Genomic DNA, 230,686 nt, shown 5'->3' on the forward strand with positions numbered 1-230,686 from the left:
TGCCGCACCTTCTGGTGGGCCGCCTGACTCGGCGGCCCGCACTGACGTACGCACTCAACGGCCGCCGCCTCGGCGGCCGTTCGCATGTCTCCCCCGGGAGTCGGCCCGCCGGGACCGGTGGCTCCGATCAGGCCCGAGGGTCGTCCACGACGATCCTGCGGTCCGGGAACCGGAGAGGGACATGACGAGAACCTTCAGCGGGATCAAGCCGACGGGGCATCTGACCCTGGGCAACTACCTGGGCGCGATGCGGCGGTGGGCCGAGGTGGACCAGCACCGTACGGACGCGCTGTTCTGCGTGGTCGACCTCCACGCGCTCACGGTCGAGCACGATCCGGCACGGGTCCGCAGACTCACCCGGCAGGCGGCCACGCTGATGCTGGCGGCGGGGCTCGACCCGGAGCTGTGCACCGTCTTCGTGCAGAGCCATGTCGACGAGCACGCCCGCCTGTCCTACCTGCTGGAGTGCACCGCCACCGACGGCGAGCTGCGGCGGATGATCCAGTACAAGGAGAAGGGGGCACGGGCGCAGGCCGAGGGACAGAGCGTGCGGCTGTCCCTGCTGACGTATCCGGTGCTGATGGCCGCCGACATCCTGGCCTACTCGGCGGACGAGGTGCCGGTGGGCGACGACCAGCGGCAGCACGTCGAGCTGACCCGCGACCTGGCCGTGCGGTTCAACCAGCGCTACGGCCACACCTTCACCGTGCCGAAGGCGACGCATCCCCCCGTGGCCGCCCGGGTCATGGACCTCCAGGACCCGGGATCCAAGATGGGCAAGTCCCACGCGTCGAGCGCGGGCATCGTCTATCTGCTCGACGACGCGGACCTGGTGCGCAAGAAGGTGATGCGGGCCGTGACGGACAGCGGGACGGACGTGGTCCTGGACCGGGAGGAGCGGCCCGGGGTGGCGAATCTGCTCGACGTCCTCGCCGCCTGCTCGGGCGGGGACCCCGCCGGGCTCGCCGCGACGTACACCTCCTACGGCGCCCTGAAGAAGGACACCGCGGAGGCGGTGGTGGAGGTCCTCGCGCCGATCAGGAAGCGGCACGCGGAGTTCGCCGCCGACCAGGGCTACGTCGACGAGGTGCTGAAGCGGGGCGCGCTGCGGGCCAGGGAGATGGCGCGGCCCCTGGTGGACCGCGCCTACCGGGCGATCGGACTGCTGCCGCCGGCCTGACACCGTCGCCACCCGGGCGTCCCGCCGTGCGTGCCGTGCCTTCCGTCCGCCGCGCGTGCCGTCCGCCGCGCGTGCCGTCCGGCGCGGGAGGCGGGCCGCGGCGGGAGGCGGGCCGCGGCGGGAGGCGGGCCGCGGCGGGAGGTCCCGGCGGGACGGGTCAGCCGTTGCCGGAGGCGAGCTCGCGGCTGCGGTCGCGGGCCGCCTCCAGGGCGGCGATGAGGGCGGCGCGCACCCCGTGGTTCTCCAGTTCGCGGATGGCGCTGATCGTGGTGCCGGCCGGCGAGGTGACGGCCTCCCGCAGCTTGACGGGGTGCTCGCCGCTGTCGCGGAGCATCACGGCCGCGCCGATCGCCGCCTGCACGATCAGGTCGTGCGCCTGGGCGCGGGGCAGGCCGAGCAGGATGCCGGCGTCGGTCATGGCCTCGACGAGGAAGTAGAAGTACGCCGGGCCCGAGCCGGACAGCGCGGTGGCGGCGTCCTGCTGGGACTCGGGGACGCGGAGGGTCTTGCCGACGCCGCCGAAGATCTCCTCGGCGTGGGCGACATGGCCGCCGGTGGCGTGGCTGCCGGCGGAGATCACGGACATCCCCTCGTCGACGAGGACGGGCGTGTTCGGCATGACGCGCACGACGGGGGTGCCGGCGGCCAGCCGTTCCTCGATGAACGAGGTGGGGATGCCCGCCGCGGCGCTGATGACGAGGCGGTCGGCGGTGAGGTGCGGGCCCAGCTCGTCGAGGAGCTTGCCCATGTCCTGCGGCTTGACGGCCAGGATGAGGGTGTCGGCCCGCTTGGCGGCCTCGGCGTTGGTGACCGGTTCGACGCCGTAGCGGGTGCGCAGTTCCCCGGCCCGCTCGCTGCGCCGGGTGGTGACCAGCAGGTCGGCGGGACGCCAGCCGGCACGGATCATGCCGCTCAGGAGGGCTTCGCCGATCTTGCCCGTACCGAGGACTGCGACTGTCTGGGTCATGGCTTCGTTCACCTCGCCGGTGGGGATGCGTGCGCTCACATCCTTGCACCGGGGGTGGTCCGGCGGCGGGCGCGTCCGAGGGGCGGGCAGCCCGGGTCGGGGGCCGGGCGGGCTTCAGGCGGTGCGGCGGCGCAGCGTGGCCGCGCCGAGGGCGAGGACGAGCACGGCGCAGCCGGCGACCACGAGGACGTCGCGGACGAACGGGCCGGTGGTGTCGGTGTGGTGGAGCACCTCGTCCATGGCGTCGACGGCGTAGGACATCGGCAGCACGTCGGAGACGGCTTCGAGGACGGGCTGCATCCTGTCGCGCGGGGTGAACAGTCCGCAGAGCAGAAGCTGCGGGAAGATCACGGCCGGCATGAACTGCACCGCCTGGAACTCGGAGGCGGCGAAGGCGGAGACGAACAGGCCGAGCGCGGTGCCGAGCAGGGCGTCGAGGAGTGCGACGAGCAGCAGCAGCCAAGGGCTGCCGACGACGTCCAGGCCCAGCCCCCACAGGGCGAGTCCGGTGGCGAGCAGGGACTGGACGACGGCGACGAGGCCGAAGGCGAGGGCGTAGCCGGCGATGAGGTCGCCCTTGGCGAGCGGCATGGCGAGCAGGCGTTCCAGCGTCCCCGAGGTGCGTTCGCGCAGGGTGGCGATCGAGGTCACGAGGAACATCGTGATGAGCGGGAAGATGCCGAGCAGCGAGGCGCCGATGGCGTCGAAGGTCCGCGGGGTGCCGTCGAAGACGTAGCGCAGCAGGAAGAGCATCACGCACGGCACGAGGACCATGAGGGCGATCGAGCGCCGGTCGTGGCGGAGCTGGCGGAGCACGCGGGCGGCGGTGGCGAGGGTGCGGGACATGCTCATCGGGCGTTCTCCTCGGCGCTCTCTCCGGCGCTCTCTCCGGCGCTCTTCTCGGCCTTCTCCTCGGCGTGCGCTCCGGCCCGCTCGCCGGCTTTCCCGTCCGCCGCGTCGACCAGGCGGAGGAACCCCTCCTCGACGGTCGCCGAACGGGTGCGGGCGCGCAGGTCGCCGGGGGTGTCCTCGGCCAGGATCGCGCCCTCGCGCAGCAGGATCAGCCGGTGGCAGCGCTCGGCCTCGTCCATGACGTGGGAGGAGACGAGGATCGTGGTGCCCCGGTCCGCGGCGAGCCGGTGGAAGAGGTCCCACAGGTCACGGCGGAGCACGGGGTCGAGGCCCACGGTGGGTTCGTCGAGGACCAGCAGTTCGGGTGCGCCGAGCAGGGCCACGGCGAGGGAGACCCGGCTGCGCTGGCCGCCGGAGAGCCGTCCGGCGAGGGCGTCGGCGTGCGAGGTGAGATCGACGTCGGCGACGGCGCGGGCGACGGCCTCCCGGCGGGCGTCGCGCGCCGCGCGGCCCGGGAGCAGCACGGCGGCGAAGTAGTCCAGGTTCTGGCGGACGGTGAGGTCGTCGTAGACGGACGGCGCCTGGGTGACGTAGCCGATCCGGGAGCGCAGCGCGGGGTGGCCGGCCGGGCGGCCGAGGACCTCCAGGGTGCCGGTGGTCCTGGCCTGGGTGCCGACGACGGCGCGCATCAGGGTGGACTTCCCGCAGCCGGAGGGGCCGAGGAGACCGGTGATACGGCCGGAGTGCACCGTGAAGTCGATGCCGCGCAGGACCGTGCGGCCGCCCCGGACCACGGTGAGGCCGCGGCCGAGGACGGCGACACCGGAAGAATTCATCATGCGATGAATAGTGCTCCGGGGGGTGCCGGGCGTCAAGGGACGGTGGCGGTGCCGCTCAGGCGTCCTGGCGCAGGGCGACGGTGAGTTCGACGGTGTACTCCTCCTCGACGACCCCGTCCGGGAACACCTCGCCCAGCAGGGCGCGCTCGCGGTCGAGGAAGGCGCGGGTGTCCCGCGCGTCGTGCAGCAGGAAGACGGAGTGGCTGCCGAGGTTGGCGAGGTGGAGGTCGAGCGGGATCCGCCGGCTCCAGCGGAGCGTGCGGTCCGTCTGCCGCAGCCCGGCCGGGAGTGCCCTGGCGTTGCCGGGCGCGCCCTTGGTGTCGCCGTCGAGGTCGCGGCGTATGCGTTCCTGCTGGGCGGCGATCCAGCCCACGCCGAGGTCGGCGACGTTCCACCACAGGGCGAGCGCGCCGCCGGGCCGCAGGACGCGCAGGGCCTCCGGGACGGACCGGGCGGGATCGGTCCAGTGGAAGGACTGGGCGTAGGTGATCAGGTCGGCGCTCGCGCCGGCCAGCGGCAGTGCGTCGCCGCTGCCGCGGACGAGGGGGACGCCGGGCAGCGAGGCGCGGAAGCGGGCCGCCATTCCGGCGCCCGGTTCGACGGCGGTCACCCGGGCTCCGCGGTCGCGCAGCAGCCGGGTCGCGATGCCCGTCCCGGCGCCGACGTCCACGGCGCGGGCGCCCTTCAGGGGGCGGCCGGTCGTCTCCTCCAGCGCGTCGAGGAGGGCCGGCGGGTAATCGGGGCGGGCCGTGTCGTACTGCGTGGCGGCGGCGTCGAAGGAGCGGGCGCGGCGGGCGAAATCGGCGGAGGCGGCGATGTCGGTCATGCCGTCATCCTGCCCGGGGCCGGCCGCCGCCAGGGCCCCTCGTCCGGATCCCGGCGGGCTCGCGCGCCCGGGCCGGAGCCGGAGAGCCAATGATCCGGAGAGCGGATGACCCGAAGGCCGCCGTCCCGAAGGCCGCTGACCCGCTGGACGGCCGTCCAGAAGAAAGCCGTCCCGAGGACAGCCGTCCCGCACGGAGGGCTAGGCGCGCTTCGGCCTGCCGCCCCGGCCGGCGTCGCCCTTGGCGTCGCGGTGCGCGGGGTTGCCGGAGCGGGTGGTGCGGCGGCGGGCGTACTGGGTCTTCGCCTTCTCGTACTCGGCGCGGCGCAGGCCCTCCCCGGGCGCCTCGACGAAGCAGCGCAGGGCGTAGGCGATGAGCGAGCCGATGAAGCCGATCGCCTTGAGACCGCGCAGCGCGTCCTCGGAGGACGAGCCGGAGGGCCGCCGGGTGTAGCTCTCCCAGGTCTTGCGGAAGGCGATGGCGCTGCACACGGCGAACATGACGACGACCAGCCCGTTGACGAAGCCGCCGACCTCCGCGATGGACAGCCCCTGGTACGCGAAACGCAGCACGAGTGCCGCGGCGAAGGCGGTCACCAGGGAGCCGGCCGCGACGGCGGCCCGCCGCAGTCCGTAGTGCCCGTCGTGTTCGACCCAGGTGGTGCCGAAGTAACGAAGGGGCTCGGGCCGGGGGCCGCCGCCGGTGGTGCCGGATTGCTCGGTGTGGTCGCTCACGGGGTCGATTATCCCCGCATCCGCCCCGCGGGGTCAGGCACAGCGGATGGCGACATAGCCGTCGCTGCCCGTACGGACGTACGCGTCCGAGACGAACTGGCCGTTGGCGATGTTGTCCCAGATGTTGCTCGTGCCGTACGGCCCGGTGACCGTCTCGCCGGGCGTCTGGCAGTTGATCGGGACGCTGGCCCCGTACTGGAGCACCTTGACGAGCTGGTAGTTGGTCCCCGGACCGGACCGGACGTTGAGCCGGACGCCCGGGGCGACCGGGTACCGCTTGATCGTGTACGCGGCGGCCGCCTCGACCTCGGCCCGCTCGCTCTCCACCTCTTCGACAGCCACTGGGCTTCTCCCCCCGTTGACGGACAACTCATGATTTCCGGCGTGTTCGCCGCGCGCAGGCTAGCAAGCGGTGGCTGGATCGCACGCACCATCGACTAGGCTCCGTGCGTCGCGCGTGGGCACCATCAAACGGGGGTGGGAGATGCCACCGCTGCAAAGCACCGGGCCGTTCCCGGAAGCGGAACATCCGGAATATGCCGGTCAGTACCACCTCGAGGACTGTCTCGGCACGGGCGGCATGGGTGTCGTCCATCTCGCCACGTCCGCCTCGGGATTGCGCCTGGCCGTCAAGGTCATCCATGCCGAGCACGCCTCGGACCCCGAGTTCAGGGCGCGTTTTCGCCAGGAGGTGGCGGCCGCGCGGCGGGTCAGCGGGGCGTTCACGGCCCCGGTCGTCGACGCGGATCCCGAGGCCGGACGCCCCTGGATGGCCACGCTGTTCATCGACGGGCCGACCCTCGCGGAACGGGTGAAGCGGAACGGTCCTCTGGGTGAAGCCGAGTTGCAGCGGGTGGGCGCGGGGCTCGCGGAGGCGCTGCGGGACATCCACCGCGCCGGCGTGGTGCACCGCGATCTCAAACCCAGCAATGTGCTGCTGGCGCAGGACGGACCGAAAGTCATCGACTTCGGCATCTCCCGTCCCAAGGACAGCGATCTGCGCACGGAGACCGGGAAACTGATCGGCACCCCGCCGTTCATGGCGCCGGAGCAGTTCCAGCGCCCCCGGGAGGTGGGGCCCGAGGCGGACATGTTCGCGCTCGGGGCCGTGCTGGTCCACGCGGCCACCGGCCGGGGGCCGTTCGACTCCGACAGCCCCTACATCGTGGCGTACCAGGTGGTGCACAACGAGCCCGATCTGGCGGGTGTGCCCCAGGCCCTGGTGCCGCTGCTGCGCCGCTGTCTGGCGAAGGAGCCGCGGGAGCGGCCCACGCCGTACGAGCTGATGGTGGCGCTGCGCGCGTCCTCGCCCTCGGCGTCCTTCGACACCCAGGCGTACATACCCGCCCAGCGCTCCCCGGCGGACACCGGCGGGGACACGGAGCCGGAGCACCCGGCCGGTGACCCGGAGGAGACCGCTGCCGGCGGCTCGCACCGGCCCGCCGGCGGGCGTGGCCGGTGGCGCCGCCCGGCGGTGCTGTGGACGGCTCTCGCCGTGGTGGTCGGGGCGACGGCGGCGGCCGGCGCCGTCCTCGCCGCCCCGTCGGACGGGACACCGCCGCGGCGCGCCCCGTCCGCCGCGCCGGAGCCCTTCCGGCCGTGGAGCACGACGCTCGGCTCGGCCGGGGCGCCGGTCTGCGCGGCGGCCGGTGCCGCGCTCCACTGCTCCGGCGCCGGTGCCGGCGTGGCCGGGCTGGACCCGGCCGACGGCCGGGTGCTCTGGTCCGCCGGGGCGGGGGCGGACGGCACGCGCCCCGGGCCGGGCGGCGAGGGCGCGGCGCCAGTGCTCGCCGGCGGGGTGCTGCACGTGCTCCCGCCCGGCGGCACCCGGCACCGGGCGCTCGACCCCGCGTCCGGCGCGGTGCGCTGGGAGCGGGACGTGTCGGCGTACGCGACCGTCCGTCCGACCGGTGACCTGGTGCTGCTGGCCACCGCGGAGGGTGCCGTGCGGGCGCTCGACGCCGCGACCGGCGCCGAGCGCTGGCGCGGACGTCACGGCGGTGCGGGCACCGTGTGGACGGGCGCGCGGGACGGGACCGGTCCGGTGTTCGCCGGCACGCCGTCCGCCGACGGCACGTCCACCCGGGTCGCCGCCGTCGGCCGGGCCGACGGCAGGGTGCTGTGGACGAAGCGGCTGCCGGGTTCGCTGACGCCCGTGGCGGCCGGGGACGGCGCGCTCCAGTTCCTGGCGACGGACGCGGAGGGCTTCACCGACGCGGTCGTCCGGCTGGACACGGCGGCGCCGGACCACCCGTCGCGCCGGATCGCGCTGACCGCGCCCCTCGACCAGGCGCAGGCGGCGGTGGCGGGCGACATGGTCTACGTGGTCGGCGCGGGCGGCTCGCTCCTCGCCGTCGACACCGCGCGGGGCGCGGGCGGGGCCGAGGTGTGGCGGCTGGAGACGGCGGTGGCCCACCTGTCCCGTCCGGTGCCGCGCGGCGGCCATGTGTACCTGTCCGCCGGTGACGGGCGGCTGCTGGCCGTGGACGCCGGGCGGGGCCGCCTCGTCGGGCAGACGAAGCCCCGGATGGGCGGCGGCGGGCACGCCTCGGTCCTGCCGGCTCCCGCCGCGGCACCCGGCCGGGTCTACGCGACGGCCCCCGACGGCTCCGTCTTCGCGGTGGACGCCAGGGACCCGTCCCGCTGGTGAGGTGCCGGGCCGCCGCCCTGTCCCGCGGGCCGGGTCGGCGGCCCGCGGAACACGGCAGCGGCCCCGTCCGCGCGCGCCGTGGGGCGGGCGGACGGGGCCGGTGGCCGGAGCGGGGCGGTCAGCCCAGGAGGGAGACGTCGCGCACGGCGCCCTTGTCCGCGCTCGTCGCCATCGCCGCGTAGGCGCGCAGCGCCGCGGAGACCTTGCGTTCGCGGTTCTTCGGGGCGTACACGCCGTCGAGGGCCTCGCGCCGGGACGCCAGGGTGGCGTCGTCGACGAGCAGTTCGATGGAGCGGCCGGGGATGTCGATGCGGATCCGGTCACCGTCCTCGACGAGCGCGATCGTGCCTCCGGACGCCGCCTCCGGGGAGGCGTGGCCGATCGAGAGGCCCGAGGTGCCGCCCGAGAAGCGGCCGTCCGTCACCAGCGCGCAGGTCTTGCCGAGGCCCCGGCCCTTGAGGAAGGAGGTCGGGTAGAGCATCTCCTGCATGCCGGGGCCGCCCTTGGGGCCCTCGTAGCGGATGACGACGACGTCGCCGTGGGTGATCTGCTTGTTGAGGATCTTCTCGACGGCCTCCTCCTGGGACTCGCAGACCACGGCCGGGCCCTCGAAGGTCCAGATGGACTCGTCGACGCCGGCCGTCTTCACCACGCAGCCGTCGACGGCGAGGTTGCCGCGGAGCACCGCGAGTCCGCCGTCCTCGGAGTAGGCGTGGGCCGCGTCCCGGATGCAGCCGCCGGCCGCGTCCAGGTCGAGGCCGTCCCAGCGCTCGGACTGGGAGAAGGCCTCGGCGGAGCGGACGCAGCCCGGGGCGGCGTGGAACAGCTCGACGGCCTCCTCGGTGGCCGAGCCGCCGCGGACGTCCCAGGCGCCCAGCCACTCCTTGACGGAGCGGGAGTGGACGGCGTGGACGTCCTCGTTGAGCAGCCCGGCGCGGTACAGCTCGCCCAGGATCGCGGGGATGCCGCCGGCCCGGTGCACGTCCTCCATGTAGTACGTGCCGCGCGGGGCGACGTTGGGGGCGACCTTGGCCAGGCAGGGCACCCGGCGCGAGACCTCGTCCATGTCGCTCAGGCCGTAGTCGAGCTCGGCCTCCTGGGCCGCGGCGAGCAGGTGGAGGATCGTGTTGGTGGAACCGCCCATGGCGATGTCGAGGGCCATGGCGTTCTCGAACGCGGCGCGGGTGGCGATGTTGCGCGGCAGGACGGAGGCGTCGTCCTCGTCGTAGTGGCGGCGGGTGATGTCGACGACCGTGCGGGCGGCGTTCTCGTAGAGCGCGCGGCGGGCCGTGTGGGTGGCGAGGACGGAGCCGTTGCCCGGCAGGGAGAGGCCGATGGCCTCGGTCAGGCAGTTCATCGAGTTGGCGGTGAACATGCCGGAACAGGACCCGCAGGTCGGGCAGGCGTTCTCCTCGATGCGGAGGATGTCCTCGTCGGAGACCTTGTCGTTGACGGCCTCGGAGATCGCGTCGACCAGGTCGAGGGTGCGGACGGTGCCGTCGACGAGGGTGGCCCGGCCGGACTCCATGGGGCCGCCGGAGACGAAGACCGTCGGGATGTTGAGGCGCAGGGCGGCCATCAGCATGCCGGGGGTGATCTTGTCGCAGTTGGAGATGCAGATCAGGGCGTCGGCGCAGTGCGCCTCGACCATGTACTCCACGCTGTCCGCGATCAGGTCGCGCGAGGGCAGGCTGTAGAGCATGCCGCCGTGGCCCATGGCGATGCCGTCGTCGACGGCGATCGTGTTGAACTCGCGGGCGATGCCGCCGGCGGCGGTGATGGCCTCGGAGACGATCCGGCCGACCGGCTGGAGGTGGGTGTGGCCGGGGACGAACTCGGTGAAGGAGTTGGCCACCGCGATGATCGGCTTCCGCCCGATGTCGGCGCCCGGTACACCGGAGGCCCGCATCAGGGCGCGTGCGCCCGCCATGTTGCGGCCGTGGGTGACAGTGCGGGACCTCAGCTCGGGCATCGTCGCTCGCTCCTCGTGACGGGTGTACCTGCCCCGAGCGTACGCCGCCGCTCCAAGATCTGGACAGCGCGTCCGGAATGCGGGACGGCCGGTTCAGCCCTCGGTCCCGCCGGCCGCGCCGGAGGGGCCGGCCGCGCCGCCGGAGGCCGCGTCGTCGGAGGTCGCATCGGGGCCGGCCGCGTCGTCGGAGACCGCGTCGTCGGTGGTCGCGTCGGGGCCGGCCGCACCGCCGGAGGGCGGGCCGGGTTCGGTGAGATAGCGCTGGAGGGTCGGCGCCACCATCCGCACGATCTCCTCCGGGTCCGCCGAGGCGAGCGGCTCGACCTTCAGCACGTAGCGCAGCATCGCGATCCCGACCATCTGGGACGCCGCGAGCTCGGCCCGGAACCGGGCGTCCGGCACCTCCAGCTCGGCCGCCACCCGCTCCAGCAGCCGCCGCGCCACGAAGGCGCGCATCACCTTCGCCGCCCCCTCGTGGGTGAGCGCCGAGCGGATGACCGCGAGCATCGGGGCCCGGCTGACCGGGTTCTCCCAGACCGCGACGAAGTAGCGGGCCAGCCGTTCGCCGACGCCCTCGGTGGACGGGCCGAGGATCGTGGGGACGACGAGCGCGGGCTCGAAGGAGACCTCGACGGAGGCCGCGAAGACGTCGTCCTTGGTGCCGAAGTAGTGGTGGACGAGCGCGGCGTCCACGCCCGCAGCCCGGGCGATGCCGCGCATGGTCGTCCGGTCGTAGCCCCGCTCGGCGAACTCCGCCCGCGCCGCCCCGAGGATCCGCTCCCGCGCGCCGGGCCCCTCGTCCGCCGACGTGCGGGCGGGCCGGCCGCGGCGCCTGGGCTCCCCGGTCATGAGATGCGGGACGCGGAGGCCAGATGCAGCCGGGTGAAGGCCAGCGCCTCCGCGAGGTCCGCCTCGCGCTCGGCCGCCGACATGGCGCGCCGGGTGTTGACCTCGATGACGACATGGCCGTCGAAGCCCGTGCGCGCCAGCCGCTCCAGCAGCTCCGCGCACGGCTGGTCGCCCCGGCCGGGGACCAGGTGCTCGTCCTTGGCCGAGCCCTTGCCGTCGGCGAGGTGGACATGGGCGAGCCGGTCGCCCATGCGGTCGACCATGGCCATGGTGTCGGTCCGGGAGGTCGCCGTGTGCGAGAGGTCGACGGTGAAGTGGCGGTAGTCGTCCTTGGTGACGTCCCAGTCGGGCGCGTAGGCGAGCATCTCGCGGTCGCGGTAGCGCCACGGGTACATGTTCTCCACCGCGAAGCGGACGTCCGTCTCGTCCGCCATCCGCCAGATGCCCCGCACGAACTCGCGGCCGTAGCTGCGCTGCCAGCGGAACGGCGGGTGCACGACGACCGTCGACGCGCCGAGCTTCTCGGCCGCGGCCTGTGCCCGCTGGAGCTTGACCCACGGGTCGGTGGACCAGACGCGCTGCGTGATCAGCAGGCAGGGCGCGTGGACGGCGTGGATCGGGACCTGGTGGTAGTCGGAGAGTCTGCGCAGCGCCTCGATGTCCTGGCTGACGGGATCCGTCCACACCATGACCTCGACGCCGTCGTAGCCGAGGCGCGCGGCGACCTCGAAGGCCGTCGCCGTGGACTCCGGGTAGACGGAGGCCGTCGACAGGACGACCTTCGCGTCCGGGATGCGCACCACTGGTTCTGCCACGAGGGACAGCCTAAAGGGACGAACTCGTCGGTAGGGAGCCCGTCACCCGCCGGCCGGGAGGTGGTCGAGGCGGCGCAGGATGACGCCCTCGCGCAGCGCCCAGGGGCAGATCTCCAGCCGCTCGGCCCCGAAGAGGTCCATCGCCGCCTCCGCGACCAGGGCTCCTGCCAGCAGTTGCCCGGCCCGCCCCGGGGAGACGCCGGGCAGCTCCGAGCGGTCCTCGACGGTCATCGTGGCGAGCCTCGGCACCCACTCGGCGAGTGACGAACGACTCAGATCGCGCTGCACGTACACGCCCTCCGCGGTCCGCGCGGCTCCGGCTATCCGGGCGAGCTGCTTGAACGTCTTGGAGGTGGCGACGATGTGGTCCGGCCGGCCGAGCCTGCTGAACTCGCCGACGGTCCGGGCGATCTCGGTGCGGACGTAGCGGCGCAGCGCCTTGACGTCCTGGGGGTCCGGCGGGTCGCCGGGCAGCCGGCTCGCGGTCAGCCGCCCCGCGCCCAGCGGCAGGGAGACGGCCGCGGCCGGGTCCTCGTCCATGCCGTACGCGATCTCCAGCGAGCCGCCGCCGATGTCGAGGACGAGCAGCTTGCCCGCGGACCAGCCGAACCAGCGGCGGACCGCGAGGAAGGTGAGCCGGGCCTCCTCCTCGCCCGAGAGGACCGTGAGGTCGACCCCGGTCTCGGCCTTCACCCTGGCCAGCACCTGGTCGGCGTTGCCCGCCTCGCGGACGGCGGAGGTGGCGAAGGAGAGGACCTCCTCGCACCCCTGGTCCTCGGCGGCCTGGAGGGCCTCGCCGATGGTCTTGGTCAGCAGACCGACGCCCTCGGCGCCGATGTGGCCCTGTGCGTCGAGCAGCTCGGCGAGGCGCAGCTCCGCCTTGTGGGAGTGCGCGGGCAGCGGGCGGGCGCCGGGATGCGCGTCCACCGCCAGCAGGTGCACCGTGTTCGAACCGACGTCGAGGACTCCGAGTCTCATGGACCGAACGCTACTGCCGACTCGCGCATACGCTGGAGCCGTGCCAAAGACGAAAAAGGCGAAGCCGGGCAAAGCCGCTCCCGTGCAGCAGACCGAGCAGGACGAGAAGGGCCTGGACTTCCCCCGGGCCTGGGTGGAGTTCCCCGATCCCGCGGACGACGAACAGGTCTTCCGCTGCGATCTGACCTGGCTGACCTCGCGCTGGACCTGCATCTTCGGCAGCGGCTGCCAGGGGATCCAGGCGGGGCGCGCGGACGACGGCTGCTGCACGCTGGGCGCACACTTCTCGGACGAGGACGACGAGGAGCGCGTGGCGGGGCATGTCGCGCGCCTCACGCCGGAGCTGTGGCAGTTCCACGGCGTGGGCACCGACTCCGGCTGGGTGCAGGAGGACGAGGACGGCGAGCGCCAGACGCGCCGCTGGGAGGGGTCGTGCATCTTCCAGAACCGTCCGGGCTTCGCGGGCGGCGCGGGCTGCTCGCTGCACATCCTGGCGCTGCGGGAGGGCCGGGAGCCGCTGGAGACGAAGCCGGACGTGTGCTGGCAGCTCCCGGTGCGGCGGACGTACGACTGGATCGACCGGCCGGACGACACCCGGGTGCTGCAGATCTCGATCGGTGAGTACGACCGCAGGGGCTGGGGTTCGGGCGGGCACGACCTGCACTGGTGGTGCACCTCGGCGACCTCGGCGCACGGCGCGGGCGATCCGGTCTACGTGACCTACCGGCCGGAGCTGACCGAGCTGATGGGCAAGGAGGCGTACGACGTGCTGGTGGAGCTGTGCGAGGCGCGCCTCGCCTCGTCGCTGCCGCTGGTCGCGCCGCACCCGGCCGACCCCCGCGGGCGGACGGAGCCCGGGGCGCGCTGAGCCGGCGGGAACGGGCCGGGCGGGACGAACCCGCCCGGCCCCGCCGTGCGCCGGGCCGGCGGCGGAGCGGCGCCCCGGGACGCCTCGGGTGCGGCACCGGCGGCCGGTGCGTGCGCCGTGCCACGGAAGCGTTCGTGCGCCGGGCCACGACGGCGGCGGGGTGCCGGGGGGCCACGGTCAGCCCGACGGCGGCGGGGTGCCGGGGGACGACGGCGGGTCCGGGGAGGGCGGCGGATCCGACGACGGCGGCGGGCCGGTCGGGTCGGGGCCGGGCGACGACGGGGGCTCGGTGGTCGGCGGCGGGGTGGTCGGATCCGGGCCGGGCGACGAGGGCGGCGGGGTGGTCGGCGGCGTCGTCCCCGGCCGGCCGGGAATCGGCGGACGCGACGCCGTGCCGTGCTCCCCGCGCCCGCGGATGGCGACGACGGCTCCGGAGGGGTCGACCCCGACCTGGGCCCGCCAGTAGCCGGCGGGCTCGCGGGCGGAGTCGACGGTCACCAGGAGAGTGATCGTTTCGCCGGGGTCCAGCGTGCCCGAGGAGCGGGGGATGCGGAGCCAGGAGGCGTCCGTCCAGAGCGAGAAGGTGACCGGCGAGCCGCCCGACGCGGTGAGGGTGATCAGCGTCGTGTCCCCGCCCGGCCGCGCCTCGACGGTGAGCCGGCCGGGCCCCGTGCCGGAGGCGGACGGGGGCGCCGGAGGACCGGTGCTGATCACCTCGACCGAGACGTCCGGGGCGTGCGGGTCCGCCGTGAACCGGGGGTCGGGCCGGGCGCTGGCGTTCCCCGCGTTCTCGTAGTGGCCGTAGCGGCCCTCCTCGCCGGAGCCGTCCTCGGCGCTCACCGTGGGCCCGCGCTCGGCCTCGCCCGTCAGCGGGGCGCCCCGGTAGGCGGCCCACAGCGCGAGGACCGGGGCCGCGACGACCGTGGCGACGACCGTCGTGGTCACCGCCCGGGCGCGCAGCCGGTCACGCCGGGCGGCGTGGTCCTTCGGGTCCAGCGGGAAGCCGCCGGGGCCGAACCGCAGGGCGCCCGCCCGTGCCCGGGGCGCCTTGTGCATGGCCAGATAGGCGGCGGAGCGCGGGGCCTTCAGGATCGGCAGCGCCGCCGGGGCGACCTCGGAACCGGGCCACGGGCCGGCCGCCCCGGCCCGCTCCGCGGCCCGCCGGCAGCGGGGGCAGTCGTCGACGTGGCGGACCAGTTCGCGGCGCAGGGCGGCGGAGAGCACGACCCGGCTGTCGCCGGTGAGCCGGGCGACCGAGGGGCAGGTGCCGCGCTCGACCACGGCGAGGGCCGCCCTGGTCCGCTCCACCTCGCAGACGGCGGCGGCCAGCAGCTCGCGGGCCGCTGCGGGGCCGAGGCCGAGGACGGAGGCCACCCCGGCGTGGCCGAGGCCGTGGCGCACGGAGAGTTCGAGGGCCTCGCGCTGCTCGGGGGTGGTGCCGGCCGCCTCCGGCCAGGCCAGCAGGGCCAGTTCGGCGCGGTGCCGGTCGTCGGAGCCGGCCGCCCGTCCGCCGTCCGCGGACCCGGCCGCGCCCGTGCCCGCCGGGTCGGCCGCCCGGCCCGTGTGCGCGCCGGGGCGCCTGCGGCGCTGTTCGGCCAGCCGGCGCAGACAGGCCCAGCGCGCGAGCGCGTACAGCCACGCCTTGCGGGCGGGCTCCTCGGCGGGGCAGCGGGTGCGCTGGCGCTCGGCGACGGCGAGGACGTCGCCGAGCACCGCCGTCGCGGCGTCGTGGTCGCACAGGACGGAGAGACAGTAGGTGAACAGGCCGTCGAGGTACGGCTCGTAGCGTGCGGGGGGCCGCTCCGAGGCGGAACGGGACGGGCGGCGGTGCGCCCGGTGTGCGCCGGTGGTGTGGGGAGGAGGGTCCAGCCTGCTGCTCGTCACTCCGCGACCGTAGGGGCAGTGACGCACCCTGTTCGCACCGCTTGAATGCTTTTAACCCCTACGGGTGAACAGTTCCCTCGAAGGGGGACAGGAAGGACAGATTCCGCGCTTCTTCCGATCATGCTCCTTCCGATCGCCGGACCACGGCCCCCTCGCACCGGACCGACCGCGCTCCCCGCGCCCGCGCACGCGCCCTGCCCCGCTCCCGCCGCCGCGCCCCGTGCCCGCCCGGGTGCGGCGCCGGGACTGTCGGTGGTCACCGCTACGGTTTGCGCATGGCTGCCCGTACGAAAACCGCGAAGGACCGGCCGTCCTACCGCTGCACCGAATGCGGCTGGACGACCGCGAAGTGGCTCGGCCGCTGCCCCGAGTGCCAGGCCTGGGGCACGGTCGAGGAGTACGGCGCGCCCGCGGTCCGCACCACCGCGGCCGGCCGGGTCTCCACCGCCGCCCTGCCCATCGGCCAGGTCGACGCCCGGCAGGCGGCCGCGCGCACCACGGGGGTCGACGAGCTCGACCGCGTCCTCGGCGGCGGGCTGGTGCCGGGCGCCGTGGTGCTGCTCGCCGGGGAGCCCGGCGTCGGCAAGTCCACCCTGCTGCTGGACGTGGCCGCCAAGGCCGCGGGCCCCGACCACCCCACCCTGTACGTGACGGGCGAGGAGTCGGCGAGCCAGGTCCGGCTGCGCGCCGACCGGATCAACGCCCTCGCCGACCACCTCTACCTCGCCGCGGAGACGGACCTCTCCGCCGTCCTCGGCCATCTCGACGCGGTCAAGCCCTCGTTGCTCGTCCTCGACTCCGTGCAGACGGTGGCCTCGCCCGAGATCGACGGCGCGCCCGGCGGCATGGCCCAGGTCCGCGAGGTCGCGGGCGCGCTGATCCGCGCCTCCAAGGAGCGGGGCATGTCGACGCTGCTGGTCGGCCATGTGACGAAGGACGGCGCGATCGCCGGCCCCCGCCTGCTGGAGCACCTCGTCGACGTGGTGCTCCACTTCGAGGGCGACCGGCACGCCCGGCTGCGGCTCGTCCGCGGCGTGAAGAACCGCTACGGCGCGACCGACGAGGTCGGCTGCTTCGAACTGCACGACGAGGGCATCACCGGCCTCGCCGACCCCTCCGGCCTCTTCCTCACCCGGCGTGACGAGCCCGTCCCCGGCACCTGCCTGACCGTGACCCTCGAAGGCCGCCGTCCGCTGGTCGCCGAGGTGCAGGCGCTCACCGTCGACTCCCAGATCCCCTCCCCCCGGCGGACCACCTCCGGGCTGGAGACCTCGCGGGTGTCGATGATGCTCGCCGTGCTGGAGCAGCGCGGCCGGATCTCGGCGCTCGGCAAGCGCGACATCTACAGCGCGACGGTGGGCGGGGTGAAGCTCTCCGAGCCCGCCGCCGACCTGGCCGTCGCGCTCGCCCTCGCCTCCGCCGCCAGTGACACGCCGCTGCCGCAGAATCTGGTGGCCATCGGCGAGGTGGGCCTCGCGGGCGAGGTCCGGCGCGTCACCGGGGTGCAGCGGCGGCTGGCCGAGGCGCACCGGCTGGGCTTCACCCACGCCCTGGTCCCCACCGACCCGGGCAGGATCCCGGCGGGGATGCGGGTGACGGAGGTGGCCGACATGGGCGACGCCCTGCGGGTGCTGCCGCGCGGCCGCCGGAAGGCCCCGGAGGAGGCGTAAGGGGCGCCCCGGCGGCGCCGGCGGCCGCTTCGCGCGAGCGCCCCGCGGACACCCCTCGGCGTACTCCCCACGGGACGACAGGCCTCGCCGGTAGACTTTGCCCTGGTCTCGCCCACCCGTACGAGCCGGAGGAGTGCAGTGGCAGCCAAGGACGGGGCAGCAGCACCCGGAAAGTCCGGCCAAGGCACGGGCAACGAAGCGCAGATCCGTGCCGCCCTGAGCGCGGTCGCCCCGGGCACCGCCCTGCGCGACGGCCTGGAGCGCATCCTGAGGGGGAACACCGGAGGGCTGATCGTTCTCGGCATGGACAAGACCGTCGAGTCCATGTGCACCGGCGGCTTCGTCCTCGACGTGGAGTTCGCCGCGACCCGGCTGCGCGAGCTGTGCAAGCTGGACGGCGCGCTCATCCTCGACAAGGACATCTCCAAGATCCACCGGGCCGGCGTGCAGCTCGTCCCGGACGCGTCCATCCCCACCGAGGAGACCGGCACCCGGCACCGCACCGCGGACCGGGTGTCCCGCCAGTGCGGCTTCCCGGTGGTGTCGGTCTCGCAGTCGATGCGGCTGATCGCGCTGTACGTGGACGGTGAGCGCCGGGTCCTGGAGGAGTCGGCCGCGATCCTGTCCCGCGCCAACCAGGCGCTGGCCACCCTGGAGCGCTACAAGCTCCGGCTCGACGAGGTCGCCGGCACGCTCTCGGCGCTGGAGATCGAGGACCTGGTCACCGTCCGGGACGTCACCGCGGTGGCGCAGCGGCTGGAGATGGTGCGCCGGATCGCCACCGAGATCGCCGAGTACGTGGTGGAGCTGGGCACCGACGGCCGTCTGCTCGCCCTCCAGCTCGACGAGTTGATCGCCGGGGTCGAGCCGGAGCGCGAGCTGGTGGTCCGGGACTACGTGCCGGAGCCGACCGCGAAGCGCTCCCGCACCGTGCACGAGGCGCTCGCCGAGCTGGACGCGCTGAGCCACACCGAGCTGCTCGAACTGCCCGTGGTGGCGAGGGCCCTGGGCTACAGCGGCTCCCCGGAGACGCTGGACTCGGCGGTGTCGCCGCGCGGCTACCGCCTGCTGGCCAAGGTGCCGAGGCTGCCGGGCGCGATCATCGAGCGCCTGGTCGAGCACTTCGGCGGTCTCCAGAAGCTGCTGGCCGCCAGTGTCGACGACCTCCAGGCCGTGGACGGCGTGGGCGAGGCGCGGGCGCGCAGCGTGCGCGAGGGCCTGTCGCGGCTCGCCGAGTCCTCCATCCTGGAGCGGTACGTCTGACCCGCGACCCGCGGCGGCGCGTCCGACCCGCCGACCGGCGGCGGTGCGTCCGGTCGGCGTCCCGCTGCGGTACGTCCGGCCCGGGGCGGTGCGTATGACCTCCGGCGGTTCGTCCGAGCCGCGTCCAGGGCACTGCGTCCGGTCGGCGTCCCGCTGCGGTACGTCCGATCCACCCGCGCGGCGCCCGTCGGCGTCCGCCCGTGGCGGAGGGGCCCCGGAATGATTCCGGGGCCCCTCCGGCACGAGCGGGGCGGTCGCCCCGCGCTGTGCGTCAGTCCTGCTCCAGCCGGAACGACGCCGGCAGCACCTTCACGCCCGGGAACGATGCCTCCACCAGGTACGTACCGGGCCCGGCCCTGCCCGGCGAGGGCGTCGCGCAGCGGGCGACGCTGCGCTCGCGGTCCCAGTCGACGGTGTGGGTGATCGTGCCGTTGGCGGGGACGCGCAGCAGCAGCGGCGGAGCCGTGCGCGGGCAGTCGCGGGAGGACCAGACGTCCTCGTCCTCGCTGTCGGTCACGGTGAGCACGGCGGCCTTCGGGCCGAAGTCCGCCTTGCAGTCACCGGCCGAGGAGTTGGAGACCACGAGCTGGAACGACGGCTTCTCGCCCGACTCGTAGGAGACCTTGGTGGTGCGCAGGGTGAACTTCAGGTAGGCGGCCGAACAGTTGGGGAGCGAGGAGCCGGCCGGCACCTCGCGGCCGGGGCCGCCGCCGGACGTGCCGCCCGTGGCCGTGCCACCGCCGCCGCCGGAGCTGTCCTCGCCGGGCGCGCCCGTCGCGCCGGGGCTCGCGCCGCCGTCGCCGGATCCCGCCGACCCGCCGCCGCTCCCGCCCTCGTCGCCGGACTCGTCGCCGGACTCGTCGCGTCCGCCCGGCTGTTGGCTGATCGCGGGCCCGGACTGGTCCGGCCCGGGGGTGATCGTGGGCGCGGGCGTGGGGCCCTTGCCGTCGGCCCGGTCCTTGTTCCCGCCACCGCCGCCGGAGGTGAAGGCCCAGACGATCAGCACGGCGAGCAGCGCGACGAACGACGCCGCTACAGCCCTCCGTCGCCAGTAGATGGAGGAGGGAAGCGGCCCGATCGGATTGCGCAGAGATCCCACGGACCGAACTCTACGAGAGATCGTGGCCAACTCCCGCCCCACCCGCCGCCGGAGCGCGAAGTTCTGCCGATCATCGCACCTCCGATGATCATGACGGCGCTCCCGGGCCGCCCCTCCCCCGCCCGCGCCCCGGTCCCGGCCGGCCCCCCACCTTCGTCGGGGGTCGCCGTGGCCGATCGCCCAGGGTGACCACCCGCTGCGAGCGGGTACGGTCCGTGACCATGGACAGCAGCATGACCCGCGATCTCTACCGCGACATCACCGACTTCGCCCACTCCACGCCCTCGTGGTTCCAGCACCTCGCCGAACTCTGGACGGAGGCGGGGCTGTTGCTCTTCGGCGCCCTCTACGTCGTGGCCTGGTGGCGTGCCCGGACCGGATCCGCCCGGTCCATAGCCCTCGCCGTGCTCGCGCCCCTCGCCACGGCGGTCGGGTACGTGGTCAGCGAGTCGCTCAAGTCGGTCGTGGACGAGGAGCGTCCCTGCCGCACGGTCACCGAGGCGGTCGCCTCGGTGTCGGCCTGCCCGCCGTACGGCGACTGGTCCTTCCCCAGCAACCACTCCGCCATCGCCGGCGCCGCGGCCCTCGCCCTGGCCCTCGCGTGGCCGAGGATCGGCTGGCTGACGGTGCCGATGGCCGTGCTGATGGCGTTCTCCCGGGTCTTCGTCGGCGTGCACTACCCCCATGACGTGGCGGCCGGCCTCGTCCTCGGCGCGCTCGTCGCCGCGGGGTCCGTCCTGGCGCTGCGCCGGCCCGCCGAGGCGCTGCTGGGGACGATGCGCACCAGTGACACGGGCCTCGTCCGCTGGTTCGCGGGGCCGGGCCACGCCGAGCAGACGGTTCCTCCCCGTCCGGGCCGCGCCTGAGCAAACGGTCCGGCACCGCCGGGCCGCGTCCGCCCCGGACGGATCGGCACCGCCCCCGCCGCGCCTGAGCAAACGGTTCGCCACCGCCCGGCCGCGTCCGCCCGGGCGGTCCGGCACCGCCCGGGGCGGCCGGTATGCGCCATCCGCCTGCCGGGGCGTGCCAGGATCGTCAGTGCCATGACTGCCACCCACGCATCCCAGACGTCCCCCGCCGCCGACCCCGCCGCCCTTCATCTGCCGGTGATCGCCTGGTTCGAGCAGCACGCCCGCGATCTGCCCTGGCGCCGGCCCGAAGCCGGCGCCTGGGGCGTGATGGTCAGCGAGTTCATGCTCCAGCAGACACCGGTCAGCCGCGTGCTGCCCGTGTACGAGCAGTGGCTGGCCCGCTGGCCGCGCCCCGCCGACCTGGCGGCCGAGGCGCCGGGCGAGGCCGTCCGCGCCTGGGGCCGGCTCGGCTATCCGCGCCGTGCGCTGCGTCTGCACGGCGCCGCGCAGGCGATAGCGGAACGGCACGGCGGCGAGGTGCCGAGCGATCACGCCCAGTTGCTCGCCCTGCCGGGCATCGGCGAGTACACGGCGGCCGCGGTGGCCTCCTTCGCCTACGGACAGCGGCACGCGGTGCTCGACACCAATGTGCGCCGGGTGTTCGCGCGTGCCGCGACCGGCGTCCAGTACCCGCCGACCGCCACCACCGCCGCCGAGCGCCGGCTCGCGCGGGCGCTGCTCCCCGAGGAGGAGGGGACGGCGGCACGCTGGGCGGCCGCGTCGATGGAACTGGGCGCGCTGGTGTGCACGGCGCGCAACGAGGAGTGCGGGCGCTGCCCGATCGCGGCGCAGTGCGCCTGGCGGCTGGCGGGCAAGCCCGCGCACGACGGCCCGGCACGCCGCGGCCAGACGTACGCGGGCACCGACCGGCAGGTGCGCGGGCGGCTGCTGGCCGTACTGCGAGACGCTCCGGGCTCGGTGCCCCAGTCGGCGCTGGACGCCGTCTGGCCCGAACCGGTGCAGCGCGGGCGGGCACTGGACGGGCTGGTGTCGGACGGGCTGGTCGAACCGCTGGAGGGCGGGCGCTACCGGCTGCCGGCCGGCCCGCCGGTCACCGGCTGACCCGCGCCGAACGCGTGTTCCTACCCGGCCTCCACCCCGGGTGAAACCTCCGCTGTTACACAACCGATGGACGGCCGTGCGCCCTTGGACGGCTCGCGCGCACAGCGCCGTGACACGCCCTTCGTAGCTTCTTGTCCTGCAAGGACACGGGGATTCACGGGGCGGAGGCGATCGGCATGGCGCACGGCGAGGTGCTCGAATTCGAGGAGTACGTACGGACCCGGCAGGAGGCGCTGCTGCGCAGTGCGCGACGGCTGGTGCCCGACCCCGTCGAGGCGCAGGACCTGCTCCAGACCGCGCTGGTGCGCACCTACGGCCGCTGGGACGGCATCGCGGACAAGTCGCTCGCGGACGCCTACCTGCGCCGCGTGATGATCAACACGCGGACCGAGTGGTGGCGCGCCCGCCGTCTGGAGGAGGTCCCGACCGAGCAGCTCCCGGAGTCCGCCGTGGAGGACGGCACCGAGCAGCACGCCGACCGCGCCCTGCTGATCGAGGCGCTGAAGGTGCTCGCGCCCAAGCAGCGCAGCGTCGTCGTGCTGCGTCACTGGGAGCAGATGAGCACCGAGGAGACCGCTGCCGCGCTGGGCATGTCGGCGGGTACGGTGAAGAGCACGCTGCACCGGGCACTCGCGAAGCTCCGCCAGGAGCTCCGGTCACGGGACCTGGACGGCCGCGCCGCGGAGCGCGCCGGGACGCGGCGTACCCACCACGGCGAACGGGAGCGGGAGCGGTGCGCGGCCTGACAGGCACGGACGGCGGCAGAGGCAGGGCGGGCGGTGCGGCGGCGGCCGGACTGGTCGCCCTCGCGCTGCTGGGGGCGGGCTGCTCGACCGGCGGCTCGGGGCTCCAGGACGAGGGGGCGGCGCCGTCGGAGGCGGCCTCCAAGGCGACGCCCTCCCCGGCGCCCTCGGGGACGGCGGGGCACTTCACCGGCGGCGTCGACGCGGTGGACCTGCTCCGCAAGGACCCGAAGGTCAGCGCCCGGGTCAAGGCGGATCTGCGGCCGTGCGGCCGCGACGCGTACCCGGTGGACACCTCGTACGGCGTCCTCACCGGCGGATCGGTCCCCGACGTCGTGGTGAACGTGATGACCTGCGGCGACGCCGTGGGCATGGGCACCTACGTCTACCGGGGCACGGGCGGTTCCTACGAGAACGTCTTCTCCGTCGAGGAACCCGCGGTCTACTCGGCCATCGACCGGGGCGACCTGGTGGTGACCAAGCAGGTGTACGCGAAGGCCGACCCGGTCGACGACCCGTCGGGCGAGGAGATCATCACGTACCGCTGGTCGGCCGGGAAGTTCGCCCAGCAGTACTGGGTGCGCAACGAGTACAGCCGGGCCGTCGGGGAGGGCGAGGTCGTGGCCTCCGAGGCCCCCGCCCCGGAGGGCGGCTGACCGCTCGCGCGGGCGTACCGCGCCGCACGACCCCTTGGACCGCCGGCCCGCTGCCGGCCGAGAACGGAAGCTGACGGATGGCCGAGACCCATGTCCTGTTCGTCGAGGACGACGACGTGATCCGCGAGGCCACCCAGCTCGCCCTGGAGCGGGTCGGATTCCAGGTGACCGCGGTGCCCGACGGGCTGGCGGGCCTGGAGGCGTTCCGCGCGGACCGGCCCGACATCGCCCTGCTCGACGTGATGGTGCCCGGCCTCGACGGGGTGAGCCTGTGCCGCAGGATCCGCGACGAGTCGACCGTGCCCGTGATCATGCTGTCGGCCCGCGCCGACTCGATCGACGTGGTGCTCGGCCTGGAGGCCGGCGCGGACGACTACGTGACCAAGCCGTTCGACGGCGCCGTGCTGGTGGCCCGGATCCGTGCGGTGCTGCGGCGGTTCGGCCACGCGGGCGGCGCACCGGCGGCCGGCGGCCGCGAGGAGGACGGCACGCTCGTCTTCGGCGACGTGGCGATCGACACCGAGGGCATGGAGGTCCGCCGGGACGGCGCCCCGGTCGCGCTGACGCCGACCGAGATGCGGCTGCTGCTGGAGTTCTCGGCCGCCCCGGGCACCGTGCTCTCCCGCGACAAGCTGCTGGAGCGCGTCTGGGACTACGGCTGGGGCGGCGACACCCGTGTCGTGGACGTCCATGTGCAGCGGCTGCGCACCAAGATCGGCCAGGACCGGATCGAGACGGTCCGCGGCTTCGGCTACAAGCTCAGGGCATGAGCGCGGCGGCCGTGAGACGTCCCGCGCTGCGGACCGGTGTCCGCTGGAAGATCAGTGTCGCGATCGCCGCCGTCGGCGCGCTCATCGCCATGGCGCTCAGCCTGGTGGTGCACAACGCCGCCAGGGTCTCCATGCTCGACAACGCGCGCGATGTGCAGATGGACCGGCTGCTGCTCGCCCAGCGCTGGTACGAGACCTCCAAGAACCGCGACCCCCGCTTCAACAGCAAGATCAACGACCCCGCGCTCCCCGCGGAACTCCAGCGTCTGGTGCGCGACGGCCGGCGCGGCAGCTTCGTCGAGGACCGCGACGGCGCACCCGAGATCTGGGCGGCGGTACCGCTGGCCAACGGGGACGTGCTCTCGCTGCACACCGAGTTCACCGGGCGCAGCGCCACCGTGATGAAGGACCTCGACCGGGCGCTGATCATCGGGTCGGTGGCGGTCGTCTTCGGCGGTTCGGCGCTCGGGGTGCTGATCGGCGGGCAGCTCTCGCGCCGGCTGCGCAAGGCGGCGGCCGCCGCCCGCAACGTGGCCCGGGGCAACACCGAGGTCCGGGTCAGGGACGCGATCGGCGGAGTCGTGCGCGACGAGACCGACGACCTGGCCCGCGCGGTGGACGCCCTGACCGACGCCCTCCAGGCCCGGATCGACGCCGAGCGCCGGGTCACCGCGGACATCGCGCACGAGCTGCGCACCCCGGTGACGGGGCTGCTGACCGCGGCCGAGCTGCTGCCGCCCGGCCGCCCCAGCGAGCTGGTGCGGGACCGGGCGCAGGCGATGCGCACGCTGGTCGAGGACGTGCTGGAGGTGGCCCGGCTGGACAGCGCGTCGGAGCGGGCCGAGCTCCAGGAGATCCAGCTCGGGGAGTTCGTGGCGCGGCGGGTGCGGTCGCTGCACCCGGACGCGGTGATCCGGATCGTCCACGAGTCGTGGGTGAGCACCGATCCGCGCCGGCTCGAACGCATCCTCGGCAATCTGCTGACCAACGCCGTGAAGTACGGCGGCGGGCCCGTCGAGGTCACCGTCGAGGGGCGGGTCGTGCGGGTGCGGGACCATGGGCCCGGCTTCCCGGAGGACCTGCTCCGGGAGGGTCCCAGCCGCTTCCGCACGGGAGCGAGCGACCGGGCGGGGACCGGGCACGGGCTGGGGCTCACGATCGCCGCGGGCCAGGCGCGGGTCCTCGGGGCGCGGCTGACCTTCCGCAACGCGGCCCCGGGCGGCACCACGCCGATCGGGACGTCCGGCGGCGCGATCGCGGTGCTGTGGCTCCCCGAGCACGCGCCCACCACGACCGGCAGCTTCCCGATCCTGGAGCTGGACGACTGAACGCGAGCGGCCCGGGCCTCCGTCGGGAGACCCGGGCCGGGGTGCACGTGGCGGGGGCCTTCGCCGGAAGACCCCCGCCGGGACGTGCGCGGCGGGGGACCTCCGTCCGGAGACCCGGACCGGCGTGTGCGGCCCGGGCCTCCGTCGGGAGACCCGGGCCGGGGTGCACGTGGCGGGGACCTTCGCCGGAAGACCCCCGCCGGGACGTGCGCGGCGGGTCAGACCCGCTCGGTGACCTTGCCGGGGGTCCCGTCGGCGGCCGGGGCCGCCGGGGCCGCGGGGCCGGCGCCCCGCAGCGGCACCTCCTTGACGAAGAAGGAGGCCACGAGGGCGACGACCGCCACCGATCCGCCGACCAGGAACGCCGCGTGGGTGCCCGAGGCGACGGCGTACTCGTACGCCTCGCGCAGGGCGTCGGGGAGCTTGGCGAGGCTCGCCGCGTCGAGCTGGGCGGACCCGGCGGTCGCCTCGGCGCCGCCCCGTGCGGCCATCTCGTCCTCCACCCGGCCGGTGAACAGGGCACCCATCACGGCCACGCCGAAGGAGCTGCCGAGCGTCCGGAAGAGGGTGGCGCCCGAGGACGCGACGCCCATGTCCTTCATCTCGACGCTGTTCTGCGCGACCAGCATGGTGATCTGCATCAGGAAGCCCATGCCGGCGCCGAGGACGGCCATGTAGACGCCCGAGGTGAACCGCGAGGTGCCGGTGTCCATGGTGGCCAGCAGGAAGAGGCCGGTGATCATCAGGGCGCTGCCCGCGATGGGGAAGAGCCGGTACCTGCCGGTGCTGGTGGTGATCCGGCCGGCGATCATCGAGACGACGAGCATGGCGCCCAGCATCGGCAGCAGGAGCAGTCCGGAGTTGGTGGCGGAGGCGCCCTGCACCGACTGCTGGAACAGCGGCAGGAAGAGCACCGCTCCGAACATCACGAAGCCGGTGAAGAAGCCGATCACCGCCATCAGCGAGAAGTTGCGGCTGCGGAAGATGTGCAGCGGCATGATCGGCTCGGCGGCGCGTGCCTCGACGAACAGGAAGCCGACGAGCGAGGCGATGCCGATGGCCGACAGCTCCATGATCACGGCCGAGGTCCAGGCGTACTCGGTGCCGCCCCAGGTGGTGACGAGCACGATGGCCGTGATGCCGACGGTGAGCAGCGCGGCGCCCAGGTAGTCGATCCGGGCGGTGCTGCGCGGCTTCCTCGGCAGGTGGAGCACGGCGGTGACCATGGCCAGCGCGACGGCGCCGAGCGGCAGGTTGATGTAGAAGCTCCAGCGCCAGCCGAGGTGGTCGGTGATGGTGCCGCCGACCAGCGGGCCGCCGATCATGGCGACGGCCATGATGCCGGCCATCATGCCCTGGTACCGGCCGCGCTCACGGGGCGGCACCAGGTCTCCGATGATCGCCATGACGCCGACCATGAGACCGCCGGCGCCGAGGCCCTGGACGGCGCGGAAGCCGATGAGCTGGCCCATGTCCTGGGCCATGCCGCTGGTGACCGAGCCGATCAGGAAGATGACGATCGACAGCAGGAACACGCCCTTGCGGCCGTAGAGGTCGCCGAGCTTGCCCCAGATCGGGGTGGAGGCGGCCGTCGCCAGGGTGTACGAGGTGACCACCCAGGACAGATGTTCCAGTCCGCCGAGCTCGCCGACGATGGTGGGCATCGCGGTGCCCACGATCATGTTGTCGAGCATGGCGAGCAGCATGGCGATCATCAGGGCGAACATCACCGTCCGCACGCTGCGCTGCGGCTTTCCGCCGTCCCCTGGGCCGCTTCCGGCGGCCTCCGCCGCCTTGTCCTGTGCCGTGTCGGCCATGGTCCCCGTCTCCCCTGCCACTTACTTGTCGCCCGGCTAGTTACTACACTGGGGAAGGTAGACCCCCGACTAGCCGGGCGTCAAGTAAGTAAAAGCGGAGCGGAGACAGCACCATGGGCACCACACGGCAGCCGCGCCGGGGCGACACCCGGCAGCGCATCCAGGACGTGGCTCTGGAGCTCTTCGCCGAACAGGGATACGAGAAGACCTCGCTGCGCGAGATCGCCGAGGCCCTCGGTGTCACCAAGGCCGCGCTCTACTACCACTTCAGGACCAAGGAAGACATCGTGATCAGCCTCTTCCGGGACCTCACCCGCCCGATGGACGAGCTGCTGGCCTGGGGACGCGAGCAGCCGCGCACCCTGGAGACGAAGACGGAGGTGCTGCGGCGCTACTACGACGCCCTGAACGCGGCGGCGCCGCTGTTCCGCTTCATGCAGGAGAACCAGGCGACGATGCGCGAGCTGAGCATCGGGGAGAGCTTCAAGGACCGCATGATCACGATGCTGGCCCTCTTCCAGGAGGACGACGCGGCCATGGTGGACCGGGTCCGCTGCATCTCCGCGCTCTTCACGCTGCACGCGTCGATGTTCGCCCTGAAAGACGTGAAGGGCGCCCCCGAGGAGAAGCGTGAAGCCGTCCTCGAGGTCGCCCTCGGTCTGATCGCCCAGGCACATCACGGCCAGGGCTGATCACTCGCCCCCTGCGGGGCGCGCGGGTGCCGCTCGTCAGATGGTGACGCCGACGGCACGCAGGTAGTTGGCCGGGTTGAGCGCCGAGCCGTAGTTCGGGGTGGTGCGGATCTCGAAGTGCAGGTGCGGGCCGGACGAGTTGCCGGTGTTGCCGGACTTGGCTATGAGCTGGCCGGTCTTGACCTTCGAGCCGACGCCGACGTCGATCTTCGACAGGTGCGCGTACTGCGAGTACTTGCCGTTGGCGTGCTTGATCACGATGGCGTTGCCGTACGCGGGGCCGTCGCCGCCGCCGTTCGGGCCCGCCTTGACGACGGTGCCGGCGTGCGCGGCCTTCACCGGGGTGCCGACCGGCACGGCGAAGTCCTGGCCGGAGTGCTTGTGCGACCACATCGAGCCGCCCTGGGCGAAGCTCGCGGTCAGCGTGTACTTGCTGACCGGCTTGACCCACGAGGACGCCTTCTTGGCGGCCTTCTTCTTCGCGGACGCCTTGGTGGCGATCGACTTCTTCGCCGCGGCGGCCTGGGCGTCGGCCTGGGCCGCGACGGCGGAGGCCGCGTCCACGGCGGCCGGCTTGACCGCCTTGCCCGCGTCCGCGGAGGCGACACCCGCACCGGCTCCGACGACCATCACGGCGCCCATTCCGGCGGCCACGACGGCCCCACGGGTGCGCAGGACGGACGGACGGAAACGGTGGATCATGGCGCGCTTCGACATACGGGAGAACCTCCGGGCATGAATGGACCCGGCGTGCTCGCCGGGCTGGCTCCACATTGGTAACCCGCCCACCCAAGTCGCCTCAAATACCCCATCTACGACATCGCGTCGTAGCCGAGGCTCCGGGAATCAGCCTCTTGACGCCTTCACCGGACACCCGGCCCCCGGCCGCCGAGAACGCCGCCATTTGTCCGTTCGATCCGGTTTACGCCCACGTCCGGGCCCGGCCACCGGGGATTCGGCCCCCGACGGCGGGCATCGCGCCGCCGGAGGGCCGAAGGTCCCGCCGCGCAGCGGCCCACCGGCCCCGCCCGACCCCCGCGGCACCGCACTATTCCGTCTAGTAGGTCCGTTTTGCCCTGTGCGCCTTGTCACGGGCGAGGGGCCTCCGGGGGCCCGCAAAGGTGACCGGGGCCACCCCGGAAGCCCTCCGCGCGCCACCCAAGAACCGCCCCGAATGCGGCATTTGGGGGTGACCGGGGCCACACGACACCCCCGGATCGAGGCGTTCTTCCGGAGGACCCCCGCTTACGGGATGCTCCGGTGCCATGAGCAGACCCGTGAATCCCGAGCCCCGCCTCACCGCACTGCGCCGACGCGGCTGGATCCCGGCCCTCGCCGCGGCACTCGCCTGCACGCTCACCTGGAGCTCCCCCGCGGGCGCCGGGCCCTCCGACACCGGCCTCAAGGGCGCGATCGACACGATCCTCGGCGACCCACGCCTCGACGGCGGAGCCGTGAGCGTCGTCGTCGCCGACGCCGCGACCGGGGAGCGCCTCTACCGGCGCGACGCCGGCGACCGGCTGATGCCCGCCTCCAACACCAAGCTCGCCACCTCGGTCGCCGCCATGGCCCTGCTCGGCCCCGGCCACCGCTGGACCACCGACGTCCTGACGAGCGGGCGCCGCCACGGCTCCACGCTGGTGGGCGATCTCCATCTGCGCGGCTCCGGCGACCCCACGACCCTCGCGGCCGACTACGACCGGCTCGCCGCCGACGTCGCCGCGACCGGCATCCGGCGGATCACCGGCCGGCTGGTGGCCGACGACACGGCCTTCGACAGCGTCCGCCTCGGCCGCTCATGGGCCGCCGACGACGAGTCCGCGTACTACTCGGCGCCCATCTCTGCGCTCACCCTGGCCCCCGACACCGACTACGACTCCGGCACGGTCGTGGTCGAGGTGACCCCCGGCGCCCGCCCCGGCGACCGCCCGTCGGTGCGGCTGACCCCGCCGAACAGCCATGTGCGCCTCGACGTGGGCGCGACCACCGTGGCGAAGGACGCGCCCGCCGACCTCGCCGTCGAACGCCGGCACGGCACCGAGACGGTCACGGTCGGCGGCGGCATCCCCGCCGGGGCCGCCACCGTCAAGGAGTGGATCGCCGTCCACGACCCGACCGCCTACGCCACCTCGGTGTTCGCCGACGCGCTCCGCGCCCACGGCGTCCGGGTGCCGGACGGGCCCCGGCCCGTCCGCGCCGCGCCCCCCGGCGCCCGGGTGGTGGCCGCCCACCGGTCCATGCCGCTCACCGAGCTGATGCACCCCTTCATGAAGCTGTCGAACAACATGCACGCCGAGGCCCTCACCAAGACCATCGGCCGCACCGTCTCGGGGGCGGGGACCTGGGACGCCGGTCTGGCCGCCGTCCGCACGGACCTGGAAGGACGCGGCGTGGACATCCGGGGCGTGCGCCAGGCGGACGGCTCGGGGCTCTCCCGGATGAACCTCTTCCCCGCCGAGGCGCTGACCACCCTGCTGCTCTCGGCACGCGGGGAGCCCTGGTACGCCGCGTGGTACGACGCCCTGCCGGTGGCCTGCGCCCCCGACCGGGCCGTCGGCGGCACGCTGCGCTCCCGGATGTGCTCGACACCCGCGGCGCTCAACGCCCGGGCCAAGACCGGCTCGCTCACCGGAGCCTCGGCGCTGTCGGGGTACGTCACCGACGCGGCCGGTCGGGAGCTGGTCTACAGCGTGGTCCTCAACAACTACCTGGCCTCCTCGGTGAAGAGCGTCGAGGACGCCGTCGTGGTCACCCTGGCCTCCTCGGACACGGCCGGCGGCACCGTCCGGGGGGCCTCCCCCTCACGGGCCCGGACGGCGGAGCCCGACGCCGCGCTCGAGTGCTCCTGGCACCGGCCGGGCCGCTGCTGATCCCCCCGCCCGCCGGCTCTCCGGCGGCAGAGGCGGGGCATGAAGAAGGGCCGGGCCCCGGATCCTCTCGGATCCGGGGCCCGGCCCCGTGTCAGGCGCCCCGAGGGGCCCTCGTCACGCGTCCTTCGACAGGTTCGGACCGGTGCCGCCGGCCGCCTGCTCGATCGGCGGGACGTCCGGCAGCGCGGACTTCTCCTCGCCGCGGAAGGTGAACTTCTTCTCCTCACCCTCGCCCTCGGTGTCGACGACCACGATGTGACCGGGGCGCAGCTCGCCGAAGAGGATCTTCTCCGACAGGATGTCCTCGATCTCGCGCTGGATCGTCCGGCGCAGCGGCCGGGCGCCCAGCACGGGGTCGTAGCCCTTCTTGGCGAGCAGCGACTTGGCCGTGGAGCTGAGCTCGAGGCCCATGTCCCGGTCCTTCAGCCGCTCGTCCACCTTGGCGATCATGAGGTCGACGATCTGGATGATGTCGTCCTCGGTGAGCTGGTGGAAGACGACGGTGTCGTCGACACGGTTGAGGAACTCGGGCCGGAAGTGCTGCTTCAGCTCTTCGTTGACCTTCGCCTTCATCCGCTCGTAGCCCGTCTTGACGTCGCCCTGGGCGGCGAAGCCCAGGTTGAAGCCCTTGGAGATGTCCCGGGTCCCGAGGTTGGTCGTCATGATGATGACCGTGTTCTTGAAGTCCACGACGCGGCCCTGGGAGTCGGTCAGGCGACCGTCCTCCAGGATCTGCAGAAGGGAATTGAAGATATCGGGGTGGGCCTTCTCGACCTCGTCGAAGAGGACGACGGAGAACGGCTTCCGGCGCACCTTCTCGGTGAGCTGGCCGCCCTCTTCGTAACCCACGTATCCGGGCGGGGAACCGAAGAGACGGGAAACCGTGTGCTTCTCGCTGAACTCCGACATGTCGAGGGAGATCAGCGCGTCCTCGTCGCCGAAGAGGAATTCGGCGAGCGTCTTGGAGAGCTCGGTCTTACCGACACCGGACGGACCGGCGAAGATGAACGAGCCACCGGGGCGCTTCGGGTCCTTCAGACCGGCTCGCGTACGGCGGATCGCCTGCGAGAGGGCCTTGATGGCGTCCTTCTGCCCGATGACGCGCTTGTGGAGCTCGTCCTCCATGCGCAGCAGACGCGAGGACTCCTCCTCGGTCAGCTTGAAGACCGGGATGCCGGTGGCGGTCGCGAGGACCTCGGCGATCAGCTCGCCGTCGACCTCGGCGACGACGTCCATGTCGCCGGCCTTCCACTCCTTCTCCCGCTTGGCCTTCGCCGCCAGCAGCTGCTTCTCCTTGTCGCGCAGGGAGGCTGCCTTCTCGAAGTCCTGGGAGTCGATCGCGGACTCCTTGTCGCGGCGCACACCGGCGATCTTCTCGTCGAACTCGCGCAGGTCCGGCGGCGCGGTCATCCGGCGGATGCGCATCCGGGAGCCGGCCTCGTCGATCAGGTCGATCGCCTTGTCCGGCAGGAAGCGGTCCGAGATGTACCGGTCGGCCAGGGTGGCGGCCTGGACCAGCGCCTCGTCGGTGATCGAGACCCGGTGGTGGGCCTCGTACCGGTCGCGCAGACCCTTGAGGATCTCGATGGTGTGCGGCAGCGACGGCTCCGCGACCTGGATGGGCTGGAAGCGGCGCTCCAGCGCGGCGTCCTTCTCCAGGTGCTTGCGGTACTCGTCGAGCGTGGTGGCACCGATGGTCTGGAGCTCACCGCGGGCCAGCATCGGCTTCAGGATCGAGGCGGCGTCGATCGCGCCCTCGGCGGCGCCCGCACCCACCAGGGTGTGGAGCTCGTCGATGAACAGGATGATGTCGCCGCGGGTGCGGATCTCCTTGAGGACCTTCTTCAGGCGCTCCTCGAAGTCACCGCGGTACCGGGAGCCGGCCACCAGCGCGCCGAGGTCGAGGGTGTAGAGGTGCTTGTCCTTGAGGGTCTCGGGCACCTCGCCCTTGACGATGGCCTGCGCCAGGCCCTCGACGACCGCCGTCTTGCCGACGCCGGGCTCGCCGATGAGCACGGGGTTGTTCTTGGTGCGGCGGGACAGCACCTGCATGACCCGCTCGATCTCCTTCTCGCGCCCGATGACCGGGTCGAGCTTGGACTCACGAGCGGCCTGGGTGAGGTTCCGGCCGAACTGGTCGAGGACGAGGGAGGTCGAGGGCGTGCCCTCGGCCGGGCCGCCTGCCGTGGCGGCCTCCTTGCCCTGGTATCCGGAGAGCAGCTGGATGACCTGCTGCCGCACCCGGTTGAGATCGGCGCCCAGCTTCACGAGGACCTGGGCCGCGACGCCCTCGCCCTCGCGGATCAGGCCGAGCAGGATGTGCTCGGTGCCGATGTAGTTGTGGCCCAGCTGAAGAGCCTCGCGGAGCGACAGCTCCAGGACCTTCTTGGCACGGGGCGTGAAGGGGATGTGCCCGGACGGGGCCTGCTGGCCCTGGCCGATGATCTCCTCCACCTGCTGGCGGACCGCCTCGAGCGAAATCCCGAGGCTCTCCAGGGCCTTAGCGGCGACACCCTCACCCTCGTGGATAAGGCCCAGGAGGATGTGCTCGGTGCCGATGTAGTTGTGGTTGAGCATCCGGGCTTCTTCCTGAGCCAGGACGACAACCCGCCGCGCGCGGTCGGTGAACCTCTCGAACATCGTTAATCGCTCCTCAGAGCGGTCAGGCAGTAAGGGGTCGGTCCCCTCCCTGTCCTTCCGCAGCTTAGTCCCGCAAGCGGGGACCGCTCATTCCAACTGCCGACACCCGTCTGTGGCCTCCTGACCCCTGAACGCCGACAACTGCTCCAACCCGATGGTGCGAGACGATGTTCCCGCAGGCCAGGCAGTTACCCCTGTCGCCAGTACGCCGATGGCGAACGTGAGACGGCCCTGCGAGCGTGTCGCCCCTCCCCACTAGGAATGTCTTACCCGTCATCACTGACAGTCCATGCGGCGCACACCCGTCCCCTCAGCTACGGGCGAACAACCTTGCGCCGTGCCGCGCGCCCGTGGCGCCCCCGTTCCGGCACCGTGTGCGACGGACCGCACACCTTTCGTAACCGACGGGGGTCCGGGGAAGTTCCCCGGGTATGGCCTCCACGATCCCGTCGCTCCCGCATCCCCGCCCGCCCGGCGACGACGGCGTCGGGCACTGGTACCGCACGGTGCTCGGCTGGACGGTCGCCGAGGGCTCACCCGTGGCACTGGCGACGGGGATCCACTTCGACGTGCTGGAGATGCCGGCGGCGGCCGGCGCGGCGCTGCTGCGCCGGGCGGCCGCCGGGCCCGTCGCGCTCCAGGGCGGCAGGATGCGGCTGCTGGTCGCGGCGGGGAGCGCCGAGGAACTGCCGGGGCTGCTCGACTGGCTGGACTGGGGCGGCGTGGCCCTGGACCTCACGGCCACCGGGGCCGGCGGGCGGACGACCGCCCCGGCGCCCCCCGGCCGGACGGGTCCCGTCCCCCGGGGGGCCGCCCGCTGGCTGCGCCCGCCCGGGCGGGGGCGGGGCGCGGAACTGCCCGTGCTCGCCGGACTCGGGGGCAGTGGGGATGCCCCCGATCTCGTACGGCTGGTGGCCGCCGCGGCGACGGAGTGCCACCGGCTCCGGCTGCTGCGCACCGGGTGCGCGCGTGCCGGACGGGGCGAGCGTCAGCCGTTGGCCTTCTCGTAGGCCTCGCGGACGGACGCGGGGACGCGACCGCGGTCGTTGACCTCGTAGCCGTTGGCCTTGGCCCACGCGCGGATCTCCGCCGTGTCCTTGTTGCCGCCCGCGGCAGCGCGGCCCTTGCCGCGGCCGGTCGCGGCACGGCCACCGGTACGCCGGCCGCTCTTCGCGTACGGCTCGAGCAGGCTCCGGAGCTTGTCGGCATTGGCGGTGGTGAGGTCGATCTCGTAGGTCTTGCCGTCCAGAGCGAACGTCACCGTCTCGTCCGCCTCGCCGCCGTCGAGGTCGTCGACAAGAAGGACCTGAACCTTCTGTGCCACCGGATTTCCTTTCATCGAAAATGCAGTTACGCGGAAAGGAAACCGCTTTTCTCTGGAAAACACAAACCCTTGGCAGAGGTTCAGATCCTCGAGAAGACGGGAAACGTGCGCGATTCGGACATAGGGATCCGGGCTTCCGCGGACGGGCCGGCCGCCGTCACAGGTGCAGAAGCATGCGGCTGTTGCCCAACGTGTTCGGCTTCACCCGTTCGAGACCGAGGAACTCCGCGACTCCCTCGTCATAGGAACGCAGCAGCTCCGCGTAGACATCGGTGTCGACCGGAGTCTGGGACTCCCCGATCTCGGTGAAGCCGTGCTTCTGGAAGAAGTCGACTTCGAAGGTGAGGCAGAAAACCCGGCGCACGCCGAGCCACCGCGCGGTCTGGAGCAGCTTGCCGAGCACCTGGTGACCGATGCCGTGGCCGAGGAACTGCGGGTCCACCGCGAGGGTGCGCACTTCGGCGAGGTCTTCCCACATCACATGCAGTGCGCCGCAGCCGACGACCCTGGCGTCCTCGTCGCGTTCCGCCACCCAGAACTCCTGGATGGCTTCGTAAAGCGTGACGGTCGCTTTGTCGAGCAGGATGCCTTCACTCACGTACGGATCGACGAGTCGGCGCACATCGGGGACATCGCTGGTCCTGGCCCGCCGGACGGTGACGGCATTTGCTGCGGCATAAGGCATGGCGCGACGCTATCGCCCCGCCGCACCCGGTCCGTCGCCACCCTCGTCGCCCTGCACGATGCGCATCGCGGCTTGCAGCGACTCGCGCTGCTCGGGCGACATCATGCCGAAGAAGGCGACAAGCGCGGCGGCCGGGTTGTCGCTCTGGGACCAGGCTTCGTTCATCAGTGCGGCCGAGTAGGCGGCACGGGTGGAGACCGCCGTATACCGATAGGCGCGGCCGTCCACTTCCCGGCGCACCCAGCCCTTCTGATGGAGATTGTCCATTACCGTCATGACGGTGGTGTAGGCGATGGACCGTTCCTGCTGGAGGTCTTCCAGGACTTCCCTGACGGTGACCGGCCGGTTCCATTGCCAGACCCGGGTCATGACGGCGTCTTCGAGCTCTCCCAATTGACGGGGCACATTGCCACCCTAGTAGGAGAAACCGTCACGAAGAGCTATTGACGTAACAAAAAGGACGTACGACAGGGAACTGTCGTACGTCCTCGATGCGCCGGGACGGCGTCTCAGGCGTCGGGGCCGGGCTGCCGGGCCGACTCGGCCCGGCTCAGCGCGGCGTCGACGGCCGCGTCCTCCTTGGCCTTGTTCGGGCCGCCCTGGCTCTTGACGATCGTCACGACCAGGCCGATGAAGAAGGCGGCCATCACCACGGGGGGAACGAGCGCGGAAACGTAGTCCATGCCGTCCAGAGTAGCTATCCGACGGCGCGGTGCTCCGGCGGGGGCACCGGCTTCCGGCGTGGCGGGAACACCTCGGAGGGCTTCGGCACCGGCTTCTCCTCGGGAGCCGGCGGCCTCGGCCGCGGCTGCGGCCTGCCCTTCGGGTCGTCGGCTCCCCGGCCGCCGGGGAGCGCGAGCAGCCGGGCGCGGCGGGGCGTTCCGGCGGGCCGGTGCTCCGGCGCGGGCGCCGGTGCGGGGACGCGCACGGCGCTCCGGGCGAGCCTGGCCCGCACCGACCGCTCCGCGATCCCCAGGCAGCGCCGCAGCACGGCCGCGGCCACCGGGTTGCCGCCGAGTGCCCGCAGGGCCGCGAGATCGTCCCTGACGGGCTCGTAGCCGGCCGCCAGGGCCTCCTGGAGGAGCTCCAGATAGCCGGAGGCCGAGCCGGGCAGGGCGGCGCGGTAGCGGGCGAGATCGGAGACGAGGAAGGCGCGCAGGCGTCCGGCCTCGCGGACGGCCTCGTCGACGGAGTCGGCCAGACGCAGGCATTCCCGGACGTCCTCGTCGGCGAGGGGGACGGGATGGAGGGCGGTGGCGAGGGCGCGTCGGAGCACACGCAGCTCGTCCGCGCCGAAGGCCATTCCGCCGTGGGGTCCGTATGGCGTGGGCATGCGCCGACCATACGAGCCGAAGGGCCAAATTCCACTTAATGGTACGAAAGCGGGCGTTTTCATTTCCGCGGGCGGAATTGCGTGCGCGCGAAGGCCCGTCCGGCACCGTCCCCGCGTACGGGAAGGCGGAGGCGGTGCCGTGTTCCTCGGGCCCGGCGGGAGCAGCCTCCTACCCGGAGGCGGTGGCCCGGCCCGCCGGGGCGGGACGGCTCCGGCGGGCGGTCGTCACCTGCGGGCGACGTTGCGCTCGTAGACCAGGCGCAGGCCGATCAGCGTCAGCCAGGGCTCGTGCTCGTCGATCGCGGAGGACTCGCCGAGCACCATCGGCGCCAGGCCGCCCGTCGCGATCACGGTCACCTCCTCCGGGTCCTCGGCGAGCTCCCGCTTCATCCGGCCCACCACGCCGTCGACCTGGCCCGCGAAGCCGTAGACGATGCCGGCCTGCATGGCCTCCACGGTGTTCTTGCCGATCACGCTGCGCGGGCGGGCCAGCTCGATCTTGCGGAGCTGGGCACCCTTCACCCCGAGCGCCTCGACGGAGATCTCGATGCCGGGGGCGATCACCCCGCCCGTGTACTCGCCGCGCGCGCTGACGGCGTCGAAGGTCGTCGCCGTGCCGAAGTCGACGACGATCGCGGGGCCCCCGTACAGCTCGACCGCCGCGACCGCGTTGATGATGCGGTCGGCGCCGACCTCCTTCGGGTTGTCCATCAGGATCGGCACACCGGTCTTGATGCCGGGCTCGACCAGGACCGCCGGCACGTCGCCGTAGTAGCGGCGGGTGACCTCGCGCAGTTCGTGCAGCACCGACGGGACCGTCGAGCAGATCGCGATGCCCTCGATGCCGTCGCCCAGTTCCTCGCCGAGCAGCGGGTGCATGCCCATCAGGCCCTGGAGGAGGACGGCGAGTTCGTCGGCGGTGCGCCGCGAGTCGGTCGAGATGCGCCAGTGCTCGACGATCTCCTCGCCGTCGAAGAGACCCAGGACGGTGTGGGTGTTGCCGACGTCGATGGTGAGGAGCATCAGGCGTCGACCTCGCGGAGGTCGAGACCGATGTCGAGGATCGGCGAGGAGTGGGTGAGCCCGCCGACGGCGAGGAAGTCGACGCCCGTGCGCGCGTAGGCCGCGGCGTTCTCCAGGGTGAGGCGGCCGGAGGACTCCAGGATCGCGCGGCCGGCGTTGAGGGCGACGGCCTCCTCCGTCTCCGCCGGGGTGAAGTTGTCCAGCAGGATCAGGTCGGCGCCCGCGTCCAGGGCCTCGCGGGCCTGGTGCAGGGTGTCCACCTCGACCTCGACGGGCAGCCCGGGGAAGCGGTCGCGGACGGCCTTGAACGCCTCCGCGACACCGCCCGCCGCCACCACGTGGTTGTCCTTCACGAGGGCCGCGTCGGACAGCGACATCCGGTGGTTGACGCCCCCGCCGCAGCGCACCGCGTACTTCTCCAGGGCGCGCAGGCCGGGCGTGGTCTTGCGGGTGTCGCGCACCCGCGCGCCGGTGCCCTCCAGGGCGTCGGCCCAGGCGCGGGTCGCCGTCGCGATGCCGGACAGCCGGCACAGCAGGTTGAGCGCGCTGCGCTCGCCGGTGAGCAGGTCACGGGTGCCGGCGGTGACGGAGAGCAGCTTCTGCCCGGCCTCCACCCGGTCGCCGTCCTCGACGTGCCGCTCCACCTCGAAGTCGGTGGTGCACACGATCGACAGGATCGCCTCGGCGACCCGCAGACCGGCCACCGTGCCGGCCTCGCGGGCGGTGAAGTCGCCGGTCGCGACGGCGTCCTGGGGGACCGTCGCCGCGCTGGTGACGTCCACCCCGCCGTCGAGGTCCTCCTCGATGGCGAGATGGGCGATGTCCTCGACCTGGACCGGGTCGAGCCCGGCGGCGGCGAGGAGTTCGGCGAGCGCGGGGTCGAGACCGCTCTCGTACGTCTCGTCGGCGCAGCCGCAGCCGTCGCCGCAGCCCGCCCCGTCCGCTGCGGGTGCGCCGATCTGGATCAGCGGTACGTCCACGGGCTCCGGACGTTCTTCGGGCGTGGTCACGGTTGCGGCTCCCTGGGGGCGTTGGGCGTTACGGGGGGAAAGGCCTCACCGGCGGTGGGGCGGACGTCCGGCTCCCCCGCGGAGAGGCGGACGACGAGGTGACGCCGCCAGTGGTCGTCGTCGCGGTCGGGCCGGTCCTCGCGCCAGTGGCAGCCGCGGGTCTCCTCGCGCTCCAGGGCGGCGGCCACCAGGGCGCGGGCGACGTCGAGGAGGTTCGTCGTCTCCCAGGACCCGGTGCACGGCTCGGCCACGGGGCCCGCGGCGGAGGCGGCGGAGGCGGAAGTGGCCGCGTGCAGGGCCGCCAGGGCGTCGGCCGCCTTGTGCAGGCTCGGCCCGGAGCGGAGCACTCCGGCGTATCCGCTCATGATCCGCTGGATCTCCGCGCGGGTACCCGGTGCGGCCAGCGGGCGGGGCGGCTGCGGGGCGGGGCCGGGCACCGCGGGCACGCCCTCGCGGTGCGGGCCGTGCGCGGTGATGTCCTCGGCGATCCGCTCGGCGAAGACCAGGCCCTCCAGCAGCGAGTTGGAGGCCAGCCGGTTGGCGCCGTGGACGCCGGTGCAGGCGACCTCGCCGCAGGCGTACAGGCCGGGGACGGTGGTGCGGCCGTGCAGATCCGTCCGCACCCCGCCGGAGGCGTAGTGCGCCGCGGGGGCCACCGGGACCGGCTCGGTCACCGGGTCGATGCCGTGGGCCCGGCAGGCGGCCAGGATCGTGGGGAAGCGGCTCTCCCACATCGGGGCGCCGAAGTGGCGGGCGTCCAGGTACATGTGCTCGGCGCCCTGCTCCTGCATCCGGCGCATGATGCCCTTGGCGACGATGTCGCGGGGGGCGAGCTCGGCCAGCTCGTGCTGCCCGGTCATGAAGCGGACGCCGTCGGCGTCGACGAGGTGGGCGCCCTCCCCGCGCACGGCCTCGGAGACCAGCGGCTGCTGGCCCTCGCTGTCCGCGCCGAGGAACAGGACGGTGGGGTGGAACTGCACGAACTCCAGGTCGGAGACCTCGGCCCCGGCGCGCAGCGCGAGCGCCACGCCGTCGCCGGTGGAGACGGCGGGGTTGGTGGTGGCCGAGTAGACCTGGCCCATGCCGCCGGTGGCGAGCACCACGGCCGGGGCGTGGACGGCGCCGACGCCGTCGTGCTCGCCCTCGTCCATGACGTGCAGGGTGATGCCCGCGGTGCGGCCCTCGCCGTCCGTGAGGAGGTCGAGGACCAGGGCGTTCTCGATGGTGCGCAGGCCCTGGCCGCGGACGGCGTCGACCAGGGCCCGGGAGATCTCGGCGCCGGTGGCGTCGCCGCCGGCGTGCGCGATGCGGCGCCGGTGGTGGCCGCCCTCGCGGGTCAGCTCTATCGCGCCGGACTCCGGGTCCGTGTCGAAGCGCGCGCCCGTGGCGATCAGCCGGCGCACCGCGTCGGGGCCCTCGGTGACCAGGGTGCGCACGGCCTCCTCGTCGCAGAGGCCGGCGCCGGCCACCAGGGTGTCGTCGAGGTGCTGCCCGGGGGTGTCGCCCTCGCCGAGCGCGGCGGCGATGCCGCCCTGCGCCCAGCGGGTGGAGCCGTCGTCGAGGCGGGCCTTGGTGACCACGACCGTGCGCAGGCCGGCGGCCGCGCAGCGCAGTGCGGCGGTGAGCCCGGCCACGCCGGAGCCGACCACGGCCACATCGGCCTCGATGGCCCACCCGGGGGCGGGGGCGGCCAGCCGGGTGCCGGCCTCGGGCCGTATTCCGGTCACTGCGGGGCTCCGAACGTGAGGGGGATGTTGTCGATCAGGCGGGTGGCCCCGACCTTCGCGGCGACCGCGAGGACCGCGTCCCCGGTGTGGTCGTCGGCGACCTCGGTGAAGGTGGCCGGGTCGACGAGCGCCAGGTAGTCCAGCAGCAGGGGCGGCGCGGACAGGGCGGCCTCGTCCAGCACGGCGGCGGCCGCGGCGCGCACGGCGTCGGCGCCGACCGGCGGCCCGGCCTGGGCGACCGCGTGGGCGTCGGCCGCGGCCCGCGCCTCGCCCATCGCGGACAGCGCGGCGGCACGGGCGGGGGCGGCCGGGACCGCCTCGGCGCGGGCGTGCAGCGCCTGCTGGGCGGCGAGCCGGTCCCGGGCGGCGAAGAGCGCCCGGGACAGCGCGAGGGCGGTGCCCCGCTCGGCGGGCGAGAGGTACTGGTTGCGGCTGGACCGGGCCAGGCCGCTCTCCTCGCGGACGGTGGGCACCCCGACGATCTCCACCGGGAAGTTCAGATCGCGCACCATGCGCCGGATGAGGGCGAGCTGCTGGGCGTCCTTCTGCCCGAACAGCGCCACGTCGGGCGAGGTGAGGTGGAGCAGCTTGGCGACGACGGTGAGCATGCCGTCGAAGTGGCCGGGCCTGGTCCGGCCCTCCAGCACCTCGCCCATGGGGCCCGCCGTGATCCGCACCTGCGGGGAGCCGCCCGGGTAGACCTCGTCGACGGACGGGGCGAAGACGGCGTCCGCGCCCGCTCCGGCGGCCGTCGCCAGGTCGGCGTCGAGGGTGCGCGGATAGCGGTCGAGGTCCTCGCCCGCGCCGAACTGGAGCGGGTTGACGAAGACGGTGACGACGACGAACCCCTCGTCGCCCACGTGCCGGCGGGCGGCCGCGACCAGCTCGGCGTGGCCGTCGTGGAGCGCGCCCATGGTCATCACGACGGCGGTGCGGCCGGCGCCGGTGCGGCGGGTCGCGAGCAGGGCGCGGAGGGCTTCGCGGGTGGGCACGAGCTCCAGGTCGCGCGTGGTCGTACGGCTACGGCTCATCGCAGGTCCCCCTCCGCGAGGACACCCAGCAGGTCTTCGGCGAGCTCGGGCTTGAGCATGCCGTTGGCGAGGGCGCGGTCGGCCGTCGTCCGGGCCATGGCGAGGTAGCCGGCGACCGCGGCCGGGGCGTGCCGGCGCAGCTCGGCGACGTGCGCCGCGACGGTGCCCGCGTCGCCCCGGGCGACCGGGCCGGTCAGCGCCGCGTCACCGGAGCGGAGCGCGTTGTCGAGGGCGGCGCCGAGGAGCGGGCCGAGCATCCGGTCCGGGGCGGCGACACCGGCGGTGCGCAGCAGCTCCATGGACTGGGCGACCAGGGTGACCAGGTGGTTCGCCCCCAGGGCGAGGGCCGCGTGGTAGAGCGGGCGGGCGGCCTCCTCGATCCACTCCGGCTCGCCGCCCATCTCGATGACGAGCGCCTCGGCGGCGAGCCGCAGCTCCTCGGGCGCGGTCACGCCGAAGGAGCAGCCGGCGAGCCGCTGCACGTCGACCGCGGTGCCGGTGAAGGTCATCGCCGGGTGCAGGGCGAGCGGCAGGGCGCCGGCGCGGGTCGCGGGGGCGAGCACATCGGCGCCGAACCGGCCGGAGGTGTGCACCAGCAGCATGCCGGGGCGCACGGACCCCGTCTCGACGAGGCCCTCGACGAGACCGGGCAGCGCGTCGTCGGGGACGGTGAGCAGGACCAGCTCGGCCCTGGCCATGACCTCGGCCGGCGGGACCAGCGGCACCGAGGGCAGCAGGGCGGCGGCCCGGCGCCGGGAGGCGTCGGAGACGCCGGAGACCGCGACCGGGCGGTGGCCGGCGAGGCGGAGCGAGGCGGCCAGGGCGGGGCCGACCCGCCCGGCTCCGACCACGCCCACGGTCAGGCGGGCAGGGCGGTCCCGCGCGTCGAGCGGTTCCTGTGGTGGTGTGGCGTTCACGCGGCGGTGCCTTCCGTTCCAGTCCGCGGGGGGTACCGGACGATTTCTCGTCACGATGCTACGCCAGCGCGGGTGACGCCCCCGAAGTTGTCCACAGGCTGTGGGCGATGATCGGACCGTGACGGATACGCGTACGGATACGAGCACGGATGTGAGCACCGATGTCGCCGCCGAAGCCGGTGGCGACGGGGCGGCGGGGGCCGGTGGCGACGGCGCAGCAGGGGCCGGCGGTGGCGGGACGGCGGGGCCCGGCGGCGGGGCCGGGGCGCCGTCCGGCGGGCCGTCCGGGTCGGGCGGCGACGGCGAGGGCGCCGGCCCCGACGACGACGGCAAGCGCCGGCGGCTGGCCGCGTGGCGGGCGTCGGAACGCGTGCTGTGGCGCGGTTCCGCCGAGCGGAGCCTCGCCGAGGGCCTCGCCGCGCTGACGGCGGGCGCCCCCGGCGTGTACGACCTCGACGAGCCGGCGGACGTCTACGGCGACGGCGTGGTGGCCGAACTGGAGCGGCGCACCGCGGCGCTGCTCGGCTTCCCCGCCGCCGTCTGGTTCCCCACCGGGACCATGGCGCAGCAGGTCGCGCTGCGCGCCTGGGCGGGGCGCACCGGCGGTGGCACCGTGGCCCTCCACCCGCAGTCCCATCCGGAGGTGCACGAACGGTCCGCGTTCTCCGTGGTCAGCGGGTTGCGCACGGTCCATCCGACGACGGCGCCCCGGCTGCCGACCGCCGAGGAGGTGCGCGAGTGCGACGAGCCGTTCGCCACGCTGATGCTGGAGCTGCCGCTGCGCGACGCCGGTTTCGTGCTGCCGGAGTGGGACGAGCTGGTCGACGTGGTGGACGCGGCGCGCGAGCGGGACGCGGTGGTGCACTTCGACGGCGCGCGGCTGTGGGAGTGCGTGCCGCACTTCGGCCGCCCCCTGGCGGAGATCGCCGGGCTCGCGGACAGCGTGTACGTGTCGTTCTACAAGTCGCTCGGCGGGCTGTCGGGCGCGGTGCTGGCGGGCCCGGCCTCCCTCGCCGACGAGGCGCGGGCGTGGCGGCACCGCTACGGCGGGCAGCTCTTCCAGCAGTACCCGGCCGTGCTGTCGGGGCTGATCGGCCTGGAGCGCGAGCTGCCGCGGCTGCCGGAGTACGTGGCGCACGCGAAGGTGGTGGCCGCGGCCCTCGACGAGGGGCTGCGGCGGGCCGGGGTGCCCTGGCACCGCATCAACCCGCCGGTGCCGCACACCCACCAGTTCCAGGTGTGGCTGCCGTACTCGGCGGAGGCGCTGAACGAGGCGGCCCTGGCCCAGTCCGAGGAGACCCGGACGACGCTGTTCCGCCGCTGGTTCGCGGAGGGGTGCCCGCCGGGGGTCGCCCTCACCGAGGTGACGGTCGCGGCGGAGGGGCTCGCCTGGTCGGCGGCGGACGTGGTGGCGGGGGTGGAGGAGTTCGTGCGGCGGCTGGGGTAGGCGCCGCGGGGGGCGCGACCGGAGGGGCGGGTGGCTTCGGGCCGCCGGTCGGGCGCGCGGTGGGGCCCCGTGGGTGAGACTGGACGAAGGGCCTGGTGTCCGGAGGCGGCAGACGGCCCGCCGGTGCCGGACGGCGGCGGAGCCCGGGCGGTCGCGCGGGACGCGCCGGCGCGCGGAGGTGGAAGGTGAACGAACCCTCGATCGACTACCGGGCCGTGTTCCAGACACTGCCGGGCGCGGTCGCGCTGATGACCACCGACCTCGTGTACGCGGACGTCAACGAGGCGTTCCTGGCCATCTCGGGGCGCACCCGTGAGCAGGTCGTCGGCCGCTATCTGTTCGACGTGTTCCCCGACAACCCCGGCGACCCGTCGGCCGACGGCGTGCGCAACCTCTCCGCCTCGCTGCGCCGGGTGATCGAGACCGGGGAGCGCGACAGCATGGCGCTCCAGCGGTACGACGTGGAGGACCCGAAGCGGCCGGGGACCTGGGAGGAGCGCTGGTGGAGCCCGGTGAACGTCCCCGTGACCGGCCCGGACGGCTCCGTCGCCCTGCTGCTGCACCGGGTGGAGGACGTGACGAGGCTGATGCGCGCCCGCGGCGCGGCCGACGTCGACCGCACCCGGGTGCTGGAGGCCGAGCTCTACTCGCGCGCCCGCGAGCTCCAGGCCGCCAACGAGCGGCTGCGCCGCGCCCACGCCCGGGACCACGAGATCGCCCTCCGGCTCCAGGACTCGATGCTGCCGCCCCAGCCGCTGGACCGGCACCGGCGGGCGGTCTGCTACCGGCCCGCCACCGGGGCGCTGAACGTGTGCGGCGACTGGTACGACCTCGTCGACCTGCCGGAACTGAACCGCACCGCCGTCGCCGTCGGCGACGTCGTCGGCCACGGGCTCCTCGCCGCCGGTGTCATGGGCCAGCTCCGCAGCGCCCTGTCCGCCGCCTCCCGGGTGGCGGCGGGACCGGCCCAGGCGCTGGAGGTGCTCGGGCTGTACGCCCGGTTCGTCGACGGGGCGGAGTCGACCACCGCCGTCTCCGTCTTCATCGACTGGAAGGAGCACACCCTCACCTACAGCAGCGCCGGGCACCCGCCGCCCGCCGTGTGCCGGCCCGACGGGACGGTCACCTTCCTCGACGGGGCCACCGACCCCCCGCTCGGCGCCCGCCCCGAGCACGTCCCGAGACCCCAGGCCTGCTGCGGCTTCGAGGAGGGTTCCGCGCTCGTGCTGTACACCGACGGGCTGATCGAGCGGCGCGGCGAGGACATCTACACCGGCATCGACCGGCTCGCCGAGGCCATCGGCCGCCACCACACCGCCGATCCGGGCACCATCGCCGACTCGCTGCTGGCCGACCTCGTCCCGGACACCGGGGTGGTGGACGACATCGCGCTCGTCGTCCTGCGGCTGACGGACCCCGCGGGCGCGATGTGACGTTCCGGACGTCCGCGGCACCGCGCCCCGGCCGTCGCGCACCATGGGGACGTGAGCGTGAGCATCGACATCACCGGGCTGCCCGCGGAGGGCGTCGTCTTCGGCACCTCCCCCCTCGCCGAGCTGGGCGTCTGTCTGCACGCCCTGGCCGAGCCGGGGCACCACCCGGGCCTGCACGGCTGGGCCACGGCCACCGCGGCGGGCCTGCAGCCCGATCTCGCCGACCGGCTCCACGAGGCGGAGTTCCTGTGGCGCACGACGTTCTCGGACGTCTTCATGCCCTTCGCCGGGCTCACCGGCGGCGGGGGCGGCACCGGGGAGACCCTCGCCGACGAACTCGACCTGCTCGACCGTCTCGACGACGAGCGCTTCGTCTCCGCCGCGCTGGAGTTCACCTGTGTGAGCTGCTACTCGACGGGCGGCCCCTCCCCGCTGAGCGACCCCGCCCGGCGCGAGCGCTCCCTGGAGCTCGCCGCCGGCCGCGGCCCGCGCCAGCTCGACTTCACCCGGCGGCTGCTGGACGACCCCGCGGCCGTACGGACGTGGATACGCCGCCTGTTCGAGGACTGCGACGAGGCGTTCTTCGCCGACACCTGGCGCCGGGTCTCGCCGCGGCTGGCCGCCGACGCCCGGCACAAGACGGAGCTGCTGCGCCACAAGGGCCTCGACGAGACGCTGCGGGCGGTGTCCCCCGCGCTCTCCGTGGACGGGGACCGCACCCGGATCAGCGCCGACAAGCTGGCGGTGGGCAGGACGACCGCGATCGACCCGGCGGTCGGCGCGGGCCTCACCCTCATCCCGACCAGCTTCGGCTGGCCCCATCTGCTGATCCTGCACGCCCCGGGCTGGCGCCCGGTGATCCACTACCCGGTCGGCTCCCCCGAGCTGCCGGGCGCCTCCCCGGTGGAGCTGCTGACGCTGCGGATGGAGGCGCTGGCGCACCCGATGCGGATGCGGCTGTGCCGTCATCTCGCCCGCGCCGCGCACACCACCAGCGAACTGGCCGACACCTACGGGATCACCGCCCCGGAGGTCTCCCGCCATCTGTCCGTGCTCAAGCGGGCCGGACTGGTCACGACCCGCCGGCGGGGCCGGTACGTGCTCCACCAGCTCGACGTGACCCTGGTCGCCCGGCTCGGCAGCGACTTCCTGGAGACCGTGCTGCGCTGAGCGGGGCGGGGCCGGGCGCGGGGCGCGGGCCAGGCCGTCGAGGCCGATGCGCCGGACGCTGACGGATTACGGAACGCGGAACGCCGGGCGCGGGGCGCGAGGCGCGGGTCAGTCGAAGCGGATGTGCCGGATGCCCGTCCACGCCCTGCGCAGCCGGTGCCGGAGCGGGCCGTCGGTGTTCGGCAGCGGCCGCAGCCCGGCGGAGCGCGCGATCCGGTCGGCCACCTCGGGGACGGGGGTCCCGTCGGTGCGGATGTGCTCCGCGAACAGCGGGTCGGCGAGGCGCTCCAGGCAGTGGTCGAGCCGGTGCACGGCGAAGCTCTCGCGCCTGAGCCCCCGCCCGAGGCCCCGCTCCCGCAGCCGCCGCAGCACCGTCTCCCGGTCGGCGAGCAGCGCGAAGTGGCGCACGTCGTGCCCGCCCTCCTCGCGCAGCCGCACCACGATCTCCTCGAAGTACGCCGGCTCGACGAGCGTCATCGGGGCGATCACCACGCCCTCGTGCCTCCGCAGGGCGAGATCGAGGACGTCGTGGACGCCCTGCCGCCAGGCGGGCAGGTCCTGGAAGTCGCCGCGCAGGGCCGGCGGGGTCATGCGGTGGAGTCCGAAGCCGACGTGCTCGGGGTCGCAGACGACGCTGCCGGGCAGCCGGCGCAGCAGTTCGTGGGCGGTCTGCGTCTTGCCCCCGCCGAAGGGGCCGTTGATCCACAGCAGCACGGCCGGGGCCTCAGCGACCGCCGCCGCCCGCGCGGACCAGCCCGGTCTCGTAGGCGAGGACCACCACCTGGACCCGGTCGCGCAGGGCCAGCTTGGTGAGGATGCGGCCCACATGGGTCTTCACCGTCGCCTCGGACAGCACCAGCCGGGCGGCGATCTCGCCGTTGGAGAGCCCCTGCGCGACGAGCAGCATCACCTCGCGCTCCCGCTCGGTGAGCCGCTCCAGCTCCTTGTGCTGCGGCTCCTTGCCGGAGCTGGGGAGCATCGGGGAGAAGCGGTCCAGCAGCCGGCGGGTGGTCGACGGCGCGACCACCGCGTCGCCGCTGTGCACGGAGCGGATGGCGCCGAGCAGTTCGCCGGGCGGCACGTCCTTGAGCATGAAGCCGCTGGCCCCGGCCTTGAGCCCGGAGAAGGCGTACTCGTCGAGGTCGAAGGTGGTCAGGATCAGCACCTTGGGCGGGTTCGGGGCGGCGCAGATGCGCCGGGTCGCCTCCACACCGTCCAGCCTCGGCATGCGCACGTCCATCAGCACCACGTCCACGGCGGTGGAGCGCAGGTTCTCGATCGCCTCGGCGCCGTCACCGGCCTCGGCGACGACCTCCATGTCCGGCTGGGCGGCGAGCACCATGCGGAAGCCGGTGCGCAGCAGCACCTGGTCGTCGACGAGCATCACACGGATGGACATGGGGCCGGTCCTCGTTCTCTCGGATGGGCGGGCGGGCACGGTCGCACGGGGCAGACCCTAATGGGCCGGTTTGAGCGGCAGAAGCGCGCTGATCCGGAAGCCGCCGCCGGGGCGGGGCCCCGCGTCGAGCGTGCCGCCGACCATGCCCACGCGTTCGCGCATGCCGATGAGTCCGTGGCCGCGCCCGTCCGCGCCGCCGTCCTCGTACAGCTCGTGGGAGGCGCCGCGGCCGTCGTCCTCGACGAGCAGCCCGAGGCCGTCGTCGAAGTAGACGAGGCGCACGCTCGCCCCCGCCTCGGGGCCGCCGTGCTTGCGGGTGTTGGTGAGGGCTTCCTGCACGATGCGGTACGCGGTGAGCTCGACCCCGCTGGGCAGCGGGCGCGGCGTGCCCTCGACCTTGAAGTCGACGGTCAGCCCCGCGCGGCGGACCTGCTCGACCAGGTCCTCGATCTGCTCGACGTCGGGCTGCGGGACGTACTCGCCGCTCTCCGGGGCGTCGGAGGTGCGCAGCACACCGAGCAGCCGGCGCATCTCGGCCAGGGCCTGGCGGCCGGTGCCGGAGATGGTCTCCAGTGCCTGGCGGGCCTGGTCGGGCGCGGTGTCCATCACGTAGGCGGCGCCGTCGGCCTGGACGACCATCACGGAGACGTTGTGGGCGACGACGTCGTGCAGTTCGCGGGCGATCCGGGCGCGCTCGGCGGCCACCGCGACCTTCGCCTGCGCCTCGCGCTCCTTCTCCAGCCGGGTGGCGCGCTCCTCCAGCTGGGCGAAGTAGGCGCGCCGGGTGCGTATGGAGTCGCCGAGCACCCAGGCGAGCACGAACGGCGCGGTCATCACGACGGTGAAGAAGATCTTCCCGCCGGCGCCCGTCTCCTCCAGCGGCCAGCGGACCATCGCCAGCGTCGCCGCGCACGCCCCGCCGGCCAGCGCGAAGCGGGAGGCCCAGCGGGGTCCGTCGTGCGCCGCCACCGTGTAGATGATCACCAGCATGGCGAAGTCGGAGGGGAAGACCTCGACGTCGGCGACGAGCTGGGCGACGCCGAGGACGGCGGTCAGCAGCAGCATCCGCTCGGGCATCCGCCGCCGCAGCGCGACCACGACGCTCAGCAGGGCGCCGATGACGACGACCCCCCACCGGTCCCCCGCGTCACCCGGGACACCCGCGGCGGCCGCCACGGTCATGCCGAGGAGCACGACGGCCCAGAAGCTGTCGACGCCCGTCGGGTGTCTGCGGATGAAGTCGTAGAGGCGCTGCACGTGACCAAGCGTAAGGACAGGAGATAGGTGCCGGAGTCAACCGGAGGAGCGATCCAGCGGCCGGGGGCGTACTCCCCAAGGTGGAGACTGAGCACGTGACCCATCGGACGAGCGAATCGCGTGGCTGGCGCCGTGCCGCCGAGGACGCCCTGTACGGCCCCGGCGGCTTCTACCTGCGGCCCGGCGGACCGGCCCGGCACTTCCGGACGTCCGTCCACGCCTCGCCGCTGTACGCCGCGGCCGTCGCCCGGCTGCTGGTCGCCACCGCCGGGGAGCACGGCATCGCCGAGCCGGCCCTCATCGACGTGGGCGCGGGACGGGGCGAGCTGCTGAGCGGTGTGCTCGCGGCGCTGCCCCCCGGTTTCCCGGTGCGGGCGCACGCCGTCGAACGCGCCCCGCGCCCCGAGGGGCTGGACCCGCGGATCGGCTGGCACGGCAGTGTCCCGCGGGGCGAGAGCGGGCTGCTCTTCGCCAACGAGTGGCTCGACAACGTGCCCGTCGACGTCGCGGAGACCGACGACGACGGTGTGCGCCGGCTGGTGCTGGTGGACGACGAGGGCGGGGAGCGGCTCGGCGAGGAGGTCGGCGGCGCGGACGCCCGCTGGCTGGACCGCTGGTGGCCCGACGCGGGCCCGGGCACCCGGGCGGAGATCGGGCGCCCGCGCGACGAGGCGTGGGCCGGGGCCGCCGGGGCGCTGACCGCGGGGCTGGCCGTGGCCGTCGACTACGCCCACACCGCGGAGGCGCGGCCTGTGTTCGGCACCCTCACGGGCTTCCGGGACGGCCGCGAGGTGCGCCCGGTGCCGGACGGGAGCTGCGACCTCACGGCCCATGTCGCACTGGACGCGTGCGCCTCGCCGACCGCCCGGCTGCTGTCCCAGCGGGAGGCGCTGGGCGGCCTCGGGGTGGACGCCGCCCGGCCCCCGCTGGCGCTGGCGTCCCGGGACCCGGCGGGCTACGTCCGCGCCCTGTCACGGGCCGGCGAGGCGGCCGAACTGACGGCGCGCGGCGGCCTGGGCGACTTCACCTGGCTGATGCAGCCGGTCCCGGGCGGGGACCCGCCCGACCGGCCGGGGCGCCGGCCCGCTCTGACAGACTGGACCGTATGACGGAGACCACGGTCGGCATCGGCGGCGCGGCGGAGAGCACCGACATGGTGCTCAACATCGGTCCGCAGCACCCCTCCACGCACGGTGTGCTGCGGCTGCGGCTCGTGCTGGACGGCGAGCGCATCCGGCAGGCCGAACCGGTCGTCGGCTACATGCACCGCGGCGCCGAGAAGCTCTTCGAGGCGCGCGACTACCGCCAGATCGTCATGCTGGCCAACCGCCACGACTGGCTCTCCGCCTTCTCCAACGAGCTCGGCGTGGTGATGGCCGTCGAGCGGATGCTGGGCATGGAGGTCCCCGAGCGCGCGGTGTGGACCCGTACGCTGCTGGCCGAGCTGAACCGGGTCCTGAACCACCTGATGTTCCTCGGCTCGTACCCGCTCGAACTGGGCGGCATCACGCCGGTGTTCCACGCCTTCCGGGAGCGCGAGGAGCTCCAGCACGTCATGGAGGAGATCTCCGGCGGCCGGATGCACTACATGTTCAACCGCGTCGGCGGCCTCAAGGAGGACCTGCCGGCGGGCTGGCTCGGCCGGACCCGCCGCGCCGTCGCCGACGTCCGGTCCCGGATGGACGTCTACGACCGGCTGGTCCTCGGCAACGAGATCTTCCGCGGCCGCACCCGCGGCATCGGCGTCCTGCCGGCCGAGGCCGTCCACGCGTACGGCGTGAGCGGTCCCATCGCCCGGGCCTCCGGCGTGGACTTCGACCTGCGCCGCGACGAGCCCTACCTCGCGTACGGCGAGCTGGGGGACACCCTGAAGGTCGTCACCCGGACCGAGGGGGACTGCCTGGCCCGCTTCGAGGTGCTGCTGGAGCAGACCCACAACGCGCTGGACCTGGCCGACGCCTGCCTCGACCGCATCGCCGAACTGCCGCCGGGGCCGGTGAACCAGCGCCTGCCGAAGGTGCTGAAGGCCCCCGAGGGCCACACCTACGCCTGGACGGAGAACCCGCTCGGCATCAACGGCTACTACCTGGTCTCCAAGGGCGAGAAGACGCCCTACCGGCTCAAGCTGCGCTCGGCGTCCTTCAACAACATCCAGGCGCTGGAGGTGCTGCTGCCCGGCACGCTCGTCGCCGACATGGTGGCCATCCTCGGCTCGCTGTTCTTCGTCGTCGGCGACATCGACAAGTAGCCCTCTCCGCCCGCCCGGCCCGGGCCCGCGCCGCCGGGCCCGCGCCCCGCACGCACCGGACCCCGGCCCCGCGCGCGGTGGCGGGGCCGGGGTCCGGGAAGGCGTCGTTCGGTCGCCCAGTCGTTCAGGCGTGCAGTCGTGCGGGAGACCGCGTCGCGCAGCCGTGCAGACGTCCAGGCGCGCAGCCGTGCAGACGTCCAGTCGTTCAGGAGACCGCGTCGCGCAGCCGTGCCACGTCGAGCTGCTCCGTCTCGTCGTGGGCGGTCAGGTCGATGACCTTGCCGACCGCCCGGGGGTCCTTGGCGCGGGCGGCCGCGAGGGCCTCCTCGCCCACGACGTCGGCGAGGTCCTCGTGCTGCACCGCCTCGATCGCCCTGCGGGCGGGCGGCGCCGCGGGCAGGGCGGCCGGACGGACGTCCTCACCGCCGGGCGCCGCTCCCCCGCCGGTGCCGAAGAAGTCGAAGCCGCCCTCGGGGCGCTTCACCCGTGCGCGCTGGGCGCCGTACGGGACGATGGCCGACGCCGCGGGCACGGCACGGCGGGCGGGGAGGGCGGACGCCGGACGGACGTGCTGCCCGGCCCCGGTGCCCGCCGCGTGCTTCCCCTGGGGTTCGTCCGCCTCCCGTGCGCGCTCGGCGAGATCGCGGGCCCGGGCCTCCTCCACGGTGCGTCTGGCCTCCTGGGCCGCGGCGTTGCGCGACAGGTCGCCGAGGGCGCGGGCGGCGCGGGCGAACAGCTCCGGGGTCGGCGACGTGCCCGCCGCGGGCAGGGCCCTGGCCGGCTCGGACGCCTCGATGGCGAGCTGCCGGCGGCCCTCCAGCGCGCTGGCCCGCTCGGTCTCGGCGTTGGCGTACCGGCGCAGCAGCGCCGCGTGCTCGCCGCGCAGACCGGCGAGTTCGACCCGCTTGGCCCGGAGCTTGGCGTCGAGCTTCGCGCGCAGTTCGCGCGACTCCTCGACGTCCGCCTCGAGTTCGGCTATGCGCTCCTCGGTCTGCCACTGGTCGCTCGCGCGCCCGCGGGTCAGCTCGGCGACCCGGCGGCCGGCGCTCCGGTCCCAGCTGCGCATCAGCACCGCGCCCGTGACGGCGGCCGCCGCCGCGGCGGCCACCAGGGAGCGCAGCATCAGGGCATCACCGACGAACCACGCGCCGGCGGCGCACAGAACCGACGCTCCGGCGACTGCCGACGGCGGCAGCAGCTTGTGCAGGGGCGGGGAATGGCGGTGACGTCCACGTGGCATGGCCCGAAATTTACCGTGCGTAGGCGCCGCATGGGGTGTCGGCCCGGCAAATCTCTGCGAAGAAACACGCGGCACGCCCGGGCCGGGGCTTCCCGCACTTCCCCGGCCCGGATGGCGGCCTACTTGTCGATCAGCCCCTTGGAGCGGAGATAGTCGGCGGCGGCGTCCTGCGGCTTGGCGCGCTCGGCGTCCACCTTGCGGTTCAGCTCGGTGAGATCCTCGGTGCTGAGCACGTCGGTCAGCTTCGCCAGCACATCGGCTATCGCCTTGTCCCCGGCGTCCTTCGCATTGACGACCGGAAGGATGTTGTCGGCGTTCTGGAGCTTCTTGTCGTCCTCCAGCAGCACCAGGCCGTAGCTCTCCAGCGTGGCGTCGGTGGTGGTCGTCAGCACGAGCTGGTCCTCGCCGTCCTTCACGGCCTGCTTGGACTGCGGGGTGCCGACGCCCTTGGGGTCGATGCCCGCGACGTCGATGCCGTAGGTCTTCTTCAGGCCGGGTGCGCAGAACGGCCGGACCTCGCACTCGTCACCGGCGGCGATCTTCACCTTGATCTTCGCGCGGCCGAGATCGGAAAGGGTGGTGAGCTTGTTCTTCTCGGCGAATTCGGCGGACACCGCGAAGGCGTTCTGGTCGACCGCCTTGCCCGCGGGGAGCACCTTCAGCCCGAGCGGCCCGGCGAGCTCGGTGAGTGCGCCGACGGTGGCGTCCACATCACTGGAGGCGACCGGCTTCTCCTCCGGCGCCTTGGCGCCGTTCACCTTCGCGTTGAGGAATTCGGCGAGGGTGGCCGCGTATTCCGGGATGATGTCTATCTCGCCCTTTTCCAGGGCGGGTTCGTACAGTTCACGGTTCTTCACCGTGGTGACCGAGGTCGACCAGCCGGCGTCGGCGAGCAGCTGCGAGTAGAGCTCGGCGAGCACCTTGGACTCGGTGAAGGCGGCGGCTCCGATCACCAGCGAGCCCTTGCCGCCCGAGCCTCCGGCCGCGCCGGAGTCCCCCTTCTCCTTCTCCAGGCTGTCGCCGCCGCACGCGGCGAGAGAACCCGCGAGGGCCACCACACCGAGTACCGCTCCCGCGAGGCGCGAGGTCTTTCCCATCAGGTTCTCCGTCCTGCGGCGGCCGCGGGCCCGCCCGGGCCCGCCGGTCCGCCGTGTCTCGTTCTGCCTGTCCGGTCGTGCCTGTCCGGTCGTGCGTGGTCGCGTCGCCGCGTGGTGCGCGGCTCCGGTGTTCCGGTGCCGGTGCCTGCGCCCGTGGCGGTCACGGGGCGGCCGTGCGGGCGGCCGCCGTGCGGCGCAGCGGGCTGAACAGCCGGTCGGCGGCTATCAGCACCGCCTCGACCAGCAGCGCCAGCCCCGCCGCCAGCAGCGCGCCGGCCACCACCTGGGGCGTGTCGTAGGTGTTGAAGCCCGCCGTGATGATCCTCCCCAGGCCCCCCTGCCCCACCATGGAGGCGATCGTGGCCGTGGCCACCACCTGCACGGCGGCGGACCTCAGCCCGGTCATCAGCAGCGGGTACGCGAGGGGCAGTTCGACGCGGGCGAAGATCTGGCCGCCCGACATCCCCATCCCCCGCGCGGCCTCCACCACCGACCGGTCCACCTCGCGCATGCCGGTGTACGCGTTGGTCAGCAGCGGGGGTATCGCGAACAGCACCAGGGCGATGACCGTGGGCAGGTACCCGGCGCTGCGCAGCGGCGTGAGCATGAACAGCGCGAGCACCGCGAAGACCGGCACGGCCCGCCCGGCGTTGGAGATGTTGACGGCCAGCGCGCCGCCCCTGCCGATGTGCCCGAGCCACAGGGCCACCGGCAGTGCGATCGCGCACGCGAGGAGGAGCGACACCCCGCTGACGTACACGTGCTCGGCCAGCCGGTGCCAGGCCCCGCTCGGACCGGACCAGTTGGACCCGGTCGTCAGCCAGGTCCACACCTCGGCGGGTACTCCGCCCATCAGCTCTTCGCCTCCGCCGCGCGGGCCCGGGACCAGGGGGTGAGCAGGCGCTGGGCACCCAGCAGCAGCAGATCGGCCACCGCGGCCAGCAGCACGCAGAGCACCGAGGCCGTCAGCACCTGCGCCTTGAAGGTGGTCTGCACCCCGTCGTCGATCAGGTTGCCCAGGCCGCCCTTGCCGACCAGCGCCCCCACCGTCGTCAGCGCGACCGTGGAGACGGTGGCGATCCGCAGGCCGGCCATCAGCGCGGGCAGCGCCAGCGGCAGTTCCACCTCGACCAGCAGCCGGAAGGGCCCGTACCCCATCCCGCGCGCGGCCTCGCGAACCTCCTCCGGCACGGCCTGGAGCCCGGCGAGGATGTTCCGCACGAGGATGGTGAGGGAGTACAGCACCAGGCCGGTCACCACGAGCGCCGCGGACAGCCCGAAGACCGGCAGCAGCAGCGAGAACATGGCGAGCGACGGAATCGTGTAGAGCAGCGTCGTCAGGCCGAGCACCGGCCCGGCGAACCGCGGCCTGGCCCGCACCAGCAGTGCCAGCGGCAGCGCCACGGCGAGCCCTATCAGCACCGAGGCGACGGTGATCCAGACGTGCTGGACCGTCGCGTCGGTCAGCTCCCCGCTGCGGCTGCGCAGGTACTCGCCGCATATCCAGTCGTTCGCCACGAGGCAACCGCTCGCGGCCCGCTCCCCTGTCATCGCTTCTCACCTCCCCCGCAAACGCCGAACACATGTCTGACGATCGGTGACGACCCTAACCCCGGCCACCGACAATCGCCGAGGACCGCCACAGTGCAGCAACATGGCCTTCACACACCGGCCGTCACAATGGGGAGCCATGATCCGTTTCGAGAACGTCACCAAGCGGTACGCGGACGGCACGGTCGCTGTGGACGACCTCACCTTCGAGGTCGCGGAGGGCGAACTCGTCACGCTGGTCGGCCCGTCGGGCTGCGGCAAGACGACCACCATGAAGATGGTCAACCGCCTGATCGAGCCGACCTCCGGCCGGATACACGTGGACGGGTCGGACATATCCGGGGTCGACCCCGTCCAGCTCCGCCGGCGCATCGGCTATGTGATCCAGCAGGTCGGCCTCTTCCCGCACAAGACCGTTCTCGACAACACGGCCACCGTGCCCCATCTGCTCGGCACCTCCCGCGCGAAGGCGCGCGCCCGCGCCGCCGAACTCCTCGAACTGGTCGGGCTCGACCCGGCCGTGCACGGCGGCCGCTATCCCGAGCAGCTCTCCGGCGGCCAGCGCCAGCGCGTGGGCGTCGCCCGCGCCCTCGCCGCCGATCCGCCGGTGCTGCTGATGGACGAGCCGTTCGGCGCGGTCGACCCGGTGGTGCGCGAGCACCTCCAGAACGAGTTCCTCAAACTCCAGTCCCAGGTGCGCAAGACGATCCTCTTCGTCACCCACGACATCGAGGAGGCGGTGCGGCTCGGCGACCGCATCGCGGTCTACGGCGAGGGCCGGATCGAGCAGTTCGACGCCCCGGCCGCCGTGCTCGGCGCCCCCGCGAGCGACTACGTGGCCGACTTCGTCGGCGCCGACCGGGGCCTGAAGCGCCTCGGGGTGACGCCCATCGAGCAGGGCGACCTCGAACAGCCGCCCGTGGTCCACCTCGACGACCCGCTGCCCCGCCCGCTCGACGCCCGCTGGGCGGTGGTCCTCGACGAGGGGGAGCGCCTGCACGGCTGGATCTCCGCCGATCACGCCCGGCGCGGCGGCACGGTCCGCGACCACGCACGCCGGATGGAGGCGTGGCTTCCGGTCGGCGCCTCGCTCAAGCAGGCGTTCGCCACCATGCTCCAGCACGATGCCGGATGGATCGCGGTGATCGACGAGGAGGGCCGCGGCGACTTCCTCGGCGTGCTCACCCCGGCCCGGCTCCACGAGGCCCTGCGCCGCTCGATCGACGCGGACGCCCAGTCCGTGGCCCGCGCGGACGTGCCCCTGGAGTCCATCACCACGACGCCCCGCCCCACCACCGGCAAGTCCTGACGGGGGCGCGCCCGGCGGGGGCGCCCGGCCACCGGAGCAGGCACCGGGCCGCCACTGCCCCGCGCCCCCGCCGGGGCCCCCGGCACGGACCCGGCCGACTCCGCCGACCCCCTGCCCCTGCCGACCCGGGCGACTCCGCCGCCCCCGCCCCGGCCGACTCCGCCGCCCGGCGGACTCCCGCCCGCCGGCAACACCCGCCCGCGCGGCGGAAATCCGCGGTTCCGGATGAACCGGCTCAGGACGGGTGTCGTCCTAGAGGGCGCCGGCCGCCCGGGACCGGCCGATCAGAGGTCCGTCCGGGCGCGGAGACGACCCGGAGTCACGAGAAGCGATGTCTGCAACGGTGGACGGGGACACGACACCATCGACCCCGTACGGGGCGGCGCGCCCGGTGCGCCGGATCCTGCGCGGCCCCCGCCCCGGCGCGCTGCCGGGCCCGGCCGGGGCCGCCTGTGCGGCCGTCGGGCTGCTCGACGTGGCGGCCGGCACGCTCCCCCGGTTCCGGCCCGGCAGCCCGCACGCCTCCGGCGACCTGCTGCCCGGCGCGCTCGCCCCGGGCGCCGCGGCGCTCTCGCTCGGTGCCGGCGTCCTGCTGCTGCTGATCGCCCACGGCCTGGGGCGCCGCAAGCGCCGGGCCTGGTGCGCGGCGGTCGTCCTGCTGCCCGCCGGGGCCGTCGCCCAGGCCGGGTACCGCCACTGGACTGCGGGTGCCCTGCTGTCGCTGGCGCTGCTGGGGGTGCTGGTGCGCCGCCGCGGCGAGTTCGCGGCGGCGCCGGGGCCGCGCAGCCGCTGGCGCGCCCTCGCCGCCTTCGTCTCCCTGGGCGCCGGATCGATCGCCCTGGGCCTGGTGATCGTCGGCGTCCACCCGCGCACCGCGGAGGGCAGCGCCGGGCTGACCGACCGCCTGGAGCATGTGATGTACGGGCTGTTCGGCGTCGAGGGGCCTCTCTCGTACGCCGGCGGCGACGCCGGCACGGTCGCCTGGACGCTCGGCACGCTCGGGCTGCTGACCGCCGCGACCACCGGCTATCTGGCCCTTCGCCCCGCGGAACCCGCCGCCCGCGCCGCGCCCGGCGAGAAGGAGCGGCTGCGCGCCCTGCTGCGGGCGCACGGCGGGCCGGACGCCCCCGGGCACCGCCCGGCGCGCAGCACCACCGGCGTGGTGTTCTCGCCCAGCGGCAGGGCAGCCGTCCGCTACCGGGCCGCCGCCGGGGTGATGCTCGCCTGCGGCGACCCCGTCGGGGAGAAGGCGGCGTGGCCCGGCGCCATCGAGCGCTTCATGGACGAGGCACGGGCCCTCTCCCGGACCCCGGCGGTGACCGGCTGCTCCCCCGCCGGGGCGGAGGTCTGGGCCCGGGAGACGGGTCTGGACCCGTGGGAAGGGGACGGCGGAGGAGACGGGGACGGGAACGACGCGGCGGCCGGCTCCCCGGCCGGGCGGGTGGGGCGCGCCGGGCGCGGGGCCCGCGGCGGATCCCGGCGCGCCGGGATCCGGACCGAAGACCCTAGGCTGGAGACATGAACAGCTTGAGCGGACGGGGCAGCGCCGACGGCCTGCCGGAGTGGGACCGCTGCGCGGTCATGGGCGTGGTCAACGTGACGCCCGACTCCTTCTCCGACGGCGGCCGCTGGTTCGACACCACCGCCGCGGTCAAGCGCGGCCTCGACCTGGTGGCGCAGGGCGCCGACCTCGTCGACGTCGGCGGCGAGTCCACCCGGCCCGGCGCCAGCCGGGTCGACGAGGAGGAGGAACTGCGCCGGGTCGTCCCCGTGGTGCGCCAGCTGGCGCACGAAGGGGTCGTCGTGTCGGTCGACACCATGCGCGCCTCGGTCGCCGAGCAGGCCGTCGCCGCCGGTGCCGTCCTGGTCAACGACGTCAGCGGCGGCCTGGCCGACCCCCGGATGGTCCCGGCGGTCGCCGGCACCGGGGCGCCGTTCGTCGTCATGCACTGGCGGGGCTTCAGCGAGGACATGAACAGCAGGGCGGTCTACGGCGACGTGGTCACCGAGGTCGTCGGCGAACTCCGCGCGCGGATGGAGGCCGTCGTGGACGGCGGCATCGCCCCGGAGCGGATCGTCGTCGACCCCGGCCTCGGCTTCGCGAAGGCCGCGGAGCACGACCTCGCGCTCCTCGCCGGCCTCGACCGGCTGCGCGCCCTCGGCCGCCCCGTCCTCGTCGCCGCCTCCCGCAAGCGGTTCCTCGGGCACGTACTGGCCAGGGAGGGCACACCGCCCCCGGCCAGGGAGCGGGACGCGGCGACGGCGGCCGTCTCGGCGATCGCCGCCCACGACGGGGCCTGGGCCGTGCGGGTGCACGAGGTGCGGGCCACCGCGGACGCCGTCCGGGTCGCACGCGCCGTCGAGGGCGCCAGGTGAGCGCCGCGGACGCCGAAGAGGTCGAGAAGGCGAACACCGCGTTCTACGAGGCGATGGAGGAGGGGGACTTCGAGGGCCTCTCCGGGCTGTGGCTCGACGAGGACATCTCGTGCGTCCACCCCGGCTGGCCCGTGCTGACCGGGCGTGGCGAGGTGCTCCGCTCCTACGCGCTGATCATGGCGAACACGGAGTACATCCAGTTCTTCCTGACCGATGTGAAGACCGTCGTGGCCGGCGACACCGCCCTGGTGACGTGCACCGAGAACATCCTCAGCGGCGGGCCGGCGGAGCAGGCGGGCGAGCTGGGCCCGCTGGTCGGACAGCTCGTCGTGGCCACCAACGTGTTCCGCCGCACCCCGGACGGCTGGAAGATCTGGTCCCACCACGGTTCACCCGTTCTGACGGAGACGGACGACGAGGACGACGAGGAGAGCCCCTCGTGAGCGGGGACGGCCCCTCGTGAGCGAGGACGGCCCTTCATGAGCGGGGACGGCCCCTCGTAGGCGAAGACATCCCCTCGTGAGCGGGACAGCCCCTCGTAAGTGGGTATGCGCCTGTCATGGGGTTCGCCCGGACCCCTCCCGGGTATACGCGGCTACCCGGCCCGCGAGGACCCGCCAAGGCCCCCGTGGGCGAAGGCCGTCGGTGCCCGCAGGTAGATTCGGGTGCGGGTACCGCGCCACCCGCACGTGGCGGAACCCGTTTCCGCCAGTAAAGAAAGCAGGAGTGATTCGCGTGGATCGTGTCGCGCTGCGCGGCCTCAAGGCCCGCGGGCACCATGGCGTCTTCCCCCGGGAGCGGGAGGAGGGGCAGACCTTCATCGTCGACCTGGTGCTGGGCCTGGACACCCGCCCGGCGGCGGCCGACGACGACCTGGCGAAGACCGTGCACTACGGCGTGGTGGCGGAGGAAGTCGTCGCGGTCGTCGAGGGCGAACCGGTCGACCTGATCGAGACGCTGGCCGAGCGCATCGCCCAGCAGTGTCTGAAGCACGGCGGTGTCGAGGAGGTGGAGGTGGTGGTGCACAAGCCGGACGCACCGATCACGGTGCCCTTCGACGATGTGACCATCACGATCACCCGGAGCCGAGTATGAACCAGGCAGCCAGCGACCCGACCGTGCAGCCGGTGCCCACGTCCGTGGTGGAACAGGTGGACGCGGCTGACGTCACCCTCTCCAATCCCAAGCACGCCGTGATCTCCCTCGGCTCCAACCTGGGCAACCGCCTGGAGACCCTCCAGGGCGCCGTCGACGCCCTGGAGGACACCCCCGGCCTGCGGGTCAAGGCGGTCTCCCCGGTCTACGAGACGGAGCCCTGGGGCGTCGAGCCCGGCAGCCAGCCCTCGTACTTCAACGCGGTCGTCGTGATCCGGACGACGCTGCCGCCGTCCTCCCTGCTGGAGCGCGGTCAGGCCATCGAGGAGGCGTTCGACCGCGTCCGGGAGGAGCGCTGGGGCCCGCGCACGATCGACGTCGACATCGTCTCCTACGCGGACGTCGTCTCGGACGACCCCGCCCTCACGCTGCCCCACCCGCGCGCCCACCAGCGCGCCTTCGTGCTGGCCCCCTGGCACGACGTCCAGCCCGAGGCGCAGCTCCCCGGCCGGGGCGCGGTCGCCGAGCTGCTGGCCGGGGTCGGCGCGGAGGGCGTGCAGCCCCGTTCCGACCTGGAACTGCGCCTGCCCGAGTAGTCGTTAGGCTCGTACGGGAAGATCCGTGCGGCGGCGCACGGCGGGACTGCGAAGGGCGGCTCACTCGGTGAAGCAACTACGGCTCGGTGTACTGGCCGGTATCTTCGCCGCGGCCGGGGTGCTCTCCTGGGGCGCCGCCCGTCTGTGGGACTCGCTCGGGACGCTGCCGAGCGTGCCGCTCGCCGCGCCGATCGTGCTCGGGGTGATCGCCGCCGTGCTCGCCGCCACGGCGCTGTCCCTGCGGAACCGGCTGAAGGCCCAGCGCGAGCGCCGCCCGGGCGCCAAGGGCGTGGAGCCCATGATGGCGGCCCGCGCGGTGGTCTTCGGCCAGGCCAGCGCCCTCGTCGCGGCACTGGTGAGCGGGATGTACGGCGGCACGGGCGTCTTCCTGCTCGGCCAGCTCGACGTCCCCGCCCGCCGCGACCAGGCGATCTACGCGGGCTTCGCGGTCGTGGCGGGCATCGCCGTGATCGCGGCGGCCCTGTGGCTGGAGCGGGTGTGCCGGCTCCCCGAGGACGGCGACGAGGACAACGACACGGCGGCCCGCGCGGCCTGACCGGCCCCGGGATCCGGCGGGCGCGGGCGCCGCCACCACGGCGCCCGCGCCCGGACCGTCAGAGCAGGGTGCCGCCGGCGACCTCGGTTGCCGCGAGCACGGCCGCCAGCCGCTCCCGGACGTCGCCCGGCAGCCCGGCCGAACCCGCGGCGAGGTTCTCCTCGATGTGCGCGGGCGTACGGCTGCCCGGGATGGGCACGGCGTGCGCGTCCTGGTCCAGCAGCCATGCCAGCGCGAGCTGGGCCGGCGTGATCCCCAGTTCGCCGGCGATGCCGCGCACCGGCGCGAAGCGGTCGTGGTTGGTCTTCAGGTTGGCGGCGTCGAAGCGGGGGGCGTTCTCCCGGAAGTCGCCCTTCGCGACCTCGCCGACGGTCCCGCTCAGGAAGCCGCTGCCCAGCGGCGCCCAGGGCACGACGCCCACACCGAGCTCGCGGGCGGCGGCGAGCAGGTCCGGGTCGATCGGTCGCCACATCGACCACTCGGTCTGCACGGCGGCCACCGGGTGCACGGCGTGGGCGGCGCGGAGCTGTTCCGCGGTGACGTTGGAGAGCCCGAGGTGGAGCACGAGCCCGTCCGCGACCAGCTCGGCGACGGCGCCGACGGTGTCCTCCAGGGGCACCTGGGGGTCGGGGAAGTGCGGGTAGTAGAGATCGATCCGGTCCGTCCCGAGGGCGCGCAGACTGGCCTCGGCGTAACCGCGCACGTACCGGGGATCGGCGTTGACGGCCAGCTCCCCGAAGGCGAACCCGACGGGGAACGGATGGGGCTCGACGCCCTCGGGGAGCCGGAAGCCGAACTTGGTGGCGATGGCCACCTCGTCCCGCCGGCCCCGCAGCGCATGGCCGACGACGCGTTCGTTGTGGGCGTCGGCCCCGTAGCCGTCGGAGGTGTCGAAGAAGGTCGCGCCGGCGTCGGCTGCGGAGAGCAGGGCCCGCTCGGCCCGCGCGTCGTCGATCTCGCCGTAGGCGCCCGGCGAGAGGACCATCGCGCCGAATCCGATGGCGGACACCTCGAGACCGCCGAGCCGGCGGGTGGGCAGCTTCGATGTCATGTGCCGGATCGTTTCACCAACTCCCCCGGCCCGCGCGGGATTTGCTCACCATCCGGACGCCACCGCCCTGCGCCGCCCGGCCGGCAGCAGCGTACCGCCGCGCTCAGCGCGCCATGATCAGGCTCATCGCCTCGTTGCGGGTGGCCACGTCCCGGAGCTGGCCGCGCACCGCCGAGGTGATCGTCTTGGCGCCCGGCTTGCGGATCCCGCGCATCGACATGCACATGTGCTCGCACTCGACGACCACGATCACCCCGCGCGGCTCCAGGATCTTCATCAGGGAGTCGGCGATCTGCGTGGTCATGCGCTCCTGCACCTGCGGGCGGCGCGCGTAGACGTCGACCAGGCGGGCCAGCTTGGAGAGGCCGGTGATCTTGCCGGTGACCGAGGGGATGTAACCGACGTGGGCCACCCCGCGGAACGGCACCAGGTGGTGCTCGCAGGTGCTGTACACCTCGATGTCCTTCACCAGGACCATCTCGTCGTGGCCCAGGTCGAAGGTGGTCGTCAGCACGTCCTCCGGCTGCTGCCGCAGCCCGGCGAAGATCTCCTTGTACGCGCGCGCCACCCGCGCCGGGGTCTCCTGGAGACCTTCGCGGTCCGGGTCCTCGCCCACGGCCAGCAGCAGCTCGCGCACGGCGTTCTCCGCCCGCTTCTCGTCGAACTCGGCGATCCTGCCTTCGCCGTTCAGCGTCACCGGGTCGGTCATCTGTGCCTCGTTCCTGTGTGCTCTGGCCGCGGACACACGAAAATGCCGCGCCCCCAGGCTAAAACCTGGGGGACGCGGCATCCATTCCGGGGCCGTGCGAGGCGGTGCCTCAGGCCTCGGGGCGTTCCTCGGTGACGGGCTCGGCCGGAGCCTTGGTGATGTCGGTCACCGTGGGGGCCGTGCCGTTCGCCGCGCCGTTGGTGAGTGCGAGCTCCTTGGGGGAGAGCACCGGCGGGCGGGTGGAGGGGGTACGGCGGGAGGAGCCGGTCCACGCCGGGCGGGCCGGGCGCTTGACGATCGGCGCGAAGATCTCGGCGATCTCCTCCTTGCCCAGCGTCTCCCTCTCCAGGAGCTGGAGCACCAGGTTGTCCAGGACGTCCCGGTTCTCGACGAGAATCTCCCACGCCTCGTTGTGCGCGGTCTCGATCAGCTTCTTGACCTCGTCGTCGACGAGCGCGGCGATCTCTTCCGAGTAGTCGCGCTGGTGCGCCATCTCGCGGCCGAGGAACGGCTCGGAGTTGTCGCCGCCGAACTTGATCGCGCCCAGACGCTCCGTCATGCCGTACTGGGTGACCATCGCGCGGGCCGTGGCCGTCGCCTTCTCGATGTCGTTCGCCGCGCCGGTGGTCGGGTCGTGGAAGACGAGCTCCTCCGCGGCCCGGCCGCCCAGCATGTAGGCGAGCTGGTCGAGCATCTCGTTGCGCGTGGTCGAGTACTTGTCCTCGTCCGGGAGCACCATCGTGTACCCGAGCGCACGGCCGCGGGACAGGATCGTGATCTTGTGGACGGGGTCGGAGTTGGGGGACGCCGCGGCCACCAGGGCGTGTCCGCCCTCGTGGTACGCGGTGATCTTCTTCTCCTTGTCCGACATGATCCGGGTCCGCTTCTGCGGGCCCGCGACCACACGGTCGATCGCCTCGTCCAGCGAGTGGTTGTCGATCAGCTTCTTGTCGCTGCGCGCCGTGAGGAGCGCCGCTTCGTTCAGCACGTTCGACAGGTCGGCACCGGTGAAGCCGGGGGTCCGGCGGGCGACGGCGCCGAGGTCGACGTCCGGGGCGACCGGCTTGCCCTTCTGGTGGACCTTGAGGATCTCCAGACGGCCCTGCATGTCCGGACGGTCGACGGCGATCTGCCGGTCGAAACGGCCGGGACGCAGCAGCGCCGGGTCGAGGATGTCGGGCCGGTTGGTGGCGGCGATCAGGATGACGCCGCCCTTCACGTCGAAGCCGTCCATCTCGACGAGGAGCTGGTTGAGGGTCTGCTCGCGCTCGTCGTGACCGCCGCCGAGACCCGCGCCGCGGTGCCGGCCGACGGCGTCGATCTCGTCGACGAAGACGATGGCCGGGGCGTTCGCCTTGGCCTGCTCGAAGAGGTCCCGGACCCGGGAGGCGCCGACGCCGACGAACATCTCGACGAAGTCGGAGCCGGAGATCGAGTAGAACGGGACGCCGGCCTCGCCCGCGACGGCGCGGGCCAGCAGGGTCTTGCCGGTGCCGGGCGGGCCGTACAGCAGCACACCCTTGGGGATCTTGGCACCGACGGCCTGGAACTTGGCCGGCTCCTGGAGGAACTCCTTGATCTCGTGGAGCTCCTCGACGGCCTCGTCGGACCCCGCCACGTCGGCGAAGGTCGTCTTGGGGGTGTCCTTGGTGATGAGCTTGGCCTTGGACTTCCCGAAGTTCATGACCCGGGAGCCGCCGCCCTGCATCTGGTTCATCAGGAACAGGAACACCACGACGATGAGGACGAAGGGCAGCAGAGAGAGCAGCACCGAGACGAACGGGCTCTGCTTGGACGGCGAGACCGTGTAGCCCTTCTCGATCTCACCCGCCTCGAACTTCTCCTGCAGCTTGTCGGCGAGATCGACGCCCTGGGAGCCGATGTAGCTGGCCTGCACCTTGGTGCCGCCGTCTACCTTCTGGCCCTCCTTGAGCTCGATCTTGATGATCTGCTCGTCGCCGGTGGTCAGCTTGGCCTGCTTGACCTGGTTCCTGTCGATCGCCTGGACCACCTGGCCGGTGTCCACCGTCTTGTAGCCGCCGGACGAGCCGACGACCTGCATCAGCACGACCACGGCGAGGACGGCCAGCACGATCCACATGACCGGCCCACGGAAGTATCGCTTCACGTCCATCCATACGGGGCGAGAACGCCCCGTCCCTCCTGCCCGTAGGTAAATGCCGCTGTTGGGACTTGCTATGAGACTGCTATGGGAACAGACAACTGTTCCTGGGACGGTACCCCAGCATTGTCACGGGCGACCGCCTTCCCTTGCCCCAACGGCGGAAAGGCGGGCTGGGTTCCCCAGCGTGCCCGTGGGCTCAGCCCCCGTAGACGTGCGGCGCGAGCGTGCCGACGAACGGGAGGTTGCGGTACTTCTCGGCGTAGTCGAGGCCGTAGCCGACGACGAATTCGTTCGGGATGTCGAAGCCGATCCACTTCACGTCGATCGCGACCTTCGCCGCGTCCGGCTTGCGGAGCAGCGTGCAGACCTCCAGGGAGGCCGGCTCGCGCGAGCCGAGGTTGGTGAGCAGCCACGACAGGGTCAGACCCGAGTCGATGATGTCCTCGACGATCAGGACGTGCCGGCCCTTGATGTCGGTGTCCAGGTCCTTGAGGATCCGCACGACACCGGACGACTGGGTGCCCGCGCCGTACGAGGACACCGCCATCCAGTCCATGGTGACGGGGGAGGCGAGCGCACGCGCCAGGTCCGCCATCACCATCACGGCGCCCTTGAGGACCCCGACGAGCAGCAGGTCCTTGCCCGCGTACTCCGCATCGATCTTGGCCGCCAGTTCGGCGAGCTTCGCGTCGATCTCTTCCTTGGTGATGAGCACCGACTGGAGGTCGCTGCCCATGTCCTTCTCGTTCACCCGCGTCGCTTTCTGTCTCGGCGGTTCAGCCTTGCCGAATGACCAGTCTGCCACCCTGCCGACGCGCCTGAACCCGGCCGGGCAGATTGATGGCCCCCTGACCGCGCCATCCGGTGATGAGCCGGTCCACCTCCTCGACATGCCGGGCGAAGAGCGACCCGGCCGGTGAGCCGGCGTCGATGGCGGCCCTGCGCAGCACCCGGCGCCGCACGGCGGGCGGCAGCGAGAACAGCTTCGCGCACTCCAGCTCACCGGTGTCGTCGCGCACGTCGGCGGCGGCGTCGGCGGCCCAGCTGTCGAGCGCGTCGGCGTCGTCGCGGGAGAGCTGCGCGGTGCGGGCCAGCGCCTCGACGACGCCCTTGCCGAGCGCCTTCTCCAGGGCGGGCAGGCCCTCGTGGCGCAGCCGGGAGCGGGTGTAGGCGGGATCCGCGTTGTGCGGGTCGTCCCAGACGGGCAGCGACTGGACGAGACACGCCTTGCGGGCCGTCTGCCGGTCGAGCTGGAGGAAGGGTCTGCGGTAACGGCCGGCCGCCCCCGAGACGGCGGCCATGCCCGACAGCGAACGGATGCCGGAGCCGCGGGCGAGGCCGAGGAGCACGGTCTCGGCCTGGTCGTCGCGGGTGTGCCCGAGCAGGACGGCCGACGCGCCGAGCCGCTGGGCGGCCTCGTCGAGGGCCGCGTAGCGGGCGTCGCGCGCGGCGGCCTCGGGCCCGCCCGCACGGCCGACGTGCACGGTGACGGCCTCGACCGGGTCGAGGTCCATGGCGGCGAGTCGTCCGGCGACCTCGGCGGCGCGCTCGGCGGAGCCGTCCTGGAGGCCGTGGTCGACGGTGATCCCGCCGGCCCGGACGGAGAGTCTGGGGGCCTCGAAGGCGAGGGCGGAGGCGAGCGCCATGGAGTCGGCGCCGCCGGAGCAGGCGACGAGCACGAGCGGTTCCGGCCGGCCGGTGGCGACGCCGCCGGCCCCGGCGCGGGCCGGGGAGGCGGCCGCGAGCGCGGCACCGCCGGAGTGCACGGCGTGCTGGGTGAGGACTTCGTGGAGGACGCGGCGGACCGCCAGGCGTATCGCCGCGACCGCAGGATGGGGACCCATGTCCGGTTCCCTTCGTGGAGATTCGGGAGGGGGTGGCTCGGACGCCGGCGGGGGCGGCCCCAGGGGACCGGCCACCCCGAGCCGGTCACTCAGAGTGCGTCGATGGTGACAGAACCGAGCCAATACCCGAGCATTGCACGCCTATCCACGGCCTACGGTCCCTCGGACGGGTGATTGGAGGGGCGCGCTTGTGCCACGCGCGTCCTGCCGTTCACGACTCTGCTCTACGGTGCACCCGCGCGACCCAGTCCGCCGGTTTGGCGATCTCCGCCTTGGTCGGGAGCGTGTTGGGGGACGTCCAGACGCGGTTGAAGCCGTCCATGCCCACCTCGTCGACGACGGCCCGCACGAACCGCTCGCCGTCGCGGTACTGGCGCAGTTTGGCGTCGAGGCCGAGGAGCTTGCGCAGCGCGAGGTCGAGACGGCTGGCGCCGCGGGCCCTGCGCTGCTGGAACTTCTCCCGGATCTCCCCAACCGAGGGGACCACGTCCGGTCCGACCCCGTCCATCACGTAGTCCGCGTGGCCCTCCAGCAGGGACATCACGGCGGTCAGCCGGCCGAGGATCTCGCGCTGGGCGGGCGTCTGCACCAGCTCCACGATCGAGCGGCCCTCGTCCTCCTCGCCCTCGGGGCGGGCGCCGGCAAGGGACTGGGCGGCCTCCCGGAGCCGTTCGAGGAAGGTCATCGGATCGACGTCCGTCTCCCCGAGGAATGACTGGATCTCGCCCTGCAGGTGGTCGCGCAGCCAGGGCACGCCGGTGAACTGGGTGCGGTGGGTCTCCTCGTGGAGGCAGACCCACAGCCGGAAGTCGTGGGGATCCACGCCCAGTTCGCGCTCGACGTGGACGATGTTGGGCGCCACCAGCAGCAGCCGGCCGCCGCCGTTCCCGCCCGGGTGGGCCGGCTCGCCCGCGGGCATGTCACGGGTGGCGGGGGCGAAGGTCTCGTACTGGCCGAGCACCCGGGAGGCGAGGAAGGACAGCAGCATCCCCAGCTCCACGCCGGTCACCTTGCCGCCGACCGCGCCCAGCACGGCGCCGCCGGCCGAGCCCGACCTGCGTTCCTGCATCTTGTCCAGCAGCGGCCGCAGCAGTTCGCGGAAGCCCGCCACATTGGCCTTGACCCAACCCGCCCGGTCCACCACGAGGACGGGGGTGTCCTGCGGACGGGAGCCCTCCGGGATCATCCCGGTGAAGGCGCGCACATGTTCCTCGGACGCCCTGGCGTGCCGGCGGAGCTCGGCGACGACGGCACGCGCCTCGTCCCGGCTCACGTCCGGCCCCGGCCGCACGAAGCGGGTCGCGGTCGCCACGGCGAGGTTCCAGTCGACCATCTCGGCACCACCGATGCTCGTCATGCGTCAACCGTACGTTCTCGACCCGTGGGGCGGAGAGGTGTTGGGGGCCGCCGTCAGCCCGCGAGCGCCGCGGCGAGGCGGTCCAGGGCCGCCTGCGCCTCGTACGGCGAGGAGGTGTCCTCCGCGAGGAAGGAGAAGCCGAGGAGCCGCCCGTCCGCGCCGGCCACCGTCCCGGCCAGGGTGTTGACGCCGGTGAGCGTGCCGGTCTTCGCCCGGACCAGGCCCGCGCCCCGGGACGTGGGGCCGTAGCGGTCGTCGAGCGTGCCGGTGAAGCCGGCCACCGGCAGACCGGTCAGCACCGTCCGCAGTTCGGGGTGGGCCGGGTCGGCCGAGCGGGCGAGCAGCGCGGTGAGCAGCTCGGCGGAGACCCTGTCCCGGCGGTCCAGGCCGCTGCCGTCGGCGAAGCGGGCGCCGGTGAGCGGGAGCTGGAGCCTGCGCAGCTGCGCGGCGACCGCCCCGGAGGCGCCCGCGAAGCCGGCCCTGCCGCCGGAGGCGATGGCGGTCTGGCGGGCCAGGGACTCGGCGATGTCGTTGTCGCTGGTGGTCAGCATGCGCTCGACGAGCGCGGACACCGGCACCGAGAGCACCTGGGCCAGCGGCACCGCCCCGGCCGCGGCGCGGCCGTGCGCGGGGGCTCCCTGGAGCCGTACGCCGCGCTCGCGCAGCAGGTCGGCGAAGACGCGGGCGGCCTCCCGGGCCGGGTCGGCCGAGCGGGTGGCGGGGCCGGTGCTGCGGGGGTCGTTGCGGCCCTGGTCGACCATGAGGGCGCTGACGGGGGCGATGTTGTCGTTGGGGCCGATGGGGTGCAGCAGCGGGCCGGTGTAGAGCGAGGTGTCGTAGCCGAGGCGGACGGCGGCGGTCCCGTTCTCGCGCAGCGCCTCGGCGGTGCGGTCGGCGAGGGTCGCGAGGCGGGCCCGGTCGAGGGAGGCGTCGCCGCCGCCGACCAGGGTGATCTGCCGTGCCCCGGGAGCGGCGACGACCGTGGTGGGGATGCGGTGGTCGGGGCCCGCCGCGGAGAGGGCCGCGACCGCGGTGGCGATCTTGACGGTGGAGGCGGGGGTCATCGGCTCGGCCGCGCGGCTGCCCCAGAGGCGCTCGCCGGTGGTGAGGTCGATCACGCAGGCGGCCGGCGACGGGCCGAGGCCCGCGTCGGCGAGCAGCGGTCCGAGCGTCTTCGCCAGGGACGCCGGCGGGGTCGCGGGCGCCTCGGCCGCGCGCGGCCGGGTCGACGAACCGCCCAGGGCGGCCAGCACGGCGGGGGCGCTGGGCGCCGGGGCGGGCCGCTTCGCGGCCGGTGCCTCGTGATGTGCGCCACCCGTACCCTGGTGGGCGGCCGCCCACCGCCGCTCGGCCTTACGCTGACCCGTGTCCCAGGGCCCCGCCGCGGTCACCGCCCCGGCGGAGAGGGCGAGGCCGACCACGGCAGCACCCGCCGCGAGCTGCCACGTCCTGACCTTCGGCACCCCGCACCAGCCCCTTTCGCGATCACACACGTGCGTGAGGGACACTTAATCACCGTCAATCGCGTCTTGCTATGTCTTGATCATGGAGGAGCCACCCGTGGAGTTCGACGTCACCATCGAGATCCCGAAGGGGTCGCGGAACAAGTACGAGGTGGACCACGAGACCGGTCGGATCCGCCTGGACCGTCGACTCTTCACCTCGACCAGCTACCCGGCCGACTACGGCTTCGTCGAGAACACCCTCGGCGAGGACGGCGACCCGCTGGACGCGCTGGTCATCCTGGACGAGCCGACCTTCCCCGGCTGCCTGATCAAGTGCCGCGCCATCGGCATGTTCCGGATGACGGACGAGGCCGGCGGCGACGACAAGCTGCTGTGCGTGCCGGCCTCCGACCCGCGCGTCGAGCACCTGCGCGACATCCACCACGTGTCGGAGTTCGACCGCCTGGAGATCCAGCACTTCTTCGAGGTCTACAAGGACCTGGAGCCCGGCAAGTCGGTCGAGGGCGCCGACTGGGTCGGCCGCGCCGAGGCCGAGGCCGAGATCGAGGCCTCCTACAAGCGCCTGGAGGCGCAGGGCGGCGCTCACTGACGCCACCCGGCACACGCTCCGGCGCGGGCGGGACACCCTGGGTGTCCCGCCCGCGTCGCGTGTCGCCCCATGTCCGTGCCCATACTGGGCAGAAGCGCCGGACAGGGGCTGGTACGAGAGGGAGCGAGGTCGACGAGTGGTGGCGGAGTCCGAGGGTCCGGAAGACCGGAAACCTCAGTCCGACGAGGCGCACAGCGCCTTCAGCCATCCCGCAGGGCTGGATCAGCCGGAGGCGCCCGAAGAGGACCACCCCAGTTCGGAGTTCGCCGTTCCGCGGGGGCTCGTCCCGGAGCCGCCCCCCGAGCCCGAGGGCTCGGCCTTCGCGCCGCCGTCCACGTACAGCGCCAAGAACTCGCCCCCCGCCTTCACCCCCGCGCACGGCATCCCCGTCGTCCGGGTGACCAAGGGCGCTCCCTGGCAGGACCGGATGCGGGCCATGCTGCGGATGCCCGTGGGCGAGCGGCCGGTCCCGGAGACCGCGCACCGGCAGGACGAGGCCGGGCCCGCCGTGCCGCGCGTGCTCGACCTGACGCTGCGTATCGGCGAGCTGCTGCTCGCGGGCGGCGAGGGCGCCGAGGACGTCGAGGCGGCCATGTTCGCCATCTCGCGCTCGTACGGGCTGGACCGCTGCGAGCCGACCGTCACCTTCACCCTGCTGTCGATCACCTATCAGCCGTCCCTGGTGGACGACCCGGTGACGGCCAACCGCACCGTCCGCCGGCGCGGCACCGACTACAACCGGCTCGCCGCGGTGTACCGGCTGGTCCACGACATCAGCGCGGAGGAGTCCGAGGTCACGCTGGAGGAGGCGTACCGGCGGCTCGCGGAGATCCGGCGCAACCGCCACCCCTTCCCCGGCTGGGCGCTGACGCTGGCCGGGGGCCTGCTCGCGGGCGCGGCCTCGGTGCTGGTCGGCGGTGACCTGGTGGTGTTCCTGGCCGCGGCGGTGAGCGCCATGCTCGGCGACCGGCTGGCCTGGCTGGCCGCCGGGCGCGGGCTGCCGGAGTTCTACCAGTTCGTGGCCGCCGCGATGCCCCCGGCCGCGGTCGGGGTGGCGCTCTCGCTGTCCCCGCTGGAGGTGCGGGCGTCGGCGGTGATCACCGGTGGCCTGTTCGCGCTGATCCCGGGACGGGCGCTGGTGGCCGGCGTCCAGGACGGGCTCACCGGCTTCTACATCACGGCGGCGGCCCGGCTGCTGGAGGTGGGCTATCTCGTCGTCGGCATCGTCGTCGGTGTGCTGGGCGTGCTCTACCTCGGCTTCGCGCTCGACGCCGGTCTCCAGCCCGAGACCGCGATCCACAGCGTGCAGCGGGCGGTGGTGCAGACCCTCGCCGCGATGACCCTGTCGCTGTGCTTCGCCGTGATGCTCCAGCAGGAACGCTCGACGGTGTGGCTGGTCACGCTGAACGGCGGGGTCGCCTGGGTCGTGTACGGGGCGCTGGCGGACACCGCGGGGGTGTCGCCGGTGGCGGCGACGGCCGCCGCGGCGGGTCTGGTGGGCATCTTCGGGCAGATGCTGGCCCGCTACCGCTTCGCCTCCGCGCTGCCGTACGTCACGGCCGCGATCGGCCCGCTGCTGCCCGGTAGCGCGACGTACTTCGGGCTGCTGTCCATCGCCCGGGGCGACCTCAACCCGGGGCTGGCCTCGCTCAGCAAGGCGGCGGCACTGGCGCTGGCCATCGCGATCGGGGTGAACCTGGGCGCGGAGACGACCCGGCTCTTCCTGCGGGTCCCGGGCGTCGCGGGCGTGCCGGGCGAGCAGCAGCCGGGCGGCCGGCGCGCGGCCAAGCGGACCCGCGGCTTCTGACGCCGGACGGGGGCGCCGCGGGCTCGCGGGGTCCCCGCCGGGAACGCCGAAGCGCCCCCGGCGGCGGGCCGGGAGCGCTTCTGGCGGTGCGTGGCGGGGCGTTCAGCGCTTGGCGTGACGGCCGCGCGAGGACGGCGGATTGGTGTCGGGGCCCTCGCCCGCGGCGGCCGCCTTCTTGCTCTTGGAGCGGGCCCGCAGGAACTCGACGGCGATCGGGACGACCGAGATCAGGACGATCAGGATCAGGATCGCCTCGATGTTCTGATGGACGAACTCCACCTTGCCCAGCGCGGCGCCGAGCAGGGTGACACCGGCGCCCCAGAGCACCCCGCCGATGACGTTGAACGTGACGAAGGAGCGGTAGTTCATCCGGCTCACACCGGCGATGATCGGCGTGAACGTGCGCACGATCGGCACGAAGCGTGCCAGGACCAGGGACTTCGGGCCGTACTTCTCGAAGAACTCGTGGGCCTTCTCGACGTTCTCCTGCTTGAACAGCCTGGAGTCGGGGCGCTTGAAGAGCGCGGGGCCCACCTTGCGGCCGAAGAGGTAGCCGACCTGGTCACCGATGACCGCGGCGAGCACGATCAGCATGCACACCAGCCAGAGCGGCATGTCGATCTTGCCCGTGGTCACCAGCAGACCGGTGGTGAACAGCAGCGAGTCACCGGGGAGGAAGAAACCGATGAGCAGGCCGGATTCGGCGAAGACGATGACCAGGACGCCGATCAGCCCGAATGTGGTGATCAGATAGTCCGGGTCGAGCCAGCTAGGCCCGAGCGCAAGGGTGTTCACGAGGTCCGGACTCCTGTGTGTGATGTGGGTCGGTCGGCAAAGTCGGCCGCCCCAAAGTATCAACGCACAAGAAGGGTCCCGCGTTCCACCGGTGCCTCGCGGATGCGCCCGGGGCGACGGGCCGGGAAGCTGGATCCATGGGTATCGAGGACTACGGCGGCGGGCAGGGCCCGGGCAGCGACGTACTGGTCGTCACGACGAACGACGTCCCGGGTCACCGGGTGGATCAGGTGATCGGTGAGGTCTTCGGCCTGACCGTCCGCTCACGGCATCTGGGCAGCCAGATCGGCGCGGGGCTGAAATCGATGGTCGGCGGTGAGCTGAAGGGCCTGACCAAGACTCTGGTCGAGACCCGCAACCAGGCCATGGAGCGCCTGGTGGAGCAGGCGCGCAGCCGGGGCGCCAACGCGGTGCTGGCGTTCCGTTTCGACGTGACCGAGGCGGCGGACGTGGGCACCGAGGTGTGCGCCTACGGCACCGCGGTGGTGATCACCCGGGTGTGACCCGGCGGCGCGGGCCGGCCCCGACGGGTGCGACCCGGCGGTGCGAGGCCCGCGTCGACGCCTCGCGTTGCGGGGGGTACGAGCCCGTACGAGCCTGAGATGTATGGCACTTCACCAAGGCGCAGCGGACCCGGGCGAGAGCACCCAGGAGCGGGCCAGGCTCTCCCTCAACCCCTTCTTCGGCGAGGCCGACCCCGTGGCCGGCATGTCGTCCGCGCCACCCACGCACCGCCTTCCGGACGGCCCCCTCGCGCCGCACACCGCCTACCAGCTGGTCCACGACGAGCTGATGCTCGACGGGAACTCCCGGCTGAACCTGGCCACCTTCGTGACCACCTGGATGGAGCCCCAGGCGGGCGTCCTGATGGGCGAGTGCCGCGACAAGAACATGATCGACAAGGACGAGTACCCGCGCACCGCCGAACTGGAGCGCCGGTGCGTGTCCATGCTCGCCGACCTGTGGCACGCGCCCGACCCGTCGACGGCGGTGGGCTGCTCGACGACCGGGTCCAGCGAGGCGTGCATGCTCGCCGGGATGGCGCTGAAGCGGCGCTGGGCGCAGCGGAACGCGGACCGCTATCCGGGCTCCGCCCGGCCCAATCTGATCATGGGCGTCAACGTGCAGGTCTGCTGGGAGAAGTTCTGCAACTTCTGGGAGGTGGAGGCGCGGCTGGTGCCCATGGAGGGCGAGCGCTTCCATCTCGACGCGCAGGCCGCGGCCGACCTCTGCGACGAGAACACCATCGGTGTCGTCGCCGTGCTCGGGTCCACCTTCGACGGCTCGTACGAGCCGGTGGCGGACGTGTGCGCGGCGCTGGACGCGCTCCAGGAGCGCACCGGGCTCGACATCCCGGTCCATGTGGACGGCGCGTCCGGGGCGATGGTGGCCCCGTTCCTCGACGAGGACCTGGTGTGGGACTTCCGGCTGCCGCGGGTGTCCTCGATCAACACCTCGGGCCACAAGTACGGCCTGGTGTACCCCGGTGTCGGCTGGGCGCTGTGGCGCTCCCCCGCCGAGCTGCCCGAGGAGCTGGTGTTCCGGGTGAACTACCTGGGCGGCGACATGCCGACGTTCGCCCTCAACTTCTCCCGGCCGGGCGCGCAGGTGGTCGCCCAGTACTACACGTTCCTCAGGCTGGGGCGCGAGGGCTACCGGGCCGTGCAGCAGGCCGCCCGGGACATCGCGACCGGGCTGGCGCGGCGGATCGGCGAGCTGGAGGACTTCCGGCTGCTCACCCACGGCGACGAGCTGCCGGTGTTCGCCGTCACGACCGCGGACGACGTCACCCGCTTCGACGTGTTCGACGTGTCGCGCCGGCTGCGCGAACGGGGCTGGCTGGTGCCCGCGTACACCTTCCCGGCGAACCGGGAGGACCTGTCGGTGCTGCGGGTGGTGTGCCGCAACGGCTTCTCCGCGGATCTGGCGGAGCTGCTGATGGAGGACCTGCGGCAGCTGCTGCCCGAACTGCGCGACCAGCCGCATCCGCTGAGCAGGGACACGGCGGTGGCCACGGCCTTCCACCACTGAGCACGGGCGCCGGCGGCCGCCACGGGCCCGCCGGCGCCGGGCTCAGCCCTCGTCGCCGGCGTGCCGCTCGCCCGTCGCGTACGGGTTCTCCTCGCCCTCGGCGAGGACGCCGACGAAGGGATCGCCCTCGCCCGCGAAGGTGTAGGCGCCGGCCTCGACACGGGCGATGAGCCCGCGGGTCCACTCGGCGCCGAAGTCGGCCGAGGCGACCCACAGGTTCATGATCTCGCCGATGTGGCCGAGGACCTCGGGGCCCTCCTCCGGGGTGTAGTAGCCGGTCACCGACGCCCGCCACTCCTCGATGCCGCGCACCCGCTCGGCCAGCAGGGCGACGGCCTCCTCGCGCGGGAGGTCGACGATGAAGCCGATGGCCGCCGACAGCACGTCCGTCTTCGCGTCGTACGCGGTCAGGGACGCCCGCAGCAGGGCGAAGTACTCCTCGGTGCCCCGGTCGGTGATCTCGTACTCGGTGCGCGGCGGGCCGCCCGCGGTGGAGGGGGCGATCTCATGGGCGTGCAGCAGTCCCTGCTTCGCCATCTGCTTGAGCGCGTGGTAGATCGAGCCCGGTTTGGCGTTGGACCACTCGTGGGCGCCCCAGTACTCCAGGTCGTTGCGGACCTGGTAGCCGTGGGCCCGGCCGTGCTGGCGCACGGCGCCGAGGACCAGAAGCCGGATCGCCGACATCGCGATTCCTTTCTATTCAACTTTGACTAGAGTAGTGGGATGACCGAGAAGACCATCCCGCTCCTCCCTTGCCGGTCCATCCAGCCGGTCGTCGATTTCTACACCGCCCTGGGCTTCGAGACGACCTACCTCCAGAAGAGCCCCTACCCGTACGCGGCCGTCCGGCGGGGCCCCGTCGAGCTCCAGTTCTTCGGGATGAAGGACTACGATCCGGCCGGCTCCTACTCGGGCGTCTACATCGTCACCGACGACGTGGACGCCCTCTACGAGACCTTCCGCGGCGGCCTGAAGGAGGCGTACGGGCGGATCCCCCGGCGCGGGCTGCCGCGCATCGGCCCGCTGAAGGACATGTCGTACGGGATGCGCCAGTTCCTGATGTCGGACCCGGGCGGGAACTCGGTCCGGGTCGGCCAGGAGATCGCCGCGGACAAGAGCCTCGCGCCCGTCCCCCGGGAGACGTTCGAGAAGGCGCTGCACCTCGCCGACCTCTTCGCGGACTCCAAGGAGGACCTGCCGGGCGCCGCCCGGATCGTCGACCGGGCGCTCGGCCGCGAGGACACCCGGCCGACGCCCGTGCAACTGCTGCGGCTGCTGGTGCTGCGGAGCGACATCGCCGGGCGCCTCGGCGACGACGCGCTGGCCGCGGCCACCCTGGCGCGGGCGGCGGCGGTCGAACTGGGCCCGGCCGAACGGCAGTCGGCGGCGGACGCGCTGGCGCGGCTGCGCGAGCTGGAGGGCTGAGGGGGCGGGTCCGCCGGGGCCGGCCCGCACCGCGGACGCGCCCGGGCCCCGCGCCCGGGCCCGTCCGGCTGACCGGTCGGTGCGGTGGCAGCCCGGGGCCCGGGGATCGGCGCAGGCGGGGAGCCCGGGGAATCGGCGGGAGGCGGGAGCCCCGGCCCCGGGGCTCAGTCGGCGGCGTGCTCCAGGGCGATCAGGTCGAACGCGCCCTTGCCGTCGAGCGACTCCCGGATGATGTCCGCGTGGCCCGCGTGCCGGCCGATCTCCTCCACCAGGTGCAGCATCAGCCAGCGCATCGAGACCTCCGCATCCTTCGGGAACCAGGGCGCCGGGGGCAGCGGGAAGGTGTCGTCCAGGCTGGGCACCGAGCGGACGAACTCCTCGGTCTCCCGGGCGACGGAGTCCCAGAACGCCAGCACACCGGGGATGGTCTCGCCGTCCACGAGGCGGAAGCTGTCGCCCCAGGTGTCCTCGGTCCGCTGCTTCTCGTTCGGCTTCCGCTGCGCCATCCGCAGCCAGTTCAGCTCGGTCTCGGCGACATGCTTGAGCAGACCGGAGAGGGAGAGCTCGCTGGCGCTGGGGCGGCTCGCGGCCTGCTCCTCGGTCAGTCCGAGCACCGATCGCCGGACGGCACCGCGCTGCGCCTCGACGAAGGAGATCAGCGCGCCGCGCTCGTCACCGTGTGCCTCCGCGGGAACGTGAGTGACCATGGTGTCCGCCTTCCGGTCCGGGGAAGGACCTCTCCTTCCCACACCCCACACGCTACGGACCCTTGAGGACAACTTCTGTCCTCAAGGCTCCGCGCGCGCCGGACGTGTCGGGGGCGCCGGGGCGCCTGCGGAGAGGGCGGATCCCGGTCCGGGCATGCGGAAGGCCCGCGGAGCCGGAAGGTCCGCGGGCCCGGAGGATCCTCTGGGCTCAGAAGGGGAAGCGCGAGCGGCCGTGCTGCACCGAGATCCACTTCTGGGTGGTGAAGGCGTCCAGCATGGAGTCGCCGTTCAGCCGGCCCACCCCGGAGTGCTTCTCGCCGCCGAAGGGGACGATCGGCTCGTCGTGGACCGTGCCGTCGTTGATGTGGATCATGCCGGTGTGGACGCGCTTGGCGAGGCGGACGCCGCGCTCGACGTCCGCCGTGTGCACGGCGCCGCTGAGGCCGTAGGGGCTGTCGTTGGCGATCCGCACGGCCTCGTCCTCGCCGTCGAACGGGATGAGCAGGGCCACCGGGCCGAAGATCTCCTGGGTGAGCACGGGCGAGCCGGCCGGGATGCCGGTGAGCACCGACGGCGCCACCAGGTTGCCCTCGGTCGCGCCGTGCACCAGCGCGGTCGCGCCGGACCGGACCGTCTGCTCGACCAGCGAGGAGACCGCCTCGGCCTGGGAGGAGTTGATCAGCGGGCCGATGTGGGTGGCCGGGTCGGCCGGGTCGCCGACGTTCAGCGTCCGCACCTTGGCGACGAACTTCTCGGTGAACTCCGCCTCCACCGAGCGGTCCACCAGGATGCGGTTGGCGGCCATGCAGACCTGGCCCTGGTGCACGAAGCGGCTGAAGACGGCCGCGTCGACGGCGTAGTCGACATCCGCGTCGTCCAGCACGATCAGGGCGCTGTTGCCGCCGAGTTCGAGGATGGCGTGCTTGAAGTTGGCCGCGCACACGGTCGCGACGTGGCGGCCCACCTTGTCGGAGCCGGTGAAGGAGATCGCCTTCGGGACCGGGTGCTCCAGGAGGGCGTCGCCGATCTCGGCGATGTCGGTGATGACGACGTTCAGCAGACCGGGCGGCAGGCCCGCGTCCTCGAAGACCTTGGCGACCAGGGAGCCGCCGCAGACGGGCGTGTTCTGGTGCGGCTTCAGCACCACCGCGTTGCCGAGCGCGAGCGCCGGGGCGACGGACTTGATCGACAGCAGGAAGGGGAAGTTGAACGGGCTGATGACGCCGACCACGCCCACCGGGACCCGGTAGACCCGGTTCTCCTTGCCGTCGACGGGCGACGGCAGGATGCGTCCCTCGGGGCGCAGCGCGAGCTGGATCGCCTCGCGGAGGAACTCCTTGGCCAGGTGCAGCTCGAACGCGGCCTTCAGACGGGTGCCGCCGAGCTCCGCGACGATCGTCTCGGCGATCTCCTGCTCGCGGTCCTCGATGATGCGCAGCGCCTTCTCGAACACCAGCCGGCGGGCGTACGGGTTGGTCCCGGCCCACTGCTCCTGGGCCCGCTCCGCGGCACGGTACGCCTGGTCGACCTCGGCCGCCGTGGCGACGGTGATGGACGCGAGCTTCTCCCCGTCGTACGGGTTGAAGTCGATGATGTCCCAGGAGCCGCTGCCCGGCTTCCACTCGCCGTCTATGTACTGAAGTGCCAGTTCGGTGAAGAAGGACATGCGATCACTGCTCCATGGGCGAATGCGGCGGTGGCCGGCGCGGGCACAGCGTGCTGACGCGTATCTGATGTGGCGTCATCGTACTGACGTTTCAGTCGAGTTGAAGGAGTCAGATGAGCTGGAGGAGCCCTCGCAGGACGTCCCGGGTCTCGGCCGGGTCGGGGCTGTCCTCGCACAGCCGCCCCATCACCCTCTCGTACAGGGCCACCTCCTCGCGCTTGTCGAGGTAGAGGGCGCTGGTGAGCTGCTCCAGGTAGACGATGTCCGAGAGGTCGGACTCGGGGAAGCGCAGCATCGTGAAGGCGCCGCTCTCGCCCGCGTGACCGCCGAAGCTGAACGGCATCACCTGGAGGGTGATGTTCGGGTGCTCGGAGACCTCGATGAGGTGCCGGAGCTGGTCCTGCATCACGGACCGGTCGCCGTAGGGCCTGCGCAGGGCGGCCTCGTCGAGGACGACATGGAGCTGCGGGGCGTTCTCGGAGACCAGGGCCTTCTGGCGTTCGAGGCGCAGCGCGACCCGCTTGTCGATCTCGGCGGCCGGCGCGTCGGGCATGCCGCGGAGGACCACGGCGTGGGCGTAGGACTCGGTCTGGAGCAGCCCGTGGACGAACTGCACCTCGTAGATGCGGATCAGCGAGGCGGCGCCTTCGAGGCCGATGTACGTCTGGAACCAGCCGGGCAGCACATCGCCGAAGCTGTGCCACCAGCCGGCGACGTTCGCCTCCTTGGCGAGGCCGAGCAGCGAGCCGCGCTCGGCGTCGTCGGCCACTCCGTAGAGGGTGAGGAGGTCCTCGACATCACGCGCCTTGAAGCTCACCCGGCCCAACTCCATACGACTGATCTTGGATTCGGAGGCGCGGATCGAGTACCCGGCCGCCTCGCGGGTGATACCGCGGGACTCGCGCAGTCTTCTGAGCTGGGAGCCCAGCAGGATGCGCCGTACCACCGAGCCTCCGCCCGGACCGTCCGGGCGGGGGTAACCCCACGACCCGGCTGACTCAGCCGTCTCTCCTGCCGCCACGACCCGACCCTCCCCATCTCTCTGCGCCCTGCAGGCGTGCACCGATCGTCTCCGAGGTCCCCCCGAACCCCAAGAGCGGGATTCTGCCACCAAACGCTTCACCCCGTACTCGTCCGATTACAGAAACGAGCGACTCTTGGCCAGAAGTTGAACACGGCACTAAAGAGAATCGCGGAAGAAATGAGCAAGAAACGGCACGGGCATGGACAGGTCAGGCGCGTGCACGTGCATCTGCCCTTGCATCTGCCGGGGGCATTGGGAAGCATGGGCCCCGCGCACCTGCGTGCTCGTTCGTGTTGTAGCTTCACAGCCGCGATTCCCGGGAGTGCCTCGCATGGGGACGAATGGATCGACCATGCTCGAGCCGTTAAGGCAGGGCCTTCCGCCGATCGATCCCGCCGGCGTCTCCAGCTCCGCCTCCTGCGCCCTGCCCGCCCGCTTCGAAGCGGTGCGCGGCGCACGGCAGTTCACCCGGAGCACGCTCGGCCAGTGGGAACTCGGCCACCGCTTCGACGACGTCTCCCTCGTGGTCTCCGAACTCGTCACCAACGCGCTGCGCCACGCGCTGCCCGACGAGACGTCCGCCGCGGTGCACACGGCCGCGTACGAACCGCCGGTGCGGCTGCATCTGATGCGGTGGAAGAGCCGGCTGGTGTGCGCGGTGCGCGACCCCAGCCACGACGGGCCCGCCGAGCGCGAGTCCGAGGAGGACTTCGCGGCCGAGTCCGGACGCGGTCTGTTCCTCGTCGACTCCTTCAGCGACGGCTGGGGCTGGCACCCGCTCGCCGGCTCGCTGCGCGGCAAGGTGGTCTGGGCTCTGTTCCGGCTGGGCTGACCCGCCCGGCCGGCTCACGGTTCAGGTACAGGGGCGGGCTCACGGTCCAGTCACAGGGGCCCGGCTCATCGCTCGGGAGCAAGAGAAAGGGCCGCGCCGAACGGGGCGCGGCCTCGGTCGCTCACGCGACCAGATGGTCGAACTCCCCGTCTTTCACGCCCAGAAGCAACGCTTCTATCTCCGCCGGCGTGTACACAAGTGCGGGGCCTTCGGGATGCCGTGAGTTGCGCATGGCCACATCACCACCGGGAAGCTTGGCGAACTCCACGCAGGAGCCCTGGGAGTTGCTGTGCCGGCTCTTCTGCCAGACAACTCCCTGAAGCTCCGTGGCCGTCATGCCGTTGTACACGTGGTGCACAAGTCGCTCCCGGGGTGCAAGGTGCAGGTGTCAACTGTCCCGGATCATAGCTGTGTTCATATGCCGATGCATGAGCGGATGCACTGGCAGATGCACGTGCACGCGGGGTGTTCCCGCGATTACAGACCCATGGTGAACCGTTTCCGCCCACCGCAGCGTACGGCCCCGCAACTGACCGTCCGTTCAGCGCGCCCCGTTGACGCCCCGGGGTCCCTGGTAGCTTGACGCCGTCGTGCCATCGATCAGGGGGACAGAAACGTGCTCAAGCCCGTACGCGTCGCGGCCGCTGCCGCCGGACTCGTCGTCGCACTCGCGCTGACCGGATGCGGCAGCGGCGACGACGGCGGCGACCAGGGCAAGGCGTCGGCCTCGCCCACCGAGTCCGCCGGGCAGGGGGGCGACGAGGCGCAGAAGCCGCGCGACATCGAGGGCACCTGGGCCGGGGTCACCGACGCCAAGCCGGTGGTCCTGTCCGTCAAGGACGGCAAGGCGGCGCTGCTCGCCGACGGCCACGCCTGCACCGGCGCGGTCGAGGACCACGGCGGCCAGATGCTCTCCCTCAAGTGCGCGGACGGGAACACCGACCGCACCATGGGCGCGATCGAGTCCAACGACGGCACGACCCTGGTCGTCTCCTGGGACGCCGGCAAGAAGGACACCCTCAAGAAGAGCGACGGGGCGTCGCTGCCGGAGGGACTGCCGACGGCGCTGCCGACCTCCTGACACACCGGGCGCCCGCGGCGACGCCGCGAGGCACCGCCCGCCGAAGGGCCGCGGCCTCCCCGGGAGGCCGCGGCCCTTCGCCGTCGCGCGTGTGGTCGGACCATTATGGGTGTGTGACATAGTTCTGCCCGTTCCGGGCACACCGCCGAGCGCCGCCCACCCACCGAGCCGGGAGTTACGGATGGCCGCCGAATGGCACCCCGTGCGGCAGTCCCGCACGCACGAACTGGTCCTGGAGACCATCGAGGAGCGGGTGCTCTCCGGTGAGCTCAAGGCCGGCGACCGCCTCCCGCCCGAGCGGGAGCTCGCCCCCGTCCTCGGTGTCAGCCGTTCCGCGCTGCGCGAGGCCCTGCGGGTGCTGGAGACCATCGGCGTGCTCACCGCGCAGGCGGGCCGGGGCCCGGACTCCGGGGCCCGGATGGTCCGCAACCCGGACGACGCGCTCGGCAGACTGCTGCGGCTGCACTTCGCCCTCGGCAGCTACACCCTCCAGGACATGCTGGAGGCCCGCGTCGTCCTGGAACGCTCCAGCTTCGAGGCGGCCGCCGGCAACGCGTCCGAGGAGCAACTGGAGGAACTCGGGGCGCTGGTGACGGCCATGGAGCACCCGGGGATCGGCGTCGAGCGGTTCAACGACCTGGACACCCGCTTCCATGTGCTGGTCGCCCGGGCCTCCGGCAACCAGCTCACCTCCACGCTCACCTCCGCCGTGCGGGAGTCCGTGCGGCCGCTGATCCTGCGCGCCCTGGAGGCGGCGGAGGACTGGCCCGCCGCCGCGTCGGCGCTCGCCGCCGAGCACGCGGAGCTGCTGCGCCTGGTGCGGGCCGGCGAGGGCGCCGGGGCCGCGGCGCTCGCGGAGCGCCACATCCGCGGCTTCCACGGCGGACTGGTGGCCGACCCGCCGTCCGGGGACTGAGACCTCACGGAGCCCCGCGGCCCCGCACCCTGCGTCCGGGGCCGGCCTCCCGGGCGGCTCGGCGCGAGAAAGGTCCGACCACACGGCGGCAGGTCCTTGCGGTTCGGTGGTCCGTCGCTAATATGGTCGGACCAAACTTTCCCGTGGAGACCCGCCATGCGTATCGGACTCTTCGCCACCTGTCTCGGGGACACCCTGTTCCCCGACGCGGTGCGGGCGACCGCTCTCCTCCTGGCCCGGCTCGGCCACGAGGTGGTGTTCCCGCCGGAGCAGACCTGCTGCGGCCAGATGCACGTCAACACCGGCTACCAGCGCGAACCGGTGCCCCTGGTGCGCAACTTCGCCGACACCTTCGGCGACGCCTCCGTCGACGCGGTGGTCATGCCCTCGGGATCCTGCGCGGGCTCCGTGCGCCACCAGCACGAGATCGTCGCCGAGCGCTACGGCGACCCGGCGCTGCGCACCGCGGTCGCCGGGGTCAAGGCGAAGACGTACGAGCTCTCCGAGCTGCTGGTGGACGTCCTCGGGGTGACGGACGTCGGCGCGTACTTCCCGCACCGGGTCACCTACCACCCCACCTGCCACTCGCTGCGGATGCTGCGGGTCGGCGACAAGCCGCTGCGGCTGCTGCGGGCCGTCGAGGGCATCGACCTGGTGGAGCTGGAACAGGCCGACTCCTGCTGCGGTTTCGGCGGGACCTTCGCGCTCAAGAACGCCGACACCTCGGCCGCGATGCTGCGGGACAAGATGCGCCACGTCACCGCCACCGGCGCCGATGTGTGCACGGCGGGCGACTCCTCCTGTCTGATGCACATCGGCGGCGGGCTCTCCCGCATCGGGGCGGGCACCCGCACGCTCCACCTCGCCCAGGTCCTCGCCGCCACGCGCACCGCGCCGTACGCCCTGACGGAGGCCGTCCGATGAGCCGCCCGGAGTCCCGGGGAACCGGGAGCACCTTCCTCGGCATGCCCGCCCGCCCGCCGCGCGTCCCGTACGGCGACGGCAACCTCCGCGGCGAGGAGGCGTTCCCCCGTGCCGCCGCCGGCGAGCTGCGCAACGAGCAGCTGCGCCGCAACCTCGGCCGCGCCACCGGCACGATCCGCGGCAAGCGGCTCGCCGTGACGGGCGAGCTGCCGGACTGGGAGGAACTGCGCGACGCCGGCGCCGCGCTCAAGACCGACGCCCTGAACCGGCTGCCCGAGCTGCTGGAGGAACTGGAGCGCAAGGTCACCGAACGCGGCGGCACCGTGCACTGGGCCCGTGACGGCGCGGAGGCGAACGCGATCGTCACCCGCCTGGTGAAGGCGGCCGGCAGCGACGAGGTCATCAAGGTCAAGTCCATGGCCACCCAGGAGATCGGGCTCAACGAGCACCTGGAGGACGCGGGCATCACCCCGTGGGAGACGGACCTCGCCGAGCTGATCGTGCAGCTCGGCCACGACCGGCCCTCGCACATCCTGGTGCCGGCGATCCACCGCAACCGCGACGAGATCCGCGAGATCTTCCTGAAGGAGATCCCGGGCGTCGACCCGTCGCTCGACTCGGTCCCCGCGCATCTGGCCGCCGCCGCGCGCGCCTACCTGCGCGAGAAGTTCATGACCACCCGCGTCGCCGTCTCGGGGGCCAACTTCGGCATCGCCGAGACCGGCACCCTGGGCGTCGTCGAGTCCGAGGGCAACGGCCGGATGTGCCTGACCCTGCCCGAGACCCTCATCACGGTGATGGGCATCGAGAAGGTGCTGCCGCGCCACCAGGACCTGGAGGTCTTCCTCCAGCTGCTGCCCCGCTCCTCCACCGGGGAGCGGATGAACCCGTACACCTCCCTGTGGACGGGCGTCACCGAGGGGGACGGCCCCCAGGACTTCCACCTGGTCCTCCTCGACAACGGGCGGACGGCGGCGCTCGCCGACGCGGTGGGCCGCCAGGCGCTCAACTGCATCCGCTGCTCGGCCTGTCTCAACGTCTGCCCGGTGTACGAGCGGGTCGGCGGCCACGCCTACGGGTCCACGTACCCCGGCCCCATCGGCGCGGTGCTCACGCCCCAGCTCGCCGGGATGCACGCCGCCGACGACGATCCCAACAGCTCGCTGCCGTACGCCTCGACGCTGTGCGGCGCCTGCTACGACGCCTGCCCGGTGAAGATCGACATCCCCTCGCTGCTGGTCGAGCTGCGGCACCAGAAGACCGAGGAGTCGGGCCGCTCCGCGGAACGGCTCGCGATGCGGGCCGCCGCCGCCGTCATGGGACGCCCCCGGCTCTGGACGGCCGCGCAGCGCACCGCGCGGCTGGGCCGCGCCCTCGCGGGACGGGACGGCACCATCGGCCGCCTCCCCGCGCCCTTCTCCGGCTGGAGCGACACCCGGGACACCCCCGCGCCCCCGAAGCACACCTTCCGCGACTGGTTCGCCTCCGACGAGGGCGCGGCGGCCCTGCGCGACGCGGCCCGCGAGGGCGAACGGCGGCGTGCGGAGCGGCGGACGAGCGGCGACGACCAGGAGGACCAGTGACCAGCGGCACCACCGGCGGCAGCGGCGCGCGCGACACCGTGCTCGGCCGCGTCCGCGACGCGCTCGCACTCGCCCCGCCCCGGGAGACCGCGGTGCCCCGGGCGTACCGGACCGGGCGGCGGCTGCCCGACGACGAGCGTCTGGCCCTCTTCACGGACCGGCTCACCGACTACCGGGCCACCGTCCTGACCTGCACGGCCGACGGCACGGCGGCCGCCGTGGCCCGGGCGCTCGCCGACCGCGGGGCGCGCCGGATCGGGGTGCCGGCCGGGCTCGACCGGAGCTGGCTCGCCGACTGGGACGGGGAGGTGCGCGAGGACTCCTCCGACGTGCCGCCCCGGGACCTCGAATCGCTCGACGGGGTGGTCACCGCGTCGGCCGCCGGCTGCGCCGAGACCGGGACCGTCTTCCTGGACGCCTCGCCCGACCAGGGCCGGCGGGCCCTGTCGCTCGTACCGGACCTGCACGTGTGCGTGGTGGACCTGTCGGCGGTGGAGGCCGGGGTGCCGGAGGCCCTCGCCCGCGTCGTCCCCGGCCGGCCGACGACGCTGATCAGCGGCCCCTCCGCGACGTCCGACATCGAACTGGAGCGGGTGGAGGGCGTCCACGGGCCCCGCACGCTGGTCGTCGTCGTCCGCACCGACATGTGACGGCGGGGCGTGGCCGCCCGCCGGTTCAGCCGAGGCCGGGGCGTGGCCGCCCGCCGGTTCAGCCGAGGCCGGACCGTGCCCGGCCCGTCGGCTCGGCCGACGTCGGGCCGGTCCCCCGGCCGGCTCAGCCGACGGCGGGGCGTGGCCGCCCGGCGGTTCAGCCCTCGCGGCCCCGCAGCCGGGGCCGGGGCGGCCCCGCGGGGCGGGCGCGGTCCGCGGCCGACGTGCCGTCGCGCCAGCCCTCCGCGTCCGTCGCGCCGCGCACCCGGGTCGTGGTCGTCCGCGGGAACATCCGGTCGGTGCGGTCGGTCACGGCCAGCTCGCGGGTGGCCAGCACCGGCAGCAGCTCGCCGGTCACCATCTCCTCGGCCACCGCGGCGAGATGGTCGCCGAGACGGGCCGCGTAGGCCGTCCAGAACGACTGGCGGAAGGTCTTGGTGCGCTTGCGGCCGCCCGCGCGCTGGGCCGACTCGGCCACCGTCATCGCCGTCGCGCCCTGCACCAGGAGCGAGGTGTACAGCAGCTCGACGGCTTCGAGGTCCCCCTCGAAGCCGACCACCGTGGAGAAGCCGAACGCGCTGTTCCACACGGCCTTGCAGCGGTTGGCGCCGGCCACCGCGTCGAGGAGGACCGCCTTCGCCGTCTCGTAGGGGGCGTCCACGCCGATACGGCAGGCGGACGGCGCCCGGGCGGAGGGCGCGCCGTGGGCCAGCACGGCCTCGTCGATGCTGTGCCGGGCCATCAGCTCCTGCGCCTTCGCCGTCAGCGCCTCGGCCTCCTGCGGGTAGCCCGTCGCCTCCGCCTTGGCGAGCAGGGCCCGCACCCGGGTCAGCATCCGGGGCTCGTGGGCGGCCGCGGGCGCGCCGAGCGGGGCGCCGCCGGGCGGCGGGGCGACCGGTTCGACGCGCGGCAGCCGGGCCAGCAGCCGGTACAGCTCCAGCACCGCGGTGGCGCGGGTGAAACGGTCCGCCCGGTAGGGCTCCCGGCCCTCCAGGCCGGCGAGCTGGGCCCGCCAGCGCGGCGGGAGCCGGTCGCCGTAGGACACGGACTCGGCGAGGGCCAGCCCGGCGAAGAGACGGCCGTGCGCCTCGTCCAGATCGCGCCGGACCAGCCGGGCGACGTCCTCCGGCTGCCAGCCGCGCTCCCAGGCCCCGCGCAGCAGCAGCTCACCGCGCCGGTCCAGTTCCGCGTCGGCCGCGGGGTCGGCGGCGAGCAGGGACGCCGCCGTGTCCAGGGCGTCGTCGCCCTCCGCGTACAGCGCCGCGGCCAGCGCCTTCTCGACCGTGCTCACACAGGCGATGGTGTCACGGGGGGTCCGGGGGTAGGGCAGGCACTACCCCCGGGACGCCCCTTCGTGGCCGTGACCGGCACGCGTCCGGACGGAAGCCTTGGGGGCATGAACCCACCCGCCGTACGGCTCACCGATCTCCGCCGCGTCCACCGCGGCGTCACCGCGCTCGACGGCGTCCGCCTCGACTTCGCCCGCGGGACCTTCACCGCCGTGATGGGGCCGTCCGGATCCGGCAAGTCCACGCTGCTGAACTGCGCGGCGGGCATCGACCGCCCCACCTCCGGACAGGTCGAGATCGACGGCACCGCCCTCGGCGGCCTGAGCGAACGGCGGCTCACGCTGCTGCGCCGGGAGCGCGTCGGCTTCGTGTTCCAGGCGTACAACCTGATCCCCTCCCTGACCGCGGCGCAGAACGTGGCCCTGCCGCTGCGTCTGGCCGGCCGGCGGCCCGCCCGCGCCGCCGTGCTCGACGCGCTGGACCGGGTCGGCCTGCGGGACCGCGCGGGGCACCGGCCCGCGCAGCTGTCCGGCGGCCAGCAGCAGCGCACGGCCCTCGCCCGCGCGCTGATCACCCGGCCCGCCGTGCTGTTCGGCGACGAGCCGACCGGCGCCCTGGACACGGTCACCAGCCGGGAGGTGCTCGCCCTGCTCAGAAGCCTGGTGGACGGCGAGGGGCAGACCGTCGTGATGGTCACCCACGACCCGGTGGCCGCCTCCTTCGCCGACCGGGTGGTGTTCCTGGTCGACGGGCGGGTCGCGGGGGACATGGCGGCCCCGGCTGCCGACGCCGTCGCCGCCCGTCTCGCGGGACTGGAGGCCGTCGCGTGCTGACCGTCGCCCTCGCCGGACTCCGCGCCCGCTGGGCCACCTTCCTCGCGAGCTTCCTCGCGCTGACCCTCGGGGTCGGCCTGCTCACCACCATGGGCCTGGGCCTCGCCTCGACCTTCGACGCCCCGCGGCGGGCGCCGGAGCGGTTCGCCTCCTCGCCGGTGGTGGTGATGGGCCGGGACACGCTGACCGTCGAGGTGCGGCGCGGCCCCGGCACCGCCGAGGTGTCGAAGCCGCTGGACCGTCCACACCCTGTGGACGAGGCGCTCGTCCGCGACCTGGGCACGCTCGGGACCGTGGTCCGCGCCGGCGGGCCGGACGCCGTCGGTGTCGACGCGCCGGCCGGCGCGGTCCGCGCCCTGGTGGACGGCCGTGCCCAGGTGCTCACCGGCGACGACCGGGCGCGCGCCGACGCCCGGACACGGCAGGACGCCCAGGCCCTGGTCGCCGTGAACGCCCTGCTCGGCACGGCCGGCGGGGTGGCCGCCTTCGTCTCGGTCTTCGTCGTCGCCTCCACCTTCGCCTTCGCGGTGGCCCTGCGCCGCCGGGAGTTCGGGCTGCTGCGCACCGCCGGCGCCACCCCCGGCCAGGTGCGCCGGGTGCTGCTCACCGAGGCCCTGGTGATGGGGACGGCCGCGTCGGCCGCCGGGTGCGTGCTCGGCGCGCTGGGCGCGCCGCCGCTCGGGCGCCTGCTGGTCGAGGGGGAGGTGGCGCCCGGCTGGTTCGCCGTCCGGGCGGGGGTGCACTGGCCGCTGCACGCCGCGTTCTGGACCGGGCTGCTGGTCGCGGTGGCCGGGGTGTGGGCGGCTTCGCGGCGGGCGGGCCGGGTCGGGCCCGCCGAGGCGCTGCGCGACGCCGACGTGGACACCGGTGTGCTGCCGCGCGGGCGGCTCGTCACCGGAGCCGTCCTCGCGGTCGCGGGCGCCGGGCTGCTGGTGTGGGGGCTCGCCACCGACCCGGCGGACCTGCTGGGGCGCAAGAGCTGGGTCACCCGGCCGATGCTCCTGATCAGCGCGGTCGCCCTGCTCTCCCCGCTGCTGGTGCGCCGGGTCGTCCGGCTGCTGCCGGTGACCCGGGGCGGTGTCGGCCTGCTCGTCCGCGAGAACACGGCCGCCTCGGTGCGGCGCACCTCGGCGGTCGCGGCCCCCGTGCTGGTGACCGTGGCGCTCGCCGGCTCGCTGCTCGGCTCGGCCGGGACGGTGACGGCGTCCCGGGCGGCCGAGGCACGCCAGAGCACCGCGGCGCAGCTCGTCGTGACCGGGGAAGCGCTCCCGGCCCCCCGCCTGGAGGGCGCGGAGGTCTCCGCCTCGGCGCCGACGAGCGTCTTCGTCCGCGAGGAGGACACCGCGCTGATCCGGTACGGGGCACGCGCGGTGACGGACCCGGCCGCCTTCGCCGGCCTCGCCCGGCTGCCGGTCGTCGCCGGTGACGTCCGGGGTCTCGACGACGGGTCGATCGTGGTGAGCGAGGAGTGGGAGCGGCGGACGGTGGGCGAGCACGTCGCCGTGTGGCTGGGCGACGGCCGGCCCGCGCGCCTGCGGATCGCCGCCGTGCTCGCCGCGGGCGCGGGCGGCGACGCGGTCTTCGTCACCGCCGCCAACGCCCCGGGCACGGCCGTCGACCGGATCGACGTGGGGCTCGCCCCCGGCACGGACCGGGCCGGTGCGGCGCGTGCCCTGCGGGCGGCCACCGGGGGCACCGTCCGCACCGCCGACGCCTGGGCGGCGGCGGTCCATCCGCGGACGAGTCCGCAGACCCGCCTCGGGCTGCTCGTCGTCCTCGGCATCGCGCTCGTCTACACGGCCGTCTGCCTGGCGGGCACCCTGCTGATGGCGACGGCCGCCCGCCGGGACGAGACGGCCTCGCTCCGGCTCGCGGGCGCCACCCGCGGGCAGGTGCTGCGGACGGTCGCGGGCGAGGCCCTGCTCGCGGTGGCCGTGGGCACGGTGCTCGGCGCCCTGGTGGCGGCGGTCGACCTGGCGGGCATGGCCGCGGCGCTGTCGGCGCTGGGCGCGCCGGTGGCGATGGAGGTCCCGTGGGGGGCGGCGGCGTCGGCCGCGGGCGTGTGCGCGGTGATCGCCGTGACCTGCGCGACGGCGGCCTGCCCGCGCGCCGGCACCCGGTGACGGGGCCGGCCCCACCGCGCCGGGCCGCCGGCGCGGTGGGGCCGGCCCGGCGGGGGGCGGGACCGACACCCCCGGAGCCGGACGGCGCCGCCGGCCGTCAGTACGCCTGGGGGGCGATGTTCTGCTCCGCCCACACCACCTTGCCGGTGACCGTGCGGCAGGAACCCCAGCGCCGGCAGAGCATGTTGATGAGCTGGAGCCCCCGGCCGCCCTCGTCGCTGACGTCGGCGTGCTGGATCTGGGGCAGGTCCGGGCCGGTGTCGGAGACCTCGACGGTGAGGCGGTCGCCGCGCAGCAGGCGCAACTGACCGGGGCCGTTGCCGTAGCGCAGGGCGTTGCCGACGAGTTCGCTGACGACCAGTTCGCTGACGTCCGTCAGGTCCGACAGGCCCCAGGCGCCGAGCTGTTCGCTGACCAGGCGGCGGGCCACGGAGGCGACGTTCCCCTCCCGGGGGAGCGTCCACACCTTCAGGTCGTCGCCCGGCTCGGGGGTGGTCGCGGCGACGAGCAGCACCGCCTCGTCGATCCGGAAGGCGTTGGGCGCCTCGGCGAGCAGCTCGCCCTCCTCCAGCCGGCCCGGCCCCAGCGCCATGGCCTTGGTCCGCAGCCGGTCGAGCTGGACGTCCACGTCGTCGGTGCGGTTCTTGACCAGTCCGTCGGTGTAGAGCGCGAGGTGGCTCCCCTCGGGAGCCGTCACCCGCAGCGGGTCGTACGGGATGACGCCGGCGCCCAGCGGCGCCCCGATGGGCACGTCGAGGAAGGCGGCGCCGCCCCGACCGTCGAGCATCAGCGGCGGCAGGTGCCCGGCACTGGCGAAGGTGAAGCTGCCGTCGGCCGGGTCGTAGACGGCGCAGAGGCAGGTGGCGACCTGCTCGTCCTCCAGGTCGCGGGTGGCGAGGTCGAGCCGGGCGAGGATGCGTTCCGGGGCGGTGTCCAGGGTCATCAGCGTCCGGCCGACGGCACGCAGGCGTCCCATGGTGGCGGCCGCCGGGAGCCCGTGGCCCATCACGTCGCCGACCATCAGGGCGGTCCGGCCGCCGGGCAGCGCCATGACGTCGTACCAGTCGCCGCCGACCCCGCGGGCGGCGACGGCGGGCGCGTACTCCGCGTGCACGTCGAGGCCCGGCGTCAGGGGTGTGGCGCGGGGCAGCAGGCTGCGCTGAAGGGTGATCACATGCTCGCGCTCGCGCCCGTAGAGGCGGGCGTTGTCGATGAAGACGGCGGCCCGGGAGGCGAGTTGCTCGGCGAGTGCCAGATCCGTGGTGGAGAACGGCCGGCTGCCGGCGGCCCGCACGAAGTCGGCCGTGCCCAGCAGGACCCCGCGCGCGATCAGGGGCACGGCCAGATAGCTGTGCACCCCGGCGCGCCGCATCTTGTCCGCGGCGCTCGGGGTGGGCGCCACCCGCGCGAAGTCGGCGTCGCCCATGCGGCTGACCAGCACCGGCTTGCCCTGCCTGAGGCAGTAGCGGTGGAGCAGGGTCTCGTGCGCCGTCTCGGGGCGGTTGATCGTCACGCCCACCGGGGTCGGCTCCAGCGAGGCGAGCGAGTCGACGGCGCAGACCGCCATGGCGCGGCTGGCGGGGATGCCGGAGCCCGTCCAGCGGGACCCCTCCTCGCCGCGCAGCACGTCCTCCAGGATGTCGACGGCGGCCGCGTCGGCGAAGCGGGGCACGGTGAATCCGGCCAGCTCCTGGGCCGTCCGCTCCAGGTCCAGGGTGGTGCCGATGCGGGTGCTGGCGGAGTTCAGCCAGGCGAGCCGGCCGCTGGTGGTGGTCCGGTCGGGCTCGGGGCGGCCGCGGCCCCGGCGGTCGCGCAGGCCGCGGCTTCCGGACGGTGCCACGGACGCGCCGCTGGCCGAGAGCCGACTGGTCAGGCGTCGTCTGCGACTGCCCCCGTTCACCGTACGGCCTCCCGTCGCGCTCGTCCGCGCCTCGGTCACAGTGTGCCCCGTGGACGGTGGGCACGCTTTCCGGACGGAACAGCCGTCCGTTTGGCATCAGAGCGTACGGGGAGAGGGGCTTTTGCGGCAGGCGTACGGGGGCACGAAGTGCGACGACGTGCTCCGGCGCCGCGGACCGGGCCGCGGCGGTGTCCGGATCAGGAGTCGCGCAGGCTCTTTCTGGCCAACTCGTAGGCGGGCAGCATCTGCTCGTGCTCCTCGCTGTCCAGTCCGCCGAGGTCCACGACCACCACGCCGTCCGGTGTCGTCAGCGCGAACGCCCGCTCCCGCTTCGGCGCGTCGAGCAGTTCACCGGTGTTGAGGTAGCGGACCTCGACCGCGTCGTAGGCGCCGGCCTTCGTCTCCGTGTACACCTCGTCCTCGCGGTCGGCGGCCGCGTCGGCGACGAACGCCTCCAGCGCGGCGCGGGGGTCGTCGCCCGCCGCGCCGCCGGCCCAGACGCGCAGGAAGCCGATGTGGCCGGCCGGCTTGGCGTCGATCTCGCAGCGCAGCGAGACCGGCCCCTGCTCCAGCAGGGCGGCGAACTCGCCGTCCGGCTCGTGCGCGACGGCCTCCGGGCTCCAGCCCTCGGCGAGGTCGAAGACCACCGGCAGCGGGCAGGCGGACGTCTCCGCGCCCACCGATCCCGCCTTCCTCACCTCGGTGCGCGTGCCGTCCCCCGCCCGCGGCGACGTGCTCGGGGCCGCCGGATCGCCGCTGCCCGCCGCCTTGCGGTCGGGCTCGGCCTGCGCGCCGCACGCCGCCGCGGCCGCGCCCAGCAGCAGCGCGGCGGCGGCCGCGACCGCTCCGCGCGCGAGGCGCCGTGTCACGTCAGCCATGTCAAGGTCCCCACCCCGGTGAAACGGCCGTCCGGTGCACGGCCGCGTAGCAGGATCGATCCTACGGACACCGGTGACGGGAGAGGAACGCGCACATGGGAGTGAACAAGGACCGGATGCTGGCCGGCGAGTGGTACCTGCCGGACGACGAGGAGCTCGCCGCCGACACCGAGCGGCGGTTCGCGCTGTGCGCGGCGTACAACGCGGGCGGCGGCGCGGCCCCCGCGGACCGGGAGGGCATCCTGTCCGAGCTGTTCGGGTCGCTGGGCCGCCGGGTGCGGATCCGGCCGCCGTTCCAGTGCGACTTCGGCTACCACATCAGCGTCGGGGACCGTACGTTCGTCAACTTCAACGCCGTGTTCCTGGACGCGGCGCCCATCACCGTCGGGTCGGACGTCCAGATCGGTCCGGGCGTGCAACTCCTGACCCCCACCCACGAACTGGACACCGAGCGGCGCCGGGCGGGCTGGGAGCGGGCCGAGCCGGTGACCGTCGGGGACAACGTGTGGCTCGGGGCGGGGGTGATCGTCTGCCCCGGGGTGACGATCGGCGAGAACACGGTCGTCGGCGCCGGGTCCGTGGTCACCAGGGACCTCCCGGCCGGGGTGCTCGCCGTGGGGAACCCGGCCCGGGTGATCCGCCGGCTGGAGCCCTGAGGGGCGGGAGCGCCGGGGCGGGCCCGGGGCGGTGGGCCGTACCGGGCGGGGGCCGGGGCGGGAGCGGCGCCGTGCCGGGGCAGTGGGCGGGGGCGGAGGACGCCGGGCGGGGGCGCCGCACCGGGAGTGCCCGGCCGGCGCGGGGCCCCGGGCCGCGTCGGGGCGGCACCGGCCGCCGTGTGCGGCGGCTCGCGGGCGCCCGCCCGTGGCGTCGCCCCGGCGATGTCCGACCCGGCTGTCACACTCGAACCCATGGACGAGCGGTGGGCCGTGGCGGCGGCCGAGGGGGACGGGGCCCGCCTCGTCCCCCTCGGCCCCGACGGCCTGCCCGCGGGGCCCGTCCTCGACGAACCGGACCTGGCGGAGGCCGTCCGCTCGCGGCCCGGGGTCGGCCGCTGGGTGTGGCGGGCCACGGCCGGCGTCTACCCGCGGCTGCTCGCCGCCGGGGTGCGCGTCGAGCGCTGCTACGACATCGAGGACGCCGAGCTGCTGCTGCTCGGCCACGAGGGCCGGCTCGGAGAGCCCCGCTCGGCGGCCGCGGCCTGGGCCCGGCTGCACAACGCCCCCGTCCCGCCGGACCCGCCCGCCCGCGCGGCCGTCCCCGGCGCCCAGTCACCGCTCTTCGAGCCGCTCCAGCCCGATGTGCCCCTGGAGGCGCTGCTGGAGGTGTACGCCGACCAGCAGCGCCGCCACGGGGCGACGGCGCACCCCGGGCGGATGCGGCTGCTCACGGCGGCCGAGTCGGCGGGGATGCTGGTGGCCGCGGAGATGCACCGGGCGGGGCTGCCCTGGCGGGCCGACGTCCACCGCGCCGTGCTGGGCGAGCTGCTCGGCGAGCGGTACGCGGGCGGCGGCGAGCCGCGGCGGCTGGCGGAGCTGGCCGACGAGGTGTCCGCGGCGTTCGGGCACCGGGTGCGGCCGGATCTGCCGGCGGACGTCGTCCGGGCCTTCGCCCGGGCGGGGATCAAGGTCGGGTCCACCCGGCGCTGGGAGCTGGAGGGGATCGCGCACCCGGCCGTCGAGCCGCTGATCCGCTACAAGAAGCTGTACCGCATCTGGACGGCCCACGGCTGGAGCTGGCTCCAGGACTGGGTGCGCGACGGCCGCTTCCGCCCCGAGTACGTGCCCGGCGGCACGGTCTCCGGCCGGTGGACGACCAACGGGGGCGGCGCGCTCCAGATCCCGAAGGTGATCCGGCGTGCCGTGGTCGCGGACGAGGGCTGGCGTCTCGTGGTGGCCGACGCCGACCAGATGGAGCCCCGGGTGCTGGCGGCGATCTCCCGCGACCCGGGCCTGATGGAGGTGGCGGGCCACGAGGGCGACCTCTACACGGCCCTGTCGGACCGGGCCTTCTCCGGGGACCGCGCGCACGCCAAGCTGGCGCTGCTCGGCGCCGTCTACGGGCAGACCTCCGGGGACGGCCTGAAGAACCTGGCCGCGCTGCGGCGCCGGTTCCCCCGGGCCGTCGCCTATGTCGACGACGCCGCCCGGGCCGGTGAGGAGGGCCGCGTCGTCCGGACGTGGCTCGGCCGCACCAGCCCCCGCGCGCCGGGCGCGGAGGAGGACGGGGAGGCGGGCATCCCGCAGGAGGGCGAGGAGGCGCCGGGGCGCACGGGCACCTCCGACTCCCGCGCCTGGGGCCGCTTCACCAGGAACTTCGTGGTGCAGGGCAGCGCGGCCGACTGGGCGCTGCTGATGCTGGCCGCGCTGCGCAGGGCCATCGCGCCGCTCCGCGCGGAGCTGGTGTTCTTCCAGCACGACGAGGTGGTGGTGCACTGCCCCGCCGAGGAGGCGGACGAGGTCGCCCGGGCGATCCGGGAGGCGGGGGAGCTCGCGGGGCGCATCGCCTTCGGCGAGACGCCGGTGCGCTTCCCGTTCACCGTCGCGGTGGTGGGCTGCTACGCCGACGCGAAGGAGTGAGCCGGCCGACCCGCCCGCGTCCGTCGGGGGAGACGGGAACGGGCGGGTCGGCCGGGGTCAGGCCGCGGCCCGGAGACCGCGCCGGAGCGCGGTGCCGATCTCCACGGCGCGGCGGGCCTGGAAGCCGACGGCGGCCAGGTTCTCCGCGCCGGGGAGGTCCTGGTGGTAGGCGACATGGCTGGTGCCGTACGGGTTGCCGTTCTTGATGTCGAACTGCACGGCGTCCGCGTAGCCGGGCGCCACGATGATCGCGCCCCAGTGGTAGAAGGTGTTGTTGAGGGCGAGGAGGGTGCTCTCCTGGCCGCCGTGGGTCTGCGTCGTCGAGGTGAACGAGGAGACGACCTTGTTCACCAGCTTGCCCTGGAACCACAGGGTGCCCGTGCCGTCGATGAACTGCTTGAGCTGGGCCGCGGGCAGGCCGTAGCGGGTGGGGGTGCCGAAGAGGAGCACATCGGCCCACTCCAGGTCCTCCAGGCCCGCGACGGCCACGTCCCGGGTGGCGTCGCGGTGGGCGGCCCAGGTGGGGTTGGAGGCGACGGCCTCCTCGGAGGCCAGTTCGGCGACCCGGCGCAGCCGGACCTCGGCGCCGGCCTTCTCGGCGGCCTCGGCGGCGGCGACGGCCAGGCTGTGGACGCTCCCGGTGGCCGAGTAGTAGATGACGGCGACGTTCGTCACGGTGACGCGCTCCTTGTTCGGACGGTGACGGCAGGGGGTGGGGAGTCCCTGCGGCGGTCTCCGGCAGGTCCGGGGCCATCCTGCTGGCCGCGCGGGCGCGCGCGGCAACCGCGCGCCCACCGCCCGTCCATCGCGCGTCAGCCCAGGCCGGTCCACACCGGGTCGAGGACGATGCCCTTCAACTGGGCCATCGTCAGGGCGGGTTCGGCCCGGGAGGCGTCCCGGCCCTGGGCGGGCGCGTTGAACGCCATGATCACCACCCGGAGTCCGTCCGGACGCAGGGTGTCGACCGTCCAGCCGACCGAGCCCGCGCCGCCCTTCTGGTCGGGATCGCCGTCCTGGGTCTCGCGCAGCAGCGTCCCGTCGGGCAGCGTCGTCCCCCCGGCGAAGTCGCCGGCCAGATCCGACATGCCCGGCTGGACGTTGATCTGGACGAAGGAGGCCCCCTTGCCGTCGTCGACCACGACGTAGGCGTAACCCGGCTCGCCGCCCCGGTCCGTGACCGCCAGTCCGCTGGGCAGCAGGCCCGTCAGCGCGGCGACGGTCTTCTCCCCCGACGGCCCGCCCGGACCACCGGCCCCCTCCTCGGGCGGTGCGCCCGCCTCGGCCTGGTAGGCGGCGGCGATCGGATCCCATTCGTCCGCCGTGACCAGGGACTTCATCCGGGCCGGGGTGAGCGGCGGGTCCGCCCGGGTGACCGCCGCGCCCTTCTCCTCGGGGGCGTTGTACTCGCTCGCGTCGATCAGCACGCCCGCGGGCGTGAGCAGAGTGGACCGCCACTGCTTCGCGCCCCGGTCCCGGTCGTGCACGTAGCCCTGCACGAACAGGTAGCGGGAGCCGTCGGAGAGGGTCTCCTGCCGGCATTCGTCGAAGTCGACGAGCGCCTTCGACGGGCAGGCGACCATGGACGCGGCCGACTCGCCCCCCGGATCGATCCGGCCCAGGCTCAGCGAGATCCGTGCGGCACCGCCGCCGTCGTCGAACACGACGGAGGCGTACGGGGCGGACGACCCCTCCTTGGCGCTGCCGCGGCCGTCCTTGCCGGCGAGGTCCCCGGCCGGGAGCAGGTCGGTCAGCGTCCTCAGCATCTGCTCCGCGGTGACGGCCCCCTCGGCGCCCGCGGGCGGCGAGGTGGGACCGGACTGCCCGGTGCCGCCCTCCGCGGCCACGGCGGCGCGGCCGTCGGCGCGGTCGGCGCCGCCGCCGAGGAGGCCCGCGGCGTGGCCGCCGCCCACCCCGACCACGGCCAGGGCCAGCACGCTGCCGGCGACGGTCGCCCGGCGCACGGCCAGCTTGCGCCGGCCCCGGGCCGTGCCGCCCTCGACCAGCCGGAGCCGGTCGGCCGGGGTCATCGTCTCGCCGGTGCGGCGCAGCGCGTCGCCGATCTCGTCCTCGAAGGGCACGGGGTACCTCACTCTCTGATCTGCCTGTGAAAGGTGTTCTCCGCGGCGGGCCCCGGTGGCGTCCGCCGGTGTGTCGTGTGCGGCGGGCCCTGCGGGCGTCCGCCGGTGTGCTGTGTGCGGCGGACCCGGGGCCCGCCGGTGGGCGTGTCCGCCCGGGCTCGGCGGCCCGGGCTCAGCGGGAGGCGAACTCCACGAGACTGCCGCCCAGTTGCTCGCGGAGCCTGGCCAGCGCCCGCACCGTCCTGGTGCGCACGGCCGCAGGACTGGCCTGCATGGCCTCGGCGGTCTCCTCGACGCTGCGGTCCTCCCAGTACCGCAGCACCACCACCGCCCGGTCCTTCGGCGCGAGCGTCCCGAGCGCGCCGAGCAGGGCCAGCCGGAGATCGGGGTCGTCCCCGGTGGCCGGCGGGGAGTCGGGGAGGTCGCCGACGGGCCGCTCGGCGGCGGAACGGCGGCGCCGGTGGGTGAGGAAGGCGCGGACGAGCACGGTCTGCGCGTAGCCCGCCGGGTTGTCGATGCGGGAGATCCGCCCCCACACCAGGTACATCCGCCCCAGGGTCTCCTGCACCAGGTCCTCGGCGAGATGGGTGTCGCCGCCGGTCAGCAGGCACGCCGACCGGTAGAGATGGGTGGCCCGGCCGGCCGCGAAATCCCGGTACTGCTCGGCTCTGGACGCTTTCATACCCGCCGTGCTCCTCCCCCGTGACCGGGGCGGCGCCCGTCGGCGCCGCCCCCGGCGGTGCACCGGGTCCCCCGTCCACCGCCTCCACTTGAACTGACGCGGTGGCGCGGGGGAAATGTTTCAGGCTCCGTCGGCGAATCTGTGGTCGGCTCGCGGCACCGGCGGGCGGAGGGCGCCGAAGGGCCCGCGCAGCACCTCGGCGTGCGCCTCCCGGACCGCGGGGCCCGGGTCGACACCCAGTTCCCCGACCAGGGTGCGGTGCAGCGCCCGGTACACGCCGAGCGCCTCGGCCTGCCGGCCCGTGCGGTGCAGGGCGCCAGCATGAGCTGCCGGTGGAACGCCTCGCGCAGCGGGAACTCCGCCACCAGCGCGGCCAGTTCGGGTGCCAGTCCGTCGTGGCGGCCGAGCTCCAGCTCGGCGTCGTAGCGCCACTGGAGCAGTTGGAGCCGGGCCTCGCCCAGCTTCTGCACCAGCGCGGGCCGGGTCTCGTCGGGTCCGTACACCCCGTCCAGCGGCGTGCCGCGCCACAGGCCGAGGCCCGTCCGCGCGGTCGTGACGACCTCGGCCCACTCGGCGCGGCCGTAGGCGGTGCGGGCACGGGCCACGCACTCCTCGAAGACGTCGCTGTCGAGTTCGCCGGGGGCGACCCGGAGCACATAGCCGGGGGCCACGGCCCGCAGCCGGTCGTCCTCCGCGAGGAGCCTGCGCAGCCGGGTCACATGGTTGTGCAGCGAGGCGTGGGCGGAGGCGGGCGGCTCGTCGCCCCACAGGGCGGCCTTCAGCTCGTGGACGGGGACGACCTTGTTGGCGCGCAGCAGCAGGGTGACCAGCAGCACGCGGACCTTGGCACTGCCGAGGTGGTGCGGGAGGCCCGCGGGGTCGAGGAGCGCGGGCACACCGAGGAGACCGAATCGCATGCCGTCTCCTCCCGTGTCGCGGCCTCGGAGCCTCCCCCCGTCCTGAGCGTTGGCCACATGTTAGCGATCTGTTGGAGACCGCTGTTTGTATGACGTCGTCGGATCCGGCCCGCTGGTGCTCGGCGTGGTACGCCACACTCGGGGGAGTGTCGCCACCGCAGCCGGTTCCGCGGACGAGAGCGCCCCGGTCACCTTCGGTGCCGGGGCCCTCGTCCCCTCACCGCCGCGGCGCGGGCGGTGGCCCGCGGCCCCGTCAGTCCGCCGCGTCCACCCCGAGGTTCCGTACGGTCGGCGTGTCCCCGCCGGCGACCGGACCGGCCGGGGCTTCCGTGAAGACTCCGTCCGACGTCGTGCCCGGCGCCGAGCCGATCGGCCGGCCGCAACCGCCTCCACCGGCAGCGGGCTCCGCGCCCCGGGCGCCGCTCAGGGCAGCAGCTCCAGCGGCTCGTACTGGTGCGGCCGCCCGCCCGTCCACTCCACCGCGGTCGGGTCCTCCAGCGACACCGGGCCCGTCCCGCCCGCGCGCCGGATCAGGGCCAGCACCTCCTCGTCGGAGTGGGCGAGCCCCATGATCCGGCCGCGCACGGTGACGCGCCGGCCGCCCGTGGGGGAGATCCGGTGCACGACGATCGGCGGGGTACCGGCCATGTCTCCAGCGTGCTCCGGCGCCGCGCCGCTGCCAAGCCCGCGGTGCCCGCGGACCGGTCCGTCACCGTTGACACCGCCCCCACCCGTTGCTTGGATGCGCCGCAAGCGCTTTCCGGCCGAACCCGCCGACCCCCTGGAGCGTCCGGTGCACTTCTCTCGTCGCGCCCTGCTGTCCCTCTTCCCCGCGGCGACCGTGCTCGCCGTGGCCGCCCCCGGAGCGCAGGCCGCGCCACCGCCGGGCGCCGCCGCCGCGGGCGGGGCCGCCGACCGGGCGCGGCTGCTGGCCAACACCCTCGCCGTGTTCGCCGGGACCGAGGAGTCCAACGCCCGGCCCGAGGTCGCCGCCAAGCTCGCCGCCGTCGAGGCGACGGCGCTGACCCGGCTGGCCGCGATGGACGGCGCGGGAGCGGGCGAGATCTTCCGCGGCATGCCGCTGGGCACCAGCGACCCGGACCTCGCGCGGACGTACCAGTACCTCTGCGAGATCGCGCTCGCCGTCCGCGCCCCCGGCCCCGCCCCGTCCCGGGTGCGCGGCGACCGGGCGGTCGCCGCGCGGGTGATCGACGCGCTGGTCCGGCTGCACGACACCTGGTACGGCGACCAGTCCCGGGGCTACTACGGCAACTGGTTCACCTGGGAGATCGGCATCTCCACCCAGGTCGGCAAGTGCCTGGTCCTGCTGCGGGACGAGATCGCCGCCCACCGCCCCGACCTGCCGGCCGTCTACACCGCGTCGATGGACGCCTATCTGCGCAACGGCAGCGACGGCGACGTCGATCTCGACTCCCGCTTCCACACCGGCGCCAACCTCGCCGACATCACCACCAACCGGATCCTCCAGGGAGCCGTGCTCGGCGACGACGCCCGGATCGCCAAGGCCGTCGCCGACCAGCTCACGGTGTTCGCCACCATCGACCCGTACGAGCTGCGGCACGGTGTCACCGACGGCTTCTACGCGGACGGCTCCTTCATCCAGCACGCCTCCGTGGCCTACACCGGCTCGTACGGCAAGGGGCTGCTGACGCGGGTCGTGCAGACCGTCAAGATCCTCGACGGGACGGGCTGGTCGGGCGGCGGCGAGCTTCCCGGCACGGTGCGCCGCTGGGTCACCGACGGGTTCGCCCCGCTGATCCACGAGGGCTGGATGATGGAGGCGGTCAAGGGCCGGGGGGTGTCACGGACCGGGACCGGCTACGCCGACACCGCGGCCGTCGTGGAGGCCGTCGTCGACCTCTGCGCCCATGTGCCGCCCGGCGAGGCCGAGGCCCTGGCCGGCTGGGTCAAGCAGGTGCACGGGACCTCGCCGGCCCCGCTGAACCCGGCCGCCTTCGTCTCCCCGGTGAGCGTCGCCCGCTACGCCGACGTCCTCGCCTCCTCCGTCCCGGCGCGGGACCTCACCCCGCCCGCCCACCACGCCGCCTTCAACGCCATGGACCGGACCGTCCACCGGCGCCCCGGCTGGACCTTCGCGCTGTCCCGCACCTCCTCGCGGATCAGCAGGTACGAGTACATGAGCGGCGAGAACCTGACGCCCTGGTTCCAGGGCGACGGCGCCCACCACCTCTACCTGTCGGGCCAGGACCAGAGCCGCGTGTACGGGATCGACCACCTCACCGTCGTCGACCCGCTGCGGCTCGCCGGGGTCACCGCCCCCGTGGAACCCCGCCGCACCGTCCCCGAGCTGTACGGCACCCTCTGGTACGACAACCCGGAGCGCGGCTTCACGGCCTCCTCCGAGGCGCAGAACACCTACGTCTACTTCCCGCGCGGCACCGAAGCCCACTCGGGCGGGGCCCGGCTCGGCGCGTACGGCACCGCCGCGATGGTCCTCGGCGACGACGCCGCGTACGCCGCGGACCGCGCCGGGCTGCTGCCCGACGACTTCGTCACCCACCGCGGCGCGCGGGGCACCAAGTCGTGGTTCATGTTCGACGACGAGATCGTCGTGCTCGCCGCCGGTGTGGGCGACCCGGCCGGCCGGCCGGTGACCACCACCCTCGACACCCGGATCGCGGCACCGGACACCGAGGTCGCCCTCACCGGCGAACTCCGCGGCGGCGCGCCCTGGGAGGGCACCGGCACCGCACCGCTGGCCTGGCTGCGCTGGGCCGATCCCGCCGAGGACACCGCCGTCGGCTACGCCCTGCTCTCCGGTCCGCCCGTCACCGCCGGCCTCGCCACCGTGACCCGCAGCCGCCGGACGGTACGGCTCACCAACCCGGACACCCCGGTCACCAGGCAGGTCTTCACCCTCGGCGTCGACCAGCGGGCCGGCGGCCCGCCGGTCTCCTTCGCCTACGCGCTGGTGCCGGGTGCCACGGCCCGCCGGCTGCGGTCGTACGCGGGCGGACCGCTGACGGTGCTCGCCAACACCACCCGGCTCCAGGCCGTCCGCCACGCCCGTCTCGGGCTGCTCGCCGTGAACACCTTCACGCCCGGGACGCACCGCACCGCGGGCCTGGCGGTCGACGGCCCGGCGTCCGTCCTCGTCCGCAGGACCCCGGACGGCGCGACCTCGCTCGCCGTCGCCGACCCCACGACGGAGCGCGACACCGTGTCGGTCACCCTGCACGGCCGCCGGCTGCGGGCGGTCCACGCCGACCCGGGCGTCCGCGCCGTCCCCGTGCCCGGCGGCACCCGCGTCGAGGTGACGACCCGTCACCGCTACGGCCGGAGCCTGGAGGCGACACTGCGGCCGTGAACCCCGGGCCCGTACCCCGGACCCCGGCGCGATGCCGGGGGCCGGGGTCCGGTGGGGCCGTCAGACCGTGTCGAGGTCCCGGTCGCCGGTCTCCGGCAGCGCCAGCACGCACAGCAGCGACAGCAGCGCCATGGAGCTCATGAACCAACCGCCCACCGCCGGGCTGTAGTTCTCCGCGAGCGCGGTCACGATCAGCGGGGCCGCCGCCCCGCCGAGCACCCCGCCGAGGTTGTACGAGACGCCGGCGCCCGAGTAGCGCACCCGGGTGCTGAACAGCTCGGGCATGTAGGCGCCCGCCGGGCCGTAGATGATGCCCATGCAGAGCAGCGCCCCGCTCAGGGCCACGGCGATCAGCACGTAGTTCCCCGTGTCCAGCAGCGGGAACAGCACCGCGCCCCAGACCACGCCGAACAGGGCGCCGGCGATGATCAGTCTGCGCCGTCCCACGCGGTCGGACCACCGTGCGACGAAGAAGGTCGACAGACCGAGCACCACGACCGCCACCAGGGTCAGGGCGAGCATGTGGTTCTTCGGGATGCCGAGGGTGTCCGTCGTGTACGTCATGCAGTAGGTGGCCGCGGTGTAGAACATCACGTACACCACGGTGATCATCCCGGCGCCCAGCAGCATCTCCCTGGGGTGCAGCCGGAACGCCTCGACCAGCGGGGCCTTCGCGGTCTCCCGCTTGTCCATGACCTTGGCGAACGCCGGGGTCTCGGAGATCTTCAGCCGGATGACCAGCCCCACGGCGACCAGCACGAAGGAGAGCAGGAACGGTATCCGCCAGCCCCAGCTCGTGAACGCCTCGTCGCTGAGCACCGACGACATCAGCAGGAAGGTGCAGGTGGCGGCGAAGTAGCCGGCGGGCGAGCCCATCTGCGGGGCCGCCGCGTACAGTCCGCGCTTCTTCTTCGGCGCGTGTTCGACGGCCAGCAGCGCCGCGCCGCCCCACTCGCCGCCGAGACCGAGCCCCTGGATCAGCCGGAGCACCACCAGCAGGACCGGCGCGGCGACGCCCAGCGTGTCGTAGCCGGGGAGCAGCCCGATGCACGCCGTGGAGAGGCCCATCATCAGCAGCGAGGTCACCAGCACGGCCTTGCGGCCGACCCTGTCGCCGAAGTGGCCGAAGATCGCGGCGCCCAGCGGACGGGCGGCGAAGCCCACCGCGAAGGTGGAGAGCGTGGCCAGGGTGCCGGCGGTCTTGGAGAGCTCGGGGAAGAACGCCTCGTTGAGGACGAGCGCGGCCGCGGTGCCGTAGATGTAGTAGTCGTAGAACTCGATGGCGGTGCCGATGAAGCTGGCGGTCGCCACCCGGCGCATGCCGCCGGGCGTCGCGGCGGTGCCGTCGGGTGCCCCCTCGGGGCCGGGTGTCCCGGCAGCCGCTCCGGCAGGGCCGTCGGGTGCCGCGCCGGACGTCTCGGCAAGGTCGCCGGGCGGGTTCTCGGGCGCGGACGCCTGCTGTCCTGCGTCGCGCGGCACGGGGGTGCTGCTCATGGGCTGCTCCGGGGGAAGCTGGGGAGAGGGACGCCGCAGGGCGGCGGCCGGGCTCGGCCGCCGCGTCGTGCGAACGGGGTGTGAACGTAAACCGGCGGGCGGCTCCCGCCCGTTGTCCGCCGGAACAGTCCTCGTTCCCCCGCGCTGTCGGCCCGGACAGCCGGGGCCCCCGCGTCTCAGCCCGTGGGAAACGGCGGCTCGGCCGCGGCCGGACCGTCCAGCGAGAGCCGCAACTGGAGCGTCGCGGCGAGCCGGTGCTCGGGGTCGTCCAGGTCGAGGCCCGTCAGGGCGACGGCCTTGCGGACGCGGTAGCGCAGGGTGTTGGGATGGACGTTGAGCCGCTTGGCCACCGGCCCCACGTCGCCGAACGCGTCGAGGTACAGCAGCAGCGACCGGGCGACGTCGGTGCCGTGCTCCATGTCGTGGGCGACCAGCGCCTCGACGGCGGGATGCCGGATGTCCGGCCGCTCCCCCAGCGCTTCGAGGACGCCTCGCAGCATCAGCGACGCCGTGAGCCCGCCATGGGTCCCGACGGCGCGCTCCGGCGTACGGGCGAGCACCTCCAGGCCGTGGTAGCCGCGCAGTTTGACGGCCGGGATCTCGTCCAGCCGCCCGGCCGTGCCGGCGACGACCGCCTGGACCGGAGTGCGGGTGTGTTGCCGCAGCGCGGTGACGACGTCGCCGGCCCAGCGCACCAGCGCCGCCTCGTCCGACGCCCTGCCCCGCGGGTCCGGCAGCATCGCGTAGATCTGCCCGCAGGCCAGCGTGACCAGCGCGTTCCTGCGGTACGCCGCCGCGTGCACCGAGACGATCCCGGCCGCCTCCGCCCGCCGCGCGTCCTGCCACGCGGTGTCCCCGGCGCCCGGCGCCTCACGGAGGTCGATCGCCACCACGGCGGCCTCGGCGGAGGCCGCGATGCCCAGATGGGCGGCGAGGGCGGCCGAGTTGAAGCGCCCGGTGAGCAGCCCGTGCGCGAGATCGGCCCGCGAGGGGACCCGCGCGGCGGAGTCCCCCTGGTAGTAGTGGTCGACGAGCTGGGAGGCGGCCAGGCGGGCCGCGCCGCGCAGGGTCTCGCCCGAGCGCCCGGCGAGCGGGCGGGCTCCCTCCTGCACCCAGATCGTGCCCAGCAGCCGGGCCCCGGCGTTGATGCCGGTGACCAGCCGCCGGCGGATCGCCATGTCCGGCAGCTCCTCGACCTCCACCACGTCGTCGCCGCCGCGCACCCGCCGGTAGACGCCCCACTGCCGCAGCAGCGCCAGGTACGACTCCGGGCAGCTGCGCCCGAGGACGGACCGCATCCGCACCTCGTCGGCCTCGTCGACGGGCCCCGCGTAGGCGATGACCCGGTGCGCGCTGTCCTCGATGCTGACCACGCCCCGGGTCAGCGTCGCCACCGTCTGCGCCAGCGAGAAGAGGTCGCCCCGCCCCCCGGCCTCGGCGGCGCCCGTGCGCGCCTCCAGCGCCCCGCGCACCTCGGCCTCCACCTGGTCCCAGCGCAGGCCGGCCGGTATGCCGAGCAGCGCGACCCCGGCGTCCCCGGCGGCGGCCCGCACCTCCCGGGGCACCGTCCCGTCCGCCCCGGCGCGGACCGCGACGGCCGCCGCGCCCGCCCGCCCGGCCTCCGCCACGACCGCCAGGGCCTCCGGCCCCCGCGCCCCGACGGCGAGCACCAGCACCCCGGCGGACGGCGGGATCACGTCCCCGGGCTCCACGATGATCACCGAGCGGACGTCCGCGTCCCCGGCCCCGCCGGCGACGTCCGCGTCCCCGGCGGCCCACACGGCGTCCGCCCCGAGCAGATCCGCCAGCCGCGCCGCCGAGGCAGCCGCCGTGCCGGGAGGACCCCAGCTGTCTGTGTCGTTCACCCGAGCAGCGTAGGCACCCGCACTGTGCGCCCCCTGTGGAACGGCGGCACGGCGCACCCGTGGAGCCGGGTACGCCGTGGCGGGCCGTGCCGACCTACCGGGGGTCGCGGTCGAAGCGGGCCTTGGACCAGCGGTAGCCGAGGACGGTCAGGCCGAGGCACCAGGCGACGGCGATCCAGCCGTTGGCGCCGATCTCCGTGCCGAGGAGCAGGCCGCGCAGGGTCTCGATGGCCGGGGTGAAGGGCTGGTACTCGGCGACGGGCTGGAACCAGCCGGGCATGGAGCTCAGGGGGACGAAGGCGCTGGAGATCAGCGGCAGGACGACCAGCGGCAGCGCGTTGTTGGACGCCGCCTCGACGTTCGGGCTGACCAGCCCCATCCCGACCGCGATCCAGGTGAACGCCAGGGCCACCAGCGCCATCAGCCCGAACGCCGCCAGCCATTCCAGCACCGTCGCGCCCGTCGAACGGAACCCGATCGCCGCCCCGACCCCGCCGACCAGGACCACGCTGGCGACCGACTGCATCACGCTGCCAGCGACATGGCCGAAGAGCACGGACCCGCGGTGGATCGCCATGGTGCGGAACCGGGCGATGATGCCCTCGTTCATGTCGTTGGCGACCGACACCGCGGTCCCCACCACGGTCGACCCGATCGTCATCATCAGGATCCCGGGAACGATGTAGGCGATGTAGGCCGACCGGCCGCCGCCGCCCTCCAGCCCCGCACTCATCGCGTCCCCGAAGACGAACACGAACAACAGCAGCAGCATGACCGGCGTCAGCAGCAGGTTCAGCGTCAGCGACGGATAGCGGCGGGCGTGCAGCAGATTGCGGCGCAGCATCGTGGACGAGTCGCGCACGGCGAGGGACAGGGAGCTCATCGGGCGTTCTCCTCGGTCGGGGTGCTGTCGGTGGTGGCGGTGAGGGCGAAGAAGACGTCGTCGAGATCGGGGGTGTGCACGGTCAGTTCGTCGGCCTCGACGCCGGTGGAGTCCAGCCAGTCGAGGATGGAGCGCAGTTCGCGCTGGGTGCCGTCGCTGGGGATCTGCAGGGCGAGCGCCTCGTCGTCCCGGGTGGCCTCGCCCAGCGCGGCGGCCGCGGCGCGGTAGGCGTCCGGGTCGGCGAACCGCAGCCGGACGTGGCCGCCGGGGACGAGCCGCTTCAGCTCCTCCGCGGTGCCCTGGGCCGCGATCCGCCCGTCGTTCAGGACCGCGATCCGGTCCGCGAGCTCGTCGGCCTCCTCCAGGTACTGCGTCGTCAGGAAGACCGTGACCCCGCCCGTCACCAGCTCGCGGATGATCTTCCACATGGTGTGCCGCGAGCGCGGGTCGAGCCCGGTCGTCGGCTCGTCGAGGAAGATGATCCGCGGCCCGCCCACCAGCGTCATCGCGATGTCCAGCCGCCGCTTCATGCCGCCCGAGTACGTCGAGGCCGGCCTGCCCGCCGCCGCGGTCAGATCGAACCGCTCCAGCAGCTCGGCGACCACCCGCCGCCCCTCCGCCTTCGGCAGATGGTGGAGGTCCGCCATCAGGAGCATGTTCTCCTCCCCCGTGATCAGCCCGTCGACGGCCGAGAACTGCCCCGTCACACCGATCACGGCACGCACCGCCTGCGGATCCGCCGCCAGATCGTGGCCGCCGACGCGGATCTCCCCCGCGTCGGCGCCCACCAGCGTCGACAGGATCTTCACCGCCGTCGTCTTGCCCGCCCCGTTCGGACCCAGCAGCGCGAACACCGACCCCGCCGGAATCCGCAGATCCACACCGTCCAGCACCACCTTCTCCCCGTAGGACTTGCGCACACCGGTCGCCGTGACGGCGGCGGGAGCCGGCGCATCGATGGTTGTGGACATGACAGAAGAAGCCATGGAAGCCTCCCTTTCGAGGCCGAAGCGGATGTGAGGTGTCGCGCTGCCGCGCGCCCGGGGATCAGGCGCGCCGCGGTGCCGCGCCGGGGCGCGTGAAGCGGTGCGGTACCGCGCCCGGCGGCCGGGCGCGTGAAGCGGTGCGGTACCGCGCCCGGCGGCCGGGCGCGTGAAGCGGTGCGGTACCGCGCCCGGCGGCCGGGCGCGTGCAAGGTTGCGGTACGGCGCCGGGAATCAGGCACCCTGCCGTGCCGCGCCGGGGCGTGTGCAGCGGTGCGGTGCGGTGCCCGGGGGCCTGGCCCGGGCGCGTGGGGGCCGCGGGGCGAGGGCCCCGGCGGTCAGGCGCGGGCGCGGCGTACGTCGATGTTGCCGAAGCGGGTCCTGGCGCGGACCTCGACGGTGCCCTCGGACTCCTCCGGAGCCCCGGAAGCGGTGAGCGTGTTGCGCACCTGGCCGCGGCCGGAGCTGACGTCGAGCCAGGCGGCGACGCCCTCGCGGATGCCGACCTCGATGGCGCCGAAGCTGGTCTCCAACTGGACCTTCCCTGAGGCCACTTCGGCGACGCGCAGGGTGCCGTGGGCGGTGGTGGCCTCGACCGACGCCTCGGCGCGCGCGATGTCGATGTCCCCGTTGGCCCCGCGCACCCGCAGGTCGCCCGTCACGGCGCCGACGGTGGTGCTGCCGTGCGAGTTCTTCAGGACGGCGGGACCGTCGAGCACGCCGACGCGCAGACTGCCGGAGCTGGTGGTGATCTCGGCCGCGCCCTCGACCCGGTCGACGGTGATCGAACCGTGGGACGCGGTCAGATGGAGCGGCCCGGTCGCGTCGAGGCGCACGTCACCGGACGAGGTCTTCACCCGGACCTCGCCGAGCCGCCCCTCACCGAGCACCTGCGCCCACGCCCCCGTCACCGCGACGTCCGAGCCGGTGGGCAGTTCGACCGCCACGTCGACGGTGCCGGTGCGCCCGACGAGGTAGCGCTGCTTGGGCGTCCGGACGGTCAGGACCCCGCCGGCGAAGGTGACTTCGGCCTGGTCGGCCGCCCGTACGTCCTGGTCCCGCTCGGGGTCGCGGGGCAGGACCTCGACGACCGTGTCGGGGCGCTCGCCGGCGGAGAAGCGGATGGAGCCGGCCTCCACGTGCGCGGTGGCCGAGATCGGTGCGGGAGTGTCGAAAGAAGGCATGGCTGTCCCGTCCTCGTGGGTCTTCGGATCGTCCCCGCAGGTGGGACGCGATGTGGATGGAAGCGGTGCGGTGCCGCACGGACTGCGGCGCGGGCCGGGAGCACTGTCGGCGCACCCGGCCGGTGGCGCTGCCGGGCTGCGTCGCTAGGCCTTGTCTGACAAATGGCGCCGTCCGCCCGCAGGGCGGGGCGCGCGGCGTCCGGTGCGTGCAATCGCAAGGCGGAGGATCATCCTCGTACTGGGCGTACTCGGATGACTCCGACAACGCGGCGAGTGTGCGTGCCGGGCGTCGCGCGCCAGGCGGGATTTGTCAGACACGGCCTAGCGCACCCAGCCGGTGTAGCCCTGCCCGATGGTCCGGGCCCGCTCCGTGGCGGGCGGCCGGGCGCCGCCGTCGACCGCGGCCGACACGGCGCGCACCAGCCAGGCGTTGACCGACAGCCCTTCACGGCTCGCGGCCTCCTCGGCCCGGGTCTTCAGGTGGGCCGGCAGCCGCAGATTGACGCGGGCGGTGCCCCCCTCGTCGCCGTCGGCCGGAGCCCCGGCCTTCACCGGCTCCACGGGCGGGGCCTGCTCCACCGGAGCGGCGTTCGCCTCGACGGGCGGCGGCGTCACCACGAAGTCGGGGTCGAGACCGCGCAGCCGTACATCGACCGAGCCGGGGGCGAGTTCGCGGGTGATCTCGTCCATCGCGGCCGAGAGCACGTTGAGCAGGGTCAGTCGCGTCGCCGACTCCAGGGGCGCGGTGAGCCTTTCGGCCAGCTCGCGCGCTTCCTCGCCGCCGGCCTCGGCGGCCACCGCGAGTTCGCGGCGGAGGGTGTCGACATACGGGGTGAGGTCCATGACGCCATCATGGCACCACAGTGGCACCACGCGCAAGCCCCACGGCACCGGCCAGGACGGGAGACCCGCCCGCAAGCCGCTCACCTGCAAGAACGGCGACGCCACCCGAGGCGCCACCGTGGCATCGCGCCACCTCCAGCAGCACGCGACGCCACAGGTGGCACCACATGGCACCACCCCAGTGCCACGCGACATCGCCCGGCGCCCTGGGGTGCGGCACCCGGGACCGGCCGCCGGGAGCACGGTTTCCGGCGGCCGGCAGTGGCACCACGTCCCCGGCAACCGGCACGATGGCGTCCGGTCGCGCCGACGGACGGGGGTTCACATGGACGAGTCGGCCGCGTCGGCCGAGTGGCCCGCGCGCAGTCTGCTGGGACTGCTGTCGGTCCCGGCCCGGCGGGAACTGCTCGGCCTGGGGGCCCGGAAGCGGTTCGAGGCGGGTGCCGTGATGCTCAGGGAGGGCATGGACGACGAGCACGTCCTGCTGCTGCTGTCGGGCTTCGCCAAGGTCACCGCGACGGTGGAGAACGGCGAGAGCTCGCTGCTCGCCGTCAGGGCCGCAGGGGACCCGGTGGGCGAGATGGCCGCCATGACCGGCGCCCCGCGTTCCGCGACGGTCACCGCCTGCGGTCCGCTGCTCGCCCGGGTGCTGCCGAGCGCCGCGCTGCGCGGACTGCTCCTGACGGTGCCCGAGGTCTCCGTGGCGCTGGCCGGCATCGTCGCCGACCGGCTGCGCTGGGCCAACCGGCGGCGGCTGGACTTCCGCGGGTATCCGGCGAAGGTCCGGCTGGCCCGGCTGCTGGTCGAACTCGCCGCCTCCTACGGGTCGTCCGGGCCCGGCGGCACGGTGATCGGCTGCCGGCTGACGCAGCCGGAGCTGGCCGCGCTGGCCGGCGTCGCCGAGACGACCGTCCACAAGGTCCTGCGCGAACTGCGCGAGGAGGGCCTGCTGGAGACCGGCTACCGCTCCACCGTCATCCTGGACCTCCCCCGGCTCCGGCGGCTCGCGGAGCTGACCCCGGAACCGCCGTGACCCCGGGCGGTGTCAGGCCGCCCCGGGCAGCAGGACCACTCCCAGCCCCGCGCTCACGCCCATGGCGGCCGTGCAGGCCACCGCCACCGTCAGACAGCGGTACTTGCGCACCGCGACGTGGGCGAGAAAGCGCACGGTGAGCGACAGTTCGCGTCGCTCCGCGGCCTCGTCCCCGGACACGTCCGCCGCACCCCCGCCGCCGGACGCACCCCCCGCCGCACCGCCCGCACCCCCGCCACCGGACGCACCCCCCGCCGCAGCGCCCCCGCCCGAGGCGCCGCGCGAAGCCGCCCCCGGCGCGTCCTCGGCGGGCAGGATGTCGGGCCCCGACGCCAGGTGGACGAAGCTGTAGCGGTTCACCCCGCCGTCCCGCAGCAGCCGCGGGCTCAGCGCGGCGGCCAGGCTCACCACCCCGCCGGCCAGCCCGCAGACGAACAGCGCCAGCAGCACCCCGGCGAACGCTCCGGACGCGCCGCCCCGGTCCCAGAGGAGTACGGCCTGCCGGGTCCAGGCCCCCGCCGTCCCGGCCAGCGCCGCCTGGGCGGCCGCCAGGATGCCGGCCTTCGCGTCCGCCTGCTGATGGGTCGCGTGCAGTGCGGCGAACATGTACTGCGCGGGGCGGTTGCCGACTGCGTGCCCGGCCGGTTCCATGACGATCTCCTCGGGTCCTCGACGGTGCGTCCCGTCCAGTAGGGACCGTCCGCCCGGACCGAACCAGTCACTTCCACGGGTTCCGCGCCCCCGGTCACCGCCACCCCGCCGCCGCACCGCCTGCCCACACCGTCCCGCCGCCTCCCGCGCCGTCCCGGCACCGGAATCCCGTACTTGTACGGGGTCCTCGCCCCGGCTCCGGTGTACGACTGCACCACCGGCGCCGCACGAGGGGAGAAGGCACCGGTCTACGGTGGGCAAGTACGCCCCCTGTTCGGGACGTTGGGCGCCGGAGCGCGCCCTCCCCTCATGTACGTGCATCGAGAGGTGTCATGACAGCGAACGGCACAGAGGGACGCGGCGGCCCGGGAGTCTTCCGGCGCCGGCTGCTGCTGGCGGTCGACGCGCAGGGGTACGGGCGCTCGGACGCGGTCACCCAGCGGGAGTTCCAGGCGGGCCTGGCACGGCTGCTGGACGCGGCGGCCGGTACGGCCGGGCTCGACCGCGACCGCTGGGAGACACAGCGGGCCGGGGACTCCGTCTTCGCCGTGCTGCCCGAAGGAACGGACGAGCCCGCCCTCGTCGACACCTTCATGCGCGCCCTGGACGCCGGACTGCGGGCCTTCAACCGCAACCGGGTGCCGCATGCCCGGCTCAGACTCCGGGCGGCCGTCCACTTCGGTCCCGCGTCGCCCGGACCCAACGGCTTCGCCGACCGGGCCCCGGTCGAGATCCACCGCATCCTCGACTCCGCGCCCCTGCGCGAGGCCCTGGCGGCGGCACCGGACGCCTGCCTGGCCGTCGCCGTGTCGGCGCCCGTCTTCCACGACACCGTGGGGGCCGAGTACACCACCGTCCCGGCGGAGGCGTTCCGGCAGGTGCGGGTCGAGCAGAAGGAGTACCGGGGCGACGCCTGGATCTGGGTCCCCGGCTCCCGGGCGGGGCAGCCGGCACCCGTGCCGGACCGGCCGGCGGCCGAGGAACCGCGCCAGGTCCGGCCGCAGCCCCCCACCGGCCCCGAACCCACCGGCGGCGCGCCCGTGACCCGTATCCGTGTGAGGGCGGACGAAGTGGCGGGGGACGCCACCGTGATCCGCGCCGACCGGCTCGAAGGCACCGTCGAGGCTGACGCCGAGGTCGGCCGCGTGGCGCCCGGCGGAACCCTCGTCGGGCTGGACCTCCGCTCCGGCGGGGACGCGGAGTGACCGCCGGGGGCCGCACCGGCCACGCCTTCGACGACGTGGTCCGGGCCCGGACGGAGGCGGACTTCGTCGAACGCCGGTGGCTGTACGACGAGATCGAGCGCGCGATGGCGCCGGAGGCCGGGCAGTACGTGCTGGTGACGGGCGAACCGGGCACGGGAAAGACCAGCCTGCTCGCCGGCATGGCGCGGGCCCGCCCCGACCGGCTGCGCTACTTCGCCCGGCGCGACAGCCGCACCGCCCTCACCGGCGGCGACGTCCAGTCCTTCCTGCTGTCCGTCGGGCACCAGCTCGCCCGCGTGCGACCGGACCTGTTCGAGCCGGAACGCCTCACCGTGGTGATCAGACAGCACATCGACTCCGTCGCGGCCGAGGGCCGTGTGGTCGGCATCCGGATCGAGGACCTCCGTGTCTCGCCGTTCCGGCGCACCGCCTCCGTGGAACTCGAACAGGACATCGGCGACGTCGCCGGCACCGTCCACGGCGTCGAGATCGGCACGGCCGAGCTGGAACCCCGGCTGCTCGACCCGGACAACCTGGCCCAACTGGCGCTGATCGGGCCCGCGGAGGTGCTGGCGGCGCAGGACCCCGGGGCGAGGATCGTGCTGCTGCTCGACGCGCTGGACGAGATGGCCGACGACGCCATGACCGACCCCCGCAAGGGCCTGCTGCACTGGCTGGCCCGGGGCCCCGAACTGCCCGCCAACGTCCGCGTGGTCATGACGTCCCGGCCGCACGCCGGGCTCCGGCTGTTCCGGGCGGCCCGCGAGGAACGGCTCGCCGAGGTCGTCATCGACGCGGGCTCGCCCCAGGTCACGGCCGACCTGCGCGCCTACGCGGACCGCGTCCTGGAGACGGACGCCGTCATCGGCATGGAGCGGGCCAGGGGCCATCTGCCCGGCAGCGCGAAGCGGTACGCGGTCCGCAAGGCCGCCGGGAACTTCTTGTACCTCGCGACCTGGGCACGGGCCCTGACCGACGCCGTCGCCCGTCAGGACGGCGAACTCGTCGACAGGCTGCTCGTCTTCGGCGGCGTCCCCGGCAGCCTCACCGGCCTGTACGGGTTCTTCGTGGAGCTCGCCCGCGACCAGCTCACCCCGTGGCAGCGCGGCAGACCCGCCGGGACAGACGGCTGGGCGGGCGCGGGGCTCCCGGTCATCGGCGTGCTGACGGTGGCCCGGGAACCGCTGACGGAGGACCAGCTCGCCCGGCTGTCCGGCACCCGGATACGCGAGGAACCCGGGCGGAGCGTCCTGGAGGGCCTGCGCTGGCTGCTGGACCGCCGGGACGGCCGCGTCGCCTTCTTCCACACCTCGATCGGCGAGTTCCTCGCGGGCGCGGAGTCCCGCGAGCGGCACCCCGAGTGCTGGGTCGACGAGACCCGCTGGCACGAACGGATCGTGCGGCACTACCGGGGGACCGCACCGCAGTGGGCGGACGTCGACTGGACGCAGGTGGACCGCTACGGCCTGGCCCACCTCGTCGCCCACCTGCTGAAGGCCGGACCCGGCAGCTACGACGACGCCACCGGCCTGGTCTGCCCCGGCCTGCGCGCCGCCGTCAGGGCCGAGTTCGGCGCCGACGGCCGGTTCCTGGAGCTCGTCGACGTCGTCGCCCACCATGTGGCCGCCGGAGCGCCCCTCGCCACCGGCCTGCCCGCGCTGACCTACCTCGCCGTCGTGCGCCGCCGGACCGCGCAGTCCGTCGACGCCCTGCCGGCCCGCACGATCGGGCTGCTCGCCCGGCTGGACCGCCTCACCGAGGCCCTGGAGTACGCGGCCGGACTGAAGCCCTCACGGCAGCACTTCGCGGTGATGGAGGAGATCCTCCGGTACGCGCGTCCCGGCCCCGGGGAGGCGTCGCGCGAGGATCTGCTGGACCTGCTGGTCGAATCCGCGCTGGCCGTCCCGCGGCACGGCACCGACCACGACCGGGGAGCGGCCTACGCCCAGGGGGCGACACGGACGGCCGCGACGCTGCTCGCACCGCACGACCTGGAGCGCGCCCTGCGGCTGTGGCGGCACGGCCAGGAGCCGCCCGGCCCGGACTCCCGAGCCGGGCGGGAACCCGACCCGGTGTACCGCGCCGCCGCCCTCGCCGAACCGGACGTCGACCGCGCCCGGGTCCTCGTCGGCCGGATCCGCGGCGACCGCTGGACGGACTACCTGGACCTGGCGGCCCGCGCCGGCGCCCGCCAGGCCCCCGAACTGCTGTGGGCCGCCGAACGGTCCCTGGACACCGTCGGGCCCGCGGTCCGCCTGGCCGCCCTGGCGAGACTGGCGGCCGCCTGGGCGGCGCACGACCCCGGCACCGGCCACCGGTTCCTCACTGAGGTCCGCGCCCAGCTCGCCGCGGTGGACGAGGAGCGCGACCTCTCCGCCCATCTGGTGCCCGCGGCCGCCGTGCTGGCGGACGTCGACCCGGCCACCGCCCGCCACCTGCTGGACCGTCTGGACACGGTCACCGTCGACGGCTACTGGGACCGCGCCCTCCTCGACGGCGCTGCGCTCTGGACCCGCTGGGGATCCCCCGAACGGGCGCGGACCCTCGCCGGCCGCTACCTCGACTGGAGCACCAGCCCCTGGGCACGGCTCTCCACCGCCCGGGCACTCGGGACGTCGGACGAGGCGGAGGCGGTACGGCTCGTCGAGAGCGTCTTCGCCGGGATCCCCGACCCGCCGGCCGATCCGGCGGGCTACGAGTGGAGCGCGCGGCAGCGGGTGTCCGACCAGAGCGCGGCCGTGAAGCGCATGAGCGAGTACGACCTCGTCCGGGCCGCGCGGATGGCAGGGGAGATCTCCCGGGGCGACCGGGAGCGGTACGCGGTGCTCACCGACATCGCCCACCTCCACGCCGACCGGGGGGAGTTGCCCCGGGCCGGCGCGCTCCTGGACGAGGTGCTGCGGGACGTCGGGCAACCCGCTCCGCTCCTGGGTGGCGGCGGCGCCGGCACCGGCTTCACGAGCGCGACGCCCGAGTCGAGCGTCCCGCCCCCCAGGACCCACCTGGAGGGGGTGAACATCACCGCGGTGCAACGGATGTTCAACCTCAGCCACCACTGGGCCGCCCGCGCGCGGGGACACTTCTTCCGCGAACCCGCGGACGTGGTCCGGGCCGTGGAACTGGACCCGTCCAGCAACGCGGCCCGGGTGATACGCCGCCTCGCGGCCCGGCTGGCACACCGGGACCTCGACCGTGCGGGCGCCCTGATGCGCGCGGTCACCGACCCCGGCGAACGGGCCATCGGCTTCGCGGAACTGCACCGGACGGCGCACGGCGCCGTCGGCAGCGACTCCCGGCACGGCCCGGAGGCGGAGGCCTTCTCCCGGGAGATCGACCGCGCGCTCGGCGAGCTGCCGCGCCACCGGTGGACCTTCCGCTCCACCGACGACGACCACAAGGCATGGGCCTACGCACGCCCCGACCTGCGGGTCCGCTTCGAACTGGCGGTCCGCGCGCTGGGCTGCCGGAAGGACGACCTGGCCGGGGTGGACGGACTGTCCTTCCTGTCCCACGCGCATCTGCAGTCCATGCTCGCCTGGGCGTCCGAGGTGTTCGCGGCCGACGCCATCGCCCGCAAGCGCCCCCACCCCACCTTCGGGGAGATGCACCGGGAGAACCTGGTCCGCGTCCCGGACCAGGAGGACGAGACGGCCAAGAGCGCGGTGGCCGCGGCCGTGCACCACGAGCACCGGGTCGCCCGCGAGACGCCCGGACACACCTTCCGCGCGCCGGCGGCACGCATCGACGACCCCATCTACGCGGCGGCCGTCGACCTCGTCACCCCCGCCCCGGACGCGGCCCTCAGCCCCTCGTTCACCCGGCGTCTGCGCGGGCTGCTGGAGAGCGGCACCCTGCCCGCTGCCGCCGAACTGCTCGCCTTCGGCGCACAGGCCCGGCCCGAGAACCGGGCCGAACTGCGCGAGCTGGCCGCGGAGGTCATCGCGCGAGCCCGCGACGGCTCGGCGCTCGGCGTGGACGCGCTGACCGCCCTGGCCGTCTCCCCCGCCCTCGGCGACCTACTGGACCCGGTCGCCCTGCTGCACGAGGCCGAACGCTGCACCCTCGCCTGGCCGGGCGAGCACTGGATCCCCGGCGACGCCGTGGCCCGCCTCTTCCCCGTCCTCCTGGCACGCGCGCCCGCGGTCGCCCTGCGCAGGTTCTACGACGTCACCTCGGCGAACTGGTCCTTCGGCATGTCCCTCCTGGAACACGCCCCGGACGCGCTCCTCGAAGCCCTGGACACCGACGCCGCCGCCACCCTCGCCGCATCCGTCACCCGCGCCCTCGCCTGCACCTCCCCCGACGGCACGGCCCCCGCGATCGTGGACGGCGTCCACCTCCCCCACCTCGCCGCCACATCCCGCAGCCCCGGCCGCCGGGCCCCCTGACCCCCGCCGCGCCCGGGCAACGCAAAGGCCGGGTCGGACACTGTCCGACCCGGCCTTCAAACTGAGCCGCCTTCGGGATTCGAACCCGAGACCTACGCACTACAAGCTCAAGATCATTCATGATGGAGGGTTCCAGTCGGTACCGGCTAGTGACAGAACATGCAGGTCAGAGAGCTTCACTGCACGTTCGAGTGTCAGCCGGTACCGACTGGTTCAGAGCCGTCCGGCCACACGGTGGCCACACGATGACCGCACCCGACCGGTGCATTCGCCGTCGCCGGGAGGATTCGAAGCGGCGCGCGAGGGCGGCCGATGCGAGGCCATGGAACACGCGAACGGGGGCCGCACGGCTTGTGCCGTGCGGCCTCTTCGCTATGCCCGGTCACTCACTCAGGACTTGGGCTCGCCGCTCTCGGTGCCTCGGTCCTGCTCGCCGGCGGTGGGGGGCAAGGCGTTCAGGACAGCCTCAAGGGCTATGGCGCCGGTATCGGTGATGTGCCGGTCGTCGAGCAGGATGTCGCGTCTCTTGGCAGTGGCGCGACCTGCTGCGGGTGCTTTGTCGTCGAGTCGGGTACGGCGGACGCGGTACAAGATGCCCCCCTCGCGGCATGGCCGGGTGCCCCGATTCGAACATATGCCCGAGTCAAAGCCCGCTCCACATCAGCTCCCATATCGCCGCAGGTCACGCGCTTACGGCTCCTGATTCGACTCCCCAACCACTCGGATGGTTGCGTCTTCAAGATCAAGGTTCTTGAGGGCTTCTTTAACCAACGTCAGTTCCTCGGGACGTGTTCCGGGCTTGTACGCCACCACGACCGACACCTCGGGGGTGGACATCCCGAGGATGTCGTCGGCGGTCAGACCGACCCACTCGGCGGCCGCCGCGCGGCGCACCTCAGAGAGCGCTCGGCCGGTCGCCGCCGCGACGGCACCGACGATCCACCTGTCGCGCCGATAGCTCTCACCGTTGGCGATCTTATGGAGGGTCGTGTGCTGGAGTTTCTTACCCGTTTCGGGGTCGACTGCCCGCTCGGCCACGCTTCGCAGGGTCGCGCCCTTGATCGCGAGCACCTCGCGAACCATGTCGGTGAAGGGCGTCAGGCTTTCGCCGCCTGTGGGGGACACGGGTTCTCATCTCCGTTCTTGTCGCAGAACGCGAACAGGCTCATCTAAGCAGCTATTGCCCCGAACTGCCCAGTCTGGAACTGCGTTGACGTGCTGATTCTACCCCGCCTACGTTGCTCTTGTTCAAGAACAGAAACGGACGAACAGCTCATATCAGCTGCCCGTTAGCGGTCGCTGTTCGTGTTCAGCAACACATGGGGGATCTTGTGAGCGTTGAGTTTGTGGGGGCGCCGCCGCGTAGCCGGAACACCAAGCACGCGTTGATCGCGATGGAGCTCGCCGAGCATCCGGGCGAGTGGGGAATCGTGCAGCGGCCCGCCTCGATCACCCGGGCGTCGTCTGCCGCGCAGGCGATCCGAAGTGGTCGGCTGTCCGCCTACCCCGCCGGCGAGTTCGAGGCCGTCGCCCGCTCGGTGGTCGAGCAGGGGCGCGTCGAGCACCGGGTCTACGCCCGGTACGTGGGTGCCAAGAAGTGACGGCGGCCGGTCCCCGGATCGGCAGTCTGTGCTCGAGGTACGGCGGTCTCGATCTGCTGCTCGACCGGCTCGACGACCGGGGGATCGCCGCATGATCTGCGATTTCTGGGACGGAGCCGCCGGCGCCTACTGCCGCACGATCGGAACCCGCCGCTACATCGTCGGCAACCGCTGCCCGCTCCACACACCCTCCGCCCTCGCCGGGCGACCCGAACCCCCCGGCGAACCAAATCCCGTAAGGAGACCGTCCCTTGAGCCTCGCCGCGACGGATTGGGTATGGACCCGGTCCCGCGCCCGAGGCGCCGCTCGTCTGGTCCTGCTCGCGATAGCTGACCGCGTCGGCGCCGACGGCGTCGCCTACGCCGGTACGGCCGCGCTCAAGCAGCGGACCCGCGCCGCCCGCTCCACTGTCCGGCAGGCGGTCGACGCCCTGCTCGCCTCGGGTGAGCTCGCCGTCGTCGAGGGACGGGTCGGGCCCGGTGGCGAGACGGTCTATCGTCTGCCGCTCCTCGATGAACAGGGGGCCGAGGATCGGCCCGGACCGGCTGTTCGATCCAGCGGCTCTTTGCCACGCTGAAGTGCAGGACCTCCGTCGTGCTACCGGGGTAGCCAGGGGCCTGCGGAAGCGTGCCGGTGACCTCCAATTCCATCCGGAGGTCACCGTCGCGAGCCTCGTTGATGGCGTGGAGTTGGGCCGAGGTGAGGAGGAACTTGAGGACGGGCCGCTCGACTCCGGTCTCCGGCGTGAACGCGAGCACTTCCGTGCCCCGTCCGACGAGCGTCCGCTGGTAGGGGTTCGCGATCCCGTACAGGTCGGTCTGGAGAGCCAGGAACCTGCCGGCCTTCGTCGCGCTGGGTGCCTTCACGTCCAGCCCGACCTGCAGGCAGATCGTGCCCATGCCCCGAAGGAGCTGGACGCTCTCCTCCCGGACGCCGAGGACGAATTCGCCGACCTCCGCGTCGAAGCGCATCACGTTCACGACCACCCCTTCCACCGTGATCTTCCGACCGACCGATTCTCTACCAGGCGGCGCGGTGACACCGTCGGTTTATAGGAACCTCGAAGATCGTTTGCAACGGACCTCTGCCCCACCCAGAGAGCCCACCTGCTCGTTCAACATCCCGAATCCTCGCTAGGCAACCACACGCCAGCTCCCCAATCCTCCAACCTCTGCCGACGATTTTCGTAGTCGGGAAGAGCTCGGGCCACCATCCGCCAGAAGTTCGGTGAATGGTTCGGCTCATGAAGGTGGGCCAGCTCGTGTACCAGCACATAGTCCACGAGTGCGGCGGGAAGCTGCATGACCGCCCAGTGGATGTTAAGGGCGCCCCGATCCGAGCAGGACCCCCAGCGGTAACCAAGGGGGCGGACGACTAGGTCAGCGGGCGGAGCTTCGAGGCAGTCTGCCCAAGGATTCAGACGCTGAGGAAGCCATTGCCTTCCCCGCTCCGCGTACCAGGCCACCAAGGCATCGCTGGCTGAGCCCTCGTGGCCCCGTCGCAACCTGAGCCTGCCTTCCGCCAGGGCCACCGGGCGGGGAGCTTCATCGACGGTCTTGAGCCGGTAACTGCGTCCCAAGTAGTAAAAACCCTCACCATCGACGAACCGGCGGCGCGGGCGCTGCTCCACGTCCACCTCACGGTCCCGAACATTGGCGTAGAGCCACGGCAGACGAGTGCGGATCAGCCCTTCGAGGGCCTCGCGGTCCGCGTCGGGCGGCACAGCCGCGATGATCCGAGCGTCGCGTTCCACCGTAACCCGGACGCTCTTACGTCCGGGTACTGGGCGGACGTTGACGACCAGTCCTCCCACTTCCAACGGTTCAGCTGCGGTGTCGTGCATGAAGGGTTACAAGTCCTTCTTGTTGTGCTGGATGATCTCTCGCACCGCAGGCGCGAGGCTGTCGACAGCGGGATGCGTGCGGTCGTTCACGGCGAGAAGCATCCAGATGTCGCTCTGGAGATCGTGGAGCGCAGCCGTGTTGTAGAACAAGTCCTTGCGCGCGCTGTGCCGCACGGCAACAGCACGTACTTCGCGCGTCAGCCCGATCAGGTCCAGCCGCGCCTCGTCGGTGATAACCCCGTCTGTTACGACAGCGGTCAGCTGCTGATACACGGCCTGTTCTAGCTTGCTGAGACTACGCACGTCCTCCGGGAGGCCTGAATCACGCCCCTCGGCGACATCCTGCGTCTTCTGGGAGAGGTTCTCGAAGGCTTCGAGCTGCTGGGCCCAGTCCTCCGCGTACTTCTTGAGAATTTCTTCCAGGCGTTCACGGAGCCTGTTGTAGGCAACAGGATTCTCCTGAAAGTGGAGTTCGATGTGGTTACGCACGGCGTGGGCCATCATCGACGCCTTGGCGCGGGAACTCGGCAGTTGCTCGACCTTCGTGCGGAAATCATCAGAGGTGAGCCGGGTGGGTTCTATCGCGCGTTCCACGCCCAGGGCCTTGACGTGCTCGTTGATCAGCTCGGCGACTCGCTCACCGTAGGCGGCCGGGTCGAAGCCGTCATCCTCCTCGCTGAACCGCTGTTTTGCCACCTGGGCGATGAACCCAAAGAGCTTGGCTGGCCGCTGATAGCGGCGGGTGGTTTCGCGTGGCAGGAGGAGGTCAAAGGTGTTCAGGAAGGCCCGAAGGAGCTTGCGGTAGGTGATCCGCCGTTCCTCATCCTCCAGAGTGTCCACCAACCGATGCACGGCGGCAGTGTCGGCGGGATCGATCAGCTCCCGCGTAAGGCCGAGATGGTGGCGGAGCGCATCGTACTGGTGCTCAAGCTTGTTCTCCTCGACCTCGATTTTGACGGTACCGCCCTCCGCCTCGTCGGAGGCGTAAGCGGCCATCGCGTCGAGGAGGGCTCTGGAGACGCCCGCGTAATCGACGACGAAGCCGGCCTGCTTCTTCTCCCCGTAGGTGCGGTTCACACGGGCGACGGCCTGAAGGAGTTCAGCCTCACGCATCCGGCGATCCAGGTACATGACCTGCTCTATAGGGGCGTCAAAACCGGTAAGCAGCATGGTGCGAACGATGAGGATGGCCACTGGCTTGGCGGATTCTGCGGTGAGGTCGGCGGGGTTGGGGAAGGGGCTACGGAACGCCGTGATGGCGTTCTCCTGAGCGTTCCCGTCAGACCAAGTTGCCCACGCCGGGTCGTCCTCGGAGTCCGGAGAGATTACCGGTACGAAGTCGATGACCTTGAGTAGCGCAAGCTGCTTGTGCGCAGAGACGAGAAGTCGCTGCTTAGGGGTACGGTCCTCCGCTGGCAGGTCCTGGGCCTTGCCGAGAGTGCGGGCCGGGGACTTGGCAGCCTTCTCTACTTCGGCGACCAGTTCGTCACGTGCGTCGCACAGGGCTTCCCGGTAACGCACCGCGATGCCACGTGAATGAGCGACGACCTGTGCCTTGAAGCCTTCCTTCATGGCCCCTTCGACGTAGTGGCGCAGCATGTGGCGTGCCTTACGCCGGATCATGTCGTCAGCGTTGAGGACAGCCGAGGACTTGGCGTACCTCTTCTGGAGTTCGTCGTACTGGTCGTCGGTAAGTTCTTCGAACTCCTCCTCGAACGCCTCATCCAAGGTCTCGCCCTCGTTGACCGCGCCCTTGGCGATGTGGCCTTCGTAGTAGATGGGCACGATGGCGCCGTCGTCCTCGGCGTCCTTAAGGCGGTAGGTGTCGATGAACTCGCCGAACGTCGTCGTGGTGAGCTTGCGGCGGTTCATGATGATCGGGGTACCGGTGAAGCCGATCCGGGCTGCGTTGGGCAGGGACTCCATGAGGTTCTGGTGGAGGGCAGAACCGTGGGAGCGGTGTGCCTCATCGACCAGGATGAGGATGCCGTCTCGGTTGTTGATCAAGCCCCAACCGGGAGTGCCTTCGTGGGCAAGGGAGTCCGCGGCGTTCTGCCGGGCCTTCTCCGCGTCCTGCTGCTTCTGGATCATGACAAAGACCAGGCCGGCGTTCTCCAGAGCAAGGACCTTCGGCACCTCGGACGCGCGAGTGATGACGTCCGGCTTCTCCCCTGCAAGCTCGGCTGTTTCGGCGAGCTGCTTCTGGAGCTGCCTACGGTCGGTGACAATAACGATCTTGAAATGACCCAGGCCAGGAGTAGAACGGAGCTTCCGTACCAGGAACACCATGGTCAGCGACTTACCCGAGCCCTGGGTGTGCCAGACGATTCCACCGCGCTGGTCATCCTTGCCGTGGACCTGTTTGGTCTCGCCCGTTAGCAACCGCTCCACTGCCTTATGGACGGCTCGATACTGCTGGTAGCGCGGACCAATCTTCACCCGCGCAGTTCGCCCTTCGGATACCTCGACATCCTTGAAGACGACGAAGTTCCGCACGATGTCGAGCAAGCGGTGCGGGTGCAGCACTCCTGCTACGAGAACCTTTTGGGCGCCAGCGAAGGCGTCATGCTTGTGGAACGTCGTTCCTGCTACTCGCTTCGTGTCGAGCGGGTGCGCATCCCGCCAGACCACGTAGTCCTGGGGTCGGGAGGTGAACGTGCCCAGCAGCGCCGTGTCCCCAGTCGTCGCGATGGTCAACTGCACTGTACGGAACAGCTGCTCGCTGCCCTCGGGCACGAATGAATCACGCCTCTGATTGGCGTACCGGCGCAACTGCTGGATCGCCTTGTGTGCGTCTCCTTGCCCGGCCTTGAGTTTCTTGCACTCGACAACGACCAACGGGATGCCGTTGACGAACAGCACAAGATCGGCGATGAGTTTCCTGGGCTTGCCGTAGTCGTCCCGCGCACCCGGGATCGTCATCGGGAATTGAGAGACGACAAGGAAGTCGTTGTTCTCCGGTGTCTCCCAGTCGACGAACCGCACTTTCTGCGCCCTCCCTCCGTCCCAGCCGTCGACGCCAGGGACGGCGACGCCTTCGATCAGAGCTTGGGTTGACGCCTCATTCGCCGCTATGAGCCCGCCGCCGGGTGCACCGCCCTTACTGAGCGCAGAGATCGCGACGGCCACGCGGGCCTCGTCCAGCCACGCCGTCCCGTTCGGCGTCCGGTTCAGCCGGGCCAACTGACGCCGGAGGATTCCGGTGAGCAGCGCGCAGTCCGCCCCACGTCGGATGTACGGATCTGCGCCTGGCGCTTGCAACTCCGCGCCCTGGATCCCCACCACATGCCGCCAACCCATGGTGCGGTGGGTGAGCTGAGCGATCAGTGGGGCTTCTACGTACTTGTACTCGGGGCCGGACATCGGAGGTGCGGTCTCCTTTGTTGAGCGGTACGTGGGGAGATAGGGCACGGACGACAGCGCAGGTGGGGCTATGCGGAGACAGGGAAGCAAATCTTGCCAGTGAGCAGATCGTTCATGAGCGCGCTTCGGAGTAGGTGCAGTTTGTCGATATCCTTGTCTGCACTTACCAACTGGCTCTTCCACTCGGCCACAGAAGCAACAACACGTTCTTGCTCCACCAAGGGAACAATCGGCACTGGCGTCTTCTTGACCTGTGACGAGTTGATGCTCGCCAGGTTAGTGGTCTGCTTCGCGACACCAAGGAAATAACTCTTTCCCCGCGGGGAAGCAAGATACGAAGCTAGAAAGTCAGGGCGGTAGACTGCAGTTTGGCATCGGACCTTGAAGACATGATTTTGGTGCAGGCAGGGGTCAATGCGACCGTCCCACACGCCACCGCGCCCGAGCTTGTCAAGGTCACCACCTTCCGTGAGAAGCACATCTCCTTTCGCTAGACGAAAACGTTCCACGTCCGAGCTGCGCACGGTCACGAATTTTACGTCGGCCGTGTCGATATACCCTTCCTGCACGTTAGCAACGCGGAGGTACGGCAGGCTGACCGCGTCGTCACCCGGTTCGTGATTCCCGAGCGTGACGCCCGCCGAGATGTCGGCGATCTCCTCAAGAACCGTCCACTCCACACCAGTAGCCTCCGAAGCGGAGTGAATGAGCGCAGCGGTCGCTGCCCCGGCTACCACCGCCAATTTCTCTCGCCTGAGGCACGCTCGCTGAATTTGCGTGTCAACCTCGTTGAGAATTTCAGCAATCCTGCGCTGCTCCGCAAATGGCGGAAGATTGACCTCAATCTTCTTGAAGTCTCGGTACCGAACAGCCCCTCGCCGATCTACGGAAGCCTGTTCGTGTACCCCATATGCAGCCAGCATCGTGTTGCTCTTGAGGATGCGATACATGAAATTCGCATCGATCTCTGGAAGGCACGAAAAAACCGTATAGATCGGACTGACGCACGCGGTATCGACGATTTCCTGAAGGCCAATTGAGCCTTCCGCGAGGTGATTCGTAGCGTAGGCGAACCACCCTCTACGGACCAGCTTGTATCCAGAGATATCGTCACTGTGGATCTGACGATTTTTGAAGTACTCATCCGCTCGAACAAGACCGTGGTGCTTCGTGGATGAGAGAACCACCGCCTCATCCGCGAGGTCACCTACCCGAACGCTTTCCTCTCGCGTTACCTCTCCAAGAGCAACTCGCCTCCAACCCTCACGCATAGCCCAGCTCCTCCAGGTAACCCTGCAGTCGCTTGGCCGAGGACTCGCGTTCTTGTTCCAAGTCCGCCATGGTCACGGCGTACTTCAGGCCCCATCGGCGGAAGACGTCTACTAGGGCTCGGCGGTCGGCTGCGATAAAGCGGGCCATTCGAGCGAACAGGTCGGCATTTAGGAAACCGAGGACGACTTCCTGGGCCTGCGCTGGGGTCAATTCGTCTGCCGCTTCACTGAGTTTACGCACGAACGACGCCTTGATCTCAGCGAGATCGAGCTTTGCTTCCCTCTGCTTCTTCTTAAGAGCGGTCAGTTCTTCTGGAGGCAATACTTGGGTCAGGTCGAGATCTTCCTCGTCTTCCTCATCTACTCCGTCTCCCTGGCCCGCCTTAGATGTCTTCTTCGGCGGGGAGCCCGCCTTCACCTCTGCGTCCAGCTTCGCGACTAGTGCTTCCGCTGTCTCCAGCTGCTTCACATACGCCGGAATCAGCTCCGGAACCAACCGGTGCTCGCGCGCCTTGCGCATCGCGGCCCGATAGCGGGCCTTCGTCTTAGCATCGGCCTTGGCTGAGGGCTCCTCGAACGCCGATGCAATACTGCGAACCCAGCCATCAATCAGGCCCTTGAAGTTTTTCGCCATCAACACGTCTAGGTCGTTCTTCGCATCGAACCACCAAGCGGCGGCTGCTCCCGCCAACTGATTGCTGTCCAGCACGCCCACGGGCTTGAGTGCCGCCACAAAGGTAGTGAGTAGTTCCTCACGCGTCTGCGACTTTTGCCGATGCACGGGCAGCTTCGCGAGCTGCTCGCGATGTTCACGCCACCAAGTGTGAAACGCTCGCCCGAGAACAACTTCCCTTTCCTGCGCAAGTCCTGGAATCCGCGCCGCAGTTGCTTCGTACCCCTCACTCAAGAAATCGACGTACTCGGGATCACCATCCCGCAGCCGGAAGAGCGCCCCTTCGGGCTCGATTCCGAATGCATCGAACTGCGCCTTGCGCGCTGCAATCTCGCTCCTCGGCACACCCCCGTACAGATGTGCTCGCACGTCCTGCGGCTCTGGCGCGGGCGTGTTGTCCACATAGCGGCGAATATTGAGATTGTAGTCATTCTGCGCTAGCTCAGAAACCTTCACGACGCGAGCGAACCCAGGGATTTCATTCCAGCTCTCGTACGCGGAGACGATCTTCTCCGCATGCTGGGCTTCTAGCAGGTTTTGTGTGCGTCCGGCCGTGACCTCCCGATCCGCGTTGATGAAGAGCACGCCGTCGCGCCGGCCTTCAGGCGCGCCATCCCGGCCTCGCAGGACAAGGATGCATGCAGGGATCCCAGTCCCGTAGAAGACATTGGGGCCGATGCCGATGACGGCTTCCAGCCGGCCTTCCTCGATGATCTGCCTGCGAATCTTCTGCTCTTCACCGCCCCGGAACAGCACCCCGTGCGGCATGACGGAAGCCGCGACGCCGTCCGCCTCCAGCACTGCCAGCACGTGCTGGATGAACATGAGGTCAGCCTTCTTGCCCAACTCAGGCGTCCAGCCGTATCCCATCCGCTCGGCGAACTTCATGCCCGCCCGCCGGTAGTTCTGCGCGAACGGCGGATTGGTAAGAATGCGGTCGAAGCGCTGAAGCTGCCCGCCTTGCACATGCTGTGGATCGGCGAGGGTGTCGCCGTGGTGGATGACGCCGTCGGCCACGCCATGCATAAGCAGATTCATCCGGGCCATCGCCCAGGCGCTGCCGTTGTCTTCCTGTCCGTACACCGACAGGTGAGACTCGTCGCCGCCGTGATCCTGCACGTACTCTTTGGCGAGGATCAGCATGCCGGCCGAACCGCAGCACGGGTCGTAGACGGACATGCCTGACTGCGGCTTGACCAACTGGTTCATCATTCGAATGACCGAGCGCGGGGTGTAGAACTGGCCACCCTTCTTACCGCCCTCGTCGGCGAACTCGCCGATTAGGTACTCGTAGGCGTAGCCAAGGAGATCGGGGAACTCGAAGTCTTCGTTGCTGAGCCGGTACTCGCTGAAGTGGTCGATGAGCTGCTGGATGACCGGCTTGGTCAGCTTGGTGTTGCCACCGCGGGACTCGGTGAAGCTGATGTACGAGAGCACCCCGTCGAGCGCCTGGTGGTTGTGATTCTCCAGCTGAGCAAGCGCCACGTTCAGGGCCTCGGCCGGCTCAGTCCGAGACTTGCCGACGATCGTGGACCAGCGGGACTCCTGCGGGACGTAGAACTCATGCGCCTTGTAGGCGCCTCGAGCCTCGGAGATCCGTTCCGCCTGTTCCTGGCTTTTCCCTTCCGCGACGAGCTTCTTAACCAGCGCTGCCTGTGCCACATCGAACTGGTCGGAGGCGCGCTTCAGGAACAGCATCCCGAAGATGTAGTCCTGGTACTGCGCCGCGTCCATCTTGCCGCGCAAGATATCTGCGGCGGCGTACAGATGCCGCTCCAGCTGCGGCAACGTGAGCTGTGCCACTCTCGTTTCTCCTCTTACTGCACGTCCCGCAAGACATGCGTCCCGTGACAACCAGCCCACCGTAGGGCCTGGCTGTGACATCCGGCTTACAAAGCGAGTTTCGGGCCCCTCCTAGATACAGCGCACCGGTCGGCAGCGAGACAGGCGTACCCGAGACTCGTTCTCTTGTGAAGTACCTCGCTTGTGGGAACCCACCAACCGCCACGTCGGCGGTGACTCAAAGCGCACCGTCATCCAGCCCTAACTGCACCGACTCGATGGCCCGCTTCCCGCACGCTCGCCCGTCCGCCTTCCAGCACACCCACCGCACGCGTGTCCACCGATTGTCCACCGGCGCCCCTCAGGAACGGTTCTCGTACTGAGCCGCCACTGCAGCACAAGGCAAAGGAAAAGAAAAAACCCCAGGTCACGGCGAGTGAGTCCTGGGGTCATTCCGAGCCGCCTTCGGGATTCGAACCCGAGACCTACGCATTACGAGTGCGTTGCTCTGGCCAACTGAGCTAAGGCGGCACGCTACGGTTCGAGAGACTCGTCCCCGCGGGAGACACGCTCTCATCAGCAGCGGCGCCAAGTCTACAGGGTTCCGCGGGGTGCCCCGAACCACCTCCGGCGAGGGGGCTGTGAGCGGTTCAGCAGCGCTTGCCGTCCTTCGGGGCGGTGCCTTCGAGGAGGTAGGTGTTGATGGCCGTGTCGATGCAGTCGCTGCCCCGGCCGTAGGCGGTGTGCCCGTCGCCGTCGTAGGTCAGCAGCCGTCCGGACTCCAGCTGACCGGCCAGTGCCTCGGCCCACTTGTACGGGGTCGCCGGGTCGCGGGTGGTGCCGACGACCACGATCGGGGCGGCGCCCTTCGCCTCGATGCGGTGGGGCTTGCCGGTCGCCTCCTGCGGCCAGTAGCTGCAGTTCAGAGAGGCGTAGGCGAAGCCCTTGCCGAAGACGGGGGACGCCTTCTCGAATTCGGGGACCGCCGCCCGGACCTCCTCGGCGGAGTCGAAGGCGGGCGGCAGGTCGAGGCAGTTCACCGCGGCGTTGGCGAACATCAGATTGGCGTAGGAGCCGTCGGCCTCGCGCTCGTAGTAGCTGTCCGCCATGGCCAGCAGCGGAGCGCCGTCGCCCTTCTGCGCCGCGCCGAGCGCCGAGCGGAGCTGGGGCCAGGCGCCCTCGTCGTACATGGCGGCGATCACACCGGTGGTGGCCAGCGACTCGCCGAGCGCGCGGCTCTCGCCGGTCGGCACGGGCTTGGCGTCGAGCTGGGCGAAGAACGCCTTGAGGCGCTTGCCCGCGTCGGCCGCCGAGGTGGTGCCCAGCGGGCAGTCCGCCTGCTCGACGCAGTCCGCCGCGAAGGACTGGAAGGCCGTCTCGAAGCCGGCCGTCTGGTCCCTGTTCATGGTGCGGGCGGGCAGCGAGGGGTCCATCGCCCCGTCGAGGACGAGCCGGCCGGTGCGGTCGGGGAAGAGCTCCGCGTAGGTGGCGCCGAGGAAGGTGCCGTACGAGGCGCCGACGTAGTTCAGCTTCTCGTCGCCGAGCACGGCCCGGAGGATGTCCATGTCGCGGGCGGCCTCGACGGTGGAGACGTGCGGCAGCACCTCCCCGGAGCGCTTCTCGCAGCCGGCCGCGAAGCCCTTGAACGCCGTCGTCAGCTTCGAGGTCTCGGCGCTGTCGTCGGGGGTCTGGTCGACCTGGGTGAAGCGGTCCATCTCGGGGCCGGTCAGGCACTCGACGGGCTCGCTGCGGGCGACGCCGCGCGGGTCGACGGCAACCATGTCGTACTGGGCGCGCACCGGCGCCGGATAGCCGATGCCCGCGTACGCCTGGAGGTAGCCCACGGCGGATCCGCCGGGGCCGCCCGGGTTCACCAGCAGGGAGCCGAGGCGCTCTCCGGGGCCGGTGGCCTTCTTGCGGGCGACGGCGAGGTCGATCCGCTCGCCCCCGGCGTCCGCGTAGTCCAGGGGCGCCTTCATGGTGGCGCACTCGAAGCCGGGGACACCGCACTCCCGCCACGTCAGCTTCTGGGAGTAGTACGGCTCCAGCTCGGCCGGGACCGCCCGGCCGACGCCGGACGATCCGGGCTGCGCGGAGCCCGCCGAGGCACCGCCGCCGCTGCAACCGGAGACGAAAAGACCGGCCGTGGCCAGCGGAAGGGCGAAGATGCGGAACAGGCGCCTGGTGTCCATCCATCGGAGCGTAATCGCAGCCGGCCACCGGTGCCCGTCCTTGCTCGTACGGGTGATCCGGTCAAGCACCCGGCCGAAGTCACCCCGGCCGGGGACGTGCGGCGGCTCCCCGCGGGCGGGGAGCGGGCGGGCGGAAAGGAGGGGGGGGCGGGGAGGCGCCGAGGCGCTCGGCGCCGCCGTCAGCCCGCGCGCAGCGAGACCGCCATCGCCTCGACGGCCAGCAGCGGCGCCACGGTGGTGGTGTCCAGCGCCGTGCGGCAGGCGGTGATCGCCTCGATGCGGCGCAGCGTCGCCTCGGGGGCCGACGAGCGGGCGACGCGGTCGAGCGCGTCCCGCAGGTCGCCGTTGGCGAGCGCCACCCGGGAGCCGAGCTGGAGCGCGAGGACGTCGCGGTAGAAGCCGACCAGGTCGGAAAGCGCGAGATCGAGGCTGTCCCGCTGGACGCGGGTCCTGCGGCGCTTCTGGGTGTCCTCCAGCTCCTTCATCGCGCCGGCCGTGCCCCGGGGCATCCGGCCGCCGGCGACGGCGCCGAGGGCCGCCTTGAGGTCCTCGGTCTCCTTGCCGTCCATCTCCTCGGCCATCTGGGCGGCGTCGTCACCGGCGGCGTCGACCAGATCCTGGGCGGCGCGCAGGCACTGCCCGATGTCGTCGACCCGCAGCGGCATCCCGAGCACCGCCTTGCGGCGGGCCCTGGCCCGCTCGTCGGTCGCGAGCCGGCGGGCGCGCTCGATGTGCCCCTGGGTCGCCCGGGCGGCGACCGCCGCGGCCTCGGGCTCGACGCCGTCCCGGCGCACCAGGAGGTCGGCGACGGCGTCGACCGGCGGGGTGCGCAGGGTCAGCAGCCGGCAGCGCGAGCGGATGGTGGGGAGGGTGTCCTCGACGGAGGGCGCGCACAGCAGCCAGACCGTCCGGGGAGCGGGCTCCTCCACCGCCTTGAGGACGGCGTTGGCCGACCGCTCGTTCAGCCGCTCGGCGTCCTCGACGAGGATGATCTGCCAGCGGCCGTTGGCCGGGGAGGTGAACGACTTGCGGACGGTGTCGCGCATGCTCGCGACGAGGATCTGCGAGCCGACGGCGGCGATGGAGCTGACGTCCGCGTGGGTGCCGATCAGGGCCGTGTGGCAGCCGTCGCAGAAGCCGCAGCCCGGGGTCGCGCCGAGGGCGCGGTCGGGGCTGACGCACTGGAGCGCGGCGGCGAACGCGCGGGCGGCCGTGACCCGCCCCGAGCCGGGCGGCCCGGTGAACAGCCAGGCGTGCGTCATCGTCGAACCGTCGGGGGCGGTGCCGCCCTGCGCCTGCGCCGTGACCAGGGCGTCGGCGTCCCGGGCGGCGAGGGACAGCTCCGCCACGACCCGGTCCTGGCCGACCATGTCGTCCCAAACGGCCACGCGCCGTCACCGCCTTTCGTGCTGCGGTCTCCATTGTGGGCCAGGGCACCGACACCGACGGCCGGGCACCCCGTGCCCGGCCGTCGCCCCTGGTGCGGGGCAGGTTGCCCGTCGCCCCTGGTGCGGGGCAGGTTGTGCGCGTCCCTGATGCGGGGCAGGTTGTCCGCGCCCCCGCCGGGCGCCGGTGTCAGCGCCCCCGGCGCCGGCCGCGCTCGTCGTCGTCCTGGTGCGGGCCCAGCAGTTCGTCGGCGAGGGTCGGCAGATCGTCCAGCGGGGTCTCCTCCGCCCAGTCCGAGCGCCGGCGCGAGGGCTCCGCGCCGGGGTCGACCTGCGGGAGCTCGCGGGTGCGCTCGTTCGCACCCTCGCCGCGGCCCTCGTCCCGTCCGTCCCCGGCACGCTCGCGCCCGGACCGCTCGGCACGATCAGACCGCCCGGTCCGCTCGTCGCGCTCCTCGCGATCGCCGTGCTCGCCGCGCTCGTCGCGGAAGAAGTCCGCCGGCACCCGGTCCGCGGGCGCGTCGCTCCGGGAGGCGTCCTCCCGCACGGGCCGCAGCACGGCCGTGTCCTCGACGGCCGGCAGCACCGACGTCTGCGCGTCGGCGGGGTCGGCCGACGGATCGGGGACGCGCGGCAGGACCGCGGTCTCGTCGGACCGGCCCCGGTCCGCGTCGGGCCGGGGGACTTCCCGGGTGATCTCGTCGGAGGCCGTGGGCGGCAGGTCCTCGGGCCGGACGATGGGCGTCGGCACGGTGATCTCGCTCGCGGAGACCTCCTGGGCGGCCGCGGTCGCGGCTGCCTCGGCCTCCGCCCTGCGCCGGGCCTCCTCGGCCGCCAGGCGGGCCTCCTCCTCGGCGGCGCGGCGGGCCGCCTCCGCCTTCAGCAGCGCCTCCTCGGCCTTGCGCTGCTTCTCCAGCCGCCGGGCCTCGGCCTCGGCCCGCAGCCGGGCCTCCTCCTCGGCCTGACGCCGCAGCCGCTCCTGCTCCTCCTGGCGGGCCTGCTCCTCCGCCTCACGGCGGCGGCGCTCCTCCTCGGCACGGAGCCGGGCCTCCTCGGCACGCTGTCGCGCCTCCTCGGCCTGGCGCTCGGCCTCGCGGCGGCGGGCCTCCTCCTCCTCGCGCCGCTTGCGCTCCTCCTCCTCGGCGCGCAGCTTGGCGAGCTGCTCCTGGCGCTCGCGCTCCAGGCGCTCCTCCTCCGCCTTGCGGCGGGCCTCCTCCTCGGCCCTGCGGCGCGCCTCTTCCTCGGCGGCCTTCCGGGCCTCCTCCTGCGCCGTGATCTCGGCGGCGGAGAGCGGCAGGAGCTGGTCGAGCCGGTGGCGTACGACCGTGGTGACCGCCGCGGGCTCCTGGCCCGCGTCGACCACGAGGTAGCGGCCGGGGTCGGCGGCGGCGAGCGTCAGGAAGCCGGTGCGCACCCGCTGGTGGAACTCGGCCGGCTCGGACTCCAGGCGGTCGGGCGCCTCGGTGAAGCGTTCCCGCGCGGCCTCGGGGGAGACGTCGAGCAGCACGGTCAGGTGCGGGACCAGACCGCCGGTGGCCCAGCGGGAGATCCGGGCGATCTCGGTCGGGGACAGATCGCGTCCGGCGCCCTGGTAGGCGACCGACGAGTCGATGTAGCGGTCGGAGATGACGATCGCGCCGCGTTCGAGCGCGGGACGGACCAGGGAGTCGACGTGCTCGGCGCGGTCGGCGGCGTAGAGCAGCGCCTCGGCGCGGTTGGAGAGGCCGGCGCTGGAGACGTCCAGCAGGATCGACCGCAGCCGCTTGCCGACGGGGGTCGCGCCCGGCTCCCGGGTGACGACGACCTCGTGGCCCTTGGCCCTGATCCAGTCGGCGAGCGCCTCGACCTGGGTGGACTTGCCGGCTCCGTCGCCGCCCTCGACGGCGATGAAGAAGCCGCTCGCCGCGGGACGCTGCACCGGGTCGGCGCCGCCGCGCAGCGCGTCGCCCAGGTCGCGGCGGAGCGGGACGCCGGAGCGGTCGTCGGTCTTCGCGAGGACGAGGGCCGCCACGGGCAGCAGCAGCGCGCCCACCAGCATCAGCGTGAACGCCGCCCCGCCGTGGGCGAAGACGAAGTCGCCGCTGGCCAGCCGGTGCGGGCCGATCGCGGCCGCGATCAGGGGGGCCACCACGGCGGCGACGCCGAGGCAGACGCGGACGACGGCCTGGAGGTGCTCGGTGAGCCGGGCGCGGCGGAAGTCCTCGGTCTCCTGGTCGATGAGCACATGACCGGTGTTGGCGGCGACGCCGGCGGCGAGCCCGGCGAGCACTCCGAGGAACAGCACGGTCGCGGTGTCCGGGACGAGCCCCATGGCCAGCAGCGCCACGCCGGTGACGGCGAGGGCCAGCGCCAGGAGGCGGCGTCGGGAGAGCGCGGGCAGCACGGAGCCGGCCGCGCGGATGCCCGCGCCGGTGCCGCCGGTCAGGGCCAGCACGAGGAGCGCGAAGCCGGCCGGCCCCGCGCCGAGGTCGACGGCGTGCAGCACGGCGACGGCCGCGGCCGACGCGATGGCGGCGGTGACGGCGGCACAGGCGAGGACGAAGACCGGGATGCCGCCGGTGCGGCCCTTGTCCGTGCCGTTCCCGGTGGACGGGCGGCGCAGCCCCTCCAGCGGCGAACGCGGGCGCGGGGTCTGCGTGTCGGGGAACTCGACGAACCACAGCGTGGAGACCGAGGCGGCGAAGAGACCGGCGGCGACGTAGGAGCCGAGCGCGGCCTGGTGCAGCGTGAACCACTCGACACCGGTGCCGAGCAGGTTGCTGACGAGCGCGGCCACCAGCAGCACCGCCGCGGCGACGGGCACGACCGCGAACGCCGTACGCGTCCACAGCCTGCGCAGCGCCTCCAGGTGGTCGGGCAGCGGACGCACGGCGGCGCCCTCCAGGGGCGGCGCGGGCAGCAGCGCGGGGGCGGCGCCGTCGCGCGCCACGGTCCAGAAGCGCTCCGCGACGCCGGTCACGAAGACGGTGATGAGCAGGAGCGCGAGCGCGTTGTCCGGTGTCCAGTCGAGCCACAGCGGGGCGACGACCAGCAGGGCGAGCCGGATTCCGTCCGCCCCGATCATGGTCCACCGCCGGTCGAGCGGTCCGCCCGCCGCGGTGAGCGTGGTCATCGGTCCGAGCAGCACGGCCCCGAACAGCAGGGTGGCCAGCACCCGCGCTCCGAGCACGGCGGCCACGGCGAAGCCCGCCCCGCGGTACCCCGTCCCGAGCGTCTCCGACACGACGGCCGCCTGGAGCGCGAGCAGCAGCAGGACGAGGACGCCCAGTGCGTCCCCGATCCCGCCGACCACCTGGGCGTTCCACAGGCGCCTCAGGGGCGCACCGCGCAACAGGGCCCGCACGGCCCGCTCCCGCGAGTCCGCGGCGAGTGCCTCGGTGTCGGTGGTGTCTGAGGAGGCGTCGGAGGCAGTCTCTGCAGCGGTACCCGTGACCGCCTGCTGCTCGGCTGGCTGCTCGGCTCGCGTCATCCGCCCAGCCTATCCGGAGCGTCTTGCTCCCCGACGGGGTGTCCGAACAGACGGACGCTTTTGTCGCAAGAGTGTGAACTCCCACGCCCCCGGTGCCCGGTAACGAAGGGCCCGTGAACGGAAAGAGCCGCTCGCGCCCCGGAGCGTGCGCCCCGGAGCACGAGCGGCTCGTGAACCGGTCCTACTCGTCCGTCGCCGTGGACGACTTGGCCGACGCGGCCGCCTTCTTCGTGGCGGTCGCGGTCTTCTTGGCCGTCGTCGTCTTCTTGGCGGCGGTCTTCTTCGCCGTCGTGGTCTTCTTCGCCGCGGTCTTCTTGGCGGGCGCCTTCTTGGCCGCCTTCTTCGCGGTCTTCTTGGCCGGTCCCTTGGCGCGCTTCTCGGCGAGGAGCTCGTAGCCGCGCTCCGGCGTGATGTCCTCGACGCTGTCACCGGTGCGCAGGGTGGCGTTGGTCTCCCCGTCGGTGACGTAGGGACCGAAGCGGCCGTCCTTGACCACCACGGGACGCTCGCTCACCGGGTCGGTGCCCAGCTCCTTCAGCGGCGGCTTGGCCGCGGCCCGGCCGCGCTGCTTCGGCTGCGCGTAGATCGCGAGGGCCTCGTCCAGCGTGATGGAGAAGAGCTGGTCCTCGTTCTCCAGGGAGCGCGAGTCGGTGCCCTTCTTCAGGTACGGGCCGTAGCGGCCGTTCTGCGCGGTGATCTCCACGCCCTCGGCGTCGGTGCCGACCACCCGCGGCAGGGACATCAGCTTCAGCGCCTCGGCGAGCGTGACCGTGTCGATCGACATGTTCTTGAAGAGCGACGCGGTGCGCGGCTTGACCGCGTTCTTGCCCGTCTTCGGAGTGCCCTCGGGGAGGATCTCCGTGACGTACGGGCCGTAGCGCCCGTCCTTGGCGACGATCTGGTGCCCGCTGACCGGGTCGGTGCCCAGCTCGAAGTCCCCGCTCGGCTTGGCGAGCAGTTCCTCCGCGTGCTCGACGGTGAGCTCGTCCGGGGCGAGGTCGTCCGGGACGTCGGCGCGCTGGTGGCCCTCCGCGTCCTTCTCCCCGCGCTCCACGTAGGGGCCGTAGCGGCCGACGCGCAGCTTGATGTCGTTGCCGACGGGGAAGCTGGAGATCTCCCGGGCGTCGATGGCGCCGAGGTCGGTGACCAGTTCCTTCAGGCCGCCGAGGTGGTCGCCGTCGCCGTTGCCCGCCTCGCTGGCGGCACCGGCGGCGTCGCCCTCGCCGAAGTAGAAGCGCCGCAGCCACGGCACGGCCTGCGCCTCACCGCGTGCGATGCGGTCGAGGTCGTCCTCCATCTTCGCGGTGAAGTCGTAGTCGACGAGCCGGCCGAAGTGCTTCTCCAGCAGGTTGACCACGGCGAAGGAGAGGAAGGACGGGACGAGCGCCGTCCCCTTCTTGAAGACGTACCCCCGGTCGAGGATCGTGCCGATGATCGACGCGTACGTCGACGGGCGGCCGATCTCGCGCTCCTCCAGCTCCTTGACCAGCGAGGCCTCGGTGTAGCGGGCGGGCGGCTTGGTGGCGTGGCCGTCGACGGTGATCTCCTCGGCCGACAGCGCGTCGCCCTCGGTGACCTGCGGCAGCCGGCGCTCACGGTCGTCGAGCTCGGCGTTCGGGTCGTCGGCGCCCTCCACGTAGGCCTTCATGAAGCCGTGGAAGGTGATCGTCTTGCCGGACGCGGTGAACTCGGCGTCGCGGCCGTCCGCGGCACGTCCGCCGATGCGCACGGTGACGCTGTTGCCGACGGCGTCCTTCATCTGGGAGGCGACGGTCCGCTTCCAGATCAGCTCGTACAGCCGGAACTGGTCACCGGTGAGCCCGGTCTCGGCGGGGGTGCGGAAACGATCACCCGAGGGGCGGATCGCCTCGTGCGCCTCCTGGGCGTTCTTGACCTTGCCCGCGTAGGTGCGCGGCTTGTCCGGCAGGTAGTCGGCGCCGTAGAGCTGGGTCACCTGCGCGCGCGCCGCCGTCACGGCGGTGTCGGACAGCGTCGTGGAGTCCGTACGCATGTAGGTGATGAAGCCGTTCTCGTACAGCTTCTGCGCGACCTGCATGGTCGCCTTGGCGCCGAATCCGAGCTTGCGGGACGCCTCCTGCTGGAGGGTCGTCGTACGGAACGGAGCGTAGGGCGAGCGGCGGTACGGCTTGGACTCGACCGAGCGCACCGCGAAGGACGCGCCCTCCAGGGCGGCGGCCAGCGACCGGGCGTTCGCCTCGTCGAGGTGGAGCACCTGGGCGGACTTCAGCCGGCCGTCGGAGCCGAAGTCGCGGCCCTGCGCGACACGCTGCCCGTCGACGGTGTTCAGGCGCGCGGAGAAGGACGAGGGGTCCGAGGCGTCACCGGTGCGGCCGGTGGAGAAGGTGCCGGTCAGGTCCCAGTACTCGGCGGAGCGGAACGCGATGCGCTCCCGCTCCCGCTCGACCACGAGCCGGGTCGCCACGGACTGCACACGGCCGGCGGACAGCCGCGGCATGACCTTCTTCCACAAGACCGGCGAGACCTCGTAGCCGTAGAGGCGGTCGAGGATGCGGCGGGTCTCCTGGGCGTCGACCATGCGCTTGTTCAGCTCGCGCGGGTTGGCGACGGCAGCGCGGATCGCGTCCTTGGTGATCTCGTGGAAGACCATCCGGTGGACGGGGACCTTGGGCTTGAGGACCTCCAGCAGGTGCCACGCGATGGCTTCGCCCTCGCGGTCCTCATCGGTGGCGAGGAAGAGCTCGTCGGACTCCGCGAGCTGTTCCTTCAGCTTCCTGACCTGAGCCTTCTTGTCGGCGTTGACGACATAGATGGGCTGGAAGTCGTGTTCGACGTCGACGCCGAGGCGGCGCACCTCACCCGTGTACTTCTCCGGCACCTCGGCGGCGCCGTTCGGGAGGTCGCGGATGTGCCCGACGCTCGCCTCGACGACATAGCCGGGGCCGAGGTAGCCCTTGATCGTCTTCGCCTTGGCAGGCGACTCGACGATCACGAGTCGGCGGCCGCCCTGTGCGGTCTCGCTGGTCGGGGACAACTTCGCTCTTCTCTCCGGTCGACATTCGATGGGCGCCGTCAGCGCCGCCGCGCGGCGTCCTACCCGTGGGTACAGGCGTTGCGGCACTGCTGTGACGCTGCTGTCGCTGCGGAGTGTGACGGTACAACCCGCCCCCGTGTCAAACGGCAAAAGCCCGCAACGGCCACTCGAACGGTAACCCGACTCCCGCCCTTCATGCCGCCCGGACCGGCACGCCGGCGCCCGGGGCGCATCTCACAGGCGTGCGAAGCACCACACCCCGAGGGTGAGGAAGACCGCACCGAAGCCGAGCCCGAAGGCGGTGGCCGCGGCCGGGCTCACGCCGTGCGCCACGGGTGCCCGGTGCGCGAGCCGTACCCCCGTCCACAGCAGCAGCCCGGCTCCGAACAGCGCGAATGCCGCCCCGGCGAAGATCGCTGGTCCGCTCTCCATGCCCCTACCCGGCCCTTCCCTGACGCCTCGGTCGTCCGGAGGCCGAGGCTGGCACCCCGGAGCGTCACCGGCGCGAATTCCGGGTGAACGGCGCGTGGGTTCACCCGGCCGGTCGCCTGCGCGGCCGTTCCGGACGGATTCCCTCCATTTCGCGCCGCACCGAAAACCCGGGGCGGCGGGGTCCGGAAGCCGGGAAATGCCCGCAATCGGAACATTGGCCGGATCGACGACCTCGGCTGACGCGAATCCGACCCCCGCGAGGGGTCACCCGAGGCCGTAGGGAGCCCGCCACTCGTGGGCGCGCGGGGCCGGGAGCGGGCCGGGCCCGCGAGCGCCACCCGCGGAGGACGGGCCGGGCCCCGCGAGGGCCACCCGCGGAGGGGCGGTACCGCGGGGGGCTGCGGTCACCCGGTCGGACCGGACTCCGCCGGGACGAGGAAGCCCTCCTCCACCAGCAGACGCAGCGCACGCGGAGTGCGGTCGCGCAGCAGCACCGGGTCCTCGTCGATGAGCTGCGCGATGGCGTCGAGGATCCGGCCGGCGCTCAGCGTCCCGTCGCACGCCCCGGCGAAACCGGCGCCGACGGTGTCCACCGTGGTCGCCCGCCGCATCCCGCGGTGCCGCCGCAGCACCACATGCTCCGGGTCCTCCGCACCGGGCGGGCCGACCTGCTCCTGCACCACGTCGGGGGCGAGCACGAAGCGGTCCGCGAGCAGCGCCGCGTCGTCGCTGGCCCGCAGGTAGTCCTGGCGGTCGAAATGGGCGCGCACGCTCACGCCGAGCGGCTGCTCCACGGGGTGCGGCCATTCCTCGGTCACGACGGAGGGGCGCTCGGAGCCGGACTTGCGCAGGGTGATCCAGCCGAAGCCCACCGCCTTGGTCCCGCGCGCCTCGAACTCGTCGAGCCATGCGTCGTACCGGGCCGCGTAGGCCGCGGGGTCGGCCCGGTGGTCGCCGCTGTCGCGCAGCCACAGCTCGGCGTACTGGGTCACGTCCTGCACCTCGCGCTGGACGATCCAGGCGTCGCAGCCGCGGGGCACCCAGGAACGGAGCCGCTCCTGCCAGTCCTCCCCCTCCACGTGCTGCCAGTTGGCGAGGAACTGGGCGTAACCCCCGTCGTTGAGCCGTTCCCCGGCCTGCTGGACGAGTGAGCGGCACAGGTCGTCGCCGCCCATCCCGCCGTCCCGGTAGGTGAGCCGGGCGCCGGGGGAGATGACGAACGGCGGGTTGGACACGATCAGGTCGTACGTCTCGGCGCCGGCCGGCTCGAACAGCGACCCCTCGCGCAGATCGGCCTCCCGCGCCCCGGAGAGGGCGAGGGTGAGCCGGGTGAAGTCGAGCGCCCGCGGATTCAGATCGGTGGCCGTGACCCTGGTGGCGTGCTGTGCGGCGTGCAGGGCCTGGATGCCCGAACCGGTGCCGACGTCGAGCGCGGACGCCACCGGCGTGCGCACGGTGATCCCGGCGAGCGTGGTCGACGCGCCGCCGACCCCGAGGACGACGCCCTTGCCCTGGCCGCCCGCCCCGCCGGCGCCGCCGACCGCGCAGCCGAGGTCGGAGACGATGAACCAGTCCTGGCCCTCCGGCCCTCCGTAGGGCCGGACGTCCACGGTCGCCCGCACCTCGTCGCCGTCGCGCACCAGCCAGCCGTCGGCGAGGCATTCCTCCAGCGGCAGTGCCGTGCGGGCCCGCTGACGGGCGACGGGCCGCTGGAGCAGGAACAGCCGCACCAGCGCGGACAGCACGCCGTCCTCGCGGGTCGCGCGCAGGGCCGGCACGGTCTCGCTGCGGGCCAGCGCCGTGTAGGCGGGGGCGCCGAGCAGGTCGAGCAGGCCGTCGGCGGTGAAGTCGGCGGCGAGGAAGGCGTCACGGAGCCGCGGGGCGAGGCCGGGCGAGGGAAGACTGGGCGTACTCACGGACCCCATTGTGTCCGCCGCCGGCCGCGGACGCCGCACTCCGCCCTGCCGGTGCCGCGGCGCAGGGAACCCGAGGCGGGCCGCGGGCGGCAGGCGAGCGCACGGCCCGGCCGCGAGGGCGGCCGGGCCGTGGGCACATCAGGTGCGGGGGTCAGGAGGCGGAGGCCCCTTCGGCGGAGTTCGACGCCTCGGCGCGCTGGCAGCCCGGCTGCTTCGCCATGGCCGTCCCCAGCTCACCGGACTGGAGCTTGGCGAGCGCGGCCTGGTCCATCCGCTCGATCTTCTTCAGCCCGTCCGCGACCTCCTGGAGGCCGTCGGCGAACTTCTGCTGGTCCTCCGGGTTCAGACCGTCGATCTGCTCCTTCAGCTTCAGGTACTCGGCCGCCGTGGCGTCGAGTTCCTTCACCGCGTCGTTCTGGAGCTTCTCGCCGTCGTCGACCGGCGGGACGCCCGCGTCGCGCACGGCCTTGGCAAGTGCCTTGTCCGCGGCGGCGATGTCGGCGAACGCCTTGGAGTCGGCGGCCTGGATGTCGGCGGGCTTGCCGTCGGCAGCCGTCGAGATGATGGCCTGCTGGGCGTCGGCCCGCTTCTGGATCTGCGGCTTCGCCTGGTCGCAGACCTTCTTGGCCCAGTCGTTGACCTTTTCCTCGCTGTCGTCGCCGCATCCCGACAGCACCAGTACCAGTACCGCACCGCCGGACAGCGCGGCCGCAAACTTCTTGTTCACCGGATCGGTCCCTTCCAAGGCTCTCGGCCCCGGAACATACACGCCATGTGGGCGACAACCGCATGCCGGGAGTCCGGTTCATGGGCTTTTAAAGCCATTTGCACCAAGGGAGACAAGGCTCACCCGGAAGCACGAGCGGGCGGACGCCGCATCAATCCGCGACGCCCGCCCGTCCGTTGAGCACATGTCAGGAAACCACCGCCGGATCCGGTGACTGCGCGTTGCGCTCGGCGGTGCTGCCGTCGTCGTCGTCCGCGACGATGCCGCGCCGCTTGGAGAGGTACACCGCGCCCACGATGATCAGTATCGAGAGCACGGCCACCAGCGCCCGCACGCCGGCGCTGGAGTCGTCCCCGTAGCTGAACTGGACGATCGCCGGCGCGATGAGCAGGGCGACCAGGTTCATCACCTTCAGCAGCGGGTTGATCGCCGGGCCGGCGGTGTCCTTGAACGGGTCGCCGACCGTGTCCCCGATCACCGTCGCCTCATGGGCCTCGCTGCCCTTGCCGCCGTGGTGGCCGTCCTCCACCAGCTTCTTGGCGTTGTCCCAGGCGCCTCCGGAGTTGGCGAGGAAGACCGCCATCAGGGTGCCGGTGCCGATGGCTCCCGCGAGGAAGGCCCCGAGGGCACCGACGCCCAGCGAGAAGCCGACCGCGATCGGTGTCAGCACCGCCAGCAGCCCCGGCGTGGCGAGCTCCCGGAGCGCGTCCTTGGTGCAGATGTCGACCACCCGGCCGTACTCCGGCTTCTCCGTGTGGTCCATGATCCCGGGGTGCTCGCGGAACTGCCGCCGCACCTCGTAGACCACCGCGCCGGCGGAACGCGACACCGCGTTGATCGCCAGCCCGGAGAAGAGGAAGACGACCGCGGCGCCGAGCACCAGACCGACCAGGTTGTTGGGCTGCGAGATGTCCATCACCAGGTTCGTCGGAGCGCCGTCGCCGAGCTTCTCCCCGACGTCACGGGCCGCGGTGGCGATGGCGTCGCGGTACGAGCCGAAGAGCGCGGCCGCCGCGAGGACGGCCGTGGCGATGGCGATGCCCTTGGTGATGGCCTTGGTGGTGTTGCCGACGGCGTCCAGGTCGGTGAGGACCTGCGCGCCCGCCCCGGTGACGTCACCGGACATCTCGGCGATGCCCTGGGCGTTGTCGGAGACCGGTCCGAAGGTGTCCATGGCGACGATGACGCCGACCGTGGTGAGCAGACCAGTGCCGGCCAGGGCCACCGCGAACAGCGCCAGCATGATCGAGGTGCCGCCGAGCAGGAACGCCCCGTACACCCCGAGCCCGATCAGCAGCGCGGTGTAGACGGCCGATTCGAGGCCGATCGCGATGCCGGCCAGCACGACCGTGGCCGGGCCGGTCAGCGACGACTTGCCGATGTCCCGGACGGGGCGGCGGCTGGTCTCGGTGAAGTAGCCGGTGAGCTGCTGGATCAGCGCCGCCAGCACGATGCCGATGGCGACGGCGACGAGCGCGAGGATCCGCGGGTCCCCGTCGTGCGCGGCAACGGCCGCGTCGCCCACGCCGTCGAGCTCCGCGTAGGTGGCGGGCAGATAGGCGAACACCGCCACGGCGACCAGGGCGAGCGAGATCACCGCCGAGACGAAGAAGCCGCGGTTGATGGCGGTCATCCCGCTGCGGTCGGCGCGCCGCGGGGCGACCGCGAAGATGCCGATCATCGCGGTGACCACGCCGATCGCCGGGACGATGAGCGGGAAGGCGAGCCCGGCGTCGCCGAAGGCGGCCTTGCCCAGGATGAGCGCGGCGACCAGGGTCACGGCGTACGACTCGAAGAGGTCGGCCGCCATGCCGGCGCAGTCCCCGACGTTGTCGCCCACGTTGTCGGCGATGGTCGCCGCGTTGCGGGGGTCGTCCTCGGGGATGCCCTGCTCGACCTTGCCGACCAGGTCGGCGCCCACGTCCGCGGCCTTGGTGAAGATGCCTCCGCCGACACGCATGAACATCGCGATCAGCGCGGCGCCCAGGCCGAAGCCCTCCAGCACCTTGGGCGCGTCGGCCGCGTAGACCAGCACGACGCAGGAGGCGCCGAGCAGACCGAGGCCGACGGTGAACATGCCGACCACGCCGCCCGTACGAAAGGCGATCTTCATCGCCTTGTGGGCGACGAGTGTCAGATCCTTTTCCGGCTCGCCTTCCGCGGGAGTTGCTTCCCGGGCCGCGGCCGCGACGCGCACATTCGCCCGTACGGCGAGCCGCATTCCGATGTATCCGGTGGCCGCCGAGAAGAGCGCACCCACCAGGAAGAACACGGAACGGCCCACCCGCTGCGACCAGTCGTCGGCAGGGAGGAGCAGCAGAAGGAAGAACACCACGACGGCGAAGATCCCGAGTGTGCGGAGCTGCCGTGCGAGATACGCATTCGCGCCCTCCTGCACCGCGGCCGCGATCTTCTTCATGGATTCGGTGCCCTCACCCGCGGCGAGCACCTGGCGTACCAGCAGCTGGGCGACGACCAGGGCGGCCAGGGCGACGACCGCGATGACGACGACGATCACACGGTTTTCGTCGGTGAGAACCGCCGCAGCGTGAGAAGTGGGATGATCGGCCAGTTGAGTGAAGAGCCCCGCCATTCGTCCTCCTTGACGTTCAGAGCTCAAGATGTGGACGGATTGTAGGGAGCGGAACCCGATCAAAACAGAGCGCGACAAATTCAATTGACCTTGATGTGTCGCACGGAAAATGATCAGGACACGAAAATGCCCACGAAAGCAGTAATGCGACTGAGGCATTCGGGCTTGATCGGTGATCTCCGGCGACACGAAAAAGGCCCTGCTCAGCAGGGCCTTTTTCTATGGGATCGAGCGGGGCGGCGGGAGATCGACGGCGATGAATTCCCCGCGATCACCGGCCGGGCCGGGCGCGCGGGGCCGTGGCGCGTCCGCCGGAAACTGTCCGGTCCGCCACCCCGCGACGGGGGTGGCCCGCCCCGGACAGGGGCACGGGACAGCAGTCGGGCGGATTTGGCCGGAGAGGTTTGCGCCGAACGGGTGACACCGTGGCGGACGGGTGTCCGGCGGGTGCGCTCCGCCGGGATGCGCGGGGGTGTCAGGGGGCGACGACCGGAGGCGCCGACACGGGCCAGCTCATCCGGATGACCCCGCCGCCGTCACTGGAGGAGACCTCCACGTCGTCGACGAGTCCGCTGATGACCGCGAGACCCATCTCGTCCTCGCCGTCGCCCTCGTCGTCGGAGCGTCCGGAGGCAGCCCCGGAACCGACGGTGGTCACCTCGTCGCCGACCTCGATCGAGAAGGTCTTCTCCTCCTCGGAGAGGACGACGCGGACCGGCGCGGTGACGCCATGGCTGCGGTGCAGGCCGACCGCGCGACTGCACGCCTCACCCACGGCGAGGCGCACCTCGTCCAGCACCGCCTCGTCGACCCCGGCCCGGCGCGCCACGGCGGCGGCGACAAGCCTGGCCGTCCTGACGTGCTCCGGCTGAGCGCTGAAGCGGAGCTCAACGGTGGCCATGCGTGATCCCCCTCGAACATGCGAGCGTGCGTGTGTGGAGGCCCGGGCTGGATGCCCGGTGCCCCTCCTGCTTCCGGTTGCCCCGGACGACCGTCAGTCGGTCGCCGCGACAGCCTCGTCGACCGTGGTGTGAATCGGGAACACCTTGGTCAGGCCCGTGATCCGGAAGATCTTGAGGATGCGCTCCTGGTTGCACACCAGGCGCAGCGAGCCCTCATGGGCACGCACCCTCTTGAGACCTCCGACGAGCACGCCGAGGCCGGTGGAGTCGAGGAAGTCCACGCCCTCCATGTCGACGACAAGGTGGTAGCTGCCGTCGTTCACCAACTCGACCAACTGCTCGCGCAGCTTGGGCGCGGTATAGACATCAATCTCGCCACCGACCTCGACGACCGTACGGTCGCCACCAGGGCCGGACACATTGCGAGTCGACAGGGACAGGTCCACGGATCCTCCAGCACCTTGCTATCGAGCGGCCGCCCCCTGAGGTCTCCCCGACGGAGCCGGAGGACGGTCGCCAGCCGCGATGGCATTCAATCACTTACCAGCAGCCATGCACGACGCCTTGGGACCATTGTCCGTCACGCCGGTGACACACTCGGTGCCGATGGCCAAGAATTTCCGTCCCAGTCGACCTCCCGAGAACGGGGAGACCCGCCCTTCCCCCGGTGCGGTCCTCGACCGGCTCACCGCGGGGGCGAACCGGGCTGCGCGCATCACTCATACGGAGCACTTGCCCCCGCGACCGGGCAGGCATGCCGTCTGGCCCGACCGCATCCGCGCCGAGGTCGTCGCCGCCGTCCAGGCGGCGGGGATCGACCACCCCTGGGTCCATCAGGCGGCCGCGGCGGAGCACGCGCTGGACGGCGAATCCGTGGTCATCGCGACCGGCACCGCCTCGGGGAAGTCCCTGTCGTACCTGGCGCCCGTGCTCAGCACCCTGCTCGACGGGGCCGAGGCCCCGAACGGCCGGGGCACCACGGCCCTCTACCTGGCCCCCACCAAGGCCCTGGCCGCCGACCAGCGGCGCGCCGTCAGAGAGCTGGCGGCGCCCCTGGGCAACCGGATCCGCCCCGCGGTCTACGACGGGGACACCCCCGTCGAGGAGCGCGAATGGGTGCGCCAGTACGCCAACTACGTGCTCACCAACCCCGACATGCTCCATCGCGGGATACTCCCGTCCCACCCGCGCTGGTCCTCCTTCCTCCGCTCGCTGCGCTACGTGGTGATCGACGAATGCCACACCTACCGGGGCGTCTTCGGCTCCCACGTCGCCCAGGTACTGCGCCGGCTCCGCCGCCTGTGCGCCCGCTACGGGGCGGACCCGGTCTTCCTGCTCGCGTCGGCCACCTCGGCCGACCCCGCCGTCTCGGCCGGCCGCCTCACCGGCCTGCCCGTCCGGGAGGTGGCCGACGACGCCTCGCCGCGCGGCGAGCTCGTCTTCGCGCTGTGGGAGCCGCCGCTGACCGAACTGCACGGCGAGAAGGGCGCGCCCGTGCGGCGCACCGCGACCGCCGAGACGGCCGACCTGCTGACGGATCTGACCGTGCAGGGCGTGCGCAGCGTCGCCTTCGTCCGCTCCCGCCGGGGCGCCGAGCTCATCTCCGTCATCGCCAAGGAGCGCCTCGCCGAGGTCGACCGCTCGCTGCCCCGGCGTGTCGCGGCCTACCGGGGCGGCTACCTGCCGGAGGAGCGCCGCGCCCTCGAACGCGCCCTCCACTCGGGTGAGCTCCTCTGCCTCGCCGCCACGACCGCGCTCGAACTGGGCGTCGACGTCGCCGGACTCGACGCCGTGGTCATCGCCGGCTATCCGGGCACCCGCGCCTCGCTGTGGCAGCAGGCGGGCCGCGCCGGCCGCTCGGGGCAGGGCGCGCTGGCGGTCCTCGTGGCCAGGGACGACCCGCTGGACACCTTCCTCGTGCACCACCCGGAGGCGCTGTTCGAGCGGCCGGTGGAGTCGACCGTGCTGGACCCGGACAACCCCTACGTCCTCGCCCCGCATCTGTGCGCGGCGGCCTCCGAACTCCCCCTCACCGAGGCCGACCTCGACCTCTTCGGCCCCGCGGCGGCCGGGCTGATGCCCCAGCTCGAGACCGCCGGGCTGCTGCGCCGGCGCCCGTCCGGCTGGCACTGGACCCGGCGCGAGCGTGCCGCCGACCTCACCGACATCCGCGGCGGGGGCGGCCGCCCGGTGCAGATCGTCGAGGCGGGCACCGGGAGGCTGCTCGGCACGGTGGACGAAGGCGCGGCCCACACGGCCGTGCACGACGGCGCGGTCCACCTCCACCAGGGCCGTACGTACCTGGTGCGCAAGCTTGACCTGGAGGACTCCGTGGCCCTGGTCGAGGAGGCGGCCCCGCCGTACTCGACCACTGCGCGGGACACCACCGCCATCTCCGTCCTGGAGACCGACACCGAGATCCCCTGGGGCCAGGGGCGCCTCTGCTACGGCTCCGTCGAGGTCACCAACCAGGTCGTCTCCTTCCTTCGCCGCAGGGTCGTCACCGGGGAGGTCCTCGGCGAGACCAAGCTCGACCTGCCGCCGCGCACCCTGCGCACCCGGGCCGTGTGGTGGACGGTCACCGAGGACCAGCTCGACGCGGCCCGGGTGAACCCCGAGCAGCTCGGCGGGGCCCTGCACGCGGCCGAGCACGCGTCCATCGGCATGCTGCCGCTGTTCGCCACCTGCGACCGGTGGGACATCGGCGGGGTGTCCGTGCCCCTGCATCCGGACACCCTGCTCCCGACGGTGTTCGTGTACGACGGCCACCCGGGCGGCGCGGGCTTCGCCGAGCGCGCGTTCCACACCGCCGAGGAGTGGCTCACCGCCACTCGTGAGGCCATCGCGTCCTGCGAGTGCGACGCGGGGTGTCCTTCGTGCATCCAGTCCCCCAAGTGCGGCAACGGCAACGATCCCCTGCACAAGCGCGGCGCGGTCCGGCTCCTCACGGAGCTGCTGCGCGGCGCCCCGGCCCGGCAGGCGCCCCCCTCGCCGGACGGCGAGGGCACCTGACAGCCGGGCCCTCCGGCAGGCGTCGGGGGCGGGAGGGCCCCGGGCCGAGGCTGGGCTGGGGCTTGGGGCCGGGGCGACGGTGCCGGTGCCGGAACGGGCCTACCCGCCGTCGGTTGGCGGCATCGGGGTGCCCTCCGGGGGCCGCGTGGCCGCCGGCGGAGGGGCGGCGACGGGCGGGCCGGCCCTCGACCTGATCCGGGGCGCGTACGGCCCCACACGGACCCGCACCGTGACGTCGGCGACCTCGCCCGTCACCGCGCACCGCACCACCTCGGCGCCCTGCGCCCCGGCGACGCGCTCGGCGGCGCCGCAGGCGGCGGCACCGCCCCGCAGGGCCCGGTCGGCCGCCGCCAGCGCGGCGAGGTCGGCCGCCGCGCCGGCCCGGTGCCGGGCGACGACCGCCTGGCCCATGGCGAGCACGGCCGCGAACACGACGCACAGCACACTGGTCGCACACGCCACCCAGACAGTGGCCGCGCCCCTGTCCCGCATCCTCACGGCGCCCACAGCCCTGTCCCGCGTCCTCACGGCGCCCGCACCCCTTCGCGCGCGCCGGCAGCGGGGCGCCCGGCGGCGCCCGCCGGCTCCCGGCCGACGCTGTCCTCGGCGAGAGCCGCCGCCCGGGCGCCGAGCGTCAGCGTGAGGGCCCCCGGGCCCGGCGACCGCGCCTCGACCTCCACCCGCCAGAGGTCCCCGTCCCGGGCCAGGGTGACCCGTGCGCCGTCCGGCGCGGCCGACCGGGCGGCGGCCAGGGCGGCCGGTCCCGGTTCCGACCTCGCGGCGGCACGCGCGCCCGCCCGTGCCGCGTCCACGCACTGGATCTGCGCGGCGGCCGCCATCAGCGCCCACACCAGGGCGAGGGCGAACACGACCAGGGCCGGCAGTGCCACGGCCGCCTCGGCGGTGACCGAGCCCCGGTCACCACGACCGGCTTCAGAACTGGGCATCGAGGGCCTTGCCGATCACCGATTCGAGTGCGCCGGAGACCGCGCCGCTGGTGATCACCTTGTAGAGCACCGCGGCGAAAGCGCAGGCGGCGATGGTGCCCATGGCGTACTCGGACGTGGTCATGCCCCGGTCCCGACGCGACGCGGCAGGCATCAGGCGGGCGCGGATCCCTCCCGCGAGGCGGGGGCAGGGCACACGGCGCAGGGTGTGACGGATCGTCTTCCACATGGTGGACTCCTGGTCTGAGAGAGCGTTGAGAGCTTCTGGCTCGGTGAGTTGAGGAAGCGCGTGCGACCGGAAGCGGTGCACGGCGGTGGGTGGCGACGGCCCACCCGCGAGGGCGCGGCGCCGCCGGTGCGATCAGCCGCCGGTCAGCAGGCCGCCGGCGAGACCGATCACCACAGGGGCCACGCCCACCGCGAGGAAGGCGGGCAGGAAGCAGAGCCCCACGGGGGCCGTGATCAGCACCTGCGCGCGGCGGCCGTGCGCGGTGACCCGCCGGGCCCGGTCGGCCCGGTATCTCTCGGCGAGCCGTGCCATCGGCTCCGCCGCGGGAGCACCGGTCGTGTCGGCGCGTTCCAGGCAGCGGGCGAGCGGGGCGGCGCCCGGGGTCCGGCCGAACCAGGCCCAAGCCTCGGCCGGTTCGCGCCCGAGGCGCAGCTGGGCCGCCATATCGGTCAGGCGCCGCCCCAGAGGGCCGCCCAGAGACGCGCCGACGGCCTCTGCGGCCTCCCGAGGGCCCGCCCCCGCGGAGATGCAGGCGGCCAGGAGGTCCGCGGCCAGCGGGAGCCGGCGGAGAGCCTCGGCACCACCGCCGTCTTCCGCATCCCCGGGCCCCCGGCCGATGGCCGGCGTCCTTCGGCGCAGCCACTGCCGGACCCCGGCGCCCGCCAAGACGGCCACGGCCGCCCCGAGCACTCCGCCGAGCAGGACGTAGCAGGTCACCGCGGCGCCGAAGGGGGCAGCCCACTCCCTGGCCCGGCGGGCCGACTCGGCTCTGTGCCGCCGCTGTTCGCGTTCGAGGGAGAGCAGGGCCTCCACCCTCCTGCGCATCGCTCGGCCGCGCCGGTGAGCCGCCGCCAGCGAACCGGCGCAGCTCACCGCGGTCAGTCCCGCGAGCACGGCTCCGAGCCGCTGGAGGAGTTCCGCGGTCATGCCGCCACCCCCGCTCGTACGATCCGTCCGGACCACAGGAGACCCGCCGTCTCCAGCAATGCTCCGACGGCCAGGCAGGCAAGCCCCGCAGGGGTGTGGAACAGCACCCGCAGCGGATCCGCGCCGAGTGCCGCGCCCAGGCCGAGACCGGCGACCGGCAGCAGTGCGAGCAGGACCACGGTCGACCAGGCGCCCGCCAGCTGGGCCCGCAGCTCCTCCTGCTGGTCCGCCACCGACCGCAGTGCGGCCTCCAGCCGGTCCAGTCCGTCGGCGAGCCCGGCTCCGCTGCCGACCGCGACCTGCCAGCAGGCGGCCATCCCCGCCAGCCCTTCACCGCCCGGCTGCCGGGAGGCCGTGCGGAGTGCCTCGGGCACATCGCCTCCGAACCGGGCCGCCGCCAGCACGGCGGCCTCGCCCTGGCCGAGCGCGTCCGTGGCCCGGGCGCCGAGACGCAGCGCCCCTCCGGGCTGGAGCCCGGCCCGCAGCTCCCCCGCGACGGCGCCGCACAACGCCACCACCTCGCCCGCCCGGTGGCGCCGCTCCCGCTCCCTCAGCCGGGCGCGCAGGCGCCGCCGTACCAGTGGCACCGCCGCGGCTCCGAGAACGGCGGGCACCACCGAGCCCGCCAGCAGGGCGAGGAGCACGGCCGGAGGCAGGCAGAGCCACTCCTTGTGGCGCATCGACAGGCCGAGCACGCACTCCCGCAGCCGGGCCCGCTGTGGCCGCGCCACGGGGCCGGCCAGCAGGAGCCCTGCCCGCCGCCTGCCCTGCCGGCCGGCCGTCAGCAGCCAGGCCGCCGCACCGGCGCAGACCGCGGCGGCGCACAGCGCCTCTCCGGGCCTCACAGCCCTTCTCCCATCAGCACCCGCAGGTCCCGCCACCCAGGGCCCGGCATGAACGTCTCGGCGCCCCACCGCAGCGCCTGCACCGTGACCACCAGCCCGTTCGCGTCCCGCTCCAGGACATGCATCTCGGCGATCCGGCGCCTCCCGTCCATGTCGCGCGCGACATGGACGACGACGTCCAGCGCGGCGGCGAGCTGGCTGTGCAGGGCCGCCCGGTCGAGGCCCGCGGCCGTCCCCAGGGCCTCCAGCCGGGCGGGGACGTCGGCCGCGGTGTTCGCGTGCACCGTCCCGCATCCACCCTCGTGCCCGGTGTTCAGCGCCGCCAGGAGGTCCGTCACCTCGCCGCCCCGCACCTCGCCGACGACCAGCCGGTCGGGGCGCATCCGCAGCGCCTGCCTGACCAGGTCCCGCAAGGTCACCCGCCCGGAGCCCTCCTGGTTGGCCGAGCGGGATTCGAGCCGCACCACATGGGGGTGGTCGGGCCTCAGCTCGGCCGAGTCCTCGGCCAGGACGATCCGTTCCCGCTCCCCCACCAAGCCCAGCAGACTGCTCAGCAGGGTGGTCTTGCCCGATCCGGTGCCGCCGCTGATCAGGAAGGAGAGCCGCGCCCGCATCAGGGCGCGCAGCACCCGGTCGCCGCCGGGCGGGACGGTGCCCGCCCGGATCAGCTCGTCGAGCGAGAAGGCCCGGGGCCTGACCACCCGCAGGGACAGGCAGGTGGAGCCGACCGCCACCGGCGGGATCACGGCGTGCATCCGGGTGCCGTCGGGGAGCCGGGCGTCGACCCACGGCCGGGCGTCGTCGAGCCTGCGCTCGGCGACCGCGGCGAGGCGCTGCGCCAGCCGGCGCACGGACGCGGCGTCCGGGAAGGTCACGGCGGTGAGTTCGAGCCCGGCGCCCCGGTCCACCCAGACCCGGTCCGGCGCGGACACCAGCACATCGGTGACGGAGGGATCGGCGAGCAGCGGCTCCAGCGGCCCGGCCCCCACCAGTTCCCCGCGCAACTCCTCCGTGCCGCCCAGCACTTCGGCGTCGCCCAGGAGCCTTCCCTGGGCCCGCAGCGCGGCCGCCACGCGAGCCGGAGTCGGTTCCGCACCGCTCTCCGCCAGCCGCTGCCGTACGGCCTCCAGCAGACCCGCGCTCATGCCCGGGCCTCCCCCGCGAAGGCCTTCTCCCAGAAGGCGGCGCAGAAGCGGGCCAGCGGGCTGCGGCCCGCTGCACCCGGTGGCGACCCCTGCCCCTGGGCCGCGAGAAGCCCTGTCTCGACCGGGAGTTCGCCCGCGAGCGGCAGTCCGAGCGCGCCGGCGACCCACCGCTCGTCCAGGCCCGGCGCGTACGGTCCGCGCACCACCGCCCGCAGGTCGGTGAGGATCATGCCCACGGCCGATGCGACCCGGTTGGCGGCCGCGACGGCGCGCAGCTCCCCCGGCACCACGAGCAGGCCGAGGTCCAGTTGGGCGAGCGCCTCGGCGACGCCGTCGTCGACGCGGCGCGGCAGATCGACGACGACCACACCGCCCCGCCGGCGGGCGGCGGCCAGCACGGAGCGCATGGCCTCCGGGGGGACCACGACCGAGTCGCCCCGGTCCCAGCTGAGTACCCGCAGCGAGTGCAGTTGCGGGAGCGACTCCTCCAGCGCCCCGCCGGCGACCCGCCCCTTGGAGGCGGCGAAATCCGGCCATCGACGCCCCTCCGTGTGCTCGCCGCCGAGGAGCACGTCCAGGCCTCCGCCCAGCGGATCCCCGTCGACGAGCATGGTGCGCCGCCCGCCCCGGGCCGCCGTCACCGCGAGCGCGCAGGCGAGCGTCGACGCCCCGGCCCCGCCTCTGCCGCCGATCACCCCGACGGTCAGCGCCGGCCGGTCGACGCCCTCGACCACGTCGGCGATCCGGTCGACGAGCCATGTCTCGGCGTCGGGCAGGCACAGCACACCGTCGGCCCCGATCTCCACCGCGCGCCGCCAGACATCGGGATCGTCCTGGTCCCGGCCCACGAGCAGCACGCCGCGGCGGCGGGTGACGCCCCGGCAGCGATGGGCCGCGTCGTCGCCCACCAGGATCAGGGGCGCGCCCTCCCAGGCGTCGCGGCGCTCGGGCACCGCATGGTGCACCTCGGGCTCCGCACCCGCCGCCGCGCACAGGCGCAGCAGGTCGTCCAGGAGAGCCACGTCCTCGGTGACGATCAGGGGCCCGTCACGGCGCCCCTCGGTCGACTGCCCACGCGGCGATGCGATGGATCCGGCCACGGTCTCCCACCCTCTCCGTGCGCACCGCAGGACTGCGTGTGCGCGATTTCTCCGTCCCGCGGACTTCGCGGCTGGAATCACGGTGGGGTGCTCTGAAAAATCGTGTGGATCTTGCTGAAAAACTGTGGATAACCAGCCAGCTGTGAATAACTCCGTAGCCCAAACCGGTGAGCGTTGAACGACTCCCGGAGAGCAGCAGAGCAACTACGCAGAGTGACGAAATTGAGGGTGAGCCCTCCGCGGCGCGAAGCGCCTCGCAGCGGGGTCTCCGGCGGTCCGATGCCTGCCGGGAAACGGAAAAACCCCTCCGGACATGCGACGACCCCCGCCGGGGGGGAGAGCGGGGGTCGTCTTTCCGGCCGACTCGGGGGGGGAGGAGCCGGGCCGGGTTAGCACGGTCGCGAACGATCCGTGACTTCCATGGTGTACCCGAGAGCCTTCTCAGGCAAACCCACGCGCCCCAGCGTACGCCGAATGGCGGGCGCATATGCTCTGCCCGTGGAAAACCACTCCTTGCCGCGCACGGCTGCCTTCTTTGACCTGGACAAGACGGTCATTGCGAAGTCTTCGACGCTGACCTTCAGCAAGTCCTTCTACCAAGGCGGGCTGATCAGCAGGCGCGCCGCGCTGCGCACCGCCTACACCCAGTTCGTCTTCCTGGCGGGCGGCGCCGATCACGACCAGATGGAGCGGATGCGCGAGTACCTCTCGGCGCTCTGCAAGGGCTGGAACGTGCAGCAGGTCCGGGAGATCGTCGCCGAGACCCTGCACGACCTGATCGACCCGATCATCTACGACGAGGCCGCCTCGCTCATCGAGGAGCACCACACGGCGGGCCGCGACGTGGTCATCGTCTCCACGTCGGGCGCCGAAGTGGTGGAGCCCATCGGGGAGATGCTCGGCGCCGACCGGGTCGTGGCCACTCGTATGGTCGTCGGCGACGACGGCTGCTTCACCGGGGAGATCGCGTACTACGCTTACGGGCCGACCAAGGCGGAGGCGGTGCGGGAGCTGGCCGAGTCGGAGGGGTACGACCTCGACCGCTGCTACGCGTACAGCGACTCGGCGACGGACATCCCGATGCTCTCGTCGGTGGGCCACCCGTACGCGGTCAATCCGGACCGGGCGCTGCGCCGCGAGGCGGCACTCCGCGACTGGCCGGTTCTCGTCTTCAACCGCCCGGTGCGGCTCAAGCAGCGGCTGCCCGCGTTCTCCATGCCGCCGCGGCCGGCCCTGGTGGCCGCGGCCGCCGTGGGCGCGGCGGCCGCGACGGCGGGACTCGTCTGGTACGCGAGCCGCCGGCGGGGGGCGATGAGGGCCGCCCGGCTCGCCGCCGCCGCGACGGCGACCGCCGCTCCGGTCCGCTTCGCCCGCGTTTGAACCTGAAAGTAAAGAACCCGGGGCAGGGGTTTCCCTTCCCTTCCCGCAGGAGTACAAAGGACTCAACGGCCCGCGAGACCGAGGACATCCGAAAGGATCACCTTTAACACGCATAAAGGCCCCACGGACCGATGCATGGAAGTCGAGCACCCACGCGACGTCGACCCGTCGATTACGGGCCAGCCGCACCAGGTGATGGGCAAAGACCCCGACCTGATGGGCAACACACGAGGACGCTTGGTAACTGGGCGGACATGCCAGCGGCGGTACCGAAAGGTACCGCCGCAACCCGTTCGAGGGGCTTGTCGCCGGTCAGGCGGCGCCGCGCTGGAGGGCCTCGCAGACGGCCGTCGACTCCCTGACACCCAGTTCGACGGACCTGCCGCAGTGCGCGATCCAGGCCGCCATGCCCTCCGGCGTCCCCGAGAGATACCCCTCGAACGCCGCGGCATAGGCCGCACGTCCCTGCTCGGCGTGGCCGACCTCGGCCGGGCAGATCGCCTTCGGGTCGAGGCCGCTGCCGATGAGCACGATCCGCTCGGCGGTCCTCGCGATCAGGCCGTTGCACGAGACGAACGGCCGCAGCGCCAGCAGTTCGCCGTGCACCACCGCGGCCGACACGAGCGCGGGGGCCTCGCTGCCCTCGATGATCAGAGCGGCCAGGCCGTCCAGCCGGCCCGCCACCTCGTCCGCGTCCGGCAGCGGGGTCTCGATCAGCGGCTCGTCGGCCTTCTCCCCGGCCAGCCGGGGACGGCCCACCGACGCGTCGTCCGCGGCGCCGCCGGCCGCGACGAGATGGAGGCGCGCGAGCACCCGCAGGGGTGACTGGCGCCAGATCGACAGCAGCTGGCCGGCCTCCGCGGTGAGCCGCAGCGCGGCGCCGACGGTGCGCGCCTCGGGTTCACCGCTGAAGTCGGTGCGCCGGCGCACCTCTTCGAGGGCCCAGTCGGCTCCGGACAGCGCGGCGGAGGCCCGGGCACCGCGCAGAGCGGCTTCCGAGGTGATCTCACCGCTGCGCCGGCGCATGACCCGGTGCCCGTAGACCCGGTCCACGGCCTTGCGCACGGAATCCACGGATCCGGCGACCCCGGGCAGCGCACCGAGGGTGGCGAGCGGATCGGCCGGCGAGGCGTTCGTACTCATAACCAGCGAGGCTACGCGCACCGCGCCCGCACCCCACCTTGGAGTGGTCTTCTTCACTCACCTTGACAACCGACCGCATGCGTGCGGCTACCCTAGGTGAACATGAAGATCGCTTTCGTAGGGAAGGGCGGCAGCGGCAAGACGACGCTGTCCTCGCTCTTCATCCGTCACCTGGCCGCCAACGAAGCCCCCGTCGTCGCGGTGGACGCCGACATCAACCAGCACCTGGGAGCCGCCCTCGGTCTCGACGAGGCGGCGGCGGCAGGACTGCCCGCCCTCGGCGCCCATCTGCCGCTGATCAAGGAGTACCTCCGCGGGACGAACCCGCGGATCACCTCCGCCGCCACCATGATCAAGACCACCCCGCCCGGCGAGGGGTCCCGGCTGCTGCGCGTGCAGGAGACCAACCCGGTGTACGAGGCGTGCGCGCGGACGGTCCGCCTCGACGACGGCGACATCCGGCTGATGGCGACGGGCCCCTTCACCGAGTCGGACCTCGGGGTCGCCTGCTACCACTCCAAGGTCGGTGCGGTGGAGCTCTGCCTCAACCACCTGGTGGACGGCCCCGACGAGTACGTCGTCGTCGACATGACCGCGGGGTCGGACTCATTCGCCTCGGGGATGTTCACCCGCTTCGACATGACGTTCCTGGTCGCCGAACCCACCCGCAAGGGGGTCTCCGTGTACCGCCAGTACAAGGAGTACGCCCGGGACTTCGGCGTCGCGCTGAAGGTGGTCGGCAACAAGGTGCAGGGGCCGGACGACCTGGACTTCCTCCGGGAGGAGGTGGGCGACGACCTGCTCGTCACCGTGGGGCACTCGGACTGGGTGCGCACGATGGAGAAGGGCCGGCCCGCACGCTTCGACCAGTTGGAGGCGGGCAACCGCATGGCCCTCCAGGCGCTCCAGGACGCGGCCGAGGACTCGTACGCCGACCGGGACTGGGAGCGCTACACGAGCCAGATGGTCCACTTCCATCTGCGCAACGCCGAGACCTGGGGCAACGAGCGGACGGGCGCGGACCTGGCCGCCCAGGTCGACCCCTCCTTCGTCCTCGGCGAGCACACCCCCGTGCCGCAGCCGGGCTGACTCCACGACGGGCGGCCCCGGCGCACCGGGACCGCCCGCGCAGGGACACCCGCCGGTGCGGACCTGCTCAGCGCTCGTTCTTCGGGGCGGGGGGCGCCGCGGGAGCGACGGGCGGCGTTCCGAGGAAGCCGTTCCAGCCGCCCGCCGGCGCCTGGCCCACGCCGAGTTCCCGCATCTTCTGGAGGACCACCGGGTCCTGGGCGTCCAGCCAGTCCACGAGCTGACGGAACGACACGCACTTCACGTCGCTCTTCACGCAGACCGTGGCGATGGTCTCCTCGATGGCGTCCATGTAGGTCCCGCCGTTCCAGGACTCGAAGTGGTTGCCGATGACGAGCGGGGCGCGGTTCCCCTGGTAAGCGCGGTCGAAGGCCTTCAGCAGGCCGTCGCGCATCTGGTTGCCCCAGAACGTGTGCATGGACGGGTCGCCCTGCGAGGTGACCGACTGGTTGACCATGAAGTTGTAGTCCATGGACAGCGTCTCGAAGGCGCGGCCGGGGACGGGCACCATCTGGAGGGAGAGGTCCCACAAGCCGTGCTTCTTCTTGGGCCACACCTGCTCGTTGACGCCGCTGGTGTCGTAGCGGAAGCCGAGGGTGCTCGCCGCCTTCATGAAGTTCTCCTGGCCCTCCAGACAGGGTGTCCGGGCGCCGATGAGCTCCTTGTCGTAGTCGAAGGGCAGCGGGTCGGCGGAGCTGAGGCCGGCGTTGGTCTTCCAGTTCTTGACGAAGGACTTGGCCTGGCCGATCTCGCTCTTCCACTCCTCGACCGACCAGTTGCCGACTCCGCGGTCCTTGCCGCAGAAGTGGCCGTTGAAGTGGGTGCCGACCTCGTTGCCGTCGAGCCAGGCACCGCGCAGTTCGCGCACGGTGTCCTTGATTCCCTGGACGTCGTTGAAGCCGATGTCCGAGCGGCCGGCGTCGTGCTGGGGAGGCTCGTACAGATCGCGCTTCTCCTCGGGCAGCAGATAGACGCCGCTGAGGAAGTAGGTCATGGTCGCGTCGTATTTCTTGCCGACCCGGCGGAAGTGCGAGAAGAGCTTCTGGCTGTCCTCGCCGGCTCCGTCCCACGAGAACACGACGAACTGCGGAGGCTTCTCGCCGGGCTTCAGCCGCTGCGGCTTCAGCAGGTTGGGCTGTGCGCCCGTGAAAGCGGTGGAGCCGTCGCCGATGAGGCGGACGGCGCTCTTCGGTGCCGCGACGCCCTCCTTGGCGGCTCCGGGACCCCCTTCGGCGCCGCCGGTCCGGGCGTCGCCCGAGGCGGTGCATCCGGCGAGTCCCGCGACCAGTGCCGTGGCGACCGCGCCCACGGCGACGGTCCTCTTCGTGGCGGCGAGCATCCGTCCACCCTCTTTCGTATGCCGATACGACTTTCCGACTGCGGAAATACGGAGCCGACAAGGTCGCATCGAGCGAGAAGAGGGGAAGAGCGACGGGCCGCGATGAAATGACTAATCACTGCATCGAGTGATTAGTTGCCCCATTTGCGGCGAATATCATGCCTCAGTCTTTACTCTGCATTACGATCCATTTACTTAAAGTTGTGCGCTCGTGCGATTCGAGCATCCCGCCATGCCACGCCGTGCCCCACGGCCGCGACCCCCACATTCCGCGACCGCGCCGCCCCCGAGGAGACGGGAATGTCCTGCGCCCCCATCCGGACCGACGATCCGCCCCACCCGCCCGGCAAGACCTCCGGCCACCCGCACGCCCCGCCCGGAGGCCCGTCCGGGCCTCCGTCCCGCCGCTTCGGCCGGATCGACGCGGCGGACCTGTCCGCCTCCGTCTCCGTCTTCCTGATCGCTTTGCCGCTCTCCCTCGGCATCGCCCTCGCCACGGGAGCCCCCCTCCAGGCCGGGCTCGTCGCCGCCGCGGTGGGAGGGATCGTCGCCGGACGCCTCGGCGGCTCCCCGCTCCAGGTGAGCGGCCCGGCGGCCGGACTGACCCTGGTCACGGCCGAGTTGATCCAGCACTACGGCTGGCGCGCCACCTGCGCCGTCACCGTGGCGGCCGGCTTCTGCCAGCTCGGCCTCGCGGCCCTGCGGGTGGCCCGCTCCGCCCTCGCCGTGAGCCCCGCGATCGTCCACGGCATGCTCGCCGGCATCGGCGTCACCATCGCGCTGGCCCAGATCCACATCGTGCTCGGCGGCTCGCCGCAGAGTTCCGCCGTCGCCAATGTGCTCGCCCTGCCGCGCCAGTTGGCCGCCCTCGATCCGGCGGCCCTGATGGTGAGCGTGCTGACCGCGGGCATCCTGCTGGCGTGGCCACGGATCCCGGGGCGGGTGGGCGACGCTCTGCGCGTCGTGCCCGCCGCGCTCGCCGCCGTGGTCGCGGCCACGGCGGTCGCGACGGTCGCCGGGCTGCGTCTGGAGCGGGTGGACCTGCCGTCCTGGCGGTCCCACGCCCTGCCCGAACTGCCCGAGGGGCCGGTTCTCGGACTGATCGCCGCGGTGGTGACCATCACCCTCGTCACCAGCGTCCAGTCCCTGCTGTCCGCCGTCGCCGTCGACAGACTCGTCTCCGGCAGAGGCGGGCCCGCGCATCGCTCCGACCTCGACCGCGAGCTGGCCGGCCAGGGCGCCGCCAACATCGTCTCCGGCGCCCTCGGCGGTCTGCCCGTCGCCGGTGTCGCCGTCCGCAGCAACGCCAATGTGACGGCGGGCGCCGTCAGCAGGCACTCGACGATGCTCCACGGGGTCTGGATCGCGGTCGCGGCCCTGCTGCTGGTCCCGGTCATGGACCTGATCCCCCTCGCCGCCCTCGCCGCGCTGGTGGCCGTCATCGGCGTCCAGATGGTCAACATCACCCATGTGCGCACCGTCCGGCGGAACCGCGAGATGCTCGTCTACGCGGTGACGGTGACCGCCGTCGTCCTCACCGGAGTCCTCGAAGGGGTGCTCATCGGGATCGCGGTCGCCGTGATCGTCGCCCTCCACCGGCTCACCAGGACCAGGATCACCGCCGAGGAGGGCGACGGGATCCACCGGGTCCGGGTGCGGGGCCAGTTGACGTTCCTCGCCGTGCCGCGGCTCAGCCGGGTCCTGCACCAGGTGCCGCACGGCTCGGCGTGCCATGTGGAGCTCGACGGCTCCTTCATGGATCACGCGGCCTACGAGGCCCTGCAGGGCTGGGGGGCCACCCACTCCGCCCACGGCGGCACCGTCCAGTTCACCGGGCGGGCCGGCACCCGCATCAGCGAGCCGGCCTCCGAGACCCACGGCTGCTGCCGCCCGTGGACGCCGTGGCGCAACCACCACTGCCAGGACACGCCGCAGAAGCCGAGGAGCCACCGGCTGGCCACCGGCCTCAGGTCCTTCCAGCGGGACACGGCTCCGCTGGTGCGCGACGAGCTGGCACGGCTCGCCCGGGAGGGGCAGCGGCCCTTCCAGCTCTTTCTGACCTGCGCCGACTCCCGTCTGGTGACGAGCATGATCACGGCGAGCGGCCCCGGCGATCTCTTCACCGTCCGCAACGTCGGGAATCTGGTCCCCCTGCCCGGGGAGGAGAGCGGGGACGATTCGGTCGCCGCCGCCATCGAGTACGCCGTCGACGTGCTGGAGGTCGAGTCGATCACCGTCTGCGGGCACTCCGGCTGCGGTGCCATGCAGGCCATGCTGAACGGCGCCGCGGAGGACCGGACGACACCGCTGGGGCGCTGGCTGAGACACGCCCGTCCCAGCCTGCGCCGGATGCGCAGCAAGCACCACACCTGGGTGCGGATCTCGGGCCGGCTGCCCGCCGACGCGGTGGAGCAGCTCTGCCTGACCAACGTCGTCCAGCAGCTCGAACATCTGCGGGCCCACCCGCCGGTGGCGCGGCGGCTGGCGGAGGGGCGGCTCCAGCTGCACGGCATGTACTTCCATGTGGGCGAGGCCCAGGCGTACCTGCTGACCAGTACCGACGAACACGACATCGACGAAGTCTTCGACCGGGTGTCCCCCGGCCCGCCCTCGGCTCTGGAGAAGGCCGGAGTGTGACAGGAGGCGCACGCACCGCCCCACCGCGTGGCTGAACCGACCGGACATCCCGCCCGTGAGAACGTGTGGCCCCTCTTCCCCACCGCTCGGGGGTGAGGAGCTGTCGCCGGCGCCCGGGACCTCGCCGTCCCGTGGCGCCGGCGGCCGAAAAGGTCACTCACAGGTCTAAACCAATTTCCCGAAGGGCCTTGTCACCCGGCCCTTCGGCTGATGAGCTATGGCCTGGGACACATACGCACAGAAGACGCCCTGGGAAAGGGAGATGTCGTGAGCAACGAGAGCCTGGCCAACCTGCTCAAGGAAGAGCGGCGATTCGCGCCGCCGGCCGAGCTGGCAGCGAACGCCAACGTGACGGCGGAGGCGTACGAGCAGGCAGCGGCGGACAGGCTCGGCTTCTGGGCCGAGCAGGCACGGCGGCTCGACTGGGCCACCGAACCGACCGAGACGCTCGACTGGAGCAACCCGCCCTTCGCCAAATGGTTCGCCGACGGCACGCTCAACGTGGCCTACAACTGTGTGGACCGCCATGTCGAGGCCGGCCACGGCGACCGGGTCGCGATCCACTTCGAGGGCGAGCCCGGCGACAGCCGCGCCATCACCTACGCGGAGCTCAAGGACGAGGTCTCCCGGGCGGCCAACGCCCTGACCGAGCTGGGCGTCCGCAAGGGCGACCGGGTCGCCGTCTACATGCCGATGATCCCCGAGGCCGCGGTCGCCATGCTGGCCTGCGCACGGATCGGCGCGGCCCACTCCGTGGTCTTCGGCGGGTTCTCCGCCGACGCCGTGGCCTCCCGGATCCAGGACGCCGACGCCAAACTGGTCATCACCGCCGACGGCGGCTACCGCCGCGGCAAGCCGAGCGCCCTCAAGCCCGCGATCGACGACGCCGTCTCCCGCTGTCCGCAGGTCGAGCACGTCCTGGTGGTGCGGCGCACCGGCCAGGAGACCGCGTTCACCGAGGGGCGCGACGTGTGGTGGCACGACGTCGTCGGCCGCCAGTCCGCCGAGCACACCCCCGAGGCCTTCGAGGCGGAGCACCCGCTCTTCATCCTGTACACCTCCGGCACCACGGGTAAGCCGAAGGGCATCCTGCACACCTCCGGCGGCTACCTCACGCAGGCGGCGTACACCCACCACGCCGTCTTCGACCTGAAGCCGGAGTCGGACGTGTACTGGTGCACGGCCGACATCGGCTGGGTCACCGGCCACTCGTACATCGTCTACGGCCCGCTGGCCAACGGCGCTACCCAGGTCATGTACGAGGGCACGCCCGACAGCCCGCACCAGGGGCGCTTCTGGGAGATCGTCCAGAAGTACGGCGTCACGATCCTCTACACGGCGCCGACCGCGATCCGGACGTTCATGAAGTGGGGGGACGACATCCCCGCCAAGTTCGACCTGTCCAGCCTGCGGGTCCTCGGCTCCGTCGGCGAGCCGATCAACCCCGAGGCCTGGATCTGGTACCGGGAGCACATCGGCGCCGGGAAGACCCCGATCGTGGACACCTGGTGGCAGACGGAGACGGGCGCGATGATGATCTCGCCGCTCCCCGGGGTCACCGAGACCAAGCCCGGCTCCGCGCAGCGCCCGCTGCCCGGCATCTCGGCCACCGTCGTCGACGACGACGCCAACGAGGTGCCCGACGGCGGCGGCGGCTACCTGGTGCTGACGGAGCCGTGGCCGTCGATGCTGCGCACCATCTGGGGCGACGACCAGCGCTTCATCGACACGTACTGGTCCCGTTTCGAGGGCAAGTACTTCGCCGGTGACGGCGCCAAGAAGGACGACGACGGCGACATCTGGCTGCTGGGCCGGGTCGACGACGTGATGCTGGTCTCCGGCCACAACATCTCGACCACCGAGGTCGAGTCCGCCCTCGTGTCCCACCCCAAGGTCGCCGAGGCCGCCGTCGTCGGCGCCGCGGACGCCACCACCGGGCAGGCGATCGTGGCCTTCGTGATCCTGCGGGGCACCGCCAGCGAGGACGAGGGGCTCGTCGAGGAGCTGCGGGCCCATGTCGGCGCCACGCTCGGCCCCATCGCGAAGCCGAAGCGGGTGCTGCCGGTGGCCGAGCTGCCGAAGACCCGCTCGGGCAAGATCATGCGCCGGCTGCTGCGCGACGTCGCCGAGAACCGTGAGCTGGGCGATGTCACCACGCTGACCGACTCGTCGGTGATGGACCTCATCCAGACGAAGCTGCCGAGCGCCGCCAGCGAGGACTGACACCTCCAGCGCACCGCTCGACAGGGCCCCCGTGGCGCTCCGGCGCCGCGGGGGCTCTGTCATGCCCACAGGCAAGTCCGCGGCGGATGCGGGTAGGGTTGAGGCCGCGTCAGCGACGCGACAGCTGTTCAAGGTGCGCCGGGAAGTCTGGTCGGCAAGTGTTCTGCCATGCCCGCCCGACCGGAGGATGTCACCCGTGGCCGCGCCGCCCCCCGCTCCCCGCACCTTCCTCGGCCGCCTCTCCCTGCCCGAGCGCACCTTCGTCACGGACGCCCTGCGCACCGAGACGGTCGGCGGGATGCTGCTGCTCGTCGCCGCGGTCGCCGCCCTCGTCTGGGCCAACACCTTCGGCGGCAGCTACGCCTCGGTGAGCGACTTCCATTTCGGCCCCGCGGCCATCGGGCTCGACCTCTCGGTCGCCCACTGGGCGGCGGACGGCCTGCTGGCGGTCTTCTTCTTCGTCGCCGGGATCGAGCTGAAGCGGGAACTGGTCGCCGGTGAGCTGCGCGATCCGAGGGCCGCCGCGCTGCCGGTCGTCGCCGCGCTGTGCGGGATGATCATGCCCGCCCTGGTCTATCTCGTCGTCACGGCGACCGGCGGCGGCTCCACGTCCGGCTGGGCCGTCCCCACCGCGACGGACATCGCGTTCGCCCTGGCGGTGCTCGCCGTGCTCGGCGCTTCGCTCCCCTCCGCGCTGCGGGCGTTCCTGCTGACCCTGGCCGTGGTGGACGACCTCTTCGCGATCCTGATCATCGCGGTCTTCTTCACCTCCGACCTGAACTTCGCCGCCCTCGGCGGGGCCTTCGCCGGTCTCGCGCTGTTCTGGCTGCTGCTGCGCAAGGAGGTCCGGGGCTGGTACGTGTACGTGCCGCTCGCCCTGGTCGTCTGGGGCCTGATGTACAACAGCGGCGTCCATGCCACGATCGCCGGCGTCGCGATGGGCCTGATGCTGCGCTGCCACCGGCGGGAGGGCGAGGACCACTCCCCCGGCGAGCACATCGAGCACCTGGTGCGCCCGCTGTCCGCGGGTGTGGCGGTCCCGCTCTTCGCCCTGTTCTCGGCAGGCGTCTCCGTCTCGGGCGGCGCTCTCGGGGACGTCTTCACCCAGCCGGAGACGCTCGGGGTGGTGCTCGGGCTGGTGGTCGGCAAGGCGCTGGGCATCTTCGGCGGCACCTGGCTCACGGCGCGTTTCACCAAGGCGGAGCTGAACGGCGATCTGCGCTGGCCCGACGTCTTCGCGCTGGCCACCCTCGCCGGCATCGGCTTCACCGTGTCGCTGCTGATCGGCGAACTCGCCTTCGAGGACGACGCGTCCCTCATGGAGGAAGTGAAGGCGGCGGTCCTGGTCGGTTCCGTGATCGCCGCGGTTCTCGCAGGAATCCTCCTCAAATTGCGGGTACGCACCTACCAGGCGCTCTACGAGGACGAGGAGCGCGATGAGGACATGTCAGGTGTCCCGGACGTCTACGAACAGGACGACCCCGCCTACCACTTGCGGATGGCCGCGATCTACGAGGAGAAGGCCGCCGAGCACCGCAGGAGAGCCCGAGCGGCGGGGGCGTCGAGCGACGGCGACGACAGTCCGGCATGATCTGACATCGGACCGCAGTACGTGGAGACCGCAGAACTGGAGAGGGAGTCAGCGATGAGCGACCCCGGCAACACCACGGCGAAGGCTGTCGGCGCCGACCGCAGTCTCGGTCAGCTGGTCGCTTCGGCGACGGCCGAGATGTCGGCGCTGGTGCACGACGAGATCGCACTGGCCAAGGCCCAGCTGCGCCAGGACGTGAAGAAGGCGGGCCTGGGAGGGGCGGCGTTCAGCGCGGCCGGCATGGTGCTGCTGTTCTCGCTGCCGATGCTGAGCTTCGCCCTCGCCTACGGCTTCAGGACGTGGACGGGCTGGAACATGGCCCTGTGCTTCCTGCTCTCCTTCGCCGTGAACGTCCTGGTGGCCGGGCTGCTGGCCCTGATCGGCACGGTGTTCGTGAAGAAGGCCAAGAAGGGGCAGGGCCCGCAGAAGGCGGTCGCCTCGGCCAAGGAGACCGCGGCCGTCCTGCAGAACGCCAAGCCGCACCCCCGGCCCGAGCCGCGGCCGGAGCTGATGGGCTCCTCCCGGGAGGACAAGGCGCTGCTGTGACCGGGCGCTCACCGGTTCGGCAGCACGGCCCCGGGGCGCGGCGAACGCGCCGTGCCCGGGTGTGGCACGCTCATCTGCATGACGGCCCCTGAATCCAGCCCCGGCGGCTTCGCCTCGCTCGGCAGCCCCGTACGCGTCGACGGTCCCTGGACCCATCGCGACGTGGCGGCCAACGGCGCCCGCTTCCACATCGTGGAGATGGGTGACGGGCCGCTGGTGATGCTGCTGCACGGGTTCCCGCAGTTCTGGTGGACCTGGCGGCACCAGCTCACGGCCCTCGCCGACGCGGGCTTCCGGGCGGTCGCCATGGACCTGCGGGGTGTGGGCGGCAGCGACCGCACGCCCCGGGGCTACGACCCGGCGAACCTCGCGCTCGACATCACCGGAGTCGTGCGTTCCCTCGGCGAACCGGACGCGGCGCTGGTCGGCCACGACCTGGGCGGCTACCTGGCCTGGACCGCGGCTGTGATGCGGCCCAAGCTGGTGCGCCGGCTCGCGGTCTCCTCGATGCCCCACCCCCGGCGGTGGCGGTCGGCGATGCTCTCCGACTTCGCGCAGAGCCGCGCCGGGTCCTACGTGTGGGGCTTCCAGCGTCCGTGGATCCCGGAGCGGCAACTGGTGGCGGACGACGCGGCCCTGGTCGGCCGGCTCATCCGGGAGTGGTCCGGGCCGCAGCCGGTGGACGAGGAGGCCCTCGACGTCTACCGGCGCGCGATGTGCATCCCCTCGACGGCGCACTGCTCGATCGAGCCGTACCGGTGGATGGTGCGGTCGCTCGCGCGGCCGGACGGGTTCCAGTTCAACCGGCGTATGAAGCGCCCGGTGCGGGTGCCGACGCTGCATCTGCACGGGTCACTCGATCCGGCGATGCGCACCCGCAGCGCGGCGGGCTCGGGCGAGTACGTCGAAGCGCCCTACCGCTGGCGCCTGTTCGACGGGCTCGGCCACTTCCCCCACGAGGAGGACCCGGTGGCGTTCTCCGGGGAGCTCATCAACTGGCTCAAGGACCCCGAACCGGACCGCTGAGACCCTCCCGGGGGGCCGTACGGCGGCGGGGGACGGTCCGTTCGGGGGACGACGGGGAACGGTTGTCCTACGAACGGCCAAATGCCTGGCGCATAGGCCAATTGGACGTCTCCGGCGCGGTTACCGACCATGAGGCCCGGGCAGACGTCCCGGTATGGGCTGGACGCACGACTACAGTGACGCAGCACGCAACCGCCGCTCGGCCAACGGGCCGATCAGCCACGAAGGTGGCGACTCCCCCGGCGGGAGCCACGAACATCCCGGTGAGGGGATGGGCATTCCGCGCATCCTCCGGCGCCGCGCCCGCTGGGTGTCGGCGCGGCTGCGGCATCCGCGCGGCTGACACCCCGTCCGGGCGATCCCTTTCCCACCTCTCCGCAGGCGCCTCTGGTGCCGGGGCGGTGCGCTGCCGCGCGCATCCCTGACACCGGCGTGCCCCGAGGTCTTCGTGCGCCCTGACGACAGGGCGCGAACCTCGACGACTACAGGGCGCATCCCTCGCTGTCGACCTGCTGGTTGGCCGACCGGCCCTGGGCGATGTCCTCGCGGATCTCGTCCACGGTGAGGGCGTAGCCGGTGTTCGCGTCGTCGAGGGAGCGGGCGAAGATGACGCCGTAGACCTTGCCGTCGGTGGTGAGCAGCGGGCCGCCCGAGTTGCCCTGGCGGACCGTCGCGAAGAGCGAGTACACGTCGCGGCGGACGGTGCCCCGGTGGTAGATGTCGGGCCCGTTGGCGTTGATGCGGCCGCGGACGCGGGCCGAGCGGACGTCGTAGGCGCCGTTCTCCGGGAAGCCGGCCACGATCGCGCTGTCCCCGGTGCGGGCGTCCTCGCCGGCGAACTGGAGCGGGCGGGCCTTGAGGTCGGGGACGTCCAGCACGGCGATGTCCCGCTCCCAGTCGTAGAGCACGACCTTGGCGTCGTAGAGCCTGCCCTCGCCGCCTATCTGGACGGTGGGCTCGTCCACCCCTCCGACGACATGGGCGTTGGTCATCACCCGGCGCTCGTCGAAGACGAAGCCGGTGCCTTCGAGGACCTTGCCGCAGCTGGGCGCCGTGCCGACCACCTTCACGATGGACTGCTTGGCGCGGGCGGCGACGGGGCTGCCGACGAGGGCGGGGTCGGGCGCCTGGACGTCGGTGATGGGCTCGTTGGCGAACGGACTGAAGACCTGGGGGAATCCGTTCTGCGCGAGGACGGAGGAGAAGTCCGTGAACCAGGTGTTCGCCTGATCGGGCATCACCCGGGAGACGCCGAGCAGCACCTTGGAGCCGCGGACCTCCTTGCCGAGGGTGGGCAGCGAGGTGCCGGCGAGCGCGGAGCCGATGAGCCAGGCGACGAGCAGCATCGCGACGACGTTGACCAGGGCGCCACCGGTGGCGTCCAGGGCGCGGGCGGGCGACCAGGTGATGTGGGTGCGCAGCTTGTTGCCGAGGTGGGTGGTGAAGGCCTGGCCGACGGAGGCACAGACGATCACGATGACGACCGCGACGATCGCCGCCGTCGTGGAGACCTCGGAGTCGTCGGTCAGCGCTCCCCACAGCACGGGGAGGAGGTAGACGGCGACCAGGCCGCCGCCGAGGAACCCGATCACCGAGAGGATGCCGACGACGAAGCCCTGGCGGTAGCCGACGACCGCGAACCAGACAGCGGCGACCAGCAACAGGATGTCCAGCACGTTCACCGTCTTCAGCCTCGCTGTGTCGTCGCCGGGTGCTCCTGCCGGCTATGCGTCCTCGGTCCGCGGCGGGACCGCTTCCTCCAGGTGCCCGGGTGGGACCTGTGCCTGGCCCACCCTGTCATGCGCGCCAGTCGAGCGGGACCTCCCGGGTGCGGTCCCATGGGCGCTCCCAGCCGGCGAAGTGCAGCAGCCGGTCGATGACCCCGGCGGTGAACCCCCAGACCAGTGCCGATTCGACCAGGAACGCGGGCCCGGCGTGGCCGCTCGGGTGGACGGCCGTCGCACGGTTGGCCGGGTCGGTGAGATCGGCCACGGGCACGGTGAAGACCCGGGCGGTCTCCGCGGGATCGACCACCGAGACCGGGCTGGGTGTCCGCCACCATCCCAGTACGGGCGTCACGACGAATCCGCTCACCGGGATGTAGAGCTTGGGCAGCACGCCGAACGTCTGGACGCCGGACGGGTCCAGGCCGGTCTCCTCCCACGCCTCGCGCAGGGCGGCCCGCAGCGGGCCCGTGGTGGCCGGGTCGCCGTCCTCGGGGTCCAGCGCTCCGCCGGGGAAGGAGGGCTGGCCCGCGTGGGAGCGCAGGGTGCCGGCGCGCTCCATCAGCAGCAGTTCGGGCCCGCGGGCCCCCTCGCCGAACAGGACGAGGACGGCCGACTGCCGGCCTCCTCCGTCGGCCGGCGGCAGGAAGCGGCTGAGCTGGTGCGGCTGGACGGCAGCGGCGGCACGGACCACCGGGTCGAGCCATTCGGGCACGCCTTCGGTGGTCACGACCACCTCGCCGCGGGCCGGGCCGGACCGTCCGTACGCCTCGTACGTCTCTTCTCCTGCGCGTGTCATGGGCACCCCTCGCTGCTCAACGCCCCGGGGCGCCCGGATCGTTCCGCACGGCGGGCGGGACCGGCTGGGCTCACCCGGCCGTCCCCGCGGCGGGGGCCGGCTTGCCCGGATAGTCCGGGGGCGGCTTGAGCCGCTGCCCCGGCTGGCCGCCCATCTCGTACTTGAGGAGCTTCCTCGCCTTCTCCGGATCCGTCTCGCCCTCGCCGTACGACGGGCAGAGGTGGGTGATCGGGCAGGCGCCGCAGGCGGGCTTGCGGGCGTGGCAGATGCGGCGGCCGTGGAAGATCACCCGGTGCGAGAGCATCGTCCACTCGGACTTGGGGAAGATCGTGGCGATCTCGGCCTCGATCTTCACCGGGTCGTCCTGCTCGGTCCACTTCCAGCGGCGCACCAGCCGCATGAAGTGGGTGTCCACCGTGATGCCGGGGACGCCGAAGGCGTTGCCGAGGACGACGAAGGCCGTCTTGCGGCCCACGCCGGGCAGGGTGACCAGCTCCTTCAGCGTGCCGGGCACCTCGCCGCCGAAGTCGTCCCTGATCGCCTTGGAGAGGCCCATGATCGACTTGGTCTTGGCGCGGAAGAAGCCCGTCGGGCGGATGAGCTCCTCGACCTCCTCCGGGACCGCGGCGGCCAGGTCCTCGGGAGCCGGGTACTTCGCGAAGAGCGCCGGGGTGGTCTGGTTGACCCGCAGATCGGTGGTCTGGGCCGACAGGACGGTGGCGATCAGGAGCTGGTACGGATTCTCGAAGTCCAGTTCGGGGTGGGCGTACGGGAAGACCTCGGCGAGCTCGCGGTTGATCCTGCGGGCACGCCGGACCATCGCCAGACGCGATTCCGTTTTGACCGATTTCCCCTTTTTGCCCGGACTGGGCGAGGAGCGTTCGCCCACAGCGGAATTCTGCTTTCCGGACACGTTTCCAGCCCCCTTGGCCTGCGCTGTCACCGGCGAATTGGACACCCGGCCAGCCTAAGGGTCACCACCGACATCCGCCCGGGTCCCCCGGAATGAGGACCCAATCGGGCCCCTGCCGTACGGATGGACGCGTCAGTACGTCAAACTTGTTGTGACTGATCGCACGATTGTTTAGTACCGGGGTCCTCGTCCCCGACGATGCCGCCGCGGGGCACCGGGTCCCCAGGACAGTGCAGCGCGGTCCGGCATCATGGGGGACTGTGTCCCCTGAGCAGGTCGACAAGGAGAGAACTCGTGGACGACGTTCTGCGGCGCGCCCCGCTCTTCGCGGCGCTCGATGACGAGCAGGCCGCGGAGCTCCGCGCCTCGATGAGTGAAGTGACGCTCGCCCGTGGCGACGCGCTCTTCCACGAGGGCGACCCCGGCGACCGCCTGTACGTGGTCACCGAGGGCAAGGTCAAGCTCCACCGCACCTCGCCCGACGGACGCGAGAACATGCTCGCCGTCCTCGGCCCCGGCGAGCTGATCGGCGAGCTGTCCCTCTTCGATCCCGGTCCGCGTACCGCGACCGCCACCGCGCTGACCGAGGTGAAGCTGCTCGGCCTCGGCCACGGCGACCTCCAGCCCTGGCTGAACGTCCGCCCGGAGGTGGCCACCGCGCTGCTGCGCGCGGTCGCCCGCCGGCTGCGCAAGACCAACGACCAGATGTCCGACCTGGTCTTCTCCGACGTGCCGGGCCGGGTCGCCCGCGCGCTGCTCGACCTCTCGCGCCGCTTCGGTGTGCAGTCGGAGGAGGGCATCCACGTGGTCCACGACCTCACCCAGGAGGAGCTGGCCCAGCTCGTCGGCGCCTCCCGCGAGACCGTCAACAAGGCGCTGGCCGACTTCGCGCAGCGCGGCTGGCTGCGGCTGGAGGCCCGCGCGGTGATCCTGCTGGACGTGGAGCGCCTCGCGAAGCGCTCGCGCTGATCCCGCGCCGCGTCCGCGCGGACCGTACGAAGGGCCGCCCGCCTCACGCGGGCGGCCCTTCGCCGTGCGCTCAGTTCTTCGTGCCGTCCACGATCAGCGGATTGCCCGTCCCCCCGCCGCACGGGACCGCGTAGACCGGCTGCTTGGCCGCGGCCTCCTTGAACGCCTCGATGCACTGGTTCGCGAGGACCTTGTCCGTCAGCGAGTCGGTCAGGATGCGGTTCGCCTTCGCGATGCCCTCGGCCTCGATGCGCCGGCGCTCGGCCTCGGCCTTCGCCGTGCGGGCCGCCTCGGTCGCCCGTTCGGTCGCCTGCTCCTGCTGAATCTTGCGGTCGATCTGCTCCTGGAGCTTCTCCGAGGGCTTCACGTTGCGCAGGTTGACGGTCGTCACGGCGATGCCGCGGGGTGCCAGGCGCTCCCGGATCAGATCGCCGATCTCGGTGTTGATCTTCTCCCGGGCGGAGGTGTAGCCCTCCTCGCTGGTGTGCCGCGCGAAGACGTTGCGGACGATCTCCCGGCTGTCCGGGAAGACCAGGCGCTGCTGGATCGCGTCCTCACTGCCCGCCAGCCGGTACAGCTCCACGGCCTTCGCCGGGGTGACCGCCCACTTCACGGTGATCTCGGCGTACATGACGCCGCCCTGCGAGGAGCGGACCTCGACGACGTCCTTGTCGGAGAGGTTGAGGTCCACAGGGCGCGTGGAGAACGTGGTGACGTCGGTGAACGGCGAGGTGAGGTTGACCCCCGAGGTCATCGGCGAGCCGACCTTGCCGAAGGTGACGGGCACGCCGACCTCGTAGGCGCTGACCACATGGACGCAGCTCGACACGCCCGCGAACAGCCCGGCGACGAGCGCCCCCAGGGCGCCCAGCTTGAGGCCCTTGTTGTCGCCCGCGCGGGCCACGAAGTACATCACCGCCGCGGCGATGACGAGTATGACGAACAGGACGAACACGGTTTGTCCCCCCAGTGACGGATGCCGTGATGTAAGCGGCCCGTAAGGCCGCCTCGCCTGCGACAGACGCCGGTGGCGCCCGGACAGTTCCGTCCGGAGGCGGCCCGGCCGTACCCGTAACCGGGGGGAGCGTTCTCGCGGGCCGTCAGCCGGTGTCGCTCACGCCGATCAGACCGTGCTCGCGCAGATACGCGAGCTGCGCGCGCACCGACAGCTCGGCCGCCGGCCACAGGGACCTGTCGACGTCCGCGTAGACGCGCGCGACGACCTCCGGGGCGGTGGCGCATCCGCCCTCGACCGCCGTCTCGACCTGGGCGAGCCGGTGGGCGCGGTGGGCGAGGTAGAACTCGACGGCGCCCTGCGCGTCCTCCAGCACGGGCCCGTGGCCCGGCAGCACGGTGTGGACGCCGTCGTCGACGGTGAGCGAGCGCAGCCGCCGCAGGGAGTCCAGGTAGTCCCCGAGCCGGCCCTCCGGGTGGGCGACCATCGTGGTGCCCCGGCCGAGGATCGTGTCGCCGGTCAGCACGGCGCGATCGGCGGGCAGATGGAAGCTGAGCGAGTCGGCGGTGTGCCCGGGGGTGGCGACGACCCGCATCTCCAGACCGCCGGTCGTGACGACGTCACCCTCGGCGAGGCCCTCGTCGCCGAGCCGCAGCGCGGGATCGAGCGCCCTGACGGACGTCCGCGTCAGCTCGGCGAAGCGTGCCGCCCCCTCGGCGTGGTCCGGGTGGCCGTGGGTGAGCAGGGTCAGCGCGACGCGCTTGCCCGCGGCCTCGACCGTGTCGATCACGGCCCGGAGGTGGGCCTCGTCCAGCGGGCCCGGGTCGACGACCACGGCCAGGGCGGAGCCGGGCTCGGAGACGATCCAGGTGTTGGTGCCGTCCAGCGTCATCGCGGACGGGTTGGGCGCCAGGACGTTGACCGCGCGGGCGGTGGCGGGCCCGGAGAGCACGCCTCCCCGCGGCTGTCCCGGCAGCGCTGCGGCGTCCGTCATCGCGGTCCTCCCCGGGACACGTGCTTGGTGAACTCCTCGTGGCCGGGCCAGCTCAGCACCACGTCGCCGCCTTCCAGCCGCGCCCGGGCGAGGACCGGGTCGAGGCTCTGCCGGGATGCCGCGGCGAGGGTGTCGGCGACGGTGGCGTGCGGCTCCAGGGCCCGCAGGGTGGCGACGGTCGGCGGCATCATGAGCAGCTCGCCCTTGTCGTAACCGGCGATCGCCTCCGCGGGGCGGATCCACGCGGTCCTGTCGGCCTCGGTGGAGACGTCGCGGGTGCGCTGCCCCTCGGGGAGGGCGGCCACGAAGAACCAGGTGTCGTACCGGCGCTGCTCGAACTCGGGCGTGATCCAGCGGGCCCAGGCGCCGAGCAGGTCGGAGCGGAGGACCAGGCTGCGGCGTTCCAGGAACTGCGCGAACGACAGGTCGCGGTCGACCAGGCCCTGCCGGTCGGCCTCCCAGTCGTCGCCCGTGGTGTCCCCGACGACGGTGTCCGCGGTAGGTCCCGCGAGCAGCACGCCGGCCTCCTCGAACGTCTCGCGCACCGCCGCGCAGACGACGGCCTGGGCGACCGCCGTGTCGTCGGTGCCCAGACGGGCGGCCCAGGTCTCCAGCGAGGGCCCCGCCCAGCCCACGGGCCGGTCGTCACGCGGGTCGACTCCGCCGCCCGGGTAGGCGTAGGCGCCTCCGGCGAAGGCCATGGAGGTGCGCCGGCGCAGCATGTGGACGGCGGGACCGTCCGTGCCGTCGCGCAGCAGCATCACCGTCGCGGCCCTCTTCGGGGTGGCGGGCACCAGCTCGCCCGCGGCGAGGGCGCGGATGCGGTCGGGCCATTCCGGCGGGTACCACTGACCATTGGGCATGGCCGGATGCTATGCGTTCTAGCGCGGATGTTCGAGGGGTGGCCGGGGCGCGTGGGGCCCCGGGCCGGGATGCGCGGAGACCGGCCGGCCGGGATGCGCGGAGACGCAGGACCGGGACCGCGGCGAGGACGCCGCACCGCCGCGGGGACGGCGAAGGCCCCGCGCCGCTCCGGGGGAACCGGGGGCGAGGGGCCGTCGTCGCACGGACGCGCGGGGTCAGTCCTGGACGAGCTCCACCTGGATCTCGACCTCGACCGGGGCGTCCAGCGGCAGCACCGCGACACCCACCGCGCTGCGGGCGTGCACACCCTTGTCGCCGAGGACCTCGCCCAGCAGCTCGCTCGCGCCGTTCAGCACGGCGGGCTGGCCGGTGAAGTCGGCGGCCGAGGCCACGAAGCCGGTGACCTTCACGACGCGCGCGATGCGGTCGAGATCGCCGGCGACGGACTTCACGGCGGCGAGCGCGTTGAGCGCGCAGGTGCGCGCCAGGCCCTTGGCCTCCTCGGGGGTGACCTCGGCGCCGACCTTGCCGGTCACCGGAAGCTTGCCCTCCACCATCGGGAGCTGTCCCGCGGTGAAGACGTACGCGCCGGAGATCACGGCCGGCTGGTAGGCGGCGAGCGGCGGTACGACCTCGGGGAGCGTCAGGCCCAGCTCGGCGAGCCGGCGGTCGACGTCGCCGCTCACTGCTTCTCCCGCTTCAGGTAGGCCACGAGCTGCTCGGGGTTGTTCGGCCCGGGCACGACCTGGACGAGCTCCCAGCCGTCCTCGCCCCAGGTGTCCAGAATCTGCTTCGTCGCGTGCACGAGAAGGGGCACGGTCGCGTATTCCCACTTGGTCATGGGCCCGACTGTAGCCGCCCCGGGCGGCCGTTCCGCGACAGCCCCGGCCCCGGGGGCGGGGAGGTGTGCGCGAAGGAACACAGCCCGAGGGCAGCCTCGTGCGTAGGCCGTGCCGCTACTGGTTAGGCTCGAATACGTGAGCAGGCTCCAGGTCGTCAGCGGCAAGGGCGGTACCGGTAAGACCACGGTCGCCGCCGCCCTCGCGCTCGCCCTCGCCACCGAGGGGAAACGCACCCTTCTGGTCGAGGTGGAGGGCAGGCAGGGCATCGCCCAGCTCTTCGAGACGGAAGCCCTTCCGTACGAGGAGCGCAAGATCGCCGTCGCCTCGGGCGGCGGCGAGGTCTTCGCGCTGGCCATCGACGCCGAGCGCGCGCTCCTGGACTACCTCCAGATGTTCTACAAGCTCGGCTCCGCGGGCCGGGCGCTCAAGAAGCTCGGCGCGATCGACTTCGCGACCACCATCGCCCCGGGCGTGCGGGACGTGCTGCTCACGGGCAAGGCGTGCGAGGCCGTCCGCCGCCGGGACAGACAGGGGCGGTACGTCTACGACTACGTGGTCATGGACGCACCGCCCACCGGGCGCATCACGCGCTTCCTGAACGTGAACGACGAGGTCGCCGGCCTGGCCAGGATCGGGCCGATACACAACCAGGCCCAGGCCGTGATGCGGGTGCTCAAGTCCCCGCAGACGGCGGTGCATCTGGTCACCCTGCTCGAGGAGATGCCCGTCCAGGAGACCGCGGACGGCGTCGCCGAGCTGCGCGAGGCGGACCTCCCGGTGGGCAACGTCATCGTGAACATGGTGCGCCCCCACCTCCTCGACGAGGACGCGGTGCGCGACGCGTCCGACGGCCGGCGCCCCGAGATCACCGACACCCTCGCCCGGGCCGGGATCACCTCCCCCGGGGAGCTCGTCACCCCGCTCCTGGAGCAGGCCGCCGAACACGCCCAGCGCGTCGAGCTGGAGCGGGAGCAGCGCCGGGTCCTCACCGCGATGGAGCTCGGCGCGTACGAACTGCCCATGCTCAGCGAGGGAGTCGAGTTGGCGGGGCTGTACCGACTGGCCAGGGAACTGCGCAAGCAAGGGGCCGGATCATGATGCTCGACAGCGCGGCCCGGCTCGACGTCGATCCGCTGATCGACGACCCGGACACCCGCATCATCGTGTGCTGCGGCGCGGGCGGTGTCGGCAAGACGACCACCGCGGCCGCGCTGGGCGTGCGGGCCGCCGAGCGGGGCCGCAAGGTCGTGGTGCTGACGATCGACCCGGCGCGCAGGCTGGCGCAGTCCATGGGCATCGACTCCCTCGACAACACCCCCCGCAGGGTCACCGGCATCGAGAGCCGGGGCGGGACGCAGAAGGCGGGCCCCGGCGAACTGCACGCGATGATGCTCGACATGAAGCGCACCTTCGACGAGATCGTCGAGGCGCACGCGGACGCCGAACGGGCCCGCGCGATCCTGGACAACCCCTTCTACCAGTCCCTGTCCGCCGGTTTCGCCGGCACGCAGGAGTACATGGCGATGGAGAAGCTGGGGCAGCTCCGCGCGCGGGACGAGTGGGACCTGATCGTCGTGGACACCCCGCCGTCGCGTTCCGCGCTCGACTTCCTGGACGCGCCGGGGCGTCTCGGGTCCTTCCTTGACGGCACGTTCATCAAGCTGCTGATGGCTCCGGCGAAGGTCGGCGGCCGGGCCGGGATGAAGTTCCTGAACGTCGGCATGTCGATGATGACCGGCACGCTCGGCAAGCTGCTGGGCGGTCAGTTCCTGCGGGACGTGCAGACGTTCGTGGCCGCGATGGACACGATGTTCGGCGGGTTCCGCACCCGGGCGGACGCCACGTACCGGCTGCTCCAGGCCCCCGGCACGGCGTTCGTCGTGGTGGCGGCGCCGGAGCGGGACGCGCTGCGCGAGGCGGCGTACTTCGTGGAGCGCCTGGCCGCCGAGGACATGCCGCTGGCCGGTCTGGTCCTCAACCGGGTGCACGGGAGCGGGGCCGCCCGGCTGTCCGCGGAGCGGGCGCTGGCCGCCGCGGAAAATCTTGACGAGGGCCGCATTGTGGATCAGGGGGCCGGGGAGACTGGTAGTCGTGACCGCACGGCCGTCTCTCCCGAATCCCCGGCCGAGGGTCATCTCCCCGAAGAGGCAAGTGAGTTCACTCCTGAAGGAACCGGATCGCCGGAGTCCTCCGGGGTGCCTGCCGTGAAGCAGACCGCGCAGCAACTGACGGCGGGTCTGCTGCGTCTGCATGCCGAGCGCATGCAGGTGCTCTCGCGTGAGCAGCGCACACGCGACCGCTTCACGGCGCTGCATCCGGAGGTGGCGGTCACGGAGGTGCCGGCGCTGGCCGGAGACGTGCACGACCTGGCGGGGCTGCGCGCGATCGGCGACAGCCTGGCGTCGCCCGCGTCACCCGAGACGCTCTGAGCCCTCGGGGCACGCGGCTCCCACAGGTGCGCGCGGCCATCGCGTACACGCTGGTGCACGGGCGAGCACGCGCTGGTGCACGGCGCGGACGGACATGCGCGCGGCGCGGGCAGGCGTGTGTGCGGCGCGGACGGGCATGCGCGCGGCGCACGGTACGCAGGCGGGCGCGCAGGAGGCAGCCGGGCGCGCGGCTGCGGTGCATCGTGCGCGTGCGACCCCCCGGGTGCGCGCGGCTACCGCGTACGCGCCGGTGCGCGGACGGGCGGGTTCGCGCGGGCAGGCGGTGTGCGGCTTCGCGGGCACCGTGGTCGGGCCGCCGGTGCATCGCTCGGCGCCCCTCGGTGCCATGGCGCGCGGCCGCGCGTGCGGTCCCGCCCCCGCGGGCAGGGTGACGCGCGGTCATGGCGTCGCGCCCGGGTCGAGGCGTGTCCGCCGTACGTCAGGTGCGGGCGATGCGATGCGGAGCGTCCGGTACCCGGATCCGTCCGCGTGCGGCCCGGTCAGCCGACCGCCGCGTACGCCTCGTACGTCTCGTCGTCGTCGAGGCCCACCGGCAGGATGCCGGCGCTGCGCTCGTATTCCGTGCGTGCTGTTTCGAGCAGTCTGCGCCAGGACGTGACCGTGGGCCGCCTGCGCAGCAGTGCGCGCCGCTCCCGCTCGGTCATTCCGCCCCACACGCCGAACTCGACGCGGTTGTCGAGCGCGTCGGCCAGGCATTCGGTCCGCACCGGGCATCCGGTGCACACCGCCTTGGCCCTGTTCTGCGCTGCCCCTTGTACGAACAGTTCATCCGGATCCGTCGTGCGGCAGGCTGCCTGCGCACTCCAGTCGGTAACCCAGCCCATGCCGGTGCCGTCCTCTCCCGAATCGAGGCTCCCCCACGGCGGCAGCGGCATATTCACCGCTGCCAGTTGAGGACGTTACGGAAGGCGGGCAGAGCGCAACACCCCCGCGGGGCCCAATCTTGAATGGCCCGAACGGACTATGCGTACGCGGCAGATCACCCAGGGGAGTGACCTGAAGGCATTGCTGACATACCCGACAATTTCGGGCATTCCCTACGCATTGCCTCGGACTTCGAAGACCTATGCGGCTATTCGGACAGGTCTCCACCGGATTCGGGTACAGCGGAGACTGTCGGCTACTTGATGCGAGACCGCACTGCTGTGACAGTTGAGAGCAGCTTAGGCCAATGCCTTTATGTGTGTCCGGCGAATGAGAACGTAGGCTGCCCTCATGCCAAAGAAGCGCTCGGGCGGTGGTCTGACCGGGACCCAGCAGGCCGCCAAGTTCCTCGGTGTCAGCGTGCTCTCCGGAGCGGTGCTGGCGGGCATCGCCCTGCCCGCCGTCGGCGCGCTCGGACTCGCGGCCAAGGGAACGGTCGAGGGATTCGACGAGATCCCCGCCAACCTCAAGACCCCGCCGCTGAGTCAGCGCACCACCATCCTCGACAGCGAGGGCGGCCAGATCGCCACGGTGTACTCCCGTGACCGCACGGTCGTGCCCCTGAAGGACATCTCGCCGTACATGCAGCAGGCGATCATCGCGATCGAGGACGCCCGCTTCTACGAGCACGGCGCGATCGACCTCAAGGGTGTGCTGCGCGCGCTCAACAAGAACGCGCAGTCCGGCGGCGTCTCCGAGGGCGCGTCGACGCTCACCCAGCAGTACGTGAAGAACGTCTTCGTCGAGGAGGCCGGCGACGACCCCGACAAGGTCGCCGAGGCCACCCAGCAGACCATCGGCCGCAAGGTGCGCGAACTGAAGTACGCGATCCAGGTCGAGGAGGAGCTGGGCAAGAAGAAGATCCTGGAGAACTACCTCAACATCACGTTCTTCGGGCAGCAGGCCTACGGCATCGAGGCCGCCTCCCACCGCTACTTCTCCAAGTCCGCCAAGGACCTGAAGCTGGAGGAGGCCGCGCTGCTCGCCGGCATCGTCCAGTCGCCGAGCCGCTACGACCCGGTGAACGACACCGAAGAGGCGACCAAGCGGCGCAACACCGTGCTGCAGCGCATGGCCGACGTCCGCGACGTCTCCCAGGAGGAGGCGGACAAGGCCAAGGCCCAGCCGATCGATCTGAAGATCAGCAAGCCGAAGAACGGCTGCATCACCGCCGTCAAGGGCTCCGGCTTCTTCTGCGACTACGTGCGCAAGACGATCCTCACCGACCCGGCCTTCGGGAAGACGGAGGAGGAGCGCTCGAAGCTGTGGAACCTCGGCGGTCTGACCATCCGGACCACCATGAGCCCGCGGGCGCAGGCCGCCGCCGACGAGGCCGCCACCGCGAAGGTCTACAAGACCGACGGCGTCGCCGCCTCCGTGGTCCAGGTCCAGCCCGGTACGGGCAAGATCCTCTCCATGGGTCAGTCCCGCCCCTACGGCCTGGACCAGAAGCAGCACGAGACGGTGCTGAACCTCGCGGTGGGCAGCAAGATGGGCGGCACGACGTACGGCTTCCAGGTCGGCTCGACCTTCAAGCCGATCACCGCGGCGGCCGCCCTGGAGAAGGGCATCAGCCCGGCGCAGTCGTTCACCACCGGCTACAAGGTCTCGCTGCCGATGGACTCCTTCAAGACCTGCGCGGGCGCCCCGGCCGGCGGGGGCACCTGGGACCCGTCGAACGAGATGGAGTCCGAGACGGGCACCTGGGACATGACGTCCGCGCTCGGCAAGTCCATCAACACCTACTTCGCCCACCTGGAGCAGATGACCGGTCTCTGCGAGACGGTCGAGATGGCGAAGAAGATGGGCTACGTCAGGGGCGACGGCAAGCAGGTCGGCGAGAACCCGGCCATCACCCTGGGCAGTGAGGAGAGCACCCCGCTCGCGATGGCGGCGGCCTACGCCGCGTTCGCGAACCGCGGCACCTACTGCACCCCGGTCGCCATCGAGTCCGTCACGGACGCCAACGGCAAGCGGATCAAGGTGCCCGGCTCCCAGTGCTCGCAGGCGATGAGCGAGCAGACCGCCGACATGGTCAACCAGATGCTCAAGGGCGTCGTCGAGGACGGCACCGGCACGCGGGCCGGTCTCGCGGACCGCGACAACGCGGGCAAGACCGGTACGACGAACGACCGCAAGGACGCCTGGTTCGTGGGCTACACCCCGAACCTCTCCACGGCGGTCTGGGTCGGCGACGACGTCGGCGAGAAGCAGTCGATGTACAACATCACCATCGGCGGCACCCCCTACGACAAGGTCTGCGGCGGCTGCCTGCCCGGCCCGATCTGGAAGATCGCCATGACCGGCGCCCTGGACGCGTCCGAGACCCCGTCCTTCAACCCCGTCTCCGTCCCGCGCGGGAAGGAGAAGGAGGACAAGGAGAAGGACAAGGGCCGCGACCGTGACCGCGACCGCGAGGACGGCAGGCCCGGCGACGACCAGCCGTTCCCCGGCATCAGCATCCCGCCGGACCTGATCGGCGGCGGCGCCAACCGGGGCCAGGGCAACAACGGCGGCGGCAACTGGCCGTAGGCAGGGCCGGCCCGCGGCGCGGGCGGGCGCGGACATGACGAAGGGGGACCCGGCCGGAGCCGGGTCCCCCTTCGTCATGTCCTGCGGAGCACGCTTCTCACGTCGCGCGGTGCGGGCGTCTCACGTCGCGCGGTGCGGGCTCGGCCGGCGAGGAGCTGCTTGACCGCGGCGGCGACACGGCCGCCCTCGGCGCGGCCCGCCACCTTCGGGTTCACGATCTTCATGACGGCGCCCATCGCGCGCGGGCCCTCGGCCCCGGCGGCCCGGGCCTCCTCGACGGCCTGCCCGACGATGGCGTGCAGTTCGTCGTCCGTCAGCTGCTGCGGAAGGTACGCGTCGAGGATGACGCCCTCCGCCTGCTCGCGCTCGGCCTGCTCGGCGCGACCGCCCTGCGCGAAGGCGTCGGCCGCCTCGCGGCGCTTCTTCGCCTCCTTCGCGATCACCTTCTGCACCTCGTCGTCGGAGAGTTCACGGGCCGTCTTGCCCGAGACCTCCTCCTTGGTGATCGCGGTGAGGGTCAGCCGGAGCGTGGAGGAGCGCAGTTCGTCGCGCGCCCTGATCGCCGCCGTGAGGTCTTCCTGCAGCTTGGACTTGAGCGTGGTCATACGGACAAGTGTGTCAGGTGCGCCGCGCGCGACGCCCCCGCATTTCGCGCGCAGGCCGGCGCTGAGCCGCGACACGGTGGCCGGTGCCGGGGGCGCGGTGGCCGGTGCGCGGGCGGGGTGTGCGGCCGGCGCGCGAGGTCCGCGGCGGGCGTGCGGGGTGCGTAAGGGCGCGGCCATACGACGGCCGTGCCCCGGCGGCCGGGGCGTCGTCCCACCGACACCACCCGTTGACAGCCTGCCTGCGTGCCGTTCCCCCGCCCGTCCGTCCTCGCCGCCCTCGCCGCGCTTGCCGTCCCGCCGGGCCCGCCCCGGCCCGACGTGCGCCGCTGCCGGCAGACCGGGCTGGCCGGTTCGGTGGCGCTCGCCGCCGGCGGGGTCAGCGCGGGGGCACTGCCGACCGGGCGGATGCTCGCCCCGGACTCGGGGACGGCGGCGTTCGGGCTGGCGGCGGCCTACTTCGGGCTGGTGCTGCTGACGGCGGGCTGGGCGCTGCTCGGCCGCGCCGTACGGGGGCCGAGCCCGCCGGGGCCGCGCGAGCTCCTCGCGACGCTGGTGCTGTGGGCGGCACCGCTGCTGGTAGCACCGCCGCTGTTCAGCAGGGACGTCTACAGCTATCTCGCCCAGGGCGCGATGGTCGACGCGCATCTGGACGTGTACAGCCACGGGCCCTCCCGCCTCGGCGGCCCGCTCCTCACCGAGGTCGCGCCGCTGTGGCGGGACACCCCGGCCCCCTACGGCCCGGTCTTCCTCGCCCTGGCGTCGGCGGTCACCGGCGACGGCGCCCGTGCCGTGTCCGTGGCGGACATCGCCGGCGGGGCGCTCGGCATGCGGTGCGTCGCCCTGTGCGGGGTCGCCCTCATGACGTACTGCCTGCTCCGCCTCGCGCGGCACTGCGGAACCGACCCGTCCGCCGCGCTCTGGCTCGGCGCGCTCAACCCGCTGGTGCTGCTGCACCTGGTCGGCGGCGCGCACAACGACGCCGTGATGCTCGGCCTGCTGGGCGCGGGGCTCCTCGCCTCGCTCGGCGGCGGACACCTCACCGGCACCGTGCTGATCACCCTGGCCGCGCTGGTGAAGGCGCCCGCGGCTCTGGGCCTGCTCGCGGTCGTCGTGCTGTGGGCACGCCGCACACCCCGCCCGGGGGCGAAGGAAGCGGGCAGCCTGCGGGCGGGAAGTACGGAGGGTCGGGCGGCAGCGCTCCGGGCGCGGGGAACGGACGGCCCGGTAGCAACGCTCCGGGCGCCGGGAACGGACAGCCCGGTAGCAACGCTCCGGGCGCGCGCCCCGCGTACGGTCGCGGCCGTCGCCGTGACGGCGGCGGCCGCGGCGACCACCGCCGTCACGACCGCCGCGGTCGGGACCGGATACGGCTGGCTGCGCTCCCTGGACACCCCGGCCTCCCCCGGCAACTGGGCCCTCACCTCGTCCCTCGGCCGGATCAGCACCACCCTGCTGGCCGCCGCCGGCGACGGACCGGCTGCGCTGGCCCGGCACGCCGTGCCCGTCTGGCACCTGCTCGGGATCGCGGCCACCGCCGTCGCCGTCGTCCTCGCCTGGCGCCGTCACCACCGGCTGCGCCCCGTCCACGCCGTCGGGCTCAGCCTGCTCGCCGTGGCGCTGCTCGGTCCCGCGATACGGCCCTGGTACGTGCTGTGGGGACTGTTCCTGATCGCCGCGACGGGGCCCGGGCGGCGGCTGCGCCGGTGTGCCGCCGTCGCCAGCGCCGTCCTCGCCCTCACCGTGCCGCCGAGCGGATTCGCCCCCGGCGGAGCGCAGTTGGCGCTCGCCTGCGGCGGCGGGCTGCTCGCGGCGGCGGCCGTGTGGCGTGCGCACCGGCCATCGCGTCCGTCGGCGGACCTGCCCCTGGGGAGCACCGCGTGACACCACCGGAGACCGGGCGGCGTGCCGTGCGGTGGCCCGTGACGACGCACGGGCGGCTGGCGCTGGTCACCGCCCTGGCCGGCACGGTGCTGCTGTTCCTGGCGACCGTCCCGCTGCACCGCGGCTGGTTCGACCTCGGCGTCTACCACGGGGCCGTCCGCCACTGGACGGACGGCGGCGCGCTCTACGACTACCTGGCGCCGGGCTCCCGGTACGGCTTCACCTATCCGCCGTTCGCCGCGCTGTGCATGCTGCCCCTCGCGGTGACCGCCTGGCCCGCTGCCGTCGCGATCACCCTGCTGCTCAACGCGGCCGCGGCGGTCCTGATCGTGCGCTGGACGGCCGGCCCGGTGATCCGCGCGCGGGGGTGGACGCCCTGGTACGCCCTCGCCGTCGCCGTGTGCGGGTACGCCCTGCTGGAGCCGGTCCGCGACACGGTCAGCTTCGGGCAGGTCAACCTGCTGCTGCTCGCCCTGGTCCTGGCGGACACCCGGCTGCTCGCCCGCGGGGGCAGGGCGGCCCGCTGGGCGGGCGCCGGGATCGGCGTGGCCGCCGCGATCAAGCTGACCCCCGCCGTCTTCATCGGCTGGCTGCTCCTCACCGGCAGGCGGCGGGCCGCGGGGAACGCCGTGGCCGTCGCCCTGGGCGCCACCGCGCTCGCGGCCTGGGCCGCGCCGGGCGCCTCACGCACCTTCTGGACCGACGCCCTGTGGCACACCGACCGGGTCGGCTCGCTCGCCTACGTCTCCAACCAGTCCTGGCAGGGGGTGGTGGCCCGGCTGGCCGAGCCGTACGAGCCGGACCGGGCGGTGTGGGCCCTGGGCGTGGTGGTGCTGCTGACCGTGTGGGCCGTCCGGGTGCGCCGCGCGCACGCCGTCGGCGACCACGCCGCGTCGCTGGCCCTCACCGGCGTCCTCGCCTGTCTCGTCAGCCCCGTCACCTGGGTCCACCACCTGGTCTGGCTGACGCCGGCCCTCGCCGTGCTCGCGGGAGCGGCGCTGCGGACGCCGGGCGGGGCCGGGCGACGCGGGCCGGCGGTGTGGGCCGTCGCGGTGCCGGTGCTGCTGAGCAGCAGTCTCGTCTGGCTGTGGAGCGGGGACGCGTCCGGGGCGGACGGATTCCTCGGCGGCAATCTCTACGTCTGGATCTCGCTCGGCCTGCTGTGGGCGCTGCCCCTGAGGCCCTCCGGGCGGCCGGTGGGCGGGGCCCGTGACGCGGCCGGTGCCGGTCCGCCGTCCGCCCGCCCCCGGCTCCCCGCCCGGTGAGTGTCTGCGACCATGGGCGCATGCGCGCACGCTACGGGACGCCCTTGAAAGTCACCGCGGGAATCGCGGCGGTCGGCGCGGCCGGCCTCGCCTACGCCGCCGGATTCGAAGCCCGCTCCTTCCGGCTCCGCCGGGTCACGGTGCCGGTCCTGCCGCGCGGCATGCGCCCGCTGCGGGTGCTCCAGGTCTCCGACATCCACATGGTGTGCGGGCAGCGCAAGAAGCGCGCCTGGCTCCAGTCCCTGGCAGGGCTGCGTCCGGACTTCGTCGTCAACACCGGCGACAACCTCTCCGACCCGCAGGCGGTCCCCGAGGTGCTGGACGCCCTCGGCCCGCTGATGGAGTACCCGGGCGTCTACGTCTTCGGCTCCAACGACTACTACGGCCCCACGCTCCGCAACCCGGCCCGCTACCTGCTGGAGAAGGCCCAGGGGCGGCACGGCCTCAACGGCAACGCTCCCGCCGTCGGCGTCGTCCACAACCCGTGGGAGGACCTGCGGGACGGTTTCGACGCGGCCGGCTGGCTCGACCTGACCAACACCCGGGGCCGGCTCAAGCTGGAGGGCTGCGAGCTCGCCTTCACCGGCCTCGACGACCCGCACATCAAGCGCGACCGCTACGAGCTGGTGGCCGGCGGCCCGGAGCAGGACGCCGACGTGTCCGTGGCCGTGGTGCACGCCCCCTACCTGCGCAGCCTGGACGCCTTCACCTCCGACGGCTACCCGCTCGTCCTCGCGGGCCACACCCACGGCGGGCAGGTGTGCATCCCCTTCTACGGCGCCCTGGTCACCAACTGCGACCTGGACACCGACCGCGTGAAGGGGCTCTCCACCCACCGCAGCGAGGGCAACACCGCCTACCTCCACGTCTCGGCGGGCTGCGGCGCGAGCCGCTACACCCCCGTCCGCTTCGCCTGCCCCCCGGAGGCGACCCTGCTGACCCTGACCGCCGAGGACTGACTCCTTCCGCGGCCCTCCCGGCCCCGCCCGCGGGCGCCGCGAAACCGGATTTCGTCTCACGGCGCGGGTGGGCTAGAGTTATCGACGTCGCCGGGACAGTGGGCGACATCGGGGTGTAGCGCAGCTTGGCAGCGCGCTTCGTTCGGGACGAAGAGGTCGTGGGTTCAAATCCCGCCACCCCGACAGCCGAAGTACCAGTTCAGGGGTCTGATCCGCGCAAGCGGGTCGGGCCCCTGAGTGGTTTCCGGGGTGCTGTGGTCGTTTGCGCGGTGCTTCGGGGTGCGGGAGGCCCGGGGCGCTCCCCCGGCCGGCGGGGAGCCAGGGCGCTGACAGCGGCTGACAGCGGTGGGCGGAGGCTGTCAGGCGGTCGGCCGGGGGCTGTCAGCCGGGCCCGGCATCGTCGGGGTCGTCGAGAACGAGGACGACCTGACGAGGAGTTGCCGAACATGACATACGCGATCCGGGCCGAAGGACTGGTCAAGAGGTACGGCGACTTCACCGCCCTGGACGGAGTCGACCTGGAGGTCCCGGCCGGCAAGGTCGTCGGGGTGCTGGGGCCCAACGGCGCGGGCAAGACCACCACCGTGCGCATCCTGGCCACGCTCATGCGACCCGACGGCGGACACGCCACCGTCGGCGGGCACGACATCGTCAAGGACCCGGTCAGGGTCCGGCAGCTCATCGGGCTGACGGGGCAGTACGCCTCCGTGGACGAGACCCTGTCCGGCGCGGAGAACCTGGTGCTCATCGCCCGGCTGCTCGGACTGTCCCGGCGGGACGCGCGGGCACGGTCGGCCGAGCTGCTGGAGCAGTTCTCCCTGACCGAGGCGGCGCGCAAGCCGATCGCCACCTTCTCGGGAGGTATGCGGCGGCGGCTGGACCTGGCCGCGTCCCTGGTGGGCCGGCCGAGCGTGCTGTACCTGGACGAGCCGACCACCGGACTGGACCCGCACGCCCGGCAGGAGGTCTGGGACGTCGTGCGGCGACTGGTCGCCGACGGCTCCACGGTCCTGCTCACCACCCAGTACCTGGAGGAGGCCGACCAGCTCGCCGACTCCATCACCGTGTTCGACAAGGGCCGCAAGGTCGCCGAGGGCCGGCCCGGTGAGCTGAAGCGCCGTGTCGGCGGACAGATCCTCCAGGTCAGGCCCACCGTGGCCACCGATGTGCCGCAGGTCGCCCGGATCCTTGCCGAGCTGACCGGGCACTCCCCCGCCCAGGACTCCGGTGTCCTCACCGTGCCGGCCGACGAGCCCCTCGTCGTCGCGGCGGTCGCCCGCCGGCTGGACGGCGCCGGTATCACCGCCGACGAACTCGGTCTGCGGCTGCCCAGCCTGGACGAGGTCTTCCTCGCCCTGACGGGACACGCGCCCGCGCCCGCCCCGGCCGCCGACGACCAGCCCGTCGCCGTCTGAGCCCCCTCCCCTTCGCCACCGCGCAGCCGTACCCCGAGAGGACCCCGTCATGAGCACCCAGACCCTGAGCACCCGCACCCTGAGCGCGAGCGCCCCGCTGTCCGGCCGTATCGGCCTCGCGCAGACCGCCCGCCACAGCCTCGCCCTCGCCGGCCGCGGCGTCACCAAGTTCATGAAGTCGCCGATCCAGCTGGTCGACGTGATCCTGACCCCGATCATCAGCCTGCTGATGTTCGTCTACCTCTTCGGGGAGGCCATGTCCGGCGGTGACACCGACCGGTATCTGCGGCTGGTCACCCCAGGGGTGATGGTGATGGCCGTCTTCCAGGCCAGCGTGGGCATCGGCGCCTCGCTCTGCGCGGACGCCAGCACCGGTATCTTCGACCGCTTCCGCAGCATGCCGATCGCCCGCTCCAGCCCTCTGATCGGGGCCGTCCTCGCCGACATCGTGCGCTACGTCGTCTGCCTGGCCACCCTGGTCGTCCTCGCCCTCGTCATGGGCTACCGGGTGGAGACCGGGCCGGTCGCCTCGATCGCCGCACTCGCGCTGCTCGTGGGCTTCGCGCTCAGCTTCTCCTGGATCTCGGTGTACCTCGGCATGCTGATCAAGAACCCGACCTCCGTGCAGGGGCTGATGACCATCCTGATCCTGCCGCTCACCTTCGCCAGCAATGTGTTCGTGCCCCGGGACGACATGGCGGGCTGGCTCCAGGCCTGGTCCGACGTCAACCCCGTCTCCCTGGTGGCCGACGCCGTCCGCGGTCTGCTCAACGGCGGCCCGGTCGCCGGCTCGCTGGCCGGCACCTTCGCCTGGATGGCCGGCGTGATCGTGGTCTTCTTCCCGCTGGCGATGCGCGCCTACCGCAGGAACGCCGGATGACGCTCGCGTCACCGGCACGGCCGGGCGGGACCGCACCTGGGTGCGGTCCCGCCCGGCCGTTCGCGTGAGCGCGTTCCGTCGGACGTGAGCGTGTCCGGCAGGGCGGGAGCGTGTGCGGTCGGGTGGGAGGGCGTCGGTCGGGCGTGAGCGTGTGCGGTCGGGTGGGAGGGCGTCGGTCGGGCGGGAGCGTGTGCGGTCGGGGGGTGTGTCCGGTCGGACGGGGCGTGCCGTCAGATCCGCCGGGGCGCCCGCAGGCTCTCCGTCTCCAGCCGGCGCAGCGCGTCCTCGCGGGAGCAGGCGGCCCCCTCCGCGTAGGCCCGTTCGAAGCCCTCCTCGCCCAGCGCGGCCTCCAGGCGGACGATCAGCTCGCGCCACTCGGGCTCGCCCCGGTCGAAGGCGCCGCGCATCACCTGGCTCATGCCGAGCGATCGGGCGCCTTCCTCGGGCGCGCCCTCCAAGGTGCGCAGTCCGCCCAGCAGTTCGGCGACCCAGGCGAGCGCGGCGCCCGCGCCCTGGCCGAACAGCGAGCCGGCGGCCTGGGGCAGCAGGGCCCTGGCCCGCTCCGCGTCGCCCTCGGCGAGACGGTTCTCGATCCGGGTGCTGACGATCAGGTCGCGGGCCGTCTCCGCGAGGGAGGGGCGCCGGGCGCTCAGTGCTTCGAGCCGGTCGAGCGTGGCGTCGGACTGTGCCAGGTCACCGGCCCTGCGGTGCACATTGGCCAGGCCCACCAGGATGTTGGCCTCCAGGCGCAACTGGCCCCGCTCGCGGGCCTGGCGGTGCGCGGCGTGCAGATCGCGGAAGGCGCCCGCCAGGTCGCCGCTGCGCCGGCGTTCGCGGGCCAGCCTGACCTTGCTGAGGTAGAGGTAGTCCTCGGTGCCGAGTTCGGAGCTGAGGGCCACGATCCGTTCGAAGGTCGCGATGGCCCGGGGGTACTCGCCGCGCAGGGAGTGGTCGCGGCCGACCGGGAGCAGGCTCATCACCAGGCCCCAGCGGTCGCCGACCTCCTCGAAGCCGCGCAGCGCCTCCAGCCGGGAGTCCGCGCCGGTGACCAGGTCGCCCTGTTCGGTGAGGGCGAAGTCCCTGGCCAGGTGGGCGCCGGCCCGCACCCACGGGTCGGGCGAGTGCAGCGGGTCGGTGTCCCCGTCGTCCGGGGCTCCCGCGGGGAAGGAGACCCGGGACATCCGCAGGAGCAGCGCCGCCGGGTGGAACTCGCGCGCCGTCGCGGACTCGCCCTCGGACGGGGGCCGTTCGCCGGCCGTGGGCCGGTGGGCGTCCGCGGCCGGTCCCGGATCCGGCGCCCCGGCCGCCTGGGCCAGGTAGGTGTCGAGCCGGGCGCTCATCCCCCTGATCCCCCAGTACCAGAACATCGCCCTGTCGAAGCGTGCCGCCAGCTCCCCGGCGCCGGCCTCGTCGGCGTCGGCGGCGGCCGCGACCGAACGGAGCGCGAAGACGAGGTTGTCGTGTTCGGCGTCGAAGACCGCCGTCGCACGGAGCTGTTCACGGGTGCGCAGCCGGGGTTCGTGTTCCTCCGCGAGGGCCAGGAACCAGGCGGCGTAGCGCCGGACGACGGCCTCCGCGGACTCTGCCTCGGCGAGCCGCCTGGCCGCGTAGGCGCGTACGGTCTCCAGCATCCGGTAGCGCGGTCCGCCCGCCTCCTCGGCGAGGGTGACCAGCGACTTCTCGACCAGGGCGTCCAGGAGGTACGGGATGTCGTCGGCCGGGAGCGACGGGTCCGCGCAGACCGCCTCCAGCGCGGGAAGGGTCGCGCCGCCCGGGAAGACCGACAGTCTGCGCGCGAGGACGCGCTCCGGTTCGTCGAGCAGGTCCCAGCTCCACTCCACGAGGGCGAGCAGGGTGCGCTGGCGGGGCAGGGCGGTGCGGCTGCCCGAGGCGAGGAGGCGGAAGCGGTCGTCGAGCCGGCTCTCGATCTGCTGGACGCTCATCGAGCGGAGCTTCGCCGCGGCCAGTTCGAGGGCGAGCGGGATGCCGTCGAGCCGCCGGCAGATCTCGACCACGGCGTCGAGGGTGGAGTCGTCGAGGGTGAAGCCGGGCCGTACTCCGGCGGCGCGTTCGACGAAGAGGCGGACGGCGGGCGACTGCGCGGCTTCGGCGGGCTCCGGCGATCCCGTCGGCACGCCGAGCGGACCGAGGTGGCACAGCGACTCGCCGGTGATGGCGAGGGCCTCACGGCTGGTGGCGAGTATCCGCAGCTCCGGGAGGCGGTCGAGCAGTGCGGCGGTGAGCTCCGCCGCGGCCTCGACGAGGTGTTCGCAGTTGTCGAGCAGAAGGAGGGCGTCGCCGCTTCCGACGAGGGCGGCCATGCGCTCGACCGGGGTGGCCCGCTGGCCCTGGCCGGCGTCGTAGAGGCGTCCGTCGGTGGAGCTGAGGGCGCCGAGCACGGCGTCGGCCAGCCGGTCGGGCGCGCTGACACCGGCGAGCGGTACGAACCAGACCCGGCCGCGGCCGTGGGCGGGGTCACGGGTGGCCGCCTCGAGGGAGAGCCGGGTCTTCCCCGCGCCGCCCGGACCGACGACGGTGACCAGGCGGGCGCGCGTCAGATGCCCCGCGAGCTGCCGCAGCTCCTCGTCCCGGCCGACGAAGCTGGTCAGCCGGGCGGGGAGACGGCTCGGGGCGGCCTCGGACCGCTCGGCGGCCGTGCGCAGTTCGCCCCGGAGCAGGGACAGATGGGTCTCCCGCAGTTCGGCGGAGGGGTCGACGCCCAGCTCGTCCCCGAGCCGCTCGCGTACCGCCTCGTACACCGCCAACGCGTCGGACTGCCGCCCCGCCGCGGACAGGGCCCGCATCCGCAGCCCGGCGACGCGTTCGCTCAACGGCCGCTGCGCACCCGCCGCTTCGAGGTCGGCCAGTACCTCTCCGTGCCGTCCGAGCCGCAGTTCGGCGTCGAAGCGGTCCTCGGACACCGCGGTGCGCAGGTCGTCGAGGCGGGTGGCGGCGGGGCCGGCGAACGGGGCGTCGAGGACGTCGGCCAGTGCCGCTCCGCGCCACAGCCCGGACGCCGCCGTGAGCAGCGCCGCTGCCTCGCCGGCCCGTCCGGCCGCGAGTTCGCGCCTGCCCCGGCCGGCCAGGTCCTCGAAGCGGTGCACGTCCACGTCCTCGGGCCGCACCGGGAGGCGGTAGCCGCCGGACGCGGACTCCACCGCCGCGTGCCCGCGCAGCGCCCTGCGCAGCCGCGAGACCAGCGCCTGGAGGGCGTTGGCCGCGTCGGCGGGCGGCTCCCCGCCCCACAGCCCGTCCACGAGCGTGCCGGCGGACACCGTCCTGCCCTCCTCCAGGGCGAGCCGGGCGAGCAGCATCCGCAGCCGGACGCCTCCCACCTCGACCGGCGCCCCGTCCTCGGCGCGCACCCCGACCGGTCCGAGCAACTCCACACGCACCACGACGGCCCCCGTTCCGGACCGTTCGGCCCCCTGCGATCACGATCACGCCTCCGGCGCCGGGTCAGCATCACGCACCCCGGCGCCCCGGGTAAAGGGATTCCGGAACCGGCCGCCGGTGGCGCGCTTCATGACCTCCCGGGCGACACGAAGGCACGGGCGTCCGTTTTGCCGGGTTCCTGAGTGCATCGTGTACGGGGGCAGCCATCCCTGCCCGCAACGGCGAACGACTGGAGGGCGAGCGTGGCCACGTCGAACGCTCGGACATCACCCGGCCCCGCGCGGCGGCTCTCTGGCGCGACGGGGCGGGCGTGACGTCGCCGCCCGAGGCGTCCGCGCTGCGCCGGACCCTGTTCAGCCGCGGCTACGCGCGGCTGCTGCTGCTGTCGGTGCTGCTCGGGGTGCCCGTCTCCCTCGCCTGCTTCTTCTTCGTCGGCTTCCAGCACGAGATGCAGCACTGGGTGTGGGAGACGCTGCCCGAGGCGGCCGGCTACGACCGGGCCCCGTGGTGGTGGCCGCTGCCCGCGCTGACCCTGGCCGGACTGATCGCGGCGCCGATCATCACCCGGACACCGGGAGCGGGCGGGCACATCCCGGCGCACGGCCTCGGCGGGCCGCCGATCGGACCGAAGCAGCTGCCGGGGGTGGCGCTGTGCGCCCTCGCCACGCTTCCGCTCGGTGTCGTCCTGGGGCCCGAGGCACCGCTGATGGCCGTGGGCAGCGCGCTGGCCCTGCTCTCGGTGCGGATCATGAAGGCCACGCCCGATCCGAAGGCGAGCCTGGTGATCGCCACGGCCGGGTCGACGGCCGCCATCTCGACCATCCTCGGCGGACCGATCGTCGCCTCGATCATGGTGATCGAGGCGGCGGGTCTCGCCGGCGCGCAGCTCGTCGCGCTGCTGCTGCCCTGTCTGCTCGCCAGCGCGACCGGGGCGCTGGTCTTCACCGGCTTCGGCGACTGGACCGGACTGACGATCGGCGCGCTCAGCCTGCCGACCGTGCCCCCGAACGTCAGCCCCGACGCCGGTGACTTCCTGTGGGGCGTGCCCGCCGCCGCGCTGATCGGCGTCGTCCTGACCGCCGGGCGCGGCCTGGGCCTGCGGGTGCTGGAGTGGACGGGCCGGCGGACCGCGGTGCGCACGGTGATCTGCGCCCTCGCGGTCGGCGGGTGCATCGCCGCGTACGCCCTGATCACCGGGCGTTCCCCCGCGGAGGCGGCGCTCTCCGGTCAGGCCACGCTCGGCACGCTCGCCGAGGACCCTCACGCCTGGCCGGTGTCCGCGCTGATCGCCCTGATCGTGTGCAAGGGCGTGGCCTGGGGCATCTGTCTCGGCAGTCTCCGCGGCGGCCCGATCTTCCCCTCCGTGCTGCTGGGCGCGGCGGTCGGCATCGCGTGCGCGGGGCTGCCCGGGCTCGGTGTGACGCCCGGCCTGGCGCTCGGTGTCGCTGCCGCCACCGCCGCGGTGACGGGGCTGCCGCTGACGGCCGCGGTGCTGGCGGTCCTGCTGCTCGGCCCGGACGCGCACGAGCAGATGCCGCTGATCGTCGTCGCCTCGGTGACCGCCTATCTGACGGGGCAGTTCATGACGCGGCGGAGCGCGCCGGCGAAGGAGGGGTGAGGCGGGAGGCTCCGGAGGGCTCCGAAGCCCTCCGGAGGTCTCTCCGGGCCGGGGCGGGCTGGGTTTCTCCGGGGCGGGAGGTTTCTCCGGGCCGGGGCGGGCTGGGTTTCTCCAGGCCGGGCCGGGAGGTCCCTCCGGACGGGGAGCGGAGGTTTCTCCGGGGACGGGCCGGAGGTTTCTCCGGGCCGAGGCGGTCGGCGGTGGAGCTTCACCCGAAAAGCTTGCAGATGAGAACCCGTGCGACCTATGTTGACGCACATGCAGTCCTACACCATCGGCCAGGCGGCGCGTCTGCTCGGCGTCAGCCCGGACACCGCACGCCGCTGGGCCGATGCCGGACGGGTCGCCACCCATCGCGACGAAGGCGGACGCCGGCTGATCGACGGCCGTGACCTGGCGGCGTTCTCGATCGAGGTCGGGCAGTCCGGCGCCGTCGAGGAGGACGCGCCGTACACCACGGCGCGCAACGCGTTCCCCGGCATCGTCACCGCCGTGAAGCTGGGCGACGTGGCGGCCCAGGTCGAGATCCAGGCCGGGCCCCACCGGCTGGTCTCCCTGCTGACCAGGGAAGCCGTGGAGGAGCTCGGTCTGGAGGTGGGGATGCAGGCGACCGCCCGGGTGAAGTCCACCAACGTGCACATCGACCGGACCTGACGGCGGCCCCCTCGGGGCGACGTGCCGGCCCGGCCCGTTCCGGACCGGGGACCGACCGGCAGCCGTTCCCCTCCCAGCCCAGGGACCGTGATGAAGCTCCCCCGCACAGCCCGGCCCGCCCCCGGTGGGCGGCCGCGGGCGCGGACACCGATCGTCCTCGCGGTCCCCGCGCTGCTCGCCGTCGTCCTGCTGCTGCTCCCCCTCGCCGGTGTGCTCGTCCGGACCGAATGGGGTGAGCTGGGCGCCCATCTGACCGACCCGGCGACCACCGAGGCGCTGCGCCTCTCGCTGGTGGTGTCCTTCTGGGCGCTCGGGCTGTCGCTGCTGCTCGGGGTGCCGCTGGCGTGGCTGCTGGCCCGGGTGCCGTTCCCCGGCAAGGCGTTCGTGCGTTCGCTGGTCCTGCTTCCGATGGTGCTCCCGCCGACGGTCGGCGGGGTGGCGCTCCTGCTGGCGTTCGGCCGGCGGGGGCTGCTCGGGCCGTGGCTGGAGGACACCTTCGGCGTCACACTGCCGTTCCACACCTCGGGGGCGGTGCTGGCGGCCACGTTCGTCGCCATGCCGTTCCTGGTCATCAGCCTGGAGGGCGCGCTCGGCGGACTGCGGCCGCGCTACGAGGAGACCGCCGCCTCGCTGGGGGCTTCCCCGGTGCGGGTGTTCTTCACGGTGACGCTGCCCATGGTGGCGCCGGGGCTGCTCGCGGGGGCCGCGCTGACCTGGGCGCGGGCGCTGGGCGAGTTCGGTGCGACGATCACCTTCGCAGGCAACCTGCCGGGGACGACGCAGACGCTCCCGCTCCAGGTCTACCTGCTGCTCCAGGAGCGGCCGGAGGCGGCGACCTCCGTGTCGCTGCTCCTGCTGGTGATCGCCATGGCCGTGCTGGTCGCCCTGCGCGGCCGCTGGACGGGTACGCCCCGGGACCGGGCGGCCGGCCGGACGCCGCCGGCGGACACCGACGCGGGGCCGGCGGAGGCCGGCGGCGCCGGTCCGGGCGGTCCGGTCGTGGACGCCGGGAGCGCAGAGGGCTCCCGGGGCATCGATGAAGGCGCGGCGCCGCAGGACGGCGGTTGGGGACTGCGGGCCGGGCTCACGGGCTTCAACGAGCTGACCCTGGAGGCCGCGCCGGGCACCACCATCGCCGTCGTCGGCCCCAACGGAGCCGGGAAGACGACCCTGCTGCGCGCCCTGCTCGGACTGACCCGGCGCTCCCACGCGGTGCTGCGCCTCGGAGACGAGGACGTGTCCGCGCTGCCCCCGCACCGGCGGGGCGTGGCCTGGGTGCCGCAGGACGGAGCGCTGTTCCCGCATCTGACGGCACTGGCCAACACCGCCTACGGGCTGCGGGCGCACGGGGTGCCGCGGGCCGAGGCCCGCCGCAGCGCCCGGCGGTGGCTGGACCGGCTCGGCGTCGGGCACCTCGCCGGCCGCAGACCGGCGCAGCTCTCCGGCGGGCAGGCCGGCCGGGTGGCCCTCGCCCGCGCGCTGGCGGCCCGCCCCCGGCTGCTCCTGCTCGACGAACCGCTCGCCGCCCTCGACCAGACCACCCGGGCACGGGTGCGCCATGAACTGCGCACCCATCTGGCCACCTTCGGCGGGGTCTGCCTGATCGTGACCCACGATCCGGTGGAGGCCGTCTCGCTGGCGGACCGGGTGCTGGTGCTCGACGAGGGCCGGGCCCTGCAGGACGCGCCTCCCGCGGAGGTCACCCGGCACCCCCGCTCGCCCTGGGTGGCGCGCATGCTGGGGCGCAACGCGTGGGCCGGCACCGCGAACGCGCACGGGCTCGACCTCGCGGGCGGCGGCACCCTGGTGGCCGCGGAGCCGCCGCCGGCCGGGGTGTCCGCGCTCGCGATCATCGCGCCGGAGGCGGTCTCCCTGCACCGGGAGCGGCCCGGCGGCAGCCCGCGCAACGTCTGGCCGGGGGTCGTCCGCGAGGTGACCGCGTCCGGCAGCAGGCTGCGGGTGCTCGTCGGCTCGGAGCAGGTGCCGGACCTGGTCGCCGAGATCACGCCCGAGGCGGCGGCGGAACTGGGCCTGGCCGACGGCGTCGCGGTGTGGACGGGCGTCAAGGCGACCGAGGTGACGACCGTGGCCCTGTGACCGGGGTGCGCTGGGAGCGCGCGGCGGGGCGGAGTGGCTCGCGGGGCGGGCCCGGGGACGTGCCGCGCGGCGGGGGTGAGGTGGCTCGGGGCGGGCCCGGGGACGTGCCGCGCGGCGGGGGTGAGGTGGCTCGGGGCGGGCCCGGGGACGTGCCGCGCGGCCGGGTTGGCGAGTGCGGCCCCGGTGGGGGCGGGCGGCCCCGCGGCAGACGCGCGGGAGCGGGCCCTCGCGGGGCGGCGGCCGACTGCGGGGCGTATCCGGCCATCGGGCGGAATTCTCCGTCGGCGGGGAACCCCGCCGGGAGGCCGCTCGTTGGCTCGGATGGGCAAAGAAAACGTCAAGAGGCGCGGCCCGCGCCGGATTGCGCAGGGATATCCATGGGTGTCAGCCTTTCCAAGGGCGGCAATGTCTCGCTCACCAAGGAGGCCCCGGGCCTGACCGCGGTCGTCGTGGGTCTCGGCTGGGACGTACGGACCACGACCGGCACGGACTTCGACCTCGACGCCAGCGCGCTGCTCGTCGACGCCAACGGCAAGGTCCTGAGCGACCAGCACTTCGTCTTCTTCAACAACCTCAAGAGCCCCGACGCCTCCGTCGAGCACACCGGCGACAACCTCACCGGTGAGGGCGAGGGCGACGACGAGCAGATCAAGGTCAACCTCGCCGGCGTGGCCCCCGAGGTCGACAAGATCGTCTTCCCGGTCTCGATCCACGAGGGCGAGAGCCGCAGCCAGTCCTTCGGCCAGGTGCGCAACGCGTTCATCCGCGTCGTCAACCAGGCCGACAACAACGAGCTGGCCCGCTACGACCTCAGCGAGGACGCCTCGACCGAGACCGCCATGGTCTTCGGCGAGCTCTACCGCAACGGCGCCGAGTGGAAGTTCCGTGCCGTCGGCCAGGGTTACGCCTCCGGCCTGCGCGGCATCGCGCAGGACTTCGGCGTCAACATCTGACCGGAACCCACTGCGCGGTCGCTCCGGCCGGTGCGGCGCTCCCCTCCACGAGGGCGTCCGCACCGGCCGGTCACCGCACCCGCGACGGCCGGGCTCCACGTGCACGCCTGCCGGCCCCCGGGCACCAGCTTTCCCCGCCCGGGCGCGAGTTCTCCCTGGCCGGTCACGGCTCTTCACCGGCCGGGCACGGCCCGCCCGCGCCTGCCGGTCACAACTCCGTCGCCGGCCAGTCCAGGAGCCGCGCCCCGATGGCGGCCGTCTGCAGCGTGAAGCGGTGCTGCGGATTCGTCGGATCGGCGCCGGTCAGCCGGTAGATGCGGTCGAGGCGGTACGTCAGCGCGCGCACGCTCAGGTTGAGCCGTCGCGCCGCCTGGGCCGACACGCACCCCGAGTCGAAGTAGGCGTGCAGCGTCTCCAGCAGGGGCTCCGCCCCGCCTCTCGCCTCCCGCAGCGGCCCGAGAGCGTTGCGCACCAGGTCCGCCATGGCCTCGCGGTCCCGCGCCAGCACGGGGTAGACGAGCAGATCGGCGGCGAGGAGCACGGGCTCGTCCAGGCCGATGCGCTTGGCCAGGTCGAGCGCGTTCAGCGCCTCCTCGTAGGAGCGGACCACGCCGCCCGGGCCCGAGTGCGGCCGTCCGATGGCGGCCTGCCCGCCGGTCGCCGCGTACGCCTGCTTGGCGAAGTAGCGCACGACGTCCTCCTGGTCGCCGGGCACCACGCAGATCATCCGGTCGTCCTTGGTCGTCAGCAGGATCCGCCGGTCGCCGAAGCGGGCGAAGAGCGCCGCCTCGACCGTCCTGGTGACGGGATGGGTGTCGTCGTACGGTTCCACGCCCTCGGCGACGCCGACCGCGTGGGCGTGCGCGAGCCGCAGCCCGAACCGCTCGGCCCGCTGGACGATGCGCACCGGATCGGAACGCCCGTGCAGCAGATCGTCGATGAACTCCCGCCGCGCGGCCTCCTCCTTGCGCACGGCCAGCCGCTGCGCCCGCTCGTACCCCTCCGCGAACGCGTCCACGGCCTGCTCCACGGCGGCCAGCACCCGGTCCGGCGCGGTGGTGACCGGCCAGGCGACCCGAGTGGCCGTCAGATGGTGGATGACCAGCGACCGCAGGCCGTGGCCGGATGACGCCGCCTGTTCGCCGAGCGCGCGGCGGCCGTCCACCTCGTCGCGTGTGAGCCGTCTGCCGGTCCTGCCGACCTCGGCCAGGATCTCCGCGAAGCCCTCGAGATACGTCTGCGGTGTCTCCCTCGTCGCCATCGTGCTCCCCCCTGCGACCGCCGATGCCGGGCCGCCCCACGGCGTCCTGCCAGGGGCGGCACGGCCCGCCGGGCAGGCCGGCACGCGCGGGAGGCGGTGCGCCTCCGGGGCGTGCCGAGTCGGCCGACCCGGCATCAAGAACGCGTTAAGACTGCCGGATTCCGGCAATGCGATCAAGTCGCCCGCACTGTCACCATAGGAGGGCACCGGAGCGAGGGGACGCTCCGCTGCGATGAATCGGCAATGACGGAACGGGGGATCCATGAGGGAGTTCCTGTCGGCCGTGGTCGTCTTTCCGACCGCGTTGTTCAGCGCGGCTCTGGTGGTGGTCGTCGCCTTCTGGCTGCTGGTGCTCTTCGGCGCCGCCGACCACGACATGTTCGACGCCGATGCCGAGGCCGCGGGCGCCGGCGGCACGGGGCTCGGCGGGGTACCGATCACCGTGGCCGTGTCGCTGCTGGTGACGCTCGCGTGGTTCACCTGCCTCGCCGGTTCGCTGCCGCTGCGCGGCAGCGGTCTCACCGGGGTGCCCTACGCGGCCGCGGCCTGCGGGGTGCTGCTCGCGGCGGTGTTCATCGCCTGGACGGTCACCGTGCGGCTGGTCCGCGTGCTGGCCAAGCTCTTCCCCGACGAACCGGGGCCGTCCCGGCAGGACTTCGTCGGTCAGACGTGCACCATCCGCACCGGTCGGGTGGACGGGCGCTTCGGCCAGGCCGAGGTCACGGCCCGGGACGGCTCCACCGCCGTCGTCCAGGTACGGCAGGCAGCCCACGAGGACCATTCCGCACTCGCCCTCGGCGCCACGGGACTTCTGTACGCGTACGACGAGGACGGCGAGTTCTTCTGGGTGGCGCCGTTCTCGCCGTTCGGCGAACTCCCCGGCATCGGCAGTCCCGCCGCCGCCTGAGCACGGCGGTCCCACCGCCAGCGTCACGACGGACGGGCCGCAGCCCGTCACCGGCGGGCGCCCGCGGCCGGCACTCCCGGCGACCGCGGCCCGTCACCACACACCGGCCCCCCTTCCGCAGCCCACCGCCGCGGCCCGCGCGGGCACGGCCGCCCCCTCTCACCGGGGCGGCCGGAGCCCTCGCTCCGCCGCGCCCCGCTCCACCTCTCGCACGAGGATTCCGAGGACTTTCATGGACGCCATCACCATGGGCATCGGCGTGCTCATCGCCGTCGTACTGCTCGTCATCGTCTGCCTGCTGCTCGTCGTCACCCGGCTGTTCCGCAAGGTCGAACAGGGCAAGGCCCTGATCGTCTCCAAGATGCGCAAGGTCGACGTCACCTTCACCGGGCAGGTCGTCCTGCCCGTGCTGCACAAGGCCGAGATCATGGACATCTCGGTGAAGACCATCGACATCACCCGCACCGGGCGCGACGGGCTCATCTGCCGCGACAACATCCGGGCCGACATCCGCATCTCGTTCTTCGTGCGCGTCAACAAGACGGTGGAGGACGTCATCAAGGTCGCCCAGGCCATCGGCACGGCACGGGCCAGCGACAAGGAGACGCTGCAGGAGCTGTTCAACGCCAAGTTCTCCGAGGCGCTGAAGACGGTCGGCAAGCAGATGGACTTCACCGATCTCTACACCAAGCGCGACGAGCTGCGGGACCGGATCATCCAGCTCATCGGCACCGACCTCAACGGCTACAGCCTGGAGGACGCGGCGATCGACTACCTGGAGCAGACGCCGCTCGCGCAGCTCGACCCCTCCAACGTCCTGGACGCCCAGGGCATCCGGAAGATCACCGAGCTGACGGCCGTGGAGCACGTGCGCACCAACGAGTTCCAGCGCACGGAGGAGAAGGAGATCACCCGGCAGAACGTCGACGCCCGTGAGGCGATCCTGGAGCTGGAGCGCCGGCAGGCCGACGCCGAGATCAAGCAGCGCCGGGAGATCGACACCGTGCGGGCGCGCGAGGAGGCCGAGACCGCCCGGGTGATGGAGGAGGAGCGGCTGCGCGCGCAGAGCGCCTTCCTGCGCACCGAGGAGCAGTTGGGCGTGCAGCGCGAGAACCAGGCGCGTGAGGTGGCCGTCGCGGAGAAGAACCGCGAGCGGGTCATCGCCATCGAGAACGAGCGCATCGAGAAGGACCGGATGCTGGAGGTCATCGCCCGGGAGCGGGAGACGGCGCTGACCAGGATCGCCGCGGACAAGGAGGTCGAGGCGGAGCGCCGGGAGATCGCCGAGGTCGTCCGGGAGCGGGTCGCGGTGGACCGCACCGTCGCCGAGCAGGAGGAGTCCATCAAGCGGCTGCGCGCGGTGGAGGAGGCCGAGCGCGAGCGGCAGGCCGTCGTCATCGCGGCCGAGGCCGAGGCGCAGGAGAAGCTGGTCAAGGACATCAAGGCGGCGGAGGCCGCCGAGCAGGCGGCCGTCCACCGGGCGGCCGAGGAGGTCACCCTGGCCGAGGCCCGGGTGAAGGCCGCCGATCTCGACGCGCGGGCCAAGCTGCGGCTGGCGGAAGGCATCCAGGCGGAGGCCGCCGCCGAGGGGCTCGCCGCCGCGCAGGTGCGCGAGAGGGAGGCCGACGTCATCGAGAAGGCCGGCCGCGCGGAGGCAGAGGCGGCCCAGGCACGGCTGCTCGCCGAGGCGGAGGGCGTGCGCGCCAAGGGCGCGGCGAACGCCGCGGCGATCGGCGAGAAGCTGCGCGCGGAGGCGGCCGGGCTCACGGAGAAGGCGGCGGCGATGGCCGCGCTGGACGAGGCGTCCCGGGGGCACGAGGAGTACCGGCTGCGGCTGGAGGCGGAGAAGGACATCCGGCTCGCCGGGCTCGACGTCCAGCGCCAGGTCGCCGAGGCGCAGGCGACCGTGCTGGCGACAGGGCTGGAGAACGCGGACATCAACATCGTCGGCGGCGAGTCCGTCTTCCTCGACCGGCTGGTGTCGGCGGTGTCGCTGGGCAAGGGCGTGGACTCCTTCGTCGAGAACTCCCGGACCGCGCAGACGCTCGCCAAGCCGTGGCTGGACGGTTCGGCCCGGTTCACCGACGACCTGACCAGCATCCTCGGCTCGGTGTCGACGGGCGACGTGCAGAATCTGACCGTCTCGGCGCTGCTGATGCGGCTGATGCGGTCGGGCGGCGCGGGCGACGGGGACGTGAGCCGGCTGCTGCGGGAGGTCGAGCGTCTGGGCCTCTCCGACATGTCGCTCGCCGCGCTGTCCGGGAACGCCGCGGGTGTCGAGCACGCCCCCTTGAACGGCACGCCGTCCGCCTGACGGCGCGCCCCGCGCCCCGCCCGGTGCCGCCCCACGGGGGTGGGCGGCACCGGGCGGGTGCCTTCGCGACACCCCCGCTCCGCCGGAGCGGCTCTCCCGGGCGGAGCGGCGCCCGCCCCTCGGCCACCGGCCCGGAGCAGCACCCGCCGGATCCGCCACCGGACCGGAGCGGCACCCACCGGACCCGCCGAGCGGCCCGGAGCGGCACCCACCGGACCCACCGACCGGCCCGGAACGGCACCCACCGGACCCGCCAGCGGTCCGAGGAGACCCCGCCACCGGAACGCCACCAGACCGAGGCGACCCCGCCAGACCCGCCGCCGGACCGAGGCGCCACCGCCACCGAACCCGCCGGAGCAGCACCCTCCGCGGCAGCGGAACCCTTCGCAGGAACAGGAAGGCGAGCACACCCTGATGACCACGCCCCTCACCCGCCACACCGACCAGAACGGAGCCGCGCCGGCACAGGCCGTGCCGGAGCCGGCCGCTCCGGCGACTGCCGCGCCCGGCCGGCCCGCGGCCGACGCGCCCGAAGCCACACTCCCAGGGGCGCCGGGGGCGGCGCGTGCGGGCGGCTCCGCGGACCTCGCGCCGGGCGGGGCGGCGGACGGCGCGTCCGGCTCGTACGAGGTGCTGCGCGACCGGCTCGTGGCGCAGGCGGCCGAACTCCGCCGCCGTGCCGAGGCCCTGAACGCGCAGCGGATCGAGACCTTCGGCTCCCTGGAGCTGCGGCTCGCGGGCACGCAGGACCTCAGGACCGAACACGCCGCCACCGCCTGCGACATCGTCGCCGTCGGCGACGCGCTGCTGTTCGGCTACGACGCGTCCGGTGCCGCCCGCCCCGTCTCCGCCGTCGCGGACGTGCTCGCCCTCCACGACTCCGGCCTGGAGCGGCTGCCGGACGGCGCGGTGCCGGGTCTGCTCGACGACCCGCGCTTCCTGGACGAGTTCGAGGCGCTGCACCGCTACTACCGTGACGCCCGGCTGCGGCGGCTGCGCATGGTGGACGGGAAGCTGCTGGCCGTCTTCTCGGCCGGCGGGGCCGCCCGCGCGGAGGAGCGCGGCGGCGAGCGGGCGGTGGACATCCGGGTGCTGCGCTGGGCCGTGGAGACGGACGGCGCCGGCGGCGTCCGGGCCCGCTTCCTCGACGCCCGGGGCGAGCGCGACCACGTCCTGCCCCCGTCGCACGAGGTCGAGTGGACCGCCGCGACCCGTGACGACCACGTCCAGGGGCGCCACCCGCACATCGCCGTCGGCGGGGACGTCTTCGTGTCCACCGTGGGCGGCTCGCTCACCGTGAAGACGGTGGACGACACGGAGACCGGCGAGGGGATCTGGTCGGAGCCGGTCGCCGAACCGCTCCAGTCCCTCGCCGACGCCGAGGTCGAGTACGCCCGGATGGGGTCGCTGCTCCTGCTGCGCGTCCGTCCGTACAAGGAGGAGACCCACCGCCATCTCGTCCACTCCGCCGTCACCGGGACGGTCACCCGGCTCGACGGCATCGGGCAGGCCTGCCTGCGGCTGCCGGACGACCAGGGCATCGTGTTCCCCGGCGGCTACTGCCTCGCCGCGACCGGCACCGTGCGGACGTTCGACGTCGACGAGCGGCTGCTCGCCTCGCTCGCCTATGAGCGAACCGTCCACTCGCCGAACGGCGAGGACATCCTGTTCGCGTTCCGCTCGCGGACCGGCGCCGGCAGTCTGCTGCTGCCGTACAACGTGATCCGCACCGCCGTCGCCGCGCCGCTGACCGGCAGCGGCCACGCCCTCTTCGACGACGGCACGCTGCTCGTGCTGCGCTCCAGGGACGACGCGCCGGTCCGGGTGCACCCCGTGCAGCGCTGGGACTCCCCCTTCGTCACCGACACCTATGCGGCGCAGCGCCCGGCCGGCCGGGGGCCGCTGGCACGGATCGGGAACGCGGAGCTCGTGCGGGGCATCTCGGACTGCCTGTCGCTGGTCGGCGCGGTGACGGACACCGAGCCCTCGACCGCGGTCTTCGAGGCGCTGCTCGGCGCCTGCGCCCGCACCGCCGACGGCCACCACTGGCTGGGCGACGCCGACACCGGCGACCTGCGCACCCCCCTCGACGCGATCGGGGAGACGGCCCGCCAGGTGCTCGCCGAGTTCGAGACCGTCCGGGACCTCACCGACCGCGCCGCGCGGGCGCTGGAGGAGGCGACGGGCCGGATCGCCGCGCTGGTGCGCAGGCTGCGCGGCGAGGCGCCGCGCACGGCCGGCGGCTGGGTCGACGGGCTGACCGCCCTGCGGCGTGCGCAGGGTGAGCTGCTCGCCCTCAAGGAGATGCGGTACGCGGACGCCGGACGGATCGACGCGCTCACGGCGCGGACCGCGGACGACATCACCTCCTTCGCGACCCGCGCCATGGGCTTCCTGCGCCGCGAGGACGCCTTCGCCGACCACCGCGCGGAGATCGAGGCCCTGACCGCCGAGGCGCGGTCCGTCGCGACGGTCGCGGAGACCGCTCCGCTGAGCGGGCGGCTGGACGCCGTGGACGAGGGCCTGCGCACGGTCACCGACGTCGTCACCGGGCTGGAGTTCGGGGACGCGGTGGTGCGGACGGGGATCCTGGAGCGGATCGCGGAGGTGCTGGGCGGGGTGAACCGCGCCCGCGCCGTGCTCGGTGCCCGGCGGCGTGAGCTGCTGGGACGCGAGGGCCGCGCCGAGTTCGCCGCCGAGACCGCCCTGCTGGGGCAGGCCGTCGCGGGGGCGCTCGCGGCGGCCGCCGATCCCGAGTCGTGCGACGCGCAGCTCGCGGCGCTGCTGCTGCGCCTGGAGAACCTGGAGTCCCGGTTCGCCGAGTCGGACGACTTCCTCGCCGAACTGGGCGCGAAGCGGACCGAGGTGTACGAGGCGTTCGCCGCCCGGCGTCAGACGCTCCAGGACGCGCGGGCGCGCCGTGCGGAGCGGCTGGCGGCATCGGCGCTGCGCGTGCTGGACACGATCGGGCGCCGGATCGTCACGCTGGGCAGCGCGGAGGAGATCCACACCTGGTTCGCCTCCGACCCGATGGCCGCGAAGGTGCGGCGCACCGCGGACGAGCTGCGCGAACTGGGCGACGACGGGCGTGCGGAGGAGCTGGAGGGGCGGCTGAAGGCGGCCCGCCAGGAGGCGGCACGCGCGCTGCGCGACCGCACCGATCTGTACGCGGACGGCGGGTCGGTGATCCGTCTCGGCCGGCACCGGTTCACCGTCAACACCCAGCCGTTCGAGCTGACGCTCGTGCCGCAGGGGGACGGGCTCGCCTTCGCCCTGACCGGCACGGACTACCGCGCACCGGTCACGGACGACGCCGGGGACGGCTTCGCGGACGGCACCGGGAGCGGCTTCGCCGGGACGCGTGCGTACTGGGAGCAGACCCTCCCGTCGGAGAACGCGGCCGTCTACCGGGCCGAACACCTGGCCGGCCGGCTGCTGGAGGAGCACGGCGCGCGGGCCCTGGCGGACGCGGACCTCGCGGACCTGGTGCGCCGCGCGGCGCAGGACGCCTACGACGAGGGCTACGAGCGCGGTGTGCACGACCACGACGCGGCGGCGATCCTGGCCTCCGTGGTGCGGCTCCACGCCGGGGCCGGGCTGCTCCGTCACGCCCCGCGGGCCAGGGCGGCGGCCCAGGTCTTCTGGGCGCACGGCACCGACGAGGCGTCGCGGAGCGCCTGGACGCGGCGGGCCGTGGCCCTGGCGCGGGCGCGGGACACCTTCGGGCTCGCCCCCGCGATCGACGCCTTCCGCGCCGAACTGGCCGCGGCGATGGGGCCCGGCGGCGGCCCCGGCGCGGACTACCTCTTCGAGGAACTGACCTCCGGGCCCGAAGGGTTCGTCATCGGCGCCCGGGTGCGTGCGGCGCTGGAGGCGTTCCGCCGCACGGTGGAGGACGCGGGCTACGCGCAGGATGTGGAGGCGCTCGGCGACGACCTCGGCGCCCGCCGCCAGGTGATCGAGAACTGGCTGGCGGCCTGGGCGCAGGCCACGGACGCGGAGGCCGACGCGGAGGACCTGGCCGAGGCCGCGGCGGTGGAGCTCTGCCCCGGTCTGGTGCGCCATGGCTCGGACGCTCCGCTCACGGCACGGGTCGAGGGGCTGCTCGGGAACCATCCGCGTCTGGAGAAGGGTGTGCTGACGGTACGTCTGGACGAGTTCCTCGCCCGGACGCGGCACTTCCGGGAGACCGTCGCCCCCGGCTTCCGTGACTACCAGCAGCGCCGGACCGCACTGGCCGCCGCCGAGCGCGAGCGGCTGCGCGTCGACGAGCACCGGCCCCGCGTCATGTCGTCGTTCGTGCGCAACCGGCTCGTCGACGAGGTGTACCTGCCGCTGATCGGCGACAGCCTGGCCAAGCAGATGGGCACCGCAGGCGAGTCGCGGCGCACCGACAGCAACGGTCTGCTGCTTCTCCTCTCGCCCCCCGGATACGGCAAGACGACGCTGGTCGAGTACGTGGCCGACCGGCTCGGCCTCGCGCTGGTCCGGGTGAACGGACCGGCCCTCGGCCACGAGGTGACCTCGCTCGACCCGGCGCAGGCACCGAACGCGACGGCGCGCCAGGAGGTCGAGAAGATCAATTTCGCGTTGGAGGCCGGCAGCAACGTGCTGCTGTACCTCGACGACATCCAGCATGTCTCCCCCGAACTGCTGCAGAAGTTCATCTCGCTGTGCGACGCGCAGCGGCGCATGGAGGGCGTGTGGCGCGGGCGGGCCCGCACCTACGACCTGCGCGGCAAGCGCTTCGCCGTGTGCATGGCGGGCAACCCGTACACCGAGTCCGGGGAGCGCTTCCGCATCCCCGACATGCTCGCCAACCGTGCCGACGTGTGGGATCTGGGCGAGGTGCTCACCGGCAAGGAGGACGTGTTCGCCCTGAGCTTCGTGGAGAACGCGCTCACCTCCCATCCGGTGCTCGCACCGCTCGCCGGCCGCGACCGTGCGGACGTGGACCTGCTCGTACGGCTCGCCACCGGCGATCCGACCGCCCGCGCGGACCGGCTGGCGCACCCCTACCCGCCGGCCGAACTCGACCGGATACTCGCCGTGCTGCGGCATGTGGTCGCCGCCCGGCGCACCGTCCTCGCGGTGAACTCCGCGTACATCGCCTCCGCGGCGAGCGGCGACGCCACCCGGGGCGAGCCGCCGTTCCGGCTCCAGGGCTCGTACCGCAACATGAACCGGATCGTGGAGCGGATCAGCCCGGTGATGAACGACGCCGAACTCGACGCGCTCGTCGACGACCACTACACGGGCGAGGCCAGGACCCTGGCGAACGGCGCCGAGGCGGCGCTGCTCAGGCTGGCCGAACTGCGCTCGCGGCTCACCGGGGCGCAGGCGGCCCGCTGGTCGGAGATCAAGGCCGGGTACACCCGCGCGCAGGCGCTCGGCGGACCCGGCGGCGATCCCCTGACGAAGGCCGTCGCGGCGCTGGGCCTGCTCGCGGACCGGCTGACCGCCGTCGAGACGGCGATCACCAGGGCGGCTGATCCGCGGCGGCTCCTCGCCGCCCCGGGGCGGCCGGAGGCCGTTCCTCCGGCCGGGGCGCCGGTGGATCCCGCCGGGTGAAGCGGTGGGCGGTCACCGTCCGTTCGGCGGCGGCGTGCCACCAGGCGGGCGGTGACTGCGCGCCCGGCCGCGACTGGGGCTGGTCGGGATGGAGCCCGAGCGGCACCAGCGCCCCGGCCAGGACCTCCACGGAGAACCAGCCGCGCCACCGGCCGTCGGGCCCCGGCCCGCAGGCCAGTAGGTAGCGCACCTCGTCCGCCGCGAACGGCATCCAGTCGACGCCCCGCTCACGCAGTCAGGCGCGCAGCGCGGCGGCGGGGCCCGGGTGGCCCGGCAGGTTCTCGCGGGAGGTCACGCGGATCCACTCGGGTGTGGAGACTGACGGTATGGAATTCGCTGTCTTCATGACGCTCCCGGGTCTGGTGATCCTTCTGGTGGCGATCGCCTTCGGCGACCAGGTGCTGCGCGCGACGGGCCGCGGACGCCGGCGCGGGCAGTTGTCCGCGACCGGGTTCGAGCAGTTGCACGCGACGTTCTCGCCGGGCAAGCAGAGCGAGCTCAAGGAACGGCAGAGCGCCCTGCTGCTGCGCGACGACGAGGAGGACGGCGCCCCGCCGAACCGGTCCACGGTGGACCTGGGCAGCGGACGCGCGGTGATCCGTCTCCCCTGACCCTAGGGCACGTCCCGTCCCGGCCCCCGAGTTGTCCACAAGCGCGGGGTTATCCACAGGCAGGGGATGGAAGCGGCGGGTTTCCGGTTTGATGGAGGGCATGAACGCCGCAGACACCACACCCGGCATGCCCGGCATGCCCGACTGGGAGAAGCGCTTCCGGGCGCCCCGTGTCTCCCTCCCCGACTGGGCCGAGGACGCCCCGGACCGGGCCCTCTTCGTGTCCAACGCCACCGGCACGTACGAGCTGTACGCCTGGGACCGGGCCACCGGCTCCCAGCGCCAGGTCACGGACCGGCCGAACGGCACCACCGAGGGCGTCCTCGCGCCCGACGGCGAGGCCGTCTGGTGGTTCTCGGACACCGACGGGGACGAGTTCGGGATCTGGATGCGGCAGCCGTTCGCCGGCGGGGCCGACGTGCCCGCCGTCCCGGGCCTGGCCGCCTCCTACCCGGCCGGTCTCGCGATAGGGCGGGACGGCACCGCGGTCGTCGGCAGATCGACCGACGAGGACGGCACGACGATCCATGTCGTCCGCCCCGGGCAGGCCCCCGCGGAGGTCTACCGGCACCGGGAGTCCGCCGGCGTCGGGGACCTCTCCCACGACGGGACGCTGTTCGCGATCGAGCACACCGAGCACGGGGACGCGATGCACTCCGCGCTGCGCGTCCTGCGCCCGGACGGCTCGGTGGTGGCCGAGCTCGACGACACGGAGGGCGGCACGAAGGAGCTGGGCCTGGAGGTCCTCGGCTTCCCGCCGGTCGACGGGGACACCCGGCTCCTCGTCGGGCACCAGCGGCGCGGCCGCTGGGAGCCGATGATCTGGGACGTGGCGAGCGGCGAGGAGACCGCGCTCGCGGTGGACCTGCCCGGTGACGTGGGCGCCGAGTGGTACCCGGACGGCTCCGCGCTCCTGGTGGTCCACAGCTTCGAGGCACGCGGCGAGCTGTGGCACTACGACCTCGCCTCCCGGGAGCTGACGCGGATCGAGACCCCCGCCGGTTCGGTGTCGGACGCGACCGCGCGCCCCGACCACTCCATCGAGTACCTGTGGTCGTCCGCCGCCGAGCCGCCGCAGGTCCGCTCGACGCACGGCGGCGCCGTCCTCGACCCCCCGGGCATGAAGGCGCCCGCCTCCGTCCCCGTCGAGGACGTATGGGTGGAGGGCCCCGGCGGCCGGGTCCACGCCCTGGTGCAGCGGCCGGCGGGGGCGGACGGCCCGCTCCCGACGGTGTTCGAGATCCACGGCGGCCCGGCCTGGCACGACAGCGACTCCTTCACCGCCGGCCCCGCCGCCTGGGTGGACCACGGCTACGCGGTCGTGCGGGTCAACTACCGCGGCTCGACCGGGTACGGGCGCGAGTGGACGGACGCCCTCAAGCACCGTGTGGGCCTGATCGAGCTGGAGGACATCGCCGCGGTACGGGAGTGGGCGGTCGCCTCCGGTCTCGCCGACCCGGCGCGCCTGGTGCTGGCGGGCGGCTCCTGGGGCGGCTATCTGACGCTGCTCGGGCTCGGTGTCCAGCCGGACGCCTGGGCGCTCGGCCTGGCCGCCGTGCCGGTCGCCGACTACGTCACCGCCTACCACGACGAGATGGAGGCCCTGAAGGCCCTGGACCGCACGCTCCTGGGCGGAACCCCGGAGGAGGTGCCCGAGCGTTTCGCGGCGTCCTCCCCGCTCACCTACGTCGACGCGGTCCGCGCCCCCGTCTACATCTCCGCCGGGGTCAACGACCCGAGATGCCCGATCCGCCAGGTCGAGAACTACGTCGACCGTCTGGTGGCCCGCGGCGCCGTCCACGAGGTGTACCGGTACGACGCGGGCCACGGCTCGCTCGTGGTGGAGGAGCGCATCAAGCAGGTGCGAATGGAGATCGCCTTCGCGGAACGGCACCTGGCGGGCGCCGGCATACGCCCGGAGGCGGACGCCCAGCCGGCCGGCGCCGCGTAACGGCTGCCGTCCTCCACGGCGCGGAGCGGACCGGGGCCCGTCCTTGCGGGCCCCGGGACACGGCCCGCCGGGCGCGTTCCGTACCGTGGAGGGGTGTACCGATTCCTGCTGACGCCCCGCTGGTGGGGGATCAACGTCTTCGTCCTGCTGGCGATCCCGTTCTGCGTGTTCATGGGGTCGTGGCAGCTGGGCAGGTTCGAGGACCGGGTCGACAGTCACCGGGAGGCGGAACAGCGCCCCGGCGCCGAGGAGCAGGCGGCGGCGCCGCTCGGTGAGCTGCTGCCGGTGGACAAGGAGACGTCGGGCCGGCAGGCCACGGCATCCGGCCGCTACGGCGAGCAGTTCATCGTCCCCGAGCGCCGGCTGGACGGGAAGCCCGGGTCGTACGTGCTGACCCTCCTGCGGACGGAGAGCGGCAAGACGCTCCCCGTGGTCCGCGGCTGGCTCCCCCAGGGCGGCACCGCGCCGGCGGTCCCCGCGGGCGCGGTGACGGTCACGGGGGCGCTCCAGGCGTCGGAGACGCCCGGCACCGACGGCGCCCACACCGCCGGAGGTCTGCCCGCCGGACAGCTCGGGATCATCAGCGCCGCCTCGCTGGTGAACCTCGTGCCCGACGACATGTACGACGCGTGGGTCACCCTCACGAAGGCGGACAGCGGGCTGACGGCGGTCCCGGCGTCGGCCCCGCAGAACAGCGGTCTGGATCTGAAGGCGTTCCAGAATCTCGGCTACACCGGAGAGTGGTTCGTCTTCGCCGGGTTCGTGCTGTTCATGTGGTTCCGCCTGGTGCGGCGCGAGGCGGAGGCGGTACGGGACCGGGAGCTCGGGCTCACCCCCGACATGTCCTGACCTCGCGGGGCGGTCCACCACCCCCGACATGTCCTGACCTCGCGGGGCGGTCGACCACCCGCCCCGCGCTGCGGCCGGGCCTACGCGCCCGGGAGGATGCCGGTGCGGTAGACGATGCCGGAGCAGGCGTTGCCGATGGTCGTCTGGGCGCTCGGGGCGCCCGCGTCGGCCGTGTGGGACACGGCCACGCTGCCGTCCTTGACCCCGCCCTCGGTGAGCATCTGCGTCTGGACCCCGTCCGTGGTGCCGGTACCGGTGTCGGTGCCGCCGCTGGTGCCCGTACCGGCGGTGCCGCCACCGCTGCCGCCCCCGCTTCCGGTGCCGCCGTCGGTGGGCGTCGGGTCCGGGGAGGCGCCCGTGGTGGGACAGGTGTCCGAGGGAATCCAGGCGAACTTCACCTCGTACGCCGAGGACGGCGTCAGCACGAGGCTGGCGACCGCCGCCGAGGGGTCGGGCAGACCGCCCGCCGGGTCGCCCGAGGTGTGGCCGACCACGCTGATGCGGGCCGCGTCGGCGGCCCCCAGCGCGGTGACGCCGACCGAGCCGGCGCCCGTCACCAGGCAGTCGGAGGAGGAGACGTTGGCGATGCGGAAGGTGCCGTAGACCTTGCCCTCGGCGTCGGGCACGTTCGTCCCGGCGGAGGCGACACCGAGCTGGGAGGGGGTGCAGGCCGCCGGCTGGGCACCCGCGGCGCCCGGTGTCTCGGGCTCGCCCGAGGTGCCGTCCGCGGCGCCCTCGGCGGAGCCGTCGCCCGGGGAGACGCTCGCGGCGTCCTCCCCCGTGGACCCCGGTCCGCCGCCGGCCGGGGGGTTCAGCGGGTCGCGGTCGCCGCCGGTGGCGCCCGGCTCGTTGCCGGCCCCGCCCTGGGCCTGCTGGCCGTGTCCGGCGTTGACCGGGTTGGCGCTGTCGCCCGAGCCGGAGCTCGCGACATGCACGAAGGCGGGCACCGCGGTGCCGACCAGCAGGACGGCGGCAGCGGCGCCGACCAGCGCCTGCCGCTTGCGGGCCCGCCGTGCGGGGACGGCGCGGCGCAGGTGGTCGAGCGCGCCCTCCGAGGGCGTGAGGTCCTCGACCACGCCCTGGAGCATCCGGCGCAGGGCCTCCTCGTCGCCCGCGAGCCCCGGCAGCGCCGTCAGGTCCGCGTCCCGCGGCGCGGGGGCGCCGGAGGTATCCGGAGCGGTGTCCGCGCCGGTGCCTTCGAGGTCACCCGGGGTGCTGTCCTTGCCGAGGCCGCCCGGCTCGCGTTCCGGCCCGTTTCCCACTGTTCCGTTCCCCGTCGAATCGTTCGGTGACCCTTCCGGCCCGTGCCGGTCGGGCCCGCGTCCGTGGCCGCTCATACCGTGGCCTCCATCGCGACGCGCAGTGCGGCAATGCCCCGCGAACCGTACGCCTTCACCGAGCCGAGCGATATGCCCAGCGTCTCGGCCACCTGGGCCTCGGTCATGTCGGCGAAGTACCGCAGGACCAGGACCTCGCGCTGCCGCCGCTGGAGGCCGCGCATCGCCTTGATCAGCGCGTCACGCTCCAACTGGTCGTAGGCGCCCTCCTCGGCGCTCGCCATGTCGGGCATCGGCTTGGAGAGCAGCTTGAGGCCGAGGATCCGCCGCCGCAGGGCCGACCTGGAGAGGTTGACCACCGTCTGGCGGAGGTAGGCGAGGGTCTTCTCCGGCTCCCGTACGCGGCTGCGCGCGGAGTGGACCCGGATGAACGCCTCCTGGACCACGTCCTCGCAGGAGGCGGTGTCGTCCAGGAGGAGGGCGGCGAGACCGAGCAGCGACCGGTAGTGGGCGCGGTAGGTCTCGGTGAGGTGGTCGACGGTGGTGCCGGCTGCCATGACGTCGTCAGTGCCCTGCCGCTGTGCGGGCAGCCGCGTGGTCCGTGACGCGGGGACGGGTGCGATCACCGGCATGCCGCCGGACGGGCGGGGTCTGCGGATCGGGCGCACAGCGCCGCCGATCGGGACCACCCTTGCGATGTCGAGAACCTCTGCCACGCCTGTTGGACACGCTTCCCCCCGTCAGGGTTGTACGCGTACGCCACCGCTTTTGGCGGTCCGCCCCATGCCGTCATGCGCACCCGATCTTCCCCAATGCCCCAATGTCACCGCACCGCAGCGAGGCGTCCGCAGAGACGCGTCCCGCCCAACTGCCGGTTGCAACAAGGAGGGAAGCGAATAATCGAACACGCTGACGCCCCAGTTCAAGTGGTTCAGACCATCGTTTCGATCACAGGGCGTCCACAGATCCTACAAAGTCCCGCGGACACCCCGCCCCGGAATAAGGACGGTTGCGGGCGGGCACCCCGGAACGGCGGCCCGGCCGGGTGTCAGCAGCCGAGCTCGGCCGCGACCGTCTCCGCGATCTGGACCGAGTTCAGCGCCGCGCCCTTGAGCAGGTTGTCGCCGCAGAGGAAGAGGTCGAGGGCGGTGGCGTCGTCCGGGGCGCGCCGCACCCGTCCGACCCAGGTGGGATCGGTGCCCACCACGTCCGCGGGCGTGGGGAAGTCGCCCGCCTCCGGATCGTCGCAGAGCACGACCCCCGGGGCGGTCGCGAGGATCTCGTGGGCGCGTGCCACGGTGACCTCGCGCTCGAAGCGCGCGTGGACGGCCAGGGAGTGGGCCGTCAGCACGGGGACGCGCACACAGGTCGCCGACACCTTGAGCCCGGGCAGGCCGAGGATCTTGCGGGTCTCGGAGCGCAGCCCCAGTTCCTCCGACGACCAGCCGCCGTCGAGCGGCGTGCCGGTCCACGGGACGACGTTGAGGGCGAGCGGGGCCTCGAACGGCCCGAGGCCGTCCCCGACGGCCCGGCGCACGTCCCCGGGCGCCACGCCCAGTTCGGTGCCGGCGACGAGGGAGAGCTGGGCGCGCAGCGCGCCGACCGCGTCCCGGCCGGCCCCGCTGGCCGCCTGGTACGAGGAGACCACCAGTTCGCGCAGCCCGAACTCCGCGTGCAGGGCGCCCACGGCGGGCACCAGCGTCAGCGTGGTGTCGTGGGGGCTCGCGACGATGCCGCGCGGCCGCAGCCGCACGGTGTGCGGATTGATCTCGGGGACGGTCAGCGGCACCTCGGGATCCGCCCGGAAGGCCGGGGAGCTGTCCACGACCACGGCGCCACGGGTGACGGCGAGGGGCGCCCAGCGTGCGGAGACCTCGGCCGGCACCAGGAACAGCGCCACGTCGACGCCGTCGAAGACGTCCTCGCCGAGCGCCAGGACCTCGCACTCCTCCCCGCGCACGGCCAGTTTGCGGCCGGCCGAGCGGGGGGAGGCGACGAGTCGGATCTCGCCCCAGACGTCGGCGTGCTGCGACAGGAGCCGGAGCATCACCGCGCCGACGGCCCCGGTCGCTCCCACGACCGCGAGCGTCGGCTTGGACGTCCCCCGCGCGGGGCGCACGCTCATCGCCGCACGCCTCCGCGCCGGAGGGTCATCGCCCGGTGCCGCCGTAGACGACCGCCTCGTCGGAGTCGGAGTCGAGGCCGAACGCGGTGTGCACGGCGCGCACCGCCTCGTTGACGTCGTCGGCCCGGGTGACCACGGAGATACGGATCTCGGAGGTGGAGATCAGCTCGATGTTCACGCCGGCGTCGGAGAGCGCCTCGAAGAAGGACGCCGTCACACCCGGGTTGGTCTTCATGCCCGCGCCGACCAGGGAGATCTTGCCGATCTGGTCGTCGTAGCGCAGCGAGTCGAAGCCGATGGCCGCCTTCTGCTTCTCCAGGGCGGACATCGCCTTGGCGCCGTCCGTCTTGGGCAGCGTGAAGGAGATGTCGGTCAGGGCGGTGGTGGCCGCCGAGACGTTCTGCACGACCATGTCGATGTTGATCTCGGCATCGGCGATGGTGCGGAAGATGGCCGCGGCCTCGCCCGGCTTGTCCGGCACGCCGACGACCGTGACCTTGGCCTCGGAGACGTCGTGGGCGACTCCGGAGATGATGGCGTGCTCCACCTTCTGATCCCCTCGCGGTTCGTTGCTGACCCATGTGCCCTGGAGCCCCGAGAACGAGGACCGGACGTGGATCGGGATGTTGTAACGGCGTGCGTACTCGACGCACCGGTGCAGCAGCACCTTGGAGCCGGACGCGGCGAGCTCCAGCATGTCCTCGGAGGAGATCCAGTCGATCTTCTTCGCCTTCTTCACGACCCGGGGGTCGGCGGTGAAGACGCCGTCGACGTCGGTGTAGATCTCGCAGACCTCGGCGTCCAGCGCCGCCGCCAGCGCGACGGCGGTCGTGTCCGACCCGCCGCGGCCGAGCGTGGTGATGTCCTTCTTGTCCTGGGACACACCCTGGAAGCCGGCGACGATGGCGATGTTGCCCTCGTCGAGCGCCGTACGGATCCGGCCCGGCGTCACATCGATGATGCGCGCTTTGTTGTGCACCGAGTCGGTGATGACGCCTGCCTGGCTGCCGGTGAACGACTGGGCCTCGTGGCCCAGGTTTTTGATCGCCATGGCCAGCAGGGCCATGGAGATCCGCTCTCCTGCGGTCAGCAGCATGTCGAACTCACGCCCGGCAGGGATCGGGGATACCTGCTCGGCGAGATCGATCAGCTCATCCGTCGTGTCGCCCATCGCCGAAACCACGACGACCACCTGGTGGCCGTTCTTCTTGGCATCGACGATTCGCTTGGCGACACGCTTGATGCCCTCGGCATCGGCGACGGAGGAGCCTCCGTACTTCTGCACGACAAGGCCCACGTGCGCTCCTCGCTCGGTCTTCTGCAGTCAACGACTGCGGTCGGCTCAGTCTATCGAGCAGCCCGGAATCGCCCGTTCTTTGTCACATGGTGAGATGTCCCGCTCACGACGTGATCCCGGACGATCCCTGGGCTGCCCGCAGGAGGCCACTGCCCAGGGCCCCGGGAGCTACGCGGGAATGTGCGCCACATCACCCGCGGGCGGACCGCCGCGGGACCGGTGGACGGGGCTCAGCGGGCCCTGCGCAGCCCCAGCGGGCCGGCGATCTCCTCGACCATGACCTTGCCGGCCTCCTCGGCCAGCACGTCGTCGGTGAGGTCCTCGTCGGTGTCGAGGCCGTCCAGCTCGGCGAGCGGCTGGTCCAGGCGCACATGGGCGACGAGCGACTGGAGCGCGCGCAGCGTCGCGGAGGCGGTCGGGCCCCAGTTGGAGAAGTACGAGAACTGCCACCACCAGAGCGCCTCGGTGGTCCGGCCGGCCCGGTAGTGGGCGAGTCCGTGGCGCAGGTCGGTGACGATGTCGGCGAGGCTGTCGGAGATCCGCGACGGCACCGGGGCCTTGCGCGGCTCGTAGGGGTCGAAGACCTCGGAGAACACGTCGATCGGGTCGAGCAGCACGGCGAAGCGCTCGCGCAGGTCGTCGACGTCGACGTCCGGGCCCGTGTCCGGCTCGTAGCGCTCGTCGGGGACGATGTCCTCGTGCGCGCCGAGGCGGCCGCCGGTCAGCAGGAGCTGGGAGACCTCCAGCAGCAGGAACGGCACCGCGCTGTCCGGCTCGTCGCCCTTGGCGACCTCGGTGGTCGCCACGATGAAGGACTCGATCGAGTCGGCGATCTGGACGGCGAAATCGTCCGGATCCTGGCCGACGGCGTGCAGCATGGCGTCAGACATCGAGCAGTCGTCTCCCCTCGAAGGCACGCCCGAGGGTGACCTCGTCGGCGTATTCCAAGTCTCCCCCGACGGGGAGACCGCTGGCCAGCCGCGTGACGGTGAGTCCCATCGGCTTCACCATGCGTGCGAGGTACGTGGCGGTCGCCTCGCCCTCAAGATTGGGGTCCGTGGCCAGGATGAGCTCGGTCACCGCGCCGTCCGCGAGGCGGGCCAGCAGCTCACGGATGCGCAGGTCGTCGGGGCCGACGCCCTCGATGGGGCTGATGGCTCCGCCGAGGACGTGGTACCGGCCGCGGAACTCACGCGTCCGCTCGATCGCCACGACGTCCTTGGGCTCCTCCACGACACAGATGACGGCCCGGTCGCGGCGGGGGTCCCGGCAGATGTTGCACTGCTCCTGCTGGGCCACGTTCCCGCAGACCTCGCAGAAGCGGACCTTGTCCTTCACCTCGAGCAGCGCGTGCGCGAGACGGCGGACGTCCGTGGGCTCGGCCTGGAGGATGTGGAAGGCGATCCGCTGCGCGCTCTTGGGACCGACGCCGGGCAGCCTGCCCAGTTCGTCGATGAGGTCCTGAACCACGCCTTCGTACAACGGAACGCCTTTCCTTGCGTGCTTGGGGACAACGGTAGTTGGTGGAGGTTGCGCTTAGAAGACACCCGACCGGGTCCTCGGTGACGGCCGCGCCGCACGGCGCGGCCGCCGGGGTCAGAACGGCAGGCCGGGCATGCCGCCGAGACCCTGCGCGAGCGGGCCGAGCTTGTCCTGCTGGAGCTGCTGGGCGTTCTCGTTCGCGGCCTGCACGGCGGCGACGACGAGGTCGGCGAGGGTCTCCGTGTCCTCCGGGTCCACGGCCTCGGGCGAGATGACGAGCCCGCGCAGTTCGCCGGAGCCGTTGACGGTGGCCTTCACCAGGCCGCCGCCCGCCTGCCCCTCGACCTCGGTCTGCGCCAGTTCCTCCTGGGCACGGGCGAGGTCCTGCTGCATCTTCTGGGCCTGCTGGAGCAACTGCTGCATGTTGGGCTGCCCACCACCGGGAATCACGGCCACTCCTGTCGCTACGTCCGTCCGCTGCTTCGGTACGGCCGAGCCTACGTGGTGCCGGGGCACGGTGCCCAAGGCGGCCGCGGCCAACTCTTTCGGGTGAGAGGCACCCGTCGCGAGCAGGCTCCTCTACCTGATCAAGACCCCCGTGCGGGCGGAAATACCGGGATCCACGGCGCAGGGCCCTCCATTCGGCGGTATGAAGGGGGCGTGCGAGGCGAGTGCGGATCAGAACGCACGCGCGCCTCGTCCATCACACGGTGTAACGTCACCACCTTTTGAGGACATATTCCGTCAGCCCGCACAGGTAGAGGAGCGCACCGGTGAGCCAGCCGGAGATGCAGCCCGGGGGGTCGGCCCGGGAGGAGGGCGGCAAGCTGCCGCTCGGTGACCTGACGGGGCGGGCGTTCCCGCTGGGCGACTGGGGTGAGCCGGCGGCCCGGCTCGACGAGCTCTACCGCTGGGTGGAGAGCGACGCGCTGCGGACCGCGGACTGGTACCTCTCGGACCGCACCCGCAAGCGCCGCTACGCCCGGCTGCTGCGCCTGGGCACCGCGACGGGTCTGGTGGCCGGGGCGGGCCTGCCGCTGCTCGACCTCGCCGGCGCGGTCGCCTCCGGCGCGCCCTGGGGCTACCTGGCGCTGCTGGTCGCCGCCGCCTGCGTGGCCTGCGACCGCCACTTCGGGCTGACGGCCGGCTGGATGCGGGACGTGGCCACCGCGCAGGCCGTCCAGCGCAGGCTCCAGGCGCTCCAGTTCGACTGGGCGTCCGAGAGCGTACGGGAGGTGCTCGGCCCCACCGAGGGCACGGCGGCGGAGGCCGCGGAGCGCTGCCTCGGGGTGCTGCGCAGGTTCTCGGAGGACGTCGCGGACCTGGTGCGCACGGAGACGGCGGACTGGATGAGCGACTTCAGGGTCCGGGGGCCGGCGCCGCTGTCGCTGTCACCGCTGCCCCAGCGCCCGGACGCGGGTGCGCAGGGCCAGTCGGCCGGGGTCATCCAGGGGCGCTTCCCGCTGCCGCCGGCCACCCGCCCGAACATGCCGCGCCAGCGGCCCCCGGAGCCGCCCCGCTGACCCGCCGCCCGCCCCGGCGTGCCGCGCGAGCGGCGGGGAAGCCGGGACGGGCCCCGGGCCCGGCGACCGGGGACGGAGCGGGCCGGGACCGGTGGTCGCGGGCCGGACGGGCCGCCGGCCCAGGCCGCGGCGGGACGGGCCGGACGGGCCGATCGGAGGCCGGAATCGGACCGATCGGTGGCCGCGGGCGGGACGGGCCGTCAGCGGAGGCCGAGCACCGCCGCCGTGCGGTCCGCCATGGCGGCCTCGCCGGCCGCGTTGGGGTGGACGGGCACGATGTTGGTGCCGAACAGCAGCGGCTCGATCCAGCGGGTGCCCGCCGGGCTGCAGGCGTCGTGGCCCTCGGAGGCCGCCGCCATGTCGACGAACGTCGCGCCGGTCTCGTCCGCGGCCCGCTCGACGGCCCTGTTCAGGTCGGCCTGCATCTGCCGCAGATAGGGGACGTCGCCCTTGGCGATCGGCAGTTTGAGGAAGCAGCCCGGGACGCTCTGCGCCGGCACGATCCACGGGTAGCCGAGGATCGCCACCTCCGCCTTCGGCGACCGGGCCCTGATCTCGTTCAGGGCCGCCTTGAGCGCCGGGTACGTCTTCTGCGCGATGTCGTCGGAGAAACTGCTGCCGTAGGTGTCCTTGCAGGGGCTGCCGAAGCCGGCCGTGAGCACCCCCAGCCCGCCGCAGGCGACGATGGCGCTGATGAAGGTGTTGTTGTCGTTGCCGCCGATGGTCAGCGTGACGAGGTCGGTGTCGGCGCGCAGGGCGTCGAACTGCGGGGGCACGCCCGGGTACTGGGCCGTGGTGAAGTGCTCGGTCTTCGCGCCGCCGCAGGTGACGTCGGTGAAGTCGGCGCCCGTCCGGTCGGCGAGCAGGTTGGGGTAGTTCTTCGTCGTACGGGCGCACAGCAGCGAGGCGGACGGGTCCAGCGGCAGGACGCCGGAACCGGCGCTGTAGCTGTCGCCGAGGGCGACGTAGTCCAGCGGGTCGGGCGCGGCCTGGGCGGGGGCGGCGGCGCCGAGGCCGACGGCGGCGATCGCGGCGGCGGCGACGGCGGCCGAGAGGGCGCGGTGGGTGGCACGGAACGGCATGGGGGGACGCTCCTTCAGGTGACAGGTGCGGCGGCTGGGGGCATGCTCCGGTGCCCGGGGCAGCGGACCGCGGAGCCACGGCCCGTCCCCCAGGGCGCGTTCACCCGATCGGTCCGGGAAGCGTATGCGCGCCGGGGCCGCCCGGCTTCTGTGACGGAGCCCCAACTCCCGCCGCGGATTTCGTGCGCCGTCACGGTCGCCCCGGCGGCCACCTGTGCTGGGCCGGGCACGACGGCGGCCCCGGACCCGTCACGGTCGCCCCGGCGGCCACCTGTGCTGGGCCCGGCACGACGGCGGCCCCGGACGGGGGGTCCGGGGCCGCGGAGATGTCCTGACGTGGCGTCAGTGGATGTAGGCGTACTTCTGCCAGCCCGAGGTCACCTTCGCCTTGGCGGTGAAGGTCCTGGTGCCGCCCAGGCCGGTCGCCGCGTACCGGTAGACGTCGCCCGCGGCGTTGACGCCGATCAGGTCGGCCCGGCCGTCGCCGGTCATGTCCCCGGGCGAGGCGAGGTGGGTGTAGGTGCTCCAGCCGCCGCCGATCAGGACCGGGGTGCCGAACGGCTTGGTCGCCGAGCCGGTGCCCGGGTACAGGTACAGCTCGCCGTCCCGGGTCCGGGCGATCAGGTCGGGGCGGCCGTCGCCGCTGTGGTCGCCGCCGCTGACGAGCTGGTCGTAGACCTGCCAGCCGCCGCCGACGCGCACCCGGGTGTCGAGCCAGTTCTCGTAGGTGAGCCGGTCGCTCTTGTGCAGGTGGAGGGAGCCCTGGAAGTCACGGCCCACCACGTCGCCCTTGCCGTCACCGGTGAGGTCGCCGGGACCGACGAGGAACTCGTAGGAGTTCCACTCGTCGCCCTCGCCGAGCCAGCCGAGGCCGTCGGCGAAGGCGTAGCCCGGCCCGATCTCGACGAGGTCGGCCTCGCCCCGCTCGTCCAGGGCGGAGCTCAGGGTGCCCTGGAAGTAGCCCTTCTCGTTGGTGCCCCGGAGCTGGGGGGCGGCGATGGTGCCGTTGGAGAGCACCCGCCGCTTCTCGATGCGGTTCGCGTCGTCGAACGTCACCAGTTCGTGCTTGCCGTAGGCGGGGACGCCGCCGGCGCCCGCGTACAGCAGGACGTCCTGCCCGCCGGTGCCGACCGCCTGGCGGGCGCCGAACTTGCCGCCGCCGGTGGCGAGGTAGCGGTAGAGGGTGCCGTCCGGGGTGCGCGCGAGCAGGTCGGCGCGGCCGTCGGCGTTCAGGTCGTCGGCGGCGACGAGCTGGTTGAACATCTGGTAGCCGTAGCCGACCTTGACGCGCGCCTTGAAGGGCGCGCCGGTCGCGGAGCCGGTGCCCTGGTAGAAGTACAGGTCGCCCGAGACGGTCCGGGCGAGGATGTCGCCGACGCGGTCGCCGTCGAGGTCCCCGGTGCCCACGAGCTGGTCGTACGCCTGCCAGCCGCCGCCGACCTCGGCACGGGCGCCGAAGAGGCCCGAACCGCCGTTGCTGCGGTAGAGGTTGAGCGTGCCCGCGGGCGTGCGGCCCAGCAGGTCCGGCCGGCCGTCGCCGGTGACGTCGCCCGGCGACAGGATCTTGTTGAACATCTGCCAGCTCGGACCGACGGGGTACGCGTGGGTGGTGCCGCCGGTGCCGGACGCCTCGTAGACGGCCAGGTTGCCGTTGGACCACAGGACGGCGAGGTCCGGGGCGGAGGTGCCCTGGATGTCGCCGAGCGGCACGATGTCCTTCGGCTTGTCGGCGCCGTCGGCGGTGCCGACCGTGAACGGCCGGGTCGTGCCGTCGGCGCTGAGGGTGATGGTGGTCGTGCCGTCCGCGCGCTGGGCGATGCGGTCGGTGACGCCGTCGCCGTCGACGTCGTAGCGCGGGGCGGCGGGCGCCGCGGGGGCGGCGGCGGCCGGGCCCGCCGCCTGGGAGCCCACCAGCGCGGTGGCCACGACACCGGCGACGACCGAGGTGGCCACGACGGCGCGCAGCCGGGACGTACGTGAACGGATCAAGGAACCCTCCCCAGAAGCACGGCTCCGCGCGTCAGTCGCGCGCGGACCGCGGACGCCGGCCCCTTTGCGCAGGTCCCCACCCGGTCCGGGCCGTGTCCGAAAACAGCCGGAGCTTAGCAAGCAGGAGAGGAGTCACGCGCTCCGATTCCGCGGGTCAGCGGCGGCGGCCGGGGACCAGGGCGCGCGCGACGATCGGCGGCAGGACCTCCCGCGCCACACGCCGTGCGAGCGAGGGGCGGCGGGGCGGGGCGGGAGCCGCGGCCGGTTCCGCGGGAGCGGCCGCCGGGGACGGTTCGGGGGCGGGCCCGGGCTCCGGTGCGGGGAGGGGCTCGTGGCGGGAGACGGGGTGCTCCGGCGTGCCCGTCGAGCGGTCGGCCTTGACCCGGATCAGCGGACGCCCGGCGACCTCCTCCACGCCGTGCCACAGGTCCGTGCGCCCGGCGAGCCACTCCAGCAGTTCCTCGCGCACCGGGTCCGGGTCACCCCAGGTGCCGTACAGCTTGGTGCCGGTGATCACGACGGGCCGCAGCCCGGTCGTCGGGACCGCGCCCCACACGGCGGCCGCGACGCCGGGACAGTGCTCGGCCCGGAAGTCGTCGAAGGCCACGATGCCGTCGGGGACGAGCAGGGTGCGCGCCGCCTCGATGTCGCCGTGCACGTGCTCGTAGAGGTGGGAGGCGTCGACGTGCACGAAGCGGCAGCTCGCGGGCGCGACCCGGGAGGTGATCACCGAGGTGGGGGCCTGCACCAGGGTGGGCAGGGCGTCGTGGAAGGAGAGGTAGTTGGCCTCGAAGGCGCGGCGGGTCAGGGTCGCGTAGGAGCGGTCCATCTCGGCGCTGTTGGAGTCGTCGGGCGCCGGGGAGTCCCACAGGTCGCAGACGGTGAAGGACTCCCCCTCGCGAAGGTAGCCGCCCAGGAAGACGGCGCTCTTGCCGAGGTACGCCCCGAGCTCCAGCAGGTCGCCCTTCAGGTCCTCGGCCTCCTGGCGCCGCAGGAACCAGTCGAAGAGGAGCTGGTCCGCGGGCCAGAACCAGCCCTTGACGTCGTCGAACCGCTCCGGCCTGGGAAGTTCTTCCGTGGCCACCGCCTGGGCGGGGGTGTTCGTCTGTGACATGCACCGGTCCTACCGGCCCGAGGTGTCGCCCGGCGGTCGGCGGTCTTACGCGACGGCGGCGTTCCGCGGAACCACGGGAGCCGGGCCCGGCGCGCGGCCCCCGCGGGGCGTCGCGCGCCGGGGCGCGTGCGCCGCGGGAGCCGCGGACGGCGGCCGGGTGTCAGCTGAAGATGATCATCGAGCCCTGGCCCAGGCTGCGCGTGGCCGCCGCGTGCAGTCCGAGCCACACGTGCCGCTCGCGCGCGAACGGGCTCTCGTCGTAGGGGATCGGACCGGCCGGCTCCTCCAGGGCGGTGGGGCCGTCCGGGGGCCGCGGGGCGGCCGGCGGGTTCGCGGGGTCGATGCCGATCGCCGGGGCCACGTACTCCAGTTCGCGCAGCAGGCCCTGGGTGGAGCCGAGCGGGCCGCCGCCCTCCAGCAGTTCGTCGTTGAACAGGGGCGCGGCGAAGTCCACCGGCACGTAGGCGCCGGCGTGGTCGTAGTGCCAGACCAGGTGGGACTGCTGCGCGGTCGACTCGAACATCTCCAGCAACTGCTCGTAGTCGCCGCCCAGTTCGTCCACCGGTGTGACGGCGAGTCCGCACAGTTGCAGCAGGTAGGCGCGGCGCAGGAAGTGCAGCGCGTCGTAGTCGAACCCGGCGACCGGCGCGACGTCGCCGGAGAGGCCCGGCATGTAGGCGAAGACGGGCACGGTCGGCAGGCCGGCTCCGGTCAGGGCCTTGTCGTAGGAGGCGATCTCTTCGGCGAACGGGTTGTCGGGGCTGTGGCACAGCACGTCGACAAGGGGGACCAGCCACAGGTCACAGGCCAAGGGAAGGCTCGCTCTCAGCGGTTCGGGCGGTTCGGTCGGCGGCGCCGTTCGGATCGGGGCTCGCGGGACGTGGGTTCGGGCGCCGGCGGGGCGCGCGGACGGTGGACGGGACAGCGTAGTACCGGGGGAACCCGGGGCGAAGGGCGCCCGTCACCGCGCGCCGCCCCGCTCCCCCACGTCCCATACCCATACCCCGGCCACGCGTTCTCCCGGCGTGCCGAGCAGTTTCGTGACCGTCTCGTGCAGCGGGCCGTCGTTGTACTGCGGGGCGAGCACCACCGCGCCGGCCCGCCAGGCGGCGAGGTCGGCGCGTGCCTGGGCCTGCCAGCCGGGGCCGAGTTCGGGGACGTGGCCGGTGTTGCGGACCTCGCCGAGGAGGTTGGAGGTGTGGCGCGGGGTGGCCCCGTAGATGCCGATGCGGTCGGGCCCCCACGGGCCGTTGAAGTAGCCCCCGGCGACCCGGAAGCCGAGCCCGGTGGAGGACTGCCAGTACAGCGCCTCCGCGCTGCCCGGGTCGGGCAGCGGCACGGTGACGAGCGACTCGCCCTCGGCGAGGTAGTCGCGGTAGACACCCTGGGCGATGAAGTCGGGGACGGGGCCCCGCTCCCGCACCGGGTACGGCGTCGGCAGCACCGGCACCAGCGCGGCGGCCAGCACGACCAGGCCGGCCGCCCTCGTCCGGCGCCGCGGCACGGCGGCGAGCCGGTCGGCGGCGAGGGCGAGCAGCATGCCGATGACCGGGGCGCAGATCATCGCCACCCGGGACTCGATGACGGACTCGAACAGCGGCTGGTGGGCCAGCGCCCGCCACGGCCCGGTGAGCACGACGTCGGTGTGGGGGATGCGGAATTTCGGCCCGAGCGAGAGCAGGGCGGCGGCGATCCCGGTGGCGGCCAGCGCCCTGACCAGGGCGGACCGCCACAGGGCGATCACGACCGCGCAGGCCAGGGCGAGCACCGTCCAGCCGAAGAAGGCGTTCTGCTCGGTCCGGTTCATGGCCAGCGGGTCGGCACCGGCGTCGGTGCCGAGCAGCGCGCGGCCGGAGAACTGGAGGAACGCCAGCGGGCTGTTGCCCGCGTTGTCGCCGTGCAGCACGCTCGTGTAGCTCTGCGGCCCGAAGAACTGCCAGCCCAGCGGGAACACCACCAGCGGCAGGCAGACCATCAGCGCGGTGCCGATGCCGCGCAGCAGCGGCCGCCAGGCGGCCCGGGCCACGTCGCGGCGGACGAGCGCGTAGGCGAGGGAGAACAGCAGCATGCCCATGGCGGCGAGCAGCAGCGGCTCCTCGCCGAGGAAGATCTGGTACGTCGCGAAGAGGCCGAGCACCACCCCGTCGCGGGTCGTCCGGCGGCCCTCGCAGAGCCGCAGCGCCCGGTCGACGATCAGGGGGATCATGAACAGCACGAGGAAGTTGGGGTGCGCGTTGCCGTGCGAGATCATCGGCGGCGCGAAGGCGGCGAAGGCGGCGCCCAGCGCGGCCGCGGCCCTGTTGCGGACCAGCCGGCGGGCGATCAGCCAGTACCAGGCGGTGGCCGTCGCCGCGAGGCCGAGCGTGAGGACCAGGGCCCAGGTGACGGTGGGTCCCAGCAGCAGGGTCACCGGCGCGAACGGGACGGACAGGCCCAGCATGGCCGTGTTGGCCATCAGGTTCACGCCGTCCGGATTGTTCTGGAGGGTGGTGAACAGCGGATTGCGCAGATGCACGACGTTGTCGGCGGTGACGGCGAAGAACCACTCCCACTGGTTCTGGTCCTGTCCGGCGTCGCGCAGGTATCCGTGGCCGAGATCGGCCCACAGGTCCTTGTAGAGCAGCACCGAGGCCAGCAGGAAGAGTCCGGCGACGGCCAGGTCGGCCCGGCGCACGGCCCGGGCCCGCAGCCGCAGCAGTTCCAGCAGCACCCGCCCGTAGTCGCCGGGGCGGACCTTGGAGCCGGGCATGTGCGACCAGCGCACCGGGACCTCGGCGACCTCCCACCCGGCCCGGCGGAAGTGGCGCAGGATCTCGACGTCGATGGCCCAGCCGTCGAGCCGGGAGTCGGCGAAGGCGGCACGCGCCCGGTCGCCGTCGAAGAGCTTGAACCCGCACTGGGTGTCGCGGATGCCGGAGACCGCCACCAGGCGTATCAGCCGGTTGCCCGAGCGGCCGAGCCATTCGCGCAGCCGCCGCTGGTGGACCTCTATCCGGGCGTCGGGGTGGGCCCGGGAGCCGATCGCGGCGTCCGCGCCGGTCGCCGTCAGCTCGGCGTCCAGCCGGTCGAGTTCCTCGACCGGGGTCGCCAGGTCGGCGTCGGTGAACAGCACCCGCCGCCCGTACGAGGCGAGGACACCGGTGCGCAGGGCGTGGCCCTTGCCGCGGTTGGTCCCGTCCGACAGCACATGGATACGGGGCTCCTCGGCGGCCGCCTCCCGGGCGATCTTCGCGGTGCCGTCGGTGGAGCCGTCGTCGACGACGATCAGCTCCCAGGTGCCCCAGCGCTCCGGATCGGCCCGCAGATGGGCGCAGATCGCGTCGAGCGTCGGGCGCAGCCGTATCTCCTCGTTGTACGCCGGGACGACGACAGTCAGATCCACACTCACCGCTCCTGATGCTCCTGGCCGGGCCGCCCCCGCCGCTCCCGCCGCTCCAGGCGGTCGGCCCAGGCCAGTTCATGGGTGTTGCAGGCGACGATCTCGTCGCGCACGCCCTGGGCGTCGCCGCGGGTGACGGCGTCCACGATCTTCTCGTGGCCGCTCCACAGCCAGGGGGACGGGTCGGGGTCGGACCGCAGACGGGGCACGGCGAACACCCATGCCTGCACGCGCAGCCGGTGCAGGAAGTCGGAGACGTAGCGGTTGGCGACGGCCGAGGACAGCTCCCGCCAGAAGCGGAGGTCGTAGCCGATCAGGATGTCCAGGTCACCGGCGCGCGCCGCGCGCGCGGCCTCCTCGGCCCGGCGGCGTACGGAGACCAGGGTCTGCACGTCGAACGGTCCCGGGCCGCCGTCCTCGCGGCGGCCGGACCGCTCGTAGTGGTGGAAGACGCCGTCCACGACGAGGGCACGCGCCTCGACCATCATCCGGTAGTCGGTGACGGTGAACTCGTGCACCTTGAACCCGCGGTGCTGGTCGGAGTCGAGCAGGCCCTGGGCGGAGAGGTCGACGAGCGCCTCGCGCACGGGGGTCGCGGAGACGCCGTACTGGTCGGCGATCTGGCGGACCGTGAACTCCTGCCCGGGGCTCAGCCGTCCCGCGAGCACCTCGTCGCGCAGCGCGTCCGCGATCTGCTGTCGCAGGGTGCTGCGGGTGACGGCGGTGCCGCCGCTGCCGTTGCCGGGCATCCTGGCGTTCTCCTTCTGCTTCGGTCCCGGACACGATAGGCCAGGGACCGGCGCTTTCGACCTGGAGCGTACGGTCCTGACGGGGAAGGAGATACGTACGTGACCGATGTGTTCGAGCCGTCGAGCGGCGACGGCCCGGCGGTGGACGCCCCCGGGCGGGCGGCGGAGGTCCGCACCGCCTTCGAGGGCCTGCTCCAGATCCGCCGCCTCTCCCATGCCGGGGCTCCGGACCCGGAGGCCCTCCCCGCGCCCTGGGAGACCCACCGGATGGCGCGGGCGGTGGCGCTCGCCCTGGAGGCGGCCGGGGTCCCGCCGTCGGCGGCGGCGCCGGACGGCACCCGCACGGCGACGGGCTACCGGGTGGGCGACGGGGAACGGCCCCGGACCGTGCGGGTCGAGTGGCTCGGTCCGCACGGCAGCGGCGCGGCCCACGAGGAGGACGGCCGCCTCAAGGAATGCGCCGCGGTGCTGACCCGGCTCGGCTGGGAGCCGCTGCTGTACCGGGGGCCCCGGGGCCGCCGGTTCCTGGAGGTGGAGCCGGGGGCCTGAGGCGGAACCGGGGCGCGGGACGAACCCGGGGCCGGGGCCCGGGACGGGCCGCCCGGGCCGCATCCGGGAGTCAGGCCCCGGCCCGCCCGACGCTTCGGGACCCGGTCCGCACCGGGGCGGGCTCCGGCTGCGGGGCCGCCGCGCCGGCCACCGGGGCGGGCTCCGGGTGCGGGGCCGCCGCGCCGGCCATCGGGGCGGGCTCCGGGTGCGGCGCCGGGCGGAAGGTGTGGCGGTAGGCGGTCGGGGAGACGCCGAGCGCCGCCGTCAGATGCTGCCGCAGCGACGCCGCCGTCCCGAACCCCGCGCGGTTCGCCACCGCGTCGACGGGCAGATCGGTGGTCTCCAGCAGCCTGCGGGCATGGTGGACGCGCTGCTGGGTCAGCCACTGGCCCGGGGTCGCGCCCGCCTCCGCGCGGAAGCGGCGGGAGAAGGTGCGCACGCTCATCCGGGCGTGGGCGGCCAGTTCGGCGAGGGTCAGCGGCCGGTCCAGGCGCTCCATCGCCCACGCCCGGGTGGCCGACGTGGAGGCCGCCGCCGGCGGCGGCACCGGACGCTCGATGAACTGCGCCTGGCCGCCCTCCCGCCAGGGGGCCACGACGCACAGCCGGGCCACCCGGTTGGCGGCCTCGCTGCCGTGGTCGCGGCGCACCAGGTGCAGGCACAGGTCGACGCCCGCGGCGACGCCCGCCGCGGTGAGGACGTCCCCGTCGTCGACGAAGAGCACCCCGGGGTCGACCGTCACCCGGGGGAAGGCGCGCTGGAAGGCGTCCGCGTCGTTCCAGTGGGTGGTCGCACGGCGGCCGTCGAGCAGGCCGGCGGCGGCCAGCACGTACGAGGCGGTGCAGATGGAGACGGTGCGGGTGCCCGGGCGGAGCGAGGCGAGGGCGTCGGCGAGCGGCGCGGTCAGCCGGGTGCGCACGGCGCCGGGGCCGCAGGCGTACGGCGGGATCACCACGGTGCCGGCCGTCGCGAGGACGTCGGCGGCGTGCGGGACGGTGACCGAGAAGTCCGCGCTGGTGCGCACCGGACCGCCGTCGAGCGAGCAGGTGAGGACCTCGTAGAGCGGACTGCCGTCCGGGCCCACGGCGGTCCCGAAGATGCGCACGGGGATGGTCATCTCGAAGGGGTAGACGCCGTCGAGCGCGAGGACGACGACGCGGTGCGGTGCGGATGCCCGGGCTGCTGCCATGGCCGGATCCTTCCACACCATGGCCATCCGGCCACTCGATCCGGGCTCCCCCGCGGCGGAGGGTGGTGTGCACCGACCCGTGCAGCCTTCGTGAGGGAGCAGAACCATGCGTGCCATCGGCCAGGACGTCCTCGGCGGTCCCGAGGTCCTGAGGATCGTCGAGACCGAACGGCCCGCACCGGGCCCGTCGGAGGTGCTGGTCCGCGTGCACGCGGCCGGCGTCAATCCGACCGACCTGTGGCACCGCGAGACCGGCGGTCTGCTCGGCGAGCGCCCGGTGCCGCTCGGCTGGGACGTCTCCGGCACCGTCGAGGCCGTCGGGCTCGGGGTGACGATGTACCGGCCGGGCGACGCGGTGTACGGCATGCCCCGGCTGCCGCGGCCCGCGGGCGCCTACGCGGAGTTCCTCACGGCGCCCGCCCGCCACCTCGCGCTCCGGCCCGCCGGGCTCTCGCACACGGAGGCCGCCGCGCTGCCCGTGGCGGCGCTGACCGCGTGGCAGTCGCTGGTGGACACGGCCGGGGTCGGACCGGGGCAGCGGGTGCTGGTCCACGCGGCGGCGGGCGGTGTCGGGCATCTGGCGGTGCAGATCGCGAAGGCGCGCGGCGCCCATGTGACCGGCACGGCGAGCGGCCCGAAGCACGCCTTCGTGAAGGCCCTCGGGGCCGACGAGGTCGTCGACTACCGGGAGACCGACTTCACCGAGGCGGTGAAGGACGTGGACGTCGTCCTGGACGCGGTGGGCGGGGAGTACGGGCCGCGCTCGCTGGAGGTCCTGCGCCCGGGCGGGATGCTCGTGTCGATCGCGTCCCCGGCGGAGGCTTATCTGGCGGACGCCGCCCGGCAGCGGGGGCTGCGGGCCGGGTTCACCATCGTCGAGCCCGACAACGGGGGCCTGCGGGAGATCGCCGCACTGGTGGAGTCGGGGCGGCTGCGGGTGCACGTCGACGCGGTGCTGCCGCTGGCGGAGGCGGGCCGGGCGCACGAACTCCTGGCCGGCGGGACGGTGCGCGGGAAGGTCGTCCTGGCGGTGGCGTGAAGTGCCTCTGCCCCGGGGGCGTGGAGCGTCGTGGCCCGGGGGCGTGGAGCCGTGCCGGCGGCGCACGCACGGCGGTCCGGCCCTGGGGCGTGGGGCCGTGGAGCGCCGTGCCGGCGGCCGGGCCCGGGGGCGGGCCGTGACACGGGTCCGCCCCCGTCCGTGCCCCGGAGGGACGGACGGGGGCGGTGTGGCCCGGGGGCGCCGCGGGGGCGCTCCCGGGACCGGGATCAGCGGATGCTGGCGTAGGTGTTCCAGCCGGTGCCGAGGGAGACCCTGGGCTTGAAGTTGCCCTTGCCGTCGGAGTCGTAGCGGTAGAGCGTGCCGTTGCCGCTGCGGGCCACCAGGTCCGCGCGGCCGTCGCCGTTCATGTCGCCCGGCGCGGCGAGCGTGAAGGAGCCCCAGCCGGAGCCGATGAGCTTCTTCGCCTTGAACGGAGACGCGGCGACACCCGTGCCCTCGTAGAGGTACAGCTTGCCGTCCGTGGCCCGGGCGATCAGGTCCGCGCGGCCGTCGCCGGAGATGTCCCCGGCGCCGATCAGCGCGTTGAACTGGCCCCAGCCCGTGCCGATCTTCTGCTTGGCCGCGAAGCCCGTGCCGTTGCCGTTGCCGCGGTACAGGTACAGCGTGCCCGAGCCGTCGCGGGCGACCATGTCGCCCTTGCCGTCGCCCGACAGGTCACCGGGGCCGACGAGGGTGTTGTACACACCCCAGCCGCCGCCGATGTCGTAGGCGCCCGCGGACAGGTTGTAGAGGCGGCCGTTGTAGACCTCCAGCAGCTCGGAGACGCCGTCGGAGTCCAGCGAGGAGAAGTGCTGGAGCTTGGCGCCCTTCCAGGCGCCGCCGTCGCCGATCCGCTGGCGCGGGGCGAACTTCCCGTTGTTGAGGTCGTAGTAGTAGTAGAGGCTGCCGGCGGTGTCGAGCCCGATGAGCTCGTCCTTGCCGAAGGAGGGCACGCTGCTGCCGTTGGCGAAGCGGTCGACCGTGTTCCAGCCGCTGCCGAGCTTCACCCGGGGGTAGAAGGCGCCGGTGCCGGTGGACGCGTAGCTGTAGAGGTCGCCCGCGTAGGTGCGGGCCATCAGATCGGCGTTGCCGTCCTCGTCGAGGTCGTCGATGCTGAACAGCGTGTTGAACATGTTCCAGCCGGAGCCGACCAGGACCTTGCCCTTGAAGGGGCGGGTCTTCTCGCCGGTGCCGCTGTAGAAGAAGAGCTCGCCCGCGGTGTTGCGGGTGAAGAGGTCGGCGATGCCGTCGTTGTTGACGTCGTTCATGCCGACGAGCTGGTCGAACTGGTTCCAGCCGCCGCCGACCAGGGTGCGGCCGCCGAGCGGGTGCGCGCCGTTGGTGGAACCGGTGTAGATGTACAGCTCGCCGGAGTGGGTGCGGGCGAGGACGTCGCCGATGCCGTCACCGGTGAGGTCGCCGGGCGAGAAGACCTTGTTGTAGATCTGCCAGCCGCCGCCCGACCAGTAGCGGGACGGGTAGTACAGGTCGTTCGTGTAGGCCGACAGCGTGCCGGTGGACGACAGCGTGAAGTGCACCGGGCCGTCGGCACGGAGACCGGCGGCCAGGAAGACGTCCTTGATCTGGCTGCCGTCGTCCTGGTACGTGGGCTCCCACACGGAGTCACCGGTGTCGACGAAGACCGTGCCGCCGAGGCCCTGGAGCACGATGTCGGACCAGCCGTCGCCGTCCACGTCACTGCGCGGGGCGGCCAGCGGGGCGTCCGCGTCCTGGGCGGTGAAGGCGCCCTTGTTCACGTCCGGGCGGGGCAGGTCGAGCCTGGGCAGCTCGGCGCCGGCCGCGGGAAGTTCGATGCCGCGGTGGGGCGCCGGGTTCTCGTCGGCCTGGGCGGCCGGGGCCGACAGCAGCATGCCGGCGGCCAGGGCCAGCGCGGTGCAGGCGGCGACGCGCACACGGGCGCGGGTGTTTCTGCGCGGACCGGCCGCGACGCGGCCGGATTCCATGGAAGTCAAGGTCCCCCCTCGAAGGGTGTCACCTGCACCGCCGTCCCGGTCCGGCGCTGCGCACACGGGCGCGCGCCCGGAACAGAGGGGAAGACGGTGCAAGGAAGCTAGCACCGTTACAGACGCGCGAGGGGGGACAAGGGATGTACGGGATCGGCGATCAATTTCCGCCGGTTCGCGCGCCGGCGGCGGCCGTGGCCCGGGAGCGCCGTGACGGCGCTCCCGGGCGGGTGGATCAGTACAGGCCGGAGTAGGTGTTCCAGCCGGTGCCGACGGTGGCCCTGGGCTTGAAGTTGCCCTTGCCGTCGGAGTCGTAGCGGTAGAGCGTGCCGTTGCCGCCGCGGGCCACCAGATCGGCGCGCCCGTCGCCGTTCATGTCGCCAGGCGCCGCCAGCGCGGTGAAGGAGCCCCAGCCGGAGCCGATGAGCTTCTTCGCCTTGAACGGAGACGCGGCGACACCCGTGCCCTCGTAGAGGTACAGCTTGCCGTCCGTGGCCCGGGCGATCAGGTCCGCGCGGCCGTCGCCGGAGATGTCCCCGGCACCGAGCAGGGCGTTGAACTGGCCCCAGCCCGTGCCGATCCTCTGCTTGGCCGCGAAGCCCGTGCCGTTGCCGTTGCCGCGGTACAGGTACAGCGTGCCCGAGCCGTCGCGGGCGACCATGTCGCCCTTGCCGTCGCCCGACAGGTCACCGGGGCCGACGAGGGTGTTGTACACACCCCAGCCGCCGCCGATCCGGTAGGCCGTGCCGTCGACGCCGAAGTTGTACAGACCGCCGTCCCGGATCTGGAGGATCTCGGGATAGCTGTCGTCGTCCAGGGACGAGGTCACGGCGATGGTGGCGCCCTTCCACCCGCCGACGTCGCTGATCCGCTCGCGGCCGGAGAAGTTCCCGTTGTTCCGGTCGAGGTACCACCAGAGGGTGCCCTGGGTGTCGAGGCCGGCGAGGTCCTCCTTGCCCCAGTTGGACACGTTTCCGGCGTTGGCGAACTGGTTGACCGCGTTCCAGCCCGTGTCGATCTGCACCCGGGGCGCGAATCCGCCCGCGCCCGTGGAGCTGTAGCGGTAGAGGGCGCCGCTCACCGTGCGGGCGAGCAGATCGGCGCGGCCGTCGGCGTCGAGGTCGTCGACGCTGACCAGCGCGTTGAACATGTTCCAGCCGGAGCCGGCCGGGACCTTGCCCTCGAAGGGCCGGGCCGCGTCGCCGGTGCCGCTGTAGAAGAAGAGCTCGCCCGCGGTGTTCCGGGCGAAGAGGTCGGCGATGCCGTCGCCGTCGACGTCGTTCATGCCGACGAGCTGGTCGAACTGCCCCCAGCCGCCGCCGACCAGGATCCGCCCGCCGAGCGGGGCCCCGCCGTCGGCCGATCCCGGGTACAGGTACAGCTCGCCCGCGAAGGTACGGGCGAGGACGTCGCCGACGCCGTCGCCGGTGAGGTCCCCCGGGGAGAAGACCTTGTTGTAGATCTGCCAGCCGCCGCCCGACCAGTAACGGCTGGGCGTGTAGACGTCGTTGGCGTAGGCGGACAGGCGGCCGGACGCCGAGAGCGTGAAGTGGACCGGGCCGTCGGCGCGGAGCCCGCCGGTGGCGAAGACGTCCTTGAACACCTGGTAGGCGGAGCCCTGGCCGTCGTCGTAGACCAGTTCGTGGGCGGTGGTGCCGGTGGAGACCTGCACGACGCCGTTGGCGTCCTGCACGATCATGTCGGACAGTCCGTCGCCGTCCACGTCGCTGCGCGGGACGGCGGCCGCGGCACGGGCGCCGAAGGCGGCGCCCCCGCCGCCGGCGTCCGCGCGGAGCGGCGCGACGCCGGGCACCCGGGCGTCCGACACGGGGCGCTGGAACCGCCCGGGGTTCTCCCCGGCCGCGGCGGCCGGGGCCGACAGCAGCGTTCCCGCTGCCAGGGCCAGCGCGGTACAGGCGGCGACGCGCACACGGGCGCGG

The 230,686-nt window shown here is 73.2% G+C and carries 188 protein-coding genes, 2 tRNA genes and 3 pseudogenes (1 of these 193 running past the window's edge); 79 read left to right on the plus strand and 114 right to left on the minus strand.

Annotated features, from left to right (window positions below; translation table 11 throughout):
* Nucleotides 1–181 precede the first annotated feature (181 nt).
* Nucleotides 182–1,180 (plus strand): tryptophan--tRNA ligase, encoded by a 999-nt coding sequence (gene trpS, locus JE024_RS15525; RefSeq protein ID WP_205374152.1) that lies wholly within the window; start codon nucleotides 182–184, stop codon nucleotides 1,178–1,180.
* Between the two features lie 157 nt (nucleotides 1,181–1,337).
* On the opposite strand, the gene proC is transcribed toward trpS, so the two are convergent.
* From proC to JE024_RS15555, 6 genes are all read right to left on the minus strand, one after another.
* On the minus strand, nucleotides 1,338–2,147 hold the full coding sequence (gene proC / locus JE024_RS15530; RefSeq protein WP_205374153.1) for a pyrroline-5-carboxylate reductase: 810 nt from the start codon (nucleotides 2,145–2,147) through the stop codon (nucleotides 1,338–1,340).
* A gap of 114 nt (nucleotides 2,148–2,261) precedes the next feature.
* Nucleotides 2,262–2,999, minus strand: coding sequence for an ABC transporter permease (locus tag JE024_RS15535; RefSeq protein WP_205374154.1), 738 nt, complete (start codon nucleotides 2,997–2,999; stop codon nucleotides 2,262–2,264).
* A complete protein-coding gene (locus tag JE024_RS15540) occupies nucleotides 2,996–3,838 on the minus strand; it encodes an ABC transporter ATP-binding protein (RefSeq protein WP_205374155.1) in 843 nt (280 codons plus the stop codon). The genes JE024_RS15535 and JE024_RS15540 overlap by 4 nt, the downstream gene beginning before the upstream one ends.
* A 55-nt stretch (nucleotides 3,839–3,893) precedes the next feature.
* Nucleotides 3,894–4,664 (minus strand): class I SAM-dependent methyltransferase, encoded by a 771-nt coding sequence (locus JE024_RS15545; RefSeq protein ID WP_205374156.1) that lies wholly within the window; start codon nucleotides 4,662–4,664, stop codon nucleotides 3,894–3,896.
* A gap of 198 nt (nucleotides 4,665–4,862) precedes the next feature.
* Nucleotides 4,863–5,396, minus strand: a complete 534-nt coding sequence (locus JE024_RS15550; protein ID WP_205374157.1) for a hypothetical protein — start codon at nucleotides 5,394–5,396, stop codon at nucleotides 4,863–4,865.
* 33 nt (nucleotides 5,397–5,429) lie between these two features.
* Entirely contained in the window at nucleotides 5,430–5,723 is a 294-nt protein-coding gene (locus tag JE024_RS15555; protein WP_244883178.1) for a peptidase, read from the minus strand.
* A 157-nt stretch (nucleotides 5,724–5,880) separates the two neighbouring features.
* Between JE024_RS15555 and JE024_RS15560 the strand changes: the two genes are divergently transcribed.
* The gene (locus tag JE024_RS15560) at nucleotides 5,881–8,046 is read left to right on the plus strand and encodes a serine/threonine-protein kinase (RefSeq protein ID WP_205374159.1); all 2,166 of its coding nucleotides are present in this window, start codon (nucleotides 5,881–5,883) and stop codon (nucleotides 8,044–8,046) included.
* A 118-nt stretch (nucleotides 8,047–8,164) separates the two neighbouring features.
* On the opposite strand, the gene ilvD is transcribed toward JE024_RS15560, so the two are convergent.
* The 4 genes and pseudogenes from ilvD to JE024_RS15580 all read right to left on the minus strand — a co-directional run bounded on the left by ilvD (nucleotide 8,165) and on the right by JE024_RS15580 (nucleotide 12,660).
* Nucleotides 8,165–10,018, minus strand: coding sequence for a dihydroxy-acid dehydratase (gene ilvD, locus JE024_RS15565; RefSeq protein ID WP_205374160.1), 1,854 nt, complete (start codon nucleotides 10,016–10,018; stop codon nucleotides 8,165–8,167).
* Between the two features lie 246 nt (nucleotides 10,019–10,264).
* A pseudogene (locus tag JE024_RS15570) lies at nucleotides 10,265–10,867 on the minus strand (TetR/AcrR family transcriptional regulator); the annotation flags it as partial.
* Nucleotides 10,864–11,682 (minus strand): sugar phosphate isomerase/epimerase family protein, encoded by an 819-nt coding sequence (locus JE024_RS15575; RefSeq protein ID WP_205374162.1) that lies wholly within the window; start codon nucleotides 11,680–11,682, stop codon nucleotides 10,864–10,866. The pseudogene JE024_RS15570 and the gene JE024_RS15575, both read right to left, overlap by 4 nt.
* A gap of 42 nt (nucleotides 11,683–11,724) precedes the next feature.
* The gene (locus tag JE024_RS15580; RefSeq protein ID WP_205374163.1) at nucleotides 11,725–12,660 is read right to left on the minus strand and encodes a Ppx/GppA family phosphatase; all 936 of its coding nucleotides are present in this window, start codon (nucleotides 12,658–12,660) and stop codon (nucleotides 11,725–11,727) included.
* On the opposite strand from JE024_RS15580, the gene JE024_RS15585 reads away from it, so the two are divergent.
* Nucleotides 12,659–13,528: a DUF3109 family protein gene (locus JE024_RS15585; protein WP_372449810.1), complete on the plus strand. Its 870-nt coding sequence runs from the start codon at nucleotides 12,659–12,661 to the stop codon at nucleotides 13,526–13,528. The two genes, JE024_RS15580 and JE024_RS15585, sit on opposite strands and share 2 nt — an antisense overlap.
* A gap of 177 nt (nucleotides 13,529–13,705) precedes the next feature.
* Here JE024_RS15585 and JE024_RS15590 read toward each other — a convergent pair whose 3' ends face one another.
* Nucleotides 13,706–15,412, minus strand: a complete 1,707-nt coding sequence (locus JE024_RS15590; RefSeq protein ID WP_205374165.1) for a BACON domain-containing protein — start codon at nucleotides 15,410–15,412, stop codon at nucleotides 13,706–13,708.
* 275 nt (nucleotides 15,413–15,687) lie between these two features.
* On the opposite strand from JE024_RS15590, the gene radA reads away from it, so the two are divergent.
* Both radA and disA read left to right on the plus strand, forming a co-directional pair.
* Nucleotides 15,688–17,082, plus strand: coding sequence for a DNA repair protein RadA (gene radA, locus JE024_RS15595; protein WP_205374166.1), 1,395 nt, complete (start codon nucleotides 15,688–15,690; stop codon nucleotides 17,080–17,082).
* Nucleotides 17,083–17,220: 138 nt separating this feature from the next.
* On the plus strand, nucleotides 17,221–18,345 hold the full coding sequence (disA, locus tag JE024_RS15600; RefSeq protein WP_205374167.1) for a DNA integrity scanning diadenylate cyclase DisA: 1,125 nt from the start codon (nucleotides 17,221–17,223) through the stop codon (nucleotides 18,343–18,345).
* A gap of 271 nt (nucleotides 18,346–18,616) precedes the next feature.
* Here disA and JE024_RS15605 read toward each other — a convergent pair whose 3' ends face one another.
* On the minus strand, nucleotides 18,617–19,444 hold the full coding sequence (locus JE024_RS15605) for a hypothetical protein (RefSeq protein WP_205374168.1): 828 nt from the start codon (nucleotides 19,442–19,444) through the stop codon (nucleotides 18,617–18,619).
* Between the two features lie 221 nt (nucleotides 19,445–19,665).
* Here JE024_RS15605 and JE024_RS15610 point away from each other — a divergent pair, with 221 nt between their 5' ends.
* The 6 genes from JE024_RS15610 (at nucleotide 19,666) to cseC (ending at nucleotide 24,914) form a co-directional block, all read left to right on the plus strand.
* Nucleotides 19,666–20,310, plus strand: a complete 645-nt coding sequence (locus JE024_RS15610) for a phosphatase PAP2 family protein (RefSeq protein WP_205374169.1) — start codon at nucleotides 19,666–19,668, stop codon at nucleotides 20,308–20,310.
* 177 nt (nucleotides 20,311–20,487) lie between these two features.
* A complete protein-coding gene (locus JE024_RS15615) occupies nucleotides 20,488–21,417 on the plus strand; it encodes an iron-sulfur binding domain-containing protein (protein ID WP_205374170.1) in 930 nt (309 codons plus the stop codon).
* A 176-nt stretch (nucleotides 21,418–21,593) separates the two neighbouring features.
* Nucleotides 21,594–22,163, plus strand: a complete 570-nt coding sequence (locus tag JE024_RS15620) for a SigE family RNA polymerase sigma factor (RefSeq protein ID WP_205374171.1) — start codon at nucleotides 21,594–21,596, stop codon at nucleotides 22,161–22,163.
* Nucleotides 22,151–22,816 (plus strand): hypothetical protein, encoded by a 666-nt coding sequence (locus JE024_RS15625; protein ID WP_205374172.1) that lies wholly within the window; start codon nucleotides 22,151–22,153, stop codon nucleotides 22,814–22,816. Before JE024_RS15620 ends, JE024_RS15625 begins: the two co-directional genes overlap by 13 nt.
* A gap of 77 nt (nucleotides 22,817–22,893) precedes the next feature.
* A complete protein-coding gene (gene cseB / locus JE024_RS15630) occupies nucleotides 22,894–23,586 on the plus strand; it encodes a two-component system response regulator CseB (RefSeq protein WP_205374173.1) in 693 nt (230 codons plus the stop codon).
* Nucleotides 23,587–23,597: 11 nt separating this feature from the next.
* Nucleotides 23,598–24,914: a two-component system sensor histidine kinase CseC gene (cseC, locus tag JE024_RS15635; protein ID WP_205376556.1), complete on the plus strand. Its 1,317-nt coding sequence runs from the start codon at nucleotides 23,598–23,600 to the stop codon at nucleotides 24,912–24,914.
* Nucleotides 24,915–25,132: 218 nt separating this feature from the next.
* On the opposite strand, the gene JE024_RS15640 is transcribed toward cseC, so the two are convergent.
* Nucleotides 25,133–26,731, minus strand: coding sequence for an MDR family MFS transporter (locus JE024_RS15640; RefSeq protein ID WP_205374174.1), 1,599 nt, complete (start codon nucleotides 26,729–26,731; stop codon nucleotides 25,133–25,135).
* A 113-nt stretch (nucleotides 26,732–26,844) separates the two neighbouring features.
* On the opposite strand from JE024_RS15640, the gene JE024_RS15645 reads away from it, so the two are divergent.
* On the plus strand, nucleotides 26,845–27,423 hold the full coding sequence (locus JE024_RS15645; protein WP_205374175.1) for a TetR/AcrR family transcriptional regulator: 579 nt from the start codon (nucleotides 26,845–26,847) through the stop codon (nucleotides 27,421–27,423).
* A gap of 36 nt (nucleotides 27,424–27,459) precedes the next feature.
* Here JE024_RS15645 and JE024_RS15650 read toward each other — a convergent pair whose 3' ends face one another.
* Nucleotides 27,460–28,140, minus strand: coding sequence for a M23 family metallopeptidase (locus JE024_RS15650; protein ID WP_205374176.1), 681 nt, complete (start codon nucleotides 28,138–28,140; stop codon nucleotides 27,460–27,462).
* Nucleotides 28,141–28,688: 548 nt separating this feature from the next.
* Between JE024_RS15650 and dacB (JE024_RS15655) the strand changes: the two genes are divergently transcribed.
* Nucleotides 28,689–30,293, plus strand: a complete 1,605-nt coding sequence (gene dacB / locus JE024_RS15655; protein ID WP_205374177.1) for a D-alanyl-D-alanine carboxypeptidase/D-alanyl-D-alanine endopeptidase — start codon at nucleotides 28,689–28,691, stop codon at nucleotides 30,291–30,293.
* Between the two features lie 114 nt (nucleotides 30,294–30,407).
* On the opposite strand, the gene JE024_RS15660 is transcribed toward dacB (JE024_RS15655), so the two are convergent.
* On the minus strand, nucleotides 30,408–32,933 hold the full coding sequence (locus tag JE024_RS15660) for an ATP-dependent Clp protease ATP-binding subunit (protein ID WP_205374178.1): 2,526 nt from the start codon (nucleotides 32,931–32,933) through the stop codon (nucleotides 30,408–30,410).
* Nucleotides 32,934–33,364: 431 nt separating this feature from the next.
* Here JE024_RS15660 and JE024_RS15665 point away from each other — a divergent pair, with 431 nt between their 5' ends.
* Nucleotides 33,365–33,943: an SCO3374 family protein gene (locus JE024_RS15665; protein ID WP_205374179.1), complete on the plus strand. Its 579-nt coding sequence runs from the start codon at nucleotides 33,365–33,367 to the stop codon at nucleotides 33,941–33,943.
* Here the strand turns inward: JE024_RS15665 and JE024_RS15670 are convergent.
* From JE024_RS15670 to JE024_RS15715, 10 genes are all read right to left on the minus strand, one after another.
* Nucleotides 33,922–34,257 (minus strand): histone-like nucleoid-structuring protein Lsr2, encoded by a 336-nt coding sequence (locus tag JE024_RS15670; protein WP_205374180.1) that lies wholly within the window; start codon nucleotides 34,255–34,257, stop codon nucleotides 33,922–33,924. The two genes, JE024_RS15665 and JE024_RS15670, sit on opposite strands and share 22 nt — an antisense overlap.
* Nucleotides 34,258–34,414: 157 nt before the next feature.
* Nucleotides 34,415–34,942, minus strand: a complete 528-nt coding sequence (locus JE024_RS15675; RefSeq protein WP_205374181.1) for an amino-acid N-acetyltransferase — start codon at nucleotides 34,940–34,942, stop codon at nucleotides 34,415–34,417.
* 9 nt (nucleotides 34,943–34,951) lie between these two features.
* Nucleotides 34,952–35,347, minus strand: coding sequence for a BlaI/MecI/CopY family transcriptional regulator (locus JE024_RS15680; protein WP_205374182.1), 396 nt, complete (start codon nucleotides 35,345–35,347; stop codon nucleotides 34,952–34,954).
* Nucleotides 35,348–35,451: 104 nt separating this feature from the next.
* Nucleotides 35,452–35,625, minus strand: a complete 174-nt coding sequence (locus JE024_RS15685) for a hypothetical protein (protein ID WP_187283167.1) — start codon at nucleotides 35,623–35,625, stop codon at nucleotides 35,452–35,454.
* 14 nt (nucleotides 35,626–35,639) lie between these two features.
* Nucleotides 35,640–36,245 (minus strand): hypothetical protein, encoded by a 606-nt coding sequence (locus JE024_RS15690; protein ID WP_205376557.1) that lies wholly within the window; start codon nucleotides 36,243–36,245, stop codon nucleotides 35,640–35,642.
* A gap of 255 nt (nucleotides 36,246–36,500) precedes the next feature.
* Nucleotides 36,501–37,298, minus strand: coding sequence for a type III pantothenate kinase (locus JE024_RS15695; RefSeq protein ID WP_205374183.1), 798 nt, complete (start codon nucleotides 37,296–37,298; stop codon nucleotides 36,501–36,503).
* The gene (gene nadC / locus JE024_RS15700) at nucleotides 37,298–38,308 is read right to left on the minus strand and encodes a carboxylating nicotinate-nucleotide diphosphorylase (protein WP_205374184.1); all 1,011 of its coding nucleotides are present in this window, start codon (nucleotides 38,306–38,308) and stop codon (nucleotides 37,298–37,300) included. Before nadC ends, JE024_RS15695 begins: the two co-directional genes overlap by 1 nt.
* Nucleotides 38,305–40,035 carry an L-aspartate oxidase gene (locus tag JE024_RS15705; protein ID WP_244882877.1) on the minus strand — a complete coding sequence of 577 codons (1,731 nt, stop codon included), beginning with the start codon at nucleotides 40,033–40,035 and terminating at the stop codon, nucleotides 38,305–38,307. The genes nadC and JE024_RS15705 overlap by 4 nt, the downstream gene beginning before the upstream one ends.
* On the minus strand, nucleotides 40,032–41,066 hold the full coding sequence (gene panC, locus JE024_RS15710) for a pantoate--beta-alanine ligase (protein ID WP_205374185.1): 1,035 nt from the start codon (nucleotides 41,064–41,066) through the stop codon (nucleotides 40,032–40,034). The genes JE024_RS15705 and panC overlap by 4 nt, the downstream gene beginning before the upstream one ends.
* Nucleotides 41,063–41,983: a Rossmann-like and DUF2520 domain-containing protein gene (locus JE024_RS15715; protein ID WP_205374186.1), complete on the minus strand. Its 921-nt coding sequence runs from the start codon at nucleotides 41,981–41,983 to the stop codon at nucleotides 41,063–41,065. Before JE024_RS15715 ends, panC begins: the two co-directional genes overlap by 4 nt.
* A gap of 343 nt (nucleotides 41,984–42,326) precedes the next feature.
* On the opposite strand from JE024_RS15715, the gene JE024_RS15720 reads away from it, so the two are divergent.
* From JE024_RS15720 to JE024_RS15730, 3 genes are all read left to right on the plus strand, one after another.
* Nucleotides 42,327–43,430 (plus strand): threonine aldolase family protein, encoded by a 1,104-nt coding sequence (locus JE024_RS15720; RefSeq protein ID WP_244883180.1) that lies wholly within the window; start codon nucleotides 42,327–42,329, stop codon nucleotides 43,428–43,430.
* A 185-nt stretch (nucleotides 43,431–43,615) separates the two neighbouring features.
* Nucleotides 43,616–44,863 (plus strand): PP2C family protein-serine/threonine phosphatase, encoded by a 1,248-nt coding sequence (locus JE024_RS15725; RefSeq protein WP_205374188.1) that lies wholly within the window; start codon nucleotides 43,616–43,618, stop codon nucleotides 44,861–44,863.
* A gap of 57 nt (nucleotides 44,864–44,920) precedes the next feature.
* On the plus strand, nucleotides 44,921–46,033 hold the full coding sequence (locus tag JE024_RS15730) for a DUF5937 family protein (protein ID WP_205376559.1): 1,113 nt from the start codon (nucleotides 44,921–44,923) through the stop codon (nucleotides 46,031–46,033).
* A gap of 108 nt (nucleotides 46,034–46,141) precedes the next feature.
* Here JE024_RS15730 and JE024_RS15735 read toward each other — a convergent pair whose 3' ends face one another.
* Genes JE024_RS15735 through JE024_RS15745 form a run of 3 tightly spaced genes read right to left on the minus strand, consistent with a single transcriptional unit; the run spans nucleotide 46,142 to nucleotide 48,689 of the window.
* Nucleotides 46,142–46,747 carry an AAA family ATPase gene (locus tag JE024_RS15735; RefSeq protein WP_205374189.1) on the minus strand — a complete coding sequence of 202 codons (606 nt, stop codon included), beginning with the start codon at nucleotides 46,745–46,747 and terminating at the stop codon, nucleotides 46,142–46,144.
* Between the two features lie 10 nt (nucleotides 46,748–46,757).
* Nucleotides 46,758–47,432 carry a response regulator transcription factor gene (locus tag JE024_RS15740; protein WP_205374190.1) on the minus strand — a complete coding sequence of 225 codons (675 nt, stop codon included), beginning with the start codon at nucleotides 47,430–47,432 and terminating at the stop codon, nucleotides 46,758–46,760.
* A gap of 57 nt (nucleotides 47,433–47,489) precedes the next feature.
* Entirely contained in the window at nucleotides 47,490–48,689 is a 1,200-nt protein-coding gene (locus tag JE024_RS15745) for a sensor histidine kinase (protein ID WP_205374191.1), read from the minus strand.
* Nucleotides 48,690–48,784: 95 nt separating this feature from the next.
* Between JE024_RS15745 and JE024_RS15750 the strand changes: the two genes are divergently transcribed.
* Both JE024_RS15750 and JE024_RS15755 read left to right on the plus strand, forming a co-directional pair.
* Nucleotides 48,785–49,798 carry an SAM-dependent methyltransferase gene (locus JE024_RS15750; protein WP_205374192.1) on the plus strand — a complete coding sequence of 338 codons (1,014 nt, stop codon included), beginning with the start codon at nucleotides 48,785–48,787 and terminating at the stop codon, nucleotides 49,796–49,798.
* Nucleotides 49,795–50,937 (plus strand): NADH-quinone oxidoreductase subunit D, encoded by a 1,143-nt coding sequence (locus tag JE024_RS15755; protein WP_205374193.1) that lies wholly within the window; start codon nucleotides 49,795–49,797, stop codon nucleotides 50,935–50,937. Before JE024_RS15750 ends, JE024_RS15755 begins: the two co-directional genes overlap by 4 nt.
* Before the next feature lie 205 nt (nucleotides 50,938–51,142).
* On the opposite strand, the gene JE024_RS15760 is transcribed toward JE024_RS15755, so the two are convergent.
* From JE024_RS15760 to JE024_RS15775, 4 genes are all read right to left on the minus strand, one after another.
* Nucleotides 51,143–52,177 (minus strand): coiled-coil domain-containing protein, encoded by a 1,035-nt coding sequence (locus JE024_RS15760; RefSeq protein ID WP_205374194.1) that lies wholly within the window; start codon nucleotides 52,175–52,177, stop codon nucleotides 51,143–51,145.
* A 119-nt stretch (nucleotides 52,178–52,296) separates the two neighbouring features.
* Nucleotides 52,297–53,274 (minus strand): ABC transporter substrate-binding protein, encoded by a 978-nt coding sequence (locus JE024_RS15765; RefSeq protein ID WP_205374195.1) that lies wholly within the window; start codon nucleotides 53,272–53,274, stop codon nucleotides 52,297–52,299.
* Nucleotides 53,275–53,434: 160 nt separating this feature from the next.
* Nucleotides 53,435–54,127: an ABC transporter permease gene (locus JE024_RS15770; protein WP_205374196.1), complete on the minus strand. Its 693-nt coding sequence runs from the start codon at nucleotides 54,125–54,127 to the stop codon at nucleotides 53,435–53,437.
* Complete coding sequence (locus tag JE024_RS15775) at nucleotides 54,127–54,825, minus strand: ABC transporter permease (protein WP_205374197.1); 699 nt, start codon at nucleotides 54,823–54,825, stop codon at nucleotides 54,127–54,129. The genes JE024_RS15770 and JE024_RS15775 overlap by 1 nt, the downstream gene beginning before the upstream one ends.
* 139 nt (nucleotides 54,826–54,964) lie before the next feature.
* On the opposite strand from JE024_RS15775, the gene JE024_RS15780 reads away from it, so the two are divergent.
* From JE024_RS15780 to JE024_RS15810, 7 genes are all read left to right on the plus strand, one after another.
* On the plus strand, nucleotides 54,965–56,134 hold the full coding sequence (locus JE024_RS15780) for an ABC transporter ATP-binding protein (RefSeq protein ID WP_205374198.1): 1,170 nt from the start codon (nucleotides 54,965–54,967) through the stop codon (nucleotides 56,132–56,134).
* A 331-nt stretch (nucleotides 56,135–56,465) separates the two neighbouring features.
* Entirely contained in the window at nucleotides 56,466–57,656 is a 1,191-nt protein-coding gene (locus JE024_RS15785) for a phosphatidylglycerol lysyltransferase domain-containing protein (protein WP_205374199.1), read from the plus strand.
* On the plus strand, nucleotides 57,653–58,510 hold the full coding sequence (gene folP, locus JE024_RS15790) for a dihydropteroate synthase (RefSeq protein WP_205374200.1): 858 nt from the start codon (nucleotides 57,653–57,655) through the stop codon (nucleotides 58,508–58,510). Before JE024_RS15785 ends, folP begins: the two co-directional genes overlap by 4 nt.
* Nucleotides 58,507–58,953, plus strand: coding sequence for a nuclear transport factor 2 family protein (locus JE024_RS15795; RefSeq protein ID WP_205374201.1), 447 nt, complete (start codon nucleotides 58,507–58,509; stop codon nucleotides 58,951–58,953). Before folP ends, JE024_RS15795 begins: the two co-directional genes overlap by 4 nt.
* A gap of 292 nt (nucleotides 58,954–59,245) precedes the next feature.
* Entirely contained in the window at nucleotides 59,246–59,605 is a 360-nt protein-coding gene (gene folB, locus JE024_RS15800; RefSeq protein WP_205374202.1) for a dihydroneopterin aldolase, read from the plus strand.
* Entirely contained in the window at nucleotides 59,602–60,201 is a 600-nt protein-coding gene (gene folK / locus JE024_RS15805) for a 2-amino-4-hydroxy-6-hydroxymethyldihydropteridine diphosphokinase (RefSeq protein ID WP_205374203.1), read from the plus strand. The genes folB and folK overlap by 4 nt, the downstream gene beginning before the upstream one ends.
* A 67-nt stretch (nucleotides 60,202–60,268) precedes the next feature.
* Nucleotides 60,269–60,757 (plus strand): DUF3180 domain-containing protein, encoded by a 489-nt coding sequence (locus tag JE024_RS15810; protein ID WP_205374204.1) that lies wholly within the window; start codon nucleotides 60,269–60,271, stop codon nucleotides 60,755–60,757.
* A gap of 58 nt (nucleotides 60,758–60,815) precedes the next feature.
* Here JE024_RS15810 and JE024_RS15815 read toward each other — a convergent pair whose 3' ends face one another.
* The 7 genes from JE024_RS15815 to dacB (JE024_RS15845) form a co-directional block, all read right to left on the minus strand.
* Complete coding sequence (locus JE024_RS15815) at nucleotides 60,816–61,808, minus strand: aldo/keto reductase (RefSeq protein WP_205374205.1); 993 nt, start codon at nucleotides 61,806–61,808, stop codon at nucleotides 60,816–60,818.
* 103 nt (nucleotides 61,809–61,911) lie between these two features.
* Nucleotides 61,912–62,517: a GTP cyclohydrolase I FolE gene (gene folE / locus JE024_RS15820; protein ID WP_205374206.1), complete on the minus strand. Its 606-nt coding sequence runs from the start codon at nucleotides 62,515–62,517 to the stop codon at nucleotides 61,912–61,914.
* 109 nt (nucleotides 62,518–62,626) lie between these two features.
* A complete protein-coding gene (gene ftsH / locus JE024_RS15825; protein WP_205374207.1) occupies nucleotides 62,627–64,651 on the minus strand; it encodes an ATP-dependent zinc metalloprotease FtsH in 2,025 nt (674 codons plus the stop codon).
* Between the two features lie 187 nt (nucleotides 64,652–64,838).
* The gene (gene hpt / locus JE024_RS15830) at nucleotides 64,839–65,378 is read right to left on the minus strand and encodes a hypoxanthine phosphoribosyltransferase (RefSeq protein WP_205376560.1); all 540 of its coding nucleotides are present in this window, start codon (nucleotides 65,376–65,378) and stop codon (nucleotides 64,839–64,841) included.
* A gap of 40 nt (nucleotides 65,379–65,418) precedes the next feature.
* Nucleotides 65,419–66,486, minus strand: coding sequence for a tRNA lysidine(34) synthetase TilS (tilS, locus tag JE024_RS15835; protein ID WP_205374208.1), 1,068 nt, complete (start codon nucleotides 66,484–66,486; stop codon nucleotides 65,419–65,421).
* A gap of 211 nt (nucleotides 66,487–66,697) precedes the next feature.
* On the minus strand, nucleotides 66,698–67,843 hold the full coding sequence (locus JE024_RS15840; protein ID WP_205374209.1) for an Rv3626c family coenzyme F420 biosynthesis-associated protein: 1,146 nt from the start codon (nucleotides 67,841–67,843) through the stop codon (nucleotides 66,698–66,700).
* 53 nt (nucleotides 67,844–67,896) lie between these two features.
* Complete coding sequence (gene dacB / locus JE024_RS15845; protein WP_205374210.1) at nucleotides 67,897–69,306, minus strand: D-alanyl-D-alanine carboxypeptidase/D-alanyl-D-alanine endopeptidase; 1,410 nt, start codon at nucleotides 69,304–69,306, stop codon at nucleotides 67,897–67,899.
* A gap of 97 nt (nucleotides 69,307–69,403) precedes the next feature.
* Between dacB (JE024_RS15845) and JE024_RS15850 the strand changes: the two genes are divergently transcribed.
* Together JE024_RS15850 and JE024_RS15855 are read left to right on the plus strand one after the other, a co-directional pair.
* Nucleotides 69,404–69,898, plus strand: coding sequence for an inorganic diphosphatase (locus tag JE024_RS15850; protein WP_003968257.1), 495 nt, complete (start codon nucleotides 69,404–69,406; stop codon nucleotides 69,896–69,898).
* A 136-nt stretch (nucleotides 69,899–70,034) separates the two neighbouring features.
* Entirely contained in the window at nucleotides 70,035–71,705 is a 1,671-nt protein-coding gene (locus tag JE024_RS15855) for a threonine/serine exporter family protein (RefSeq protein WP_205374211.1), read from the plus strand.
* 102 nt (nucleotides 71,706–71,807) lie between these two features.
* Here the strand turns inward: JE024_RS15855 and JE024_RS15860 are convergent, their stop codons facing one another.
* On the minus strand, nucleotides 71,808–72,500 hold the full coding sequence (locus tag JE024_RS15860) for a DedA family protein (RefSeq protein WP_205374212.1): 693 nt from the start codon (nucleotides 72,498–72,500) through the stop codon (nucleotides 71,808–71,810).
* Between the two features lie 137 nt (nucleotides 72,501–72,637).
* Between JE024_RS15860 and JE024_RS15865 the strand changes: the two genes are divergently transcribed.
* Complete coding sequence (locus JE024_RS15865) at nucleotides 72,638–73,003, plus strand: YbjQ family protein (RefSeq protein ID WP_187741661.1); 366 nt, start codon at nucleotides 72,638–72,640, stop codon at nucleotides 73,001–73,003.
* A gap of 103 nt (nucleotides 73,004–73,106) precedes the next feature.
* Nucleotides 73,107–74,531 carry a glutamate decarboxylase gene (gene gad / locus JE024_RS15870; RefSeq protein WP_205374213.1) on the plus strand — a complete coding sequence of 475 codons (1,425 nt, stop codon included), beginning with the start codon at nucleotides 73,107–73,109 and terminating at the stop codon, nucleotides 74,529–74,531.
* Between the two features lie 42 nt (nucleotides 74,532–74,573).
* Here the strand turns inward: gad and JE024_RS15875 are convergent, their stop codons facing one another.
* Nucleotides 74,574–75,215, minus strand: coding sequence for a PadR family transcriptional regulator (locus tag JE024_RS15875; RefSeq protein WP_205374214.1), 642 nt, complete (start codon nucleotides 75,213–75,215; stop codon nucleotides 74,574–74,576).
* Between the two features lie 39 nt (nucleotides 75,216–75,254).
* Here JE024_RS15875 and JE024_RS15880 point away from each other — a divergent pair, with 39 nt between their 5' ends.
* Nucleotides 75,255–75,956: a bleomycin resistance protein gene (locus JE024_RS15880; RefSeq protein WP_205374215.1), complete on the plus strand. Its 702-nt coding sequence runs from the start codon at nucleotides 75,255–75,257 to the stop codon at nucleotides 75,954–75,956.
* A 164-nt stretch (nucleotides 75,957–76,120) separates the two neighbouring features.
* Here JE024_RS15880 and JE024_RS15885 read toward each other — a convergent pair whose 3' ends face one another.
* From JE024_RS15885 to JE024_RS15895, 3 genes are all read right to left on the minus strand, one after another.
* On the minus strand, nucleotides 76,121–76,663 hold the full coding sequence (locus JE024_RS15885; protein WP_205374216.1) for a DinB family protein: 543 nt from the start codon (nucleotides 76,661–76,663) through the stop codon (nucleotides 76,121–76,123).
* Between the two features lie 208 nt (nucleotides 76,664–76,871).
* Nucleotides 76,872–78,329 (minus strand): aldehyde dehydrogenase family protein, encoded by a 1,458-nt coding sequence (locus JE024_RS15890; protein ID WP_205374217.1) that lies wholly within the window; start codon nucleotides 78,327–78,329, stop codon nucleotides 76,872–76,874.
* A 109-nt stretch (nucleotides 78,330–78,438) separates the two neighbouring features.
* Nucleotides 78,439–79,275, minus strand: coding sequence for a Sco1979 family transcriptional regulator (locus tag JE024_RS15895; protein WP_205374218.1), 837 nt, complete (start codon nucleotides 79,273–79,275; stop codon nucleotides 78,439–78,441).
* A 409-nt stretch (nucleotides 79,276–79,684) separates the two neighbouring features.
* On the opposite strand from JE024_RS15895, the gene JE024_RS15900 reads away from it, so the two are divergent.
* Complete coding sequence (locus JE024_RS15900; RefSeq protein WP_205374219.1) at nucleotides 79,685–80,185, plus strand: ATP-binding protein; 501 nt, start codon at nucleotides 79,685–79,687, stop codon at nucleotides 80,183–80,185.
* A 121-nt stretch (nucleotides 80,186–80,306) separates the two neighbouring features.
* Here the strand turns inward: JE024_RS15900 and JE024_RS15905 are convergent, their stop codons facing one another.
* The gene (locus JE024_RS15905; RefSeq protein WP_018850445.1) at nucleotides 80,307–80,543 is read right to left on the minus strand and encodes a DUF397 domain-containing protein; all 237 of its coding nucleotides are present in this window, start codon (nucleotides 80,541–80,543) and stop codon (nucleotides 80,307–80,309) included.
* 258 nt (nucleotides 80,544–80,801) lie between these two features.
* Here JE024_RS15905 and JE024_RS15910 point away from each other — a divergent pair, with 258 nt between their 5' ends.
* The 5 genes from JE024_RS15910 (at nucleotide 80,802) to JE024_RS15930 (ending at nucleotide 85,339) form a co-directional block, all read left to right on the plus strand.
* Nucleotides 80,802–81,266, plus strand: coding sequence for a hypothetical protein (locus tag JE024_RS15910; RefSeq protein WP_205374220.1), 465 nt, complete (start codon nucleotides 80,802–80,804; stop codon nucleotides 81,264–81,266).
* Between the two features lie 181 nt (nucleotides 81,267–81,447).
* On the plus strand, nucleotides 81,448–82,182 hold the full coding sequence (locus tag JE024_RS15915) for a FadR/GntR family transcriptional regulator (RefSeq protein WP_205374221.1): 735 nt from the start codon (nucleotides 81,448–81,450) through the stop codon (nucleotides 82,180–82,182).
* A 156-nt stretch (nucleotides 82,183–82,338) separates the two neighbouring features.
* Nucleotides 82,339–83,106, plus strand: a complete 768-nt coding sequence (locus JE024_RS15920) for a (Fe-S)-binding protein (protein WP_205374222.1) — start codon at nucleotides 82,339–82,341, stop codon at nucleotides 83,104–83,106.
* Nucleotides 83,103–84,689 (plus strand): lactate utilization protein B, encoded by a 1,587-nt coding sequence (locus tag JE024_RS15925; protein ID WP_205374223.1) that lies wholly within the window; start codon nucleotides 83,103–83,105, stop codon nucleotides 84,687–84,689. The genes JE024_RS15920 and JE024_RS15925 overlap by 4 nt, the downstream gene beginning before the upstream one ends.
* Complete coding sequence (locus tag JE024_RS15930) at nucleotides 84,686–85,339, plus strand: LutC/YkgG family protein (protein WP_205374224.1); 654 nt, start codon at nucleotides 84,686–84,688, stop codon at nucleotides 85,337–85,339. The genes JE024_RS15925 and JE024_RS15930 overlap by 4 nt, the downstream gene beginning before the upstream one ends.
* 157 nt (nucleotides 85,340–85,496) lie before the next feature.
* Here the strand turns inward: JE024_RS15930 and JE024_RS15935 are convergent, their stop codons facing one another.
* Nucleotides 85,497–86,630 carry a DUF2786 domain-containing protein gene (locus JE024_RS15935; protein ID WP_372449811.1) on the minus strand — a complete coding sequence of 378 codons (1,134 nt, stop codon included), beginning with the start codon at nucleotides 86,628–86,630 and terminating at the stop codon, nucleotides 85,497–85,499.
* Nucleotides 86,631–86,735: 105 nt separating this feature from the next.
* Between JE024_RS15935 and JE024_RS15940 the strand changes: the two genes are divergently transcribed.
* Together JE024_RS15940 and JE024_RS15945 are read left to right on the plus strand one after the other, a co-directional pair.
* Nucleotides 86,736–87,461 carry an ABC transporter ATP-binding protein gene (locus tag JE024_RS15940; RefSeq protein ID WP_205374225.1) on the plus strand — a complete coding sequence of 242 codons (726 nt, stop codon included), beginning with the start codon at nucleotides 86,736–86,738 and terminating at the stop codon, nucleotides 87,459–87,461.
* Nucleotides 87,455–89,584, plus strand: a complete 2,130-nt coding sequence (locus JE024_RS15945) for an FtsX-like permease family protein (protein ID WP_205374226.1) — start codon at nucleotides 87,455–87,457, stop codon at nucleotides 89,582–89,584. Before JE024_RS15940 ends, JE024_RS15945 begins: the two co-directional genes overlap by 7 nt.
* Nucleotides 89,585–89,681: 97 nt before the next feature.
* Here the strand turns inward: JE024_RS15945 and JE024_RS15950 are convergent, their stop codons facing one another.
* Nucleotides 89,682–91,424, minus strand: a complete 1,743-nt coding sequence (locus JE024_RS15950; protein WP_244882879.1) for an ATP-binding SpoIIE family protein phosphatase — start codon at nucleotides 91,422–91,424, stop codon at nucleotides 89,682–89,684.
* 257 nt (nucleotides 91,425–91,681) lie between these two features.
* The gene (locus tag JE024_RS15955) at nucleotides 91,682–92,362 is read right to left on the minus strand and encodes a lipoprotein (RefSeq protein ID WP_205374228.1); all 681 of its coding nucleotides are present in this window, start codon (nucleotides 92,360–92,362) and stop codon (nucleotides 91,682–91,684) included.
* 95 nt (nucleotides 92,363–92,457) lie between these two features.
* Here JE024_RS15955 and JE024_RS15960 point away from each other — a divergent pair, with 95 nt between their 5' ends.
* Both JE024_RS15960 and JE024_RS15965 read left to right on the plus strand, forming a co-directional pair.
* Nucleotides 92,458–93,018 (plus strand): sugar O-acetyltransferase, encoded by a 561-nt coding sequence (locus JE024_RS15960; protein ID WP_205374229.1) that lies wholly within the window; start codon nucleotides 92,458–92,460, stop codon nucleotides 93,016–93,018.
* A gap of 252 nt (nucleotides 93,019–93,270) precedes the next feature.
* Complete coding sequence (locus tag JE024_RS15965) at nucleotides 93,271–94,938, plus strand: bifunctional 3'-5' exonuclease/DNA polymerase (RefSeq protein ID WP_205374230.1); 1,668 nt, start codon at nucleotides 93,271–93,273, stop codon at nucleotides 94,936–94,938.
* A gap of 57 nt (nucleotides 94,939–94,995) precedes the next feature.
* Here the strand turns inward: JE024_RS15965 and wrbA are convergent, their stop codons facing one another.
* The 6 genes and pseudogenes from wrbA to JE024_RS15990 form a co-directional block, all read right to left on the minus strand.
* Nucleotides 94,996–95,613 carry an NAD(P)H:quinone oxidoreductase gene (wrbA, locus tag JE024_RS15970; protein ID WP_205374231.1) on the minus strand — a complete coding sequence of 206 codons (618 nt, stop codon included), beginning with the start codon at nucleotides 95,611–95,613 and terminating at the stop codon, nucleotides 94,996–94,998.
* Between the two features lie 137 nt (nucleotides 95,614–95,750).
* Nucleotides 95,751–97,016: a hypothetical protein gene (locus JE024_RS15975; protein ID WP_244882880.1), complete on the minus strand. Its 1,266-nt coding sequence runs from the start codon at nucleotides 97,014–97,016 to the stop codon at nucleotides 95,751–95,753.
* A 172-nt stretch (nucleotides 97,017–97,188) separates the two neighbouring features.
* A complete protein-coding gene (locus JE024_RS15980) occupies nucleotides 97,189–97,698 on the minus strand; it encodes a SigE family RNA polymerase sigma factor (protein WP_205374232.1) in 510 nt (169 codons plus the stop codon).
* A gap of 120 nt (nucleotides 97,699–97,818) precedes the next feature.
* On the minus strand, nucleotides 97,819–98,130 hold the full coding sequence (locus JE024_RS42290) for a BTAD domain-containing putative transcriptional regulator (RefSeq protein ID WP_372449867.1): 312 nt from the start codon (nucleotides 98,128–98,130) through the stop codon (nucleotides 97,819–97,821).
* Nucleotides 98,070–98,615, minus strand: a pseudogene (locus JE024_RS15985) (AfsR/SARP family transcriptional regulator); the annotation flags it as partial. The gene JE024_RS42290 and the pseudogene JE024_RS15985, both read right to left, overlap by 61 nt.
* A 423-nt stretch (nucleotides 98,616–99,038) precedes the next feature.
* Complete coding sequence (locus JE024_RS15990; RefSeq protein ID WP_205374233.1) at nucleotides 99,039–99,263, minus strand: hypothetical protein; 225 nt, start codon at nucleotides 99,261–99,263, stop codon at nucleotides 99,039–99,041.
* A gap of 145 nt (nucleotides 99,264–99,408) precedes the next feature.
* Here JE024_RS15990 and JE024_RS15995 point away from each other — a divergent pair, with 145 nt between their 5' ends.
* Nucleotides 99,409–101,964: a polysaccharide lyase family 8 super-sandwich domain-containing protein gene (locus JE024_RS15995; RefSeq protein WP_205374234.1), complete on the plus strand. Its 2,556-nt coding sequence runs from the start codon at nucleotides 99,409–99,411 to the stop codon at nucleotides 101,962–101,964.
* Nucleotides 101,965–102,024: 60 nt separating this feature from the next.
* Here the strand turns inward: JE024_RS15995 and JE024_RS16000 are convergent, their stop codons facing one another.
* From JE024_RS16000 to JE024_RS16025, 6 genes are all read right to left on the minus strand, one after another.
* The gene (locus JE024_RS16000; protein WP_307840700.1) at nucleotides 102,025–103,458 is read right to left on the minus strand and encodes an MFS transporter; all 1,434 of its coding nucleotides are present in this window, start codon (nucleotides 103,456–103,458) and stop codon (nucleotides 102,025–102,027) included.
* 176 nt (nucleotides 103,459–103,634) lie between these two features.
* Nucleotides 103,635–105,323: a PucR family transcriptional regulator gene (locus JE024_RS16005; RefSeq protein ID WP_205374235.1), complete on the minus strand. Its 1,689-nt coding sequence runs from the start codon at nucleotides 105,321–105,323 to the stop codon at nucleotides 103,635–103,637.
* A 94-nt stretch (nucleotides 105,324–105,417) separates the two neighbouring features.
* On the minus strand, nucleotides 105,418–106,206 hold the full coding sequence (locus tag JE024_RS16010) for an ABC transporter permease (protein ID WP_205374236.1): 789 nt from the start codon (nucleotides 106,204–106,206) through the stop codon (nucleotides 105,418–105,420).
* Nucleotides 106,203–107,192, minus strand: coding sequence for an ATP-binding cassette domain-containing protein (locus JE024_RS16015; protein WP_244882882.1), 990 nt, complete (start codon nucleotides 107,190–107,192; stop codon nucleotides 106,203–106,205). Before JE024_RS16015 ends, JE024_RS16010 begins: the two co-directional genes overlap by 4 nt.
* A 335-nt stretch (nucleotides 107,193–107,527) precedes the next feature.
* Nucleotides 107,528–108,373 carry a DUF4097 family beta strand repeat-containing protein gene (locus JE024_RS16020; RefSeq protein ID WP_205374237.1) on the minus strand — a complete coding sequence of 282 codons (846 nt, stop codon included), beginning with the start codon at nucleotides 108,371–108,373 and terminating at the stop codon, nucleotides 107,528–107,530.
* A 321-nt stretch (nucleotides 108,374–108,694) separates the two neighbouring features.
* Complete coding sequence (locus tag JE024_RS16025) at nucleotides 108,695–109,216, minus strand: hypothetical protein (protein WP_205374238.1); 522 nt, start codon at nucleotides 109,214–109,216, stop codon at nucleotides 108,695–108,697.
* Between the two features lie 325 nt (nucleotides 109,217–109,541).
* Between JE024_RS16025 and JE024_RS16030 the strand changes: the two genes are divergently transcribed.
* Nucleotides 109,542–110,249, plus strand: a complete 708-nt coding sequence (locus JE024_RS16030) for a Crp/Fnr family transcriptional regulator (RefSeq protein ID WP_205374239.1) — start codon at nucleotides 109,542–109,544, stop codon at nucleotides 110,247–110,249.
* A 12-nt stretch (nucleotides 110,250–110,261) separates the two neighbouring features.
* On the opposite strand, the gene JE024_RS16035 is transcribed toward JE024_RS16030, so the two are convergent.
* Nucleotides 110,262–110,900, minus strand: coding sequence for a Pycsar system effector family protein (locus JE024_RS16035; RefSeq protein WP_205376774.1), 639 nt, complete (start codon nucleotides 110,898–110,900; stop codon nucleotides 110,262–110,264).
* Between the two features lie 332 nt (nucleotides 110,901–111,232).
* Between JE024_RS16035 and JE024_RS16040 the strand changes: the two genes are divergently transcribed.
* Both JE024_RS16040 and JE024_RS16045 read left to right on the plus strand, forming a co-directional pair.
* Nucleotides 111,233–112,105 carry a hypothetical protein gene (locus JE024_RS16040; RefSeq protein WP_205374240.1) on the plus strand — a complete coding sequence of 291 codons (873 nt, stop codon included), beginning with the start codon at nucleotides 111,233–111,235 and terminating at the stop codon, nucleotides 112,103–112,105.
* Nucleotides 112,102–116,493 carry a hypothetical protein gene (locus JE024_RS16045; RefSeq protein ID WP_205374241.1) on the plus strand — a complete coding sequence of 1,464 codons (4,392 nt, stop codon included), beginning with the start codon at nucleotides 112,102–112,104 and terminating at the stop codon, nucleotides 116,491–116,493. The genes JE024_RS16040 and JE024_RS16045 overlap by 4 nt, the downstream gene beginning before the upstream one ends.
* A 690-nt stretch (nucleotides 116,494–117,183) precedes the next feature.
* On the opposite strand, the gene JE024_RS16050 is transcribed toward JE024_RS16045, so the two are convergent.
* Complete coding sequence (locus JE024_RS16050) at nucleotides 117,184–117,618, minus strand: hypothetical protein (protein WP_205374242.1); 435 nt, start codon at nucleotides 117,616–117,618, stop codon at nucleotides 117,184–117,186.
* 260 nt (nucleotides 117,619–117,878) lie between these two features.
* Between JE024_RS16050 and JE024_RS16055 the strand changes: the two genes are divergently transcribed.
* Nucleotides 117,879–118,094 carry a hypothetical protein gene (locus JE024_RS16055; protein WP_205374243.1) on the plus strand — a complete coding sequence of 72 codons (216 nt, stop codon included), beginning with the start codon at nucleotides 117,879–117,881 and terminating at the stop codon, nucleotides 118,092–118,094.
* A gap of 251 nt (nucleotides 118,095–118,345) precedes the next feature.
* Nucleotides 118,346–118,672: a hypothetical protein gene (locus JE024_RS16060; RefSeq protein WP_205374244.1), complete on the plus strand. Its 327-nt coding sequence runs from the start codon at nucleotides 118,346–118,348 to the stop codon at nucleotides 118,670–118,672.
* A 537-nt stretch (nucleotides 118,673–119,209) separates the two neighbouring features.
* On the opposite strand, the gene JE024_RS16065 is transcribed toward JE024_RS16060, so the two are convergent.
* The 15 genes from JE024_RS16065 to JE024_RS16135 all read right to left on the minus strand — a co-directional run bounded on the left by JE024_RS16065 (nucleotide 119,210) and on the right by JE024_RS16135 (nucleotide 144,102).
* Nucleotides 119,210–119,938, minus strand: a complete 729-nt coding sequence (locus JE024_RS16065; protein WP_205374245.1) for a M48 family metallopeptidase — start codon at nucleotides 119,936–119,938, stop codon at nucleotides 119,210–119,212.
* 6 nt (nucleotides 119,939–119,944) lie between these two features.
* Nucleotides 119,945–123,301: a type I restriction endonuclease subunit R gene (locus JE024_RS16070; RefSeq protein WP_205374246.1), complete on the minus strand. Its 3,357-nt coding sequence runs from the start codon at nucleotides 123,299–123,301 to the stop codon at nucleotides 119,945–119,947.
* A gap of 68 nt (nucleotides 123,302–123,369) precedes the next feature.
* Nucleotides 123,370–124,488 carry a restriction endonuclease subunit S gene (locus JE024_RS16075; protein ID WP_205374247.1) on the minus strand — a complete coding sequence of 373 codons (1,119 nt, stop codon included), beginning with the start codon at nucleotides 124,486–124,488 and terminating at the stop codon, nucleotides 123,370–123,372.
* A gap of 76 nt (nucleotides 124,489–124,564) precedes the next feature.
* On the minus strand, nucleotides 124,565–127,048 hold the full coding sequence (locus JE024_RS16080; RefSeq protein ID WP_205374248.1) for a type I restriction-modification system subunit M: 2,484 nt from the start codon (nucleotides 127,046–127,048) through the stop codon (nucleotides 124,565–124,567).
* Between the two features lie 436 nt (nucleotides 127,049–127,484).
* Nucleotides 127,485–127,558: transfer RNA gene (locus JE024_RS16085), tRNA-Thr, on the minus strand.
* 119 nt (nucleotides 127,559–127,677) lie between these two features.
* Nucleotides 127,678–129,219: an alpha/beta hydrolase gene (locus JE024_RS16090; protein ID WP_205374249.1), complete on the minus strand. Its 1,542-nt coding sequence runs from the start codon at nucleotides 129,217–129,219 to the stop codon at nucleotides 127,678–127,680.
* A 179-nt stretch (nucleotides 129,220–129,398) separates the two neighbouring features.
* Entirely contained in the window at nucleotides 129,399–130,607 is a 1,209-nt protein-coding gene (locus JE024_RS16095) for a DNA polymerase III subunit delta' (RefSeq protein WP_205374250.1), read from the minus strand.
* A gap of 187 nt (nucleotides 130,608–130,794) precedes the next feature.
* Nucleotides 130,795–134,073: a dTMP kinase gene (gene tmk, locus JE024_RS16100; RefSeq protein ID WP_205374251.1), complete on the minus strand. Its 3,279-nt coding sequence runs from the start codon at nucleotides 134,071–134,073 to the stop codon at nucleotides 130,795–130,797.
* A 181-nt stretch (nucleotides 134,074–134,254) separates the two neighbouring features.
* Nucleotides 134,255–137,086, minus strand: a complete 2,832-nt coding sequence (gene topA, locus JE024_RS16105) for a type I DNA topoisomerase (protein ID WP_205374252.1) — start codon at nucleotides 137,084–137,086, stop codon at nucleotides 134,255–134,257.
* 234 nt (nucleotides 137,087–137,320) lie between these two features.
* Nucleotides 137,321–137,518 (minus strand): hypothetical protein, encoded by a 198-nt coding sequence (locus JE024_RS16110; protein WP_205374253.1) that lies wholly within the window; start codon nucleotides 137,516–137,518, stop codon nucleotides 137,321–137,323.
* A gap of 404 nt (nucleotides 137,519–137,922) precedes the next feature.
* Nucleotides 137,923–139,443, minus strand: a complete 1,521-nt coding sequence (locus tag JE024_RS16115; protein ID WP_205374254.1) for a DUF7059 domain-containing protein — start codon at nucleotides 139,441–139,443, stop codon at nucleotides 137,923–137,925.
* 142 nt (nucleotides 139,444–139,585) lie between these two features.
* The gene (locus tag JE024_RS16120; RefSeq protein WP_205374255.1) at nucleotides 139,586–140,161 is read right to left on the minus strand and encodes a small secreted protein; all 576 of its coding nucleotides are present in this window, start codon (nucleotides 140,159–140,161) and stop codon (nucleotides 139,586–139,588) included.
* Between the two features lie 187 nt (nucleotides 140,162–140,348).
* A complete protein-coding gene (locus tag JE024_RS16125; protein ID WP_205374256.1) occupies nucleotides 140,349–142,754 on the minus strand; it encodes a sodium-translocating pyrophosphatase in 2,406 nt (801 codons plus the stop codon).
* A 475-nt stretch (nucleotides 142,755–143,229) separates the two neighbouring features.
* Nucleotides 143,230–143,655 (minus strand): ATP-binding protein, encoded by a 426-nt coding sequence (locus JE024_RS16130; RefSeq protein ID WP_205374257.1) that lies wholly within the window; start codon nucleotides 143,653–143,655, stop codon nucleotides 143,230–143,232.
* Nucleotides 143,656–143,748: 93 nt separating this feature from the next.
* Entirely contained in the window at nucleotides 143,749–144,102 is a 354-nt protein-coding gene (locus JE024_RS16135) for an STAS domain-containing protein (protein ID WP_003967428.1), read from the minus strand.
* A 79-nt stretch (nucleotides 144,103–144,181) separates the two neighbouring features.
* On the opposite strand from JE024_RS16135, the gene sftH reads away from it, so the two are divergent.
* Nucleotides 144,182–146,668 (plus strand): DEAD/DEAH box helicase, encoded by a 2,487-nt coding sequence (gene sftH, locus JE024_RS16140; protein WP_205374258.1) that lies wholly within the window; start codon nucleotides 144,182–144,184, stop codon nucleotides 146,666–146,668.
* 99 nt (nucleotides 146,669–146,767) lie between these two features.
* On the opposite strand, the gene JE024_RS16145 is transcribed toward sftH, so the two are convergent.
* From JE024_RS16145 to ssd, 7 genes are all read right to left on the minus strand, one after another.
* Entirely contained in the window at nucleotides 146,768–147,130 is a 363-nt protein-coding gene (locus JE024_RS16145; protein ID WP_372449812.1) for an Rv3654c family TadE-like protein, read from the minus strand.
* Nucleotides 147,131–147,192: 62 nt separating this feature from the next.
* On the minus strand, nucleotides 147,193–147,615 hold the full coding sequence (locus JE024_RS16150; protein ID WP_205374260.1) for a TadE family type IV pilus minor pilin: 423 nt from the start codon (nucleotides 147,613–147,615) through the stop codon (nucleotides 147,193–147,195).
* Nucleotides 147,602–147,844, minus strand: a complete 243-nt coding sequence (locus tag JE024_RS16155; protein WP_205374261.1) for a DUF4244 domain-containing protein — start codon at nucleotides 147,842–147,844, stop codon at nucleotides 147,602–147,604. Before JE024_RS16155 ends, JE024_RS16150 begins: the two co-directional genes overlap by 14 nt.
* 132 nt (nucleotides 147,845–147,976) lie before the next feature.
* On the minus strand, nucleotides 147,977–148,771 hold the full coding sequence (locus JE024_RS16160; RefSeq protein WP_205374262.1) for a type II secretion system F family protein: 795 nt from the start codon (nucleotides 148,769–148,771) through the stop codon (nucleotides 147,977–147,979).
* Nucleotides 148,768–149,616: a type II secretion system F family protein gene (locus tag JE024_RS16165; RefSeq protein WP_244882885.1), complete on the minus strand. Its 849-nt coding sequence runs from the start codon at nucleotides 149,614–149,616 to the stop codon at nucleotides 148,768–148,770. Before JE024_RS16165 ends, JE024_RS16160 begins: the two co-directional genes overlap by 4 nt.
* Nucleotides 149,613–150,761, minus strand: a complete 1,149-nt coding sequence (locus tag JE024_RS16170) for a TadA family conjugal transfer-associated ATPase (RefSeq protein ID WP_205374263.1) — start codon at nucleotides 150,759–150,761, stop codon at nucleotides 149,613–149,615. The genes JE024_RS16165 and JE024_RS16170 overlap by 4 nt, the downstream gene beginning before the upstream one ends.
* Complete coding sequence (ssd, locus tag JE024_RS16175; RefSeq protein WP_205374264.1) at nucleotides 150,758–151,861, minus strand: septum site-determining protein Ssd; 1,104 nt, start codon at nucleotides 151,859–151,861, stop codon at nucleotides 150,758–150,760. The genes JE024_RS16170 and ssd overlap by 4 nt, the downstream gene beginning before the upstream one ends.
* A 474-nt stretch (nucleotides 151,862–152,335) precedes the next feature.
* Here ssd and JE024_RS16180 point away from each other — a divergent pair, with 474 nt between their 5' ends.
* The gene (locus JE024_RS16180) at nucleotides 152,336–153,241 is read left to right on the plus strand and encodes an HAD family hydrolase (RefSeq protein ID WP_205374265.1); all 906 of its coding nucleotides are present in this window, start codon (nucleotides 152,336–152,338) and stop codon (nucleotides 153,239–153,241) included.
* Between the two features lie 312 nt (nucleotides 153,242–153,553).
* Here the strand turns inward: JE024_RS16180 and JE024_RS16185 are convergent, their stop codons facing one another.
* A complete protein-coding gene (locus tag JE024_RS16185) occupies nucleotides 153,554–154,384 on the minus strand; it encodes a Fic family protein (RefSeq protein WP_205374266.1) in 831 nt (276 codons plus the stop codon).
* Nucleotides 154,385–154,486: 102 nt separating this feature from the next.
* On the opposite strand from JE024_RS16185, the gene JE024_RS16190 reads away from it, so the two are divergent.
* Complete coding sequence (locus JE024_RS16190; RefSeq protein ID WP_205374267.1) at nucleotides 154,487–155,473, plus strand: ATP-binding protein; 987 nt, start codon at nucleotides 154,487–154,489, stop codon at nucleotides 155,471–155,473.
* A 67-nt stretch (nucleotides 155,474–155,540) separates the two neighbouring features.
* On the opposite strand, the gene JE024_RS16195 is transcribed toward JE024_RS16190, so the two are convergent.
* Nucleotides 155,541–156,812 (minus strand): polysaccharide deacetylase family protein, encoded by a 1,272-nt coding sequence (locus tag JE024_RS16195; RefSeq protein ID WP_205374268.1) that lies wholly within the window; start codon nucleotides 156,810–156,812, stop codon nucleotides 155,541–155,543.
* A gap of 300 nt (nucleotides 156,813–157,112) precedes the next feature.
* Here JE024_RS16195 and JE024_RS16200 point away from each other — a divergent pair, with 300 nt between their 5' ends.
* From JE024_RS16200 to JE024_RS41100, 6 genes are all read left to right on the plus strand, one after another.
* The gene (locus tag JE024_RS16200; protein ID WP_205374269.1) at nucleotides 157,113–159,449 is read left to right on the plus strand and encodes a SulP family inorganic anion transporter; all 2,337 of its coding nucleotides are present in this window, start codon (nucleotides 157,113–157,115) and stop codon (nucleotides 159,447–159,449) included.
* Nucleotides 159,450–159,716: 267 nt separating this feature from the next.
* Complete coding sequence (acs, locus tag JE024_RS16205) at nucleotides 159,717–161,672, plus strand: acetate--CoA ligase (RefSeq protein ID WP_205374270.1); 1,956 nt, start codon at nucleotides 159,717–159,719, stop codon at nucleotides 161,670–161,672.
* A gap of 187 nt (nucleotides 161,673–161,859) precedes the next feature.
* Entirely contained in the window at nucleotides 161,860–163,263 is a 1,404-nt protein-coding gene (nhaA, locus tag JE024_RS16210; RefSeq protein WP_205374271.1) for a Na+/H+ antiporter NhaA, read from the plus strand.
* Between the two features lie 54 nt (nucleotides 163,264–163,317).
* Nucleotides 163,318–163,809: a phage holin family protein gene (locus JE024_RS16215; protein WP_205374272.1), complete on the plus strand. Its 492-nt coding sequence runs from the start codon at nucleotides 163,318–163,320 to the stop codon at nucleotides 163,807–163,809.
* Between the two features lie 78 nt (nucleotides 163,810–163,887).
* Nucleotides 163,888–164,835 (plus strand): alpha/beta fold hydrolase, encoded by a 948-nt coding sequence (locus JE024_RS16220; protein ID WP_205374273.1) that lies wholly within the window; start codon nucleotides 163,888–163,890, stop codon nucleotides 164,833–164,835.
* Nucleotides 164,836–164,989: 154 nt separating this feature from the next.
* The gene (locus JE024_RS41100) at nucleotides 164,990–165,178 is read left to right on the plus strand and encodes a hypothetical protein (RefSeq protein WP_244882887.1); all 189 of its coding nucleotides are present in this window, start codon (nucleotides 164,990–164,992) and stop codon (nucleotides 165,176–165,178) included.
* A 139-nt stretch (nucleotides 165,179–165,317) separates the two neighbouring features.
* Here JE024_RS41100 and JE024_RS16225 read toward each other — a convergent pair whose 3' ends face one another.
* The 3 genes from JE024_RS16225 to nth all read right to left on the minus strand — a co-directional run bounded on the left by JE024_RS16225 (nucleotide 165,318) and on the right by nth (nucleotide 168,271).
* Complete coding sequence (locus JE024_RS16225; RefSeq protein WP_205374274.1) at nucleotides 165,318–166,517, minus strand: MarP family serine protease; 1,200 nt, start codon at nucleotides 166,515–166,517, stop codon at nucleotides 165,318–165,320.
* A 115-nt stretch (nucleotides 166,518–166,632) separates the two neighbouring features.
* A complete protein-coding gene (locus JE024_RS16230; RefSeq protein ID WP_205374275.1) occupies nucleotides 166,633–167,358 on the minus strand; it encodes an NUDIX hydrolase in 726 nt (241 codons plus the stop codon).
* 70 nt (nucleotides 167,359–167,428) lie between these two features.
* Nucleotides 167,429–168,271 carry an endonuclease III gene (nth, locus tag JE024_RS16235; RefSeq protein WP_205374276.1) on the minus strand — a complete coding sequence of 281 codons (843 nt, stop codon included), beginning with the start codon at nucleotides 168,269–168,271 and terminating at the stop codon, nucleotides 167,429–167,431.
* A gap of 294 nt (nucleotides 168,272–168,565) precedes the next feature.
* On the opposite strand from nth, the gene JE024_RS16240 reads away from it, so the two are divergent.
* Nucleotides 168,566–169,240: a Crp/Fnr family transcriptional regulator gene (locus tag JE024_RS16240; RefSeq protein ID WP_187741560.1), complete on the plus strand. Its 675-nt coding sequence runs from the start codon at nucleotides 168,566–168,568 to the stop codon at nucleotides 169,238–169,240.
* A gap of 70 nt (nucleotides 169,241–169,310) precedes the next feature.
* Here JE024_RS16240 and JE024_RS16245 read toward each other — a convergent pair whose 3' ends face one another.
* From JE024_RS16245 to sp36, 5 genes are all read right to left on the minus strand, one after another.
* Nucleotides 169,311–170,195, minus strand: coding sequence for a prohibitin family protein (locus JE024_RS16245; RefSeq protein ID WP_205374277.1), 885 nt, complete (start codon nucleotides 170,193–170,195; stop codon nucleotides 169,311–169,313).
* A 145-nt stretch (nucleotides 170,196–170,340) separates the two neighbouring features.
* Nucleotides 170,341–171,189, minus strand: a complete 849-nt coding sequence (locus JE024_RS16250; protein WP_205374278.1) for an MBL fold metallo-hydrolase — start codon at nucleotides 171,187–171,189, stop codon at nucleotides 170,341–170,343.
* A complete protein-coding gene (locus tag JE024_RS16255; protein ID WP_205374279.1) occupies nucleotides 171,186–172,052 on the minus strand; it encodes an NUDIX hydrolase in 867 nt (288 codons plus the stop codon). The genes JE024_RS16250 and JE024_RS16255 overlap by 4 nt, the downstream gene beginning before the upstream one ends.
* Nucleotides 172,053–172,268: 216 nt before the next feature.
* Nucleotides 172,269–172,739 (minus strand): RidA family protein, encoded by a 471-nt coding sequence (locus JE024_RS16260; RefSeq protein WP_205374280.1) that lies wholly within the window; start codon nucleotides 172,737–172,739, stop codon nucleotides 172,269–172,271.
* Nucleotides 172,736–172,894, minus strand: coding sequence for a Sp36 family protein (gene sp36 / locus JE024_RS16265; RefSeq protein ID WP_003991873.1), 159 nt, complete (start codon nucleotides 172,892–172,894; stop codon nucleotides 172,736–172,738). Before sp36 ends, JE024_RS16260 begins: the two co-directional genes overlap by 4 nt.
* 136 nt (nucleotides 172,895–173,030) lie before the next feature.
* Here sp36 and bagA point away from each other — a divergent pair, with 136 nt between their 5' ends.
* Both bagA and bagB read left to right on the plus strand, forming a co-directional pair.
* Nucleotides 173,031–173,993 carry an ATPase BagA gene (bagA, locus tag JE024_RS16270; RefSeq protein WP_205374281.1) on the plus strand — a complete coding sequence of 321 codons (963 nt, stop codon included), beginning with the start codon at nucleotides 173,031–173,033 and terminating at the stop codon, nucleotides 173,991–173,993.
* Nucleotides 173,990–175,324, plus strand: coding sequence for an ATPase BagB (gene bagB, locus JE024_RS16275; protein WP_205374282.1), 1,335 nt, complete (start codon nucleotides 173,990–173,992; stop codon nucleotides 175,322–175,324). The genes bagA and bagB overlap by 4 nt, the downstream gene beginning before the upstream one ends.
* A 500-nt stretch (nucleotides 175,325–175,824) precedes the next feature.
* On the opposite strand, the gene JE024_RS16280 is transcribed toward bagB, so the two are convergent.
* Nucleotides 175,825–176,169 (minus strand): WhiB family transcriptional regulator, encoded by a 345-nt coding sequence (locus JE024_RS16280; RefSeq protein WP_187283156.1) that lies wholly within the window; start codon nucleotides 176,167–176,169, stop codon nucleotides 175,825–175,827.
* Nucleotides 176,170–176,560: 391 nt separating this feature from the next.
* On the opposite strand from JE024_RS16280, the gene JE024_RS16285 reads away from it, so the two are divergent.
* On the plus strand, nucleotides 176,561–178,801 hold the full coding sequence (locus tag JE024_RS16285; RefSeq protein WP_205374283.1) for a transglycosylase domain-containing protein: 2,241 nt from the start codon (nucleotides 176,561–176,563) through the stop codon (nucleotides 178,799–178,801).
* Nucleotides 178,802–178,944: 143 nt separating this feature from the next.
* On the opposite strand, the pseudogene JE024_RS16290 reads toward JE024_RS16285, so the two are convergent.
* Nucleotides 178,945–179,406, minus strand: a pseudogene (locus JE024_RS16290) (GatB/YqeY domain-containing protein); the annotation flags it as partial.
* Between the two features lie 318 nt (nucleotides 179,407–179,724).
* Here JE024_RS16290 and mptB point away from each other — a divergent pair.
* The 6 genes from mptB (at nucleotide 179,725) to JE024_RS16320 (ending at nucleotide 185,806) form a co-directional block, all read left to right on the plus strand.
* Complete coding sequence (gene mptB, locus JE024_RS16295) at nucleotides 179,725–181,287, plus strand: polyprenol phosphomannose-dependent alpha 1,6 mannosyltransferase MptB (protein WP_205376566.1); 1,563 nt, start codon at nucleotides 179,725–179,727, stop codon at nucleotides 181,285–181,287.
* The gene (locus tag JE024_RS16300; RefSeq protein ID WP_244882889.1) at nucleotides 181,284–182,552 is read left to right on the plus strand and encodes a glycosyltransferase 87 family protein; all 1,269 of its coding nucleotides are present in this window, start codon (nucleotides 181,284–181,286) and stop codon (nucleotides 182,550–182,552) included. The genes mptB and JE024_RS16300 overlap by 4 nt, the downstream gene beginning before the upstream one ends.
* A gap of 20 nt (nucleotides 182,553–182,572) precedes the next feature.
* On the plus strand, nucleotides 182,573–183,511 hold the full coding sequence (locus JE024_RS16305; protein WP_205374284.1) for a metallophosphoesterase: 939 nt from the start codon (nucleotides 182,573–182,575) through the stop codon (nucleotides 183,509–183,511).
* Nucleotides 183,512–183,620: 109 nt separating this feature from the next.
* Nucleotides 183,621–183,694 (plus strand) — tRNA-Pro (locus JE024_RS16310).
* A 263-nt stretch (nucleotides 183,695–183,957) separates the two neighbouring features.
* Nucleotides 183,958–184,926 (plus strand): ATP-binding cassette domain-containing protein, encoded by a 969-nt coding sequence (locus JE024_RS16315; RefSeq protein ID WP_205374285.1) that lies wholly within the window; start codon nucleotides 183,958–183,960, stop codon nucleotides 184,924–184,926.
* 49 nt (nucleotides 184,927–184,975) lie between these two features.
* Nucleotides 184,976–185,806: an ABC transporter permease gene (locus tag JE024_RS16320; protein ID WP_244882891.1), complete on the plus strand. Its 831-nt coding sequence runs from the start codon at nucleotides 184,976–184,978 to the stop codon at nucleotides 185,804–185,806.
* Nucleotides 185,807–186,036: 230 nt separating this feature from the next.
* On the opposite strand, the gene JE024_RS16325 is transcribed toward JE024_RS16320, so the two are convergent.
* Nucleotides 186,037–189,204, minus strand: coding sequence for an AfsR/SARP family transcriptional regulator (locus JE024_RS16325; RefSeq protein ID WP_244882893.1), 3,168 nt, complete (start codon nucleotides 189,202–189,204; stop codon nucleotides 186,037–186,039).
* Nucleotides 189,205–189,512: 308 nt separating this feature from the next.
* On the opposite strand from JE024_RS16325, the gene JE024_RS16330 reads away from it, so the two are divergent.
* The 4 genes from JE024_RS16330 (at nucleotide 189,513) to JE024_RS16345 (ending at nucleotide 194,524) form a co-directional block, all read left to right on the plus strand.
* On the plus strand, nucleotides 189,513–190,820 hold the full coding sequence (locus JE024_RS16330; RefSeq protein ID WP_244882894.1) for a chloride channel protein: 1,308 nt from the start codon (nucleotides 189,513–189,515) through the stop codon (nucleotides 190,818–190,820).
* 258 nt (nucleotides 190,821–191,078) lie between these two features.
* Nucleotides 191,079–191,474, plus strand: a complete 396-nt coding sequence (locus JE024_RS16335; protein WP_205374286.1) for a TOBE domain-containing protein — start codon at nucleotides 191,079–191,081, stop codon at nucleotides 191,472–191,474.
* Nucleotides 191,475–191,564: 90 nt separating this feature from the next.
* Entirely contained in the window at nucleotides 191,565–193,571 is a 2,007-nt protein-coding gene (locus JE024_RS16340; protein ID WP_205374287.1) for an ABC transporter permease, read from the plus strand.
* A 377-nt stretch (nucleotides 193,572–193,948) separates the two neighbouring features.
* Entirely contained in the window at nucleotides 193,949–194,524 is a 576-nt protein-coding gene (locus tag JE024_RS16345) for a TerD family protein (protein ID WP_205374288.1), read from the plus strand.
* A gap of 208 nt (nucleotides 194,525–194,732) precedes the next feature.
* On the opposite strand, the gene JE024_RS16350 is transcribed toward JE024_RS16345, so the two are convergent.
* Complete coding sequence (locus tag JE024_RS16350; protein WP_205374289.1) at nucleotides 194,733–195,785, minus strand: PucR family transcriptional regulator; 1,053 nt, start codon at nucleotides 195,783–195,785, stop codon at nucleotides 194,733–194,735.
* Between the two features lie 262 nt (nucleotides 195,786–196,047).
* Here JE024_RS16350 and JE024_RS16355 point away from each other — a divergent pair, with 262 nt between their 5' ends.
* From JE024_RS16355 to JE024_RS16380, 6 genes are all read left to right on the plus strand, one after another.
* Nucleotides 196,048–196,692 carry a hypothetical protein gene (locus JE024_RS16355; RefSeq protein ID WP_205374290.1) on the plus strand — a complete coding sequence of 215 codons (645 nt, stop codon included), beginning with the start codon at nucleotides 196,048–196,050 and terminating at the stop codon, nucleotides 196,690–196,692.
* Nucleotides 196,693–196,924: 232 nt separating this feature from the next.
* Nucleotides 196,925–199,006: an SPFH domain-containing protein gene (locus JE024_RS16360; RefSeq protein WP_205374291.1), complete on the plus strand. Its 2,082-nt coding sequence runs from the start codon at nucleotides 196,925–196,927 to the stop codon at nucleotides 199,004–199,006.
* Between the two features lie 414 nt (nucleotides 199,007–199,420).
* A complete protein-coding gene (locus tag JE024_RS16365) occupies nucleotides 199,421–204,577 on the plus strand; it encodes a DNA repair ATPase (protein WP_205374292.1) in 5,157 nt (1,718 codons plus the stop codon).
* 326 nt (nucleotides 204,578–204,903) lie between these two features.
* Nucleotides 204,904–205,188: a DUF6191 domain-containing protein gene (locus JE024_RS16370; RefSeq protein ID WP_205374293.1), complete on the plus strand. Its 285-nt coding sequence runs from the start codon at nucleotides 204,904–204,906 to the stop codon at nucleotides 205,186–205,188.
* A 91-nt stretch (nucleotides 205,189–205,279) separates the two neighbouring features.
* Entirely contained in the window at nucleotides 205,280–207,139 is a 1,860-nt protein-coding gene (locus tag JE024_RS16375) for a S9 family peptidase (RefSeq protein ID WP_205374294.1), read from the plus strand.
* Between the two features lie 93 nt (nucleotides 207,140–207,232).
* Nucleotides 207,233–207,988, plus strand: coding sequence for an SURF1 family protein (locus JE024_RS16380; RefSeq protein ID WP_205374295.1), 756 nt, complete (start codon nucleotides 207,233–207,235; stop codon nucleotides 207,986–207,988).
* An 80-nt stretch (nucleotides 207,989–208,068) separates the two neighbouring features.
* Here JE024_RS16380 and JE024_RS16385 read toward each other — a convergent pair whose 3' ends face one another.
* The 7 genes from JE024_RS16385 to JE024_RS16415 all read right to left on the minus strand — a co-directional run bounded on the left by JE024_RS16385 (nucleotide 208,069) and on the right by JE024_RS16415 (nucleotide 214,619).
* Nucleotides 208,069–209,250, minus strand: a complete 1,182-nt coding sequence (locus JE024_RS16385) for a hypothetical protein (RefSeq protein ID WP_244882896.1) — start codon at nucleotides 209,248–209,250, stop codon at nucleotides 208,069–208,071.
* A 71-nt stretch (nucleotides 209,251–209,321) separates the two neighbouring features.
* A complete protein-coding gene (locus JE024_RS16390; protein ID WP_205376572.1) occupies nucleotides 209,322–209,897 on the minus strand; it encodes a SigE family RNA polymerase sigma factor in 576 nt (191 codons plus the stop codon).
* Between the two features lie 416 nt (nucleotides 209,898–210,313).
* Nucleotides 210,314–211,390, minus strand: coding sequence for an aspartate-semialdehyde dehydrogenase (locus JE024_RS16395; RefSeq protein WP_205374296.1), 1,077 nt, complete (start codon nucleotides 211,388–211,390; stop codon nucleotides 210,314–210,316).
* Nucleotides 211,391–211,415: 25 nt separating this feature from the next.
* Nucleotides 211,416–212,687 carry an aspartate kinase gene (locus JE024_RS16400; protein WP_205374297.1) on the minus strand — a complete coding sequence of 424 codons (1,272 nt, stop codon included), beginning with the start codon at nucleotides 212,685–212,687 and terminating at the stop codon, nucleotides 211,416–211,418.
* A gap of 230 nt (nucleotides 212,688–212,917) precedes the next feature.
* Complete coding sequence (locus tag JE024_RS16405; RefSeq protein WP_205374298.1) at nucleotides 212,918–213,577, minus strand: DUF5063 domain-containing protein; 660 nt, start codon at nucleotides 213,575–213,577, stop codon at nucleotides 212,918–212,920.
* Nucleotides 213,570–214,169 carry a recombination mediator RecR gene (recR, locus tag JE024_RS16410; protein ID WP_205374299.1) on the minus strand — a complete coding sequence of 200 codons (600 nt, stop codon included), beginning with the start codon at nucleotides 214,167–214,169 and terminating at the stop codon, nucleotides 213,570–213,572. The genes JE024_RS16405 and recR overlap by 8 nt, the downstream gene beginning before the upstream one ends.
* Before the next feature lie 114 nt (nucleotides 214,170–214,283).
* Nucleotides 214,284–214,619, minus strand: coding sequence for a YbaB/EbfC family nucleoid-associated protein (locus JE024_RS16415; protein ID WP_205374300.1), 336 nt, complete (start codon nucleotides 214,617–214,619; stop codon nucleotides 214,284–214,286).
* 323 nt (nucleotides 214,620–214,942) lie between these two features.
* On the opposite strand from JE024_RS16415, the gene JE024_RS16420 reads away from it, so the two are divergent.
* A complete protein-coding gene (locus JE024_RS16420; RefSeq protein ID WP_205374301.1) occupies nucleotides 214,943–215,692 on the plus strand; it encodes an SLATT domain-containing protein in 750 nt (249 codons plus the stop codon).
* A gap of 200 nt (nucleotides 215,693–215,892) precedes the next feature.
* Here the strand turns inward: JE024_RS16420 and JE024_RS16425 are convergent, their stop codons facing one another.
* From JE024_RS16425 to JE024_RS16450, 6 genes are all read right to left on the minus strand, one after another.
* A complete protein-coding gene (locus JE024_RS16425) occupies nucleotides 215,893–216,774 on the minus strand; it encodes an SGNH/GDSL hydrolase family protein (RefSeq protein ID WP_205374302.1) in 882 nt (293 codons plus the stop codon).
* A gap of 342 nt (nucleotides 216,775–217,116) precedes the next feature.
* Nucleotides 217,117–218,763 carry an FG-GAP repeat domain-containing protein gene (locus JE024_RS16430; RefSeq protein WP_205374303.1) on the minus strand — a complete coding sequence of 549 codons (1,647 nt, stop codon included), beginning with the start codon at nucleotides 218,761–218,763 and terminating at the stop codon, nucleotides 217,117–217,119.
* 154 nt (nucleotides 218,764–218,917) lie between these two features.
* Nucleotides 218,918–219,877, minus strand: coding sequence for a class I SAM-dependent methyltransferase (locus JE024_RS16435; protein ID WP_205374304.1), 960 nt, complete (start codon nucleotides 219,875–219,877; stop codon nucleotides 218,918–218,920).
* A gap of 160 nt (nucleotides 219,878–220,037) precedes the next feature.
* Entirely contained in the window at nucleotides 220,038–220,688 is a 651-nt protein-coding gene (locus tag JE024_RS16440) for a putative DNA-mimic protein (protein WP_205374305.1), read from the minus strand.
* 150 nt (nucleotides 220,689–220,838) lie between these two features.
* The gene (locus tag JE024_RS16445) at nucleotides 220,839–223,265 is read right to left on the minus strand and encodes a dolichyl-phosphate beta-glucosyltransferase (protein ID WP_205374306.1); all 2,427 of its coding nucleotides are present in this window, start codon (nucleotides 223,263–223,265) and stop codon (nucleotides 220,839–220,841) included.
* Nucleotides 223,262–224,005 carry a GntR family transcriptional regulator gene (locus tag JE024_RS16450; RefSeq protein ID WP_205374307.1) on the minus strand — a complete coding sequence of 248 codons (744 nt, stop codon included), beginning with the start codon at nucleotides 224,003–224,005 and terminating at the stop codon, nucleotides 223,262–223,264. Before JE024_RS16450 ends, JE024_RS16445 begins: the two co-directional genes overlap by 4 nt.
* A 99-nt stretch (nucleotides 224,006–224,104) precedes the next feature.
* Here JE024_RS16450 and JE024_RS16455 point away from each other — a divergent pair, with 99 nt between their 5' ends.
* Nucleotides 224,105–224,554, plus strand: coding sequence for a hypothetical protein (locus tag JE024_RS16455; protein WP_205374308.1), 450 nt, complete (start codon nucleotides 224,105–224,107; stop codon nucleotides 224,552–224,554).
* A gap of 70 nt (nucleotides 224,555–224,624) precedes the next feature.
* On the opposite strand, the gene JE024_RS16460 is transcribed toward JE024_RS16455, so the two are convergent.
* Nucleotides 224,625–225,743, minus strand: coding sequence for a GlxA family transcriptional regulator (locus JE024_RS16460; protein ID WP_205374309.1), 1,119 nt, complete (start codon nucleotides 225,741–225,743; stop codon nucleotides 224,625–224,627).
* Between the two features lie 106 nt (nucleotides 225,744–225,849).
* Here JE024_RS16460 and JE024_RS16465 point away from each other — a divergent pair, with 106 nt between their 5' ends.
* Entirely contained in the window at nucleotides 225,850–226,782 is a 933-nt protein-coding gene (locus tag JE024_RS16465; protein WP_205374310.1) for an NADP-dependent oxidoreductase, read from the plus strand.
* A gap of 227 nt (nucleotides 226,783–227,009) precedes the next feature.
* On the opposite strand, the gene JE024_RS16470 is transcribed toward JE024_RS16465, so the two are convergent.
* Together JE024_RS16470 and JE024_RS16475 are read right to left on the minus strand one after the other, a co-directional pair.
* The gene (locus JE024_RS16470) at nucleotides 227,010–228,746 is read right to left on the minus strand and encodes an FG-GAP repeat domain-containing protein (protein ID WP_205374311.1); all 1,737 of its coding nucleotides are present in this window, start codon (nucleotides 228,744–228,746) and stop codon (nucleotides 227,010–227,012) included.
* A gap of 235 nt (nucleotides 228,747–228,981) precedes the next feature.
* A protein-coding gene (locus tag JE024_RS16475; RefSeq protein ID WP_244882900.1) for an FG-GAP-like repeat-containing protein crosses the window boundary here: on the minus strand, nucleotides 228,982–230,686 show its 3' portion. It continues 41 nt past the right edge of the window; only the last 1,705 of its 1,746 coding nucleotides appear in the window; the start codon falls outside the window, past its right edge; it ends in the stop codon at nucleotides 228,982–228,984.

The organism is Streptomyces zhihengii (genome assembly GCF_016919245.1).
GTDB classification, from domain to species: Bacteria; Actinomycetota; Actinomycetes; order Streptomycetales; family Streptomycetaceae; genus Streptomyces; species Streptomyces zhihengii.

Coding starts and splice junctions, on each gene's coding strand:
- JE024_RS16365 (WP_205374292.1), top strand. CDS start 199,421: ATGACCACGCCCCTCACCCGCCACACCGACCAGAACGGAGCCGCGCCG.
- JE024_RS15695 (WP_205374183.1), bottom strand. CDS start 37,298: ATGCTCCTCACCATCGACGTCGGCAACACCCACACCGTCCTGGGTCTC.
- JE024_RS15560 (WP_205374159.1), top strand. CDS start 5,881: ATGCCACCGCTGCAAAGCACCGGGCCGTTCCCGGAAGCGGAACATCCG.
- JE024_RS15940 (WP_205374225.1), top strand. CDS start 86,736: ATGAACCCACCCGCCGTACGGCTCACCGATCTCCGCCGCGTCCACCGC.
- JE024_RS16190 (WP_205374267.1), top strand. CDS start 154,487: ATGAAGATCGCTTTCGTAGGGAAGGGCGGCAGCGGCAAGACGACGCTG.
- hpt (WP_205376560.1), bottom strand. CDS start 65,378: ATGGGCAGCGACCTCCAGTCGGTGCTCATCACCAAGGAAGAGATCGAC.
- JE024_RS41100 (WP_244882887.1), top strand. CDS start 164,990: ATGGGCTGGACGCACGACTACAGTGACGCAGCACGCAACCGCCGCTCG.
- JE024_RS16220 (WP_205374273.1), top strand. CDS start 163,888: ATGACGGCCCCTGAATCCAGCCCCGGCGGCTTCGCCTCGCTCGGCAGC.
- JE024_RS15775 (WP_205374197.1), bottom strand. CDS start 54,825: ATGACAGGGGAGCGGGCCGCGAGCGGTTGCCTCGTGGCGAACGACTGG.
- JE024_RS16435 (WP_205374304.1), bottom strand. CDS start 219,877: ATGTCACAGACGAACACCCCCGCCCAGGCGGTGGCCACGGAAGAACTT.
- JE024_RS16200 (WP_205374269.1), top strand. CDS start 157,113: ATGTCCTGCGCCCCCATCCGGACCGACGATCCGCCCCACCCGCCCGGC.
- JE024_RS15840 (WP_205374209.1), bottom strand. CDS start 67,843: ATGACGAGCATCGGTGGTGCCGAGATGGTCGACTGGAACCTCGCCGTG.
- JE024_RS16335 (WP_205374286.1), top strand. CDS start 191,079: ATGCAGTCCTACACCATCGGCCAGGCGGCGCGTCTGCTCGGCGTCAGC.
- JE024_RS16115 (WP_205374254.1), bottom strand. CDS start 139,443: ATGGGGTCCGTGAGTACGCCCAGTCTTCCCTCGCCCGGCCTCGCCCCG.
- JE024_RS16395 (WP_205374296.1), bottom strand. CDS start 211,390: ATGAGCGTGCGCCCCGCGCGGGGGACGTCCAAGCCGACGCTCGCGGTC.
- JE024_RS15765 (WP_205374195.1), bottom strand. CDS start 53,274: ATGGGAAAGACCTCGCGCCTCGCGGGAGCGGTACTCGGTGTGGTGGCC.
- JE024_RS15645 (WP_205374175.1), top strand. CDS start 26,845: ATGGGCACCACACGGCAGCCGCGCCGGGGCGACACCCGGCAGCGCATC.
- JE024_RS15955 (WP_205374228.1), bottom strand. CDS start 92,362: ATGGCTGACGTGACACGGCGCCTCGCGCGCGGAGCGGTCGCGGCCGCC.
- folP (WP_205374200.1), top strand. CDS start 57,653: ATGAACAGCTTGAGCGGACGGGGCAGCGCCGACGGCCTGCCGGAGTGG.
- radA (WP_205374166.1), top strand. CDS start 15,688: ATGGCTGCCCGTACGAAAACCGCGAAGGACCGGCCGTCCTACCGCTGC.
- JE024_RS15785 (WP_205374199.1), top strand. CDS start 56,466: ATGTCTGCAACGGTGGACGGGGACACGACACCATCGACCCCGTACGGG.
- JE024_RS16070 (WP_205374246.1), bottom strand. CDS start 123,301: ATGTCCGGCCCCGAGTACAAGTACGTAGAAGCCCCACTGATCGCTCAG.
- JE024_RS16370 (WP_205374293.1), top strand. CDS start 204,904: ATGGAATTCGCTGTCTTCATGACGCTCCCGGGTCTGGTGATCCTTCTG.
- JE024_RS15920 (WP_205374222.1), top strand. CDS start 82,339: ATGCGTATCGGACTCTTCGCCACCTGTCTCGGGGACACCCTGTTCCCC.
- JE024_RS15610 (WP_205374169.1), top strand. CDS start 19,666: ATGGACAGCAGCATGACCCGCGATCTCTACCGCGACATCACCGACTTC.
- dacB (WP_205374177.1), top strand. CDS start 28,689: ATGAGCAGACCCGTGAATCCCGAGCCCCGCCTCACCGCACTGCGCCGA.
- ilvD (WP_205374160.1), bottom strand. CDS start 10,018: ATGCCCGAGCTGAGGTCCCGCACTGTCACCCACGGCCGCAACATGGCG.
- JE024_RS16315 (WP_205374285.1), top strand. CDS start 183,958: ATGACATACGCGATCCGGGCCGAAGGACTGGTCAAGAGGTACGGCGAC.
- JE024_RS15760 (WP_205374194.1), bottom strand. CDS start 52,177: ATGCCACGTGGACGTCACCGCCATTCCCCGCCCCTGCACAAGCTGCTG.
- JE024_RS16280 (WP_187283156.1), bottom strand. CDS start 176,169: ATGGGCTGGGTTACCGACTGGAGTGCGCAGGCAGCCTGCCGCACGACG.
- JE024_RS16030 (WP_205374239.1), top strand. CDS start 109,542: ATGGACGAGTCGGCCGCGTCGGCCGAGTGGCCCGCGCGCAGTCTGCTG.
- JE024_RS15980 (WP_205374232.1), bottom strand. CDS start 97,698: ATGAAAGCGTCCAGAGCCGAGCAGTACCGGGATTTCGCGGCCGGCCGG.
- JE024_RS16355 (WP_205374290.1), top strand. CDS start 196,048: ATGAGGGAGTTCCTGTCGGCCGTGGTCGTCTTTCCGACCGCGTTGTTC.
- sp36 (WP_003991873.1), bottom strand. CDS start 172,894: ATGACCAAGTGGGAATACGCGACCGTGCCCCTTCTCGTGCACGCGACG.
- JE024_RS16130 (WP_205374257.1), bottom strand. CDS start 143,655: ATGGCCACCGTTGAGCTCCGCTTCAGCGCTCAGCCGGAGCACGTCAGG.
- JE024_RS15990 (WP_205374233.1), bottom strand. CDS start 99,263: ATGGCCGGTACCCCGCCGATCGTCGTGCACCGGATCTCCCCCACGGGC.
- JE024_RS15965 (WP_205374230.1), top strand. CDS start 93,271: ATGGACGAGCGGTGGGCCGTGGCGGCGGCCGAGGGGGACGGGGCCCGC.
- JE024_RS15815 (WP_205374205.1), bottom strand. CDS start 61,808: ATGACATCGAAGCTGCCCACCCGCCGGCTCGGCGGTCTCGAGGTGTCC.
- JE024_RS16025 (WP_205374238.1), bottom strand. CDS start 109,216: ATGGACCTCACCCCGTATGTCGACACCCTCCGCCGCGAACTCGCGGTG.
- JE024_RS16160 (WP_205374262.1), bottom strand. CDS start 148,771: ATGACCGCGGAACTCCTCCAGCGGCTCGGAGCCGTGCTCGCGGGACTG.
- JE024_RS16465 (WP_205374310.1), top strand. CDS start 225,850: ATGCGTGCCATCGGCCAGGACGTCCTCGGCGGTCCCGAGGTCCTGAGG.
- JE024_RS15535 (WP_205374154.1), bottom strand. CDS start 2,999: ATGAGCATGTCCCGCACCCTCGCCACCGCCGCCCGCGTGCTCCGCCAG.
- JE024_RS15900 (WP_205374219.1), top strand. CDS start 79,685: ATGGGGACGAATGGATCGACCATGCTCGAGCCGTTAAGGCAGGGCCTT.
- JE024_RS15650 (WP_205374176.1), bottom strand. CDS start 28,140: ATGTCGAAGCGCGCCATGATCCACCGTTTCCGTCCGTCCGTCCTGCGC.
- JE024_RS16320 (WP_244882891.1), top strand. CDS start 184,976: ATGAGCACCCAGACCCTGAGCACCCGCACCCTGAGCGCGAGCGCCCCG.
- JE024_RS15755 (WP_205374193.1), top strand. CDS start 49,795: ATGACGGAGACCACGGTCGGCATCGGCGGCGCGGCGGAGAGCACCGAC.
- JE024_RS15865 (WP_187741661.1), top strand. CDS start 72,638: ATGGGTATCGAGGACTACGGCGGCGGGCAGGGCCCGGGCAGCGACGTA.
- JE024_RS15890 (WP_205374217.1), bottom strand. CDS start 78,329: ATGTCCTTCTTCACCGAACTGGCACTTCAGTACATAGACGGCGAGTGG.
- tilS (WP_205374208.1), bottom strand. CDS start 66,486: ATGGGTCCCCATCCTGCGGTCGCGGCGATACGCCTGGCGGTCCGCCGC.
- JE024_RS15675 (WP_205374181.1), bottom strand. CDS start 34,942: ATGCCTTATGCCGCAGCAAATGCCGTCACCGTCCGGCGGGCCAGGACC.
- JE024_RS15915 (WP_205374221.1), top strand. CDS start 81,448: ATGGCCGCCGAATGGCACCCCGTGCGGCAGTCCCGCACGCACGAACTG.
- JE024_RS16450 (WP_205374307.1), bottom strand. CDS start 224,005: ATGCCCGGCAACGGCAGCGGCGGCACCGCCGTCACCCGCAGCACCCTG.
- JE024_RS15780 (WP_205374198.1), top strand. CDS start 54,965: ATGATCCGTTTCGAGAACGTCACCAAGCGGTACGCGGACGGCACGGTC.
- JE024_RS16020 (WP_205374237.1), bottom strand. CDS start 108,373: ATGCCTTCTTTCGACACTCCCGCACCGATCTCGGCCACCGCGCACGTG.
- JE024_RS15580 (WP_205374163.1), bottom strand. CDS start 12,660: ATGAGACTCGGAGTCCTCGACGTCGGTTCGAACACGGTGCACCTGCTG.
- JE024_RS16155 (WP_205374261.1), bottom strand. CDS start 147,844: ATGTGGAAGACGATCCGTCACACCCTGCGCCGTGTGCCCTGCCCCCGC.
- JE024_RS16285 (WP_205374283.1), top strand. CDS start 176,561: ATGCCAAAGAAGCGCTCGGGCGGTGGTCTGACCGGGACCCAGCAGGCC.
- JE024_RS16350 (WP_205374289.1), bottom strand. CDS start 195,785: ATGGCGACGAGGGAGACACCGCAGACGTATCTCGAGGGCTTCGCGGAG.
- tmk (WP_205374251.1), bottom strand. CDS start 134,073: ATGACGCGAGCCGAGCAGCCAGCCGAGCAGCAGGCGGTCACGGGTACC.
- sftH (WP_205374258.1), top strand. CDS start 144,182: ATGGCATTCAATCACTTACCAGCAGCCATGCACGACGCCTTGGGACCA.
- JE024_RS16390 (WP_205376572.1), bottom strand. CDS start 209,897: ATGCCGGTGATCGCACCCGTCCCCGCGTCACGGACCACGCGGCTGCCC.
- JE024_RS16305 (WP_205374284.1), top strand. CDS start 182,573: ATGCGCGCACGCTACGGGACGCCCTTGAAAGTCACCGCGGGAATCGCG.
- JE024_RS16170 (WP_205374263.1), bottom strand. CDS start 150,761: ATGAGCGCGGGTCTGCTGGAGGCCGTACGGCAGCGGCTGGCGGAGAGC.
- JE024_RS15540 (WP_205374155.1), bottom strand. CDS start 3,838: ATGATGAATTCTTCCGGTGTCGCCGTCCTCGGCCGCGGCCTCACCGTG.
- nhaA (WP_205374271.1), top strand. CDS start 161,860: ATGTCACCCGTGGCCGCGCCGCCCCCCGCTCCCCGCACCTTCCTCGGC.
- JE024_RS16185 (WP_205374266.1), bottom strand. CDS start 154,384: ATGAGTACGAACGCCTCGCCGGCCGATCCGCTCGCCACCCTCGGTGCG.
- JE024_RS15665 (WP_205374179.1), top strand. CDS start 33,365: ATGGCCTCCACGATCCCGTCGCTCCCGCATCCCCGCCCGCCCGGCGAC.
- JE024_RS16125 (WP_205374256.1), bottom strand. CDS start 142,754: ATGGCGGGGCTCTTCACTCAACTGGCCGATCATCCCACTTCTCACGCT.
- JE024_RS15875 (WP_205374214.1), bottom strand. CDS start 75,215: ATGTCGGCGATCCGGCTTCTGGTCCTCGGCGCCGTGCGCCAGCACGGC.
- JE024_RS16150 (WP_205374260.1), bottom strand. CDS start 147,615: ATGCCCAGTTCTGAAGCCGGTCGTGGTGACCGGGGCTCGGTCACCGCC.
- JE024_RS15620 (WP_205374171.1), top strand. CDS start 21,594: ATGGCGCACGGCGAGGTGCTCGAATTCGAGGAGTACGTACGGACCCGG.
- JE024_RS16215 (WP_205374272.1), top strand. CDS start 163,318: ATGAGCGACCCCGGCAACACCACGGCGAAGGCTGTCGGCGCCGACCGC.
- JE024_RS15615 (WP_205374170.1), top strand. CDS start 20,488: ATGACTGCCACCCACGCATCCCAGACGTCCCCCGCCGCCGACCCCGCC.
- JE024_RS16340 (WP_205374287.1), top strand. CDS start 191,565: ATGAAGCTCCCCCGCACAGCCCGGCCCGCCCCCGGTGGGCGGCCGCGG.
- JE024_RS16000 (WP_307840700.1), bottom strand. CDS start 103,458: ATGAGCAGCACCCCCGTGCCGCGCGACGCAGGACAGCAGGCGTCCGCG.
- JE024_RS15770 (WP_205374196.1), bottom strand. CDS start 54,127: ATGGGCGGAGTACCCGCCGAGGTGTGGACCTGGCTGACGACCGGGTCC.
- bagB (WP_205374282.1), top strand. CDS start 173,990: ATGATGCTCGACAGCGCGGCCCGGCTCGACGTCGATCCGCTGATCGAC.
- JE024_RS16065 (WP_205374245.1), bottom strand. CDS start 119,938: ATGCACGACACCGCAGCTGAACCGTTGGAAGTGGGAGGACTGGTCGTC.
- JE024_RS15640 (WP_205374174.1), bottom strand. CDS start 26,731: ATGGCCGACACGGCACAGGACAAGGCGGCGGAGGCCGCCGGAAGCGGC.
- ftsH (WP_205374207.1), bottom strand. CDS start 64,651: ATGGACGTGAAGCGATACTTCCGTGGGCCGGTCATGTGGATCGTGCTG.
- JE024_RS16375 (WP_205374294.1), top strand. CDS start 205,280: ATGGAGGGCATGAACGCCGCAGACACCACACCCGGCATGCCCGGCATG.
- JE024_RS15960 (WP_205374229.1), top strand. CDS start 92,458: ATGGGAGTGAACAAGGACCGGATGCTGGCCGGCGAGTGGTACCTGCCG.
- JE024_RS16195 (WP_205374268.1), bottom strand. CDS start 156,812: ATGCTCGCCGCCACGAAGAGGACCGTCGCCGTGGGCGCGGTCGCCACG.
- JE024_RS16230 (WP_205374275.1), bottom strand. CDS start 167,358: ATGACACGCGCAGGAGAAGAGACGTACGAGGCGTACGGACGGTCCGGC.
- JE024_RS16010 (WP_205374236.1), bottom strand. CDS start 106,206: ATGAGCTCCCTGTCCCTCGCCGTGCGCGACTCGTCCACGATGCTGCGC.
- trpS (WP_205374152.1), top strand. CDS start 182: ATGACGAGAACCTTCAGCGGGATCAAGCCGACGGGGCATCTGACCCTG.
- JE024_RS16425 (WP_205374302.1), bottom strand. CDS start 216,774: ATGCCGTTCCGTGCCACCCACCGCGCCCTCTCGGCCGCCGTCGCCGCC.
- panC (WP_205374185.1), bottom strand. CDS start 41,066: ATGAGCCGTAGCCGTACGACCACGCGCGACCTGGAGCTCGTGCCCACC.
- JE024_RS15585 (WP_372449810.1), top strand. CDS start 12,659: ATGGACCGAACGCTACTGCCGACTCGCGCATACGCTGGAGCCGTGCCA.
- JE024_RS15885 (WP_205374216.1), bottom strand. CDS start 76,663: ATGGTCACTCACGTTCCCGCGGAGGCACACGGTGACGAGCGCGGCGCG.
- JE024_RS16110 (WP_205374253.1), bottom strand. CDS start 137,518: ATGGAGAGCGGACCAGCGATCTTCGCCGGGGCGGCATTCGCGCTGTTC.
- folK (WP_205374203.1), top strand. CDS start 59,602: ATGAACCAGGCAGCCAGCGACCCGACCGTGCAGCCGGTGCCCACGTCC.
- JE024_RS15880 (WP_205374215.1), top strand. CDS start 75,255: ATGACCGAGAAGACCATCCCGCTCCTCCCTTGCCGGTCCATCCAGCCG.
- cseB (WP_205374173.1), top strand. CDS start 22,894: ATGGCCGAGACCCATGTCCTGTTCGTCGAGGACGACGACGTGATCCGC.
- JE024_RS16035 (WP_205376774.1), bottom strand. CDS start 110,900: ATGGAACCGGCCGGGCACGCAGTCGGCAACCGCCCCGCGCAGTACATG.
- JE024_RS16040 (WP_205374240.1), top strand. CDS start 111,233: ATGACAGCGAACGGCACAGAGGGACGCGGCGGCCCGGGAGTCTTCCGG.
- JE024_RS16460 (WP_205374309.1), bottom strand. CDS start 225,743: ATGGCAGCAGCCCGGGCATCCGCACCGCACCGCGTCGTCGTCCTCGCG.
- proC (WP_205374153.1), bottom strand. CDS start 2,147: ATGACCCAGACAGTCGCAGTCCTCGGTACGGGCAAGATCGGCGAAGCC.
- JE024_RS16405 (WP_205374298.1), bottom strand. CDS start 213,577: ATGTCTGACGCCATGCTGCACGCCGTCGGCCAGGATCCGGACGATTTC.
- folE (WP_205374206.1), bottom strand. CDS start 62,517: ATGACCGACCCGGTGACGCTGAACGGCGAAGGCAGGATCGCCGAGTTC.
- JE024_RS16180 (WP_205374265.1), top strand. CDS start 152,336: ATGGCGGGCGCATATGCTCTGCCCGTGGAAAACCACTCCTTGCCGCGC.
- JE024_RS16090 (WP_205374249.1), bottom strand. CDS start 129,219: ATGGACACCAGGCGCCTGTTCCGCATCTTCGCCCTTCCGCTGGCCACG.
- gad (WP_205374213.1), top strand. CDS start 73,107: ATGGCACTTCACCAAGGCGCAGCGGACCCGGGCGAGAGCACCCAGGAG.
- JE024_RS16345 (WP_205374288.1), top strand. CDS start 193,949: ATGGGTGTCAGCCTTTCCAAGGGCGGCAATGTCTCGCTCACCAAGGAG.
- JE024_RS16360 (WP_205374291.1), top strand. CDS start 196,925: ATGGACGCCATCACCATGGGCATCGGCGTGCTCATCGCCGTCGTACTG.
- JE024_RS15925 (WP_205374223.1), top strand. CDS start 83,103: ATGAGCCGCCCGGAGTCCCGGGGAACCGGGAGCACCTTCCTCGGCATG.
- JE024_RS15690 (WP_205376557.1), bottom strand. CDS start 36,245: ATGGCCTTCGGCGCGGACGAGCTGCGTGTGCTCCGACGCGCCCTCGCC.
- JE024_RS16470 (WP_205374311.1), bottom strand. CDS start 228,746: ATGGAATCCGGCCGCGTCGCGGCCGGTCCGCGCAGAAACACCCGCGCC.
- JE024_RS15660 (WP_205374178.1), bottom strand. CDS start 32,933: ATGTTCGAGAGGTTCACCGACCGCGCGCGGCGGGTTGTCGTCCTGGCT.
- JE024_RS16015 (WP_244882882.1), bottom strand. CDS start 107,192: ATGGCTTCTTCTGTCATGTCCACAACCATCGATGCGCCGGCTCCCGCC.
- JE024_RS16255 (WP_205374279.1), bottom strand. CDS start 172,052: ATGCCCAATGGTCAGTGGTACCCGCCGGAATGGCCCGACCGCATCCGC.
- JE024_RS15740 (WP_205374190.1), bottom strand. CDS start 47,432: ATGTCCATCCGTGTGATGCTCGTCGACGACCAGGTGCTGCTGCGCACC.
- JE024_RS16250 (WP_205374278.1), bottom strand. CDS start 171,189: ATGACGGACGCCGCAGCGCTGCCGGGACAGCCGCGGGGAGGCGTGCTC.
- JE024_RS15685 (WP_187283167.1), bottom strand. CDS start 35,625: ATGGACTACGTTTCCGCGCTCGTTCCCCCCGTGGTGATGGCCGCCTTC.
- JE024_RS15545 (WP_205374156.1), bottom strand. CDS start 4,664: ATGACCGACATCGCCGCCTCCGCCGATTTCGCCCGCCGCGCCCGCTCC.